This window comes from Achromobacter sp. JD417 (genome assembly GCF_041879325.1).
Lineage (GTDB): Bacteria > Pseudomonadota > Gammaproteobacteria > Burkholderiales > Burkholderiaceae_B > Achromobacter > Achromobacter mucicolens.
On the sequence record NZ_CP087159.1, the window covers coordinates 5,746,003 to 5,974,126 of the forward strand.

General features: G+C 65.5%; 205 protein-coding genes, 3 tRNA genes, 1 pseudogene and 1 riboswitch (2 of these 210 running past the window's edge). Of the genes and pseudogenes, 94 read left to right on the forward strand and 115 right to left on the reverse strand.

The annotated features are described in order from the left end of the window. Positions 1–887: the 5' portion of a tripartite tricarboxylate transporter substrate binding protein gene (locus LN047_RS26400; RefSeq protein ID WP_056319902.1), read on the reverse strand. Its footprint begins 106 nt before the window's first position; 887 of the gene's 993 nt are visible here — the first part of the coding sequence; its start codon is at positions 885–887; the stop codon falls past the left edge of the window. 100 nt (positions 888–987) lie between these two features. Continuing rightward, entirely contained in the window at positions 988–2,085 is a 1,098-nt protein-coding gene (locus tag LN047_RS26405) for a mandelate racemase/muconate lactonizing enzyme family protein (protein ID WP_279991248.1), read from the reverse strand. Between the two features lie 101 nt (positions 2,086–2,186). Between LN047_RS26405 and LN047_RS26410 the strand changes: the two genes are divergently transcribed. Further along, the gene (locus LN047_RS26410) at positions 2,187–3,149 is read left to right on the forward strand and encodes a LysR family transcriptional regulator (RefSeq protein WP_312540929.1); all 963 of its coding nucleotides are present in this window, start codon (positions 2,187–2,189) and stop codon (positions 3,147–3,149) included. Positions 3,150–3,164: 15 nt separating this feature from the next. Here LN047_RS26410 and LN047_RS26415 read toward each other — a convergent pair whose 3' ends face one another. Beyond that, positions 3,165–3,959 carry a MetQ/NlpA family ABC transporter substrate-binding protein gene (locus LN047_RS26415; RefSeq protein WP_373980671.1) on the reverse strand — a complete coding sequence of 265 codons (795 nt, stop codon included), beginning with the start codon at positions 3,957–3,959 and terminating at the stop codon, positions 3,165–3,167. Between the two features lie 172 nt (positions 3,960–4,131). Between LN047_RS26415 and LN047_RS26420 the strand changes: the two genes are divergently transcribed. Beyond that, positions 4,132–5,205, forward strand: coding sequence for a tetratricopeptide repeat protein (locus LN047_RS26420; protein ID WP_373980672.1), 1,074 nt, complete (start codon positions 4,132–4,134; stop codon positions 5,203–5,205). Positions 5,206–5,324: 119 nt separating this feature from the next. Here LN047_RS26420 and LN047_RS26425 read toward each other — a convergent pair whose 3' ends face one another. From LN047_RS26425 to hemA, 5 genes are all read right to left on the reverse strand, one after another. Beyond that, complete coding sequence (locus LN047_RS26425) at positions 5,325–5,885, reverse strand: UbiX family flavin prenyltransferase (protein ID WP_056319911.1); 561 nt, start codon at positions 5,883–5,885, stop codon at positions 5,325–5,327. A 6-nt stretch (positions 5,886–5,891) separates the two neighbouring features. Then, complete coding sequence (grxD, locus tag LN047_RS26430) at positions 5,892–6,218, reverse strand: Grx4 family monothiol glutaredoxin (protein ID WP_056319914.1); 327 nt, start codon at positions 6,216–6,218, stop codon at positions 5,892–5,894. Between the two features lie 308 nt (positions 6,219–6,526). After that, complete coding sequence (gene prmC, locus LN047_RS26435; RefSeq protein ID WP_373980673.1) at positions 6,527–7,360, reverse strand: peptide chain release factor N(5)-glutamine methyltransferase; 834 nt, start codon at positions 7,358–7,360, stop codon at positions 6,527–6,529. A 10-nt stretch (positions 7,361–7,370) separates the two neighbouring features. Then, entirely contained in the window at positions 7,371–8,453 is a 1,083-nt protein-coding gene (gene prfA / locus LN047_RS26440) for a peptide chain release factor 1 (protein WP_056319917.1), read from the reverse strand. A gap of 85 nt (positions 8,454–8,538) precedes the next feature. After that, complete coding sequence (hemA, locus tag LN047_RS26445) at positions 8,539–9,813, reverse strand: glutamyl-tRNA reductase (protein ID WP_056319920.1); 1,275 nt, start codon at positions 9,811–9,813, stop codon at positions 8,539–8,541. A 325-nt stretch (positions 9,814–10,138) separates the two neighbouring features. On the opposite strand from hemA, the gene LN047_RS26450 reads away from it, so the two are divergent. The 3 genes from LN047_RS26450 (at position 10,139) to LN047_RS26460 (ending at position 10,931) form a co-directional block, all read left to right on the forward strand. Beyond that, positions 10,139–10,214: transfer RNA gene (locus LN047_RS26450), tRNA-Phe, on the forward strand. A gap of 119 nt (positions 10,215–10,333) precedes the next feature. Continuing rightward, positions 10,334–10,409 (forward strand) — tRNA-Phe (locus tag LN047_RS26455). An 18-nt stretch (positions 10,410–10,427) separates the two neighbouring features. Then, positions 10,428–10,931, forward strand: coding sequence for a 50S ribosome-binding protein YggL (locus LN047_RS26460; RefSeq protein ID WP_373980674.1), 504 nt, complete (start codon positions 10,428–10,430; stop codon positions 10,929–10,931). 126 nt (positions 10,932–11,057) lie between these two features. Here the strand turns inward: LN047_RS26460 and LN047_RS26465 are convergent, their stop codons facing one another. The 5 genes from LN047_RS26465 to LN047_RS26485 all read right to left on the reverse strand — a co-directional run bounded on the left by LN047_RS26465 (position 11,058) and on the right by LN047_RS26485 (position 20,427). Beyond that, a complete protein-coding gene (locus LN047_RS26465; RefSeq protein ID WP_373980675.1) occupies positions 11,058–14,159 on the reverse strand; it encodes a type I restriction endonuclease subunit R in 3,102 nt (1,033 codons plus the stop codon). A gap of 2 nt (positions 14,160–14,161) precedes the next feature. Then, on the reverse strand, positions 14,162–16,279 hold the full coding sequence (locus tag LN047_RS26470; protein ID WP_373980676.1) for a DUF4357 domain-containing protein: 2,118 nt from the start codon (positions 16,277–16,279) through the stop codon (positions 14,162–14,164). Positions 16,280–16,302: 23 nt separating this feature from the next. After that, on the reverse strand, positions 16,303–17,661 hold the full coding sequence (locus LN047_RS26475; protein WP_373980677.1) for a restriction endonuclease subunit S: 1,359 nt from the start codon (positions 17,659–17,661) through the stop codon (positions 16,303–16,305). Further along, positions 17,658–19,505, reverse strand: coding sequence for an N-6 DNA methylase (locus tag LN047_RS26480; RefSeq protein ID WP_373980678.1), 1,848 nt, complete (start codon positions 19,503–19,505; stop codon positions 17,658–17,660). The genes LN047_RS26475 and LN047_RS26480 overlap by 4 nt, the downstream gene beginning before the upstream one ends. 187 nt (positions 19,506–19,692) lie before the next feature. Then, complete coding sequence (locus tag LN047_RS26485) at positions 19,693–20,427, reverse strand: hypothetical protein (RefSeq protein WP_373980679.1); 735 nt, start codon at positions 20,425–20,427, stop codon at positions 19,693–19,695. A 216-nt stretch (positions 20,428–20,643) separates the two neighbouring features. On the opposite strand from LN047_RS26485, the gene LN047_RS26490 reads away from it, so the two are divergent. Continuing rightward, a complete protein-coding gene (locus tag LN047_RS26490; RefSeq protein WP_373980680.1) occupies positions 20,644–23,142 on the forward strand; it encodes a mechanosensitive ion channel family protein in 2,499 nt (832 codons plus the stop codon). Positions 23,143–23,192: 50 nt separating this feature from the next. Here the strand turns inward: LN047_RS26490 and LN047_RS26495 are convergent, their stop codons facing one another. Then, positions 23,193–23,663 (reverse strand): Lrp/AsnC family transcriptional regulator, encoded by a 471-nt coding sequence (locus LN047_RS26495; protein WP_056319925.1) that lies wholly within the window; start codon positions 23,661–23,663, stop codon positions 23,193–23,195. Between the two features lie 207 nt (positions 23,664–23,870). Between LN047_RS26495 and LN047_RS26500 the strand changes: the two genes are divergently transcribed. Both LN047_RS26500 and LN047_RS26505 read left to right on the forward strand, forming a co-directional pair. Beyond that, on the forward strand, positions 23,871–24,515 hold the full coding sequence (locus tag LN047_RS26500; protein ID WP_373980681.1) for a LysE family translocator: 645 nt from the start codon (positions 23,871–23,873) through the stop codon (positions 24,513–24,515). A gap of 53 nt (positions 24,516–24,568) precedes the next feature. Beyond that, positions 24,569–25,474, forward strand: a complete 906-nt coding sequence (locus tag LN047_RS26505) for an EamA family transporter (protein ID WP_373980682.1) — start codon at positions 24,569–24,571, stop codon at positions 25,472–25,474. Between the two features lie 460 nt (positions 25,475–25,934). On the opposite strand, the gene LN047_RS26510 is transcribed toward LN047_RS26505, so the two are convergent. The 17 genes from LN047_RS26510 to LN047_RS26590 form a co-directional block, all read right to left on the reverse strand. Further along, on the reverse strand, positions 25,935–26,906 hold the full coding sequence (locus tag LN047_RS26510; RefSeq protein WP_373982186.1) for a Bug family tripartite tricarboxylate transporter substrate binding protein: 972 nt from the start codon (positions 26,904–26,906) through the stop codon (positions 25,935–25,937). A gap of 44 nt (positions 26,907–26,950) precedes the next feature. Continuing rightward, positions 26,951–27,736 (reverse strand): 2-oxo-tetronate isomerase, encoded by a 786-nt coding sequence (gene otnI / locus LN047_RS26515; protein ID WP_373980683.1) that lies wholly within the window; start codon positions 27,734–27,736, stop codon positions 26,951–26,953. An 81-nt stretch (positions 27,737–27,817) separates the two neighbouring features. Then, a complete protein-coding gene (locus tag LN047_RS26520) occupies positions 27,818–29,830 on the reverse strand; it encodes a TonB-dependent receptor domain-containing protein (protein WP_373982187.1) in 2,013 nt (670 codons plus the stop codon). Between the two features lie 278 nt (positions 29,831–30,108). Further along, positions 30,109–31,158, reverse strand: a complete 1,050-nt coding sequence (locus LN047_RS26525) for an ABC transporter substrate-binding protein (RefSeq protein ID WP_056319935.1) — start codon at positions 31,156–31,158, stop codon at positions 30,109–30,111. Between the two features lie 89 nt (positions 31,159–31,247). Beyond that, positions 31,248–32,231, reverse strand: coding sequence for a GTP-binding protein (locus LN047_RS26530; RefSeq protein ID WP_373980684.1), 984 nt, complete (start codon positions 32,229–32,231; stop codon positions 31,248–31,250). Then, entirely contained in the window at positions 32,231–33,889 is a 1,659-nt protein-coding gene (locus tag LN047_RS26535; protein ID WP_253858385.1) for an amidohydrolase family protein, read from the reverse strand. Before LN047_RS26535 ends, LN047_RS26530 begins: the two co-directional genes overlap by 1 nt. 5 nt (positions 33,890–33,894) lie before the next feature. Next, positions 33,895–35,142 (reverse strand): amidohydrolase family protein, encoded by a 1,248-nt coding sequence (locus tag LN047_RS26540; RefSeq protein WP_056319941.1) that lies wholly within the window; start codon positions 35,140–35,142, stop codon positions 33,895–33,897. 27 nt (positions 35,143–35,169) lie between these two features. Beyond that, positions 35,170–36,051 carry an ABC transporter permease gene (locus tag LN047_RS26545; protein WP_056319944.1) on the reverse strand — a complete coding sequence of 294 codons (882 nt, stop codon included), beginning with the start codon at positions 36,049–36,051 and terminating at the stop codon, positions 35,170–35,172. Positions 36,052–36,059: 8 nt separating this feature from the next. Further along, positions 36,060–37,106, reverse strand: coding sequence for an ABC transporter ATP-binding protein (locus tag LN047_RS26550; protein ID WP_373980685.1), 1,047 nt, complete (start codon positions 37,104–37,106; stop codon positions 36,060–36,062). Between the two features lie 3 nt (positions 37,107–37,109). Beyond that, positions 37,110–37,955, reverse strand: a complete 846-nt coding sequence (locus LN047_RS26555; protein WP_223573437.1) for an ABC transporter permease — start codon at positions 37,953–37,955, stop codon at positions 37,110–37,112. 283 nt (positions 37,956–38,238) lie between these two features. Further along, complete coding sequence (locus LN047_RS26560) at positions 38,239–39,393, reverse strand: hypothetical protein (RefSeq protein WP_373980686.1); 1,155 nt, start codon at positions 39,391–39,393, stop codon at positions 38,239–38,241. Continuing rightward, positions 39,390–40,526 carry a hypothetical protein gene (locus LN047_RS26565; RefSeq protein WP_373980687.1) on the reverse strand — a complete coding sequence of 379 codons (1,137 nt, stop codon included), beginning with the start codon at positions 40,524–40,526 and terminating at the stop codon, positions 39,390–39,392. Before LN047_RS26565 ends, LN047_RS26560 begins: the two co-directional genes overlap by 4 nt. 12 nt (positions 40,527–40,538) lie before the next feature. Beyond that, complete coding sequence (locus LN047_RS26570) at positions 40,539–40,877, reverse strand: multidrug efflux SMR transporter (protein ID WP_152382845.1); 339 nt, start codon at positions 40,875–40,877, stop codon at positions 40,539–40,541. A 2-nt stretch (positions 40,878–40,879) separates the two neighbouring features. Further along, positions 40,880–41,761, reverse strand: coding sequence for a decaprenyl-phosphate phosphoribosyltransferase (locus LN047_RS26575; RefSeq protein ID WP_373980688.1), 882 nt, complete (start codon positions 41,759–41,761; stop codon positions 40,880–40,882). After that, complete coding sequence (locus tag LN047_RS26580) at positions 41,758–42,381, reverse strand: HAD-IB family hydrolase (RefSeq protein WP_373980689.1); 624 nt, start codon at positions 42,379–42,381, stop codon at positions 41,758–41,760. Before LN047_RS26580 ends, LN047_RS26575 begins: the two co-directional genes overlap by 4 nt. 254 nt (positions 42,382–42,635) lie before the next feature. Continuing rightward, positions 42,636–43,064, reverse strand: a complete 429-nt coding sequence (locus tag LN047_RS26585; protein ID WP_373980690.1) for a carboxymuconolactone decarboxylase family protein — start codon at positions 43,062–43,064, stop codon at positions 42,636–42,638. Positions 43,065–43,210: 146 nt separating this feature from the next. Then, complete coding sequence (locus LN047_RS26590) at positions 43,211–43,663, reverse strand: hypothetical protein (RefSeq protein ID WP_373980691.1); 453 nt, start codon at positions 43,661–43,663, stop codon at positions 43,211–43,213. Between the two features lie 123 nt (positions 43,664–43,786). Here LN047_RS26590 and LN047_RS26595 point away from each other — a divergent pair, with 123 nt between their 5' ends. Both LN047_RS26595 and LN047_RS26600 read left to right on the forward strand, forming a co-directional pair. Next, positions 43,787–44,182, forward strand: coding sequence for a hypothetical protein (locus tag LN047_RS26595; RefSeq protein WP_373980692.1), 396 nt, complete (start codon positions 43,787–43,789; stop codon positions 44,180–44,182). A 177-nt stretch (positions 44,183–44,359) separates the two neighbouring features. Further along, a complete protein-coding gene (locus tag LN047_RS26600; protein WP_373980693.1) occupies positions 44,360–46,450 on the forward strand; it encodes a PhoX family phosphatase in 2,091 nt (696 codons plus the stop codon). Between the two features lie 100 nt (positions 46,451–46,550). Here the strand turns inward: LN047_RS26600 and LN047_RS26605 are convergent, their stop codons facing one another. From LN047_RS26605 to LN047_RS26665, 13 genes are all read right to left on the reverse strand, one after another. Further along, the gene (locus LN047_RS26605; protein WP_373980694.1) at positions 46,551–47,519 is read right to left on the reverse strand and encodes a glycosyltransferase family 9 protein; all 969 of its coding nucleotides are present in this window, start codon (positions 47,517–47,519) and stop codon (positions 46,551–46,553) included. A gap of 102 nt (positions 47,520–47,621) precedes the next feature. Then, positions 47,622–48,824: a polysaccharide lyase family 1 protein gene (locus LN047_RS26610; RefSeq protein WP_373982188.1), complete on the reverse strand. Its 1,203-nt coding sequence runs from the start codon at positions 48,822–48,824 to the stop codon at positions 47,622–47,624. Between the two features lie 20 nt (positions 48,825–48,844). Then, entirely contained in the window at positions 48,845–50,758 is a 1,914-nt protein-coding gene (locus LN047_RS26615; RefSeq protein ID WP_373980695.1) for a tetratricopeptide repeat protein, read from the reverse strand. Continuing rightward, complete coding sequence (locus tag LN047_RS26620) at positions 50,751–51,782, reverse strand: sugar ABC transporter (RefSeq protein WP_175156606.1); 1,032 nt, start codon at positions 51,780–51,782, stop codon at positions 50,751–50,753. Before LN047_RS26620 ends, LN047_RS26615 begins: the two co-directional genes overlap by 8 nt. Before the next feature lie 121 nt (positions 51,783–51,903). Continuing rightward, positions 51,904–52,620, reverse strand: coding sequence for a hypothetical protein (locus tag LN047_RS26625; RefSeq protein WP_056319973.1), 717 nt, complete (start codon positions 52,618–52,620; stop codon positions 51,904–51,906). A 9-nt stretch (positions 52,621–52,629) separates the two neighbouring features. Further along, a complete protein-coding gene (locus tag LN047_RS26630; RefSeq protein WP_373980696.1) occupies positions 52,630–53,967 on the reverse strand; it encodes an ABC transporter permease in 1,338 nt (445 codons plus the stop codon). A 17-nt stretch (positions 53,968–53,984) separates the two neighbouring features. After that, entirely contained in the window at positions 53,985–55,142 is a 1,158-nt protein-coding gene (locus tag LN047_RS26635; RefSeq protein ID WP_373980697.1) for a polysaccharide biosynthesis/export family protein, read from the reverse strand. A 43-nt stretch (positions 55,143–55,185) separates the two neighbouring features. After that, positions 55,186–57,243 carry a glycosyltransferase gene (locus LN047_RS26640; RefSeq protein WP_152382854.1) on the reverse strand — a complete coding sequence of 686 codons (2,058 nt, stop codon included), beginning with the start codon at positions 57,241–57,243 and terminating at the stop codon, positions 55,186–55,188. Beyond that, positions 57,240–59,720, reverse strand: coding sequence for a hypothetical protein (locus LN047_RS26645; protein ID WP_373980698.1), 2,481 nt, complete (start codon positions 59,718–59,720; stop codon positions 57,240–57,242). The genes LN047_RS26640 and LN047_RS26645 overlap by 4 nt, the downstream gene beginning before the upstream one ends. Before the next feature lie 38 nt (positions 59,721–59,758). Then, complete coding sequence (locus tag LN047_RS26650) at positions 59,759–61,018, reverse strand: nucleotide sugar dehydrogenase (RefSeq protein WP_373980699.1); 1,260 nt, start codon at positions 61,016–61,018, stop codon at positions 59,759–59,761. A 747-nt stretch (positions 61,019–61,765) separates the two neighbouring features. Further along, positions 61,766–61,842: transfer RNA gene (locus LN047_RS26655), tRNA-Pro, on the reverse strand. Between the two features lie 166 nt (positions 61,843–62,008). Continuing rightward, the gene (ispB, locus tag LN047_RS26660) at positions 62,009–62,974 is read right to left on the reverse strand and encodes an octaprenyl diphosphate synthase (protein ID WP_056319988.1); all 966 of its coding nucleotides are present in this window, start codon (positions 62,972–62,974) and stop codon (positions 62,009–62,011) included. Positions 62,975–63,141: 167 nt separating this feature from the next. Continuing rightward, complete coding sequence (locus LN047_RS26665) at positions 63,142–64,311, reverse strand: fumarylacetoacetate hydrolase family protein (protein WP_373980700.1); 1,170 nt, start codon at positions 64,309–64,311, stop codon at positions 63,142–63,144. Between the two features lie 136 nt (positions 64,312–64,447). On the opposite strand from LN047_RS26665, the gene LN047_RS26670 reads away from it, so the two are divergent. The 5 genes from LN047_RS26670 (at position 64,448) to proB (ending at position 68,612) form a co-directional block, all read left to right on the forward strand. Next, positions 64,448–65,206 carry an IclR family transcriptional regulator gene (locus LN047_RS26670; RefSeq protein ID WP_373980701.1) on the forward strand — a complete coding sequence of 253 codons (759 nt, stop codon included), beginning with the start codon at positions 64,448–64,450 and terminating at the stop codon, positions 65,204–65,206. A 269-nt stretch (positions 65,207–65,475) separates the two neighbouring features. Continuing rightward, positions 65,476–65,787: a 50S ribosomal protein L21 gene (gene rplU, locus LN047_RS26675; protein WP_006216228.1), complete on the forward strand. Its 312-nt coding sequence runs from the start codon at positions 65,476–65,478 to the stop codon at positions 65,785–65,787. A 34-nt stretch (positions 65,788–65,821) separates the two neighbouring features. After that, positions 65,822–66,082, forward strand: coding sequence for a 50S ribosomal protein L27 (rpmA, locus tag LN047_RS26680; protein WP_006389959.1), 261 nt, complete (start codon positions 65,822–65,824; stop codon positions 66,080–66,082). 201 nt (positions 66,083–66,283) lie between these two features. Then, positions 66,284–67,420: a GTPase ObgE gene (gene obgE, locus LN047_RS26685; RefSeq protein WP_056319997.1), complete on the forward strand. Its 1,137-nt coding sequence runs from the start codon at positions 66,284–66,286 to the stop codon at positions 67,418–67,420. Between the two features lie 55 nt (positions 67,421–67,475). Then, positions 67,476–68,612, forward strand: coding sequence for a glutamate 5-kinase (gene proB, locus LN047_RS26690; protein ID WP_373980702.1), 1,137 nt, complete (start codon positions 67,476–67,478; stop codon positions 68,610–68,612). Here proB and LN047_RS26695 read toward each other — a convergent pair. Further along, positions 68,581–69,246 carry a response regulator transcription factor gene (locus tag LN047_RS26695; protein WP_373980703.1) on the reverse strand — a complete coding sequence of 222 codons (666 nt, stop codon included), beginning with the start codon at positions 69,244–69,246 and terminating at the stop codon, positions 68,581–68,583. The two genes, proB and LN047_RS26695, sit on opposite strands and share 32 nt — an antisense overlap. 103 nt (positions 69,247–69,349) lie before the next feature. Between LN047_RS26695 and LN047_RS26700 the strand changes: the two genes are divergently transcribed. Further along, entirely contained in the window at positions 69,350–69,799 is a 450-nt protein-coding gene (locus LN047_RS26700; RefSeq protein WP_063952153.1) for a helix-turn-helix transcriptional regulator, read from the forward strand. A gap of 207 nt (positions 69,800–70,006) precedes the next feature. Here LN047_RS26700 and LN047_RS26705 read toward each other — a convergent pair whose 3' ends face one another. Next, positions 70,007–70,570, reverse strand: a complete 564-nt coding sequence (locus tag LN047_RS26705; protein WP_056320000.1) for a hypothetical protein — start codon at positions 70,568–70,570, stop codon at positions 70,007–70,009. A 222-nt stretch (positions 70,571–70,792) separates the two neighbouring features. Beyond that, a riboswitch (TPP riboswitch) is annotated at positions 70,793–70,901 on the forward strand. A gap of 64 nt (positions 70,902–70,965) precedes the next feature. Between LN047_RS26705 and thiC the strand changes: the two genes are divergently transcribed. After that, positions 70,966–72,879, forward strand: coding sequence for a phosphomethylpyrimidine synthase ThiC (thiC, locus tag LN047_RS26710; RefSeq protein ID WP_373980704.1), 1,914 nt, complete (start codon positions 70,966–70,968; stop codon positions 72,877–72,879). Between the two features lie 645 nt (positions 72,880–73,524). Here the strand turns inward: thiC and LN047_RS26715 are convergent. The 8 genes from LN047_RS26715 to gpmA all read right to left on the reverse strand — a co-directional run bounded on the left by LN047_RS26715 (position 73,525) and on the right by gpmA (position 83,936). Further along, a complete protein-coding gene (locus LN047_RS26715; protein ID WP_373980705.1) occupies positions 73,525–74,499 on the reverse strand; it encodes an IS110 family transposase in 975 nt (324 codons plus the stop codon). A 1,147-nt stretch (positions 74,500–75,646) separates the two neighbouring features. Next, positions 75,647–77,059, reverse strand: a complete 1,413-nt coding sequence (locus tag LN047_RS26720) for an FAD-binding oxidoreductase (protein ID WP_142052483.1) — start codon at positions 77,057–77,059, stop codon at positions 75,647–75,649. Next, positions 77,056–77,775 (reverse strand): FadR/GntR family transcriptional regulator, encoded by a 720-nt coding sequence (locus LN047_RS26725; RefSeq protein WP_056319752.1) that lies wholly within the window; start codon positions 77,773–77,775, stop codon positions 77,056–77,058. The genes LN047_RS26720 and LN047_RS26725 overlap by 4 nt, the downstream gene beginning before the upstream one ends. A 167-nt stretch (positions 77,776–77,942) precedes the next feature. Beyond that, positions 77,943–79,133: a diguanylate cyclase gene (locus LN047_RS26730; RefSeq protein WP_056319751.1), complete on the reverse strand. Its 1,191-nt coding sequence runs from the start codon at positions 79,131–79,133 to the stop codon at positions 77,943–77,945. Between the two features lie 104 nt (positions 79,134–79,237). Continuing rightward, positions 79,238–79,996: a ThiF family adenylyltransferase gene (locus LN047_RS26735; protein WP_373980706.1), complete on the reverse strand. Its 759-nt coding sequence runs from the start codon at positions 79,994–79,996 to the stop codon at positions 79,238–79,240. Continuing rightward, entirely contained in the window at positions 79,993–81,438 is a 1,446-nt protein-coding gene (locus LN047_RS26740; RefSeq protein ID WP_152382862.1) for a S41 family peptidase, read from the reverse strand. The genes LN047_RS26735 and LN047_RS26740 overlap by 4 nt, the downstream gene beginning before the upstream one ends. A gap of 136 nt (positions 81,439–81,574) precedes the next feature. After that, positions 81,575–83,176 carry a murein hydrolase activator EnvC gene (locus tag LN047_RS26745; protein WP_226847447.1) on the reverse strand — a complete coding sequence of 534 codons (1,602 nt, stop codon included), beginning with the start codon at positions 83,174–83,176 and terminating at the stop codon, positions 81,575–81,577. 7 nt (positions 83,177–83,183) lie between these two features. After that, a complete protein-coding gene (gene gpmA / locus LN047_RS26750) occupies positions 83,184–83,936 on the reverse strand; it encodes a 2,3-diphosphoglycerate-dependent phosphoglycerate mutase (protein ID WP_056319742.1) in 753 nt (250 codons plus the stop codon). 214 nt (positions 83,937–84,150) lie between these two features. On the opposite strand from gpmA, the gene LN047_RS26755 reads away from it, so the two are divergent. The 5 genes from LN047_RS26755 to LN047_RS26775 all read left to right on the forward strand — a co-directional run bounded on the left by LN047_RS26755 (position 84,151) and on the right by LN047_RS26775 (position 87,600). Beyond that, a complete protein-coding gene (locus LN047_RS26755) occupies positions 84,151–84,573 on the forward strand; it encodes a rhodanese-like domain-containing protein (RefSeq protein WP_056319739.1) in 423 nt (140 codons plus the stop codon). A 52-nt stretch (positions 84,574–84,625) separates the two neighbouring features. Next, entirely contained in the window at positions 84,626–84,883 is a 258-nt protein-coding gene (grxC, locus tag LN047_RS26760) for a glutaredoxin 3 (protein WP_056319736.1), read from the forward strand. Between the two features lie 37 nt (positions 84,884–84,920). Next, positions 84,921–85,457, forward strand: a complete 537-nt coding sequence (secB, locus tag LN047_RS26765; protein ID WP_056319734.1) for a protein-export chaperone SecB — start codon at positions 84,921–84,923, stop codon at positions 85,455–85,457. 17 nt (positions 85,458–85,474) lie between these two features. Continuing rightward, positions 85,475–86,542 (forward strand): NAD(P)H-dependent glycerol-3-phosphate dehydrogenase, encoded by a 1,068-nt coding sequence (locus tag LN047_RS26770; protein ID WP_373980707.1) that lies wholly within the window; start codon positions 85,475–85,477, stop codon positions 86,540–86,542. Between the two features lie 65 nt (positions 86,543–86,607). Continuing rightward, entirely contained in the window at positions 86,608–87,600 is a 993-nt protein-coding gene (locus LN047_RS26775; protein WP_373980708.1) for a Bug family tripartite tricarboxylate transporter substrate binding protein, read from the forward strand. A 23-nt stretch (positions 87,601–87,623) separates the two neighbouring features. Here the strand turns inward: LN047_RS26775 and LN047_RS26780 are convergent, their stop codons facing one another. Then, positions 87,624–88,094 (reverse strand): tRNA (cytidine(34)-2'-O)-methyltransferase, encoded by a 471-nt coding sequence (locus LN047_RS26780; protein ID WP_175236591.1) that lies wholly within the window; start codon positions 88,092–88,094, stop codon positions 87,624–87,626. Positions 88,095–88,317: 223 nt separating this feature from the next. Further along, on the reverse strand, positions 88,318–89,052 hold the full coding sequence (locus tag LN047_RS26785) for a ComF family protein (RefSeq protein WP_373980709.1): 735 nt from the start codon (positions 89,050–89,052) through the stop codon (positions 88,318–88,320). Positions 89,053–89,141: 89 nt separating this feature from the next. Here LN047_RS26785 and LN047_RS26790 point away from each other — a divergent pair, with 89 nt between their 5' ends. After that, on the forward strand, positions 89,142–90,077 hold the full coding sequence (locus tag LN047_RS26790) for a methyltransferase domain-containing protein (protein ID WP_373980710.1): 936 nt from the start codon (positions 89,142–89,144) through the stop codon (positions 90,075–90,077). A gap of 25 nt (positions 90,078–90,102) precedes the next feature. Here LN047_RS26790 and LN047_RS26795 read toward each other — a convergent pair whose 3' ends face one another. The 7 genes from LN047_RS26795 to rsmB form a co-directional block, all read right to left on the reverse strand. Then, positions 90,103–91,341, reverse strand: coding sequence for a YbdK family carboxylate-amine ligase (locus LN047_RS26795; protein WP_142052460.1), 1,239 nt, complete (start codon positions 91,339–91,341; stop codon positions 90,103–90,105). 327 nt (positions 91,342–91,668) lie between these two features. Further along, positions 91,669–93,138 (reverse strand): TrkH family potassium uptake protein, encoded by a 1,470-nt coding sequence (locus LN047_RS26800; protein WP_152382865.1) that lies wholly within the window; start codon positions 93,136–93,138, stop codon positions 91,669–91,671. A gap of 53 nt (positions 93,139–93,191) precedes the next feature. Beyond that, entirely contained in the window at positions 93,192–94,571 is a 1,380-nt protein-coding gene (gene trkA, locus LN047_RS26805) for a Trk system potassium transporter TrkA (protein ID WP_373980711.1), read from the reverse strand. Continuing rightward, positions 94,568–95,263, reverse strand: a complete 696-nt coding sequence (locus tag LN047_RS26810) for a response regulator (RefSeq protein ID WP_063952136.1) — start codon at positions 95,261–95,263, stop codon at positions 94,568–94,570. Before LN047_RS26810 ends, trkA begins: the two co-directional genes overlap by 4 nt. Before the next feature lie 11 nt (positions 95,264–95,274). Further along, positions 95,275–97,590: an ATP-binding protein gene (locus tag LN047_RS26815; RefSeq protein ID WP_373980712.1), complete on the reverse strand. Its 2,316-nt coding sequence runs from the start codon at positions 97,588–97,590 to the stop codon at positions 95,275–95,277. Then, the gene (locus LN047_RS26820) at positions 97,587–98,177 is read right to left on the reverse strand and encodes a DUF4390 domain-containing protein (RefSeq protein WP_082586235.1); all 591 of its coding nucleotides are present in this window, start codon (positions 98,175–98,177) and stop codon (positions 97,587–97,589) included. Before LN047_RS26820 ends, LN047_RS26815 begins: the two co-directional genes overlap by 4 nt. Positions 98,178–98,216: 39 nt before the next feature. Further along, on the reverse strand, positions 98,217–99,554 hold the full coding sequence (rsmB, locus tag LN047_RS26825) for a 16S rRNA (cytosine(967)-C(5))-methyltransferase RsmB (protein WP_373980713.1): 1,338 nt from the start codon (positions 99,552–99,554) through the stop codon (positions 98,217–98,219). A 96-nt stretch (positions 99,555–99,650) separates the two neighbouring features. Between rsmB and LN047_RS26830 the strand changes: the two genes are divergently transcribed. The 3 genes from LN047_RS26830 to rimO all read left to right on the forward strand — a co-directional run bounded on the left by LN047_RS26830 (position 99,651) and on the right by rimO (position 102,218). After that, positions 99,651–100,283: a LysE family translocator gene (locus LN047_RS26830; protein WP_175236586.1), complete on the forward strand. Its 633-nt coding sequence runs from the start codon at positions 99,651–99,653 to the stop codon at positions 100,281–100,283. A gap of 194 nt (positions 100,284–100,477) precedes the next feature. Next, positions 100,478–100,729: a DNA-binding transcriptional regulator gene (locus tag LN047_RS26835; RefSeq protein WP_063952133.1), complete on the forward strand. Its 252-nt coding sequence runs from the start codon at positions 100,478–100,480 to the stop codon at positions 100,727–100,729. 142 nt (positions 100,730–100,871) lie between these two features. After that, complete coding sequence (rimO, locus tag LN047_RS26840; RefSeq protein WP_373982189.1) at positions 100,872–102,218, forward strand: 30S ribosomal protein S12 methylthiotransferase RimO; 1,347 nt, start codon at positions 100,872–100,874, stop codon at positions 102,216–102,218. Between the two features lie 134 nt (positions 102,219–102,352). On the opposite strand, the gene LN047_RS26845 is transcribed toward rimO, so the two are convergent. Further along, positions 102,353–102,913, reverse strand: coding sequence for a bacterioferritin (locus LN047_RS26845; RefSeq protein ID WP_056319683.1), 561 nt, complete (start codon positions 102,911–102,913; stop codon positions 102,353–102,355). A 234-nt stretch (positions 102,914–103,147) separates the two neighbouring features. Between LN047_RS26845 and LN047_RS26850 the strand changes: the two genes are divergently transcribed. The 5 genes from LN047_RS26850 (at position 103,148) to LN047_RS26870 (ending at position 106,213) form a co-directional block, all read left to right on the forward strand. Further along, positions 103,148–103,738 (forward strand): TIGR00730 family Rossman fold protein, encoded by a 591-nt coding sequence (locus LN047_RS26850; protein WP_373980714.1) that lies wholly within the window; start codon positions 103,148–103,150, stop codon positions 103,736–103,738. 35 nt (positions 103,739–103,773) lie between these two features. Further along, positions 103,774–104,340, forward strand: a complete 567-nt coding sequence (locus tag LN047_RS26855; protein ID WP_056319678.1) for a hypothetical protein — start codon at positions 103,774–103,776, stop codon at positions 104,338–104,340. 70 nt (positions 104,341–104,410) lie between these two features. Then, entirely contained in the window at positions 104,411–105,037 is a 627-nt protein-coding gene (locus LN047_RS26860; RefSeq protein ID WP_056319675.1) for an HAD hydrolase-like protein, read from the forward strand. 12 nt (positions 105,038–105,049) lie between these two features. Then, a complete protein-coding gene (locus tag LN047_RS26865; protein WP_056319673.1) occupies positions 105,050–105,676 on the forward strand; it encodes a pyridoxamine 5'-phosphate oxidase family protein in 627 nt (208 codons plus the stop codon). A 15-nt stretch (positions 105,677–105,691) separates the two neighbouring features. Next, positions 105,692–106,213, forward strand: a complete 522-nt coding sequence (locus LN047_RS26870; RefSeq protein ID WP_373980715.1) for a class IV adenylate cyclase — start codon at positions 105,692–105,694, stop codon at positions 106,211–106,213. A gap of 19 nt (positions 106,214–106,232) precedes the next feature. Here the strand turns inward: LN047_RS26870 and fmt are convergent, their stop codons facing one another. Then, positions 106,233–107,174 carry a methionyl-tRNA formyltransferase gene (fmt, locus tag LN047_RS26875; RefSeq protein ID WP_338616978.1) on the reverse strand — a complete coding sequence of 314 codons (942 nt, stop codon included), beginning with the start codon at positions 107,172–107,174 and terminating at the stop codon, positions 106,233–106,235. 14 nt (positions 107,175–107,188) lie between these two features. After that, positions 107,189–107,701: a peptide deformylase gene (gene def, locus LN047_RS26880; protein WP_062838955.1), complete on the reverse strand. Its 513-nt coding sequence runs from the start codon at positions 107,699–107,701 to the stop codon at positions 107,189–107,191. Positions 107,702–107,931: 230 nt separating this feature from the next. Between def and dprA the strand changes: the two genes are divergently transcribed. The 3 genes from dprA to LN047_RS26895 all read left to right on the forward strand — a co-directional run bounded on the left by dprA (position 107,932) and on the right by LN047_RS26895 (position 110,559). Then, positions 107,932–109,044, forward strand: a complete 1,113-nt coding sequence (gene dprA / locus LN047_RS26885; RefSeq protein ID WP_373980716.1) for a DNA-processing protein DprA — start codon at positions 107,932–107,934, stop codon at positions 109,042–109,044. 93 nt (positions 109,045–109,137) lie between these two features. Then, positions 109,138–110,046, forward strand: a complete 909-nt coding sequence (locus tag LN047_RS26890) for a hydroxymethylglutaryl-CoA lyase (protein WP_056319662.1) — start codon at positions 109,138–109,140, stop codon at positions 110,044–110,046. Positions 110,047–110,085: 39 nt separating this feature from the next. Beyond that, entirely contained in the window at positions 110,086–110,559 is a 474-nt protein-coding gene (locus LN047_RS26895; RefSeq protein WP_056319659.1) for a hypothetical protein, read from the forward strand. 70 nt (positions 110,560–110,629) lie between these two features. Here LN047_RS26895 and LN047_RS26900 read toward each other — a convergent pair whose 3' ends face one another. After that, a complete protein-coding gene (locus LN047_RS26900; protein WP_056319656.1) occupies positions 110,630–111,646 on the reverse strand; it encodes an amino acid ABC transporter substrate-binding protein in 1,017 nt (338 codons plus the stop codon). Positions 111,647–111,818: 172 nt separating this feature from the next. Next, positions 111,819–113,060, reverse strand: a complete 1,242-nt coding sequence (locus LN047_RS26905) for a PLP-dependent aminotransferase family protein (protein WP_062839050.1) — start codon at positions 113,058–113,060, stop codon at positions 111,819–111,821. 211 nt (positions 113,061–113,271) lie between these two features. Between LN047_RS26905 and LN047_RS26910 the strand changes: the two genes are divergently transcribed. Together LN047_RS26910 and LN047_RS26915 are read left to right on the forward strand one after the other, a co-directional pair. Beyond that, positions 113,272–113,991, forward strand: a complete 720-nt coding sequence (locus tag LN047_RS26910; protein WP_373980717.1) for a YggS family pyridoxal phosphate-dependent enzyme — start codon at positions 113,272–113,274, stop codon at positions 113,989–113,991. 155 nt (positions 113,992–114,146) lie between these two features. Further along, entirely contained in the window at positions 114,147–115,115 is a 969-nt protein-coding gene (locus LN047_RS26915) for a tripartite tricarboxylate transporter substrate binding protein (RefSeq protein ID WP_056319648.1), read from the forward strand. A 176-nt stretch (positions 115,116–115,291) separates the two neighbouring features. Here the strand turns inward: LN047_RS26915 and LN047_RS26920 are convergent, their stop codons facing one another. The 4 genes from LN047_RS26920 to LN047_RS26935 all read right to left on the reverse strand — a co-directional run bounded on the left by LN047_RS26920 (position 115,292) and on the right by LN047_RS26935 (position 121,023). Continuing rightward, positions 115,292–115,687 carry an Hsp20/alpha crystallin family protein gene (locus LN047_RS26920; protein ID WP_056319645.1) on the reverse strand — a complete coding sequence of 132 codons (396 nt, stop codon included), beginning with the start codon at positions 115,685–115,687 and terminating at the stop codon, positions 115,292–115,294. Positions 115,688–115,719: 32 nt separating this feature from the next. Continuing rightward, positions 115,720–116,163, reverse strand: coding sequence for an Hsp20/alpha crystallin family protein (locus tag LN047_RS26925; RefSeq protein ID WP_062838950.1), 444 nt, complete (start codon positions 116,161–116,163; stop codon positions 115,720–115,722). Between the two features lie 231 nt (positions 116,164–116,394). Continuing rightward, entirely contained in the window at positions 116,395–120,354 is a 3,960-nt protein-coding gene (locus LN047_RS26930) for a DUF3683 domain-containing protein (protein WP_373980718.1), read from the reverse strand. Between the two features lie 132 nt (positions 120,355–120,486). After that, positions 120,487–121,023: a YqaA family protein gene (locus LN047_RS26935; protein ID WP_373980719.1), complete on the reverse strand. Its 537-nt coding sequence runs from the start codon at positions 121,021–121,023 to the stop codon at positions 120,487–120,489. A 95-nt stretch (positions 121,024–121,118) separates the two neighbouring features. Between LN047_RS26935 and ilvA the strand changes: the two genes are divergently transcribed. Further along, positions 121,119–122,627 (forward strand): threonine ammonia-lyase, biosynthetic, encoded by a 1,509-nt coding sequence (gene ilvA, locus LN047_RS26940; RefSeq protein WP_373980720.1) that lies wholly within the window; start codon positions 121,119–121,121, stop codon positions 122,625–122,627. Positions 122,628–122,787: 160 nt separating this feature from the next. On the opposite strand, the gene LN047_RS26945 is transcribed toward ilvA, so the two are convergent. Both LN047_RS26945 and LN047_RS26950 read right to left on the reverse strand, forming a co-directional pair. Next, entirely contained in the window at positions 122,788–123,900 is a 1,113-nt protein-coding gene (locus LN047_RS26945; protein WP_062838947.1) for a porin, read from the reverse strand. A gap of 448 nt (positions 123,901–124,348) precedes the next feature. After that, positions 124,349–124,729, reverse strand: coding sequence for a DUF4148 domain-containing protein (locus tag LN047_RS26950; protein ID WP_373980721.1), 381 nt, complete (start codon positions 124,727–124,729; stop codon positions 124,349–124,351). A 385-nt stretch (positions 124,730–125,114) separates the two neighbouring features. Between LN047_RS26950 and LN047_RS26955 the strand changes: the two genes are divergently transcribed. Then, on the forward strand, positions 125,115–126,005 hold the full coding sequence (locus LN047_RS26955) for a LysR family transcriptional regulator (RefSeq protein ID WP_056319627.1): 891 nt from the start codon (positions 125,115–125,117) through the stop codon (positions 126,003–126,005). A gap of 51 nt (positions 126,006–126,056) precedes the next feature. On the opposite strand, the gene LN047_RS26960 is transcribed toward LN047_RS26955, so the two are convergent. From LN047_RS26960 to purT, 8 genes are all read right to left on the reverse strand, one after another. Then, on the reverse strand, positions 126,057–126,611 hold the full coding sequence (locus LN047_RS26960) for an adenine phosphoribosyltransferase (protein ID WP_056319625.1): 555 nt from the start codon (positions 126,609–126,611) through the stop codon (positions 126,057–126,059). 54 nt (positions 126,612–126,665) lie between these two features. Continuing rightward, a complete protein-coding gene (cydC, locus tag LN047_RS26965; protein ID WP_373980722.1) occupies positions 126,666–128,363 on the reverse strand; it encodes a thiol reductant ABC exporter subunit CydC in 1,698 nt (565 codons plus the stop codon). Further along, on the reverse strand, positions 128,360–130,108 hold the full coding sequence (gene cydD / locus LN047_RS26970; RefSeq protein WP_373980723.1) for a thiol reductant ABC exporter subunit CydD: 1,749 nt from the start codon (positions 130,106–130,108) through the stop codon (positions 128,360–128,362). The genes cydC and cydD overlap by 4 nt, the downstream gene beginning before the upstream one ends. Then, positions 130,105–130,230: a cytochrome bd-I oxidase subunit CydX gene (gene cydX, locus LN047_RS26975; protein ID WP_056319618.1), complete on the reverse strand. Its 126-nt coding sequence runs from the start codon at positions 130,228–130,230 to the stop codon at positions 130,105–130,107. Before cydX ends, cydD begins: the two co-directional genes overlap by 4 nt. A 16-nt stretch (positions 130,231–130,246) precedes the next feature. Then, positions 130,247–131,401 carry a cytochrome d ubiquinol oxidase subunit II gene (gene cydB / locus LN047_RS26980; RefSeq protein WP_373980724.1) on the reverse strand — a complete coding sequence of 385 codons (1,155 nt, stop codon included), beginning with the start codon at positions 131,399–131,401 and terminating at the stop codon, positions 130,247–130,249. A gap of 14 nt (positions 131,402–131,415) precedes the next feature. Further along, positions 131,416–132,990: a cytochrome ubiquinol oxidase subunit I gene (locus LN047_RS26985; RefSeq protein ID WP_063952111.1), complete on the reverse strand. Its 1,575-nt coding sequence runs from the start codon at positions 132,988–132,990 to the stop codon at positions 131,416–131,418. Between the two features lie 126 nt (positions 132,991–133,116). After that, entirely contained in the window at positions 133,117–133,662 is a 546-nt protein-coding gene (locus tag LN047_RS26990; RefSeq protein ID WP_373980725.1) for a GbsR/MarR family transcriptional regulator, read from the reverse strand. 314 nt (positions 133,663–133,976) lie between these two features. Next, a complete protein-coding gene (gene purT, locus LN047_RS26995) occupies positions 133,977–135,194 on the reverse strand; it encodes a formate-dependent phosphoribosylglycinamide formyltransferase (RefSeq protein WP_175156594.1) in 1,218 nt (405 codons plus the stop codon). Between the two features lie 104 nt (positions 135,195–135,298). Between purT and LN047_RS27000 the strand changes: the two genes are divergently transcribed. The 9 genes from LN047_RS27000 to LN047_RS27040 all read left to right on the forward strand — a co-directional run bounded on the left by LN047_RS27000 (position 135,299) and on the right by LN047_RS27040 (position 142,766). Beyond that, positions 135,299–136,288: an SIS domain-containing protein gene (locus tag LN047_RS27000; protein WP_062838940.1), complete on the forward strand. Its 990-nt coding sequence runs from the start codon at positions 135,299–135,301 to the stop codon at positions 136,286–136,288. Next, on the forward strand, positions 136,285–136,893 hold the full coding sequence (locus LN047_RS27005; RefSeq protein ID WP_175156596.1) for an HAD family hydrolase: 609 nt from the start codon (positions 136,285–136,287) through the stop codon (positions 136,891–136,893). Before LN047_RS27000 ends, LN047_RS27005 begins: the two co-directional genes overlap by 4 nt. Before the next feature lie 37 nt (positions 136,894–136,930). Beyond that, a complete protein-coding gene (gene lptC / locus LN047_RS27010) occupies positions 136,931–137,563 on the forward strand; it encodes an LPS export ABC transporter periplasmic protein LptC (RefSeq protein ID WP_056319599.1) in 633 nt (210 codons plus the stop codon). Next, positions 137,560–138,183 (forward strand): lipopolysaccharide transport periplasmic protein LptA, encoded by a 624-nt coding sequence (gene lptA, locus LN047_RS27015; protein WP_373980726.1) that lies wholly within the window; start codon positions 137,560–137,562, stop codon positions 138,181–138,183. Before lptC ends, lptA begins: the two co-directional genes overlap by 4 nt. 33 nt (positions 138,184–138,216) lie before the next feature. Then, positions 138,217–139,011, forward strand: coding sequence for an LPS export ABC transporter ATP-binding protein (gene lptB / locus LN047_RS27020; protein WP_056319593.1), 795 nt, complete (start codon positions 138,217–138,219; stop codon positions 139,009–139,011). Positions 139,012–139,228: 217 nt separating this feature from the next. Continuing rightward, positions 139,229–139,567, forward strand: coding sequence for a ribosome hibernation-promoting factor, HPF/YfiA family (gene hpf / locus LN047_RS27025; protein ID WP_056319592.1), 339 nt, complete (start codon positions 139,229–139,231; stop codon positions 139,565–139,567). A gap of 337 nt (positions 139,568–139,904) precedes the next feature. Beyond that, the gene (locus tag LN047_RS27030; RefSeq protein ID WP_056319588.1) at positions 139,905–140,360 is read left to right on the forward strand and encodes a PTS sugar transporter subunit IIA; all 456 of its coding nucleotides are present in this window, start codon (positions 139,905–139,907) and stop codon (positions 140,358–140,360) included. Between the two features lie 20 nt (positions 140,361–140,380). Continuing rightward, positions 140,381–141,307: an HPr(Ser) kinase/phosphatase gene (hprK, locus tag LN047_RS27035; RefSeq protein WP_006216298.1), complete on the forward strand. Its 927-nt coding sequence runs from the start codon at positions 140,381–140,383 to the stop codon at positions 141,305–141,307. Positions 141,308–141,332: 25 nt separating this feature from the next. Further along, positions 141,333–142,766, forward strand: coding sequence for a PLP-dependent aminotransferase family protein (locus LN047_RS27040; protein WP_373980727.1), 1,434 nt, complete (start codon positions 141,333–141,335; stop codon positions 142,764–142,766). Here the strand turns inward: LN047_RS27040 and LN047_RS27045 are convergent. Both LN047_RS27045 and LN047_RS27050 read right to left on the reverse strand, forming a co-directional pair. Further along, positions 142,763–144,046: a cytochrome c gene (locus tag LN047_RS27045; RefSeq protein WP_056319582.1), complete on the reverse strand. Its 1,284-nt coding sequence runs from the start codon at positions 144,044–144,046 to the stop codon at positions 142,763–142,765. The genes LN047_RS27040 and LN047_RS27045 overlap by 4 nt on opposite strands. Before the next feature lie 12 nt (positions 144,047–144,058). Further along, positions 144,059–144,817 carry a c-type cytochrome gene (locus LN047_RS27050; RefSeq protein WP_081100876.1) on the reverse strand — a complete coding sequence of 253 codons (759 nt, stop codon included), beginning with the start codon at positions 144,815–144,817 and terminating at the stop codon, positions 144,059–144,061. A 193-nt stretch (positions 144,818–145,010) separates the two neighbouring features. On the opposite strand from LN047_RS27050, the gene rapZ reads away from it, so the two are divergent. Then, the gene (gene rapZ, locus LN047_RS27055) at positions 145,011–145,883 is read left to right on the forward strand and encodes an RNase adapter RapZ (protein WP_056319767.1); all 873 of its coding nucleotides are present in this window, start codon (positions 145,011–145,013) and stop codon (positions 145,881–145,883) included. Then, complete coding sequence (locus tag LN047_RS27060) at positions 145,880–146,839, forward strand: septal ring lytic transglycosylase RlpA family protein (RefSeq protein WP_373980728.1); 960 nt, start codon at positions 145,880–145,882, stop codon at positions 146,837–146,839. Before rapZ ends, LN047_RS27060 begins: the two co-directional genes overlap by 4 nt. A gap of 94 nt (positions 146,840–146,933) precedes the next feature. On the opposite strand, the gene LN047_RS27065 is transcribed toward LN047_RS27060, so the two are convergent. Both LN047_RS27065 and rsmI read right to left on the reverse strand, forming a co-directional pair. Then, entirely contained in the window at positions 146,934–147,518 is a 585-nt protein-coding gene (locus LN047_RS27065) for a methylated-DNA--[protein]-cysteine S-methyltransferase (protein WP_373980729.1), read from the reverse strand. A 3-nt stretch (positions 147,519–147,521) separates the two neighbouring features. Then, on the reverse strand, positions 147,522–148,457 hold the full coding sequence (rsmI, locus tag LN047_RS27070; protein WP_175156600.1) for a 16S rRNA (cytidine(1402)-2'-O)-methyltransferase: 936 nt from the start codon (positions 148,455–148,457) through the stop codon (positions 147,522–147,524). A 64-nt stretch (positions 148,458–148,521) separates the two neighbouring features. Here rsmI and LN047_RS27075 point away from each other — a divergent pair, with 64 nt between their 5' ends. The 4 genes from LN047_RS27075 to LN047_RS27090 all read left to right on the forward strand — a co-directional run bounded on the left by LN047_RS27075 (position 148,522) and on the right by LN047_RS27090 (position 150,915). After that, positions 148,522–149,001 (forward strand): YraN family protein, encoded by a 480-nt coding sequence (locus LN047_RS27075; protein ID WP_056319574.1) that lies wholly within the window; start codon positions 148,522–148,524, stop codon positions 148,999–149,001. A gap of 86 nt (positions 149,002–149,087) precedes the next feature. Next, the gene (locus tag LN047_RS27080) at positions 149,088–149,681 is read left to right on the forward strand and encodes a phosphoheptose isomerase (RefSeq protein WP_056319572.1); all 594 of its coding nucleotides are present in this window, start codon (positions 149,088–149,090) and stop codon (positions 149,679–149,681) included. Further along, positions 149,678–150,424, forward strand: coding sequence for a BON domain-containing protein (locus LN047_RS27085; protein ID WP_056319569.1), 747 nt, complete (start codon positions 149,678–149,680; stop codon positions 150,422–150,424). The genes LN047_RS27080 and LN047_RS27085 overlap by 4 nt, the downstream gene beginning before the upstream one ends. Continuing rightward, positions 150,421–150,915, forward strand: coding sequence for a peroxiredoxin (locus LN047_RS27090; RefSeq protein WP_056319566.1), 495 nt, complete (start codon positions 150,421–150,423; stop codon positions 150,913–150,915). The genes LN047_RS27085 and LN047_RS27090 overlap by 4 nt, the downstream gene beginning before the upstream one ends. 118 nt (positions 150,916–151,033) lie before the next feature. Here LN047_RS27090 and LN047_RS27095 read toward each other — a convergent pair whose 3' ends face one another. After that, on the reverse strand, positions 151,034–151,822 hold the full coding sequence (locus tag LN047_RS27095; protein ID WP_373980730.1) for a MetQ/NlpA family ABC transporter substrate-binding protein: 789 nt from the start codon (positions 151,820–151,822) through the stop codon (positions 151,034–151,036). 275 nt (positions 151,823–152,097) lie between these two features. Here LN047_RS27095 and argB point away from each other — a divergent pair, with 275 nt between their 5' ends. From argB to LN047_RS27120, 5 genes are all read left to right on the forward strand, one after another. Further along, on the forward strand, positions 152,098–153,000 hold the full coding sequence (argB, locus tag LN047_RS27100) for an acetylglutamate kinase (RefSeq protein WP_013396740.1): 903 nt from the start codon (positions 152,098–152,100) through the stop codon (positions 152,998–153,000). 43 nt (positions 153,001–153,043) lie between these two features. Further along, positions 153,044–153,790, forward strand: coding sequence for a pyrimidine 5'-nucleotidase (locus tag LN047_RS27105; protein ID WP_056319764.1), 747 nt, complete (start codon positions 153,044–153,046; stop codon positions 153,788–153,790). 53 nt (positions 153,791–153,843) lie between these two features. Then, a complete protein-coding gene (gene slmA / locus LN047_RS27110; RefSeq protein WP_056319559.1) occupies positions 153,844–154,419 on the forward strand; it encodes a nucleoid occlusion factor SlmA in 576 nt (191 codons plus the stop codon). Between the two features lie 303 nt (positions 154,420–154,722). Next, entirely contained in the window at positions 154,723–156,216 is a 1,494-nt protein-coding gene (locus tag LN047_RS27115; RefSeq protein ID WP_128829544.1) for a DASS family sodium-coupled anion symporter, read from the forward strand. A 9-nt stretch (positions 156,217–156,225) separates the two neighbouring features. Further along, positions 156,226–157,275 (forward strand): Ldh family oxidoreductase, encoded by a 1,050-nt coding sequence (locus tag LN047_RS27120; RefSeq protein WP_056319551.1) that lies wholly within the window; start codon positions 156,226–156,228, stop codon positions 157,273–157,275. Between the two features lie 467 nt (positions 157,276–157,742). On the opposite strand, the gene LN047_RS27125 is transcribed toward LN047_RS27120, so the two are convergent. The 6 genes from LN047_RS27125 to LN047_RS27150 all read right to left on the reverse strand — a co-directional run bounded on the left by LN047_RS27125 (position 157,743) and on the right by LN047_RS27150 (position 165,455). Then, positions 157,743–158,717 carry an IS110 family transposase gene (locus LN047_RS27125; protein WP_142051405.1) on the reverse strand — a complete coding sequence of 325 codons (975 nt, stop codon included), beginning with the start codon at positions 158,715–158,717 and terminating at the stop codon, positions 157,743–157,745. A 1,092-nt stretch (positions 158,718–159,809) separates the two neighbouring features. After that, positions 159,810–160,946 (reverse strand): rod shape-determining protein RodA, encoded by a 1,137-nt coding sequence (gene rodA / locus LN047_RS27130; RefSeq protein WP_056319549.1) that lies wholly within the window; start codon positions 160,944–160,946, stop codon positions 159,810–159,812. After that, on the reverse strand, positions 160,943–162,871 hold the full coding sequence (mrdA, locus tag LN047_RS27135) for a penicillin-binding protein 2 (protein WP_056319545.1): 1,929 nt from the start codon (positions 162,869–162,871) through the stop codon (positions 160,943–160,945). Before mrdA ends, rodA begins: the two co-directional genes overlap by 4 nt. Positions 162,872–162,886: 15 nt before the next feature. Continuing rightward, entirely contained in the window at positions 162,887–163,393 is a 507-nt protein-coding gene (gene mreD, locus LN047_RS27140; protein ID WP_108005818.1) for a rod shape-determining protein MreD, read from the reverse strand. Between the two features lie 49 nt (positions 163,394–163,442). Then, a complete protein-coding gene (gene mreC / locus LN047_RS27145) occupies positions 163,443–164,327 on the reverse strand; it encodes a rod shape-determining protein MreC (protein WP_056319540.1) in 885 nt (294 codons plus the stop codon). A gap of 84 nt (positions 164,328–164,411) precedes the next feature. Further along, complete coding sequence (locus tag LN047_RS27150; RefSeq protein WP_006216320.1) at positions 164,412–165,455, reverse strand: rod shape-determining protein; 1,044 nt, start codon at positions 165,453–165,455, stop codon at positions 164,412–164,414. A 230-nt stretch (positions 165,456–165,685) separates the two neighbouring features. Here LN047_RS27150 and gatC point away from each other — a divergent pair, with 230 nt between their 5' ends. From gatC to LN047_RS27175, 5 genes and pseudogenes are all read left to right on the forward strand, one after another. Continuing rightward, positions 165,686–165,994, forward strand: a complete 309-nt coding sequence (gene gatC, locus LN047_RS27155) for an Asp-tRNA(Asn)/Glu-tRNA(Gln) amidotransferase subunit GatC (protein WP_056319538.1) — start codon at positions 165,686–165,688, stop codon at positions 165,992–165,994. Between the two features lie 3 nt (positions 165,995–165,997). Next, complete coding sequence (gene gatA, locus LN047_RS27160; RefSeq protein ID WP_373980731.1) at positions 165,998–167,533, forward strand: Asp-tRNA(Asn)/Glu-tRNA(Gln) amidotransferase subunit GatA; 1,536 nt, start codon at positions 165,998–166,000, stop codon at positions 167,531–167,533. Between the two features lie 4 nt (positions 167,534–167,537). Further along, positions 167,538–168,995, forward strand: a complete 1,458-nt coding sequence (gene gatB / locus LN047_RS27165) for an Asp-tRNA(Asn)/Glu-tRNA(Gln) amidotransferase subunit GatB (RefSeq protein WP_279215285.1) — start codon at positions 167,538–167,540, stop codon at positions 168,993–168,995. Between the two features lie 100 nt (positions 168,996–169,095). Further along, a complete protein-coding gene (locus LN047_RS27170) occupies positions 169,096–169,344 on the forward strand; it encodes a type II toxin-antitoxin system Phd/YefM family antitoxin (protein ID WP_373980732.1) in 249 nt (82 codons plus the stop codon). Then, positions 169,341–169,667: pseudogene (locus LN047_RS27175) on the forward strand (type II toxin-antitoxin system VapC family toxin); the annotation flags it as partial. The gene LN047_RS27170 and the pseudogene LN047_RS27175, both read left to right, overlap by 4 nt. Before the next feature lie 131 nt (positions 169,668–169,798). On the opposite strand, the gene pyrE reads toward LN047_RS27175, so the two are convergent. Further along, entirely contained in the window at positions 169,799–170,485 is a 687-nt protein-coding gene (gene pyrE, locus LN047_RS27180; protein ID WP_056319532.1) for an orotate phosphoribosyltransferase, read from the reverse strand. 130 nt (positions 170,486–170,615) lie between these two features. Here pyrE and LN047_RS27185 point away from each other — a divergent pair, with 130 nt between their 5' ends. Both LN047_RS27185 and gdhA read left to right on the forward strand, forming a co-directional pair. Further along, positions 170,616–171,410 carry an exodeoxyribonuclease III gene (locus LN047_RS27185; RefSeq protein WP_373980733.1) on the forward strand — a complete coding sequence of 265 codons (795 nt, stop codon included), beginning with the start codon at positions 170,616–170,618 and terminating at the stop codon, positions 171,408–171,410. A 412-nt stretch (positions 171,411–171,822) separates the two neighbouring features. Continuing rightward, positions 171,823–173,169, forward strand: coding sequence for an NADP-specific glutamate dehydrogenase (gene gdhA, locus LN047_RS27190; protein WP_056319526.1), 1,347 nt, complete (start codon positions 171,823–171,825; stop codon positions 173,167–173,169). A 153-nt stretch (positions 173,170–173,322) separates the two neighbouring features. Here the strand turns inward: gdhA and LN047_RS27195 are convergent, their stop codons facing one another. Both LN047_RS27195 and LN047_RS27200 read right to left on the reverse strand, forming a co-directional pair. Continuing rightward, complete coding sequence (locus LN047_RS27195; RefSeq protein ID WP_062838924.1) at positions 173,323–173,814, reverse strand: copper chaperone PCu(A)C; 492 nt, start codon at positions 173,812–173,814, stop codon at positions 173,323–173,325. Positions 173,815–173,832: 18 nt separating this feature from the next. Further along, a complete protein-coding gene (locus tag LN047_RS27200) occupies positions 173,833–174,732 on the reverse strand; it encodes a LysR family transcriptional regulator ArgP (protein WP_056319519.1) in 900 nt (299 codons plus the stop codon). 156 nt (positions 174,733–174,888) lie between these two features. Here LN047_RS27200 and LN047_RS27205 point away from each other — a divergent pair, with 156 nt between their 5' ends. From LN047_RS27205 to LN047_RS27230, 6 genes are all read left to right on the forward strand, one after another. Further along, entirely contained in the window at positions 174,889–175,521 is a 633-nt protein-coding gene (locus tag LN047_RS27205; protein WP_056319516.1) for a LysE/ArgO family amino acid transporter, read from the forward strand. 76 nt (positions 175,522–175,597) lie between these two features. Beyond that, entirely contained in the window at positions 175,598–176,539 is a 942-nt protein-coding gene (locus tag LN047_RS27210) for a LysR substrate-binding domain-containing protein (RefSeq protein ID WP_373980734.1), read from the forward strand. Between the two features lie 321 nt (positions 176,540–176,860). Then, positions 176,861–178,024, forward strand: a complete 1,164-nt coding sequence (locus LN047_RS27215; protein WP_373980735.1) for an ABC transporter substrate-binding protein — start codon at positions 176,861–176,863, stop codon at positions 178,022–178,024. 140 nt (positions 178,025–178,164) lie between these two features. Further along, on the forward strand, positions 178,165–179,037 hold the full coding sequence (locus tag LN047_RS27220) for a branched-chain amino acid ABC transporter permease (RefSeq protein WP_006216335.1): 873 nt from the start codon (positions 178,165–178,167) through the stop codon (positions 179,035–179,037). Positions 179,038–179,040: 3 nt separating this feature from the next. Then, positions 179,041–180,963, forward strand: a complete 1,923-nt coding sequence (locus LN047_RS27225; RefSeq protein ID WP_373980736.1) for an ATP-binding cassette domain-containing protein — start codon at positions 179,041–179,043, stop codon at positions 180,961–180,963. Positions 180,964–180,981: 18 nt separating this feature from the next. After that, positions 180,982–181,704 carry an ABC transporter ATP-binding protein gene (locus LN047_RS27230; RefSeq protein ID WP_108005811.1) on the forward strand — a complete coding sequence of 241 codons (723 nt, stop codon included), beginning with the start codon at positions 180,982–180,984 and terminating at the stop codon, positions 181,702–181,704. A gap of 1,049 nt (positions 181,705–182,753) precedes the next feature. On the opposite strand, the gene LN047_RS27235 is transcribed toward LN047_RS27230, so the two are convergent. From LN047_RS27235 to LN047_RS27245, 3 genes are all read right to left on the reverse strand, one after another. Then, positions 182,754–183,179: an organic hydroperoxide resistance protein gene (locus LN047_RS27235; RefSeq protein WP_056327382.1), complete on the reverse strand. Its 426-nt coding sequence runs from the start codon at positions 183,177–183,179 to the stop codon at positions 182,754–182,756. Positions 183,180–183,341: 162 nt separating this feature from the next. Continuing rightward, positions 183,342–183,803: a MarR family transcriptional regulator gene (locus LN047_RS27240; protein ID WP_312538563.1), complete on the reverse strand. Its 462-nt coding sequence runs from the start codon at positions 183,801–183,803 to the stop codon at positions 183,342–183,344. A 68-nt stretch (positions 183,804–183,871) separates the two neighbouring features. After that, positions 183,872–184,579: a Crp/Fnr family transcriptional regulator gene (locus LN047_RS27245; protein ID WP_056327378.1), complete on the reverse strand. Its 708-nt coding sequence runs from the start codon at positions 184,577–184,579 to the stop codon at positions 183,872–183,874. 168 nt (positions 184,580–184,747) lie between these two features. Here LN047_RS27245 and LN047_RS27250 point away from each other — a divergent pair, with 168 nt between their 5' ends. The 7 genes from LN047_RS27250 (at position 184,748) to LN047_RS27280 (ending at position 193,335) form a co-directional block, all read left to right on the forward strand. After that, positions 184,748–186,724 (forward strand): long-chain fatty acid--CoA ligase, encoded by a 1,977-nt coding sequence (locus LN047_RS27250; protein ID WP_373980737.1) that lies wholly within the window; start codon positions 184,748–184,750, stop codon positions 186,722–186,724. A 5-nt stretch (positions 186,725–186,729) separates the two neighbouring features. Then, complete coding sequence (locus LN047_RS27255) at positions 186,730–187,527, forward strand: ABC transporter ATP-binding protein (protein ID WP_056327375.1); 798 nt, start codon at positions 186,730–186,732, stop codon at positions 187,525–187,527. A gap of 25 nt (positions 187,528–187,552) precedes the next feature. After that, the gene (locus LN047_RS27260) at positions 187,553–188,482 is read left to right on the forward strand and encodes a branched-chain amino acid ABC transporter permease (RefSeq protein ID WP_056327372.1); all 930 of its coding nucleotides are present in this window, start codon (positions 187,553–187,555) and stop codon (positions 188,480–188,482) included. A gap of 23 nt (positions 188,483–188,505) precedes the next feature. Further along, positions 188,506–189,570 carry a branched-chain amino acid ABC transporter permease gene (locus tag LN047_RS27265; RefSeq protein WP_152382907.1) on the forward strand — a complete coding sequence of 355 codons (1,065 nt, stop codon included), beginning with the start codon at positions 188,506–188,508 and terminating at the stop codon, positions 189,568–189,570. 134 nt (positions 189,571–189,704) lie between these two features. Continuing rightward, positions 189,705–191,042 (forward strand): ABC transporter substrate-binding protein, encoded by a 1,338-nt coding sequence (locus LN047_RS27270; protein ID WP_081100873.1) that lies wholly within the window; start codon positions 189,705–189,707, stop codon positions 191,040–191,042. A gap of 106 nt (positions 191,043–191,148) precedes the next feature. Next, positions 191,149–191,985: an ABC transporter ATP-binding protein gene (locus tag LN047_RS27275; protein ID WP_175235839.1), complete on the forward strand. Its 837-nt coding sequence runs from the start codon at positions 191,149–191,151 to the stop codon at positions 191,983–191,985. Between the two features lie 81 nt (positions 191,986–192,066). Continuing rightward, positions 192,067–193,335: a phenylacetate--CoA ligase family protein gene (locus tag LN047_RS27280; protein WP_373980738.1), complete on the forward strand. Its 1,269-nt coding sequence runs from the start codon at positions 192,067–192,069 to the stop codon at positions 193,333–193,335. 16 nt (positions 193,336–193,351) lie between these two features. Here LN047_RS27280 and LN047_RS27285 read toward each other — a convergent pair whose 3' ends face one another. From LN047_RS27285 to LN047_RS27295, 3 genes are read right to left on the reverse strand one after another with little or no spacing between them, the layout of a single operon-like run. Then, entirely contained in the window at positions 193,352–193,777 is a 426-nt protein-coding gene (locus LN047_RS27285) for a DUF6691 family protein (RefSeq protein WP_223573538.1), read from the reverse strand. A gap of 1 nt (position 193,778) precedes the next feature. Further along, positions 193,779–194,210 carry a YeeE/YedE family protein gene (locus LN047_RS27290; RefSeq protein ID WP_062838915.1) on the reverse strand — a complete coding sequence of 144 codons (432 nt, stop codon included), beginning with the start codon at positions 194,208–194,210 and terminating at the stop codon, positions 193,779–193,781. After that, the gene (locus LN047_RS27295) at positions 194,207–194,542 is read right to left on the reverse strand and encodes a helix-turn-helix transcriptional regulator (protein ID WP_056327361.1); all 336 of its coding nucleotides are present in this window, start codon (positions 194,540–194,542) and stop codon (positions 194,207–194,209) included. Before LN047_RS27295 ends, LN047_RS27290 begins: the two co-directional genes overlap by 4 nt. 129 nt (positions 194,543–194,671) lie before the next feature. Here LN047_RS27295 and LN047_RS27300 point away from each other — a divergent pair, with 129 nt between their 5' ends. The 4 genes from LN047_RS27300 to LN047_RS27315 all read left to right on the forward strand — a co-directional run bounded on the left by LN047_RS27300 (position 194,672) and on the right by LN047_RS27315 (position 198,016). Further along, complete coding sequence (locus LN047_RS27300; protein WP_373980739.1) at positions 194,672–195,535, forward strand: MBL fold metallo-hydrolase; 864 nt, start codon at positions 194,672–194,674, stop codon at positions 195,533–195,535. 80 nt (positions 195,536–195,615) lie between these two features. Further along, the gene (pap, locus tag LN047_RS27305; RefSeq protein ID WP_373980740.1) at positions 195,616–197,082 is read left to right on the forward strand and encodes a polyphosphate:AMP phosphotransferase; all 1,467 of its coding nucleotides are present in this window, start codon (positions 195,616–195,618) and stop codon (positions 197,080–197,082) included. A 23-nt stretch (positions 197,083–197,105) separates the two neighbouring features. Further along, on the forward strand, positions 197,106–197,555 hold the full coding sequence (locus LN047_RS27310; RefSeq protein WP_128829567.1) for a GNAT family N-acetyltransferase: 450 nt from the start codon (positions 197,106–197,108) through the stop codon (positions 197,553–197,555). Then, positions 197,552–198,016: an HIT family protein gene (locus LN047_RS27315; protein WP_056327353.1), complete on the forward strand. Its 465-nt coding sequence runs from the start codon at positions 197,552–197,554 to the stop codon at positions 198,014–198,016. The genes LN047_RS27310 and LN047_RS27315 overlap by 4 nt, the downstream gene beginning before the upstream one ends. 56 nt (positions 198,017–198,072) lie before the next feature. On the opposite strand, the gene LN047_RS27320 is transcribed toward LN047_RS27315, so the two are convergent. Continuing rightward, positions 198,073–199,248, reverse strand: coding sequence for a glycosyltransferase (locus LN047_RS27320; RefSeq protein ID WP_081100872.1), 1,176 nt, complete (start codon positions 199,246–199,248; stop codon positions 198,073–198,075). A 468-nt stretch (positions 199,249–199,716) separates the two neighbouring features. On the opposite strand from LN047_RS27320, the gene LN047_RS27325 reads away from it, so the two are divergent. The 5 genes from LN047_RS27325 (at position 199,717) to LN047_RS27345 (ending at position 205,019) form a co-directional block, all read left to right on the forward strand. Next, positions 199,717–200,106, forward strand: a complete 390-nt coding sequence (locus tag LN047_RS27325; protein WP_152382912.1) for a DUF488 family protein — start codon at positions 199,717–199,719, stop codon at positions 200,104–200,106. Positions 200,107–200,188: 82 nt separating this feature from the next. After that, the gene (gene tenA, locus LN047_RS27330) at positions 200,189–200,851 is read left to right on the forward strand and encodes a thiaminase II (RefSeq protein WP_142052384.1); all 663 of its coding nucleotides are present in this window, start codon (positions 200,189–200,191) and stop codon (positions 200,849–200,851) included. A 53-nt stretch (positions 200,852–200,904) separates the two neighbouring features. Then, on the forward strand, positions 200,905–201,669 hold the full coding sequence (locus LN047_RS27335; protein ID WP_062838909.1) for a uracil-DNA glycosylase: 765 nt from the start codon (positions 200,905–200,907) through the stop codon (positions 201,667–201,669). 276 nt (positions 201,670–201,945) lie between these two features. Continuing rightward, positions 201,946–203,742 carry a DEAD/DEAH box helicase gene (locus LN047_RS27340; protein WP_373980741.1) on the forward strand — a complete coding sequence of 599 codons (1,797 nt, stop codon included), beginning with the start codon at positions 201,946–201,948 and terminating at the stop codon, positions 203,740–203,742. 89 nt (positions 203,743–203,831) lie between these two features. Then, positions 203,832–205,019, forward strand: coding sequence for a class I SAM-dependent methyltransferase (locus tag LN047_RS27345; RefSeq protein ID WP_373980742.1), 1,188 nt, complete (start codon positions 203,832–203,834; stop codon positions 205,017–205,019). A 13-nt stretch (positions 205,020–205,032) separates the two neighbouring features. Here the strand turns inward: LN047_RS27345 and LN047_RS27350 are convergent, their stop codons facing one another. Together LN047_RS27350 and LN047_RS27355 are read right to left on the reverse strand one after the other, a co-directional pair. Beyond that, a complete protein-coding gene (locus LN047_RS27350) occupies positions 205,033–206,163 on the reverse strand; it encodes a CCA tRNA nucleotidyltransferase (RefSeq protein ID WP_373980743.1) in 1,131 nt (376 codons plus the stop codon). After that, the gene (locus LN047_RS27355; RefSeq protein ID WP_373982190.1) at positions 206,160–208,286 is read right to left on the reverse strand and encodes a transglycosylase SLT domain-containing protein; all 2,127 of its coding nucleotides are present in this window, start codon (positions 208,284–208,286) and stop codon (positions 206,160–206,162) included. Before LN047_RS27355 ends, LN047_RS27350 begins: the two co-directional genes overlap by 4 nt. Positions 208,287–208,355: 69 nt before the next feature. Here LN047_RS27355 and LN047_RS27360 point away from each other — a divergent pair, with 69 nt between their 5' ends. The 5 genes from LN047_RS27360 to LN047_RS27380 all read left to right on the forward strand — a co-directional run bounded on the left by LN047_RS27360 (position 208,356) and on the right by LN047_RS27380 (position 213,466). Further along, positions 208,356–209,027 carry a 5-formyltetrahydrofolate cyclo-ligase gene (locus tag LN047_RS27360; protein ID WP_334166359.1) on the forward strand — a complete coding sequence of 224 codons (672 nt, stop codon included), beginning with the start codon at positions 208,356–208,358 and terminating at the stop codon, positions 209,025–209,027. Positions 209,028–209,314: 287 nt separating this feature from the next. Beyond that, the gene (locus LN047_RS27365; RefSeq protein ID WP_062838905.1) at positions 209,315–210,745 is read left to right on the forward strand and encodes a circularly permuted type 2 ATP-grasp protein; all 1,431 of its coding nucleotides are present in this window, start codon (positions 209,315–209,317) and stop codon (positions 210,743–210,745) included. A 2-nt stretch (positions 210,746–210,747) separates the two neighbouring features. Beyond that, a complete protein-coding gene (locus LN047_RS27370) occupies positions 210,748–211,722 on the forward strand; it encodes an alpha-E domain-containing protein (protein ID WP_373980744.1) in 975 nt (324 codons plus the stop codon). Between the two features lie 13 nt (positions 211,723–211,735). Further along, a complete protein-coding gene (locus LN047_RS27375; RefSeq protein WP_373980745.1) occupies positions 211,736–212,539 on the forward strand; it encodes a transglutaminase N-terminal domain-containing protein in 804 nt (267 codons plus the stop codon). Positions 212,540–212,602: 63 nt separating this feature from the next. Further along, entirely contained in the window at positions 212,603–213,466 is an 864-nt protein-coding gene (locus LN047_RS27380; RefSeq protein ID WP_056327404.1) for a proteasome-type protease, read from the forward strand. Between the two features lie 38 nt (positions 213,467–213,504). Here LN047_RS27380 and LN047_RS27385 read toward each other — a convergent pair whose 3' ends face one another. From LN047_RS27385 to LN047_RS27415, 7 genes are all read right to left on the reverse strand, one after another. Further along, positions 213,505–214,275, reverse strand: coding sequence for an enoyl-CoA hydratase/isomerase family protein (locus LN047_RS27385; protein ID WP_373980746.1), 771 nt, complete (start codon positions 214,273–214,275; stop codon positions 213,505–213,507). Between the two features lie 10 nt (positions 214,276–214,285). After that, positions 214,286–215,434: a hypothetical protein gene (locus LN047_RS27390; protein ID WP_373980747.1), complete on the reverse strand. Its 1,149-nt coding sequence runs from the start codon at positions 215,432–215,434 to the stop codon at positions 214,286–214,288. Next, positions 215,431–216,627 (reverse strand): CaiB/BaiF CoA-transferase family protein, encoded by a 1,197-nt coding sequence (locus tag LN047_RS27395; RefSeq protein ID WP_108007271.1) that lies wholly within the window; start codon positions 216,625–216,627, stop codon positions 215,431–215,433. The genes LN047_RS27390 and LN047_RS27395 overlap by 4 nt, the downstream gene beginning before the upstream one ends. A gap of 34 nt (positions 216,628–216,661) precedes the next feature. Next, positions 216,662–217,423: an SDR family NAD(P)-dependent oxidoreductase gene (locus LN047_RS27400; protein WP_373980748.1), complete on the reverse strand. Its 762-nt coding sequence runs from the start codon at positions 217,421–217,423 to the stop codon at positions 216,662–216,664. Beyond that, entirely contained in the window at positions 217,420–218,598 is a 1,179-nt protein-coding gene (locus tag LN047_RS27405) for an aldose 1-epimerase family protein (RefSeq protein WP_373980749.1), read from the reverse strand. The genes LN047_RS27400 and LN047_RS27405 overlap by 4 nt, the downstream gene beginning before the upstream one ends. A 130-nt stretch (positions 218,599–218,728) precedes the next feature. Further along, positions 218,729–219,643 (reverse strand): sugar phosphate isomerase/epimerase, encoded by a 915-nt coding sequence (locus LN047_RS27410; protein WP_056327319.1) that lies wholly within the window; start codon positions 219,641–219,643, stop codon positions 218,729–218,731. Positions 219,644–219,674: 31 nt separating this feature from the next. After that, positions 219,675–220,766: a Gfo/Idh/MocA family protein gene (locus LN047_RS27415; protein ID WP_373980750.1), complete on the reverse strand. Its 1,092-nt coding sequence runs from the start codon at positions 220,764–220,766 to the stop codon at positions 219,675–219,677. A 225-nt stretch (positions 220,767–220,991) separates the two neighbouring features. Here LN047_RS27415 and LN047_RS27420 point away from each other — a divergent pair, with 225 nt between their 5' ends. Both LN047_RS27420 and LN047_RS27425 read left to right on the forward strand, forming a co-directional pair. Then, a complete protein-coding gene (locus LN047_RS27420; protein WP_373980751.1) occupies positions 220,992–222,074 on the forward strand; it encodes a LacI family DNA-binding transcriptional regulator in 1,083 nt (360 codons plus the stop codon). A gap of 261 nt (positions 222,075–222,335) precedes the next feature. Continuing rightward, a complete protein-coding gene (locus LN047_RS27425; RefSeq protein WP_062838895.1) occupies positions 222,336–223,334 on the forward strand; it encodes a tripartite tricarboxylate transporter substrate-binding protein in 999 nt (332 codons plus the stop codon). A 212-nt stretch (positions 223,335–223,546) separates the two neighbouring features. Here the strand turns inward: LN047_RS27425 and LN047_RS27430 are convergent, their stop codons facing one another. The 3 genes in view from LN047_RS27430 to LN047_RS27440 are tightly spaced (at most 14 nt apart) and all read right to left on the reverse strand, a layout consistent with a single transcriptional unit that may run on beyond the window. After that, on the reverse strand, positions 223,547–224,494 hold the full coding sequence (locus LN047_RS27430) for a DUF6708 domain-containing protein (RefSeq protein ID WP_373980752.1): 948 nt from the start codon (positions 224,492–224,494) through the stop codon (positions 223,547–223,549). Next, positions 224,491–227,331 carry a toxin VasX gene (locus tag LN047_RS27435; protein WP_373980753.1) on the reverse strand — a complete coding sequence of 947 codons (2,841 nt, stop codon included), beginning with the start codon at positions 227,329–227,331 and terminating at the stop codon, positions 224,491–224,493. Before LN047_RS27435 ends, LN047_RS27430 begins: the two co-directional genes overlap by 4 nt. Before the next feature lie 14 nt (positions 227,332–227,345). Next, positions 227,346–228,124, reverse strand: the 3' portion of a protein-coding gene (locus LN047_RS27440; RefSeq protein ID WP_373980754.1) for a DUF4123 domain-containing protein. Its footprint extends 136 nt past the window's final position; 779 of the gene's 915 nt are visible here — the last part of the coding sequence; its start codon lies off the right edge, out of view; the stop codon is at positions 227,346–227,348.

Consider the following 228,124-nt stretch of genomic DNA (forward strand, 5'->3'; position numbering starts at 1 on the left):
CCCATCCCCGTCAGCTTGTCCCGCAACGCGCCGCGCTGCACGGATTCGGCCAGCGTCTGCGACAGGCGCTCGATGATCGGCGCGGGCACGCCGGCCGGCGCAACCAGGCCGAACAACGGCGAGATGTCCACGCCCGGCAGGCCCGCTTCCGCAAAGGTGGGCACGTCGGGCAGCTGGCTGACGCGCTGCGGGCTGGTGACCGCCAGCGCCCGCAGCTTTCCGCCCTTGATGTGTTCAAGCATCGTGGGCACGGTGGCAAACCCGAACTGCACCTGGCCGCCCAAGAGGTCGGTGATCACAGTGCCGCCGCCGCGGTACGGCACGTGCAGCACGTCCACGCCCGCCTGCTGGCGCAGTTGCTCGCCGGCCAGATGCGGACCGCTGCCCACGCCCGCCGACCCGAACGACAACGTGCCCGGCTGCGCCTTGGCCAGCGCCACAAAGGACGCGATGTCCGTCGCCTTGACCGAGGGGTGCACCACCATGACGAAAGGCGCCGTCGCCATCAGCGAGATCGGCGCGAAGTCCTTGATGGCGTCGTACGGCTGACGTTCACCCAGCAGCGCGGGATTGATCGTGAACGTGGAGTCGACCATGCCGATGGTGTAGCCATCGGGCGCCGACACCGCAAGGGCGCGCGTGCCGATCGTGGTGCCGCCGCCGCCCCGGTTCTCCACGACGAAGGGCTGGCCCAACGCCTCGGCAAACACCTGGCCCGCCATGCGGCCCAGCGTGTCCGTGGCCGCGCCCGGCGGATACGGGATGGTCAGGCGGACCGCCTTGTCCGGATACTGCGCGGCGCGCGCCGCGAAAGACCACGGCAACACGGCGGCGCCAGCGGCCAGGGCCGCGCCATTGATCAGGAACGCTCTGCGTGAGGGATGCATGGGGTTGTCTCCAGGTTCATATGCGGTGCGACCTCTTGAGGGCCGGTTCGTATTTCGGTGTGTCTTTCGTATCTGATGCGTGGGAGCGGATGCGTGTGCTTCAGCTGCTGTAGCGGCCCTCGGCAAGTTCCGCCTCCGGGTCCGCGCCCAAGCCAGGGGCGTCCGGCACGTCGACCCAGCCGTCCTTGATGGGCACGCTGCGCCCGTAGGGCACGTGCGCCAATTCGACATACAGGCGTTCCAGCGATACCTCGGCCTGTTGCGCGGCGATCAGGTGCAGGCTGGCAAGGTATCCGGGACCGAAGAACGCCACCTGCGGCGCGCACACGACGCGCGTGTCCGCGCACTTTTGCGCGATGCGCCACGCGGCGGTCAGGCCCAGCTTGATCACGCTGGGCTGCACGTATTGCGCCGCTTCCGTGTCCACCACGCGCTCCAGGTCGGTCGCGCTGGCGGCGTTCTCGCCCACCGCCAGCGGAATGCCGCAGGCATCCTTCAAGCGGGCCAGCGCGCGGTCGTCTTCCGGCGGCCACAAGGGTTCCTCGATCCAGAACGGATCGTGCGGGCGCATCGCCTCGATGGCGGCTTCGGCTTCGCCGGGCAGCCAGGCGCAGTTCGTGTCCACCATGATCGGCACGCCCGGCCCCGTGCTGCGGCGCACGGCAGCCAGCGCATCGGCCGTGCGCTCGTGCAGCTTGATCTCGGTATAGCCTTCGTTCAGCGCGCGCGTGGTCACCGCGTCCAGGCGCTCGGCGTTGCCGTAGTACTGAAGCAGCGACGCATACACCCGCACCCGTTCGCGGCGTTTGCCGCCCAGCAGTTCGTACAACGGCACGCCCGCGCGCTTGGCGCGCAGGTCCCATAGCGCGATATCCAGCCCGGCCAGCGCGTGCACCACGGGGCCGGACCGCCCCAGGTTGTGCAGCGTGCGCTGCATGCCCGGCAGCAAGGTGTCGTCGTCCGCGTCCCGCCCGCAGGCCAGCGGGGCGATCAGCGTTTCAAAGATGGCGGGCAAGGCGCGCGGCTCCACGCAGTACGACTCGCCCCACGCCACCGTGCCGTCTTCCGTCTGCACGCGCACCAGCGCGCTGTCGAGCTTGTCGCGCGGACGGCCGGCGAACAGCGGCGACGGGCTCCAGTGATGAAACGGCAGGCGCAAGGGAATGCAGGTGACGGAAACGATGGTGTTGGCGGGCATGGCGGCGCGGAGGTCGGGATGCAGAATGCGATGGGCTATTCTGGCGGCCGCCGGTTCATATGGTCAAATAGATGAATTGACTATTTCCATATGAATTTCATATGTTCAACCGGCGAGAACTCCTGCTGCTGCGCGCCATGTACCGGCACGACACCGTCACCGCCGCGGCGGCATCGGTCAACATGACGCAGCCCGCCGCCAGCGCGCTCTTGCGCGACATGGAAACGCGGCTGGGTTTTGCGCTCTTCAGCCGCGAGAACCGGCGGCTGCACCTGACCAGCCAGGGCCGCGCGCTGATCCCGGAAGTCCTCAATGCGCTGGCCGGCATCGAGGCCGTGGACCGGCTGGCCGTCGACATCCGCCAGGGCGCGCTGGCACGGCTGGATGTCGCTGCCGTCGCCATTGCGGCGTCCAGTCTGCTCCCGCCGGCCCTGGCCGGCGTGCGCCGCGCCCATCCGTCCGTGGCCGTGACCGTGCGCGCCGGCACCGCCTTGGAAATCATCGAAATGGCGGTGGACCATCGCATCGACCTGGGCATCATCATCGGTTCGCCGCCGGACATCGACCGCGTGTCCAGCCTGCGGCTGGCGCCCCTGGGGCTGCATGCCGTCATGCCGAAGGACCATCCGTGGGCAAGAAAGACCACGTTGACGCTCGACGAAGTCGCCGAAGCCGGTCCGATCGTGCTGGCCCCCGCCCTGCCCGCCGGGCGCGCGACGCGTCAGGCGCTGGAGGCACGCGGCCTGCCCTATCGCCCCATCATCGAGGCGGCGCAATCATCGGCGGCGTGCGCGCTGGCCGCGCAAGGCCTGGGTGTGGCCATCGTGGAAAGCCTGGGCGCGCATTACGCCGAACGGCAGGGCCTGGCCGCGCGGCGCCTCTTGGCGCTGGAAGACCCGGTGCTGGCGGTGGTGTGGTCGCGCGACCGCGCGATGAGCGCGCCGGCGCAGGTGCTGCAGGAGGGCTTGGCGAACGAGGCGCGCATGTGGCTGTCGCGCGGGGAGGCCGCGGCTGACGAACGCCAGACCGCGCGAGGCCGGACGCGCACGCGCCCGGCCGCATGAACCAGACGGGACGACTTACCAGGAGGTCGTGTAAGCGCCGGGGAACTGCTTGGCCACGAAAGCCTTCACTTCGTCGGATTGGTAGGCCTTGATGAAGCGCGCGATGCGCGGATCGTTCTTGTTGTCCTCGCGCGCGGCGATCACGACGGCCGCAAACGGCGCGTCCTTGCTCTCCAGCGTCAGCGCGTCCTTGGAGGGCGACAGGCCGGCGGGGATGGCGTAGGCGGAATTGACAGCGGCGGCATCCACGTCCTTGAGCGAGTGCGGCAGCTGCGCGGCCTCGATCTCGACGAACTTCAGGTTCTTGGGATTCTCGGCGATGTCGAAGATCGACGCCGTCACCGTCACCCCGTCCTTCAGCTTGATCAGCTTGGCGGCCTGCAACACCAGCAGCGCGCGGGCGCCGTTGGTCGGGTCGTTCGGAATGGCCACCTTGCCGCCCTGCGGCAGATCGTCCAGCGACTTCACGCGCTTGGAATAGATGCCCATCTGCTGCACGACGGCCGTCGCCACCGGCACCAGCTTGTAGCCGCGCGCCTTATTCTGCGATTCCAGGAAAGGCTTGTGCTGGTAGATGTTCACGTCCAGCTCCTTGGCGTCCAGCGCGGCATTGGGCTGGATGAAATCGCTGAATTCGATCAGCTTGACCTTCAGGCCTTCCTTGGCGGCCACCTGCTGCACGACTTCGCCGATCTGCGCGTGCGGACCGACGGTGACGCCCACCTTCAGCTCGGCGTCCTGCGCCATCGCCGAGGTGCCGGCAAAACCGATAAGGGTGGCAAGTACGGCCAGGGAATGACGAAGGCGCATGGGAGATCTCTAGAGGTAGTCGTAATGAGACCCCGGATTCTAGAGACGCCGCCTCAAAACCGGAAGCGATGAATATTCATATTGATATGTGGATTTCGATATAAACACCGCGATGACAGCGCCGGCGCATGCGGACACAATAGAGCCTGCTTTCATCAACCCACCCGCCTCCATGTCCACGACTACCGAACTCCATCCGCATGCGCGCGCGCTGCTGGCTGACCATTACGCCGCCGTCGACGCCGACCTGCCCGCCCTGCTCGACCTGCTGTTTGCGCGCAGCGCCGGCGAAGACTGGCACAAGGCCGGCACGTTCAAGCATCACCTGCTGGGCGTCTACCGCACGCTGGCGCTGTGGAACCAGCCGCGCGAGGTTCGCCTGCTGGGCCTGTTTCATAGCGTGTACGGCAACGAATACGTGGACCTCACGCTCTTTGACCGTGAAGGCGAGCGCAACACGTTGCGCGATGTGCTGGGCGCCGAAGCCGAAGAATGGGTCAGCCTCTTTTGCGCCATGCCGCGCACGCGATTCGTGCAGGCCATCCTGCAGGGCCAGGGCACGGGACCGGAAGGCCTGACGCTGGAAGGCGCCGACGGGCAGGTGTTCACGTTCACGCCGCGCCAGGTCGCCGCATTCACCGTGGTGTCCGCCGCCGACATGGGCGAGCAATGGCATAGCTGGCAAGACGAGATCTTTGCCTGCTATCCGCAGCAGCAGCGCCGCGACTTGAAGACCAACTGGGCCTCGTCGCTGTGGCCCGGCCCGCTCAAGCCGCCGTCGAACATCCTGTCGATGCTGTCGCATCTGCTGGCGCCGCTGTCGCGCATGCCGCAGGACACCGGCATTCCGCTGCCGCCCGCCTTCGACAATTGCCGCGCCACGCTCAGCCCGCGCGACGAAGCGGCGGCCAGCGCGTTGTACTGGCAGGTCATCACGCGCATGCATCCCCTGACCGAAATGGACAGCGCCCGCCACATGCTGGAAGCCGCGGTGGAGCACAACCCGTGGGTCGGCGAACCGCGCCTGCTGCTGGCGCAACTGGCGTTGACGTCAGGAGATTTCGAGGCCGCGGAACAGCATGCTGCCGCCGGCCTGGCCGCGCTGCAGGCCTGGGGCACGGCGTGGGACAAGCGCATCGAATGGGCCGGATGGATGGCCTGGGCGCGCATCGAACTGCAGAACGCGCGCGCGCGCAAATGGCCGGAAAACCTGGCGGCGTTGAACGGGCTGGGCCTGGTGGAGTAGCGCCTGCGGGGCTTGCCGGGATGGGACGGCGCGGGCGGCTTTGCGCCCGCGTGCCTTTGCGGATGGGGTGGCTAGCGCCTACGTGGCTTGCCCGCTTGGTCAGGACGGGAGGCTAGCGCCTACGTGCCTTCCCAATGCGGCCCGGGCACGACGATGTCGAACAGTTCCAGCACGCGCGCCACGGTGTGATCCACCATCTCTTCGATGGACGCGGGACGGTGATAGAACGCCGGCAGCGGCGGAAACACGATGCCACCCATTTCGGTCACGGCCGTCATGTTGCGCAGGTGAGCCAGATTGAACGGCGTCTCGCGCACCATCATCACAAGGCGGCGGCGCTCTTTCAACGTAACGTCCGCGGCGCGGGTGATCAGGTTGTCGGACAGGCCGTGGGCCACGGCCGCCAGCGTGCGCATGGAGCACGGCACGATCACCATGCCCGCGGTCTGGAAAGCGCCGCTGGCCAGCGTGGCGCCCACGTCGCGCACGCTGTGCACATGATCGGCCAGCGCATAGACGTCGTGGCGGCTGACATCGAGCTCATGCTTGATGTTCAGCACGCCAGAGGCGGACACCACCAGATGCGTCTCGACGTCTTCGACGTTGCGCAGCGCCTGCAGCATGCGCACCGCGTAGAGCGCGCCGGTGGCGCCCGTGATGCCGACGACGAGCCGCCGCATGATGCGTCAGGCCGTGGCGCCGGATTGCTCCAGCAGCGTCTTCAGTTCGCCGGACTCGTTCATCTCATTCATGATGTCCGAGCCGCCGATGAACTCGCCGGACACGTACAGCTGCGGAATGGTGGGCCAGCTGGAGAATTCCTTGATGCCCTGGCGGACTTCGTCGTCCTCCAGCACATTGACCGTGACGAGCTTCTTCACGCCACAGCCTTTCAGGATCTGAATGGCCTTGCCGGAGAACCCGCATTGCGGGAACTGGGCGGTGCCCTTCATGAACAGCACGACGGGGTGCTGGGTAACGGTTTCACGGATGAATTCTTGAACGTCGCTCATGGTGGTCTCTTGGACTGGCAAAACGGAATTGCTCAATTATAGGTACAGCCGGGAAAACCGCCCGATTACCCCGGCGCGGGACCGGTATATCCGGGGCAAACGCAACAACACGTGTCGGACCAGGCGAGCTGCGCGGGAAGGTGTCAGACACCCGGGTGACGGCGCGGCAACCTGAACGGGCATATCCAGGGTGTCAGACACCGGAGGCCCAAGGTGTCAGACAGCCGGGTGATGGGGCGGCAACCTAGGCCCGGGTGTCTGACACCCCGACGAGAGGTTCTATGCCTTGAACGGGCGCATCGCGGGTGTCAGACACCTGCGACCTGCAAGCGCCCGCCCGAGATCCGCTCGATCCCCGCCAGATCCTGCCGGCTGTGCACGTCTGCAAACCCGGCCTGGCGCAGCATGTCGCGTACCTGCTCCGCCTGATCCCAGCCGTGTTCCATCCAGAGCGAGCCGCCGGGCTTCAGGTGGGCGCTGGCGCCTTCGACAATGCGCGCCAGATCTTCCAGCCCGCCCGCGCCATCTGTCAGCGCGCCGCGCGGCTCAAAGCGCAGGTCGCCCTGGTCCAGATGCGGATCGTCGCTGGCCACGTAGGGCGGATTGGACACGATCAGGTCAAAGCCCTCGCCAGCCGGCACGGCCTCGTACCAGCTGCCTTCGACAAAGCGCACGGCAGCGGTCAACTCCCACGCGTTCGCGGCAGCCACGGCCAGCGCGGCCGCGCTGACGTCCGACGCCATCACGCGCGCGTCGCGCCGCGCCAGCGCGATCGACACCGCGATCGCGCCGCTGCCCGTGCCCAGGTCCAGCACCATCGGCCCGGTGACGCCAGCAATGCATTCCAGCGCGGTTTCCACCAGCACTTCCGTGTCGGGCCGCGGAATCAGCACGTCGGGCGTCACCTGGAACCGGTGCCCCATAAACTCGCGATGGCCCAGCAGGTAGGCCATGGGTTCGCCCGCCAGCCGGCGCAGCGCCAGGGCCTCGTACGCCGCCGCCACCTCGGGCGCCAGCGCATCGGTGTCGTGCGCCAGCAGCCAGGCGCGCGGCTTGCCCAGCACGTGCTCCAGCAGCATGCGCACTTCCAGGCGCGGCAGGCGCGTGTCCAGCAGCAGGCTCTTGATCTGGGGCGCGGTCATCGCGTCGACCTCAGATGTCGTCGCCCAGCGCGGCAAGCTGCTCGGCCTGGTGCTCGGCGATCAGCGCGCCGGTCAGTTCCTCGAGGTCGCCTTCCATGATCTGCTGCAGCTTGTACAGCGTCAGGTTGATGCGGTGATCGGTCACGCGGCCCTGCGGATAGTTGTAGGTGCGGATGCGCTCGGAGCGGTCGCCCGTGCCGATGAGGCTCTTGCGCTCGGCCGCTTCCTTGCTCTGGCGCTCGCGTTCTTCCTTGTCCTTCAGGCGCGCGGCCAGCACCTGCATGGCCTTGTCCTTGTTGCGGTGCTGCGAACGGTCGTCCTGGCATTCGACCACCAGCCCGGTCGGCAAGTGGGTAATGCGCACCGCCGAATCGGTCTTGTTGATGTGCTGGCCGCCCGCGCCGCTGGCGCGGAAGGTATCGATGCGCAGGTCGCTGGGATTGATGACGATCTCGGACATGGCGTCGGCTTCGGCCATGATGGCGACCGTGCAGGCCGACGTGTGGATGCGGCCCTGCGCCTCGGTCGCCGGCACGCGCTGCACGCGGTGCGCCCCCGATTCGAACTTCAGACGGCCATACGCGCCGTCGCCGTCGATGCGCGCGATCACTTCCTTGTAGCCGCCCAGCTCGGACGGGCTTTCGGACATCAGTTCCACGCGCCAGCCGCGCTGTTCCGCGTAGCGCGTGTACATGCGCAAGAGGTCGCCCGAGAACAGCGCGCTTTCGTCGCCCCCCGTGCCCGCGCGGATTTCCAGAAACACGCTGCGCCCGTCGTTGGGGTCACGCGGCAAGAGCAGCAGTTGCAGCGCCGCTTCCAGCGTTTCCAGCTTGCCGCGTCCGGTCTTGATCTCTTCTTCGGCCATCGCCTTCATGTCGGGCTCGGACAGCATCTCCTGCGCCGTCGCAATGTCTTCCTCGGTGCGGGCGAACGCGGTGAAGGCTTCGACCACCGGCTCCAGTTCGGCGCGCTCGCGGGAAAGCTTGCGAAAGCGGTCCATGTCGGACGCGGTTTCCGGTTCGGCGAGCAAGGCATCGACCTCGATCAGGCGATGGCACAAATGCTCCAGCCGGCTGCGCATGGAAGATTTCATGAGGGGAAGACCCAAGGAGAAGACAGAAAAAGCGGGCGCCCACAAAGCGAACGCCCGCCATGAGGCGGGGCGTGGGGCAGAGCCGCTAACGGCGGGAGTCGCGGCCGGGGAAGAGGCGCGGCATCCAGGCAAGCAGTTGCTTGCGGTCGTCGCCTTCGCTGCGGTTCAGTGCCGCGAGCGGGCCGTGCAGATACTTTTGCGTCAGGCCGTGCGCCAGTTGTTCAAGCACGGCTTCGGGTGATTCGCCCCGCGCGAGCAGGCGGCGGGCGCGTTCCAGTTCGGCGGCGCGGACGTCTTCGGCGGCCTGGTGCAGGTCGCGGATGACGGGCACCACTTCGCGGGATTGCATCCAGTGCATGAAGCCCTGGACGCGGGTTTCGATGATGGCTTCGGCTTGCACCACCGCGGCGCGGCGGGCGTCGGTGCCGGTCTGCACCAGCCGGCCCAGATCGTCGACGGAATACAGATACACGTCGTCCAGGCGCCCGACTTCGGGTTCGATGTCGCGCGGCACGGCCAGATCGATCATGACCATCGGGCGGTGACGGCGCAGGCGCGTGGCCCGTTCCACCATCCCCAGACCGAGGATGGGCAGGGAGCTTGCCGTACAGGAAACGACGACGTCGAATTCGGACAGCCGCTCGGTCAGGTCGGACAGCTTCATCGTGCTGGCCGAGAAGCGGTTGGCCAGCAGTTCGGCGCGTTCGGCCGTGCGGTTGGCCACCACCATGCTGCGCGGACGCTGCGCGGCAAAGTGCGTGGCACACAATTCGATCATTTCGCCCGCGCCGATGAACAGCGTGCGGGCCTGGTCCAGATTGCCGAACACACGCTCGGCCAGGCGAACCGCGGCGGCGGCCATGGAGACGGACTCGGCGCCGATGGCGGTCTGCGAACGGACTTCCTTGGCGACCGAGAAGGTGCGCTGGAACATCTGATGCAGCAAGGTGCCCAGGGAACCGGCTTCGCCGGCGGCACGCACCGCGTCCTTCATCTGGCCCACGATCTGGGTTTCGCCCAGCACCATGGAATCCAGGCCGCTCGCCACGCGGAAGGCGTGACGCACGGCGTCGTCTTGATGATGGCGATACAGGTGCGGGCGCAGCGTGCCGGCGTCCAGGCGGTTGTGTTCGGCCAGCCAGGCGGGCAACTGATCCGCCACGTGGCCGTCGGCCGCGCAGTAGATCTCGGTGCGATTACAGGTGGACAGGATGGCGGCTTCGCGGACAGAGCCGCCGAACGCCGAACGCAAGCCTTCGAGGGCGGGCTTGACCAGATCGACGGGCATGGACACGCGCTCGCGGACCGATACCGGCGCGGACGTGTGATTCAGACCGAAGGCAAGGACAGCTACCGACATGTGTGAGGGATGGCGGAAAGCCACCCGCGGCTAAGCGTTAAGAACTGCCACTATAAGAACAATGTGTCGCAGCCCGCTTGTCTCGCGTCAAAGGCGGGAAAGCATCCGGCTGTAACAACAAAACCGCTGACGATTATACTCCTGCGGGTTATCCCCAGGCCACTTCTGCCCCCGATTGCCGCCAGTTGACGCCTTTTCGTGCCGTGAAGCCAACAGTCGGCGGTAACGGGCGATCCGAGAAATCCGTGCGGTTCAGAAAAAAGTGGCACAACGCCCGCCCGGCTGGCACAAGCCTGAAAAATTGTGTATAGTTGCGGACTTCGTTGGCCTGGTAGCTCAGTCGGTAGAGCAGAGGATTGAAAATCCTTGTGTCGGTGGTTCGATTCCGCCCCAGGCCACCAAAAGCATTCGGGAACTTCGGTTCCCACGAAAAACCCAGCCCTCGCGCTGGGTTTTTTGTTGGTGGCGGAGGTTACGCCCCACCTGTCCCGACATTTTGTGTATAGTTGCGGACTTCGTTGGCCTGGTAGCTCAGTCGGTAGAGCAGAGGATTGAAAATCCTTGTGTCGGTGGTTCGATTCCGCCCCAGGCCACCAAAAATTCAGATCTTCGCCATGCCGGAGATCGTATCCCCACCTCGGGATGCTGCTTGCCCGATAGCTAGCGGGCGAGAGTGCCACGCCGACATCGCGGTCGTGCACTGCGGCGTACAAATTCCATCGCATCTCCCCGTCTTCAACGCCCGCGAGGTCTCCGTGCGTAAATATCGATCGACTGCCCCTGTAAATGGCCGCTTGCGCCGGCTCAACCGTCGCCAGCGCAAGAAGTTGCACGTCGGTGAATTCCAAGACTGTCTTTTCGAAGTTCGCGGGTCGCTCGTTAGCGACATCGATGATGGCGATGCGCTGCTCGATGCGTTCATCGCATGGATCGAAAGCTGCGATCTCTACTTTGCCGGCTACGTCGGTCGAGGCAGGATCGATGGCATGGTGCTCACCTCGGTGGGATCTCCAACTGAAGCACAGCGGCAATCTGTCGTCCGCTGGTTCAAGGAGCGCCCAGAAGTCGCCGAAGTCGAGGCGGGAGAATTCCGAGATGCCTTTTACGGCTATGAATAGGCATTAACCCACGCGCAGCTCGCGACCCATATCTGCAATGAAAAAGCCCAGCCACACACGGCTGGGCTTTTTGTTTGGAGCCGCCTATCGCATATTCCCTTCAAATCACGAAGCGGACGGAGGTACCTACGCGTTCACGCCCGGCGAACGGTTGCGCAAGGTCTCGTAGAGCTGCCCAGGTCCGAGCAAAATGTCTTTCAGCCCTTCGCGAACCTTGGCCGACCCGAGCGCCTGCGTACTCATCGTCTGGTGGGCTTCGAACGCATCCATAATCGCATCCAGCAATGCCTTGCCCAAATCCGGCGAATTGGCAAATTGCTCTTTGGTGTTGCTGGCTGCCTGCTGCGCCAGCATCTCGTTTTCCAGCAGCTTCCCTTTCAAGGCGCCGTTGACGTAAACGAGTTGATCCCCGTCGCTCAGCTCCCCTTCGAAGAGCCCATTGACCTTCTCGATGATTTCCGCCAAATAGGCTTGCTGCTTGTCCTGCAAGCTGCCACTGCCGACGGCATCCATCGGTGGCAAGGGATAGCTGCCGTCGGCGTTAAGCGTCATGGGCTGTTTGCCTCTGTCCTTTAGCGTGTGATGGGTGAGGACCACTTTGGAGAGGTCCACCGTATCGCGCTCCCTGCCGAACTCCAACAACGGAATAAGGCGCTTGTAAAACAGGAAGCGCTTTTCGATACTCGTGTTGCCGTAGTCAAAAATCTGGCTCAAGAAGGCGTAGAGACGCACATAGGCGCCCATGTCATTCTTGAACAGCAACAACGCATCCAACTGATCTTTCGCCGCTTTAGCGGATTTGTCATCGTGCTTTTCTTCAGCAGCGACCTTCTCCTGCTGTGCCGCCTTGTACCGCTTGAGCAAACGATCCGCCACCGGCGCGATGGCCGCATCGAGCTGCTTTTGTGTGCCGTTGGGATCAAGGTCGACCTGAGCTACGCGGTCCACCTCATAATCGTCATAGCAACCACTGGCATCCAGTTTTGCGCGCAAGTCATAGACCAGATGCGGGTCGGTCACGGCTTCCAACTCAGCCGTCTCATAGTACGTTTTGAAGGCTTTAAGAATGTCCCCCGGCTCGTTGACGAAATCGAGCACATAGGTCGTGTCTTTTCCGGGATGGGCACGGTTGAGACGAGACAAGGTCTGAACCGCCTGTATCCCGCCAAGCATCTTGTCCACATACATGCCGCACAACAGCGGCTGGTCGAACCCAGTCTGAAACTTGTTTGCAACCAGCAGCAGGTGGTAGTCCTGCCCTTTGAACACCTCCCGGATGTCGCGCCCGCGCAACCCAGGGTTGAGCAATTCGCTGGTTTCGGTGACAGGGTCGGGAAAGCTCTCGGTGTCACTCACTTCGCCCGAGAAAGCCACCAACACGCCCAGCGGATAGTTCTTGCTGGTGACGTAAGCCCGAATGGCCTTTTGCCAGCGAACAGCTTCGCGACGCGAGCCCACCACCACCATCGCCTTGGCCTTGCCGTCGAGCAGCGGTTGCACGTTCTCACGGTAGTGCTCAACGACGATCTGAACCTTACTGGCGATGTTGTACGGATGCAGGCGCACCCATTGCATCAGCCCTTTCATCGCCGTATTGCGCTCGACCTGTTTGTCGTCCCACTGCTGGCCATCGTGAGCGAGCTGGAACGCAAGTTTGTAGCTGGTGTAGTTCTTCAATACATCGAGGATGAAACCTTCTTCGATGGCTTGACGCATGGAATAGACATGAAAGGGCTGCGGCAAGCCATCTTGGCCCGGGCGGCCGAACAATTCCAGCGTCTTGCCCTTGGGCGTAGCGGTGAATGCAACATAGGTCAGTCCCTTCGCTCCCGCGCGCGCCTCCATCCCTGCGGCCAACAGCGCCTCAGTGTCAACTTCTCCACCATCCTGCAAATCCGCCCATTCCTGAGCCGACAACAGTTGCTTGAGTTTGGCAGCGGCTTCGCCTGTCTGCGAGCTGTGCGCTTCGTCAGCAATCACGGCAAAACGCTTGCCGTCGGTGGCAGCCAACTTCTGCACCTCTTGCAAGGCGAAGGGGAAGGTTTGAATCGTGCAGACGATGATTTTCTTGCCGGCCTTTAGCGCCTGACCGAGCTGAGCGCTCTTGCTACCGTGCTCGTTGGTTATCGTTTCGACAACGCCGGTGGTTCGCTCGAAATCGAAAATCGCTTCCTGCAACTGCGCGTCCAGGACTGTACGGTCGCTGACCACCAACACGCTATCGAAAAGCTTTTGATGCTGCGCGTCGTGCAAATCAGCCAAGAAGTGCGCCGTCCAGGCAATCGAATTGGTCTTACCCGAACCGGCTGAATGCTGAACCAGATAACGTTCGCCAGCCCCGTTCGCAAGTACGTCGGCGACCAACTTGCGGGTCGCATCCAGTTGGTGATATCGGGGGAAGATAACCGTGTGCGGCTGCTTCTTATCATTGCGTTTGCAAATGAGATAGCGATGCAGGATGTCCAGCCAACTGTCACGGGCCCAAACCTCCTCCCAAAGGTAGGCCGTGGCGAATCCGTCCGGGTTGGGCGCATTGCCCGCGCCGCCTTCATTGCCCCGATTAAAGGGCAGGAAGAGCGTGTCTTTGCCGGCCAGCTTGGTCGTCATCATGACTTCGCTCTGACTCACTGCGAAGTGCACCAGCGCGCCACCAGGAAACGCCAGCAAAGGCTCCGGCATTCCACCCTTGGGCTGCGGCGGACGGTCAAAGCGGTATTGGTCAACGGCGTCCAGCACGCTTTGCGTGAAGTTGCTCTTCAACTCCGCCGTGGCAACCGGGATGCCATTGAGGAACAAAACAAGGTCCAACTCATCCTTGGGATTGTTCGGTGAGTGACAGACTTGCCGAACAACTCGCAGCCGATTGGCCGCGTACTTCGCCTGGATGGCAGGATTGATCGCCAGTGCGGGCTTGAACTGCGCCAGTTCCAACGGCTCTTTCAGACCCAGCATCTCCACGCCACGGCGTAGCACGTCCAGCGTGCCGCGTTCATTCAGATTTTTGCGGATACGATCGGCGAGAGCCTGGGGCAGCGATGCGCCGTGAGTTTTTGACAGGCGCTGCCAGTTGTCGGGTTGCGTAGATTCCACCCAGGTCAATACATCGGGCAGGAACAGGCCGCTGGCGCGGTCAAAAAGTGCGGCATCTCCTTCGTCATGAAACCAGCCATTGGCAGCCAGGTGGGCGCAGATTTCTGACTCGAAATGAACTTCCCGATGCAAAGTCATACTCAGACCTCGGAGCGGCCCGAGGCCGCCTGGTTTCCGGGCAGATTGTCCTGCCAAGCCGCGTATGTGATGGTGGTCCCCTTCAACCGCCAGGTGATTCGGCCGTTGTCCGTGCGTCCGAGGATAGTGGCCGATGCCGCGCTCGGGCTCTTGAAATCTGTGTCGCTAGTGAAGACCAAATGAGTTCCGTCGAAGGACGTCTTAAGAGCTCCCGAACTTCGCAAGTCTTCACGCAACTGAAGGTAAGAATGCGCCTGACCAGACCACTCGAGCTTAGCTTGCGACCCAGCCAGGACGGTGAAATCTGCGCCGTTCTCCCTGGCTGCGGCGGCGATGCCGTGGCGTGAGCTTTCAAGCTCGAAGACTGCGGCGTCACCGGCATCTTCCAGTTCAGCCATCAAGGCTTCGGCAAGCGCCGCCTTACTCTTGCGATCCTGAAGGCGCCAATGTGTCTCCAGCCTGGCAAGCAGAGTTTCCTGACGATGCTGCATGACATCGGCGGTCCAGTTGTCATGCTGCAGAACCTGCGTGGTAAGCGCAAACGCGCTTGTTCCGCCCTTGGTGAAATAGGCCGACTTCTTCCAGCCAAAGTCGCGGTTGCTAGCCGCGCTGTTCTTCCTCCGGCTCAGTAGGGCGAGATTGCCGAGTCGATGAACCCACAATTGATGCGCGACCTTGTCTGGCACCCATGTGGCCCACTGGCTATTCGGCGCTGGATGTTGGGGCATGACGTGCTCGACAGAGATCACGTCATGCTGATAGCTGGCACTGCCATCGGACAATAGGTTGTCAACCCGCAGCAACAACAAAGCCAATGCGCGCGACGAATGGGTCTCATACAGTGGACCGCTAAGTGCTGTGTAAGTCTGATGTTGCTCCTCTTGGGACAACTGCAGCGGGGAAGTCGCAAGCGACAAGTCCATCCCCGACTCAATGCCCTTAGTCAGAGCCGAAAACCGCTCGATGCGATCATTGACGCCAGTCTTGCGCGCAAGCATCGAGTAGCCCAGCCGTTCCAAATCGCGGAAGAAGCCCAGCACGGCCATGGGATGTTGGCGATTCCGAACGAAGAAGGCCAACGCAGGAGGCACCCAGTCCTTGAACTCCAAGCGGTTCAGCCACCGGAGGCACTCATTCACCTGCTCAGCATGGTGAGTGCTGGCATAGTCGGCATCGCGCAGCTCGCTGAAAGCTCGGGCCATGGGTAGCAAGACCTCCTCCACAAAAGTCTGCGGCTGCTTGACCGGAACAACATGTTCCTTGAATTCCTTGAGCAGCGTGCCCTGCGGCTTGGCCTTGCGATAGACCATTCGAATGTGGCTGAACAGGTCGCCGAACTCGTCTCGGCCGAGGGCATCTTCTTCGTCTTCCCATTTTTTCGTGTAAGCATCACGCAATGCGGGCGCAATGCCGCCGATGATTTCGGCTTTAAGGATGTCGGTGGCACTCAGATCCAGGCCGCGGCTGTTCAGCACCCCGAAGATGCGATACGCGGAATCCAAGTCTGGCGTTGCTACGGTCACGAGGTAGCACCGTGTGATGACGAACTGCACCAGACGTACCAGTTCCGCCTGCGACAGCTTGGCGAGCCCGTCCGCGAACACTTGGGCGTTAGCACGCAAGCGGCTTTGCGCCTCGGATAGAGGAGTGTTGACCAAGGCCAATGCCTGCAGACCGTTTTCGTGTTGCACGTACTGACGGAAGAAGTCTCGGTCGCGCTCGCGCAAAAGCAGGCGATAACGGGCCTGTGTGCCCTTGACCAAGTTCCCCTTTTCGTAGATGCAGCCGGTGATGTCCTTCTGTAGTTCGTCATCAGCGACCGTGGCTCGGATGGCGGACAGCAACAACGTCAAGGTCGTCAGCCGCTGCTGGCCATCCACAACGGTGGCTTCAGGGGTGGACTCGGACTTGATGAGCACGATGCTGCCTAGGAAGTATGGGGCTGCGTCGCTAAGTTGTAGCGGCGCGGCGGCAAGAGCGCCCAGCAAGTCATCAAGCAACTCCTGCGCTTGGTCGCGGCCCCAAGCATAGGGGCGCTGGTAGCCGGGGATAGTGAAGACGTAGTCGTCACCGAAAATCTTGGCGAGCGATTGCTCTTTGGCAGTGAGTGTGTGGGTCATTGTTGTCTCTTTATGGACCAAGGTCAGGCTTTTCGTACGTCGATTTGGCCGGTGACGGCGGCGGTGATGAGGGCGGCGCGACGTTCTTTCAGAAGGTCAACGGTACGGTTTACGCACGTATTAAGCGAGTCCAGTCGTTCCGATTCAGCACGTAAAAATTGTTGAATCGCACGTTGCTCCTCGACGCATGGCACTAGCGCGGGTAGGTCTAGGATTACTGATTGGCCAATATTGAGCATTGAACTACTTGCTCCTGTGGCTTCCAATTCGATTTGTGACCTTGCTTGCGGAGTTCCTAGATAGGCTGCCAAGTGAGCGGGGTCACAAAGTCCATTGACCAATTTCAGCCGGTATAACTTGTCGCACAACATCAAAGTGTCGAAATTTTCTTCGACCACTGCGGCGCTGCCGACCAAATCACGCGTGTTCGCCCGAGAAATGAGCAGGTCGCCACATTTCAGCGAATAGGCTGGAATAGGCTCCAGTTCTTGTGGAAGTTTTTTATTTTCTTCTGGCCGAAATGTTCCGCCATTTACACAGCCAACTTTCATCACCCCCCATTCATCGGGCGAATCGACCGGGAAGTTTTCGCATTGCGGGCTCCACCCTTGTTCTATGGACGCGACAAGGTGTTTGATACGGAGGACCTTCCAATGTGCGGGCACTTCCCCAAGCCACACAACGCCGGAGTCCTTCATAGGGGTGTGGGGATCGAGGCCTTTGGTGACGACATGAGAAATGATGGCCTGGCGCTTTTCGGCCAGCAGGGCGATGAGCTTCTCCTGCTCCGCAATCAGCGCGTCGATTTTGGCGGTTTCGCGGTCGAGGAAGGCGGCAATGGCAGTCTGCTCAATCAGCGGAGGAAACGGCAGCTCCACGTTGTCCAGCGCATACTGTCCCAGCCCAACTCGCGTCAGCCCGTTTGCTGAAACCGCGAATTTCGCCTTGGCGTAGACCGAATCGAAAAACCTCTTAATGAAGGCGCCGGACGTGCCTGCGCGAGGGCGAACCATGGACAGGTGATAGCCGCACACGACGCCAGGCAAGTCTTCCGGCACATGTGCCGCAATCGCTATATCGTCTGCCGTCTCCGAGTCTTTCGTGATGATGATGTCGTCAGCCTGCAGCGTGAACTTGGCGATCTGATCTTCCGACGCGGTCGCCTCCATGAACGGCATGTCGAAAGTGACTCTTTCGTTGTAGTAGACGTCGGTGTAGTTGCAAAGCCGAACCGCAGGCTCGTCGTCTCGAGAGTGCTTATCAACATTGCTCGGGAACACTGTGCAGGCGTACTTGAGCCGTTGCACCTCCCAGTGTGAGGGAACCGCTCCGAGCCAGGATATACCGCTGTTCTTGTACTCCCCATACCTCGGCAAACTCATTCCGCCAGCTCCTTCAACATCTTCATGATGTTGGCCGAGACGGCCTTCAGCTCTTCATCAATGGCCTGCAGGCTACGCGGCGGTTCAAACACATAGAAGTGGCGATTGAACGGAATTTCGTAGCCGACCTTGCTCTTGGCGTCATCTATCCACGCGTCGGGTGCATGCGGTAGCACTTCGCACTCGAAGTAAGTTTGGATGTCCTCCACCAGCGGCACGTTCTCGGTGTCGCGTAGCGAACTATCCGGCTGCGGCTTTCCTTTCTGTTTCCCCTTCACGCCCAGAACAACGTTGCCAGCCTCGTCGCGCAGCGGCCGCTCCACCGTAATGGTCGTGTAGCCGAAATCCTGGTTCTTGAAAATTCGGGAAATGGGCACGCGCTTGAGCTTGCCGCCTTCGGGCGCCGTCGGCAGCTTGCGATCGTCAATGACAAGCTTCGGTTCGCCCTGAACTTGCCCTGCCGCGTCCAGGACCGTGACCAGCTCAGCCTCGACAAACTCCCCAAACAACCGCGTGACCGTGGCAATGTGGTCGTCGCTCATTTCCTTGCGCTTGCTACCCAGGCTCTTGCGCATCTTCTGCCAGAAGCTGCTAGCGTCAATGAGCTGCACAAGACCTTTTCGGGCAGCCGGCTTCTTGTTGGACAAAATCCAGACGTAGGTGGCGATGCCGGTGTTGTAAAACATGTCGGTAGGCAGGCCGACGATTGCCTCCACCAGGTCGTTCTCCAACACGTAGCGCCGAATTTCGCTTTCGCCACTGCCTGCGCCGCCAGTGAACAAGGGCGAGCCGTTGAGCACAATGCCAAAGCGGCTGCCGCCCTTGCCGTCGACCACCGGGCTCATCTTCGAGAGCAGGTGCATCAGAAACAGCATGGACCCGTCGGACACGCGGGGAAGTCCCGGCCCGAAGCGGCCATCGAAGCCCTTGTTCTCGTGCTCCTGGCGAACCGCCTTCTCGACCTTCTTCCACTCCACGCCAAAGGGCGGATTGGACAGCATGTAATCGAATTTCTGACCTGCATGACCGTCGTCGCTCAGCGTGTTGCCAGCGACGATGTTCTCCACCGGCTGGCCCTTGATGAGCATGTCGGCCTTGCAGATGGCATAGGACTCGTCATTGAGTTCCTGGCCATACATGTTCAGGCGCGCTTGCGGATTGTGCGCCAGCAGGTGTTCCCCGGCGATCGACAGCATGCCGCCGGTGCCGGCCGTCGGGTCATAGATGGTGCGCACCACGGCAGCGCCCGGCGTCAGGACGTCGTCGTCCTCGATGAACAACAGGTTCACCATGAGTCGGATGACCTCGCGCGGTGTGAAGTGCTCCCCCGCCGTTTCGTTCGAGATTTCGGCGAACTTGCGGATGAGCTCTTCGAACACCAGGCCCATGCTGGCGTTATCGACCACGGAGGGGTGCAGGTCGATGTTGACGAATTTCTCCGTGACCAGGTAGAGCAAATTGGCCTTGGCCAGTCGCTCAACCTGAGTATGGAAATCGAAGCGTTCGAAGATGTCGCGCGCGGCTGGCGAGAATGCCTGGACGTATGCGTACAAGTTCTGGCGGATGTGGTCCTGGTCACCAAGCAGCTTTTCCAGATCCAACGGCGATGTGTTGTAGAAGCTTGTCCCCGACTTGCGCAGCAGGAAAGAATCGGGGTTGAGGCCCGCTTTCGTCTTGGCGTCAAACTCGGCGAGCACGGCTTGCTTTGTCGGTGCCAACACGCAATCGAGCCGACGCAGAACGGTGAACGGCAAGATGACGCGCCCATATTCAGATTGCTTGTAGTCGCCACGCAAAAGGTCCGCGACGGACCAAATGAATGCAGAAAGGGATTGAGGATTCATGGACTTCTAATACCCGCTATTAATTTCAGCGTGTGACTTTAAACGATTGCATATCGGCAGGGCGGCCAGCCGCACGAGCTTGCATGCAAACTGGCTACGCTCACGTCGCCCGTGAAGGCGCGGCCGGCCCACGGACGCGTGACGGACATCGGAAATCAACCCGTACAGAGGCCATCACGCTCAATAGTCACTTGTCCTGCCATCGCCTTCTCAGCGTGCCGATGGAGGCGTCCGCGCGCAACGCTCGCCGATCAGGCCCGCACAAAGCAACCGATCCTTCCGGGAGGCCAAACAAGCGTTCAATGGTTTGACGGATCGTGCCTATTCGGGCATCGGCACGAGCCGCGCGGAGGCGTCCGCGACGCGCAGACACGGTGGCGAGGTCCGCATCATCGCCATCCGTAGCGGCTAATTCCCCATCAATTCCCTCTTCATCCGCCAAGGGCAATTCATCAATCGACTCCGACTCAACATCACTCGAGCTGACGCTTTCGACGGCCGCAGGTGCTTCCTCATCATTCGAGAACCAAGTGACCGCGTCCAATACCTGCCAGCAGCGGCCATCTTCCAAATGCAGGATCGCTTGGCCTTTGATAGGGGGAATGTCATCTCCGAATCTGGACAAGACATCTTCTTTAGCCGCAAATGCGTCGGATACGGCATGAAGCAATGCCGAGTTTCCCTGGACGATGAGGAAGTCGGAGCGGCCTGGCTCAGCGAAATTCGCGCTAAATGTACTGTACAGAGAGATGGTCGCCTTCTCTGACGGGTTTGCCTTTGCGAACCGGGCCAAGATCGGCTCCAGCACATCGATCAGATCCAATCCTGCTGCGTAGCGACTTTCGGCATTTACTTCAACGGAAGGGTGTGGTTCCGGACTGCGCAACAAGCCAAGTTCATTTATTTGTCGTTCCAACGTCACTCCAATCTCCATGAAAGTAAACGCACATTGATACAAATGGGCCTAATTAGATTTCTTAATGTAACTCAAGAAATGTTTTGATAATTGTGGCGACTGCTCTGCCTGCCCTTGTTCGAATCGCATGCATTAATTCGCAATAGCGCGGATTGCCGTAACACCGCAATAATCCGTCTACCAAACCGCCGTTCCTGCCCAGCCCCCTAACGGAGTCGCAACATGCGCGCCCGCGCACGAATCCTCTTCTGCCTGTTTGGCCTGGTCCTGGGATGGGCGCGCGTGGCGCTTGCGGCAGAGACGCCGCCGCCCGCCGCGCCGCCTGCCGCGATTCAGATGGCCGAGATTCCGCTGCGGGCGGACACGGATTTGCGGTACGCCGAGGGCGTGTTGCAGCGCGCGGCGACGGCGGATCCGGTGACCGCGCTGATGCCGCCGCTCGATGCCATCGCCAAATCCGCCGACGAAAAGCTCTACGAATTCCAGCCGGCCCAGCTGCGCAACTTTCCCATCATGCGGCTGGAAAGCCTGGAGCGGCACTGGCTTTTCGACGTGCGGCGGCTGGCGCGCTGGCGGGCCGACATGCGGCAGGCGACGGCCTGGTACGCCAGCGACGCGGCCGAGCTGCTGCGCCGGCGCACGGCCTGGCAGGCGATCAAGGACGCGCCGGGCGCGGCGGGGCTGCCGGCGGCACTGGCCGACCGCGTCGACGTGGTGATCGCGCAGTTGCTGGCGGCCAGCCAGGCGCTGTCCGTGCCGCTGTCGCGCCAGGTCGAACTGGAACAGCGGGCCAACGCGATCGAGGAACAGATCAAGGCAGGCCAGCGCCAGGTGATGGAAGCGATCAGCTACGTCGACGCGCGGCTATTGCGGGTGGATTCCCCGCCGCTCTGGGCGTTGGACTGGTCCGGAAGATCCGACCAGGACACCATGACCCTTCTGCGCCAGGGTCTGGACATCGAGGTCCGCTTCGCGCGCGACTACGGCGCCGCCGGCGCCAGCAATCAGCGCGCGCTGCACACATTGCAACTGCTGCTGCTGCCGCTGCTGATCTGGCTGGCCAGAAAAAGCCGCAACGCCATCCGCACCGGCGTCATGAGCGAAACCGCCGCCGGTGTGCTCGGGCGGCCCATCTCCACGTGGGTCTTGCTGTCGATGATGGGCGTGCTGGCCCTGGAGCCGGACGCGCCGTTGATGGTGCAGCAGATCGCCCTGGTGCTGGCGGCGGTGCCGGTGCTGCGCCTGCTTCCGCCCGCCAGCCGCCGGCATCTGGACCATTGGCCGCGCGTCATCACCGTGCTATTCCTTGCCGAGCGGCTGGGCTTCCTGTTCCTGGCCAACACCCTCTTCTATCGGCTGTCGACCGTGGCCGCGGCGGTGGCGGCCCTGACGGCCATTCTGTGGCTCCTGGCGCGCGGACGGCGCCAGACCTATCCGCCCGGCTCGGAGCGGCTGGTGCGCGCCTTGCGCGCCGTCGCCTGGTGCGCGGCGGGGCTGCTGTGCGTGTCGCTTGGCGCGAATCTTATCGGTAATGTGTCGCTGTCCGAGATGCTGACCAGCGGCATCATCGGCAGCGGCTACTTCGGGCTGGTGCTGTACGCGGGCGTGACCGTCATCATCACGTTGCTGCAGCTTCTGCTGGCCCGCCAGGGCATCTCACGCTTCCGGCTGGCGCGCGAACATGCGCCGCCGCTGGTGCTGCTGCTGATCCGTCTTGTCAGCGCCGCCGCGGTCGTGGGCTGGGCGGTCTACACCATGGACCGCTTCCGCGTCCTGCGCGCCACCTACGCCTTCGTGACGCAGGTGCTGTCCTACACGCTGGAAGTCGGCGAGGTCTCGATCAGCCTGGGCAACATCCTGGTCTTCGCGATCTCGGTCGTGATTGCCTTCTGGGCCGCGCGCGCGGTGCGTCTTATCCTGCACGACGAGGTTCTGACCCGCATGTCGCTGCCTCGCGGCGTCGGCAACAGCATCGCCTCGCTGTCGTACTACCTGGTGCTGCTGCTGGGATTGGGCATCGCGCTGTCGGCCGCGGGTTTCCAGACCAGCCAGCTCACCATCGTGTTCGGCGCCTTGGGCGTGGGCATCGGCTTTGGCCTGCAGGGCGTGGTGAACAACTTCGTGTCGGGCCTGATCCTGATGTTCGAGCGGCCGATCCAGCCCGGCGACGTCGTGGAGATCGGCGGCACGTCGGGCCAGGTAAGGGATATCGGCATGCGCGCCACCCGCATCAAGACGTTCGACGGCGCCGACGTGATCGTCCCGAACGGCACGCTGCTGTCCGACAAGCTGACCAACTGGACGATGCTGGACCGCAGCCGCAGGATCGAGATCAGCATCGGGCTGGCCTACGGCACCGACCCGCGGCAGGTGCTCGCGCTGCTGGACGACGTCGCGCGGCAGACGCCGGGCGTCGTCACGGAGCCTGCGCCGATGGTGCTCTTCATGGGCTTTGGCGCCAGCACGCTGGATTTCAGCTTGCGCGCGTGGACTTACGACTTCGACCGGTGGATCGAGATCCGCAGCGACATGCTGGCGCGGATGTACGACACGCTGCGGGACGCGGGCATTCAGATCCCCTTTCCGCAGCGGGACTTGCACTTGCGCAGTGTTTCGGAAGAGGCGGGCCGTGCGATCTTCGCGGCCAGGCCGGCCGACCCGCAAGGGCCTGGCCCCGCGCGAACCGGCAGCCGCGACGGCGGCCAGCCGTCAGGGGCTTGAACGGCCAGTTGCGGGCACGCATGAGCGGCCGCGCTGCCCGGCGCACCGCTTCACCCGCCGGCCATCACCGGCACCGTCAACCCGTTCTTCACCCGGCTCATCACCACCAGCGTCGAGAACCGCTTCACGTTCGGATTGCCCCAGAAGTAACGCTGCGCGAACACCTCGTATTCGGCCATGTCGCGCATGGTGAGCGTCAGCACGAAATCGACCTCGCCCGTCACCGACAGGCATTGCATGATTTCGGGCGCGTTCTGCATGGCGCGCTTGAACTGGTCGAGTTTGTCGGCGCGTTCGCTTTCCAATGACACCAGCACGACCATCGTGATGCCGCGGCCCACGGCGGCGGGGTCGACGACGGACACGTCCGCCGTCACCACCTTGGCTTCGCGCAGCCGCTTCATGCGGCGTAGGCACGATACCGGCGACAGGTTCACGCGTTGCGCGACGTCCTGGCTGGTGCGCTGGTTGTCTTCCTGCAGGCTTTGCAGGATCTGCAGGTCGAAATCGTCTAGTTCCATGAGGCGCTCGGAACGCGGGGAAATGGCGCCCAGGATGGCGCGGGGAGAAGCTATTCGAGGATTCTAATCGGGGCGGCGATGCAATCCTTCGCCATTTCGACGGGAAACTTCATTTCGGGGCCGCGGGACGCAGGAATTATTCAGGCCGCTTGCTTACACTGGGAGCCCTCCGCCCGCAGATGCGGGATTTTTCACGCAGCACCCGCAATGCCCTCACTCCAGTTGTTCCTGCTGTTCCTGGCCGCCGATGCGGCCTTGAAGCTTACGCCCGGCCCCGACATGGCGCTTACGCTGTCGCGAGGCATGACGCAGGGATTCCGCCCCGCCTTCCATAGCGTGCTGGGCAACGTGGCCGCCGGGTTCATCCAGGTGCCCGCCGTGGTGCTGGGGCTGGCGTCGGTGCTGCGAACCTTTCCCACGCTGTTCGTCGGCATCAAGGCGGCGGGTGGCCTGTACCTGGGCTACCTGGGCATCAAGGCCATGATCCGGTGCGCGAACGCCGCCGAGGTGTCGCTGGCGGCCCAGCCCAGCGACGCGCGCGACGCCTTCTGGCAGGGCTTCATCACCAATCTGCTGAACCCGAAGGTGCTGCTTTTCATGATCGCCTTCCTGCCGCAGTTCACCTCGCCGGACAACGGACCGGTCTGGATCCAGATGCTGGTGCTGGGCGTCACGATGAAGGCGCTCAGCCTGCCCTACGGCAGTTGCTTTGCGTACGGCGCGTCGCGCATCCGCGGCTGGGTCGGACGCAACCCCTGGTTCCTGCGCATGCAACAGGGGCTGCTGGGCGCAATCATGTTCGGGCTGGCGATCTACGTGCTGATTTCCACGGCGATGCATCCACAGCCCTGACCGCTCATTCGCCCGCCTGAACCGACGACGCCATTGCACACCCTCAGCCTTCCATGACCGCCGCCACCTTGAACAACGGACACCCCAGCGCCACGTCCACCCTGCTGCCCACCCTGTCGCTGATCGGCGCCATGGCCTCCTTGTGCGTGGGCACGTCGTTCGCCAAATCGCTGTTTCCCGAAGTGGGCGCGCAAGGCACCACCGCATACCGCATCGTCATCGGCGCCATCATCCTGCTGGCCCTCTGGCGGCCCTGGCGCTTTCCGCTCACGCGCCGCAACGCCGCAAAGATCGCCCTGTATGGCGTGACGCTGGCGTGCATGAACCTGCTGTTCTACATGGCGCTCAAGACCCTGCCGCTGGGCATTGCCATTGCCATCGAATTCACCGGGCCGCTCACGCTGGCCGTCGTGCTGTCGCGGCGCGCCATCGACTTCGTCTGGATCGCCTGCGCGCTGGCCGGCCTGATCCTGCTGATCCCCACCGGGCAGTCCGTGCACGATCTCGATCCGCAAGGCATCGCGTACGCACTGGGCGCTGCCGTGTGCTGGGCGCTGTACATCATCTTCGGCAAGATGGCCGGAAACGTGCATGGCGGACAGGCCACGTCGCTGGGCCTTCTGGCGGCCACGATGGTGGCCCTGCCGGTCGGCGCGGCGCACGCGGGCATGGCGCTATTGGATCCCAAATTGATCCTGGCCGGCGTGGCCGTCGGCATCCTGTCCAGCGCCCTGCCTTACTCGCTGGAAATGGTGGCGCTGCGGCGGCTGCCGCAAAAGACCTTCGGCGTGCTGCTCAGCATGGAGCCGGCGATGGGCGCGCTGGCGGGGGTTGTCGTCTTGAACGAGCACCTGTCCCAGACGCAATGGCTGGCCATTTGCGGCATCATCATCGCGTCCGCGGGCTGCGCAGCCACGGCGCAGCGTAGCCGCAAGGCGCCGATTCCGGCGCCTGATTGATCAGACCCCTGCGCGCGCGGACGGTGTCTCACCAGGTGTCTGACACCCTGGGGAGAGGATCGTCCGCTTGCAGCGGTATCTCAACGGGTGTCAGACACCGCCGCAACAAATTGCTCGCCCCTCGTACCCCTCACTAGGTGTCTGACACCCTGGGGAGAGGATCGTCCGCTTGCAGCGGTATCTCAACGGGTGTCAGACACCGCCGCAACAAATCGCCCGCCCCTCGTACCCCTCACCAGGTGTCTGACACCCTGGGGAGAGGATCGTCCACTTGCAGCGGCATCTCAACGGGTGTCAGACACCGCCGCAACAAATTGCTCGCCCCTCGTACCCCTCACCAGGTGTCTGACACCCTGGGGAGAGGATCGTCCGCTTGCAGCGGCATCTCAACGGGTGTCAGACACCGCCGCAACAAATTGCTCGCCTCTCGTACACCTTGCGGCGGCTGTTACCCGCCCGCTCACTCGGCCGACAGCCCCTTGCTCCGGATGACCGCGCCCCAGCGCGCGTGCTCCTGGCGCGCGTATGCCTCGAACGCCTGCGGCGTGCTGCCCGCCGGTTCCATGCCCTGCAAGGTAAGCTGCTTGACCACGTCCGGCGAGGCCAGGGCTTGCCGGATTGCGCGGCTAAGCGTCTCCACCACCGGCGCCGGCGTGCCGGCCGGGGCCACCACGCCCTGCCAGGCCGCCGCCTCGAAAGCCGGACCGCCCGCCTCGGCAAAGGTCGGCACCGTGGCAAGTTGTCCGGATCGTGCGGCGGACGGCACCGCGATGGCATGCAGCCTGCCCGCCTGGATCAGCGGCCGCGCGGCGGCCAGGTCCGCCATCATCAGCGGCACCACGCCGGCAGCAACGTCCTGAAGCGCCGGCGGCGTCCCCTTGTACGGCACGGCCGTGGCGCGTCCCCCGATCGTTTCCATGAACAATTCCATCGCCAGATGGTGCGGACTGCCCACGCCCAGCGAGGCGTAACTGCCCGGCTCGTTGCGCTTCAGATAGGTCTTGACGTCGTCCAGCGTGCGCAGCCCGGAATCCGGGGCGGTCACCAGGACGATGGGCAGCGCCACCAGTGTGGACACCGGCGTGAAATCGGCCTGGGGATCGTAGGGCAAATCGCTGTAGAGCCACGGGTTGAGCGCCAGCGTGCTCATGCCGGCGGTCAGCACCGTGTAGCCATCCGGCTGCGCGCGCGCGGCCTCTTGCGCGGCGACGATGGTGGCCGCGCCGGGCCGGTTCTCGACCACCACCGGCTGGCCCAGCGTCTGGCCGACATGCCGGGCCACGATGCGCGTGGCCAGATCGCTCCCGCCACCAGCACTGAACGGCACCAGCCAGCGAATGGGGCGATCGGGATACCCGGCCGCCACCGACGCGGCCGGAATGGCCGCAGCCAGCGCAGCCGACAACAGCATGCGCAGCACGCCCTGAAACATGAAGTTCACTCCTTTTGCACTTCGATTGGGGGCATTGCGCGGGATCAGGCGCGGGCGGCGTTCAGCCAACGCAGGCCGGCCGAGGTCGCGCCCGCGGGGCGGTACTCGCAGCCGATCCAGCCGCCGTACTGCAACTCACGCAGCACGCCGAAGATCCAGCCGTAATCGAGTTCGCCGCGGTCGGGCTCCTGGCGCAGCGGCACCCCGGCGATCTGCAGATGGCCGACCCGCCCGGTGGGCAGGTATTCGCGCAGCTTGGCGGTGACGTCGCCCTCGACGATCTGGCAGTGGTAGAGGTCCATCTGGACTTTCAGGTTGGGCGCGTCGACAGCCTGCACGACGGCGTGCGCGTCGTCCTGGCGGTTCAGGAAGTAGCCGGGGATGTCGCGCGTGTTGATCGGTTCGATCAGCAGTGTGACGCCGGCGGACCGGGCCTCGCGCGCAGCCCAGTCCAGATTGGCCAGATAGCAGTCCCGCATCTCATCGCGCGACGCGTCCGGCGGCACTACGCCCGCCATCACGTGGACGTTGGAACAAGACAGCGCGGTGGCATAGCAGAGCGCCTGCTCGATGCCGGCCTGGAATTCTTCCTGCCTGCCCGGCAGCGCCGCCAGGCCGCGGTCGCCCTGCGCGGTGATGCCGGGCGGCGCATTGAACAGCACCTGCGCCACGCCGGCGGCATCCATGCGCTCGCGCACGAACGCGGCAGGCGCTTCATACGGAAACATGCATTCCACGCCCGCGAAGCCGTCGGCCGCTGCCGCCGCATAGCGGTCCAGGAACGCATGTTCCGGGTACATCATCGACAGATTGGCGGCGAACTTCAGCATGGCGGGCTCCTGGCGCGTGATGCCGCCGCGGGCGGCGGCATCCGCCGAAAATAGCACAGCCGGGCGCCGCCCCCAACCCGGTCAGTACGTCATGCGCACGCCCAGCAGCACGCTGCGGCCGGGCAGCGGCGCCACCGACGAGATGAACGACGCGTGGTTGTAGGCCAGCTTGTTCAACAGATTGGTGCCGCGCAGGTAGACCTCGTAGCCCGTCGCGCCGTACTGACCGCGATATGCGACGACCGCGTTGACCATGTTGTAGCCCGGGGTGGTGTCCTCGTACGCCGCAATGTCCTTCTGCGCGAACACGCGGGCGTATTCGACGCCGCCCGACCACTGCTGCCACTTGAAGTTGCCGCGCACGCCCGCGCGCCCCGCCGGAATGCGCGGCAGATTGCCGTCGCCGCCCGTCAGCCTGCCGCGCACGTAGTCGCCAAACACCGCCGCCGAGAACACCGGCGTGAACTGGTGCCGCAGCTCGCCTTCCACGCCCGTGAATTCCGCATCCTGCTGGGTGTATTCGATCAGGCGGAAATCCTCGAAGCGATCCAGCGTATTGGCGTAGATGTAGTTCTTGACGCGGTTGTGGAACACGCTGGCCGAGAACGTCGTGTCGCCCGAATGCTTGCGCAGCGTCAGGTCGATGTTGTGCGACGTTTCGCGCGTCAGGTCCGGATTACCCAGTTCATACGTATTGGTGGCAAGGTGAACCCCGTCCGCATACAGCTCCTGCGCGTTGGGCAGGCGCTGCGAGCGCGACAGCGACAGCGCCACCGAATACTGCGGCGCGAAGTCCCAGATCGCGGCGGCCGACAGCGACGTGCCCGACAGGCTGCTGCGCGGCGCGCCGCCCGACGGCGACACGCGCTGCCAGTCCTGGCGCGCGCCCAGCTCGAACCGCCAGTCGTTCAACTGGTATTCCTCCAGCACGAAAATGCCGTTCGACCGGGTCTTGCTGGGCGGCAGGAACGCCTCTTCGCCTTCGGCGCTGAAATCGCTGTACGCATTCTGCAGACCGATCACGCCGCGCCACCCGGCAATGGGCTTGTGCTGCAGCTCCACCCGCATGTCGTAGCCCTTGTTCTTGAAGCGCGTGCCAACCTCGCCGCCTTCGATCTCGTCGTGCTGATAGTCCGTCAGGCCGCCGCGAAAGCGGATCTTCTCGAAGCCGGCAAACGGATCCTGGTATTCCGCGCGCAGATCCACCCGGTTGCTGCGCAGCTTCACGTAGGGCACGCCGCCATGCTCGTGATCGTGGTCGTGGTCTTCCTCGCCCTCGTCGCCGTGGTCATGATCGTGGCCGCCGCAGTGCAGATGCGTGCCGTGCGGGTGGCACCCTTCGTACTCGTGGTTGTGGCCGGGCAGGCCGTATTCGCTTTGCAGATGCGTGAAGGCCACGCCCACATAGCCGCGCGGCGTGATCCACGACATGCCCACCGAGCCCTGCGTCGATTTGCTGTACGACCCTTCCAGCGTGCCGCCGGGCCAATCCGGCACGTCGTAGTCGCTGGTGCGGCGCTTCATGCCTTCGACGCGCACCGCGAACTGGCCTTCGCCCGCCGTGATGCCCACGGCACCGGCGCGCTCCTTGGTGCCGGTGGCGCCGCGCAGCTCGGCTTCGGCGGCGATGCCCTTCTCCGGCACCTCGGTGGGGATTTTCTTGTCCACCACGTTCACCACGCCGCCGATCGCGCCGCCGCCGTACAGCAGCGTGGCCGGCCCGCGCAGGACTTCGATGCGATCAGCCAAAAGGGGCTCGACCGTCACGGCATGGTCAGGAGAGATAGCCGAGGCGTCCATCACTTCGGACCCATCGGACAGCACCTTCACACGGGGCGCGGTCTGCCCACGGATCACCGGGCGGCTGGCGCCGCCGCCAAACGTGTCGCTGTTCACGCCCGGCAGGTTCTTGAGGGTCTCGCCCAGCGTCCCGTTGCGCTGCTCGATCAGCGCGTCACCTTCCAGGACCGAGGCGGGCAGCGTGGTGCTGTTCAAGTCCAGCCCCAACGGGTTGGCGGACACGGTGATCGGCGCGACGATCTGCGCGCGCGTTTCGCTCGCGGTCTGCGCCTGCGCCACGGGCGCCATCAGCATCAGCGAGCACACCAGCGGTTTCAAGGGCGCCCGGCCATGCCGACGGCTGCGCGAGGCCCTGACGCGTGCTTTCCCCAACCCCTGCTTTTTTCCTTTCATCTTCGCTCTCTCGGATGTTATATCATTACAAAACGCAGACGGATGATATAACATTTCATAACTGATGCAGCAGCTCCCCGAATGAAAAAGCGCGATTCCCTTGCAGGAATCGCGCTTCGATGACGCGGCCAACGATGAAACGGATAACCGGAAGGGCGGGAACGGCGCCCGCCCGTCGATCAGCCCGCCTTGAATTCCTTGTTCCAGAACTCGAGCATGTCCGCCTTCTTCTCGGTCAAGCCCTTCAGGTCGTAGGCGTGCAGCAGCTTGACCTCGGCGTCCGAAAAGCCCACCCGCTTCAAGGCTTCCGGCAACTGCGCGTTGGTCACGGTGGGCGCGTAGCCCATCTTTTCGGCAAAGCCGATCTGCCCTTGCGGATCCAGCATGGCGTTCAGGTAGGCCCAGGCCGCATCCTTGTTGCGGCTGTTCTTGGCGACGGCCGCTTCAAACGACACCGGCACAGAGCCTTCCTTGGGGATGACGAAGCCCAGCGGCAGACCGCTGTCCTTCCATTGCAGCGCGCGCGCCTTCCACATGACGGCGATCGCGATTTCGCCGGACTTGAAGGCGGCGGCAACGGCTTCGTTGGACGGGTAGATGCGCGGCGCGTTGGGCTTGAGCTTGGCCAGAAAGCGCTTGCCGCCCTCGAAGTCCTTGGTGTTGCCGTCCGCGCCCAGGCCCACGAAGACCGAGTTGTAGAGATAGAGAATGTCGGAGAAGCCGACCTGGCCCTTCCACTTCGGATCCAGCAGCACCTGCAGCGAATCCGGCGGGGTCGGGAACTTCTCGGTGTTGTAGACCAGGGTCATCGCGCTGAAGATGTGCGGAATCGAATACGGCGTCTTCAGCGTGTCGATGGCGTTTGCCAGGTTGGGCAGCTTCTTGGTGTCCAGCGGCTCCAACGTGCCCGAGCGCTCGGCGTCGTACATGTCGACTTCGCCCAGCAGCGCCACGTCCATGCTGCCGCGGCGCGAGTTCTTCTCGGCGCGCAGCTTGGTCACGCGCCCCACGGCGTTGCCCGTGTCGTAGACCACCTTCACGTCCTGCTTGGCGACGATGGGATTGATGATCTGCTGCAGCAGGTTCTGGTAATCGCCGCCCCAGGTGCCCACCACGATTTCCTTTTCGGCCGCATTGGCCATGCCGGGCAGCCACCCCAGGGCGGGCGCCAGGGCCAGGCCGGAGGCAGTCTTGATGAAGCCACGGCGATTCAGGTTTTTCTCTTGCATAACAACCTCGTATCGAAGGGAACTGACGACTTGCTACGATGCGCCGCGCGGCAGGCCAGTCTGGCGCGCGGCCTTGGGTTCAACAGGATTCAGACCAGCATTTGCACCGGCGCATCCGGCGAGGACGCGCGGATCTCGTCGGCCTCGATGTCACGCGCGATCACGATGATCGCGTCGCGCGCATCGGGCTGCCGCGTCAGCCGCTGCGGCAGGCTGAACGTCGAGCCGACCGACTGGATCAGGATGGGTTCCTCGCAGTCCGTGACGCGCACCACCGCCTTCACGCGTAGCAGGCGGTCGCCGCACAGCCCGGCCAGGTTATCCAGCCACTCGGAAAAATCGGTCCAGCTGATGCCGCTTTGCGCGCGCGCCGTGATGACGCGGATGCGCGGATGCGCCGCGCCCTGCCCGCCTGCGGCAAGCACTCGCGCCGCAAGGCCGGCCAGGTCGGACGTGCCTTGTGACGGCGCGAACGCGGCCTGCACCGCGCGCCGGCGATCCGGTTCCGCGACGATCTCGGCAAGCGGATTCAACGCCTCGGCGCGCGCGGCGCGTTCGCCCAGCGCGCCGGGCACGGCCGGGAGCAGATCGGTCTTGGTCAATACGATGCGATGGGCCGCGCCAAACTGCGCCATCGCTTCGTCCATCTCGGCCAGCGCGTCGGAATCACGCGCGCAGTCGTCGGTGCAGACCACCGTCAGCCGCAGGCCGCGGCTGGCCAATTCCGGATCCGCCAGCGACGCGATGATGGGTCCGGGCCGCGACAGGCCGCTGCACTCCAGGACGACGCGTTGCAACGGACCCTCGCCTTCAGGCCGGGGCGCATCCAGCAGCGCGCTCAGCGTGTAAACCAGATCGCTGCGCAACGAGCAGCACACGCAGCCGTTGGCCATCAAGGTCATCGGCACGTTGTCGCTGTCGTTGGCCACGATGGCCCCGTCCACGCCGACCTCGCCCGCCTCGTTGACGATCACGCCCGTATCGCGCGATTCCGGATCGCGCAGGTAGTCCACCAGCAGCGTGGTCTTGCCGCTGCCCAGGAACCCGCACAACAGGAAAAGATCGACGGCCATCAGGTCACGTCCTCGCCCGGGTCGCAGGGCGACCCAGCCGGCGCGCCGCCGGTGGGCGGGCGCTCGCCGTCGGGATCGTCGGCCCAGCTGTCCCGCACCATCGCGCGCACGTCCGCCAGCAGCTCGGCGGTGTCGTACACCACGCCCGACTTGATGGTGGTCTGCAGACAGCGCTTCCATTCGACCTTGGCAGTGTCGTCGTTCAAGCGCATGGCGCCGGTGCCGAACAGCAGCTTGAAGTCGGTGAGCGGATTCTGGTCGTGGATCAAGAGGTCGGCGCGCTTTTGCACATCGATGGAGCCGGTGTCGTCATCGATGCCCAGCAGCGCCGCGCTGTGCGACGTGGCCGCGCGCAGCACCTCGATGGGATGAAAGCCCGCTTCCTGCAGCAGTTCCAGTTCGCGGATGAAGCCGAAGCCGTAGATCTGGTAGATGAAGCCCGAATCGCTGCCCGCGCAGACGCGTCCGCCCAGGTTCTTGTATTCGTTGATGAACTGCATCCACAGCCGGTAGTTCTGCTTCCATTCGATTTCGTTGGTGGTGCTCCAGCGGTACCAGTAGGCGCCGTGGCCGCCGCGTTGCGGCTGAAAGTAGCGCCACACCGCCTTCCACGTGTACTCGTCGTGCCAGTCCGCGCGTCGCGCGCGCATCAGGTCGCGGTTGGCGTCGTAGATGTTGAAGGTGGGCACGAAGGTGTGACCGATTTCCAGGAACTCGTCCATGACCTGGCGCCACTTGGCCGAACCTGGCTGCGCGGCCTGCATGAAGGTCTGGCCCGCCACCGCGAAGCGGTAGTACTCGTCGCTGTAGTTGTAGTCCGTGGGAAACGACTGCACCACGCGGTCTTCGAACAGCGCCTCGGGCAGGCCGTAGTAGTGTTCGGAGCTGGTCAGCCCCCAGCGCGCGGATTTCAGCGCATTCACGCGCGTCACCGCCATCTGGGCGTGATGGCAGCCCGAACGCAGGCCTACCTTGGCCGCTTCGTCCAGCGCCGCTTCCATGATGGCCGGCGGCGCGCCAAAGAACTTGATGCCGTCCGCGCCGCGCGCGGCCAGCTTGCGCACCCATTCGCGGCCCTGCTCCGGCGTGTGGATGGTCTTGACGCGGTCGTTCACGGCGGGAAACACGGAATGCACGATCATGCGCGGCGCCGCGATCTGGTTGGCCGCGGACAGCTCGCGCTGCTCCATCGTCCAGCCCAGGCCGCCCATCGCGCCCATCTCGCGCACGGTGGTCACGCCATGCGCCAGCCACAGCTTGTAGATGTAGTCGGCGGGCGGCACGATGCCGCTCATCGCGTGATACGGCGTGCCGATGTGCGCGTGCGCGTCGACAAAGCCGGGCGTCACGAACTTGCCGTGGCAGTCGATTTCGTGATCGCCGGGGCCGGGACGGCGTTTGGGGTCGATGGCCTTGTGCGGCGTGCCCACGTTGACCAGCGCGGTGATGCGATCGTTCTCGATCACGATATCCACCGGGCCCCAGGGCGGCGCGCCGGTGCCGTCGATGATCGTGGCCCCGCGCAGGATCAGCCGCGGAAACGGCCCCAGGCCGCGGTCGCGGGGCGCGGGCGCCGAGGGCGGATGCCACCCCTTGGCCGCGTTGACGTCGCGGGATTCCTCGCCGACTTCCGATTGCGAAAACGTGGGATCGCTCATGGCCCCTACACCCCCAGGTCGTTATGTTCGATGACGCCGCCCTTCATGATGAGGCCGATGTGCTCGCCCTGCCCCAAGAGGCACGACAGGTCGCGGTACGGATCGCCGTCCACCAGCAGGATGTCGGCCAGCGCCCCTTCCTGGATGCGGCCCAGCTGGCCGACCTGGTTCAGCACTTCGGCCGCCGTCGTGGTGGCGCACTGGATGACCTCCTGCGCGGACAGCACCTCGCGGCGGATACGGAATTCGTCGCTTTGCAGGCGCTGTGACGGGCCCAGCAGGTCCGAGCCGTAACCGATCTTCACGCCCGCCTTCTTGTAGATTTCAAGTGAATGCAGGCCCGCGGTGCGCACCGTGGCAATCTTGGCCACGGAATCGGCCGGCAGACCGTAGTCGGCGCCTTCGTTGGCCAGCGCTTCATAGGTCACCAGCGTCGGCACCACGAAGGCGCCCTTCTCGGCCATGAAACGCGCCACGCGCTCGTCGACCAGGTTGCCGTGCTCGATGGTGCGCACGCCGTTGCGGATGGCGCGCTCGATGGCGTCGGCGGTATAGGAATGCGCCATCACGTACGTCTGGCGGCTGGCCGCCTCATCGACGATGACGCGGATTTCCTCTTCGGAGTAGCCAAAGGACGCAATGGGATCGGTGGGCGACGCCACGCCGCCCGAGGCCATCATCTTGATCTGGTCCGCGCCCATCTGCAGTTCCTGGCGCACTGCCTTGCGCACGTCGTCGATGCCGTCGGCCACGCGGCCGATGTCGCCCGCCCGGAAGCAGCAGCCGCAAAAGCTCATGGGACGCAGGTGGTCCGAACGCGGACGCGGATCGCCGTGGCCGCCCGTCTGGCTGATGGCGCGGCCCGAGATGAACAGGCGCGGTCCCTTGACCGTGCCTTCGTTGACGGCGCACTTCAGGCCCCAGCCCGCGCCGCCCGCATCGCGCACGGTGGTAAAGCCCCGGCGCAGCATGGCCGCCATGATGGGCACCGCGCGCATCATCACCAGCGCGTCGGGCAGGACGCCCTGCGTGCTGAGATTCAGCTGCGTGGCCAGCACATGCACGTGCAGGTCGATGAGGCCGGGCATCAGCGTGCGGCCCGCGGCGTCGATCACCCGCGCCGAGGACGCGGTGATCGGCTTGTCCGACACTTCCTTGATGACGCCGTCCTCCACCAGGACGTGGTGCCCTTCCAGCAGCTCGGATTGCAGCGGATCGAGCAGGTTTGCATTCTTGAACAGCACAGCGGACATGAGAATTTCCTTCGGGGGATGTCTGGGTCAGGACGCCATGGTCTTGATGTAGCGCCGGTGGATCAGCCAGTTGGATATCAGTGCGATGACGAGCGTGCCGCAGACCAGGATGACCGCCAGCGCGGCGCCAAACGGCCAGTTCGAGGCTTTGGTGATCTGGTCATACAGCGCCGGCGCCATCATGGTCAGGCCCGAGCCGCCCAGCAGCACTGGCGTGGCGTACGCGTTCATGCACAGGATGAACACCAGCATCGTGCCCGCCGCCACGCCCGGCGCGGCGATCGGCAAGACGATGCGGCGGAAGGTGGTGAAGAAGCTGGCGCCCACATTGCGCGCGGCCTCTTCCACGGACAGGTCCATGCCTTCCAGCACGCTTTGCAGCGTCAGGATCAGGTACGGCATGACGACTGCAGTGGTGCCGATGACGACGGCGGTCGGCGTGTACATCAGCGTCAGCGGCTTGTCGATGATGCCCAGGCCCTGCAGCACGGCGTTGACCACGCCGGCGTTGCCCAGCGCCACCATCCAGCCGGCCGCGCGCACCACGTTGCCCACCATCAGCGGAAACACCAGGAGGATCACGAACAGGCTCTTGTAGCGGCTTTGCGTGCGCGCCAGGAAGTACGCCACCGGAAAGCCCAGCACCAGCGCCAGCACCGTGCACAGCGCCGCGATGCCCAGCGTGGTGAAGAAGATGTCGCGGTAGTAGGGGTCGCCGAAGAACTTGGCGTAGTTCTCGAACGTGAAGGCGGTCTGCATCATCTCGACCGGGTCGAAATGATTGAAGCTGTAGCGCGCCAGCTGAAGGATCGGGATCATGATGATCACCAGCACCACCAGCGAGGCCGGAAAGGCCAGCCCGGGGCCCAGCCATCGGCTGGGGCGCCCATCCTGCGTTGCGGTCGTCATGGCGCCTCCTATTGCGTGAAGGCGACGCAGTCGTCGGGCTCGAAGCACGCATAGACGCGCTCGCCGGCGGCTGGCGGCGCGCCGCGCGCGCCCGCATTGACGATCTGGCTGATCAGGCGGTCGCCGCCATCGAGCTGCACCCGCACCTCAAGCACCGACCCCAGGTACAGCGACGACTCGATCACGCCCGGCAGCGCGTTGCCGCCGGTCGGCTGCGTCTGCAGGCGCACGCGCTCCGGCCGCACGCCCAGATGCGTGGCGTTGCCGCCGCCCGGCGCCGCGATGCGCTGGCCGGCCTTGGTCTCGAACTGATCGCCGGCCTGGCCGCGTCCCGTGAAGACGTTCATCTTGCCCAGGAAGTCCGCCACGAAGAGGTTGGCGGGCCGCTCGTACAGCGTGTCGGGCGCGCCCACCTGCTGCACGATGCCGTCGTGCATGATGGCCATGCGGTCCGCAATCGCCAACGCCTCTTCCTGGTCGTGCGTGACAAAGACGGTGGTCAGGCCCAGGCGCCGCTGCAACGCGCGGATTTCCTCGCGCACTTCCAGGCGCAGCTTGGCGTCCAGGTTGGACAGCGGTTCATCCAGCAGGAACACCTTGGGTTCGATCGCCAGCGCGCGCGCAATCGCCACGCGCTGCTGCTGGCCGCCGGACAACTGGCGCGGATAGCGGTCGCGCAGCTCAGTCATGCGCACCATGTCCAGCACGCGCCGGATCTTCGCATCGCGGTCGGCCTTGGGCACCTTGTGCATTTCCAATCCGAACGCCACGTTCTCGGCCACCGTCATGTGCGGAAACAGCGCATAGCGCTGGAACACCATGCCGGTGTCGCGCTTGTGCACCGGCAGCCGTGTGACGTCGGTTTCGCCAATGCGGATGCGCCCCGACGTCGGCGTGATGAAGCCGGCAATCATGCGCAGCGTCGTCGTCTTGCCGCAACCGCTGGGCCCCAGGAAGGTGACCAGCTCGCCTTCGGCAATCTCCAGGGAAAAATCCGACACCGCGACCGCCGCGCCGAACTGCTTGCGGATGTTTTCGATTGAGACCTTCGCCATTTCTTACACCACCTGACTGAGTTTCACGTAGCGGTCGGTCACAAGCATGATGATGCCCAACAGCAGGATTTGCACCGAGGCCACCGACGCGATGGTCGGGTCCAGGTTGAATTCGAGGTACTGCATGATCGCGATCGGCAGCGTCGTGCGCCCAGGGCCCACCAGCGACAGCGACAGTTCCAGGTTCTCGAACGACACGACAAAGCTGAACAGCGCCGCGGCGACGATGGACGGCCGCAGCATGGGCAGCGTGACGCGCATGAATGCCCTGGGCGCGCTTGCGCCCAGGTTGCGAGCGGCTTCCTCGATGGAGCCGTCCAGCCCGGCCATGCCCGCCGTGACCAGACGCACGGTCCACGGAATGGTGAGGCACACGTGCGCAATGACCAGACCGCCGAACGTGCCGACCAGATCCTGGTCCAGCACGTTTTCAGCGCGCAGGTAAAAGAGATAGACGGCCACGCCCGCGACGATGCCGGGAATCAGCAGCGGCGACAGCAGCAAGGTGTTGACGCCCTTGCTGCCCGCGAAGCGGTAGCGCGCAATCGCAACCGCCGCCAGCACGCCCATCACCACGCCGATGAACGCGGCCACCAGCGACACCTGCAGGCTGAAAAGGAAGCCGTTGGCGAACGCGGGGTTCTCCCAGGCCTTGACGTACCAGGAGAGCGTATAGCCCGATGGCGGGAAATAGAGGATGGCGTCCTTGAAGAAGCTCAGCCAGACCACCAGCACGATGGGGCTAAGCATGAACGCATACATGAGAACCACGAAAACGCGGTGCAGCCACGTGGCCCACGGGATCACGCGCACTGGCTTGTCCCGCGAGACCGCGACGGCTGAATCCAAAGGAGGTGCATTATGCAAATCCGGTTCCTTTCAGCAACTGCCGGCTCGGTTTGAAACTCCTCCGAAAGACTCTGCGGTCCCTACGGTTAACCGAAGCATATCGACCGGTTGCTGCCCGGCTCAAGTAGGGATAACCCACGGCACGCCAAAACTCGCGGGTTATCCCTGCAGTAGCCCCGCCGCGGGTGCAACCCGCTGCGAACGCTGGCCGCGGCAGGTGCAACCTGCGCTGCAGCCAGCAGCTACCGCGCCCCCGCCATCGCTGCGCCGCCCGGGCCGCGCGTCAGGAATCGGCAGCGCGAAGGGCAGCCGATGGGGATGCGGCCGCCGCGCCGATCCACGCGGTCAGCGCCATCGACATCAGGGCTAGCAGCGACGGATACAGCATGCTCAGGTTGCGCGCCTCGCCTTCGGCGGCGAACAGCAGGAAGAGCGGCACGTTGACCGCCAGCGCCATCAGCACGTGCACGCGAAACGGCGTGGGCAGCAGGCGCCAGCCGGTCGCGGCCACGCCCGCGATCATCAGCACCATCACGGCGCTCAAGCCCTTGGGCAGCGCAACGCCGTAGGTGCTTTCGGTGCGGAACCAGTTGCCCGGATCCAGGAAGTAGAAGAAATTCGCGCCCGGCTGGAAGCTCACCGCGCCGCCGGGATTGCCCGCGTAGCGCATGCGCAGCGCCAGATACACGCAGCCGCAGACGAACAACAGTGCCGCCACGACGCCTGCTGCCTTCACGCGCGGCAAGCTGCGCCGCAGAAACGGATACAGCGTCACCACATAGAAGAAGAACGCCTCCTTGTTCCATGTCGCCAGGGCTGCAACGACGGCCAGAAGGCCCAGCCGTCCCGCCGCACGCATGGGGCGCTCCACGGGAATGCGCCAGGCCAGCAGGATCGCGCACGCCATGAACAGCACTTCGAAGAAGTCGTAGAAGAAGCCGCCCTCGGTCAGGAAGAAGGGCAAGAGCAGCGCGATGACCATCGGCGCCGCGGTGGCCGCGGCCCCGCTGGCGCCTGCCGCAAGACACACCGACCGCATGGCGAACAGCGAGCCGAGCAGCGCCGCAAAGGTCAGGTAATAGACGATGTGATAGCGCAGCGTCACGGGGGCCTGCATCGCTTCCGATTCCGGATAGCGCATCGCCAGCCCCGAGCGGCTGTTCACGCGGCGCGGCTCGGTCAGCCGTTCGGACAGACGCGCCACCGTCGCGGCCGGCAGCAAATCCTGGATGCCGTTGGCGATGGCCGGCGCAAATTGCCGGTACACATAGGGACGGTGGGCGGTGCCGTCCACCATGGCCGCCAGCGAATGCGGGCCATGCCCGTCGTTCAGCCGCCACTTCGTATAGAAACCGTTGAAGGCTGCCGCAGCCACCATCACATACAACATCGCCAGCAGAAAGCGGCGGTAAACCACGCTATTGAAAAAACGGATCATCGGACTTCCGAGGCGGCCGGTTGGGAGGCGCCCTGCGGGCCCAGCCATTTGGCCAGCGCCAGCGCCAGCAGGCAAAGCAGGGACGGATAGAGCATGCTCAGGTTGCGCATTTCGCCTGGCGAGCAGAACAACAGGAACAGCGGCACGTTGATCGCAAGCGCCATCTTCGCGTGCCAACGCAGGGGCTGCGGCAGGCGCGTCCAGCCGTGGAGGGCAATGCCGGCAAAGGCCAGCATGCTCACGATGCTGAAGCCGCGCGGCAAGAGGACGCCATAGGTATTCTCGGTTCGCAGCCAGTTGCCGGGGTTCACGTAAAAGCGCAGGTTGTCCCACAGCTGGTAATCGGCCGTCGAGCCGGGGTTGCCGGCGTAGCGCAGGCGCAGCGCCAGATAGACGCAGCCGCTTACCAGCAGCAGCACGCCCACCACGCCTGCGGCGTGCTGCCGCGGCAGGTTGCGCCGCAAGAGCGGATACAACGCGGGCGTGAAAAAGAAGAAGGCTTCCTTGTTCCAGGTGGCCAGCCCGGCCAGCGCCACCAACGCGCACAGCCGCACCGGCGTCTGGCGCGATGCGCCCAGCGCCAGCAGCACGGCGCTCATGAGGAACAACAGTTCGACGAAGTCATAGAAAAAGCCGCCCTCGGTCAGAAAGAACGGCACCACCATCGCAAGCAGCGCGGGCGCGATCGTGGCGGCCGCGGCGCCGGCCCCCGCGCGAAGCGCCACGCGGCGCATGACGAAAAGCGAGGTCAGCAGCGCGGCGAAGGTCAGGTAGTAGACCAGGTGATAGCGCAGGGTCACGGCCGGCGTGAGGGCCTCGGACCCCGGATAGCGCATTGCCAGGCCCGAGCGGCTGTCCACCCGCCGGGGTTCGGCAAGGCGTTCGGACAGGCGCGCCACGGTGGACGGCGGCAGCAGCGACTGGATGCCATTGGCCAGCGCCGGCACGAACTGGCGATACACATAGGGGCGGTAGGCCGTGCCCTCGACCATCTGCGTCAGCCCGAGAGCCGGGTGGCCGTCGTTGAGCCGCCACTTGGTGTAGAAGCCGTTCATGACGGCCGCTGCCACCACGACGTAGGCGCAGCAGAGCAGAAACCCGCGATACCACGCGCCATTGAAGAAACGTTGCATGCCTGTGCCCGCCTATTTCGAAATCAGGAAGACGCCAATGGCGATGAACGCCGCGCCCGCCATCCGCAGGGCGGTGATGGTTTCCGTGCCGGACAACAGGCCGTAAGCAAAGACGCCAGCGATGGCAAAAGCCACCATCAACGGATAGGCCAGTGTCAGATCCAGCTGGCGCAGCGCCAGCGCATAAAAACCAAAACCCAGTCCGTACGCGCCGATGGCGGCCAGATAGGGTAGCCCCTGGCTCAGCAGGGACGGCGCGGCCGCTTGTGCGGCGCTGCTTCCCGCCGCCTTGAGCGCCACGCTGGCCGCCACGCTACAGGCCCCGCTGAGAATCAGCCAAAGATATGCCATGACTACGTCCTTACAAGCAAAACCACCACGGCCACCCAGGCCAGCACCGCCAGGCGTATCTGGTTGTCGGCAAGCAGATCGCGGCCCGGCTCTTCGCCCGATCCGCCCTTGTACAGCAGGTACAGATAGCGAAACACGCCGAACGTGACGATGGGCAGCGTGATGATCAGATGCTGCGTCCCGTGCAGCGCGGCAGTGTCCGAGTCCACGGTGTAAAGGCCATACGCAAGCAGCGTCGTGCTGGCGGTAATGGCCACCAGAATGTCCAGCAGTTGGGGGGAATAGTGCCGCAGCACGGTGCGCGTGCTGCCCGCCGACGCCGGCGCGTCCAGGGGCGCCGAGGCAATCTCGGCGCGCCGCTTGGCAAAGCCCAGGAACAGGGTCAGCATGAAACTGCACAGCAGCATCCAGCGCGACGGGACGATGCCCACCGCGTAGGTACCACAGGCCAGGCGGATCATGAAGCCGGATGCGATGCAGAACACATCGACCAGCACCTTGTGCTTCAGGCTCAGCGTGTAGGCAATGTTCAGCGTCAGGTAACCGGCCACGGCTAGCGCCACCGGCCACAATCCGCACGCAAGCGGCAGGCCCAGCGCCGCGCAGAACAGCACGGTGATCAGCGCGCGGGCGGCGGGCAGGCTCACCCGGCCGCTGGCGATGGCGCGCAGCCGTTTCTTGGGATGGGCCGCGTCGGCGGCGCGGTCGTAGTAGTCGTTCAGGACATACACCGCGCTGGAGGCCAGGCAAAACGCCACGAAACCCACACCCACCGCGAACACCAGCGCCGGGTCGGACCAGCCGTGGCTGAAGATCAGGCCGATCAGCACGAAGCCGTTCTTCAGCCACTGCTGCGGGCGCAAGAGGGAAAGCAAGGCGGTCATGGCTTGACCGCCTGCCCGCGGTACCACGCTTGGTGCGCCGCATCGATGAGCCACTGGTCGCCGCGGCTGTCGCCGTAGGCGTGCAGTTCGTATTGGTCCGTGCCGCCGAAGCGTTCGGTCAGGCGCCGCAGCTTTTCAGGCCCCCAGCAGTTGTGGCCGTCAAAGTCGCCGGTCAGGCGGCCCTCTGCGTCCACCGCCATGCGCGTGCAGATAAGGTCGTCGAACCCCAGGTATCGCGCCACTTCTTCCAGGTAGATATCGGGAGACGCGCTGATCAGCACGCAGCGGTCGCCGCGCTGCTGGTGCCAGCGAAGACGGTCGATAAGCGCCGGCCGCAGCGGGATGGTGTGCACCCAGGCGCGGGCGACGTGGGCCAGCTGGGCGCGCGGACGTCCGCGCAACGCGGCGCGGCACAGTGATCTTTTTGCGTCTTCGTTGCTGCGCAAGCGCATGGCAAAGGCCGCCAGCGCCGGGGCGGTTCGCAAGAGCGCCGTCAGAAAACGGACCCACGACAGGTGGGCCAGGAAGGGGACGAACGTATCGCGCTGGGTGAGCGTGCCGTCAAAGTCGAAGGCGGCGATCACCCGCGTGGAATCGGGAAACTGCGTTTGTGTAGCCATACTGCTTTCGCGGCGGCGCCCGGGCAGGGCATGACGTCGCAAACTGTGCCGGAAAATGCGTCGGCGCCCAAGGCGCGAACGCGTAATGTCAGACGCAGGGCTGCGCGATGCAGTCCTGCGGTGAAGCCTATGCGTTTTATTTCAAAGTTTGTGTGTTTGTAACACATTTGATGACAAGTCATCATAGCCTGCCCTCCGGGCGAGCAAGGCAAAAAGCACCGCGCGATTCCTGCCGTTTTCGCGCGGCAAGGGCCTCAGGCCTGCTCTTCCTGCTTGAATGCGCCTTCCTCTTCCAGCACTTGGTTGGCCACCTTGAAAGCGTCCAGCCCCGCGGGAATGCCGCAATACACCGTGGCCTGCAAGAGAATCTCCTTGATCTCTTCGACCGTCACGCCGTTGTTCAGGGCGCCCTTGACGTGCAGCTTGATCTCGGCCGGACGGTTCAGCGCCGTCAGCATGGCCAGATTGAGCATACTGCGCGTTTTCTTCTCCAGCCCGGGACGGCCCCATGTATAGCCCCAGCACCACTCCGTGGTGATGTTCTGGAAGGCCATCATGAAGTCGTTGGCGCGCGCCAGCGATCCGTCGACATAATCGGCGCCGAGCACTTCGCGGCGCAGCGCCAGGCCTTGATCGAACAGCGCCTGGGTTTCCTTCTGGGTTTCTTTCTGGGTGTCTGCCATGGGTGCCTCCGGGATCGTGGCGGCGGGCATCGCCGGCCCGCCTGCCGGTTGTCATCCGGCCGATTGTGGGCGTGCCGCCTCCCGCCCGTCAAATGCGGCGCAGCGGCGCAAATCGATGCCTGGGCAGTGAACGCGGCGGGCGGAGCCTACAGCGAATAGCGGTAATCGCAATTCAGCGTAGCCTGCAGCGGCGCGGGATAACCGCTGGCCGCCTTGCCACCGGGACGCGGGCCCAGCAACCTGGCCTGGAACGTGCCCGCCATGTCGCCGTCCGCCGTCTTTTTCACGGCGACAGTGGACGGCAGCGCGTACAGCGTCAGCGCCTGCCCGTCGGCCGGCACGATCAGTGTGAAGACCGACTGCGAGAAATTGGCGACCACATACGCCGGCGCGTCGTCGGCCGCGAACGACAGCGTGGCCGCGGCATACGTCAAGGTCAGCGCCAGCGCATCGGACGAGGGCGAAGGAATATCGCCCTTGAGCGCCACCTTGCCGCTCTCGGATACGCACGACAGCGAAGCGGGTGCGGAACCGGCGTGGGCCGTGCCCGCCAGAAGTGCGATGGACAACAGGCAGGCCGCGCGTGCAATCATGGTCATTTCTCACTGTCCTCGGGCGCGGCCCAAGCCGGCAAAATTTCGTCAGGAATATATCAGACGGTCATCCCCGCCCGAGGCGATCCGTATAGGATGGAACCGTCGTCCATCAGAAGGAGCGTTTCCATGCCGTCCCTGCGACATCCCATGCTGGCCACCACCCTGGCCGCGGCGCTGGCCGCCGCCGCCCCCCTTGCCGCCCTCGCCGAATCCGTCACCCTGCAAGTCGAGCAGGCCACGCCCGGCGCCGATCCGCACACCAACGCCCGCATTGTCGACATCAAGCTCAAGCCGGACAGCAGCAAGGCGCTGGCGAACTTCACGCGCGAGCGCGTGGGCCAGCGCGTGCAGTTCCGCGCGAACGGCATTCTCCTGTCCTCGGCCACGCTGATGAGTCCGCTGGACGGCGACAGCCTGCGCATCACCGCCGGCGAACACGGCTTTGCCGGAAAATCGGCCGAAGAGATCGCGCAAGGCATCATGAAGGACGGCGCGCTGACGATGGACGACGAGAACAGATAGACGCGCCTGCCTCATCGGGTCCCGTGGCTGACGCCCGCGCATGCGGGGTCAGCCATTTGTTTTTGGTCACGCGCTTGCCGCGCGCCGCAATTTCAGAGCGCTGTCATTAACCTTTCATTTCGGACTTCTAGTATTGCTCGTCCCCAACGGGCATCAGACCCAAAGCCAGGAGTTCCAATGAGCAAGTCCATCTCCGACAAGACTGTCCGCAACCCCAGCCAGAGCACCCCGTTCAGCGAGATCCTCGAAAAGAACATGTCCCGCCGCATGGTGATGCGCGGCGGCATCGCCGCCGCGTTTGCGACGATGACCAGCCTGGGCCTGGCCGGCTGTAATGGCAGCGACGACGATGACGACGACGCCGGCAACGGCGGCCAGAATCCCGCGCCCGAAGTGCCCGGCGGCGAGCAGCCTGCCGCCCCGGTCAAGCTCGGCTTCGAGTCCCTGCCCACCTCCATGACCGACGCCTGTGTCGTGCCGGCCGGCTACACCGCCCACGTGTTCGCGCCGTGGGGCACGCCGTTCAACGACAACGCCAATCCTTGGGACCGCAACGGCAACAACAGCTCGACGGACCTGCTCAACTCCACCGGCATGCACCACGACGGCATGCACTTCTTCCCGATCAACGGCAGCTCCACCGAAGGCCTGCTGGCGATCAACCACGAATACATCGACCAGGGCGCGCTGCACCCGAACGGCCCGACGAACGTCGCAGGCGTGCGTCCCATCGAGGAAATCCGCAAGGAGATCAACGCGCACGGCGTGGCGATCCTGCACGTGCGCCTGGAAAACGGCCGCTGGAACATCGTTCACAATTCGCGCTACAACCGCCGCTTCACGTCGGCCACGCCGATGAAACTGGCCGGCCCGGTCGGCGGCACGGACTGGGTCAAGACGCCGTACTCGCCCACCGGCACGATGGTGCGTGGCACCAACAACAACTGCGGCAACGGCTTCACCCCGTGGGGCACGTACATCACCGCTGAAGAAAACTGGGCCGCCTGCTTCGTGAACACCGGCACGCGGCCCGCGCACCAGCTTCGCGTCGGCGTGCCGGATACCGCCGGCCGCTACCAATGGGAAACGGGCGCCAACGATCCGCTGGAAGTCCAGGGCGAGTTCGCGCGCTTTAACGTCACTGAGACCGGCGCCGACTTCACGCAGGATTGGCGCAACGAAGTCAACGGCTTTGGCTACCTGGTCGAGATCGATCCGTTCAACGAAAACAGCATCGCCACCAAGCGCACCGCGATGGGCCGTTTCGCGCACGAAGGCTGCGCCTACGCCATGCCCGAAGCCGGCAAGCCGCTCGCCTTCTACAGCGGCGACGATTCCCGTTTCGAGTACATCTACCGCTTCGTGTCGGAAGCCGTGTGGGATCCGAAGGATGCCGAGCGCACCGACCGCCTCGCCGTGGGCGCGAAGTACCTGGACAAGGGCACGCTGTACGTCGCGCGCTTTGACGCCGACGGCACGGGCCAATGGATCCCGCTCGTCGGCACGACCGTTGGCGCGGGCGGCCGCACGCTGGCCGACGAATTCGGCAGCCTGGAAAACATCATCATCAACACGCGCGGCGCAGCGGACTTCGTCGGCGCCACGCCGATGGACCGCCCGGAATGGACGGCCACGCACCCGACCAACGGCGACATCTACCTGACGCTGACGAACAACACCAGCCGCAACGCCAGCCGCGGCACCAACCCGGCCAACCCGCGCCTGAACAACGTCAACGGCCACATCGTGCGCTGGCACGACGAGCCGGGCTCGACCAAGTTCAAGTGGGACATCTTCGTGTTCGGTTCGAACGCCGGCGCCGATGCCGACACCAACCGTTCCGGCCTGACCGCGCTGAACCAGCTTGCCAGCCCGGACGGCCTGGGGTTCGATTCGCGCGGCATCCTGTGGATCCAGACCGACAACGGCATCGACGGCGGCCGCAACAACGACGTGGCCCGCGCGACCAACGACCAGATGCTGGCCGTAATCCCCGGCGCCCTGGCCAACAGCACCGGCACGGGCCCGGCGATCAATGCGACCAACCAGGCCGACCTGCGCCGCTTCTTCATCGGACCGAACGAAGCCGAGGTGACCGGCTTTGCCTTCACGCCGGACTACACGAGCGTCTTCCTGAACATCCAGCATCCGGTGAACTGGCCGGCCTACGACACCGATGACGCCACCGTCGCCACCACGGGCGTCGTCCGCCCGCGTTCGTCCACGGTGGTGATCCGCCGTGCCGACGGCGGTCCGATCGGGGTGTGATGACGGCGCGACCGGGACGTCCCGGTCGCCCAAAAATTAGGGCCACCCTCGCGGGTGGCCTTTTTTATCGCTTGCGCGCAAGGCGCCGGCTAGTGATCGGCTAAGCGGCGCACCGATCAAGCCCGGTTCGCTGCGGGGATTTGTCCAATACCGTCATGCAAGCCTGGAGCACACGCCCCGGCTCAATCGAATCGATATTCGAAAATCCCGCTTCGGGCACGACGTCGCGGGTGTACTCGCGGGCCCAGAACCATTCGGGGTTGGATTCGTTGAACACGCCCACATAGGGCACACAGAGGCCCTGCGCGATATGGGAGGGGCCGCAATCGTTGGAGACGATAAGGCGCGCGTGCTGCATCAGCGCGACCAGCTCGGCCACGGGCCGGCAGCTCTCAAGCCGGAAGTCCGCCCGCTGCAGGGCTTGCAGGCGTTCGCGCTCGGCCGCTTCAGCCGGCCCCAGCACAAACGTGAACGTCGCCCCGCCACCCAGCCGCGCCTGCAGCAGATCGGCCAGCGCAACGTAATGCTCCACCGGCCACCGCTTGAACTTGCCTGCGCCACCGCCCGGGATGAAGACGATGTCGGCCGGTTGCACCTTGTCCGCACAGGGTCGTGCGATTTCAAGGAAGCACTCGCGCGCGATGACTTCGGGGTCGTGGTGCTGCACCGTGGACAGCAGCCGCAGGTTTGCCAGGCCGATGTATTCGCGGATGTCCTTGACGTGCGAATGCGTCCAGACACAGTCGCCAAGGCGGCGGTTGCTGAAGCCCAGGCGCATCGGGGGACGGCGCAGCAGGTTGATCAGGGCAAAGCGCTCGCTGGAGTGATGCAGGGTCAACGACGCGCTGGCGCGCCGCGGAAGCGCCCGGACCTGATCGCCGAACGCATCCGCGCGGACAAACTGGTCCACCCATGGCAGCTGCGTATAGAAGTCCTCGACGGCAAATCGGGACACAACCCGCACCTGCTTGTCCGGCCACAATTTCTTGACTTGATACAGCGCGGGATACGCCACTATCTGGTCGCCGTAGCGCGACTTGCTACGAACGAATACGACGACATCGGCCATGGCCACTCACTTGGTGAAATCTCGCGCGACATCCTGCTTTCTTGCAGAACGGCGCGCAATCGGAAAACTCTGAAATCAAGACCCCGGCCGGTGACTTTCAGCCTAGCAACCCGCACCCGTACGTGTGGCCGGCAGGGGCGTATCGCCCGATGTATTGCCCGCAAACTTGCGGATCTTCTCGGCCAGCTCGGGCGTCGCCTTCTCGTAGCCGTAACAATACGGCGGCGTGGGCGCCGACTCGGGGCGGTAATCCTGCAGCACCGGCTTCGCATCGCCCAGGTACAGGTTGTCTTTCAAACGCAGAAACGCCTTGAAGTCGCGAGTGTAACCGTGATCCTCCTTGCGTCTTTCATAGGCCCCGCGATCGGAGTCGCCATTTTCCAATGCGCTGCGCGCCGGCGCAATCGGGATATAGCGACAATAATTGACATTGATGCCTTCCACGGTGGGAAAGAACTCGGGTTCCACGCACTTGCGCTGCGCATCGTTGTTGAAGATGTTGCCTTCCACCAGCGCCTTGGCCTCCAGGCTGAAACTCATGCCATAGAAGTCCCAGTTCTCAAGCAGGTTGTTGAACAGGTGGAAGGTGCCGAACTGCGCGCGCGGATTGCGCTGCACGGTGTTGAAGAAATAGTTGTGATGCAGCGTTACACGTGCAATCGAGTCGCGCTCGTAGTTCTGGAACAGGTTCTTGGACGTGATGTTGTTCAGCAGCATCACCTTGTTCGAATTGTGGAACTTGGTCCACGAGATCGTCACGTCGGTCGAGCCGTTCTTCACGTTCAACAGGCGATCCGACATCCGCGACAGATCCATGTGGTCAACCCACACGTCGCGGCTGTCGTTGGCCACGTTCACGGCCTGCGTGAGGCGGGTGAGCCGCCCGTCGATGGTCAGGTGCGTCAGGATGACGTTCTTCGCGCCGTACACGCCCAGGCCATCGTCGATCAGGGCCACCCGCTTGCCGCGGCCGTCGATGGTCGTGTTGGACGGAACCCGCAACTGCGACTTCAGGACGATGGTCATGTCCGAGGCAAAGCGTATCCACGTCGGCCCCTTGCGGGCCTGCGCCAGCGCTGCCCGCAGCGTGCCGGGGCCGGCGTCCTGGTCGGAGGTCACTTCAATGAACTTGCCGCCCAGGCCGCCCGTCGCCTTGGCCCCATACCCTTCGCGCTGCGCCAGCAACGCCGAGACGAACGGGCATTGCTCGTCCGGCGCCTTGCACGGCTCGGCTGCTGCCGCCGCACCGCCATGCAGGCCGGCCAGCGCCAGCAGCCCGATCATCATCGTCTTTTGAAATCGCATCACAAATCGCTCCCTGTGCGTCACGCGGACGGATCCGCCGCCGTCACGTGACGCCAGATGCCGCCGCTCAGCCGCAGGTTTTCCGGCGGGCCGGCAAGGTGCTCGCGCAGCCGCTCGAAGTACGCCTTCTGCCAGCGCTGCGCGTAGGCGTCGGCGGCTTCGCCCGGATTGGCGGCCGGCAGCATTTCCAGCGTATAGGCCACCTGACCGTTCTCCCAGCGCGGCGCGTAGAACACGGACGGCACGCCCATCCGGTGCGCCAGATGCGCCGCAAAGCCGGAATAGGTGACGTCCTGGCCTTCGAACGTCGTGCGCGGCGCGGCGGGATTGGCCGCGCCGTCGATCGCCAGGCACAGCACGAATCCCGAGTTGATCGCGCGCATGCAGGCCTTGGCGACCTGCGCTTCGGTCTGGTCGGCCGTCGAGATCAGCGCCTCGGCGTAGCTGCTGCGGGCGATGCTGGGCGCCGACGCCAGCCAACGCGACGGGATGCCGACCAGTTCCAGGGCCATCAAGCCCGCATACATCGGCCCGACGTGGGCAGTGGCGACCACGACACCGCGGCCGGCGGCAAGCAGCGGCGCAAAGAAGCGCTCGCCGGTGTCCAGCTCACCCAGCATGGCCATCGCCTCTTCGACGCGTTCCTCGCGGCATTCGAGCCAATCGAACAGCAGATGGTCGATCATGTGTCCCCAGCGCGCGCGGCGTTCCCACGTGGCGCGGTCGATGCTGGTGTCGCCGCGCATCGACCAGGCCCAGTCCAATCGCGCCTGCGGAATGGGTGCGGTGTCGAGCTGCGCTTCCATGTGCGCCAAGGCTTCCTGGAAGGTCTCCGGCAGCCGCGCGCCGCGCTTGGCCACGTATTGCTCGAACAGCGCCTCGGCCTCGTCCTTGCGCCCGGCCTGCGACAGCGCGCCAATGGCGGACCGCTGCCACAGCAGGTTGTCCGGCGACTTTTTCAGCAGGAACATCATCTGCTCGGCCGCCGCGTCGTACTGCAAGGTGTAGCGCAGCGCCCGGGCATACAGGCCCCGCGTCTGTTCAAGATCGGGCGCCAGTTCGATGGCGCGCGCCAAAGGCGCCACGGAATCCTTGTAGCGTCCGGCGCGCAGCAGCGTTTCGCCATGCAGCGTCAGCAGCCGCACGTCGTCGGGCGCGGCCTTCAGGCCTGCTTCAAAGTGCGCCGGCGCATGCGTCTTGCGATCTTCCTCGGTGCCCCGCCGCAGATGCGCCAGCCCCAGCGACGAGCGCAGCGCCGCGCAGTCGTGGCCCGCGCGCAAGGCGGCGTCGCCAAGACGAATGGCCGCGGCGTTGCGGCGGTCCGCCAGCAAAGCGCGCACCGCCATCGTGGCCACGCGCTCGTTGGGCAGGTTGTCCGGGTCCAGCGCTGCCGCGATGCCTGCTGCTTCGGCCACGTCGCCGTTACGCACAAAGGCCATCAGCCACGAATACGCATCTTCCGGCGCACTCTGGGCAAGCGCAAGGGTCGTGCGGGCGACTTCCGCCGCCTCGGGCACGCGCCCCGCCTGCACGCGCAGCTGGATGCGCGCGGCATGCAGCGACGCATTGCCGGGTTCGATGCCGGCCGCGGCGTCCGCCTGCGCAATGGCCTTGTCCCATTGCTCCAGGCGGCCGAGCAGACTGGCGAGCAGGCGCCTGTCGTCGGCCCGGTCGGGATACACGGCAATCAGCGTCTCCAGCGCCGCGACGGCGGGGGCCAGCTTGCCCTCCTTCACGTACGGCGACACCAGAAGGCGCCGGACCTCGCGCCAGCCATCCTTCGCCGGCCGCAGCGCCGGCTCCAGCGCGGTCATATCGCGCGCCGGGTCTGCCGAGGCCCGGATCTGTCCGATGACGTCACGCAGGCGCGCCGTGGCGTCCTTCGGTTCGGCGCCGACTTGCGGCGGGCAGTTTCCAACGACCGTATCAACCATGACGCAGCCCCCTCAACAAAGCCATCGCGACGCGGGCGATGAACATGAGCACAAATCCCAGCGCCAGGGCCTGCAACAGCAGAATGCCGGTGCGCGGGCTGCTGGGGCGGTCGGTCGGAACCGGCTGCGCGATGATGGACAGATACCGCTGCAGGCGCAGCGCGTCCGTCATCGCCTGCTGGTACGACTGCTGCGCCAGCGTCAGGTTGGAATCCGCAAACACCTGGGCATTACGCAGCGCCTCGTATTCCTTCAGTTGCTTGGCTTCCGTATTGCCGTCGCCGCTCAGGCGCTGGCGCACGGAAGCAAGCCGCTTTTTCAGCGCCGCCACCTGCATCTGCGCAGGCTTGAGCATGAAATGGTCCTTGTTATCCAGCGCCCGGATCTTGTCCAGGTTGATCTGCGCGGTGCTCAGCTCGCCTTCCAGCTGGCTGGACAGGTTGAGCAGCATCGACACCGTTGCGCTGGGATCGATGTTGCCGTGCTTGGTGCGCCAGGTCGTCAGCGCATCGCGCGCCGCCAACGCCTTTTCCTCGGCCAGCTTGACCGACTCCTCGCTCACCTTCAGCTTGTCGGCCACCCCCTTCTCGTTCATCGAGCTGACGAATTCCTCGGCCAGGCCGATCAGCGCCTTGGACAGCGTGGCCGCGTCTTCCGACGAGAACGCGCTGACGCGCAGCACATCGATCTGCTCCAGCGCGTTGAACGAGACGTGCACCGAGGCCTGATAGGCGCGGTACAGATCGTCCTCGCTGGCGTCCTCGGCCAGGCGGTTCAGCGGATCCAGTCCGTCGTTCATCAGGTAACGCCGCAGGCCGACCTTGCGGTCAAGCTGCTGCATGCTGTCGCGCGATTTCAGGAAGTCCGCGACGGCCCATCCGTCCACGAAGCCGCCCAGCATGCCGCCGGAGTTGCCCGTGGTCAGCAGGCTGGCCGCCGCGCCCCCGCCGCCCTGCTGGTTGGACGCCGACTGCACGAAAAAGCGCGACTCGGCTTCGTAGCGCGGCGTGGCGACGAAGGACAGGTAGATCAGCGCCAGCACCACCGGCACCAGGACGATCAGCGCGTTGACCCAGCGATGGCGCCGGCGCTCGCGCAGCGCCGACTGCCGCTCGCGGCGGCGGCGTTCGATTTCGGATCCGCCCTCAGAAGCCGAGCTGGCCTTCGTCGAAGCCGCCTCCGAGGACGTCGTCGCCTGTGCCGGAGTCGCTCCGAGATCGTCGCGGGGGATACCTGCGGAGGCACTGGTCGAGGTCGTCGTCGATGCTGAGCGCGCTTCGTTCATAGATCAAGCCTTTGAAGCAATAATCCGCCAACTGATTCTGGCGATAACTGGAAAAAATGAGTGTCCGGCCCACCAGCCGCTCTTCGAACAGAGCCAGCCAGAGCCGGGTGAAACGGCAAGGCTCGAAGGGGATGCTTCCTTCGATCACGTAGACATCGAACGCGGGCGCCAGCGCCAGCGCGAACGAGAACTCCTGCCGCACGTAGAGCGGCCAATGCTCCATGGGCTTGGCCAGCATCTTGGGATCGCTGATCAGGTCCGCGACCAGTTCGTACGTCGCGTCGGGATCGATCTCGTACATCTCGCTGACGAAATCGATCATGGCAAGGCCGCTGGCCTTGCCGCGGATGAAGCCCTGGCGGCCAATCGCCCAGGAGACGTTGCCGTCGTGCTTGACGAAACCCTGCCGCGGCGGCCGCAGGCAGCACAGCACGTCCACCAGCTGGCGGTGCATTTCCGGCGCGGGCGACAGCAAGGCATACCGCCCGGCCGGAATGTCGAGCGTGGCGTTGGCCAGCAGCGGCAGCCTGCTGCCGAAGGCATAGGGTTCGTCGGTTACGCCATTGAGATGGATCATTGGTCACCCTCACATCGGCTGGACATTGGGACGGGCAAGGCGCTCGGCCACCAGGGCGATCACCATCATGAACACCAGCGAGGTCAGGAAATAACCCAGGCTGGCGTCGTGCGACTCGTACGCCTGGAAGTACGCCGAGCGCAGCAACTGCATGCCGTGCGCCAGCGGCGACCACAGCAGCCACGGCCGCAATTGCTCCGGAAACTGCTCCGACACGAAAAACACGGCCGCGAAGATCTGGAGAAAGCGCTCGATGATCGGCGCCAGCCGCAGGAAAAAATGCCAGAACGTCGCGATCGATCCGAACAGCACGCCCATCGCCGCGCCCGCCACGCCCATCAGCACGACAAACAGGATGAAGCCGGCCCAGCTCTTGGGCAGCGTGATGAGCCCGATCGCATGGCCCGCGGTGATCAGCACCCCGAACACCACGAGATACACCGATACATAGATCATGGCCTGCACCAGCGCGCACATCAGCGGGGTGACGCCCTGGAAGTTCAACAGGCCACGCGCCGAGACATAGGCCGTGCTGCTCCGAAACGCGATCTGGCGGAACATGATCCAGGTCGTCGCGCCCAGCAGCGAGAACGTCTGCACGTCCATGCCCAGGATGTAGTGCGTGCCCATCAGGATGTACAGCGACGAAATCAGCGTCAGCAGCACCACGGGGCCCACCAGCGCCCACACCAGCGCAATGCGGCTCTCGCCGTGCATCACGCGCAGCTGATAGATGAACATCGCCATCAGCGTGCGGCCGATCGGCCGGTGGCCGGCCGTATCGTCCGAATGCCCTTGATGCAGGGTGCGCAGCCGGTCGCGCAGGATCGCCAGGTCGCCCGCCTCGCTTTGCGGGACCTCGATCTCCAGCGCGATGTCGTTGCGCGACGCATGGCGGCGCGCTTCGCGTGCTTCGTCCTGCTTGCGCCGCTCCACGCGCCGCGCATGCGCGGCAGCCAGCCGCTCGTCCTCGGCGATCAGCTTGGCCGGCATGTAGCCCGGCGCGAAGACGTCCACGCCCGCGCGGATGTCCTGCTCCAGAAGGCGCACGATGATGCGCAGACGCCGCCGCGAAAAATCGGCCAGGGACTCGTCGACCGCGCTGCGCGCGATCTCGGCATCCAGCTCCGCCTGCACGGCCTCGTACACCGCCCGCCGCGCCGCCACGGAGTCGTGCGGCTCGCCCTGCAGGCGGGCCAATAGCGGCTTGAACAGCACGGCCGGCGGGGCCTTGGCCTCGAACAGCGCGGCCGGGTCCAGCCGCCAGTTGGCGACGCCAGACCCTACCGTGTAGTTGCTTTCCTTGCGGCGCGAGCGCCAGCCCTTGATCCGATCCTCGTTACTCATGGACGCTCATGGACGCGCTATTGGGCTACGCCGGTCGAACCGCCGCCCGAATCGCTGTCGATGGCTCGCGTGGCGCTGAAGCCGGCGCTCATCGTGACGCGGAAGGCCGACAACACCTTCTGCACCTGCGTGAACGGCGCGTCCGAGATATAGATCGCCTGTCCTTCATGCACCGTGAACTCGCGCGCCAGCGCCACCTGCTCCGGCCGCGTAAGGTCGAACTGGTACACGACAGGCAGCAAGTCCGGCTTGCCTTCGGCCCCCGCCCTCGCGGGCGTGAACAGGAACACCGACCGCGGGTCGGCCAGCTTGTCGTCCAGGCCGCGCGAATCGGCCAGCGCGTCCAGCACGCTGTAGTTGCGCTTGCTGATCTCGACCCGGCCCTGCTGGCCGGCCGCGCCCAGCACGGTCAGGAATTCCTTGGCATCGTAGGCGGTGATGACATCGCCCGAGCGCAGAAGAATGTCGTTGTTCTGATTGCGGTAGATGTCCGCCAGCCGCACCGAGGCAACCTGGTTGTCGCGGCGCAGGCTGATGATGAGCTGCTCGGGATTGGTCTGCACCGGCGCGGCCTGCGCCAGCGCGCTGCTCAGGCGCTGGGCGGTCTGCGTGATGGGGTACATGCCGGGCTTGGTCAGGTTGCCCTGCACCGTCACCATCTGGCCGCGTGCATCGGCCGCGCGCGTGACGCTGACGTCCGCGCCGACCACGAGCTTGCTCAGGCGCGCCACGATGGCGTCATGCAATTGGCCAAGCGTCATGCCCTCGGCGCGGAACTTGCCGATGATCGGGAACGAGACATAGCCCGAACGATCGATCTCCTGGTTGCCCAGGTCGCTGACGCCGGAGGGGTCCGTGGCAAACACGCCCAGCCCGCCGCGCTCCCAGACGCGCACGTTGATGCCGTCGCCCGGCACCAGCTTGTCGAATCCGGCTTGCGTCAGATCGCGGTATCGCACAGGAAAATCGGCCACGTCGGGCACCCTGCTCTTTTGCGCCAGTTCACGCGACACGGGCATCACGATGACGTCCTTGTCATCGTGAGCGCCGGTCATTTCGCTGAGCATCGGGCCGGACCGTGGGAGCTGGCAACCCGAGAGTGTCAGCGCTGCCAGAAGCAGCAGGGCAAGGGTCGCGTGTCGCCGCGATCCCAGGGCCGGGACGTTCATTTGCATAAGATCCTTCAGCGTCAACAACTTGAAAAAGAACAACTGCCGATTACGCCAGCATGCGGCGCTGGGGCGCCACGTCGATGCGCTCGTCGTTCTGGGACTCGGTCATGGCGGGCATGCAGATGCTCATGAACTTGGTCAGCATCGCATCCAGCGAGAACAGCTTCTGCGCCCGCTGGCGGCTGTGTGCCCGCAGGTCCGCATTGCTGCGCACCTGATCCACCATGTTCAAGACCTTCTTGTACGCCTCGTGCATGTCGGGGTGATCGACGTCGCTGAGCAGGTGACCCGTTTCGTCCTCGACGAAACACTCCTCTGCCCCACCCGCCGGCGTGGAAATCACCGGCACGCCCAGCAGCTGCGCCTCGATCAGGACGTTCGGCAGGCCTTCATAGCGCGACAGCAGCACGCTGGCGTCCATCTTCGAATACCAGAACCCCACGTGGTTCGACAGGCCCACCAGCAGCAACCGGTCCAGGACGTCGTGTTCCTGCGCCAGCGCTTCGATGTTCTCGCGCAGGCGCCCGTCGCCCACCAGGAAAAAGCGCGCCTGCGGCCGCTCCTTCAGGTAAAGCGCCGCCAGCTTGATGAAGAGCTGCGGACGCTTGTCGGGTTCTAGGCGGAACACGCCGCCAATCGTTTCCGTGGCGTCCTGGGTGCGGGCCTCGAAGGCTTCCCACTTTTCCTTGTCGGCGTCCGACGCATCGGTCGCCAGGTCGGGCACGCCGTTGTACAGGATGTGAAAGCGCTCGAGCGGCAGGTCCAGCCACTCGGCATACGCCTCCGCGGCCTTGCGGCTGTTGCTGACGAACACCACGCCGGGCACCTGCGCCAGCGCCTGGTACAGCTCGGGGTACTCTTCGCGGAACCGGTCCTTGCGGATGTTCGGCGGCAGGCCGCGAAACACCAGGTGGATGGTCGGCGTGCCGGCCAGAAGCGCGGCCAGGGCGCCGAACAGGCACGTGCCGTCCTGCCACAGGCTCACCACGTCGAACCGGTTCGCGCGCAGCACCGGCGCCAGCCGCGTCACGCCGTAGTGCACGGGCGGCGGCAGCTGCTCCAGCAGGCGGCCCAGGCTGCCTTCGGGCAGGGCCTGGTGCGCCACCGAGATCGCCGGCAGGCGGTTGATCTCCGTGACGGGAATCTGCGCCTTGATGAGCACCGGCAGGAAGAAATCATCCTGCTTCTTGGACACGCCGGACGGTTCGGTGTGCTGCTTGACCAGCACCTCGACCTTCTTGGGGCGCATGAGGATGTCGGGCGGCTGCTGTTCCGGCGAGGCGGCCAGACGGGTCAGTTCGCCGGCCAGGCGGGTCAGCTGGCGCTCGGCCCCGCCCGGTCCCAGGCTGCCGGTGACCAGCGCCACCGACACGGCCTTTTCCGGCGTGTTCTCGGCAAGCTTGCGATGGCGGAAATGCAGGATCGCGTGCTTCATCGAAATGATGCGCACGTCCTTGCCGGCCAAGGCCTCTTCGGATTCGAAACGCTGATAGAACGCGTAGTCGCTGGCCAGCCCTTCGGCCAGCTCGGCCGCCTTGCTGCCTGGCGTCAGGTGCTTGGCCACCGGCGCGATCGCCTCCCAGGCGTCCGCCAGAAGCCCGCGCTTGCGCAGGCGCTTGGCGAACTCCACGCGCATGTTGCGGTCCGTGTGCTGCGAGATCAGGCTGCGGAACAGCGCGTCGGACTGCTCGTGCGCGCGGATGTCGCTCAGCAGCTTGGCCCGCGCGAACAGGCGGTCCGGATTCGTCGTGGACGCGGGCAGATGGCGGTCGACCAGCGCCATGGCGTCGTCCAGGTGCCGCTCCTTCACCAGCCGCGTCGCGCAATAGCGCACGATCTGCAGGTCATCCGGGCATTCCTCGAGCAGCGTCGTCCACTGCTCGGCCATGCCTTCGTTCAGGCCCGCCGATTCCTGCAGGCGAAGCAGCAGGAACCGGACCTTCGAGTCTTGCATGTGGCCGCGGGCAAGCGCCTTGGCCCGCGCCAGGTTTTCCTGAGCGACTTGAACCCGCACCGATGCCGCAACGATTTCCTCCAACTGCGCTTGAACTTGCTGAAGTTCGGACTTGGCGTCCGCTCGCTCGGTAATCAGTGGCGGATTCATGCTGCCTTTCTCCGGTTGATCTTTTCGATCCACGCGAGGCAGCGCTCGATGTAACTGTCGTATTGCGCCGGGTTCTCGGAACGCTCCTGCAGCGTCTTCCAGTACGGCAGGGCCTGTTCGAACCGGTGCAGACGCATCGCGCCCACTGCGGCCAGACGCAGGCCGATGGGATCGTCAGGCACGAGCGAGACGATACGTTCGCCCAGCGCCAGGCGTTCGGTCGTGCTGGACGAATCCAGGGCGCGCGCCTCGGCGTACAGATAGGCCAGGATGCGGCGCTTCTCGTGATCGACCTCCGGCATGCCGGGCCACGACTGGGCCACGCGATCCAGCAGCTTCCACGCGCCCTGATGATCGCCATTCGACAGAAGCTCGCGGGCGCCGCGGATGGCGCGCGGTCCCAACCGGCCCAACTGGCGCTCGGCTTCGTCCTTGGCGCTCTGGTCGGCGCCCGGGTGGGCAAGCACGTCCTTGTAGGCGTCGATGGCTTCACCGAACCAGCCGCCATTGAAGGCCACGCGGGCAAAGTGCAGCTTCGTGCTGAACGGGGCGGACTCGCCGGCGGCGGCCACTTCCAGATGGCGCATGGCCGTCTTCTTGTCGCCCAGCGCGTCGGCGGCGCGGCCACGCATGGCGTGCAGCTCGGGGAAGTCCACGTTCGTGTCGATGGCCAGGTTGGTCAGGTCGATCACTTCCTTGTGGTTGCCCGCCACCAGCGCGGCCCGCGCGCCGAGGCGCATGGCGCGTTCGAATGCGCGCTGCGCCCGTGCGCCGGTCAGCGCGTCGGGATTGAGCAGACGGTGCGCGCAGATGCGTTCGGCCGCATCGCGCAGTCGTCCTTCCTCCAGCGCGCGGTTGCCTTCTTCGGCCCACGTCGCCGATTGCGCCTGCAGCCAGCCGCTGATGTCTTCCTGCTCGCTCTTGGCCAGGTTGCACGAGGCCGCCAGCGTCGCCGCGGCCACGATGCAACCGCGCCACGAGGCTTCCTTGACCAATTCCAGCGCGTCGCCCTCTTCCAGCTTGGGCTGCTCGCCCGCCAGATCGCGCAGCGCGTCGCGGTCGCCAGCCAGCAGGCGGTCGCGCCACAGGACCGCGAAGCCACGACCGTAGCTGGGATTGGCCGCGCGGACTTCCTGGACCCAGCGAATCGCCGCTTCCATATCGCCGCCCGTCTGCAACAGCGACAGCACGGTGTCGGCCGCTTCCAGCGACATGGCGTCGCCCGGCGCGCTGATGCGGAACAGCTGCTTCCAGTTGCCCAGGCTTTCGTCGACATAGCCCAGGTGGCCGGCGGACACCGCCGCGATGCGGACGATTTCCGGCGTTTCGATTTCGTCGCCCAGCAGGCCGGCTGCCAGCGAGTACGCCACGTCGTAGCGGCCCAGCTTGAACTGGTTACGCATCAGGATCTGCTCGGCCTTGCTGCCCGAGGCCAGCGTGCCGTCGGCGCTGGTCAGGAGCGCCAGCGAACCTTCGTAGTCGCCCAGCTCTTCCTGGATGCGCGCAAACAGCACCACGTGATCCGGCAGGCCCGGGTAGCGGCGCAGCACGTCGCGCACACGGCGCGAGGCTTCGCGCAGCTCGCCCGAGTCCCACAGCTTCTCGATGCGCTCGACGCTTTCCTCGGCGCCCAGCTTGGGCACGGCGGTCTGCGGGGTCGAGGAGCTCATGCGCGGCCGGAAGAAATTCTTGAACCAGTCCGTGTACAGGCGCTCGGCGAAGACCGGCGTGTAGTGGGTCAGGTCCAGCCCGCCGTCTTCCATCGCCTCGGCCTGGCCGATCTTGTTCATGAGCGGCGTCGGGTCATAGCACGGCACCCCGATACGCTGTGCGGCGGCGGTAATGGCGGCGATCAGCTGCTGGCGCTGTTCGATCGGCACGTTGTCCGGCGTGAGCGCATTCACGTGGGTGACGAACACGATCTTGTCGCGGCCCAGCAGCTCGACGAGCTGGCGCATCTCCTGCTCGATCTCCTCGTCCGTCTGGTCACGCTTGACGATGCGGGCGAGCAGGTCGCGGTCTTCCGCGCTCAGGCTCTTGAAGACCGGGTCCTGATCGAGCTGCGCGCGGCGTTCGGCCAGGCGGTCGGTGGCGGCCATGGACCAGAAGGCGCGGGTGCGCGTGCGGTCGGCGAAGAATTCGCTGAAATAGCGGCCCAGGTAATTGGACTGGATGGGATGGCCGTCAATGGTAAGCAGCTTGCGCGAGGACAGCTCGACCATGTACAGATCGGCCGGCTTGTGCGTGCCGCGGCGGGCCTGCTCGCCATTGGACGGACGGAAGATCAGGCGCTGCACGTCGGCGGGGATGTCGCTTTGGCCGAACATGAAACGGGCCTGCTGGAGCGCTTCGGCGGCCGTGTGCACGAAACCGTAGTTGCGGCCGAGTTGAAGCTTGATCGGGTAGCGGCCCACGGCATCGCGCAGCGGCGTATGGATGCGGCAGGTTCCGATCGGAGCGATAGTGAAAGCAGTCATTCAGGGTCTCTCCTGTAGGTATGGATTACGCGCCTGAACTACAGAGTCCAGTACAAGAGGTCGGCCGGCAGCCGTTTGGGGTCCAGGACGGACTTCAAGTCGCACACCATGCCGCCGTTCTTGACGAGCTGCGGCAGGTCTTCCCAGATGGTTTCCATGGTTTCGCGGTGCGGCACCGCCAGGATCAGCACGTCCATGTCGCGGAACTGGTCGCGGCCGACAAGCTTGATGCCATATTCGTGGTCCATCTGCTCCGGATCGACCATGGGATCGCACGCCACCGGCGTGATGCCGTACTGGCCAAGCGCGTTGTAAAGATCGACGACCTTCGAGTTGCGGATGTCGGGCACGTTTTCCTTGAAGGTCATGCCCAGGATGCCGACGCGGGTGGAGGCGTTCAGGCGGCCGTTGCGCGCCAGCTGCTGCACCAGCCGCGAGGCCACATGCGCGGCCATGCCGTCGTTGATGCGGCGGCCGGACAGGATGACTTCGGGGTGGTAGCCCAGTTCCTGGGCCTTGGACGTCAGGTAGTAGGGGTCCACGCCGATGCAGTGACCGCCCACCAGGCCGGGGGTGAATTTCAGGAAGTTCCACTTCGTGCCGGCCGCGGCCAGGACTTCCGACGTACGGATGCCGACCAGGCCGCAGATCTTGGACATCTCGTTCATGAGCGCGATGTTGATGTCGCGCTGCGTGTTCTCCAGCACCTTGGCCGCTTCGGCCACCTTGATGGAGGATGCGCGGTGCACGCCGGCATCGATAATCTGCTCGTACACGCCGGCAATGATTTCCAGCGATTGCTCGTCCTGGCCGGAAACGATCTTCACGATCTTCTCAAGCGGATGCTCGCGGTCGCCCGGGTTGATGCGCTCGGGGCTGTAGCCCAGCTTGAAGTCGACGCCGCAGCGCAGGCCAGACGCCTTTTCCAGCTCTGGACCGCAGATTTCCTCGGTGGCGCCGGGGTGGACGGTCGATTCGAAGACCACGATGCAGCCCGGACGAAGCACGGGGCCGAGCGATTGGCACGCGCGGACCAGCAAGGAAAAGTCGGGGTTGTTCTTGTCGTCGACGGGCGTCGGGACGGCGACCACGAAAAAGTCGCAGCCTTCCAGTTCGGACAACTGGTCCGTGAACTGCATGGGGGAAGCAAGCAATACGTCGCGTTCGATCTCGCCGGTCCAGTCATCACCCTCTTTCAGCCGTGCGATTCTCCGCTTGTCCACGTCAAAACCGATGACATCAAAGCGCCTGGAAAATGCCACTGCCACGGGCAGGCCGACATATCCAAGGCCACACACTGCGATTCTCTTTACCACGGGGACCTCACTGTTTTCGTCGTGTCGCAGACACTAGAAATCGACGCCCCAAAGCGAGTAAATCGACATAAGGCCGAAATACTGTTGCCGTATAGGGGCGGACGTATCGCTAAAAATGAATTTGGCTCGGTACCCTGTTAATGGACTTGGTAGCGAGCCTGGGCATCGTAGAGGGGTCGAACAGCAAACTTTTTTCTAAATATTTTTATTGCTGCGGAAATAAATCAGGACAACCCGTAATAAACCCGGGAAATCCCTAGAAAAATTACATTCATTACACAAACCGCAACATCGAATTTGCGATCAATGTAATCAAATATGAAGAGACGTTTTTCTTGGTCTGTTTTAACGAAACTGAAAAATCATTATCCAGATCGGCTGCTTATTAGGTTATTGCGTGAGGCAATATAAAACCCGCACCAAACTGGGGATCAGCACGCACCCTATCAGCACGAGACATGCCTGGGTTTTCATCGCCCGGTAATAAATGGCCAGGCCTTGGATAATTCAGCGGGCGATTCGGAAAGTCTCGCTATACAAGGTGTCTGAGACCCAAGCGAAATGACTCCGGGCTAGACGCCGTGGCTCAAGGGTGTCAGACACCGGCCGCTGTGAAATAGTTTTTGCATTTACCCGCGCAAATGCAAAAAAGCCGGCAACGCTTGCGCGATACCGGCTTTCAGCCAAAGGTGTCGGGAAACACCTTTATGAATTCTCGACCACATGAAGTGGTCGGGGCGAGAGGATTCGAACCTCCGACTCCTGCGTCCCGAACGCAGTACTCTACCAGGCTGAGCTACGCCCCGATCTTGACAACTTATTCAGCGATGCTCAGTACCGCCAAACATTACTACCGCCAAACATTACTTCACTTACTGCTTACCGCTTCGTTCACTTCGAGGACCTGATCGCTCAGTCACTCTTAGTGCACTTTCCCGGTGAACTTCCTGCCGATTTCGCCGCCGTTTTTGGCTAGCGATCTCTATTCACCGCGAAAGCGCAGAATTCTAACAGAGAATTTTGAAAAGGGGAAATGGGGTAGATCGAAAGGGCTTCGCGGGCCCGATCGGCCTCGGCCACGGCGGCCAGGCGGGCGTGTTCCAGCGCGTCGGTGGCCTGGATGGCGGCTGCCACGGCAGCGAAGTCGGCGTCGCCCGTCTTGATGGCGTCGCGGATCAGCTGCTGCTGCTCAGGCGTGCCCACTTCCATGACGCGGATCAGCGGCAGGGTCGGCTTGCCTTCGCGCAGGTCGTCGCCCACGTTCTTGCCCAGGGCGGCGGCGTCGCCGCTGTAGTCCAGCACGTCGTCGACCAGCTGGAACGCGGTGCCCACGTGGCGGCCATAGGCGGCGGCGGCGGCTTCCTGTTCGGGCGTGGCGCCCGCCAGCACGGCGCCCACCTGGGCGGCGGCCTCGAACAGCTTGGCCGTCTTGTAGCGCACCACCTGCAGGTAGCGCTCTTGCGAGACGTCCGGGTCATGCACGTTCAGAAGCTGCAGCACCTCGCCCTCGGCGATCACGGTGGTGGCTTCGGACAGGATGCTCATGATGCGCATCGAGTCGGCCTCGACCATCATCTCGAACGATCGCGAGTACAGGTAGTCGCCCACCAGCACGCTGGCCGCGTTGCCGAACACCGCATTGGCGGTTTCGCGGCCGCGGCGCAGGTCGGATTCGTCGACGACGTCATCGTGCAGCAGCGTGGCGGTGTGGATGAATTCCACCACTGCTGCCAGCAACTGGTGATGGGTGCCTTCGTAGCCCAACGCGCGCGCCACCATCAGCACCATGGCCGGGCGCATGCGCTTGCCGCCCGCCCCAATGATGTAGTCGCCAATCGTGCGGATCAGAACCACTTCGGAATTCAGCCGCTCGCGGATAACCGCGTCGACGGCTTTCATATCGTCAGCAATGGGGGCAATGAGCGCGGGGAGATTCAAGACGTATCCGACAAGTGTGAAGCGAGCCGCGTAACGGCTCTTACCGCTGGGCCCGCCAGCGGTCGGCGGGGGATTCGACCACGGATTATACGGGGAGTGCGCGGGAAGTCCGGCCGCCCGCGGCCCGGGCCGCGCAGCCCGGCGCCAGGCGCCCCGCGCCGGTCGGATCAGCCCCCGCGCGCCAGCAGGCCGCGCGCCATCAGGTTCGCGTAGAGCGCGCGCACGCCGAAGGTCCAGGGCGGGATTTCCGTTGACAGCTGCACCTCGTTCACGAGCGCGCCCAGGCGCTCCGAGGCAATCACCACCCGGTCACCCGCCACATGCGTGAACCCGGTGCCCGGCCCCTTGCGATCCTTGGTGGGCGAGAACATCGTGCCCAGGAACAGCATGAAGCCGTCGGGGTACTGATGGTGCGCGCCGTGGGTCTGGCGCACCAGGTCCAGCGGGTCGCGGCTGATCTCGCGCATGTGACTGACGCCGTCCAGCGTGAAACCGTCGGGGCCTTCGATGTGCAGCGAGACATCGGCGCCCCGGACGCTATCCAGCGTGAATCCGCCCTCGAACAGCCGGATGAACGGCCCGATGGCGCAGGAGCCGTTGTTGTCCTTGGCCTTGGTCAGGAGCAGCGCGCTGCGGCCTTCGATGTCGCGCAGGTTCACGTCGTTGCCCAGCGTGGCGCCGACCACTTCGCCCCGGCTGTCGACGGCCAGCACGATCTCGGGTTCGGGATTGTTCCACTGCGACTCGGGCAGCACGCCGATCCGCGCGCCAAAGCCCACCGAGGCCATGGGCGGCGTCTTGGAGAAGACTTCGGCGTCGGGGCCGATGCCCACTTCCAGATATTGCGACCACTGGCCGCGCTCAAGCATTTCGGCTTTCAGGCGGATGGCCTCGGGCGATCCCGGGCGCAGCCGCGACAGATCGGAGCCGATCAGCGCCTGCATGCGCACGCGGATTTCCTCGGCGCGGCCGGCGTCGCCGCCCGCCTCTTCCTCGATCAGGCGCTCCAAAAGGCTGATGGCAAACGTGACGCCCGCCGCCTTCACCGGCTGCAGGTCGCAGGGCGCAAGCAGACGCGGCCCTTGCGCGCCTTGCAGCGTGGCATCCATGAGCGCGTGCGCGTCACCCAGGGATTCGCCCTTGGCCTGGCGCGCGAGCGACACGCGGTCGGGATGGTCCAGCAGGTCGGACACGGTCGGCGCCGTGGCCGTGATATCGACAACCTCTCCCCCACGCACCACGACCACGCTTGGACCGCCGACGGGATCGGGCCGCCACACGCGGCCCACGAGCAAGGCATCGGAAAGATCGGCGGGCAGCAGGTTATTGGGGTTCATGGCGTCTCCTCGCGTTGGTGCCCTGCCGGCGGCGGGCTCGTGTTCTGTGCCGGCTGGCCCGGCATGGCGCAGCCAGTCTAGGAGACTTCATTTATCATGTCCAACATCTTGCATATCTGTCCAACATATTGGAATTATGGCCGCCGATTACGACGTTCCCGCCATCCGCCGCACCCACGACATCCTGCGCGTGCTGGCCGGCCGGCCCGCCCCGGTAAAGGCCGCGGAGCTGGCCCGCGCCTGCCAGATGCCCAAGAGCACGCTGTATCTGTTGCTGGACTGCCTTGCGCAACGCCGCTGGGTCGAGCGCCTGGACGGCGGCTATATCGTCGGACTGGAACTGATGGCGCTAGGCGCTGCGTACCTGCGCCACGACGGGCTTCAGACGGCCTTTCATCAGGCGGCCGGCGCCTTCGTGGCCCGCTGCAACGAGGTCGTGCAACTGGCCGCGCTCGATGGCTTTGATGTGGTCTACCTGGCCCGGGAGGACGCGCGCCGGCCCGTGCGCCTGGTGTCGGACCTGGGTCTGCGGCTGCCCGCACATGCGTGCGCGCTGGGCAAGGCCCTGTTGGCCAGCCTGCCGCCCGACGACCTGGCCGCCCGGCTGCCCGAGACCCTGCCCCGCGTCACCGACCGCACGATCGCCGATGCCGCCCACCTGCACCGCGAACTGGACGACGTGCGGCGCCACGGCCTGGCCCACGACCGGGAAGAAGTCGCCACCGGTCTCGAGTGCTTTGCGGCCTTTGTAGGCGTGACGCCACTGGGCAAGCGGGTGGCGGTCAGCACGTCCATCCCCACCGACCGCCTGGACGACGCCCACCGGCAAGCCGCCACGGAAGGCATCCGCCGCGTGGCGCGCGACATTGCGCTGCGCGTGATTCCGGGCGCCTGAAGCCTGCACGCCACACCTAAGCCCTTAGCCTGCAACAGCTTTTTGACTTTCCAAAAGTCCCGGGCTAATATCTCGGATTCGGTCAGCAATGGCCGAATTACGTCGGTTGTTCGTGCACGCCGCCTGGCATCATCGCAAGTCCTGATTCAGCGGACTTTCGGCTAGTACAAGCGCTAGTACCAGCACTGGTACGGCAGGCCAGCACGGCATTCTTGCCCAGCAGGGCAGGCAGCACGAACGAACCCATTTACCTATTTAAGGAATACCCCATGTACGCGGTCGTAAAAACCGGTGGCAAGCAGTATCGCGTTGCCGCTGGCGAAAAACTCAAGATAGAACAGATACCGGCTGACATTGGGCAAGAAATCACCCTGGACCAAGTGCTGTCCGTGGGCGAAGGCGACCAACTGAAAGTTGGCACGCCCCTCGTCTCCGGCGCCGTGGTCAAGGCAACGGTTCTTGCGCAAGGCCGCCACGACAAGGTCAAGATCTTCAAGATGCGCCGTCGCAAGCACTATCAGAAGCGTCAGGGCCACCGTCAGAACTACACCGAAATCCGCATCGAAGCCATCACGGCTTAAGAAGCGACTCGGTACCACTTAGCAGGAGCTAAACATGGCACAGAAAAAGGGCGGCGGCTCTACGCGGAACGGACGCGACTCAGAATCGAAGCGTCTGGGCGTCAAGGCATTCGGCGGCGAATTGATTCCCGCTGGTTCGATCATCGTGCGTCAGCGCGGTACTCGCTTCCACGCTGGCGTGAACGTCGGCATGGGCAAGGACCACACCCTGTTCGCGCTGGTCGACGGCAAGGTTCAATTCGGCTTCAAGGGCGCATTGAACAAGCAGACCGTTTCGATCGTCGCTGCCGAGTAATCGGTTGGCAAGCCCGCGGACTTCACGTCCGCGGTCGCATACGGTCTGGGACGCGGTCCGCCGCAGTTCCCGAACGGCAAAAGCCCTGTCGCGTGCGGCAGGGCTTTTTTGTTTGAAGGCAATTGGCGAGTAAGCTCTCTTTTGCCTCCCGGCGGCTCCCCGTGTGGACGCCCGCCCTCACCCACTACACGCGCATACACCATGAAATTCGTAGACGAAGCCACCATTGAAGTGGTCGCCGGCAAAGGCGGCAATGGCGTGGCGAGCTTTCGCCGCGAAAAATTCATTCCCCGTGGCGGCCCCGACGGCGGCGACGGCGGCCGTGGCGGCACCATTTACGCGGTGGCCGATCGCAACATCAACACGCTGATCGACTTCCGCTACGCACGCCTGCACCGCGCCAAGAACGGCGAAAACGGCCGCGGCTCGGACCAATACGGCGCTGCAGCCCCGGACATCACCCTGCGCGTGCCCGTGGGCACGATCATCCATGACGCCGAAACCGGCGAAGTCCTGTTCGACCTGAACAAGCACGAACAGAAGGTGGTGCTGGCCGCCGGCGGCCAGGGCGGCATGGGCAACATCCACTTCAAGTCCAGCGTGAACCGCGCGCCCAAGCAATGGACGCCCGGCAAGGAAGGCGAACACCGCTACCTGCGCATGGAACTGAAGGTGCTGGCCGACGTGGGCCTGCTGGGCCTGCCCAACGCCGGCAAGTCGACGCTGATCACCCGCATTTCCAATGCGAAGCCGAAGATCGCCGACTACCCCTTCACCACGCTGCACCCGAACCTGGGCGTCGTGCGCACGTCGCCGTCGCGCAGCTTTGTCGTGGCCGACATTCCGGGTCTGATCGAAGGCGCCTCCGAAGGCGCCGGCCTGGGCCACCTGTTCCTGCGCCATCTGGCGCGCACCCGCGTGCTGCTGCACCTGGTGGACGTGTCCACGCCGGATCCGGACGCCGATCCCGTCGAGCAGGCCGTCGCCGATGCGCGCGCCATCGTCGAGGAACTGCGCCGCTATGACGCCGACCTGGCCGCCAAGCCGCGCTGGCTGATCCTGAACAAGCTGGACATGGTGCCGGACCCCGAGGACACCAAACGCCGCTTCCTTGAGCTCTACGGCTGGACCGGTCCGGTGTTCGGCATCTCGGGCCTGTCGGGCGAAGGCACGCAGGACCTGATCTACGCGCTGCAGGACTACCTGGACGCCGAGCGCGAAAAGGAACAGCTTGCGCAGGATCAGGCCGAAGGCACCTACGTGGCGCCGGACCCGCGCTTTGACGACACGCGCACCGACGCAGACAAGCCGGCCGCGCCGCGCGGCGGTAACGAATAAGCCATAATCGCAGTCCTTTCGATTACGCTTTTTTTCGCCGCAGCCGGCCGCCATCATGTCTGCTGAATCACCTGCCGTTTCCGTCGTCACCCACGCCCAGCGCATCGTCGCCAAAGTCGGCTCATCGCTGGTCACCAACGAAGGCCGAGGCCTGGACCGCGCCGCGGTCGCCCACTGGGCCGCGCAGATCGCCGCCCTGCACAAGCAGGGCAAGCAGATCGTGCTGGTGTCCAGCGGCGCCATCGCGGAAGGCATGGCACGCCTGGGCTGGCGCAAGCGCCCGTCCGTCATGCACGAACTGCAGGCCGCGGCAGCCGTGGGCCAGATGGGACTGTGCCAGGCCTACGAGGCCGCCTTCGCCGAACACGGCCTGCGCACCGCGCAGATTCTGCTTACCCACGAAGACCTGGCCGACCGCCACCGCTACCTGAACGCGCGCAGCACGCTGTTTGCCCTGCTGCGTTTGGGTGTCGTGCCCATCGTGAACGAAAACGACACGGTCGTGACCGACGAAATCCGGCTGGGCGACAACGACACGCTGGGCGCGCTGGTCACCAACCTGATCGAAGCCGACACGCTGGTCATCCTGACCGACCAACGCGGCCTGTACGACTCCGACCCGCGCAAGAATCCGCAAGCCAAGTTCATGTCGCACGCCCAGGCGGGCGACCCCGCGCTGGAAACCATGGCGGGTGGCGCGGGCAGCGGCATCGGCACCGGCGGCATGCTGACCAAGGTGCTGGCCGCCAAGCGCGCGGCCCACAGCGGCGCGCATACCGTCATCGCCTCGGGCCGCGAACGCAACGTGCTGACGCGCCTGGCCCAGGGCGAGTGCATCGGCAGCGAACTGCAGGCGGTCGTGCCGGTGTGGTCGGCGCGCAAGCAGTGGCTGGCCGATCACCTGCGCCTGCGTGGCCGCGTGGTGCTGGACGACGGCGCCGTGCAGGCGCTGCTGCGCGAAGGCAAGAGCCTTCTGCCTATCGGCGTGACCGACGTGGAAGGCGAATTCGGCCGCGGCGACGTCGTGGCCTGCGTCGACAGCCAGGGCCGTGAATGCGCCCGCGGGCTGATCAATTATTCGTCGGCCGACACGCGCCGCATCCTGCGCCAGCCTTCGTCGCAGATCGCGCGCATCCTGGGCAGCATGACCGAACCCGAGCTCATGCACCGGGACAATCTGGTCGTGCTGTAGGAAGGCGCGGCAGCAGGATATATCCCCACCCCCGCACCGCCAGCAAAGGAAGATCGATATTGAACCGGCGCGCCTTGTTGCGCAGCCGGGACACGACCACGTCCACGCGCCTTGCGCTGTCCAGGGGATCGCGCGCTTGCGCCGGAAAGAAGCTCTCGCGATGAAGACAGTGGCCGGGCGCATTGAACAACCGGATGAGAACGGCGCGCTCGCGAAGGGTAAGCGGCAGGCGCTCACCGCGGGGGCCCACCAGCATGCGGCCAAATGCCACGACGCGCCAGTCGCCCGGTCCGCACCGCGCGCGCCGGCACAGGCTGCGCAGCAGCGCGTCCCACTCCAGGAGTTCCATGTCCGGCGGCACGCAGGCGTCGACCCCTGCGTCCAGCGCCGCCGCGCGCTGCGCCGTGGTGGCGCCGCCGTCCTGCCACACCACCCGCGCGCCCGGCGCGGCTTGGCGCATGCGGTCAACAAGATCGGCCTTGCCGTCGCAAGGCCCTTGCACGACAAGCAGATCCGGCGCGTCACCGGACACGTGTTCGAGCAGGGCGTCCACCGATGCAAAAACGCGCGTGTCCCAGTCGAATTGGCGCAGCGCACTGGCCAGCCGCCACCCCGCAATGTCCTCGGATCGCACGATAAATACGCTGCCCCGCTCCCACATGCGACCTTCCCTCTGTTATCACCCTAGTGTTATTTATATCCACCAACGTGACAGATCGGCAAGCTTCAATCGCCCTGTGAAAACATTCTCAGACCGACTGAAGCATGCGCGTCTTCTTCGTGGCCACACGCAGAAGGCGCTCGCCCGTCTGGTGCGCATCTCGCAAAGCGCGATCGGCAGCTACGAAAGTGGTCTGCGGCATTCAAGCCGATCCGCGCGCAAGCTGGCGCAAGTGTTGAAGATCGAAGTCGAATGGCTGGAAACCGGCAAGGGTCCCATGGAGCTTCCCCTGGACGCCTACGACCTGAGCAATACCTTGCCAGTATCAGGCGTTTCCGAGTCGGCGCCGCGCCCCGGCGGCCGGCCCCGTCCGCTGGCGCCGTGGCCCTATCCCAACATTTCACCGTCGCAATTCGAATCGCTGACGCCCGACGAACGGGCAATGCTCGAAGCGTTAACCCAGACCTTCATCGAAACGACACTGCTTCGTCGCGGCATCAAGCCGCGCGGCCGCAAGATCGGCTGATCGCGGCCTCTGCGCGCGGACCGCGACACACCGGGCCGCGCCGGGGGGGCAACGCTTCAAGATCACGACACTGCGAGCCGCATCGAGCGGACCAATTTTTCCCGTTCTCGCGGACGCCTGGCGCGCACGTTGAATGCGCCTTCCAGGACAAAAATGCAGACGAAAAAAAACCGGCCACGTAAGCCGGTTTTTTTGCGCACCCCGAGATCAGGGCTTGGCAGCAGGGGCCGGCGCGGGCGCCGTTCCGCCTGCGGCGGGCACGGCATCGCCGCGGATGCGCGCGGCGATTTCGGAGGCCGCCTGGGCCGAAGGCACGCCAAAGGCCAGGACGCCACGGTTCAGGGGCTCGCCGATGAGCGGCGCGGCAACCAGTTCCTGATCGATCACCAGGGCCAGCACGCTGCCGACGTTGGCGGTGCTGACGGCGGTCAGCTTGCGGGTGCCGGCTTCGGAGAAGCGCAGACCCACGAAGTTCTGGCCTTGGCGATCCACCAGCGCGGCGGCATCGGTCAGGTCGGCGCGCGTGAGCACGGGCGTTTCCTGCAGATAGAGCTTGCCGTCCGGCAGGTTCACTTCACGCAGGCCGGCGCCGGGTTCGCGCTTGGCCAGATAGAAATCCACGCGCGCGGCGGCCGCGGGCGTGGTCGATTGCTGACCCGCCGGGGGCGTGGCCGTGGCGTCGGACGTCTTAGTCGGGGCCGTCTTGCAACCCGCTAGCGCCAATGTCACGACTACGAGGGCGGGCGCCAATGTGCGTAGGTTCAGTTGCATGCTCGATTCCTTCTTAAGTGGGCTGATGCCGGACGGTAAGACTCTAAGACTGTACACGCGGCGTGTGGAAAAAAGTGTACCGAACCTGCATGGCGGTGTCTGTCTAGACTGAATCCAAATGTAAAGCAGTAATACCAGCCTCGTTCAAACGCCCTATCCGCGCGGGTTGCGAGGGTGCTCGCAGATTGTTCAATGCGCCGCGTCTGCTTGGCTCTATACTGCGCGTTCACGCAGGGGTACTCGTCCCGCCATCCACGGCGGCGACGTGTTGAGAGAGTCCCTTCGTACCAGTACGGATAATGCCGATGCTGGGAGCGTATTCCCGCCACGCGTCTTCGCACGTCCTGGGCGGGAGTCCATCCCGATCGGCTCCAACCACTCGCTTGGAGCTTTCCATGAACGCAAATCCCAAATTTTTGGCCGCGACCGCCGAAGTCGACGCTGCGGCCGTCGCACCGCTGCCCAAATCACGCCGCGTGTATGAGGTGGGCTCACGCCCGGACATCCGGGTCCCCTTCCGGGAGATCGAACAGGACGACACGCCGACGATGTTCGGCGGCGAAAAAAATCCGCCGCTGACGGTGTATGACTGTAGCGGTCCCTACACGGACCCGGACGTCAAGATCGACATCCGCCGCGGCCTGCCGGAACTGCGCCGCGCGTGGATCGAGGAACGCGGCGACACGGAGCTGCTGTCCGGCCCGACCAGCGACTACGGCAAGTCGCGCCTGACCGATCCCAAGCTGACGGCAATGCGCTTTGACCTGCAGCGCCCGCCGCGCCGCGCAAAGTCCGGCGCGAACGTTTCGCAGATGCACTACGCGCGCCGCGGCATCATCACGCCGGAAATGGAATACGTGGCGATCCGCGAAAGCCTGCGCCGCGAGCACTACCTGCAAACGCTGCGCGACAGCGGCCCCGACGGCGAAAAAATGGTCAAGCGCCTGCTGCGCCAGCACCCGGGCCGATCGTTCGGCGCGGCCATCCCCGCCGCCATCACGCCGGAGTTCGTGCGTGCCGAAGTCGCCCGCGGCCGCGCGATCATCCCCGCCAACATCAACCACCCGGAAGTGGAGCCGATGGCCATCGGCCGCAATTTCCTGGTGAAGATCAACGCAAACATCGGCAATTCCGCGGTCAGCTCGGGCATCGGCGAGGAAGTGGAAAAGATGACGTGGGCGATCCGCTGGGGCGGCGACACGGTGATGGACCTGTCGACCGGCAAGCACATCCACGAAACCCGCGAGTGGATCATCCGCAATTCGCCGGTGCCGATCGGCACGGTGCCGATCTACCAGGCACTTGAGAAGGTGGACGGCAAGGCCGAGGACCTGACCTGGGAAATCTTCCGCGACACGCTGATCGAGCAGGCCGAGCAAGGCGTGGACTATTTCACGATCCACGCAGGCGTGCGCCTGCCGTTCATCCCGATGACCGCGGACCGCATGACGGGCATCGTGTCGCGCGGCGGCTCGATCATGGCCAAGTGGTGCCTGGCGCATCACAAGGAGAGCTTCCTGTACGAGCGCTTCGAAGAGATCTGCGAAATCATGAAAGCGTACGACGTGAGCTTCTCGCTGGGCGACGGCCTGCGTCCAGGCTCGGGCTACGACGCAAACGACGAGGCGCAGTTCGCGGAACTGAAGACGCTGGGCGAACTGACGCAGGTGGCGTGGAAGCACGACGTGCAGGTGATGATCGAAGGCCCGGGTCATGTGCCAATGCAGATGATCAAGGAAAACATGGAGCTGCAGCTGGAACACTGCCACGAGGCGCCGTTCTACACGCTGGGCCCGCTGACGACGGACATCGCCCCGGGCTACGACCACATCACGTCTGGCATCGGCGCGGCGCTGATCGGCTGGTATGGCACGGCGATGCTTTGCTACGTGACGCCGAAGGAACACCTGGGGCTGCCGAACAAGAAGGACGTGAAGGACGGCATCATCACGTACAAGATCGCGGCGCACGCGGCGGACCTGGCCAAGGGACATCCGGGCGCGGCGATCCGCGACAACGCACTATCGAAGGCGCGCTTCGAGTTCCGCTGGGACGATCAGTTCAATCTGGGTCTGGATCCGGATACGGCGAAGGAATTCCACGACGAGACGCTGCCTAAGGATTCGATGAAGGTGGCGCACTTCTGCTCGATGTGCGGCCCGCATTTCTGCAGCATGAAGATCACGCAGGATGTGCGGGATTATGCGGCGGCTCAGGGAGTCAGCGAGAAGGAAGCGCTGGCGAAGGGGATGCAGGAGAAGTCGGTGGAGTTTGTGCGGAAAGGGAGTGAGGTTTATCACCGGCAGTGAATTGCTGGCGGGTGATTTGGTTGATGGAGTGAAGGGGTTGTGACTTGCGGCTTGCGGGTCGCGGGTCGCGGCTTGCGGTGGATCGGGTTCTTTAGACGCCCGGCGCGTCGTGGGCCTGGGGCGGGCGGGGCTCCGATTGCGGTCCGGAGCCTTCGCTCCGGACTGCCCCGTCGTCATCCTCGTCCGCCTTCGGCTCCCTTCGGATTCCCTCGGGCGCATCTAAACGCCCCGCCCGCCCCAGGCCCACGCCACACCGGGCTTTGCAGTTGAATCTTTTCGGGCGGCGGGGGGAGTCGGGTTCTTGAGGTTCTTGCCTGCGGAGGTGTGGGAGAGAAAGGTCTTGCGGGGCCCGCCCCCGGGCGGCCGCGCGGGCGGCCTTCGTGGGCTTACGCGGAGTCTTGCGTCGTCGCTATGACGCTTCGCGTGTGGCTGCTTCCTCTTAAGGTGCCTGACACCCTGGTGAGAGGCACTTCATGCCGAATTCACCTCCCGAGGGTGTCAGACACCAGCAGCAGCAAACGGTCTCGCCAAGTTCCGGCACGACCGCCATTGATCCTAGGGTGTCAGACACCGGCAGCGGCAGACGTTCTGGGCGGGTTCAGGCAGAGACGCGATAAACAAGATACCGTCTTGACCGTCAAGCGTTCAGGCGTAGTCGGGCCGATACGGTGTCCGAGTTTTAAGCACGCCGAAGCATAGATGCACCAGCTTTCTCATGGCCGCGCCTAGCGCGGCCATTTTGCTCTTTCCAGCTGCTAAGAGCCGCGCGTAAAGCGCACCAACGTGTGGGTTGAAGCGCTTGCTGACGATAGCGGCCATGTAGAGGGTGGCACGTACCGTGCTGGGACCCGTTTTAGATAGCCGCGGCCGGCTGTTCAGACTGGTGCCGGACTGGCGTTGCACCGGTACCACCCCCAAGTAGGAGGCCAAGCCCTCGGCTGACTCGATGGGCCGGTTATGCATGATCGACAGGATCGCGTTCCCCGCTCGATCCCCGATGCCGGGGATGCTGGTCAGCAGTTCTCGATCCTCCTTCAGGTCCGGGTGGCGGTCGATGTGGTCATTGATCGCATGATCCAGGCGTTTGATCTCTTCGCGCAGGAACGCGATCGTTTTGGCGATGGATCCCTCGACCAGCACGGGTGGATCACTGAACTGCGTCTTCTCCTGGCGATTGAGTTCGCGCTGCAGATCCTTGGCCAGCGCGTCGCGCCGAGCCAACAAGGCCCGTAGTTGACGGGCATGCAGCGGCGCGGGGCGCCACAGCCCAGGCTTGAGCGCCTGACCGTAGCGGGCCAGCACGTAGCTATCGATCCCATCGGTTTTGGAGCGCACCGCCAGCGCACCGGCGAAGTCGCGCACCTGGGCAGGGTTGACCAACGAGACACTGACCGAAGCGTCATGCAGGGCCGTAGCAGCCTGCTCATGGTATTGCCCTGTGGGCTCGAGCACGGCATGCAACTGCGCCGGCTCGGCTCCCTGCTTGGCGCACCACTGCAGCAGCGTCTGCACGCCCGCTATCGAGTTGGGTACGACCTTGGTCTTGCGTTTGTTGGCATCGCTGCCAAGCAGCGTGCAATCCAGCTTCGCCTTAGAAACGTCAATTCCGAGAAAAAACATAAACCTAAGCTCCCTTGCCAATACCAAAGAAGCCCGCTGCGCCCACTTGCCTTGTACATACAGGGTCCAATGCCCTAGGCTACCGTCCAGTGTCCAGCCGGCTCAGAGGTGCGGAACCGAGGCGTAATCTGAACCACAAAGTCCAGGCTCTAGGTGTCTGAACACGCTCATCGGTCCGCTTGTAGCGATAGCTAATCACTACAGTGGCCAAGATACAAGGGTGTCTGACACCCTGGTGAGAGGCGCTTCATGCCGAGTTCACCTCCCGAGGGTGTCAGACACCAGCAGCAGCAAACGGTCTCGCCAAGTTCCGGCACGACCGCCATTGATCCTAGGGTGTCAGACACCGGCAGCGGCAGACGTTCTGGGCGGGTTCAGGCAGAGACGCCATAAACAAGGGTGTCTGACACCCTGGTGAGAGGCACTTCATGCCGAGTTCACCTCCCGAGGGTGTCAGACACCAGCAGCAGCAAGCGCTCTCGCCAAGTTCCGGCACGACCGCCATTGATCGTCAAATGAACTCCAGTGCTCGATGGGCGGCGCGCGTAGAGGTGGGCAGGTTGTAGCTGGCCGTCGACGCGCGCCGCCCATCACCGCCCCTCCCCCGTCGGAGAGCACCATTAGCAAGCCGATCCCCGCCAGCGCGCTAGCGCACATCGCCCCGACGACCAGACGCTCATATGCCGATTGCCGCCGCCCGGGCGGCAGCAATTCGGCGGCCCCGCAGATCTCCTGCCCTGACCACAGGTCTTACAGCGCCACATACCAAAGACCCTCGCAGCACGGCGTCGCGGTCACCGTGGGTGCGAGCGCCGTCGATGCGCCCGAGGGAATCTGAAGGGAGCCGAAGGCGGACGAAGATGACGACGGGGCAGTCCGGAGCGAAGGCTCCGGACCGCAATCGTGGGCGATCGTGCCCACGGTGACCGCGGCGTCGGGCGACCTACGAAGATCCGATGCAACTACGAAGATCTAAAGCCACGACAAGCTCCGTGCCCCCCCGAAGATCCGCGGCAACTACGTAGATCCGCTGCACCTATGAAGATCCGACCTACGCAGATCCGCTGCAACTACAAAGATCTAAAGCAACCACGAAGATCTAATGGAACAACAAAGCTCCGTCCACCCCGAAAATCCAAACCAACGCCTACAACAACTTCCCAGGATTCATAATCCCCGCAGGATCCATCACCTTCTTGATCTCCCGCATCAACCGTAACTCCACGGCATCCTTGCTATGCAGGAAATGCTCACGCTTGAGCTGACCAATTCCGTGCTCAGCCGAAATACTCCCCCCATACCGGTTCACTTCATCCAACACCGCATCCGTGATCGCAGCCCCATGCTCCGCGACCCAGTTGCGGTCTGCGCCTGCCGGGCGGGACAGGTTGTAGTGCAGGTTGCCGTCGCCGAAGTGGCCGAAGATGAACGGGCGGATGTCGGGGTACAGGGCGCGTACGCGCGCTTCGGCCGATTGCATGAAGTCGGGAATGCGCTCGATCGGCAGCGATACGTCGTGCTTCAGATGGGGGCCGTCGGCGCGTTGGGCTTCGGAGATTTCCTCGCGCAGCTTCCACAGCGTCTGCAATTGCGCCAGTGACGCCGAGACCGCGGCGTCCAGGCACAGGCCGCGTTCAAGCGCCGTGCCGATGACGTTTTCGAGCAGCGTGTTGAGCGCGGCCTCGTCGGTGGTGTCGGCCAGTTCCACCAGCACATAGGCCGGGTAGCGTTGTTCGAAGGGCTCCTGCACGCCCTCGGCGTGCGTCAGCACCAGGTCCAGGCAATCGCCGGTGAAGAATTCGAAGGCTTGCAGGCGTGCGCCGCATTGTTCGAACAGGATCTCGAACAGTTGCAGCGCCTGCGCCGGGGATTCGACCGCGGCCAGCACGACGGAGCGCACGTCGGTGCGCGGGTACAGGCGCAGCGCGACGGCGGTGATGATGCCGAGCGTGCCTTCCGACCCGATGAGCAGTTGCTTGAGGTCGTAGCCGGTGTTGTCCTTGCGCAGGGTGCGCAGGCCGTGAAAGATTTCGCCGGTGGGCAGCACCGCTTCTAGGCCGAGGACCAGTTCGCGGGCCATGCCGTAGCGCACCACGTTCACGCCGCCGGCATTGGTGGCGACGTTGCCGCCGATCTGGCTGGAGTCTTCCGCGGCCAGGCTGAGCGGCAGCAGGCGGCCGGCGTCCTGGGCCGCGCGGCGCAGGTTGCCCAGAATGGCGCCGGCCTCGGCAACCATGGTGTTGGCGACGGTGTCGATGGCGCGCACCGCATTCATGCGGTCCAGGCTGATGACGACGTTGTTGGCGCCGCCGTCGGGCGTGGCGCCGCCGCACAGGCCGGTGTTGCCGCCGCGCGGCACGACCGGCACGCCGGCTTCCTGGCACAGGGCGAGGCATGTGGCGACCTCGGCTGTCGTGCGCGGGCGCACGACGGCTTGGGCCTGGCCGTTATACAGGCCGCGCCAGTCGGACAGCCACGGGGCGATGTCCGCCGGGTCGGTGAACACGGTATCGGGGCCCAAAGCCTGGACCAGCCGTTGAGAAAAGTCGGTTGCGCTCATGAGATGTGGGATGCGGCGGGAAAGAGAAGATCGAGTTGCAGGCGGCCGGCGGCTTGCTGCAGGTGGCGGATGGCGGCCTGGCGGGCGCGGTCCGGATCGCGCGCGCGAATGGCCTCGAACACGGCGACGTGTTCCTGGTGCACGGCGGCGGTCAGGCCTTCCTGCAGGCGGCTGTTTGACCGGGCGGTGCTGACGGCCAGGCGCAGCTGCAGGTTCAGGTATTGCAGCAGGTCCTGGTAGTAGCTGTTGTGCGTGGCCGTCGCGATGGCGACGTGAAAGGCGATGTCGTGTTCGACGCCCGCCTCGGGGTGGTCCAGATGGGCCTGAAGCGAGGCGAGGGCCGATGCCATGGCGTCCAGGTCCGACGCCGTGCTGCGAACCGCAGCCAGCGCGGCGGCGCCGCCTTCCAGTTCCATGCGCAGTTCGTAGACGTTGGCGAGCTTGTCGCGGTCGACCGCAATGCCGGTGGACACCTGGAAGCCCTGTGCGCCCGTGCGCGAGACGACCGTGCTGCCCGACCCCTGCCGGCTTTGGATCAGGCCCTGCGCGCGCAGGCGTTCCGTGGCTTCGCGGATGACGGCGGCGCTGACGCCGTACTGCTCGGCCAGCACACGGCCGGACGGCAGCTTGGCACCGACGGCGTGGATGCCGTCGGCGATTTCGCTGGCGAGCTGGCGGGCGACCTGCTCGGTGAGGGTGAGGCTCTTGGTCAACATGAGCGGATTATAGGCAGATTTTTCAGGTTATCTGATAACTTCAATTGTTTCAGAGCGCCTGTCATGCGGTCCGTATGCCGTGATGGTGAAGCGCGAAAATCAGTGAACGGCGTCCAGATTTGGACAGATTCGGCCCCGCACGGCCGCGGCGGACGAGCGCCGTCGCTTCAAGCGGCGACCGACGCGCTTTGCAGGCCTTCGCTTTCAGCGATGACTTGGCCTTGGTCGACCACGCAGCAGCGGCCGCCCTGCGCCTTGGCCCGGTACAGCGCCGCGTCGGCGGAATCCAGCGCGCCTTGCGGGGTGCGGTTGGCGCCCGACATGATCGAGATGCCGATGGACAGCCCCACGCAGACCCGGTTGCCGTCGGCCAGCGTGATGGGCTGCGAGACGTCGCGCAGCAGATGCTCGCCCAGCCGCAGCGCGGCCGTGGCGTCGATGCCGGTGACCAGGACGATGAATTCGTCACCGCCGATTCTTGCGGCAACGTCGTCCACCCGCAGCATGGCCCGCATGCGCTCCGCGATGGTCTTGAGCACCTGGTCGCCCCCGGCGTGTCCGTGGGTGTCGTTGATCCGCTTGAAATCGTCCATGTCCATGTACAGCAGCGCGGCGGCGCTGTCATGGCCGCGCGCGCTGCTACACACACGCTCCAGCGCCGCCAGCAGGCCGGCGCGGTTGGCCAGGCCGGTCAGCGCGTCTTCGCTGGCGCGCCGGTCGCTGTCCCGCTCGGCCAGCATGGTGGACACCAGAATCCGGTTGAGCCGGTGCGAGGCGATGACCATGCTGATGAGATAAAACGGGATCTGGATGAAGACGATCGCCATGACCCATTCGCCCGTGAACAGGGCGCCCAGGCACATGGGGCCCAGGCTCAGGAAGATCATGGCGCCCACCAGCCGGGGCGCGCCGTAGTTGCGAAAGCAGATCCCGCCCGCCATGGCGCCGCACGACACGCCGGCCAGCGTCGCCGCCAGCCAGTCCCCGTTCAGCAAGGTGACGAACACGCCATAGCCCACGCTGAACGCCCAGAGCAGCGCCAGCAGGATGTACAGATCGGTATAGGTGTTGCCGCCCTTGGGGGCCGCCCGCAGGGCGGCGCGCAGAATCGTGACGCGCACCAGCGCGAGCACGATCTCCAGGATCAGCCACGAGACGTACAGCGGTTCGGGCCGGCGCCACGCGACGACGCCCGAGATCATCAGGGTGTTGATGACCCCGCCGGCAAAAATGGGGAGCGTGCCGAACAGACTGGCAATGAGCGCCGCGCGGATGTCCGCAGGCGTGTCATGCCCGGAATGCGTCAGCCAACGCGTCAGCCGCCACTTGGGCAAGCTGAACTTCAGTCCTGTATCCACGCCGTCATATCCATGACCATCTACCCGAATTCAGTAGGCTGGCTGGCGTTATAGCAGGTATTTGAAACCTTTAGTATTGTCCTTGGGTGCAATACGGGCGGTCTTTAGCCGTGCCCGCGGTGCCCGCAAACCGTGCATTCAGGGTCGCGCTGCACGTTGACGCTGCGCCATTGCATGGTGCGCACGTCCAGCCAGAGCAGGCGTCCGGACAGGCTTTCGCCCACCCCGGACAGCAGCTTCAGGGCTTCGGCGGCCTGCATGCTGCCGATGATGCCGACCACCGGCGCGAACACGCCCATGGTGGCGCAGTTGGCTTCCTCGACGTCGTCGGCTTCGGGAAACAGGCAGTGGTAGCAGGGTGCGTTGTCGTCGCGCAGGTCGTAGACGCTGACCTGGCCGTCAAAGCGGATCGCGGCGCCCGAAACCAGCGGCTTGCGATGCTGCACGCAGGCGCGATTTATGGCGTGACGGGTGGTGAAGTTGTCGGTGCAGTCCAGCACCAGGTCCGTTTGGGCGACCGCGTCGGACAGGGCCTGGTCCTTCAAGCGCTCGACCCGGGCATGAACGCGGGTCTGCGGATTGAAGGCGCCCAGCATGTCGCGGCCGGACTCGGCCTTGGGACGGCCGACGCTGGCGGTCGTGTGCAGGATCTGGCGTTGCAGGTTGCTCAGTTCGACGACGTCGTCGTCGGCCAGCGTGATGTCGCCCACGCCGGCGGTGGCCAGGTAGAGCGCGGCGGGCGAACCCAATCCGCCCGCCCCCACGATGAGCACACGCGCCGCCAGCAGTTTTTCCTGCCCTTCGATCCCGAGTTCGTCCAGCAGGATGTGGCGGGCGTAGCGCAGCAGTTGCTCGTCGTTCATTTGTCCTTGCTGGGCTCGACTCCGGTCGGCGTGATCTTCATGCGCTGGGGCGTCCCGCCGCCGGCCTTGGCGTCAGCCTTGGCCTGGGCGCGGGCCGAGCCCTTCTGCACCGGCTTGCCGGCCAGCAGGTTCAGCGCCTGCTGAAGCTGGAAGTCGTCCTTGCCGCCGAATTCAAACACCTTGGCCGGCAGTTCCACGTTGTCCTGGTCGGCGCTGGACTTGATCTCGTTGGTGGTCTGCTGGTTCGACAGGTGGCGTTGCAGGTCGGCTTCGCGCGGCAGGCGGAACAGGTCGCCGTCGGCCGTGTCGGCAACGACGTAGTCCGGTTCGATGCCGGTCGCCTGGATGGAGCGGCCGCTGGGCGTGAAGTAGCGCGACGTGGTGAGCTTGACCGCGGTGGATTCGGACAGCGGCAGGATCACCTGCACCGAGCCCTTGCCGAACGTGCGGTTGCCCAGCACCTTGGCGCGCTTGTGGTCCTGCAGCGCACCGGCCACGATTTCGGATGCCGAAGCCGAGCCCACGTTCACCAACACCACCATGGGGACCGTCTTGGTCCAGGCCGGCAGGCCGGACAGGTAGTTGCTTTCGCCGCGAGCGTATTCCGAAGGCGTGGCCAGGTACTTGTGGCGGGCGTCCGGGGTGCGGCCGTCCGTGGACACGATGAGCGCATCGGGCGGCAGGAACGCGCCGGACACGCCAATGGCGCTGGTCAACAGGCCACCCGGGTCATTGCGCAGGTCCAGCACGAGGCCCTTGGGCGGTTCCTTCGCGCCCAGCTCCTTGAGCTGGCGGGCGAGATCGGCGCCGGTCTTTTCCTGGAACTGGGCGACGCGCACGTAGGCGATGCCGTTGTCCAGCATCTTGCTGCGCACGCTGCGCACCTTGATGATGTCGCGCACGATCTTCACGACGATCGGCTGCGGCCGGTCGGCGCGCATGATCGTCAGGGTGATGGGCGACTTGGGCGCGCCGCGCATGAGCTTGACCGCGTCGTTCAGGGTCATGCCCTTGGTGGGCGTGTCGTCGATCTTGATGATGAGGTCGCCAGCCATGACGCCCGCGCGGGCGGCGGGCGTGTCTTCGATGGGCGAGATGACCTTCACGAAGCCGTCTTCGGCGCCGACCTCGATGCCCAGGCCGCCGAACTCGCCTTGCGTCGCGGTCTGCATCTCGCGGAACGCGTCGGCATCCAGATAGGCGGAGTGGGGATCCAGGTTCGACACCATGCCGGAGATGGCATTGTCGATCAGGGTCTTGTCGTCGACGGCCTCGACGTAGTTGTTCTTGATGGCGGCAAACACATTGCTCAGTTGCCTGAGCTCGTCCAGAGGCAGGGGGCTGCCGCGCTGGGCGACCGCAGTCACGCCAACACTGAGCAACACGCCAGCCACCGCACCGATGGCAATCAGACCGAAACCGCGAAACTTACGAGTGCCCATGCACACTTCCCGAATTTTGTTTTCGCCGATGGGTTTGGTAATTTACCAACGGTATTTTTCCAACGACATTCATTTACCGACAGCATCTGCGCCGATCGCATCCCAGCAAACCGGTGCACGACCGGCCGACCTACATCTACTGCGCCAGCCATTGGGCCGGGTCCACTGGAGCGCCACGATGGCGAATTTCAAAGTATAGGCCGGATTCCACTTGGCCGCCGGTTGCGCCGACGGTTGCAATAGTATCGCCGCCAGCCACCGGATCGCCCACCCGTTTGAGCAGGCTCTGGTTGTAAGCATAGACGGTCAGGTACTGCTGGCCATGATCCACAATGATCAGGTTGCCAAAGCCGCGCAGCCAATCGGCGTAAACCACAGTACCGGGGGCCACCACCTTGACGGGCGTCCCTTCTGGCGCGCGCAGCACCACGCCCCGCCATACGCCCCCGTCCGGGCGATCCACCCCGAACCTGCCCTGCACCTGGCCGCGCACCGGCATGGTCAGCCCGTGCCGCAGACCACTGCCGCCGCCCACGGGCGGCGCCTTTGCGGTCTGCTGAGCCGATGCACTGCGCGTTGGAGTGGCGGGCTCGTCAATCGGTTCCGTCTTTTTGGGCGGTTCGGCAGGCTTTGTTTGCGCCGGCGTGTCGGCGGGCCCGCCAATGCGGGTCTGCCGCTGCTCGGCGGGACGCAATCCGGCGGCATCCGGGTCGGCCACGGCCACCGGCCCCCGATTCTGGCGGGCGGCCGCCTCGACCTGTTCGCGCGCCTGGGCGGCCTCGCGGGCTTCGGTGTCGCGGCGGGCGCCGTCCTCGGCGACCTTGCGGTCGGCCTCGGCCTTGCGGCGGGCGTCCTGCGCGCGGCGTTCGGCCTCGGCGCGCTTCTTGGTTTCTTCGGCCACGCGGCGGGCTTCCTCGGCCGCACGCCGCGCCTCCTCGGCCCGGCGGACTTCCTCGGCGCGCTTGCGCGCCTCTTCCGCCTTGCGCGCTTCCTCGATCTGCTTGGCAATCGCCGCGTCCAGATCGGTGATGAGCCGTGACAGGCGCTGGTCGTCACGCCCGAGCTTGTTGGCCTCGGCGCGCTGGGCTGCGATCTGTCCTTCCAGCTGGGCCAGCAGGCTGGCGCGCTCTTTTTGCTGCGCGACCAGCGCAGTTTTCTGTTCGGAGGTCTCGGCGACCCCTTTTTCGATCTCGGCGCGGCGTTCATCCGCGCGGGCTTGCAACGCCGCCAGGCGGTCGATGTCGGCCCGCAAGGCCTTGACAGCGTCGGCCCGGGCGCGGGACACGTAGTCCAGATAGCCCAGATTGCGGCCCAGCACCTGGGGATCGTCGCCGGAGAGCAGCGCCGTCCAGGGCGACAGGCCGCTGGTGTATTGGGTGCGCAGCTGGTCGGCCAGTTCGACGCGGCGCTTGGCCAGCACGGCCTCCTGCGCGGCGATCTGCTTTTCCAGCGACGCGAGATCGGCCGTCGCCTTGCGGTTGGCCTCGGCCAGTTCCTTCAGGCGCAGGTTGATCCGGGAAATGGACGATTCCGACTGCTTGAGCGCGTCGGCCGCTTCTTTGCGGGCGGCCTCGCGGTCGTCGATTTCCTTTTGCAGGCTCTCGATGCGGTCGCGCAAGGCGGCCTGCTGTTTCTCGGCATCGGACTGACGCCCGGCAAGGTCGCTGGGCGCGGCGCGCGCAGGCAGCGTCCCACTGGCCAACATGACCGCCAACAACAACCCCGCCGTGCGACGCATAGAGATATCAGTCCTTCTTGGCCTTGCCCTGGGCTGCAACCGCAGCCATGGCCGCCTCGATCTCGGCGGCATCGCCCAGATAATAGTGGCGGATCGGGCGCAGGTCATCATCCAGTTCATAGACGAGCGGCTGGCCGGTCGGGATGTTCAGGTTGACGATGTCGTCGTCCGACACGTTATCCAGATGCTTGATCAGGGCGCGCAGGCTGTTGCCGTGGGCGGCGATCAGCACCTTGCGGCCGGAACGGATGGCCGGGGCGATCGATTCGTTCCAGAACGGCAGCACGCGGGCCACGGTGTCCTTCAGGCACTCGGTGGCGGGCAGCTGGTCGGCCGGAATCTTGGCGTAGCGGCTGTCGAAACGCGGGTGGCGTTCGTCGTCCAGGGACAACGGTTCCGGGGCGATGGCGTAGGCGCGGCGCCAGATCAGCACCTGCTCGTCGCCGTACTTGGCGGCAGTTTCGGACTTGTTCAGGCCTTGCAGGGCGCCGTAATGGCGCTCGTTCAGGCGCCAGTTCACGCCGACCGGGGTGTACATGGCGTCCATGGCGTCCAGTGCGATCCACAGGGTGCGGATGGCGCGCTTGAGCACGGAGGTGTAGGCCAGGTCGAAGGCAAAGCCTTCCTTCTTGAGCAGTTCGCCCGCCTTGCGGGCCTGTTCGCGGCCCGTGTCGGTCAGGTCGACGTCGGTCCAGCCGGTGAAACGGTTTTCAAGATTCCACTGGCTTTCACCGTGGCGCATCAGTACGAGTTTGTGCATGGTTTGGGGCGCCCGCAGCGCGGGTTAAAGTTGGAGGATGGTTAAGGAATGGGCTCATTTTATAATTGAGTGATTTTGCCCGTGATTCTGCCCCGGCGCACCGCGTCCATGTCCTGGACGCGATGCATCAGGGTTCGCCCCTACCCGGCTGGCCGGCGGACTTGCCGACATGCAAGCCGGCGTAGCGCCAGCCGACGTACTACAGGAAGCCTTCGTGGACCTTTTGCAATTCTTGCTCGATAAAAACAACATTTTCATTGTCGCCGTCGCCGTGGTGTCTGGCGTGATGCTGATCATTCCGGCCCTGCGCAAGGGCCGTACCGGATCTGCCATCAGCACGAATGAAGCCATCCAGATGGTCAACCAGCGCAATGCCGTGTGGGTCGACGTGCGCCCTGCCGAGCAATTCCAGGCCGGCCACATCGCCCAGGCACGAAACGTGCCGGCAGCCGACATCGAGCAGAAGGCCAGCTCGCTGCCCAAGAACAAGCCGCTCGTGGTGGTTTGCGACAATGGCCGCGATTCGGCCCGCGCCGCCGCCAAGCTGCGCGCTCAGGGCTTCACCGACGTCGTGCCGCTGGAAGGCGGCATGCGCGCCTGGTCCGCCGCCAGCCTGCCGGTCACCCAGAAGGGTTGAAGCGGGCGGACTCGCCCCCATCTACCTATTCTTGTACCCACAGGAGCGCCCTATGAACAAAGTCGTCATGTACAGCAAGGACTATTGCCCTTATTGCGCCCGCGCCAAGTCGCTGCTCGAGCAGCGCGGCGTGACTGACCTGGAAATCATCCAGATCGACCGGGAACCGTCCCAGCGCGATGTCATGATCGAACGCACCGGCCGGCGCACCGTCCCGCAGATCTTCATCGGCGATACCCATGTCGGCGGTTGCGACGACCTGATGGCCCTGGACCGCTCGGGTGGACTCACCCCCTTGCTGAACGGCTAATCGCCCCTTTTTGCCTCTCCCACCAACGGAAACACTCATGGCTGATCAAGACCAAAACTCCCAGCAAGAAGGCGGCAACGACGCGCCCTCGTTCAATCTGCAGCGCGTCTACCTGAAAGACCTCTCGCTGGAAATGCCTAACGCGCCTCACGTGTTCCTGGAGCAGGAAGCGCCCCAGGTCGAGGTGAGCATCACCGTGGGCGGTCAGCGCCTGGCCGAAACCGTGTTCGAAACCACGGTCACCGTCACCGTCACCACGCGCATCAACGACAAGGTTGTGTACCTGGTCGAAGGCACGCAAGCCGGCATCTTCGAAGCGGCCAACATCCCCGAAGAACAGCTCGATCCGCTGCTGGGCATTGTCTGCCCCACGATGCTCTACCCGTACCTGCGCGCCAACATCGCTGACGCGATCACCCGCACCTCGATGCCCCCGCTGCACCTGACCGAAGTCAACTTCCAGGCCCTGTACGAACAGCGCATCGCCGAACTGCAACAGCAGCAGGCTGGCGCCGCCAATGGTAGCGGCGGCGACTCGGGCATCATCCTGCCCCCCGGCGCGACCCGCCAGTAAGCACCCCGCGGCGCCCCATGAACCAACCCGCCGAGCCGCGCCTGCGCGTCGCCGTCCTGGGTGCGGGCAGTTGGGGCACCGCGCTGGCGGCGGCCGCCAGCCGCCGCCACCCCACCCAGCTCTGGGCGCGCGAAGCCGCGCAAGCGGCCGCCATGGCCGCCACCCACGAAAATGCCCGCTATCTGGCGGGCATTTCCCTGCCCAGGACGCTGCAGTTTTCCGCCGATCTGGACGCCACGCTGCGCACCTTGCAGGACGACGCCGCGCGCCCCCTGATCGTGCTGGGCGTGCCCGTCGCGGGTCTCATGTCCATCTGCGAGGCGCTATCGCAGCGGCTGCCCGCCCTGGGCCTGCAGGACACCCCCATCGTCTGGACGTGCAAGGGCTTTGAAGCCGACACGGCCAGACTGCCCCACGAAATCATGCGCGAGGCCCTGCCCGGCGCAACGGGCGGCGCCTTGTCAGGCCCCTCGTTCGCCCGCGAGGTCGCGCAAGGCCTGCCCGTCGCGCTGACGGTCGCCAGCAGCAGCCCCGCGCTGCGCGAGGTCACGACCGCGGCGTTCCATGGCGCGGCCCTGCGGGTCTACGCCAGCACCGACCTGGTCGGCGTCGAGGTGGGCGGCGCGCTGAAGAACGTGATCGCGGTTGCCTGCGGCATCTGCGACGGCCTTGCGCTGGGCACCAATGCCCGCGCGGCCCTGATTACCCGCGGTCTGGCCGAGATGACCCGTTTTGGCGTCGCGCTGGGCGCGCAGGCCGAAACCTTCGCTGGGCTGACCGGCCTGGGCGATCTGGTGCTGACCGCCACGGGCGAGCTATCGCGCAACCGGCGCGTGGGCCTGGAGATCGGCGCCGGCCGCAAGCTGGCCGACATCCTGGCCAGCGGCATCACCGCCGAGGGCGTGCGCTGCGCCCGCGCCGCGCTGGAACGCGCCCGCGCCATCCATGTCGAATTGCCCATTACCGAAGCCGTGTGCGCCGTGCTGTTCGAAGGCGTGGCGCCCATGACGGCCGTCTCGGCCCTGCTGGCGCGGGATGCGCGTTACGAAGGGTCCGGCTCCGGCGAGGCCTTCGGCGCCGCCTAGACCGCGCCTCTGTCCATTCCGCTCCGACAACAACACACGACACCCACCCCGAGGAGACATCCTTCATGACGCAAACCCGCAAGTTCCGGGTCGGCCCGCTGCTGCGTGGCCTTTGCCTGAGCCTGGCCGCCATCGTGCCCTTTGCCGCCCATGCCGACTGGCCTGAGCGCCCGATCCACATGGTGGTGCCCTTCCCGCCGGGCTCGTCTCCCGACATCCTGGCGCGCACGATTTCCGAGCCCCTTTCCCAGGCCCTGGGTCAGCCCATCGTCATCGACAACAAGCCGGGCGCGGGCGGCAACATCGGCACGCGCATGGTGGCGCAGGCCAAGCCCGACGGCTACACGCTGCTCTACACGATCAACGGCCCGCTGGTCACCGCCCCCACCCTGTACAAGAAGACGCTGGGCTATGACCCCCTGACCGATCTGGAGCCGGTGTCGCTGGTGGGCACCAGCCCCAACGTGCTGGTGGTGCCGGGCAGCCTGAAGGTCGACAACGTCCAGGACTTCGTCAAGCTGGTCAAAGGCCGCGGCAATTCGCTGAACTACGGGTCGGTCGGCCCGGGCAGCTCGGCCCACCTGGCCATGGAAATGTTCAAGGAAAGCGCGGGCGTGGACCTGGCGCACATCCCGTACTCCGGCTTTCCCCAGGTCATCACCGCCATCATCGGCGGCGACGTGCAGGCGGGCTTCATGGTGCCGGCGATCGCCGTGCCGCAGGCGCGCGACGGCAAGGTCAAGCTGCTGGCCGTGACTAGCCTGCAGCCCAGCGACGCCCTGCCCGGCGTGCCGACCATGGCCTCGCAAGGCTATCCGGATTTCGAAGCCATCTCGTGGAATGCGATCCTGGCGCCGTCCGGCACGCCCACGCCGATCGTCGAACGGCTCAATAGCGAACTGGCGCGCATCATCAACAGCGATGCCGTGCGCAAGCAGCTTGCGCTGCAATACTTCACGCCCGCCCCGTCCACCCCGGAAGCCCTGACCGCCCGCATCAAGAATGAAAAGGCGCGTTGGGATCAGGTGATCGACAAGCTCAAGCTGTCGCTGGACTGAGCTTCCCGGCCGAAGGGCGGCGCCTACGCGCCCCCTTCGTATCCCTGCTGGCGCCAGGCTTCGAACACCGTGACCGCCACGGCATTCGACAGGTTCAGGCTGCGCTGGCCGGCGCGCATCGGCAGCCGCAGCCGCTGCTGGGGCGGAAACATCGCCTGGTGTTCGTCGGACAAGCCGGCGCTTTCGCGGCCAAACACGAACACATCCCCCGGCTTGAAACCGACATCGGCCACGCTGCGCTGCGCGTGCGTGGTCAGCGCGTAGATGCTGGACGCGGCCGCGCCGGTATCTTCCAGCGCCTCGCGCAGCGTGTCGTGCACGCGCACGGGTTGCCACTCGTGATAGTCCAACCCGGCCCGCCGCATGCGGGCGTCATCCAGTTCAAACCCCAACGGCCGCACCAGATGCAGCTGCGCGCCGGTATTGGCGCACAGGCGAATGGCGTTGCCCGTGTTGGGCGGGATCTCCGGGCAGACAAGAATGACGTGGAACATGGCGCAGGGAAGATGAAAAGGCGTGCGGCCGGAAGCGGCCGCAGGCGTGATTGTCGCCGATTTGCCAGGATGGGCCGGCGCGCGGCGGGCCATCGTGTCGGCCAGGTCTGGATGCCGGCCGATGCGCTGTCGGTCGCTTTTGCCTGTCGCGTTGCCCCGTCGCGTTATCTATAGCTTTGCAATGCCGCATTGGCCCTGACGTACGCCGGCAACCCGGCGTACGTCAGGGCGTGCGCGCGGCGACCAGCACCGTGACGCTGGCCGCGCCCGCCGCCATCAGGGCCGCCGCGGCAGCCCCAGCGGTGCTGCCGGTGGTCATCACGTCGTCCACCACCGCCACATGCCGATCGAGAACCGCGCCGGTGCAGGTGAAAAGACCCGCGGCCCCGCGCTGCCTGGCGCGCCGGTCCAGCGTGGCCTGCCGGGGCGTCTCGCGCCGCCGCGCCAGGACAAGGCGAGGCGCGGGCAGCGACAGTTCGGCCGCCAGGCTGCGCGCGATCTCGGCTGCCGGGTTCATGCCGCGCTGGCGCAGCGACGCGCGGCTGGCCGGGATGGGGACCAGAAGCAGATCGCCACGCCAGGCGCCCGCGCCCGGACTGGCTGCCCCGTCCGCCGCCTGCAACGCCTGCGCCATCAGCCGCGCCAGCACCGGCGCCATGCTGAGCCGCAACTGCGTCTTGAGCATCAGGATCAGCGTGTCGCCGGGCGGCGCGTAGTCAAAGGCCGCGATGGTCCTGCTGAATGAGCGCGGCGCCGCCAGGCAGGCCGCGCAATGTTGCCCGCCACCGTTGAGGCGAAGCGCGCACTGCGGGCATCTGGCCGATGCGCCCGGCGGCCCCGCCAGGATGTCGGCCTGACAGCCGGCGCACAGCCGCGCCCCCGCGACCCGTGCGCCGCATAACGGGCAATCGCCGCCCACGCGCGACAGCAGCCGTCGCCCCATGTCCAGTAGGGGCAATCGGAGCCTGCGGCCGGGATGCGCAATAATGTGTGCCATCCCAGATCAAACCATGCTCCGCCCCGGGAGATCCCGCGGGCGCGACCGAAATGTCCCTGCCAGAAACCGCAACGCCCCCCTCCCTGCCCCTCGTCAGCGCCGACGTGCCGCGCCAGTTCGCGCGCCGCGGCGACCTGGCTGACGCCCAATTCCTTTATGGCGAGGTGGCGCGCCGCATGCTCGGCCGCCTGCAGTACATCCGGGTGCAGCCGCAAGCCTTGCTGGACGCCGGCTGCGGCGCCGGCGACAACCTGCCGCTGCTGCGCGAGCGCTACCCGGATGCCGCCTATACCGGCCTGGACAACTGTGAGCCGCTGCTGGCCGAAGCGCGCAAGCGCCACGCACCGGGCGGCCTGTCTGCCTGGATCGGCAAGCTGGCGCGCCGCGGCCCCGCCGCCCCCACGTTCGTCAATGCGGATCTGGCAAACACGGGCCTGCAGCCCGAATCGCTGGAACTGGTGTGGTCGAACATGGCGATGCACTGGCACCGCGAACCGCACGCCGTGCTGGCCGAGTGGCGCCGCATCCTGAAAGTCGGCGGCCTGGCGATGTTTTCCTGTCTGGGCCCGGCCACCCTGCGCGAATTGCGCCAGGCATTGGCCGACGCAGGCCTGCGCACCGCCACGCCGTCCTTCGTGGACATGCACGACTTCGGCGACCTGCTGGTGGAGAACGGCTTTGCGGATCCGGTCATGGACCAGGAAATCCTGACCCTGACCTATCGCAGTCCGGAAAAGCTGCTACAGGACGTGCGCGCCCTGGGCGGAAACCCGGCCGAAGGCCGCCGCGGCGGGCTGGTGGGACGGGATTGGCGCGACCGCCTGTGCGCCGCGCTGGAAGCGCAGCGCAATGCCGACGGACTTATCGTGCTGAGCATCGAGGTGGCGTACGGCCACGCCTGGCGCGCCGCCGCGCATCGGACCGTGGCCGGAGAAACCCGCCTGTCCGTCAGCGCGATCGGCGGCCGGCACCGCGGCGCCCCCTGACACGGGGGCCCCGCCGCTGGCACTTCTAGTGCAGCCGTTCGGGCACGATGACGCCGGGCTCGGACGCGGCCAGGCTCTGCATGGGCTCGGACGTCGCCCGGATCCGGCGGCGCAGCACCGCAGTGGGCTCGGCGGGCGGCGCGACGGGGGCCGCCGTGCCGCGCCAGGCATTGGACATGGCCTCCACCATCAGCGGCAGGTCGCGCAGGCGGTGATACTGGCTGCGCAGCCAGCGGGCATCGTTGCCGGCACGCATGGCATCGTCGCGCAGAGCGGCGATCATGTCGCCCGTGCCCAGTTCCTCGGCCACCGGCATCAGGCGCTGGAACAGCGCACGCAGATGGTCGATCAGGCGCACACGTTGCCCTTCCGGCGTCACGTAGCTGCCCTGCAGGCCAAAACGGCAGGCCTGGAAATGGTTGCTGCGGTAGGACAGCCACGCGTTGTCGCTGGGATCTTCCTCGCGCATCAGCAGCACCGCCAGCACCTGGGCAAACGCCGCCACCTGGCAGGCGCGTTCCACGGTCAGCGGCGTGTCGCAAACACGGATTTCGACCGTGCCGTACTCGGGCTTGGGACGGATATCCCAGTACAGGTCCTTGATGCTTTCGGCCAGGCCGAAGGCGCGCAGTTGCGACAGATGGGCCTCGAACTGGTACCAGTCCTTGACCTCGGCGGGCATATGCCCGGCCAGCGGGAAGCTGTTGACCGCGTTCAGGCGCGAGCACGAGAACAGGGTATCCACCCCCTCGCAGTAGGGGGACGACGCCGACAGCGCGATGAAATGCGGCACGTAGGGCGACAGGCGGCGCAAAAGCTTGATGGAATCATCGCCGCTCTTCACGCCCAGGTGGATGTGCTGGCCGAAAACCGTAAATTGACGCGCCAGGTAACCGTACATTTCGGCCAAGTACTGGAAGCGCGGGGTATCCGAGATGGAGCGTTCCTGCCAGCGCATGAAGGGATGGGCGCCGCCGCCCGCCACCGACACGCCCACCGCGTCGGCCGCTTCAACCAGGGCGTCGCGCATCTCGCGCATTTCGGCCAGAAGGCCCATGGGGTGCTCGTGCACCGAGGAGTTCAGTTCGATCATCGACCGCGTGATTTCGGGTTTGACGCGGTCGGCAATGGGATGATTGGCCATCTGGGCCAACAGTTCGTCAGAGGCTGCAGCAAGGTCAAAACTGCGGGGGTCGATCAGTTGCAACTCAAGTTCGATGCCCAGGGTGTTGGGGGCCGACGAAATGAACGGGATTTGTTCCATCTCGGACTCCTTTGAATGTTTGATGAGGGTATGCGCCGTTCGACCTTGAAGCCCGGCAACTTCCCGGGGGGCGCTAGACGGCGGCTTGTGAACGCATGATAGCCGCAGCTTTGTGGCAAAACGATTGAAAATCGTGACATTTGTGTGCAACATCGCGAATCATCCGGTTTTGCCCTCTGAAGAAAAGTAAGCAAGCGCTTACAGCATAGGATTGGCGCGGGTCGCCACCGCGCCAGGCGCCGAAAGCCAGTATTGACGGGGATTCCGAGGGGGGATGGGATAACCCTGATCAGGGTTATCCCTTATCAAATTGACGCCGGACGGCGGCTATTTGCGCCAGAAGATTGGCGTGAACAGGACCAGCACGGTCAAGAGCTCCAGGCGGCCGATCAGCATGGCAAAGGTGCAGACCCAGATCTGGAAGTCCGACAGCACGGCGAACGAGCCCATCGGACCCACGGGCCCCAGCCCCGGCCCCGTGTTGTTCACGCTGGCAAACACTGCCGAGAACGCCGTGATGGGGTCCAGGCCCGAGAGCAGCAGCAGGCTGGTGAACACGGCGATCGACAGGCCGTAGAACAGCATGAAGGCCAGGACAGACGACATGGTCCGGGTCTCCACCGCCCTGCCGTTGATCCGGACCGGACTGACGGCATGCGGGTGCAGCATCGTCACCAGCTCGTTGCGGGCCTGCTTGATCAGCAGGATGGCGCGGATCATCTTGATCCCGCCCCCCGTCGACCCGGCCGAGGTCGCAAAACCCGACAGCAGCAGCATCGTCAGCGGCGCAAACAGCGGCCACTGCGCGAAGTCCGTGTTGGCATAGCCCGTGGTGGTGGCCATGGAGATGGTGTTGAACATCCCGTAGCGCAGCGCCTCCAGGGGATCCGTGTAGACGTCCTTGATGAACAGGTACACCGAGATGATCACCCCCACTCCCAGCACCACGACCAGGTACGGGATGGCCTCAGGGCAGCGCCAATAGGCGCGCGGGCTGCGCTGGCGGAAGGCGTTGAAGTGCGTCGCGAAGTTGATGCCGGCGATCAGCATGAACACCATCGCCACCATTTCGACCGCCACGGAGTCAAAGTGCGCGAAGCCGTCGTCCCAGGTGGAAAAGCCCCCCAGCCCCATGGTGGTGGCCATGTGGCACCAGGCCTCGAACCAGGACAGGCCGGCCAGCCGGTACGCCAGGAAACAGAGAATCGAAAACACGAAGTACACCGCGTACAGCGCCTTGGCCGTGCTGGCGATGCGCGGCGTCAGCCGCTCGTCCTTCATCGGACCCGGGGTTTCCGCCCGGACCACCTGGTGGCCGCCCACGCCCAGCAGGGGAAGAATGGCGACGGCCAGCACCAGGATGCCCATGCCGCCGATCCAGATCAGCGTGGCGCGCCACAGGTTGATCGACGGCGGCAAGGTGTCCAGGTTGGTCAGGACCGTGGCGCCCGTCGTGGTCAGCCCGGACATCGCCTCGAAATAGGCCCCGGTGAAGGACAGGGGCAGCCCGGCGCCATGGAAATACAGCAGGAGCGGAATGGCCGCCAGCAGGGGCAGGCCCGCCCACACCGCCGACACCAGCACGAAGCCGTCGCGCGCCCGCAATTCACTGCGGTTGCGCCGGGTCAGCGCGGCCAGGCCGCCGCCAATGCCCACCGAAATGAGAAACCCGTCCCGGAACGCGTCGCGCGCCCCGTCCGCCCCCACATAGGCGATGAACAGCGGGATCAGCATGGTGAGGGCGAACATCACCATGGTGAGCCCCAGGATGTACAGAGTGGCCAGAACGCGCTTCATGAAGGCTTATCCGGCCGCGCGCGGCCCACGCAAGGAGTGAGAGGGGCAGCGCATCAGAAGAAGGACGCCGAGACCTGGAACAGCTTTTCCACGCGCGGCATCTGCTGGCGCGAGGGCACGAAGACGATGACGTGGTCGTCGGTTTCGATGACGGTATCGGCGTCGGGCAGGATGATTTCTTCGCCGCGCACCAGCGCGCCGATGCTGGCGCCCTTGGGCAGGCTGATCTTGCCCACCGCGCGGCCCACCACCTTGGACGTGGAGCGGTCGCCATGGGCAATGGCTTCCAGGGCTTCCGCCACGCCCTGGCGCAGCCGATGCACGGCGGCCACGTCGCCGCGGCGCACGTGGCGTAGCAGCTCGCTCATGGTGGCTTGCGAGGGCGACACCGCGATGTCGATATGGCTGCCCTGCATCAGTTCGCCGTACGCCTGCCGGTTGATCAGCGCGATCACCTTGCGTGCGCCCAGCCGCTTGGCGAGCAGCGAGGACATGATGTTGTCCTCGTCGTCGCTGGTCAGCGCCAGCCAGGTGTCCATGTCCTCGATGTTTTCGCGCTCGAGCAGCGCCTCGTCGGTGCCGCTGCCGTGCAGGACCAGTACGCTGTCCGGCAGCTGGGTCGCCAGGTACTCGCAGCGCTTGAGGTCGTGCTCGATGATGCGCACGCTGTACTTTTCTTCGGCGAGCTGGCGCGCGAGCCGCAGGCCGATATTGCCGCCGCCCGCGATCATCACGCGGCGCACGGCCCGCTCGGCGTCTCGCAGCTTGCGCACCGCGCGGCGGGCATGGTCGGAATCCACGACCAGCACGACTTCGTCGCCCGGCGCGATGACGGTGCCGCTGCCCGCGCGAAGGGGACGCCCGCCGCGCAGCACGTCGATCACGCGCGCCTTCACGTCCGGCCAGACGTCGCGCAGCTTGTCGACGGACGAATGCGCCATCGGGCTGCCATGCCCCACCCGGACCGTCACGACGCTGACGCGCCCTTCCGCAAATTCCACGACCTGCAAGGCCTCGGGAAATTCGATCAAGCTGTGCAGGTAAGTGGTGACGCTGCGTTCGGGGCTGATGAGCGCGTCGATGCAGAAGCCTTCTTCGCTCATGAGTTCGGGATGTTCGGGGAACTCGGCCGAGCGGATGCGGGCGATGCGGCGGGGAACGTTGAAGAGCTGGCGCGCAATCTTGCACGCGACCATGTTGGCGGCGTCGGACGCCGCACAGGCGATGAAAAGATCGGTATCGGCGGCGCCGGCGTTTTCAAGCACCGACACCTGCGAGCCGTCTCCCAGGACGACACGCAGGTCAAAGTGTTCTTGCAGGTATTGCAGCTGGGCGGGGGCGGAATCGATGACCGTGATGTCGTTTTGCTCGGACACCAGGTTTTCCGCCACGCTGGTGCCTACGCGACCAGCGCCCATGATGAGGATCTTCATGTGCTGCGCTTGCGCGCGGACTCGATGCCCAATTGCTTGAGCTTGCGGTAGAGGTGGGTGCGTTCCAGCCCGGTGCGTTCGGACACGCGCGTCATGCTGTGGCTTTCCCTGACCAGGTGATATTCGAAGTAGATGCGCTCGAATTCGTCGCGCGCCTCGCGCAGCGGCTGGTCCAGCGAGATGCTGCCAAGCTGGCCGTTGGAGGTGGCCGGCGCATCGTTGACGGACACCGCAGCCAGCGCGGCCGGCGGATCGAGTTCGTCTTCCAGCGCGACCACCGGGCTGGCGACCGCCGGATTGGCGGCGGCAGGCGCCGGATGCGGCACGCGGCCCCGCGCCAGACCCGCGGCAACGGTCTTGAGCAGACGCTGCAGCGTGATGGGTTTTTCCAGGAAATCCATGGCGCCGATGCGCGTGGCCTCGACTGCCGTGTCGATGGTGGCGTGGCCGCTCATCATGATGACAGGCATATCCAGCAAGCCTTGCGAGCCCCACTCCTTGAGCAGGCTGACACCGTCGGTGTCCGGCATCCAGATGTCCAGCAACACCAGATCGGGACGCATGCGAAGACGGGCAGCGCGCGCTTGCGCCGCGTTTTCGGCCAGCTCGACCGTGTGTCCCTCGTCGTAAAGGATTTCCGACAAAAGCTCGCGTATACCGACTTCGTCGTCAACCACCAGAATTCTGGCCATAAAGCATCCACCTATTGCGTAGCCGCATTATCCTTTTCTTGCGCGGTGGCGTCCATAGTATCGGACCCGGGCGCGAGCCGGGTCAACAGGATGGAAATCCGCGCCCCTCCTTCCTTGCGGTTGGCAAGGTCGATACGTCCGCCATGCTCTTCCACGATCTTGCGGACGATTGCCAATCCTAACCCAGTCCCGTGGGACTTTGTGGTTACGTAGGGCTCGAACGCGCGCTGCATGACCTGCGGCGGGAAGCCCGGACCGGTGTCGGCCACCGTGAAACGCAGCGCCTGATGGGCCACGCGATCGGGCTGTTCGCTGCGCATGAGCTGCGTCGTCACGCTGACGCGGCCCTGCCCGCCGAGTTCCGCGATCGCATCGCGGGCATTCGACAGCAGATTGTGGATCACCTGCCGAAGCTGGGTCGGATCGCCTTCGATGTCGGGCAGGCCGGCCGCCAGGCTCACGTCCAGATTCAGGGCCTTCTCCGACAGGCGCGATGCCCCGCCCTCGGGCTCCCAGCCGTAGAGCGACAACACGTCCGCCACCAGCGCGTTGAAGTTGATGCGTTGCATGACGGCCGGCGGCGTGCGGGCGTATTCGCGGAAGTCGTCCACCATCTGCTTGAGCGACGCCACCTGGTTCACGATCGTGTTGGTCGAGCGCGCCACGATCTGGGCCTCGGCGGGCGGCAGCTTGCCTTCCAGCTTCATGGCAAGGCGCTCGGCCGAGAGCTGGATGGGGGTCAGCGGATTCTTGATTTCGTGGGCCAGACGGCGCGCCACCTCGCCCCACGCCACCGTCCGGTTGGCCGAGATCACTTCGGTGATGTCGTCGAACACCACCAGATAGCCGTTGCCGCGCCCGTCCACGCGCAGGTGCGTGCCCCGCGCCAGCAGCGTCAGCGGCTGCGATGCGGTCTCGCCTTCGACCGCGGCGGGCGCGATTTCGAACTGCTGCTGCCAGTGCTGGCGTTCGGAACCGACCGCCGCATGCGTGGAAAACGCCTGACGCACGATGTTCGCAAATTCCAGCATGCCGTCCGCCGTCTCCAGCGGGCGGCCGATCACCGAACGCAAGTCGGCGCCCAGGATGGTCTGGGCGCCCTGGTTGACCGTGGTGACGCGGAAGGCTTCATCGAACACCAGCACGCCGGAGGACAGGTTGGACAGCACGCTTTCCAGGTAGACGTTGGAGCGCTCGAGCTGCTGACGGTTGCTTTCGACCATGCGGCGCGCCTCGTCGAGCTGGCGCGTCATGGCGTTGAACGAGCGCGTAAGCTGGCCGACTTCGTCGCGTTCCGGGGGTTCGGGCAAGGGCCGGTAGTCGCCCACGCCCACCGCCTGCGTGCCGCCTGCCAGGCTCAGCAGCGGGCGCACCAGCCGCTTGGACAGGGACAACGCCACCGCGATGGCGCCGAACGCCGCCAGCAGCAGGGCCAGCGTCAGCGTGATGCCGTAGAGCTTGCGCAGGCCCAGCCGCGACAGCGCCAGCTCCTGGTAATCGCGAAAGCCCTGTTGCACGAGGTTGGCGTTGTGCGCGATCTGCTCGGGCACCGGCTGCAGCAGCTGCAGCCAGCGGGGTTCGGACGCTGGCCCCAGCAGGTTGTCGTAGCGGTCCGGGCCGTTCAGCGGGATCACCACGCGCAGATGCAGGCCGCCCTCGGCGCCCGGCGTCACGGGATCGTCGGCTTCGGCCGCCGAGTAGCCGCGCGCCAGCCGCAACTGGTTCATCACCGTGGACGGCGGCATTGCAGGCAGCAGTTGCCCATACTGGCTGGTCGAAAATGCCACCATGCGGCCGCTGCCCGTGAACACCATGGCTTCCTGCACGCCATTGGCCTCGCGCAGCCGGGTCAGCGCCAGCGTCACGCCGCTGTCGGTGCTGCGGTTCAGCTCGACGGCCATCGAGCGCGCCCGCGCGTCCAGGTCCGCCAGCAGCGAATCCAGCGCGGCGCGGCCCAGGTTCAGGCCGGCTTCCAGCGCCGTATCCACGCGCACGTTGAACCAGGATTCGATCGAGCGCGACATGAATTGCACCGACACGGTGTAGATGAGCGCGCCGGGCACCACGCCGATCAGGGCGAACGCCAGGGAAAACCGGGCGGTGAGCCGCGCGCCGAACTGCCGGCGCCGGATCTGCCGGGCCAGCCGCACCGTCAGCGCGACCACCCAGATAAAGAGCGCCAGCGCGAAAATGCCGTTCAGGACCAGCAGCGTGTCGTAGTAGCGCGCAAAGCGCGAGGCGTTTCCGGTGGACCAGGCCAGTAAGCCCAGCAGCGCCAGACCGCTCACGGCGCCGACCATCAGCGCCAGCCGAAGCAAAAGCCTCATGAGGGATCTTTCTCCTTGTCGCCCAACATGAACGAGAAGTCCATCCACGGCGTCGCCTGCGCCCAAGAACTGCTGTTCAGGGCATTGACCTGGAACGGCCGCGGCAACAGCGACGTATCCAGCCTCAGGCGCAATTGCCCGTTGTATTGCGACCCCGCATCAAACTCGCTCGCCTCCGCCACCCGCCAATTGCGGATGTGCCGGATGGCGCTCATCGCATCGTCCAGCGAGGCCACCGGAAAGGACAGCTCGCCCACGCCAGCCCGCCATTGACGGGTCAGCGCGTTATAGACCACCCGCCAGGTGCGGGACGTGTCCACCAGCGACTGGTCGAACCAGTACCAGCGCTCGCGGGTGATGGTGAGGTCGGCCGTGAAATACAAGGCGACGCCGCGCTGGGCGGCGTCGCGCAACTGCTGATTCAGCTCGAATTCGATATCCGCATCGATTTCCAGGTTGCCGTCCCGCACCACCGGATCCACCCGGGTGACGCGAGGTTCGGACGCATGCGCCAAGCCGCCCGGCGCGGTCAAAAGCACGGCAGATACCAGCAACAACCCAAGAAATACGCGCGAAATAATGGACATACGGCACCGGGACTACGTCATGCCCCTATTCTTCGGGATTCAGGACTGCTTGGCAAACAAGGCGTAGAAAAACCCGTCGTGTTGCGCCGCGGGTGTTGCATCGACCGCAACTGGCAGCAACTGGCCCGGTGCCTCCAGGCGGGTTGCGTCGGGGTGGCGCTGCAGAAACTCCAGGGCCTGGCGCGTGCCTTCGATCGGAAAGACCGAGCATGTCACATAGAGCAGGCGGCCGCCTGGCGCCACGGTGGACCAGAGCGCGTCCAGGATCCGGGTCTGCAGGCTGGCCGTGCGGCGCAGGTCGTTCTCGCGGCGCAGCCAGCGGATGTCGGGGTGACGCCGCACGATGCCCGACGCCGTGCAGGGCACGTCGGCCAGCACCGCGTCAAAGGGCTTGCCGTCCCACCAGGCGTCCAGGTCGGCCGCATCGGCCGCCTTGAGCCGGACGTGACCGCCGCCCAAGCCCAGCCGCGCCAGGTTCTGTTCCACGCGGGCAAGCCGGTCGGCATCGGCGTCCAGGGCAAGCAGGTCGATATCGGCCAGCTCAAGCAGATGCGCCGTCTTGCCGCCCGGCGCCGAGCACGCGTCCAGCACCCGCATGCCGTTCGCGGGCGCCAGCAATTCGGCGGCGAGCTGCGCGCCCGCGTCCTGCACCGACCACCAGCCCTCGGCAAAGCCGGGCAACTGCGTCACCGGTTTGGGCGTGGCGAGCACCACACCCGACTGGCCCACCGGCTCGGCCGCCAGGCCCGCATCGGCAAACGCCGCCAGCACCTGTTCGCGGGTGGCGCGACGGCGGTTCACCCGCAACGTCAGCGGGGCCGGCAGGTTGGCGGCCGCCAGGATGTCGCGCCATTGCTTGGGATAGGCCACGGTCAGCTGCTTGACCCACCAGCCGGGATGATTGAATTGCGCCTCGGGGCTGTCGGCCACCGCGGCTTCAAGCGCGGCGCGTTCGCGCAGGAAGCGGCGCAGGCAGGCGTTGAGCATGCCCTTGTACGACGCCAGGGCGCGCGAGCCGGCGGCCGCGGTCACCGCCTGGTCGACGACCGTGTGCGGGGCATAGACCGGCATGCCGGGCAAGGCCACGGCCGCATCGCCCTCTTCCTTGAGCAGCGTCAGCGACACCAGCAGCAGGGACTCGAACAGCACGCTGGGATAGCGCTGCACCATCTCGCGCGCGACCGCATCGGCCCAACCCAGGTAGCGCATCGCATGAAACGACACGGCCTGCGTCGCCGGACGCAGCGCGGCGTCCACGTCGGCCAGCGCCTCGGTGAGCGAACGGCCGTCGAGCACATCCTCCACCACTTCCGCGCTGGCAAGAAGGACTGAAGAGAGCGGAGGAGCCAGATTGGGGGAGTCGGAACGCGTGGACATGGGGCGAAATCAAAGAGTAAGACCGCTATGGTAGCCCGGACCTGGACGAGAGGGCGGCGGGCGCGGCACACTGGGTGCCTGCCCCGGAGCCCGATCATGACCCTTGCCACGCTGCTGCTGTTCGTCCTGGCCTCTGCCGTCGCCATCATCACGCCCGGTCCCACCGTGCTTCTCGCCCTGTCCAACGGCTCGCGCCACGGCGTGCGCGCCGCGTGCTGGGGCATGGGCGGCGCCGTGCTGGCGGATCTGGTCCTGATCGGCGCGGTGGCCTGCGGCCTGGGCGTGCTGCTGGCGGCCTCCGAGGTCGCCTTCCAGATCGTCAAATGGGCGGGCGCGGCGTATCTGGCGTGGCTGGGCGTCAAGCTCCTGCGTTCGGACGCGGCGCTGACCCTGCCGTCCGAGCGCCCCCGAGACGCCCGTCCGGACGGCCTGGCCCTTGGCATGCGCAGCTTCGTCGTGGCGCTGACCAACCCCAAGGCCCTGCTTTTCATGTCGGCCTTTCTGCCCCAGTTCATCAACCCCGCGGCGCCGCTGCCCGCCCAATACGCCATCCTGGCCGGGATCCTGGCACTGCTGAACGTGGCGACGATGCTGGCGTACGCCACGCTGGGTGCGCAGATGGTACGCGCCTTCCAGGCGGGCGGCCTGCGCTGGCTGAACCGGATCTGCGGGGGCATGCTGATCGGTCTGGCCGGGACGCTGGCGCTGTATCGGCGAACCGCGGCCTGAACCTGACACGGGCCGACGGTCCGCGTCCGCTTCTCCGCCCCCCTTTTCGCAGGCCGGTTGCGCACCCGGCGCTATCCGCGCCTACGGCAATGCCGTATAATTCTGCGCTTTCCCCGCTATCGCCACGGGAGCGGCCGCCAGCCTGGAGTCCGGTTGGCGGGAAAACGCCGCCCCCCTCCCCCCCTGACTGAGTTATGAATAAGGCTGTTCCGCTTGCCCGGTCCGTCCGGTGGCAGGCGTCGCACATCAGCGAAGCGCGCAATCGCGTGGGCCTGCCGCAGGCGGATTTCGCGGCGTTGCTGGGCGTTAGCGTGCGTACCTTGCAGGATTGGGAACAAGGCCGGCGCAACCCTTCAGGCGCCGCGCAGACATTGCTGCGGGTTGCCATGCTGCATCCCGAAACGCTGCGCCACCTGTCCTCCGTGGACGCCCCGGCCTGGCCCTGACCCTTTGACGATTACCCCGCCGCACGCCCAATGCCCGTGCGCGAACCTACGGTGAATTAGATTGGAAGTTATTGAACATTCCCGCCCCGGCAAAGGCGCCGGCACTAATCCCAGCAATGGCGCCGACGCGACGCTGGACGCCATCACGGCCGCCGCCCAAGAGGCCAACCCGGGACGCGCGCCGCGCGTGGGGTTCGTGTCGCTGGGCTGCCCCAAAGCCCTGGTCGACTCCGAACGCATCCTGACCCAGCTGCGCACCGAAGGCTACGAAATCACGCCGGAATACAACGGTGCCGACGTGGTCGTCGTGAACACCTGTGGTTTCATCGACAGCGCCAAGGCCGAGTCGCTGGAAGCCATCGGCGAAGCCCTGGCCGAGAACGGCAAGGTTATCGTGACCGGCTGTATGGGCGTCGAGGAATCGGTGATCCGCGACGTGCATCCCAGCGTGCTGTCGGTGACCGGTCCCCAGCAATATGAAGAGGTCGTGCGCGCCGTGCACGGCGTGGCGCCCCCGCGCACGGACCACAATCCCTACGTGGACCTGGTTCCGCCGCAGGGCGTGAAGCTCACGCCGCGCCACTATGCGTACCTGAAGATCTCCGAAGGCTGCAATCATCGCTGCAGCTTCTGCATCATTCCCTCGATGCGCGGCGACCTGGTCAGCCGTCCCGTCGGCGACGTGCTGAACGAAGCCGAGCGTCTGGTGAAGGCCGGCGTCAAAGAGCTGCTCGTGATCTCGCAGGACACCAGCGCCTACGGCGTGGACCTGAAATACCGCAGCGGTTTCTGGAACGGCCGCCCGGTCAAGACCCGCATGACCGAGCTCTGTATGGCCTTGTCCGAAATGGGCGTCTGGACGCGCCTGCATTACGTGTACCCGTACCCGCACGTCGATGAAGTGATTCCGCTGATGGCCGAGGGCAAGATCCTGCCCTACCTGGACATCCCGTTCCAGCACGCCAGTCCGCGCATCCTGAAGCTGATGAAGCGCCCCGCCTTCGAAGACAAGACGCTTGCGCGCATCAAGCGCTGGCGCGAAATCTGCCCGGACCTGACGATCCGCTCGACCTTCATCGTCGGATTTCCCGGCGAAACCGAGGAAGACTTCCAATATCTGCTGGACTGGATGCAGGAAGCGCAACTGGACCGCGTGGGCTGTTTCCAGTATTCGCCGGTTGAAGGCGCGCCGGCCAACGAGCTGGCCGATCCGGTGCCGGACGACGTCAAGCAGGGTCGCTGGGAGCGCTTCATGGCGCTGCAGCAGACCATCTCCGCCCAGCGCCTGGCGCTGAAGGTCGGCCGCGAGATCGACGTGCTGATCGACGAGGTCGATGAAGACGGCGCGGTGGGCCGCAGCGCGGGCGACGCGCCGGAAATCGACGGCTGCGTCTACGTCAGTTCGGACAAGCCCCTGCAGCCGGGCGACATGGTGCGCGTGCGCGTCACCGAGTCCGACGAGTACGACCTCTGGGCCGACGCGCTGTAATCGCAGCGCCTTCGGACAAACGCCGTCCGGCGCATCGCGCGCCGGACGGCGTTTTTCTTGGGGAGTGACGAGCCGCAGATCCCGGGACCCCGCTGCCGCCCATCAATCCGCCCCGCGGACGGGGCGGCGCCCGATCAGGACTTGGCCAGGAAGTCCGACAGATCGTCGGCGTGTTCCTCTTCCACCGCCAGGATTTCCTCCAGTAGGCGGCGCGTGGTGGAATCCTGTTCACCGATGTAATCGATCATCTGGCGATAGCTGTCGATGGCGATACGCTCGGCGATCAGGTTTTCCTTGATCATCTCTTCCAGCGAGTCGCCTTCGACGTATTCGGAATGGCTGCGGTCCAGAATGCCCTTGGGCGACAGGTTCGGCTCGCCGCCCAGCTGCACGATCCGCTCGGCCAGCTTGTCGGCGTGATCCTGCTCCTGCGCAGCATGCTCGGCAAACTCGGCCGCGACCGGTTCCGCATTCAGGCCGCGGGCCATGAAATAGTGGCGCTTGTAGCGCAGCACACAGACGATTTCCGTGGCCAGCGCTTCATTCAGCAGTTTCAGCACGGTTTCACGGTCTGCGCGATACGTGTCGGTGATGGCGCCGGATTCGATGTCCTTGCGCGCCTTGGCGCGAATCGCCTTCACGTCCATATCGAAGGGACGCTTGTTTTCCTGCGGGTTGCGGTTTGCTTGTTCCATATCGTTAGCTCCTCTAGTCCGTGAAAGCAGCACGACGCTGGACTTCCAGTCGTTTTCGCAATCTTCAGTCTACCGAGCGCGCCGGAACTTGCTGTGTCCAAACATTGCCCGCGTCTCCCCGCGGTGCTCGCCCAGGGTCTCGGGAGTCCTCCGGCAACCTTGCGTAAACTATCGGCTTCGCGAAAGGCCGCGTGACGCAATCTGTAACGCGGCCGGCAATTTCCCACCCGTTTTATGACTCTGAAGAATATCTGCGTGTATTGCGGCTCCAACCCGGGCACGCGTCCGGACTACGTCGAGCAGGCCCGCGTGCTGGCGCGCGAACTCGTCAAGCGCGACCTGGGCCTGGTGTACGGCGGATCCATCGTCGGGATCATGGGCGTGGTGGCCAACGAAGTGCTGGCCGGCGGCGGCCGCGTCATCGGCGTCATCCCCGAACTGCTTCTCAAGAAGGAACAGGCGCATCTGGGGCTGACCGAGCTGCACACGGTGCAGAACATGCACGAGCGCAAGGCGATGATGATGGAGAAGGCCGACGGCTTTGTCGCCCTGCCCGGCGGCGCCGGCACGCTGGAAGAATTCTTCGAAGTCTGGACCTGGGCGCAACTGAACATGCACCAGAAGCCCTGCGGATTGCTGAACGTGGCCGGGTACTACGATGCCCTGATGCAATTCATTAACCACTCCGTGGAAGAAGCATTCATCCGTCCCCAGCATCGCGACATGCTGGTGGTGGAAGAAGACCCTGCCTTGCTGCTGGATCGCTACGCCATCTACGAGCCGCCTAACGTCTCGAAGTGGTTCGATCCGATCCGAAAGCCCTGACCCCCACGCCAAAGACCTGAACGGAAGCCCCCGCAATGCCTACCGATTCGTTGTTCCCCGGTTGCACCGAGTCCGTATTGCGCGACTATTTTCACGCCAAGGACGAGAACCGCCCGCACTACATGGCCCGCGCCTTCGCGCCCGACGCCGTGCTGAAAATGGCCCTGCGCACGCAGGCCATCGCCTTTCCGCCTGAATCGCATGGCCTGGCCGCCATCACCGACACGCTGGTGCGCAAGTTTGGCCAGACCTACGACAACGTCTACACCTTCTACCTGTCGCGCCCGCCTGCGGACACGCGCCTGCCGGATTACCACTGCGACTGGCTGGTCGGCATGACCGAAAAGGCGACCGGCAACGTGCGCGTGGGCTGTGGGCGATACGACTGGGAGTTCCAGCCCGACCCGTATCGCGCCAAGCGCCTGACCATCACGATCGAAACCATGGTGACCCTGCCCCCGGGCGATGCGTCCGCGGTGTTCGGCTGGCTGCTGGCCCTGGACTACCCCTGGACCAGCGCCGCGCGCGTGGTCGCCGGCGCTCCGCCGCTTGAAGACCTGGCGCCGGTCGTGCACTATTTGCTTCACCCGCACGGCATGTAGGGATGCGCGACGACGCCTGTCAGCGTGGGAGAGGCGTCCCCGCCCAGCCTGCCGGCATTGGATTCAAGAATTGAAATACGACATTGCAGCCTTCGACTTCGACGGGACCCTGGCAGACACCATGCCGTGGTTCAACACCATTCTCAATACCGTCGCGGAGAAGTACAACTTCCGCAAGATCGATGCGTCCGAACGCGAAGCGCTTCGCAGCCGCGATGCGATGGAGATCCTGAAGTACCTGAACATCCCGCTATGGAAGCTGCCCGCGATCATGACGCACGTGCGCACGCTGATGCAGGAAATCGATCCCAGCGTGCAGCTATTTGATGGCATCCCGCAAGCGTTGGCCCGCCTGAAGGCGAGCGGCCTGCGCCTGGCGGTGGTCAGCTCGAACTCCGTCGAGAACGTCAAGCGCGTGCTGGGCGAGGAAACCGCGGCGCTCTTTGACGACTACGAGTGCGGCAGCGACCTGTTCGGCAAGGCCGCCAAGATCGACCGCCTGCTCAAGCAGCACGGCACGTCCCCCGAGCGGTTCCTGCTGGTGGGCGACGAAATGCGCGACATCGACGCGGCCCGCAAGGCGGGCGTGCGTGTCGGATCGGTTGCCTGGGGCTACAACCATGTCGACGCCCTGCGCGGCCGCGGCCCCGACGAGCTGTTCCTGGCGGTTCAAGACCTTCCCAACGCACTGGCATAACGCCCAGATCCCATGCATACCGATCCCGCTCACCTGATTACCGACGCCGACGCCCTGCACGCGCTTTACGGTTCGCCCGGCGAAGCCTCCCTGAAAAAAGAGGTCGACCACGTGCATCCGCACTACCGCGCGTTCATCGAGGCCGCGCCGTTCGCGCTGCTGGCGACGGCGGGACCGGATGGGCTGGATGCCTCGCCGCGCGGCGACCCCGCCGGGTTTGTGGTGGTGGAAGATGAAAAGACGTTGCTCCTGCCCGACCGCCGCGGCAACAACCGCGTGGACAGCCTGCTCAACGTCATTGCCGATCCGCGCGTGGCCCTGCTGTTCCTCGTGCCGGGCGTGGGCGAAACATTGCGAGTGAACGGCACGGCGCGCATCAGCGTCGACCCGGCGCTTCTGGCGCGCTTCGAAATGGACGGCAAGCTGCCCCGCTCCGTGCTGGTCATCGACGTGCAGAAGGTCTATTTCCAATGCTCGCGCGCCCTGCTGCGCTCGCGCCTCTGGGACCCGCAGACGCAGATCCCCCGCACCGCGCTGCCCAGCGTAGGCCGCATTCTGTCCGACCTGACCGCGGGCACGTTCGACGGCGTGACCTACGATCGCGAACTGCCCGCCCGCGTGGCCGGTTCGCTTTACTGAATCCGGAGCGCGGCCATGGCACGCAATGTCGAGATCAAGGCGCGGGTAGACAGCCTGGATGCCCTCGAACACCTGGCCGCGGCGCTATCGGGAAAAGAGCCGGTCTTCATCGACCAGGACGACACCTTCTTCACGTGCGCCAACGGCCGCCTGAAGCTGCGCGCCTTCGCGGACGGCTCGGGCGAGCTGATCTTCTATCGGCGCGCCGACGATAGCGGCCCCAAGGAAAGCTTCTACGTCATCTCACCCACCGACGCGCCCGACACACTGCGCGAGGCCTTGTCGCACGCCTATGGCGTGATCGGCCGCGTCAGGAAACACCGCAAGGTGTTCATCGCCGGGCGCACGCGCATCCACCTGGACCGCGTGCAAGGCCTGGGCGAATTCCTGGAGCTGGAAGTGGTGCTGCGCGACGACGAAAGCGTCGAAGCAGGCATGGAAGAAGCCCGAACGCTGATGGCCGGGCTGGGCGTCGCGCCCGAGCAGTTGCTGTCGGGCGCGTATCTGGATCTGCTGGCGGCGCGCGGCCAGGCGTGAGCCGCCTGGCACAGCGCCGTCAGGCGGGCTGCCAGCCGCGCACGAACACATCCACCGGCTGGCGCTTGCCGCCCGCCTTTTGCAATTCAAGCAGGCGCAGCACGCCCTGGCCGGTGGCGATGTCGATGCCCGCCGCATCGGCGCGCAGCACGCTGCCCGGGGCCGCCGTGGTGGTCTCGGCCAGCGCCTGGGCGCGCCAGACCTTCACGGCATCGGGCAGCCCCGGCAACCGGATGCTGGCGCCCGGGACGGGATTGAAAGCCCGCACGCGGCGCGCCAGCAATTGGGCGGGCTGACTGCAATCGAGCGCGGCTTCGGCCTTGTCCAGCTTGGCCGCGTAGGTCACGCCGTCTTCCGGCTGCTTGCGCGCAGTCAGGCCGCCATTGGCCAACGCATCCAGCGCCTGGACGATGGCTTCACCGCCAGCCTGCGCCAACGCGTCGTGCAGCTGCGCGGCATTGGTCTCGTCCGAGATCGGCACGATACGTTCAAGCAGCATATCGCCCGTATCCAGGCCTTCGTCCATCTGCATGATGGTGACGCCGGTACGGGCATCGCCCGCCTCGATGGCGCGCTGGATGGGTGCGGCGCCGCGCCAGCGCGGCAAAAGGCTGGCGTGGATGTTCAGGCAGCCCAGACGCGGCAGATCCAGCACCCATTGCGGCAAGATCAATCCGTACGCAGCCACCACCATGACATCGGGCGCCACGCTTTCCAGCAACGCACGGGCCTCGGCGGCCTCGTCCGGATAACGGCCATCCAGACGCAGGCTGCGCGGCTGGGCCACGGCAATGCCGGCATCCAGCGCCGCTTGCTTGACCGGGCTGGGCGTGAGCTTCAAGCCCCGCCCCGCCGGCCGGTCCGGCTGCGTCATGACCAAGGGGATTTCGTGGCCCGCGGCCCGCAGGGCGTCGAACGCGATACGGGCAAATTCCGGGGTTCCGGCAAAGACGATACGCATGGACCGGCTCTCCGTCAGGCGCGCAGCGCTTCGCGCTCGGCCTTCTTGAGCTTGGTCTTGATGCGATTCTGCTTGAGGTTGGACAGGTACTCGACGAACACCTTGCCTTCCAGGTGATCGAGTTCGTGCTGCACGCAAACGGCCAGAAGACCGTCGGCCTCGAACTCGAAAGGCTTGCCGTCGATGTCCAGCGCCTTGCAGCGGATGCGCGACGCGCGTTCCACTTCGTCGTAAACGCCGGGAACGGACAGGCAGCCTTCTTCGTAGATCTTGTAGTCGTCGCTGCGCCAGGTGATCTCGGGGTTGATCAGGGTCAGCAGCGAATTGCTTTCCTCGGATACGTCGATCACGACGACGCGCTCGTGCACGTCGACCTGGGTCGCGGCCAGGCCGACACCCGGCGCGTCGTACATGGTTTCGGCCATGTCGCGCACGAGTTGGCGGATGCGGTCGTCGACCTCGGCAACCGGCTTGGCCTTTTTATGCAAGCGCGGATCCGGGTAGCGAAGGATGGGAAGTAAAGCCATTGAAGAGGGATCGCCAGTAGTGATGCTTGGTCGAGAGTTTAATTCATTAGAGTCTTGATTTCTAATAGTTTTCGGCTAATTCAGGGATTGCGGACATTGCTGCGGCACCGTTTTTGCAGGCGGTTTTCGCCATTTGCGCGGCCGCGCATATCCGTCCACCCCGGTCCTGATGGACGCGCATGGCGCATGCGACACTCTCGAACCCCAGACGCCTTTTCCGCGCCCGTTTCATGCCCCTCACGCAATCGCCCGAAGAACTCGCCGCCTGGCTGCGGCTGTCCCTCGAACCCAACGTCGGTTCCGCGACCGCCTGCCAGCTGCTCGCCGCCCTTGGTCTGCCCGACCAGATCTACGCGCAGCGCGCCACCGCGCTCTCGCGGCACGTGCCGGAAGCGCTGGCGCGGCAATTGGCCGCGCCCATGCCGGCCGACATGGAAAAGCACGTGCAGGCGGCGCTGGAATGGGTGCAGCAGCCCGGCCGCCACGTCCTCACGCTGGCCGATCCCTCCTATCCGCAAAGCCTGCTGACGATCGCCGACCCGCCCATCCTGCTGTACGTCGCCGGGGACCCCGCTTTTCTGCAGGGGCCGTCGCTGGCGGTCGTGGGCGCTCGCAATGCCACGCCCGGCGGCCAGGAAAATGCGCGCGCGTTTGCCCGGCATCTTGCGGGCAACGGCTGGCGCGTCGTCAGCGGCCTGGCGCTAGGCATCGACGCCGCCGCGCATGAAGGGGCGCTGGACGCCGGCCCGCAGGGCGCGGGCACCGTTGCGGTCATGGGAACGGGCATCGACCGCATCTATCCGGCCAGCCATCGCGACCTGGCGCACCGCATCGCCGCGCACGGTGCGCTGGTGTCGGAGCTGCCGCTGGGCACCGGCGCGCGCCCGCAGCATTTTCCCAAGCGCAACCGCATCGTGGCGGGCCTGGCGCGCGGCGTGCTGGTGGTGGAAGCGGCCAAGCAGAGCGGGTCGCTGATCACCGCGCGGCTAGCCGGAGAATGCGGACGCGAAGTCTTTGCCATCCCCGGCTCCATCCATTCGCCGCTGTCGCGCGGCTGCCATGCCTTGATCCGCCAGGGCGCCAAGCTGGTCGAAACCGCCATGGACATCACGGACGAGCTTGGCGGGGGCCCCACGCCGACGCCACCCGCGCGCAGGCAGACACCGGCCCCGGCCCCCGCCCATCCCGTGCTCGACGCCCTGGGTTTCGACCCGCTGCATCTGGACGCCATCCAGGCGCGGTGCGGCCTGCAGACGGCCGACCTGCAGACGCAACTGGTGGAGCTGGAATTGCAGGGCCGCATCGCCCGGCTGGACGATGGCCGCTACCAGCGTTTGCACTAGCACTGCAACGGGGCCGGATGCGATGGCGCTAATATGTTCGGCAGCGCCGCAGCCTTGTAGCGCCGGCCTCCCAATACCGACACAGGAAGAGACATGGCATTGCCCTCCCGCGTGAAGATCGTCGAGGTATCGCCTCGAGACGGTCTGCAGAACGAAAAGGAATTCGTCCCCACCGACATCAAGGTGGAACTGGTCAACCGCCTGAGCGCCGCGGGCTTCCCCAATGTGGAAGCCGCGTCGTTCGTGTCGCCCAAATGGGTGCCGCAGATGGCCGACGGCGCCGACGTGATGGCGCGCATCGAACGCCGGCCCGGCACCATCTATTCGGTGCTGACGCCCAACATGAAGGGTTTTGAAGGGGCGCTGGCCGCCCGCGCGGACGAAATCGTGATCTTCGGCGCAGCCAGCGAGGCCTTTTCCCAAAAGAACATCAACTGCTCCATCGCCGAATCCATCGCGCGTTTCGAGCCCGTCGTGCAGGCCGCGCGCGAAGCCGGCATCCGCGTGCGCGGCAGCATCAGCTGCGCGCTGGGCTGTCCCTATCAGGGCGAAGTTCCCGTCGAGGCCGTGGTGGACGTGGCGCAGCGCTACCTGGCGATGCAGGTCGATGAGATCGACGTGGCCGACACCATCGGCGTGGGCAACCCCAAGCGCGTGCGCGAAGTGATGGCCGCCGTCACGCAGGTCGTGGACCCGGCGCGCGTGTCGGGCCATTTTCACGACACCTATGGCCAGGCGCTTGCCAACATCCTGGCAGCCTTGGAAACCAACATTTCCATCTTCCACACGTCGGTGGCCGGCCTGGGCGGCTGCCCCTACGCAAAGGGCGCCACCGGCAACGTCGCGACGGAAGACGTGCTGTACATGCTGCGCGGCCTGGACATCGACACGGGCGTGGACTTCGACGCCGTGGTCGACATCGGGCAATGGATGTCCGCGCATCTGAACCGCAAGGGCTCCAGCCGCGCCGGCAACGCCATCGCCGCCAAGCGCGCGGCCTGATCCCGCGCCGCACGCCCCCGTCCGCATGACCCGGCCCGCATGACCACCCCGACAGCCACCCGCGCGCCCGAAGACCTCGCGGCGCTGCTCCGCGCCATCGGCCCGTTGCCCCTGGCGGGCCAGGCCTGGCCGGACTGGGTGCGCATCCTGACCTGGGTGTTGCTTGCGGTGCTGGGCGTGCAGGTCGTCACCACCGCCATCCGCGCGCCCTCACAGCCCTTCGACACGCTGCTGGCAGTGGCCGTGGTGCTGTGCTTTGTGGCGCTGTTGTTTGTCTCGTGGCACATGCAGACGTCCATCACCACGATCGACGATCACGGCATCCGCCAGACATGGTTCACGCGGCGCGAAGTGGCCTGGGAAGACGTGCGCTTCGCGCGCTTCGTGCCGATGGTGTTTTCCAAGCGGCTCGTCGTCTTCACGCACCGCGGAAAGCCGGTGATTTTTCAAGGCGGCACGCGGGAACTGCGCGCGGCGTTTGTGAAGATCGGAGAGTTATACAAGAGCGCCTGATTCCGTCCAAAATCAGCCGGTGTCAGACGCACAAGGTGTCTGACACGCAGGGGCTTTGAGACACGCGGGTTCAACGGATGGGCAACGCGTACATCAATCCGCCCTGCGTCCACTGCGCATTCAAGCCGCGCTTGATCTTGAGCGGGCTGCCCTCGCCCACGTTGCGCTCGAAGCTCTCGCCGTAGTTGCCTACCTGCTTGACGATGTTGTAGGCCCACTTCTCGTCCAGCCCCAGATTCGCGCCGCTACCGGGCGTCACGCCCAGGATGCGCTTGATGTTGGGATTGGCGCTCTTGGCCTGTTCGTCCACGTTCTTGGACGTGACACCGTATTCCTCGGCTTCGATCATGGCCGACAGCGACCAGCGCACGATGTTCAGCCACGCGTCGTCACCCTGCCGCACGAACGGGCCCAGCGGTTCCTTGGAGATGATCTCGGGCAGCACGACGTAGTCGTCGGGATTCTGCAGCTTGGAGATGCGGATCGAGGCCAGGCCCGAGGCGTCGGTCGAGAACACGTCGCAGCGGCCCGAGGCAAACGCGTTGACGACCTCGTTGAAGGTCTCGATGACGACGGGCTTGTAGGTCACATTGTTGGCGCGCGCCCAGTCGGCCAGGGTGTTCTCGTTGGACGTGCCGGTCTGCAGGCAGACCGTGGCGCCGTTGATTTCCTTGGCGCTTTTCACGCCCAGCGATTTGGGCACCAGGAAGCCCTGGCCGTCGTAGAAGTTGATGCCGGCATGGATGATGCCCAGCGCCGTGTCGCGTTGCTGCGTCACCGTGGTGTTGCGCGTCAGCACATCGACTTCGCCGGACTGCAGCGCGGTGAAGCGCTGCTGCGAATTGAGCGGCACCACCTTGATCTTGTTCGCATCGCCGAACACCGCGGCGGCGATCGCGCGGCACAGGTCCACATCCAGGCCCTGCCATTTGCCTTGCGCGTCGGGCGCGGAAAAGCCCGCAAAGCCCGTGGTCGTGCCGCATGCGACGGCGCCGCGCTGTTTCACGACGTCCAGTGTTGCGGCCTGCGCGCCCTGCGCGGCTGCCATCAGAAGCGCCGCGCCCACCAACCCTTTTGCAATGTTCATGACGAGAATTCCTTTCTGCTACCGGGCGCGAAAGCGCGCCAAGGCAAGCAGCTTATAGACATGAAGCGCCCCCGCCAAATAACGGACGCTTATTTAGGTATGCCGCCGGCGCGTGCCGGCGGACCTGCGCAGAAAGGATAGCAACGCGGGGTGGGCGTGACGCTGCGCGCCGTCAAGCCGCCAGCGAAATCGACACCGGCTCGTTGGCCTGGCACGCGTCGAGCGCGCGGCCCAGGCGGACCATGCCCTGTGCGATCTGGGTTTCATTCATGGTGGCGAACGACATGCGCATGGCGAACAGATCCGCCTGCGCCGCGTCGGCGTAGAACGCCTTGCCGGGCACGTAGACGACTTCGTGCTCGATGGCGTAGGGCAACAGGCGCGTCGCATCCACCTCGCCGGTCAGGCGCGCCCAGAAGAACATGCCGCCTTCGGGCTTGCTGAACGTGATGCGGCCATCCAGTTCGCGCGCCAGCGCGTCCGCCATGGCGGTGCAGCGCAAGCCGTAGGCGGCGCGGATGCGCGGCACGTGTTCGTCATAGCGGCCGTTGGCCAGATACTGGGCGACGACCTCCTGGATCCAGGCCGAGGACGCCATGTCGTCGGCGGCCTTCGCGGCGACGCAGCGGCGGCGGATTTCGGGCGGCGCGACCAGCCAGCCGATGCGCAGCGCGGGCGCCATGGTCTTGGACATGCTGGCCAGGTAAACCGCCCAATGGCGGGCCTCGCCCTCGGCCAGCGCCGCGATGGGCGGCACGGCCTGCCCGGCAAAGCGCAGTTCGCTGTAAGGGTCGTCTTCGACGATCAGGAAACGGTGCTTGACCGCCAGCTCCAGCAGCCGCAGGCGGCGCGCGCGCGAAATGGTGGCGCCGCAGGGGTTCGAAAACGAGGCAACGACGCAGACCATCTTGGGCTTGACGCGCGCGGCCAATTCGTCCAGCGCATCCACGTCGATGCCATCCGGGCCCGAAGGCACGGTGTGGACCGTCGCTCCCGTGTAGCGCAAGGCCTGCACGGAGTTCGGGAAGGCCGGCGATTCGATGATGGCGTGGTCGCCGGGCTGCAGCATCACGCGGGTCAGGAGCGCCAGCGCCTGCTGCGAGCCGCCTGTCACGACCAGTTCCGTGTCGGCATTGCAATGCAGGCCACGCGCCGCAGACAGGCGCGCCAGCTCATGCCGCAGGCTGGCCTGGCCGTCGATGTTGGAATACTGCAGGCAGGCGCCCAGCCGGGCCATGACCTGCGTGGACGCGATCGACAAGCCGTCGACGTCGAACAATTCCTGCGCCGGATATCCGCCAGCCAGCGAAATGGTGCCCGGACGCATGGCGTAGGGCATGAGCGATCGGATGGGCGAGGCGGGAGGGTTCAGGAATGGCGTGGCAAAGACGTATTCGGGCGCTGCACTGGACATGGCGGAAGGGCTGAGTAGGAGGGGGATCGTGTCGCCCGAATGGGCGGCGCCGGACGGCATAGAACTTTGAAATATAAACAAATCTCCGCAAATTCTAAGCCTGCCTCTCTGACAGGGTCAACGCCAGCCTTGCCGGGCTGAGCGCCCGCGCGCCGACAAGCGCCAAAACACGTCCTACACTATGGGACATCCTGTTTTCCCAGAGAGCTGCATGACCGCCGACGACACCATGGCCGGGCGCCTCGCCCGGATCCAGCAACGCATCCGAGAGGCCTGCGAACGGGCGGGCCGTCCTCCTGGCAGCGTGACCCTGCTGCCCGTCAGCAAAACCTTTGGCGAGGACGCCATCCGCGAAGCGATGGCGCTGGGCCTGACCCGCTTTGGCGAGAACAAGACCCAGGAGATCCGCCAGAAGGCCGAGGCGCTGGCAGGTTTGGGGCTGCAATGGGTGCTGATCGGGCACCTGCAGACCAACAAGGCCAAGGACGCCGCGCGCGATGCGTCGGAAGTCCAATCCCTGGACCGCCTGGAACTGGCCGATGCCCTGCACCGCCGCCTGCAGACTGCGGGCCGCACCCTGGACGTGCTGGTGCAGGTCAAGACCTCGTCGGAACCCAGCAAGTACGGGATGGCGCTCGAAGAGGTCGGCCCGTTCCTGCGCCGCATCGCCGCCGACTATCCCACGCTGCGCGTGCAGGGGCTGATGACATTGGCGGTCAACTCGCCCAACCCCGACGAGGTCCGTGCCTGCTTTCGCGCGCTGCGCGAGCTGCGCGATGGACTGGCAAAAGAGAACATTCCCGGCGTTTCGCTGGACCGTTTGTCGATGGGCATGAGCGGCGACTTCGAACTGGCCATCGAGGAGGGCTCGACCGAGGTCCGCATCGGCTCGGCCATCTTCGGCGCGCGAAGTTATCCGGATCCGCAATAAGGCGGAGATGCGGGAGTTTGAGGGGGCCCAATGCACGGGCCCCTTTTTGCGCAGGCGCAAGGCATAATAGCCACGCAAAAAATATGCGGCGTAAGTTGACGTCGATCAACGACGCAAGCGCCGCGCTCACGATACCCCGCACGAGGAGACACTTCATGCACAAGCACGCAAAGCGCCTGCTGGCGCTTGCCGCCCTGTCGCTGGCCGCCACCGCGGCATCCGCCCAGTCCTGGCCCACGCAACCGGTCCGCTGGATCGTTCCCTACCCCGCCGGCGGCGGCACCGACGTGGTGGCCCGCACCGTGGCCAGCAGCCTGGAAAAGACGCTGGGCCAGACCATCGTGGTCGAGAACCGTCCGGGCGCCGGCACCATCATCGGCGCCACGGCCATCGCCCAGGCCGAACCCAACGGCTACCTGGTAGGCACGGCGGACTCCGGCACGCTGGCCTTCAACTCGTCGCTCTACGCCAAGCTGTCCTACGACCCCGCCAAGTTCACCTACATCGGCGGCATCGCCAAGTTCCCGCTGCTGCTGGCCGTGAACGTCAACTCGCCGTACAAGACGGTCGAAGACGTGCTCGCCGCCGCCAAGAAGGAACCGGGCAAGCTGACCTCTGCATCCGCCGGCGCGGGCTCACCGCATCACCTGGCGCTGGAACTCTTCAAGCAACGCACGGGCGTCAACGTGCTGCACGTTCCGTACAAGGGCGCGGCGCCCGCGATCCAGGACCTGCTGGGCGGCCAGGTCGACATGATGTTCATCGACCTGGGATCGGGCCTGCCCAACGTCAAGGCCGGCAAGCTGCGCGTGCTGGCCGCCGCCACGCCCGAGCGCGTGACGGTGCTGCCGGACGTCCCGACGATGGCCGAACAGGGCGTGGCCAATTTCACGGCCTACGCCTGGCAAGGCCTGGTCGGCCCGGCCGGCCTGCCGGAAGCCGTCGTCAAGAAGCTGTCGACCGACCTGGACGCCACGCTCAAGTCGCCCGCGGTCTCGCAGAAGATGCTGGACATGGGCGTCATCCCCATGCCGATGTCCGCGCAGGACTTCAAGACGTATGCCGATCAGGAGCGCAGCGCCTGGGCCGACGTCATCAAGAAGGCGAACATCAAGCTGGAGTGATCGCTCCGGCGTCATCCGGCAAGGCAAAAAGCCGCGGTCGACTGACCGCGGCTTTTTCCATGGGCGTGCTCGGTACGGTGTCAGACACCCGGCTGAGACAGTCGCCGGCTTGCCGTGGCGACGCATCGGGTGTCTGACACCTGTGGGCCGCGCCAAATGGCGTCCCGACGCCCGAATCACCCCGCCACAACAGGAATCTGCCGCGGCTGCGCCTCACGCACGCGCGGAATGCGCAGCGTCAGAAGGCCCTGCTTCAGGCTCGCACTGATCTGCGCGCGGTCGAACTCCTGTCCCAGCCGGAACGCCCGGCGAAAGAGCGGCGCGCGCATTTCACCCAGCACCAGCCGCAGGTCGCTCGGCGTCTCGACCGAGGCCTCGCCCTCGATCTGCAGCACGTCGGCCTCGACGTTGATGCGCAGCCTTTCCTTGGACACGCCCGGCAGGTCCGCAAGCAGCGTGATGCCTTCCTTGTCCTCGTAGATGTCCACGGCCGGCACGGTCACCCCGCGTCCGTCGCGCTTTTCGGAGACGGCCGCTTCGGCGGGCACGGTCAGGTCTTTGCGTTCATTCATGATCGTTACTCCTATGCGGATGCGTTGGCGGGTCACTGCACGGTCACGGTGCGCGGCTTGGCCGATTCCTTACGCTTGATCGAAATGGCCAGGCAGCCGTCCGTGTAACGCGCCTGCACATTGTCCGGATCGGCGTCGGCGGGCAGCTCGATGACGCGCGTGTAACGGCCCTGCGTACGCTCGCGCGCGTAGTAGCGGGCGCCTTCGGGCAGGTCCTGCGGCTTGCGCTCGCCGCTGATGGTCAACAGGCTTTTTTCGATCGACACGTTCAAGCCTTCCGGATCCACGCCGGGAATGAACGCAACGACTTCGATCGAATCGCCGGACACCCCGACGTTGACGGGCGGAAAGTACCCCTGGGGCGTGGCGCGCAAGGCGGCAGGCACCCCAGCGCCGCGCAGCACGCGGCCCATGTGTTCCTGAATGGCGTCGAAGGCCGACGCGAAGCCGCTGTCGTTGAACGGAAAGTTGCTCATGAAGGTCTCCTCGGATCAAAAAAGGGACCGATGCAGACGCGCCACAATCGCCACCACCGCGACCGCACGTCTGATCGCTTCAGTGCCAAGTATGGGAGCGGTTTTTGGAGTTTCAAGGGGGAAAAAAGGGTTGGTGCCACCGCCTTCATTGCCCGGTTTCCCGCATTTCGCAGCGCAAAAAAAAAACCGCGGCCATCGCTGGCCGCGGTTCTCGATTGCGCAGGGCGTGGATTACACCAGGACCCGTTCGATCCCGCCCGCATTGGCGCGGCGCACGTAGTCTTCCATCCAGCCTTCGCCAAGAATGTGGCGCGCCATCTCGACCACGATGTAGTCGGCTTCCATGCCGGTGTCGCCTTCGTAGCGCGACAGGCCCTGCAGGCAAGACGGGCACGAGGTCAGGACCTTCACGTCGCCCGAGAAGCCGTCGCTGCGGATCGCGGCATCGCCCTTCTGCAGCTCTTCCTGCTTGCGAAAGCGCACCTGCGTGGAGATATCGGGACGGCTGACCGCCAGCGTGCCCGACTCGCCGCAGCAGCGGTCGCTCTTGATCGCGCCATCGCCCACCAGCGCGCGCACGGTCTTCATGGGCTCCTGCAGCTTCATCGGCGTGTGGCAGGGGTCGTGGTACATGTAGCGCACGCCCTTGGCCCCTTCCAGCTTGATGCCCTTTTCCAGCAGGTATTCGTGGATGTCGATCAGCCGGCAGCCCGGGAAGATCTTCTCGAATTCATAGCCGGCAAGCTGGTCGTAACAGGTGCCGCAGCTGACCACCACGGTCTTGATGTCCAGGTAGTTCAGCGTGTTGGCGACGCGGTGGAACAGCACCCGGTTATCGGTGATGATCTGCTCGGCCTTGTCGGTCATGCCGTTGCCCCGCTGGGGATAGCCGCAGCACAGGTAGCCGGGCGGCAGCACGGTCTGCACGCCGGCGTGCCACAGCATCGCCTGCGTGGCCAGGCCCACCTGCGAGAACAGGCGCTCGGAACCGCAGCCCGGGAAGTAGAACACCGCTTCCGTGTCGGCCGTGGTGGCCTTGGGGTCGCGGATGATCGGCACGTAGTTCGCGTCTTCGATGTCGAGCAATTTGCGCGCGGCCTGCTTGGGCAGCCCGCCCGGCATCTTCTTGTTCACGAAGTGCACTACCTGCTCGCGCAGCGGGGGCTTGCCCACCGTGGCCGGCGGCTTGGCCGTCTGCTTTTTGACCAGGCCCGAGAACAGGTCGTGCGCGGCGCGCTGCACCTTGTAGCCCACGCCAACCATCGCCTTGCGGGTGGCGTTGATGGTGGCCGGATCCTTGGCGTTCAAGAAGAACATGGCGCTGGCCGTGCCCGGGTTGAACGACTTGCGGCCCATGCGGCGCAGCACGGCGCGCATGTTCATCGACACGTCGCCGAAGTCGATATCTACCGGACAGGGGTTGTAGCACTTGTGGCAGACGGTGCAGTGGTCGGCAACGTCTTCGAACTCTTCCCAGTGCTTCAGGCTGACGCCGCGGCGGGTCTGCTCTTCGTACAGGAAGGCTTCGACCAGCAGCGACGTGGCCAGGATCTTGTTGCGGGGCGAGTACAGCAGGTTCGCGCGCGGCACGTGCGTGGCGCACACCGGCTTGCACTTGCCGCAGCGCAGGCAGTCCTTGATCGATTCCGAGATGGCGCCGATGTCGCTCTGCTGCATGATCAGCGACTCGTGGCCCATCAGGTTGAAGCTGGGCGTCCAGGCGTGGCGCAGGTCCGCGCCGGGCATGAGCTTGCCGGCGTTGAAGTGGCCATTCGGGTCGACGCGGCGCTTGTAGTCCTGGAACGGGGCCAGCTCGGCCTCGGTCAGGAACTCGTACTTGGTCAGGCCGATGCCGTGTTCGCCGGAGATCACGCCGTCCAGGTCGCGGGCGATCTGCATGATGCGCTCGACGGCCGCGTGGGCCTCGCGCAGCATTTCGTAGTCGTCCGAGTTGACCGGGATGTTGGTGTGCACGTTGCCGTCGCCGGCGTGCATGTGCAGCGCGACGAACACGCGGCTCTTGAGCACCCGGGCGTGAATGGCGACGAGTTCTTCGACAATCTTCTTGTAGGCCGCGCCCGAGAACGCGCGCTGCAGGCCCGCCAGCACCTCGGTCTTCCAGGAAACGCGGATGGTGCGGTCCTGCACCACGTCAAAGACGCGTGCGCCGGGCTGTGCCGCCAGGCGCTGGGTCAAGTTGGCGTGGAGTTCGCCAAGACCCAGTCCGTCCAGTTGCGGCAGCGCCTCGCCCAGCGGCAGGTCCAGGTTGTCCAGCAGCCACTGCCAGCGCTGGCGCGTGGCGGCGATCAGCTCGATGGCCTGGCGCGTGCGCTCGGCCAGCGCTTCGGCGCGGGTGATTTCGATGTCGGCATCGTCGATCTTGCCCACCGGCAGCGGCGTGCACAGATAGGCGTCAAGTTCCCCCAGCAGCTTGAGCTTGTTGCTCGTGGAGAGCTCGATGTTGATGCGTTCGATGTGGTCCGTGTATTCGCCCATGCGGGGCAGCGGGATCACGACGTCTTCGTTGATCTTGAAGGCGTTGGTGTGACGGGCGATCGCGGCGGTGCGCGAACGGTCCAGCCAGAATTTCTTGCGCGCCTCGGGGCTGACGGCCACAAAGCCTTCGCCGTGGCGCGTGTTGGCCAGCCGCACGACCTCGCTGGCGGCCGCGGCCACCGCGTCGTCGTCATCGCCGACGATGTCGCCGATCAGGACCATCTTGGGCAGCACGCCGCGCTTGCTCTTGGTGGCGTAGCCCACCGCGCGCAGATAGCGTTCGTCCAGGTGCTCCAGGCCGGCCAGGATGGCGCCGCGCGCCTTGCCTTCGCCGTCCAGGTAACCCTTGACCTCGACGATGGACGGGATGGCGTCGCGCGCCTGCCCGAAAAATTCCATGCAGACGGTGCGCGTGTGGCGCGGCATGCGGTGCAGCACCCAGCGCGCCGACGTGATGAGACCGTCGCAGCCTTCTTTCTGAATGCCGGGCAGGCCCGCCAGGAACTTGTCCGTGACGTCCTTGCCCAGGCCTTCCTTGCGGAACACACGGCCCTGGATTTCCAGCGTCTCGGTCTTGAGCAGGCGTTCGCCGGGCTTGCCCTTGCCGTCGAACCACTTGAGCTCGAAGCGGGCCACTTCCACGTCATGGATCTTGCCCATGTTGTGGTCCAGGCGCGTCACTTCCAGCCAGTTGCCGTCCGGATCGACCATGCGCCACCAGGCCAGGTTGTCCAGCGCGGTGCCCCACAGCACGGCCTTCTTGCCGCCGGCGTTCATGGCGATGTTGCCGCCCACGCACGAGGCCTCGGCGGACGTCGGGTCCACGGCGAACACAAAGCCGGCCGCCTCGGCCGCTTCGGACACGCGCTTGGTGACCACGCCGGCGCCGGCGTGGATGACCGCGACGGGCTCGGTGAGGCCGGGCAGGATACAGGACTCGACCTTGCCCAGCTTGTCGAATTTCTCGGTGTTGATGACCGCCGACTTCCAGGTCAGCGGAATGGCGCCGCCGGTGTACCCGGTTCCGCCGCCGCGCGGCACGATGGTCAGGCCCAGTTCGATACAGGCGGTGACCAGCGCGGCGATCTCGTCCTCGGTGTCGGGCGTGAGCACGACGAAGGGGTATTCCACGCGCCAGTCGGTCGCATCGGTAACGTGCGACACGCGCGACAGGCCGTCGAACTTGATGTTGTCGCGCGCCGTGATGCGGCCCAGCACCTTCTGGGCCTGCTTGCGCATCATGGCGGTCTGGTCGAACTCGCCTTCGAAGGCGGCAATGGCCGAACGCGCCCGGGCCAGCAGCCCGACCACCTTCTCGTCGCGATGCGGATCGTGGCCGGCTTCGGCGGGCGCGCCCGGTTCGCGGCGCTTGTCGATTTCGCCCAGGCGGTGATGCAAGGCCTCGATGAGCTGCTTGCGGCGCTTGGGATTGTCGAGCAGGTCATCCTGCAGGTAAGGGTTGCGGCGCACGACCCAGATATCGCCCAACACTTCGTAGAGCATCCGGGCGGAACGGCCCGTGCGGCGCTCGCCGCGCAGATCGCTCAGCAGGCTCCAGGCATCTTCGCCCAGCAACCGGCCCACGATTTCGCGGTCGGAAAACGACGTGTAGTTGTAGGGGATTTCGCGCAATCGCGCGGGTGCGGCGGGCGGCATCGCCCCGTTCAAGATGTGGCTGGCGAGTGGGGCGTTCATGGCGGCAAGAGGGGGCCCTTAAAAAAGTATTTTATGCCATTGTCCCGACCTGGCCCCGAATAACCCGGGCAAGCCGTGCAAAAGCGCATCGGGGACGACGCGTTTCGTCCCCGTTTAAGTGTGGCGTCAGCGCTAGATTTTGCCCGGGAAGAACCAGAGCAGGCCGGCAGTCATGAACAGATAGCGCATGAATTTGCCGATGGCCATGTAGAAGACGCAGGGCCAGAAGGACAGGCGCAACCAGCCCGCGACGGCGCACAGGGGGTCACCCACTGCGGGCAACCAGGACAAGAGCAGCGCCGGCGGCCCTATCCGATGCAGCCAATCGTGGGCGCGCTCGTTCCAGCGTCCGCGCATCCGGCCGCCTTCGGTGGCCTTGGGATGCGGATGGGGGTGCTTTTCCTTCCAGCGCTCGACCGCTTTCTCGGCGCCCAGCCCCATCGCGTAGCTGATGGCGCCGCCCACGGTGTTGCCGGCCGTCGCCACCAGGACGGCGGGCCAGAACATGTCCGGCGATAGCTTGATATAGCCGAACACCGCCGGCTCGGAGCCCAGCGGCAGCAGGGTCGCCGACACGAGCGAGACGGTGAAGATGGCCGGCAGGCCCACCGAGGGCAGCGCCAGCACCCCCAAGAGCCAATGAACTGCGGATAAGAGACTTTCTTCCATGGTTGCGGCAGTGTAGCCGCGGGAAACCGGGAAGGCGACAGGCATTCCCTGCAATAATCCTGGCCAGTCCCCACTCTTGCCCTATCGCGCGGTCCATGTCCACTGATTATCTGAAACGCATCCTGACTTCCAAGGTTTACGACGTTGCGGTCGAATCCCCGCTCGAGGCAGCGCCCCTGCTGTCGCAGCGGATGTCGAACACGATGTTGCTCAAGCGCGAGGATACCCAGGCGGTGTTCAGCTTCAAGCTGCGCGGCGCCTACAACAAGATGGCGAACCTGAGTCCGGCGGCCCGCAACCGCGGCGTCATCGCGGCCTCGGCCGGCAACCACGCGCAGGGCGTCGCGCTGGCGGCCAGCCGCCTGGGCTGCCGCGCCGTGATCGTCATGCCCACGACCAGCCCGCAGGTCAAGATCGATGCCGTGCGCCGCCTGGGCGGCGAGGTCGTGCTGGCCGGCGAGAGCTTTTCGGATGCCTACGCGCACGCGCAGGTGCTGGAAAAGAAAGAGAAGCTGACCTTCGTCCATCCCTTCGACGATCCCGACGTGATCGCCGGCCAGGGCACCGTCGGCATGGAAATCCTGCGCCAGCACCCCAGCCACATCGATGCGATCTTCGTGGCCATCGGCGGCGGCGGCCTCATTGCCGGGGTCGCGGCGTACATCAAGCAGCTGCGCCCCGAGATCAAGATCATCGGCGTACAGACCGAAGACTCCGACGCCATGCTGCGCAGCGTGCGCGCGGGCCGGCGCGTCCAGCTGAACGACGTCGGCCTGTTCTCGGACGGCACGGCGGTCAAGATGGTGGGCGCCGAGACCTTCAAGCTGGCGCGCAAGTACGTGGACGATTACGTGGTGGTCAACACCGATGCGATCTGCGCGGCCATCAAGGACGTCTTTCAGGACACGCGCAGCGTGCTGGAGCCGGCCGGCGCGATGGCGGTGGCAGGCGCCAAGCAGTATGCGGCCGAGCACAACCTGAAGAACAAGACGCTCGTCGCCATTGCATGCGGCGCGAACATGAACTTCGACCGGCTGCGCTTCGTGGCCGAACGCGCCGAGGTCGGCGAAATGCGCGAGGCCGTCTTCGCGGTCACCATGCCCGAGCAGCGCGGGAGCTTCCGCCGCTTCTGCGAACTGGTGGGCGAACGCAGCGTCACCGAATTCAACTACCGCATCTCGGACGCGGATCGCGCCCACGTGTTCGTCGGCATCCAGGTCTCGTCCGCCGCGGAACCCGACAAGATCGCCGCGAACTTCCGCCGGCATGGATTCGACACGCTGGATCTGACTCACGACGAAATGGCCAAGACCCACCTGCGCCACATGGTGGGCGGCCGCTCGGCGCTGGCGCGAAACGAATTGCTGTACCGCTTTGAATTTCCCGAGCGTCCGGGCGCGCTGATGCGCTTTCTGAACGCGATGAATCCCGACTGGAACATCAGCCTGTTCCACTACCGCAACCAGGGCGCCGACTATGGCCGCATCCTGATCGGCATCCAGGTGCCGCCCGCGGACAAGAAGCTGTTCCGCAATTTCGTGGCGGAATTGGGTTATCCCCACTGGAACGAGACCGACAACCCGGCCTACAAGCTCTTCCTGTAGTTCCGGCGCTGCAAGCGAGAGGGCCTCCTTGCGGAGGCCCTTCCCTTCTGGGCGCAAGTCACGCCCGGCCGGATCCAATGTAGGGGGGGGTCGCTGTCACTCGGCGGTCCACGGAGAATGGACCGCGCATTCAGCAAGGTCCGGCCGGACGCGCTGTTGCTTAGAAACGGTGACGCAGGCCGACGGCAACCGCCGTATCGGTGGCATCGTGCTGGAACGCGTAGTTGTCGCCATAAGAGGCGTACGCGTACAGGTTCGTGCGCTTGGTGAACTCGTAGGTGTAGCCAAGGCTGTACACGTTGAACGTTGCGTCGTCGCCCGTCAGCTTGTCATTGCTGGCGGTGGCGCGCTGCCACGAGCCGAACACGGCGTGGCGGCCCAGCGGCACGGTGGCGCCGACCATGTACGAGTTGGCGCGAAAGCCGTCGGCCAGCTTGAACGAACCCAGCTTGTTCATGCCGTCGGGCGTGGTGCCCATGTTCTGGCCGATGAACCAGCCGTCGCGGGTCTGGCCAAAGGCGGCGGCCAGCTTCACGACTTCAAAGTCGTACGAACCGCCGACGATGTATTCCTGAATGCGCGCCGCATCCTTGCCGCCGACGCGGTCGTTGGACGGGTTGAAGCGATCGTAGGCGGCGGCCAGGTTCAGCGGGCCGTTGACGTACTGCACGCCAGCGGTGATCACACGGTTGTTGTTGCCCGTGGCAAAGCCCTTCTGCGTCGAATCGGTGACGGTGTCGTCCGCACTGAACGCATAACCCAGGCCGACCTTCAGGCCGCCCAGGCTGGGGGTTTGATACAGGACCATGTTGTCCAGGCGCATCGTGTTGGCGCTGCCGAACGTGGTGCCCATGTTGGCGTTGTTGTAGCTGATCGAGAACGGGTCGATCGAGCCGAAGTACTTCGAGGCAAGGTTGGTCTGACGGCCGAATTCCAGACGGCCCCACGAATCGCTGTCCAGGCCAACGGTGGCCTGACGGCCGAACAGGCGGTTGCTCTGCAGCGAGTTGCCGTTCAGGGGACCGAAGCCGCCTTCCAGCGTGAACACCGCGCGCAGGCCGTCGCCCAGGTCTTCCGTGCCGCGCAGGCCGAAGCGCGAACCGCTGCTCACGCCCTGCACCGCGCCGATGCGGCTCTGCGAGTCGCCCTTGAACTTCACTTTTTCGTAGCCAAGGCCAGCGTCGATCAAACCGTACAGCGTCACGGAATCGGCGGCCTGCGCGGCGCCGGCAAAGCCGGTCAGCAACGCGACGGCCAAAAACGTCTTCTTCATTTGAAACCCCAAAATGGCGAGATGAAAGGCGCACTGCTTGGCGCCGCAAGACCGCGGAACCTCGCATGCCGCTGCGTCCAATCGCGCGGCTGATGCACTGGGGGTAGTGTCCGGCTTGTAGCAGTTCGTAGTAACCCGGATTTCGACGAACTACTTTCCATGGTTGGGATAATGACGTGCCCCTGAAGGCGCACGGCGTCTCTTGGCGCCTGCTAACACCTTGATCTCAAATATGAATCATTGCTCGCATCGCGCTTTCACATCACCGGATCGGCCATGCGGCGCGCATCCTGGCCGGCAACAGATGTAGCGGGAGCGGAACAGTTTTTGCAGCGTAAATGCCACACGGATTCAGCCGCCGCACAAAAAGCAGGACGCAAAAAAACCCCTCGGCGTCACAAGGGGTTCTTTCGGTGACCTTCCGGGTGGCTGGATCGCCGGTCTTGAATCAGCGGCCCTTGGGCGGGTAATCCAGTTCGCCGAACGTGTATTCGCCGCGCGCCTTGGCATCGGCCAGTTCCTGGCGAACTTCCGCACGGGTCTTGCCGGCGGTCTGCGAAACGGCCTTGGGCGGATAGTCGAGTTCAGCGCTCGTCACCTGGCCTGCGGCCTTGGCGCTTTGCAGTTCCTGCTGAACTTGATCGCGCGACAGGCTGGTGGTTTGGGCGGCAGCGGGCGGATAGTCCAGTTCGCCGAACGTGACGGTGCCCGCGGCCTTGGCGGCCTGCAGTTCCTGCTGGACTTGTTCACGCGTCTTGCCATCGGCGTGAGCGGCGGACATGCCAACCAGAGTGGCGGTAACCATGAGTGCGGTTGCTAGGGCTTTCATTGCGATGACTCCATCCTAAACGTTGCACATCGTCTCGCGCCAGGCTGGCGGGCTCGATATGACAATTTGATTGCTGGGACGAAGTATCTGGCGATTGGCGCTTAGTAAAAACCCTTAATTTGGGGAACATATTTGCACGGATGGGACAATTGCCTGCCGAATCAGCGTCATGTCCTATGGGAAAGGTGCCCGCAATGATTGCGCCGGATGATGCAAAATCTCGCATTTGTTCAGTTTCCCGCAAGGTGGGTATCGCAATATGAGGTCCCCCATGCGATGGAATTGTTGTTCAAAGTGGAGAAATAGACATTTCTACTGGCGGGACAATAATTCCATTTATCATACGAATCTGCCAGAAATGGAAACTTGAGTCTCGAGGGCATTCATGGACATTCAGCTTAACGACATCGCGCTATTCGTCGAGGTCGCCAAGCGCAAGAACTTCAGCCACGCCGCCGAAGCCTTGAATATCCCGACCTCCACGCTCTCGCGCCGGGTCAGCGAACTGGAACGCAGCGTGGGCATGCGGCTGCTCAACCGCAGCACGCGCAAGATCGATCTGACCGAAGCCGGCGCCATCTACTTCGAACGTTGCCGCCATATCGTCGAAGAGGCGCGCATCGCGCACGACCAACTGCTGGACATGGCCGTGCAGCCCAAGGGCCGTCTGCGAATCTCGCTGCCGACCAGCCTGGCGCAATTGTTCCTGCCCGCCGTGATCCGCGAATTTCGCGAACAGCATCCGGATATCGAATGCGACTTCGATCTGAGCATGCGCCCCATCGATCCCATCAGCAATCCATTCGACCTGATCCTGCGTTTCGGGCAGCAGCCCGATTCCAGCCTCATCTCGCGCAAGATCGTGCTGATGGCGCACCAGCTCTATGCGTCGCCCGAGTATCTGGCCCGCCACGGCGAACCGCGCGTGCCGGCGGACCTGACCCACCACGAATGCCTGCGCCCCACCATGCGCGAGGAATCGTCCTTCTGGATGCTCCATTCGGGCGACAAGGTCGAGCGCGTGCAGGTGTCTGGCCGCCTTTCGGCCAATAACGTGGGGATGCTGGGACGATTGGCCGGTCAGGGGTTGGGCATCACCCCGCTGCTGGTGTTCGACGCGATGGAGCGCGCCATCAAGCAGACGGGGTTGGTGCGCGTGCTGCCGGAGTGGAGCCTGACGCCCCTGCCCTTGTTTGCGCTGCTGCCCTCGCGCATGCTGCCGGCCAAGACCAAGGCTTTTCTGGATTTCATCCAGCCCCGCTTGTCTGACGCCTGAGAAAGGTGCGCGGGGCGGCCCCCTGCGAAGGAGGCGGCTGATGCCGTACCGCTACGGCGTCGTGTCCGCGCCGTACTGACAGACCGTGTAGAGCGGCGTGCCGGTGGCAGCCACCTTGGCGGATCCGCCCAAATCCGGCAAATCAATGATCGCGGCGGCTTCCACCACGTTGGCGCCCAGGCGCTGCAGCAGCTTGATGGCCGCGAGCATGGTGCCGCCAGTAGCGATCAGATCGTCCACCAGCAGGACACGCTGGCCCGTTCGGACCGAATCCGTGTGCATTTCGACGGCCGCGTTGCCGTATTCGAGCGAGTATTCCTCTGCCACGGTGCGGTAAGGCAGCTTGCCCTTCTTGCGCACGGGCACGAAGCCCAGGTTCAGTTCATAGGCCAGCACGCTGCCCACGATGAAGCCGCGCGCGTCCACACCCGCCACCAGATCCAGGCGCTGGCGCATGTAGCGATAGACGAAGAGATCGATCAGGACGCGGAACGCACGCGGATCCTGCAGCACCGGCGTGATATCGCGGAACGTGACACCGGGTTGGGGCCAGTCCGGAACGCTGCGGATGGTGCGCCGGATGAACTCGGCGTTGTCGGTCTGCATGGGTACGGCCCTGAGTGAATTGAAGCAAGGCGAACTATAACCGCGCCGCCGCGCTTAAGCCAGGATTGCCGCATGCGATGACATGTCATGCAGTCGACCGTTGCGCAACACATGGCAACGGTGCACCGCGCCCTCGGGCAGGGCCGCGTGCGTGGCCAGCACCACGGTGCGTCCGCGCACCGCGTGTTCCAGGTCCGCAAAGAATGCCGCTTCGGCCGCGCCATCCAATCCCGCGGTCGGCTCGTCCAGCACGATGACCGCGGCGGGCGCCAGCAACGCCCGGGCCAGGCACAGGCGCCGCGCTTGCCCGGCCGACAGCTGCGAGCCGGTTTCGCCAGCCCAGGTGTCCAGGCCATCGGGCAGGCCGCGCACGAAATCACCGAGTCTTGCTGCATCCAGCGCCTGCCACAGCGCGCCATCGTCGGCGTCGGGATTGCCGATCAACAGGTTGGTGCGCAGCGTGCCCAGAAACAGGGGCGAATCCTGCGACAGCAGGACGATCCGCCGGTGCCAATCGGCCTGCGCACACGCGCGCGCATCGCACCCGCCGAAGCGGACCTGCCCTGCCTGCGGATCCTCAAGCCTGAGGATCAGATGCAGCAGCGTGGATTTCCCCGCGCCGCTTGGACCCAGGATGGCCACGCGTTCGCCCGGTTCGATTCGCAGGTTGATGTCTTTCAGCACCCGCACGCCATCGCCGGCGGCGCGGGCGGGATAGGCGAAGCCGACACCATCCAGTTCCAGCGCGCCGCTATGGGGCAAGGGGTGCGGCACCGCCGGATCCTGCATGTCGGGTTCGCATTGCGTGACCTCGCGGATGCGCGCAGCGGCCGACATTGCCGATCCCATCCGGGATGCGCCCCGCATGATCGGACCGGCGACCTCGAAAATGCCGATGACGGCTAGCAGCAAGCCCGCCAGGACGGGCGCTTCGATCCCCCCCGCCTCATGCGCGGCAAGCCCAAACCACAACAGCGCCATCACCGCCACGCCCGCGGCCACCTGCAGGAACCATTGCCCGCGCACCGCCACCCGCGCCTGGCTGCGGCGCGCCTGGGCGCTGGCTTCGCACAGACGCTCGAAATGCGCCAGCGTCTCGGCCTGGGCATTCAGGGCCACCATGTCGGCGTGGCCGTCAACCGCATCCAGCGTGGCGGCGCGTAGCCCGGCCGCGCTTTCCTGCGCGGCCGCGCCTGGCTTGCGCGCCGCGCGCAGCAGCCACAGGGGCACGATCACGCACGCCGTCAGCAGCGCCAGTGCAAAGACCAGCGCCGCCGCGGGAACCCATTGCCCCAGCACTGCGGTCAGCACCGCGCCGGCAACGATCGCGGTGGCCAGCGGCGCCAGCACAAACAGAAAGACCGTATCCAGCGCATCGACGTCATTCGTCATGCGGGCGACCAGATCGCCGCTGCGATAACGCGCAAGCTGGCGCGGAGTCAGCCGGATCAGCGCCGAAAACACCAAGGCGCGCAGATCCGCCAACAACCGCAGCGTGGCGGCATGACCCACCACCCGGTCGGCGTAGCGCGACACGATCCGCAGGAAGGACAGTCCCCGCACCAGCGCGGACGGCGCAAACAGGTTGAAGACGCTGCCGGCGCCGGCCAGGAACGCGCCCGTCAGGAACCAGCCCGACACGCCCAGCAGTCCCACGCCGGCGGCCACGGTCGCCAGCGCACAGAACAATGCGAGCAAAAGCCCGCCTTTGCGGCGTGCGTATAGCGGCAGGAGCAACAACAGATTCTTCATGCGTCTTCCACGGCGCCGGCGGCGATGCGCGCCACGCGCGGCAAGCGCGCGGCCACCGCGGGCGCGTGCGTCGCCAGCACCAACGTGCGGCCGGCGGCAAATTGCAGAATCTCATCCAGCACCCGGGCCTGCGTCGCGTCGTCCAGGTGGGCGGTGGGTTCGTCCAGCAGGATAAGCCCCGGATCGCGCAGGAAGAGGCGGGCCAGCGCCACGCGCTGCGCCTGCCCGCCGGACAAGCCGTGGCCGCGGCTGCCCAGCACGGTATCCAATCCTTGCGGCAGGTCCTGCGCGAATTCCAGCACGCAAGCGCGGCGCGCGGCATCCTCGACCTGCGCATCCGTGGCGCCGGGCCGGCCCAGCCGGATGTTGTCGGCGATCGATCCGGCCAGCAATTGCGGCCGCTGGCCGATCAGCGCCACACGCTGGCGCAAGGCGTTCTCGTCCCATTGCGCCAGCGGCAGGCCATCGATGCGAATATCGCCGTCGGCGGGCCGCAGGCGCGCGATGGCTTCGATCAGGGTGGATTTGCCGATGCCGCTGGGTCCCATCAGCGCCATGTGCTCGCCGGGCGCGAGCGCAAGCGCCGCATCGGCCAGCACCGCGTGGCCGCGGCCCGGCGCCTCGACCCGCAAGCCATCGATGACAACTGCGGCGCCCTTGCCGGCATGCGCGGGCTTGCCGCCCAAAGCGGGCGCTGCTTCGGCCTCGGCTTGCGGCAGGCCATCGAACAGGACGGCAATTTGCGTGACGGCGGCCAGCGCCGTCGCGCGGTCGTGATAATGGGCGGCAAACTGGCGCAGCGGCGCGTAGACCTCGGGTGCCATCAACAAGCAGAACAGCCCGGCCTGCAGCGTCAGCGGCGACCAGCGCATGTCCAGAAATCCCAGGTAAGTCAGGCCGATGTAGACCGCAATGCCCGCCACGCCCAACGCGGCAAAAAATTCCAGTACGGCCGAGGACAGAAACGCGATGCGCAGCACCGACATCGTCCGCTGGCGCAGCGCATCGCTGGCGGCCACGACGGACTGGGCCTCGGCCTGCGCGCGCCCATACAGCTTCAGCGTGGACAGCCCACGCAACCGGTCCGCGAAAAACCCCGACAGCCGGGCGAACGCACGCAGGTGGCGGCGGCTGGCGCCTTGCGCGCCCCACCCCACCAGCGCCATGAAGAGCGGAATCAGCGGCGCCGTGATCAGCAGCACCAGGCCCGCGATCACGTCGACGGGCAGCAGCACCACCGAGAACGCCACCGGCAGCATCGCGGCCGCAGCCATCGCGGGCAGATACTTCGCAAAGAAGCCATCCAGCGCCTCGACCTGGTCGACCACCGCGCTCGCCAGTTCGCCTGACGCTTTGCCGCGGCTCCAGTAAGGGCCTTTTTGCACCAGCCGCAGGAACAGCGACTGGCGCACGTGGCGCTTGATGCGCTCGGAGGCATCCGCGCCGGCGCGCTCGCCCGCCCAGGCGATGCACGCGCGCAGCAGCATCAGCCCCGCAATACCGGCGATGCCGCCCAGCAGTTCATGCCGCGGCGTGCCGCCCACGATCGCCGAGTCCAGCACGCTGGCAAGAAGCCAGGCCTGCACGACGAGCAATGCGCCGCTGACCAGCGGCGCGGCGCCCGCCACGATCAGCGGATACCGCGCCGTCCTGGCCAGTCCCATCAGCCACCGCGACTGTTCGCGCGGCGGCTTCTGCAGGGACGCCGACGGGTCGTGCTCGAGGCTGCTTGCGCCGCCGCTCACTCGACGTCGCGGCTGGCGCGCGGGTCATGGGTCTGACCTTCGCGCAGCTCGAACCACATCGCATTGAGAATGGCGAATGCGCACGCCAGGCCAAGGCCGAGAATCCACGAGAAATACCACATGGACGAGGCTCCTTTATCAGTACGAGTTGGGCGTGTCGCCCACCGAATCATGGGTGACCTTGCCGCGCATGACGCGGTACACCCAGCCGGTGTAGACGGTCACGATCGGCAGGAAGACGGCCACGGCAATCACCATGATCCACAGCGTCAGGTGGCTGGACGAGCCGTCCCAGATGGTCAGGCCGGCCTTCGGATTGGTCGAGGACGGCATGATGAACGGAAAGAGCGAGAAGCCCACCGTCAGGATCACGCCGGCAATCGACGCCGAGGACGACAGGAATGCCAGCATGTTGGCGCGCACGGTCAAGAGCAGCGCCGCCAGCACCGCGCCGGCCACGCCCAGCGCGGGCGCGATCCACATCCACGGCCACTTCGCGTAATTGGCCATCCAGGCGCCGGTCTGCACCGACACGGTCTTGAGCATCGGATCGGACGGCGCGGACATATCGACCGCGCTGGTGATTGCATGACCCGGCACGCCGCCCGCGACCCAGAAGCCGCCGGCCACGAACAGCACTGCCGTCAGCACCGCGCACAGACGGCCCCAGTTGCGAGCGCGCGAGGACACGGGATCATCCGTGCGCCAGGCCAGCAGCACCGCGCCGTGCATGGCCAGCATCACCACGCTCAGCACGCCTGCAAGCAGGGCGAACGGCATGAACAGCTGGAAGAAGTGCCCTTCGTAGATCGGGCGCAGCGTCACGGCGTCGAACGTGAACGGCACGCCCAGCACGATGTTGCCCATCGCCACGCCGAACACCAGCGATGCCACCACGCCCGAAAAGCACAGCACAGCGTCCCAGCGATTGCGCCAGCGCGTGCCTTCCATCTTGCTGCGGTACTTGAAGCCCACCGGCCGCAGGATCAGCGCCAGCAGGACCAGCATCATCGCCAGATAAAAGCCGGAGAACGATGCGGCATAGAGCAAGGGCCACGCGGCAAAGATGGCGCCGCCCGCGGTGATGAGCCAGACCTGATTGCCTTCCCAGACCGGCCCCACCACGTTGATGACGATGCGGCGCTCGGCGTCGGTCTTGGCGACCACCGGCAACAGCGCCGCCACGCCCAGGTCAAAGCCGTCCATGACGGCAAAGCCGATGAGCAAGGCGCCCAGCAGCACCCACCACACCACGCGCAGCGTGCCGTAGTCAAAAGGAATTAGGGTATCCATTTGCGTTTCTCCCCTCAGGCGCGCACGGCGGCGTGGACGGGATCGGCGGCGGCATCACCCGGCGCCGGCCCGTCGGATTTCGGTCCGGCCTTGATGGCGTGCAGCATGACCTTAACGCCGATGATGAGCAGGATCGTGTACAGCACCAGGAAGATCGACAGGCTGATGACTAGGTCGGTCATGGTCAGACCCGACGCCGCGTAGTACGTGGGCAGCACGCCTTCGATCACCCAGGGCTGGCGGCCGTACTCGGCGACGAACCAGCCGCTTTCGATCGCGACCCACGGCAGCGGCAGGCTCCACAACGCCACCTTGAGCAGCGCCGGACGCTTGTCCAGCCGGCCGCGCGAGGCAAGCCAGAACGCCACGCCGAAGAACAGGATCAGGTACATGCCCACCGCGACCATGATGCGGAACGCCCAGAAAAGCGGCGCCACGGTTGGCACGGTATCGATCGCGGCCTGCTTGATGTCCGCTTCGGTGACCTTGCTGATGTCGGGCTGATGGCGCTTGACGAGGAGCGCGTAGCCCAGGTCCGGCCAGGTCCTGTCGAACACCATGCGCGCATCCACATCCTTCGGGTTCGCGCGGATCTTCTGCAGGGCCTCGTAGGCCACGATGCCGTCGCGGATGCGATTCTCGGCGCGCAGGATCAGGTCGTTGATGCCCAGCAGCGGCGTGGTCAGCGAACGCGTGCCGATAATGCCCATGACATAGGGAATCTCGATCGCGAAGTCGTTGCGGCGCTCGGCCTGGTTCGGGATGGCGATCAGGTTGAAGGACGCGGGCGCGGGCTCGGTATGCCACATGGATTCCATGGCCGCGATCTTCATCTTCTGGTGTTCGGTGGTGAGATAGCCGCTTTCATCGCCCAGGACGACCACCGACAGTGCGCCGGCCAGGCCGAAGCTGGCAGCTACCGCCATCGAGCGCTTGGCCAGGTCGATATGACGGCCGCGCAGCAGATACCACGCGCTGATCGACATGACGAACATGGCGCCCGCCACGTAACCGGCACTGACGGTATGCACGAACTTGGCTTGCGCGACCGGGTTGAAGATGACCGCGGCGAAGTCGGTCATTTCCATGCGCATCGTGTCCGGATTGAAGACCGCGCCGACCGGGTTCTGCATCCAGCCGTTGGCGATCAGGATCCACAGGGCCGAGAAGTTCGTGCCGAAGGCCACCAGCCAGGTCACGGCCAGGTGGCTGACCTTGGACATGCGGTTCCAGCCGAAGAAGAACAGGCCGACGAAGGTGGCTTCCAGGAAGAACGCCATCAGCCCTTCAAGGGCCAGCGGCGCGCCGAAGACGTCGCCCACGTAGTGGCTGTAGTAGGACCAGTTCATGCCGAACTGGAACTCCATCACCACGCCCGTGGCCACGCCCAGCGCGAAGTTGATGCCGAACAGCGTGCCCCAGAACATCGTCATCTTCTTCCAGATGGCGCGTCCGGTCATGACGTACACGCTTTCCATGATGGCCAGCATGAACGACAGGCCAAGCGTGAGCGGGACAAAAATGAAATGGTAGAGCGCAGTCGCGGCGAACTGGAACCGCGAGAGATTCACGACATCGAGATCAATCATGAGGCTGCTCCCAAGGCGTCGACGCGCTGCGGCAACCGGCATGGTTCCCAGGCCGTCTACCGCGCCATGTTAGGGGCGTTGCATACAACTTCATAGAGGTTTCCTGAAAAATCGAGGCGTGACGGGTCAGCCCTTGCCCCGCAATTTGCCGGCGAATCCCAACACCTTCTGAACCTTGGAACCAAGTTTCATGAGGCTTTGCAGAGTTTCGGGCGGCAGCCGTTGAACCTCATCGAACCACCCCGTGGATAGTTCGATGAGCTCCAGCATTTCGGTCATTCGTTGTTGCGCGTAAGCCTCGTCGGCCCCGGACGGCGACTCCAGCAACGTGTCGCGCAGGAGCGTGAGGGTGGGGTCGACTTCGCGCTTGCGCTTCTCTTCCATGAGGATGCGGAAGATTTCCCAGACGTCCTTGGGGGTCTCGAAGTAGTCGCGGCGGTCGCCCACCTGATGCATCAGCTTGACCAGGCGCCAGGACTGCAGCTCTTTCAGCCCAAGGCTGACGTTCGAGCGCGAAAAGCCCAGGGCCTCGGCGATATCGTCGGCGTTCAGCGGCTGCGGCGCGAGAAATAGCAGGGCGTAGATCTGGCCGACGGTGCGATTCACGCCCCAACGGCTGCCCATCTCACCAAAGTGCAGGACAAATCGTTCGATCTGGGGGGAAAGCGCCATGAGGATCAGCCAGTAACACAGTGAAGGGGCTGCACGACACATGCAGTTACTTCGATTTCAGAAATTTCTGAAATTATCGAACAAACGATGAGAAAGCGCAAACCACACAGCGCTCAGGGGCGAAGGCGCAACCGGGCGCCATTCAGGGCGCGGGCAGGCCAAATTAGCCGCCGAACGTGACAGCCATACAACACAAATCGGGAAATGGCGCCCAGCAAAAACGCCACCGGCCGGTTGGCGGGTGGCGTTGATGGGGGGGAAAAAGCGGGGTAACGGCGGGCGCTACCCGGTCCGGGACAGGCCCGCGCGGACGATCAACCGGCCTTGACGGTCACGGCGGCCGACACGCGCTTGGCCTTGGCGCGGGCGGCAGCAACGTCTTCCGCCACGGCCAGGCCCACGCCCATGCGGCGTTTCACGAAGGATTCGGGCTTGCCGAAGAGGCGGATGTCCGTGCCGGGCTCGGCCAGCGCCTCGGCCACGCCATGGAACGTCACCGCCCGGGCTTCCACGCCGCCATAGATGACGCTGCTGGCGCCCGGCTGGCGCAGGCTGGGGTCGACCGGCAGCCCCAGCAGCGCGCGCGCGTGCAGTTCGAACTCGTTCTGCACCTGGGTAATCATGGTGACCATGCCGGTGTCGTGCGGACGCGGGCTGACCTCGGAGAACCAGACCTGGTCGCCCGCCACGAAGAGCTCGACGCCGAAAATGCCCAGTCCGCCCAGCTCGGACGTGACGGCCAGCGCGATGTCGCGCGCACGCTGGAGCGCCGCCGGAGACATGGGGTGCGGCTGCCAGCTTTCGACGTAGTCGCCGTCGACCTGCTTGTGGCCGATGGGTTCGCAGTAGCAGGTCTCGACCTGACCGTCGGCCCCGCGGGCCCGTACGGTCAGAAGCGTGATTTCGTAGTCGAAGCGGATGAACCCCTCGACGATGGCGCGGCCGCCCCCGACCCGTCCCCCTTCCTGGGCGTAGCGCCACGCGGAGGCCACGTCGTCGGCGCTCTTGATGACCGACTGGCCCTTGCCCGACGAGGACATGACCGGCTTGATGACGCAGGGATAGCCGATGCCGCCATCGATGGCCTGGCGCAGCTCGTCCTCGGTGTCGACAAAGCGGTAGGGCGAGGTCGGCAGCCCCAACGTCTCGGCCGCGAGGCGGCGGATGCCTTCGCGATTCATGGTGAGCTGTGCCGCGCGGGCCGTCGGGGTGACCCGCGCCACGCCGGCCGCCTCCAGTTCCACCAGCAAGCTGGTGGCAATGGCCTCGATTTCGGGGACAATAACGTCCGGTTGCTCCGCTTCGATGACCTGCCGCAAGGCCTGCGGGTCGGTCATCGACACCACATGCGCCCGGTGCGCCACCTGATGGCCCGGGGCGTCGGCATACCGATCCACCGCAATGACTTCGACGCCCAGGCGCTGCAGGGCGATGATGACCTCTTTGCCCAGTTCACCGGAACCCAGCAGCATGACGCGGGTGGCCAAGGGGGACAGTGGCGTGCCAAGGACGGGACTGGAAATGCTGGACATGGAGCGGGCCTGGAAGGAAAGTTTGAAAGCCGTTGAAAGACTCGCCAGCATGCCATACGCCCCTGCGCGGGGCAAACTAGCGTACTGCGATTAAAATCCGCCCCATGAACGACCATCCCACCTCTTCGTCCGGCACCGCGCTGGCATCTGCGCGCAGAACGCTTCAGATTGAAAGCCAAGGGCTGCAAGACCTGTCCGCCCGGCTGGACGACAGCTTCACGCGTGTCGTTGACTTGCTGCTCGCCTGCCGCGGACGGGTGGTCGTCAGCGGCATCGGAAAAACGGGACACATCGCCCGCAAGATCGCCGCGACGCTGGCCTCCACCGGCACGCCCGCCTTCTTCGTGCATGCGGCCGAGGCCGTCCACGGCGATCTGGGCATGATCACCCGCGACGACGTCCTCATCGCGATCTCCTATTCCGGCTCGGGCTCGGAATTGCTGACGATCCTGCCCGTCGTGCGCCGCATGGGCGCGGGGCTGGTCGCCATCACCGGCAACCCGCAATCCGAACTGGCCCGGCAGGCCGACATCCATCTGGATGCCAGCGTGGCCCAGGAAGCCTGCCCGATGAACCTGGCGCCCACCGCCAGCACGACCGCCGCCCTGGCGCTGGGCGACGCCCTGGCTGTCGCCTGCCTGGAGGCCCGCGGTTTCGGGCCGCAGGACTTTGCCCGCTCGCACCCGGGCGGCGCGCTGGGCCGCCGCCTGCTCACCCACGTGCGCGACGTCATGCGCCAGGGAGACGCCCTGCCTATTGTCATGGCGGGCACCCCGGTATCGCAGGCGCTGGAGGTCATGTCGGCCAAGGGCATGGGCATGACCGTCGTCACCGACGCGCAGCACCGCCCGCAGGGCATCTTCACCGACGGCGACCTGCGCCGTCTCATCGCGCGGCACGGCGATATCCGCAGCCTGACCGTCGAGGCGGGCATGACGCGCTCGCCGCGCAGCATCAATCCCGAGGCGCTGGCGGTCGAGGCCGCCCGGCAGATGGACGAACAACGGCTCAATCACATGCTGGTGTTGGACAATGACGGCGCGCTGGTCGGCGCATTGCACATGCACGATCTGATGGCCGCTAAAGTGGTATGACTATGAACCTTTCTGCTTCCGTGAATCACCCGGCCGAAGCGCTGGTGCTTGCCCGTATCCCTGCCATCGTGCGCGAACGCGCCGCGGCCGTGCGCCTGATGGTTTTCGACGTGGACGGCGTGCTGACCGACGGCAGCCTCTATTACGGCGAAGGCGGCGAACTGCAAAAGCGCTTCCACGTGCTGGACGGCCACGGGCTGCGGCTGCTGATGGAAGGCGGCCTGAAAGTGGCGCTGATCACCGGACGTTCCGGCCCCATCGTCGCCCGCCGCGCCGCGGAACTGGGCATCGCCGAAGTCATCCAGGGCGTGCGCGACAAGGGCAGCGCCCTGACCGAACTTGCGCAGCGCTGCGGTGTCCAACTGAATCAAACCGGCTACATGGGCGATGACATCATCGACCTGCCGGCCTTGCAGCGCGCCGGCTTCGCGGCCAGCGTGCCCAACGCTCCCGGCTACGTCAGCCAGGCGGCCCACTGGGTTTCCACCCTGCCCGGCGGAAGCGGGGCCGTACGCGAATGCTGCGATCTCCTCTTGGCCTCGCAAGGCCGCCTGGGCGCATTCCTGGCATCGCCGGGCCTGCTCGGCCCCGGAGCCATCCAGTGATCGCCCCGTTAACGAATACGCCCTCGCGGCGCACCCGATGAAAGAACGTTTTCCCTCACTGATCGCGCTGTTCCTGCTGCTGGTGCTGGTCACCAGCTCGTGGTGGGCGGCCGATTACGCGCAGCGCGCCATCCAGGTGGACCCGCCGCGCCGCGTCACCCACGAAATGGACGCATGGTCGCGCGAATTCGTGATGCTGCGCACTGATCCCACGGGCAAGCCCATCAATCGCCTGGAAGGCGACTACATGGAGCACTTTCCCGACGACGATTCGTATCACGTCACCGCGCCGCGCGCGGTGGGCCAGCGCGAGACCAATCCGATCACGGTCGCGGTTTCAAAGACGGCCGTGATGGAACAGGGCGGCAAGCGGATCGTCATGCAGGGCGACGCCCACGTGCTGCGCCAGCCCGATGCCGAAAACGACATGCTGGACGTGCGCAGCCAGCAACTCATCATCCTGCCCGATGACGACGTGGTCTTCACCGACCTGCCCGCCACGGTCCTGAAGGGCCGCTCGCGCATGCAGGGCACGGGCATGCACTACAACAACAAGACTCGCCAATTGCAGGTGTCGGCGTCGACCGACGTGGAAATTGCCGGTTCGGAAGGCAGGCAGCAGCGCCGCACCGAAATTCCTGCCAACAACTCTAACCAGAAAAAACCATGACCGACCTTCGGACCCTCTTCGCCCCGACGACCCGCCTGATGGGCGCCGTGCTGTTGACGGCTTGCGCGTTTGCGCCGGCCCATGCCGCGGACCCGAAGGCGGCAACGCCAACTGAAGAGCCCAGCACGCTGATCCTGTCGGACACGCTGCACTACGACGACGTGAAGAAACAAAGCGTGTTCACCGGCAACGTTAACATGACGCGCGGCCTGATGACGCTGACGTCCGACACGCTGCAGATGAACGAGGACGCGCAGGGCAACCAATACGGCACGGCCACCGCCAACAAAGGCAAGGTCGTCACCATCCGCCAGGAACGCCCCGAAAACTTCGAACTCATCGAAGGCAAGGGCCTGCGCGCCGAATACGACGGCACCAACAGCACGTTCGACCTGATCGGCCAGGCCATCGTGACCCGCTACGTCTGTGGGAAACCGTTCGATACCATTCGCGGCGAACGGGTACGCTACAACGAGAAGTCCGGCACGTACGAAGCACAAGGCGGCCCGAATTCCGCCGCGGCCGGCGGACGCGTGCGTTCCTTGGCCGAACCGCGCGCCAAGCTGGACGCCGCCGTCGCCGAATGCCGCAAGCAGCAGGCAGCCAAGAAAGGGCGCTGAAGCGCTTCCCATGCAACACCAATCGCAGCCACGATGAACCAACCTTCAGTGCCGACCCCCGTGACCTCCGCCCCTTCGGGCGTCAAGCAGGGCAGCCTGCGCGCAACCGGACTGCGCAAGACCTACAACGGCCGCACCGTGGTGCAGGATGTGTCCCTGTCCGTGGTCAGCGGCGAAGTCGTGGGCCTGCTGGGCCCCAACGGCGCCGGCAAGACCACCAGCTTCTATATGATCGTCGGCCTGGTGCCCGCGGATGCGGGCCGCATCGAAATCGACGGCGCCGTCATCACGGCAATGCCCATCCACAAGCGCGCGCGCATGGGCCTGTCGTACCTGCCGCAGGACGCTTCCGTGTTCCGCCGCCTGACGGTCGAACAGAACATCCGCGCCGTGCTGGAATTGCAGGTGGGTCCGGACGGCCGTCCGTTGACGACGCCCAAGATCAATGAACAGATGGAGTCGCTGCTCGAAGAACTGCAGATCGGCCACATCCGCAGCAATGCCGCGATTTCGCTGTCGGGCGGCGAACGCCGCCGCGTGGAAATTGCGCGCGCGCTGGCGACCAGCCCGCGCTTCATCCTGCTGGACGAACCGTTTGCCGGCGTGGACCCGATCGCGGTCATCGAGATCCAGCGCATCGTGCGCTTCCTGAAGGGCCGCGGCATCGGCGTGCTGATCACCGACCATAACGTGCGCGAAACCCTGGGCATCTGCGACCGAGCCTACATCATCAGCGAAGGCAAGGTGCTGACCGACGGCCACCCCGAGGAAATCGTGGGCGACCCCGCCGTTCGCCGCGTGTACCTGGGCGAACACTTCCGGATGTAACCCCATGCTGAAAGACACCGTAACGCCTGGGAAAGAAGGGCCATACGCCCTAGGGGCTCAGCCATAAAATTGCCATGAACTTGCGGTAGGTCAGCTTGTTTTATCGGCCCGAGTCTATACACTAGTACTAAACGAACCTGCTTATTGAAGGAGAACGCCTAACGACTTCACCGCGCCTTTTGCGCACCTTTTTCCTCTTTTAGAAGGAGAGCACACTATGAACCTGAGCATCTGCGGTCGTCACCTCGACGTCACCCCGGCCATCCGGGAATATGTCATGAACAAACTGGCGCGAGTGCTGCGGCATTTCGATCACGTCATCGATACCCAGGTCATGCTCTCAGTAGAGCCCCTGCGGCATAGAGCCGAAATCACCATGCGACTGAGCGGCAAGGACATTCATTGTGAAGCAACCGATGAAAACCTCTATGCAGCCATCGACCTTCTTGCTGACAAAGTCGACCGTCAGGTCATCAAGCACAAGGACAAGGTAAGAAGTCATTCAGCAGAGTCCGTGAAGCGGCAAGCGGCGACCCTCTCGCCACCCCAGCAGTAACGCGCTTCATGACCGCTCACCTGAGCGACTAGCCGTACAGGGATCCCAGGATCCTGCCTAAGTCCCGGTGTCCCGCTAGACCTTGCGTCCAGCCGGGGCATCGGCAAAGTCCCCTCCCCCCTCGTGTTTCATCCCGCTGGCGCCCGCCGGCCGATTGGCGTTTTCCTGGGCTTTTGCCAGACGTGCGCCGCGCCGTGATGATCGCCACCCCCAGAATGCCCACAACGCGCCGCGATCAGACTATGCTGTCGCTCTTGTGCCCCGATCGCTTCCGGTCGTCCGAAACGCCCGGGGCGGTTGATTGTTGCAGTGCGTCATATAACCCTATAATGCCCTGATGAATCATTTGTCGCGCATCCTCCCCGCCGGCAACGTCGTGCTCGATATGCTCGCCACGAGCAAGAAACGTGCGTTCGAACAGGCCGGTCTGCTTTTTGAAAACAACAACGGCTTGGCACGCGCGCTCGTGTTCGACAGCCTTTTTGCCCGCGAGCGTCTGGGGTCAACCGCCCTCGGCCAGGGCGTGGCCGTGCCGCACGGCCGCGTGAAAGGTCTGGAACAAGCGCTGGCGGCATTCATCCGCCTTGCCCAGCCCATCACGTTCGACGCGCCCGACGGTCAACCCGTGTCGATGCTGCTGTGCCTGCTGGTGCCTGAAACGGCCACGCAGCAGCACCTGGACATCCTGGCCGAACTCGCCCAGCTCATGTCCAACAAGGCATTGCGCGAGGCGCTGGCCACCGAGCCCGACCCGGCCATCGTGCACAGAATGCTCACGACCGGCCAACTCTGATCCCACGCGGAATCGCTGCCATGCTCACGGTGCAGGAACTCGTCGACGACAACGCCGACAAAATCCCTTTTAACTGGATCTCGGGCCAAGGCGCGGCGGACCGCGCGATTCCCGATGACGGCATGGCGGCCGCCGACCTGGTCGGCCACTTGAACCTGATCCACCCGTCTCGCATCCAGGTGTTTGGCCAGGAAGAGCTGGCGTATTACACGCGCTTCGACCTGCGCCGCCGCATGCACCACATGGACGAGCTGCTGATCGGCGGCGTCCCTGCGATTCTGCTGGCCGATGGCCTGACGCCGCCGCAAGACCTCGTCGACCAATGCGACCAGCACCAGGTACCGCTGCTGTCCACGCCGGTCGCGGCCGCGCAACTGATCGACCTCTTGCGCATCTATCTGGGCAAGAAGCTGGCGCCCACCACCACGGTGCACGGCGTGTTCCTGGACGTGCTGGGACTGGGCGTGCTGATCACGGGCGAATCGGGTCTGGGCAAGAGCGAACTGGCGCTGGAACTGATCTCGCGCGGCCACGGCCTGGTGGCCGACGACGCAGTCGAGTTCTCGCGCACCGCGCCCAACATGATCGAAGGCCACTGTCCGCAATTGCTGCAGAACCTGCTGGAAGTCCGCGGCCTGGGCCTGCTCGACATCCGCACCATCTTTGGCGAAACCTCGGTGCGCCGCAAGATGCGGCTCAAGCTTATCGTGCACCTGGTGCGTGCCACCGCACAGGACAAGTTCGAACGCCTGCCGCTGCAAGACATCACGCAGGACATGCTGGGACTGCCCGTGCGTAAAGTGATGCTGCAGGTGGCCGCGGGCCGCAACCTGGCCGTGCTGGTCGAGGCGGCCGTGCGCAACACCATCCTGAAATTGCGCGGCATCGACACGCTGGGCGAATTCATGGAACGCCAGGCCATGGCGATCCTCCAAAGCAGCAAATGAGCCCGCGTCGTCGCCCTGCGGCATCGTGAGCCTCTACGAGACCCTGGCCGACGAGATCGCCACGTCGATCGCAAGCGGCGTGCTGCGCGCCGGCGACAAGCTGCCCTCCGTGCGCGACGCGTGTGCCGCGCGCGGCGTCAGCCCCTCGACGGTGTTCCAGGCCTACTACCTGCTTGAAGCACGCGGTCTCATCCGCGCGCAGCCGCGCTCGGGCTACTACGTCAACGCCCCCGCCGAATCGCTGCCGCCCGAACCCGGCGCCTCATGCCCCGACGGTGAATCGACCGAACTGGCGATCAGCGAACGGATCTTCGACATCCTGGGCTCGGTGCGCAATCGCGATGTCACCCCGCTGGGCTCGGCCTTCCCCTCGCCGCTGCTCTTTCCGCTTCCGCGATTGGCGCAGGCGATGGCCACGCATCTGAAGCGCCAGGACCCGCGCGACACCGTTGAGGACCTGGCGCCCGGCAATCCGCGCCTGCGCCGGCAGATCGCGCTGCGCTACCTGATCGGCGGCATCAACCTGCCCGCCACCGACATCGTCGTCACGAATGGCGCGCTCGAAGCCCTGAATCTCTGCCTGCAGGCGGTCACGCAGCCGGGCGACACCGTCATGGTGGAAGCGCCGACCTTCTACGGCGCATTGCAGGCGCTGGAACGCCTTGGGCTGAAAGCGCTGGAAGTGCCCACGCATCCGCGCACCGGCATCGACCTGGACGCGATGCAGGCGGCCATCCTGCGCCACGCGCCACGCGCCTGCTGGCTGATGACGCAATTCCAGAATCCGCTGGGCTGCCTGATGCCCGACGACAACAAGCGCCGGCTCGTCGAACTGCTTGCCCGGCACGACATTCCGCTGATCGAGGACGACGTCTATGGCGAGCTCTACTTCGGCGCAACGCGGCCCGTTCCCGCCAAGGCCTACGACACGCGCGGGCTGGTGCTGCACTGCTCGTCGTTTTCGAAATGCCTTGCGCCCGGCTATCGCATTGGCTGGGCCAGCGCCGGGCGCTACGCCCAGCAGGTGCAACGGCTGAAACTGTCATCGACGCTGTCGGCGTCCGGCCCCGCGCAGGGCGCGATTGCCGAATACTTGGAACAAGGCGGCTACGACCGCCATCTGCGCCGGTTGCGGCAGACCTTGAAGGCGCAGCAGGAGCGCATGGCCGACGCGATCGCGCAGGCCTTTCCTGCCGGCACGCGCGTGACGCGGCCGCAGGGCGGATTCTTCCTGTGGCTGGAACTGCCCGCCGCCGTGGAGGCACTGTCGCTGCACCGCCAGGCGCTGGCGCGCGGCATCAGCGTGGCGCCCGGCCCGATCTTCTCTGCCAGCGGCCAATTTGGCAGCGCGCTACGCCTGAACTACGGGCACCCGTGGGACGCAAGCACCGAAGCGGCGATCCGCACGCTGGGCGACCTGGCGCACGAGGCCTGCCGCGCGGCCACCGCCGGGCGCTAGTTCAACGTCGACGACGCCCGCGCGCGCTTGACCTCCAGGCCGCTCACCGCGCCTGCTTCGTTCCCCCAGCTGTTGCGGATGTAGGTCACCAGCATCGAGATGTCGTTGTCGTTGAGCACTTGGCCGAACGGCGGCATGCCGTGCGGACGCGGGTTTGCGGCCGTGGCCGGGGCGTAGCCGCCGTCGAGCACCATGCGGATGGCGTTCACGGGCGATGGGGCGGTCACCGTGGGATTGCCGGCCAGCGCGGGCCATGCCGTGCCGCTGCCTTTACCGTCGGCCTGGTGGCATTGCGCGCATTGCTGGCGGTACAGCTTGCCGCCCAGTTCCATGGCCGCGGGCGCGGGGATGGCGGCACGCGCATCGGTCGCGGGCGGCGTGGCGGGCAACGACTTCAAATACGTGCCGATGGCAAGGGCGTCGTCGTCGGTCAGGTGCTGGGTGCTGCCCAGCACGACTTCGGCCATGGGTCCGCTGACGGTCGAATGCGCCGAAATGCCGGTCTTGAGCAGCGCGGCAATGTCCTGCGCGGACCAGCGCCCCATGCCGGTCTGCATGTCGTTCGTGAGCGGCGGCGCGTACCAGTCCAGCACCGGAATCACGCCCCCCGCCAGCGCGTCGCGGGTACGCGTGGCGCCCAGGCTGTTGCGCGGCGTATGGCAGGCCGCGCAATGCCCCAGCCCCTCGACCAGGTACCGGCCGCGATTCCATTGGACCGACTGGCCGGGATCGGGCGCTTGCACGCCAGGCTTGAAGTACAGCGCGCGCCACGCCGCCAGCAGCGCGCGTTGGTCGTACGGGAAATTCATGTCGGGCGGACGGTTCGCCTGCTTGACGGGCGACACGCTGCGCAGATAGGCAAAGAGCGCGTCGGCGTCGCTGCGGTTGACCCGCGTGTACTCGGTGTACGGGAACGCCGGATACAGCAAGGTGCCGTCCTTCGATTTACCGTTGTGCAGCGCCTGCCAGAAGTCGTCGGCCGTCCATGCGCCGATGCCGGTATCCGGATCGGGCGTGATGTTCGGGCCGTAGACCGTGCCGAACGGCGTGGGAATGGGCGTGCCGCCCGCAAACGTCTTGCCTCCCTGGCTGGTGTGGCAGGCCATGCAGTTGCCGGCCAGTGCCAGATAGCGGCCGCGTTCGATCAGCGTGGCGCCCTCGGCTGCCGCGGCAGTGGGCCCGGTGCTGGCATCGTCACGCGTGCCCAGCCAATACAACCCGCCGACGGCCGCCACGGCCACCAGCAACAGGACACCCAGAACTCTTTTCATCAGCGTCATTCGCGGCCCCGTTCAGCGTTGCGCCTGGCTGCCGCATTCCGCGGGCAGCCGGACCGAATTCGCGGCATCAGGCACGTAGGGCTCGACGACAGGCTGCGACGACAGCCAGGCCGCGAGTGCGCCGATGTCGGCAGGCGTGAGCTTGTGGGAGATGTCGGCCATGCAGTCCGGCGCGGCGGCGCGGCGCAGGCCGTTCTTCCAGCTGCCGATCTGCGCGCCGATGTAATCGCGGGGCAGCCCCAGCAGGCCGGGAATCGCGGGCAGCATGCCCGAGAGCGCCGCGCCGTGACAGGACGCACAGGCCGGCAGGCCGCGCGCCGCGTCGCCATCGCGGGCGAGCTTGCGGCCAGCCTCGAGCGTGGCCGCGGACACGTCCGCGCGCACGGGCGCCGGATACGGCACATGCTGGTCGGCAAAATACGCGGCCATTTCGCGCAGGTAGTCGTCGGGCAGCCCCGCCAGTAGATGCGTCATGGGCCGATACTGCCGCCGTCCGTCGCGGAAATTGAGCAGCTGGTGGTAGAGATAGTCTTGCGGCTTGCCGGCCAGCCGCGGGTAGTAGCCATCGGCACCCGCCCTGCCCTGCGCGCCATGACAGGCCGTACAGGCCGCCACGCGCGCCGCCATGGTGTCGGGCTGCAAGACCGGCGGATCGGGCTGCTGCGCCAGCGCGGGCGCGGACATAAACACAACAGCCGCCGCGGCCAAGGCCCTTGGGATCGTCCAAAACCGCAGCAGTGAAACACTACAAGAGGAAATGAGGGCTAACATCTAGGTCGAATTCCAAACCCCGAATCGAGACGGCGGGGCGCGTAAAGTGGAACTGCGATGGAACTGCGGAGTTTGCGGCCCCTAGCTTACGTCAGGGCAAGCAGCAGGGAACAGAAGCAGTTCCTGAGTTTATGGCCATATCAGATGCTATCCCGCCGGCATCGTCCTGGAAAAGCGTGCCACAATCATGTCCATGTTGAAAGTCGTCCTCGTCACCGGCATTTCCGGCTCCGGCAAATCCGTCGCGCTGCGCATGCTCGAGGACGCAAGCTATACCTGCGTCGACAATCTTCCCGTCCGCTTCCTGACCGAGTTCATTGCCCAGGCGCGCGATGACGGCATGGAGCGCGTGGCGGTCGCCATCGACGTGCGCTCGCCGGGCGAGCTTGCCGAACTGCCCGATGTGGTCACCGCGTTGCGCGCCATGGGCACCAGCCTGCGGGTCGTCTTCCTGGATGCCAACACGGCTACGCTGGTGCAGCGTTATTCCGAATCGCGCCGCCGCCATCCGCTGACCGACCGCCTGCAGCGCGGCGGCACCGCGCCGTCGCTGACCGAGTGCATCGCCCTGGAAAGAGAACTGCTGGCGCCGCTGCGCGAGCAGGAACACGTCATCGACACCTCGGACCTGACGCCCGGCCAGCTTCGCGCCTGGATCCGCGACCTGATCAAGGCAGACCGTGCGCCGCTGGTGCTGACGTTCGAATCCTTCGCGTACAAGCGCGGCGTGCCCGGAGACGCGGACCTGGTGTTCGACGTCCGCTGCCTGCCCAATCCCCATTACGACCGCAATCTGCGCCCGCTGACGGGCCGCGACGAGCCCGTGGCCACGTGGCTCGCGGGATACGAGCAGGTGGGTCTGATGATCGACGACATCGCGGGCTTCCTGAAGCGCTGGCTGCCGCTGTACACGCAGGACACCCGCAACTACCTGACCGTGGCCATCGGCTGTACCGGCGGCCAGCACCGCTCGGTCTACGTGGTGGAACAGCTGGCGCTGCGCTTTGCCGATCACGACCCGCTCCTGGTGCGCCACCGCACGCAACTGCCCGACGAAACCGCATGACGCTTTCCCGCCCCCTACATCTCATTTCCGTGCTGCTGCTGGCGATCGCCGTGGCAGGCTGCTCCACCAGCGGCGGACGCAAGAAGGGCGGTTACTACAAGGACGACGGGCCGGATGCCAATCCGCCGTCGAACCTGGACCAGATTCCAGACGCCGTGCCCAAGCTGGAGCCCTACGCCAGCGGCGCAAACCGGCCCTACGTCGTGTTCGGCCAGCGCTACGTGCCGGACACCAGCGGACAGCCCTACAAGAAGCGCGGCATCGCCTCGTGGTACGGCAAGAAGTTCCATGGCAACTCCACGTCGATCGGCGAGACCTACGACATGTACGCCATGACGGCCGCGCACACGACACTGCCGATTCCCAGCTATGCGCGGGTGACCAGCCTGGTCAACGGCAAGACGATCATCGTGCGGGTGAACGACCGCGGCCCCTTCCACAGCGACCGCATCATGGACCTGTCATACGTGGCCGCCTACAAGCTGGGCATCATCGGCCCGGGCAGCGGCCAGGTGGTCGTGGAAGCGATCCAGGCCGACGAGATCCGCCGGCTCGCCTCGCAAGGCGCGCCCGCGGCCCCCGCGCCGGAGCCGGAATCGGCCACGGGCTCGACGCCCGTGATGGCGCCCGTGGCCGCCACGCCCGTGGCGCTGACGCCTGAGCCCCTGACGCCAGCCGCGCCCAGCCCCGCACCGATGCGTCCGGCGGCCGGCGTGGCCAGCGGCAGCGTCTACCTGCAGGTGGGCGCGTTCAGCCAGCCCGCCAATGCGCAGTCGCTGGTCAGCCGCATCAACACGCAACTGGGCGCCGAAGGCGCGCCTGCGGCGACGGTGGAACAGACCAACAATCTTTACCGGGTGCGGATCGGTCCGTATCCCGACCGCCAGAGTGCGCTCAATGCCGTGCCGCTCGTGTCGGACCGCATCGGCATTCTGCCGACCATCGCGTCGCAATAACGCATCGCGGTAATTGGCCAAGCCGGCGGCCAAGTTTGCAGCCAAATCAGCGGCCTAGTCAGCGCCCAAATAAGCGGCCGGGCGCCGGGCTTGCCTACCAGGATAGCTCTGCCTGCCCGTCGCAGACCCGGCGGGCACGCGCGCTGCGGCTGAGATAGCGATTGCCCTCGTGGGCCAGCAGCGCCTGCTTGCGGGGCAATCCGCCGCCAAAACCCGTCAGCGACGTGTCCGCGCCGATCACGCGGTGGCACGGAATGATGATGCTGATGGGGTTGCGGCCCACGGCGCCGCCCACCGCCTGCGCGCCCTTGGGCCGGTCCACGGCGCGGGCCAGCTCGCCGTAGCTGGTGAGCACGCCGAATTCCAGCGCGCACAGCGCATGCCAGACCTGATGCTGAAACGTCGTTCCCACGGGGTCGAGCGTCACGTCGAACACGCGCCGCTCGCCGGCGAACCACTCGTCCAGTTCGCGCCGCGCCTGCTCCAGGAAGGGGTCGTCGCCGGACAGCGTCCAGCCTTCCGGCGACGGCAGAAGCGCCTGATCGGTGAACCATGCGCCGCGCAACCCCTTGGGACTGGCGACCAGGCGCATCTCGCCCAGCGGCGTCGGCATGTCGCGATAGGTCAGCTGCTCGTTCGGGTCGGCCGGTTTGTTGGACACGAGCGTCGAATACGCCATGGATTATTCCTGCGTCTTCTTGCGCGCCAGGGCGCGGTTGTACAGGACGTCGCGAGGCTGGCCGGTCACCTTGGCGGCGACGCGCGCGGCATCGCGCACGGACAGCGATTCCAGCAAGGCGTCCAGCAGAACGTCGTGGGCCGGGTCCGCGTCCTCGTCCGCGGCCGCTTCGGGCTCGGCATGGACGATCAGCACGAATTCGCCCTGCTCGCGATGCGGATCCGCAGCCAGCCAGGCGGACGCCTCGCCCAGCCGGAAGGTGCCGATCTCTTCGAAACGCTTGGTCAGCTCGCGCGCCACGGTCAGTTCGCGGTCGGGGCCACACACCTCGAGCAGGTCGGCAAAGGTGGCCGCCAGCCGGTGCGGCGACTCGAACATCACGACGGGCGCGGGCAATGCGCACCACTGGCGCAGCCAGCGCTGGCGGGCCACCGCCTTCGGTGGCGCAAAGCCCGCGAAGGCGTAGGCGGGGTTCTCGTCCGTGGTGACGCCGCTGCCCATCAGCGCGGCGATCACGGCGCTGGGGCCGGGCACCGGCACCACGGCATAGCCGGCGGCGCGCACCGCCCGGACCACCCGCGCGCCGGGGTCGCTGACCGCGGGCGCGCCGGCGTCGGACACCAGCGCCACGCGCTGGCCTTGCGCCAGGCGCTCGCAGATGGCCTGCGCCGCGGCTGCCTCGTTGTGGCGGTGCGCCGCCATGAGCGGCGTGCCCACGCCCCAGGCATCGAGCAGCGTGCGGCTGGCGCGCGTGTCTTCGGCAGCAATCACGTCGGCCCGCTGCAGGGCGTGCCAGGCACGCAGGCCCAGGTCGCCCAGATTGCCGATGGGCGTGGCCACGACATACAGCGTCGAGGCGGGCCAATGCTGGCCGGCCACGCGTTCCGACACGCGGGACCAGGCATCGCCGGCAACGGGAGGTGAGACGTTTTGATTCATTGCAGCCTGCGGACTCGGAAAACCATGTCAGTGTAGCCGCCTATGCCCGCTGCCTTTGGAATCCATGACGGACGACACCCTGCGCCTGGCCTGCGAACTTGCCCTGGCCGCCCGCCGCCGCGCCGCCAAACGCCGGCGGCGCACCGGACGCACGCCGGCCGACCGTCCGCCCCCGCGCCGCTCGCCCACGCAGCGGCGCGGCGATCATCATGAAGCGGCCGCGCTGCGCCTGCTGCTGGCGCACGGCCTGACGCTGCTGGCGCGCAACCTGGCCTGCCGCGCCGGCGAAATCGATCTGGCCATGCGCGACGGCAACACGCTCGTCTTCGTGGAGGTCCGGGCGCGTGCCAATCGCCGGTTCGGCGGGGCCGCCGCCAGCATCGGCCGGGAAAAGCAGGCGCGGCTGGCGCGGGCGGCGGCGCTGTGGCTGCCCGAACTGGCCCGCCGCCACTGGCAAGGCGCGCCCCCGCCCGCCCGTTTCGACGCGGTGGTTTTCGACGACGGCGAGCCGGCCTGGCTGCGCGGCGCTTTCTGGCTGCCCTGATCCGGGTGGCGCAGTCCGGCGCCGGCCCTGGGCGATCGTTGCGCGCGGACAGAACCGCGGCCCGGCCCCGTGAGATAATCGCGCCCATGGATATGACCTCTCGTATGACGTCGCACTTTCGCGACGCCATGGCCGCTCACGAACAAAGCATGAACGTCCTGGCCGAACCGCTGGCCGTGGCCGTGGACGTGCTGTTCGGCGCCCTGGCGAACAACGGCAAGATTCTGGCTTGCGGCAATGGCGGCTCGGCCGCCGACGCGCAACATTTCATCGCCGAGCTGGTGGGCCGCTTCGAACGCGAACGCCTGCCGCTCGCGGGCATCGCGCTCAATACCGACACCTCCATCCTCACGGCGGTCGGCAACGACTACGGCTTTGACGAAGTCTTTGAACGGCAGGTCAACGCCTTCGGGCAGGCCGGCGACGTGCTCGTGGCCATTTCCACCAGCGGCAATTCGCCCAACGTGGTCCGCGCCATGGAAGCCGCGAGCGCACGCGAAATGCACGTCCTGGCCCTGACCGGCAAGGGCGGCGGCGTCATGGGGGAACTCATTACCCCGATGGACGTCCATCTATGTGTTCCCAGCGATCGCACCATGCGCATCCAGGAAGTCCATATTCTGCTGCTGCACGCGCTGTGCGACGGCATCGACGCTCTTCTGCTTGGAGACACCGAATGATTCTTGACGTCAGACCCGCAGTCCGCCCGCTGATGCTTGCCGCCGCGCTGTCCACCGCGGCGCTTTCGCTGACGGCCTGCGCGCCTTTGATCGTGGGCGGCGCCGCCGCCACTACGGCGGTGGTCGTCACCGACCGCCGCACGTCCGGCGTCCAGCTCGAAGACCAAAATATGGCGTTCAAGGCGCAGAACCTGATCTCCCAAAAGCTGGGCGATACCGCACGCGTCAATGCCATGGCCTACGGCGGCCACCTTCTGCTGACGGGCGACGTGCCCTCCGAAGAAGCCAAGAACCAGGCCACCACCATTGCCCAGGGCGTGGAAAACGTGAAGCAGGTCATCAACCAGCTCAATGTCGGCCCCATCGCCTCGTTTGGCCAGCGCTCTAACGACACCTGGCTGACCTCCAAGGTCAAGACCGCCCTGCTCAACACCAAGTACGTGCCCTCCGGCACCATCGCGGTCACCACCGACCGCGGCGTCGTCTACCTGATGGGCAAGGTCACCCAGGCCGAAGGCGACTACGCCGCCAACGCCACCGCCGACGTCGGCGGTGTGACCAAGGTGGTCAAGCTCTTTGAAACCATCAGCCGCGAAGAGGCGATCCGCCTGTCGGGAAGCGGCTCCAAACCCGCCACCACCGAAAGCAAGGCGCCCATCGAAAGCGGCACCGGTCCGGCCACCGACAACGCGGCGGGCACCGGCGGCACGAGCGGCGGCGTCGAAGCAATGCCCATCAAATGAAAAAAGCCATCGTAGCCCTCGCAGTCCTGGTCGCGGTCGGCATCGGCGCGTGGTTCGCCATGCGCCCGGCCCAGACCGCCCCCGACGTCACCTTCACCACCCTGGAAGGCAAGACGTTCTCGATGCAGGACCTGCGCGGCAAGGTCGTGCTGGTCAAATTCTGGGCGACCAGCTGCGTCACGTGCGTCAAGCAAATGCCCGACACCATCTCCGCCTACAACGAGTATGCGGACAAGGGGTATGAGGCCATTGCGGTCGCCATGAACTACGACCCGCCCAACTTCGTGCTGAACTTCGCCGAGACCCGCAAGCTGCCGTTCCCCGTTGCGCTGGACACCAAGGGCGACATCGCGCGCGCCTTCGGCGACATCCGCCTGACGCCCACGGCGTTCCTCATCGACAAAGAGGGACGCATAATCAAGCGTTATCTGGGCGAATACGACAAGGCCGAATTCCACGCCACGGTGGAAAAGGCACTGGCCGCCGGCTGATCCGCCCACGCAAGCAGCCCCCAAACAAAACGCCGCCCGCAAAATAACGGGCGGCGTTTTGTTTGGGGGCTGCCGAAGGGCGGGAGCGGGCGGCTCACAGCCACCCGCGCGCCGTGCATCAGAAGGCGGGAACCACCGCGCCCTTGTACTTTTCCTGGATGAAGGTCTTGACCTCCGGCGAGTGCAGCGCGTCGACCAGCTTCTTGATGCCCGGGGCGTCCTTGTTGTCGCTGCGGGTGACCAGCACGTTGGCGTAGGGGGAATCGGCGCCTTCGATGAACAGGGCGTCCTTGGTCGGCACGAGGCCGGCTTCCAGCGCGTAGTTGGTGTTGATCAGCGCCAGATCCACGTCGTCCAGCGCACGCGGCAGCATGGCCGCTTCCAGTTCGCGGAACTTAAGCTTCTTGGGGTTCTCGACAACATCCGCGGCCGTGGCCAGGATGTTGGCCGGGTCCTTGAGCTTGATGACGCCCTGCTTTTGCAGCAGCACCAGTGCGCGGCCGCCATTGGACGGATCATTGGGGATGGCGACCGTGGCGCCGTCCTTCAGGTCCGACAGGCTCTTGATCTTCTTGGAGTAACCGCCGAAGGGCTCGACATGGACCAGCGCCACCGGCACGAGGGTCGCCTTGCGGTCCTTGTTGAAGCTGTCCAGGTACGGCTTGTGCTGGAAGAAGTTGGCGTCCAGCTGCTTGTCCGCCAGTTGCAGGTTGGGCTGCACGTAGTCGCTGAACACCTTGATGTCGAGCTCCACGCCTTCCTTGGCCAGCTTGGGCTTGACCACTTCAAGGATCTCGGCGTGCGGAACCTGCGTGGCGCCGACGACCACCTTCTCGGCATGGGCCGCATTGGCGGCAACCAGAAGGACCGACGCCGCCAGGGCGGAACGGGCGAAGTTCAAACGCATGTCTTGCCTCTTTTATGGATGAAAAACGGGGATAGATGTCCCCGCAGGTTCGGGCGAGCCCCCTTTTGCGGGGCCAGCCGTTGTGAAAACGCCCCCAATTTACCTGAATGCCGGTTATTTGTCGGGCATAAGGACATGGCTTTCCAGCATAAGAAACCTGAGGGGACTACAATCCGTCGTATGCTTGCGCTAGCCGCGTTCCAACCGCGTTCTTGTGCAGGCATTTTTTTAACGCCCGCTAACTTACCTGTTATTTATTTGCCGACTTAGCTGCCATGACCGACACCCCCGACCCTGCTGCCGTTTCGTCTCCCGCCGTCAAAGCCGCCGTGCTGTCCGAGGCTCTGCCGTATATCCGACGATTTCACGGCAAGACCATCGTGGTCAAGTACGGCGGCAACGCCATGACGGAAGAGCGATTGCAGCGCAGCTTCGCGCACGATGTCGTGCTGCTCAAGCTGGTGGGTCTGAACCCGGTGGTGGTCCACGGCGGTGGTCCGCAGATCGATGACGCCCTGCGCCGCATTGGCAAGCAAGGCACCTTCATCCAGGGCATGCGCGTCACCGACGCCGAGACCATGGAAGTCGTGGAATGGGTGCTGGGCGGCCAGGTCCAGCAGGACATCGTCATGATGATCAACGAGGTCGGCGGCAAGGCCGTGGGCCTGACCGGCAAGGACGGCGGCCTGATCCAGGCCCAGAAGAAACTGATGGCCAACAAGGACAACCCGTCCGAGCCCATCGACATCGGCTTCGTGGGCGACATCACCATGGTCGAACCGGCCGTCGTGAAGGCCCTGCAAGACGACCAGTTCATTCCCGTCATCTCGCCCATCGGCTATGGAGAAGACGGCACGGCGTACAACATCAATGCCGACGTGGTCGCCGGCAAGATGGCCGAAGTGCTGGGCGCCGAAAAGCTGCTGATGCTGACCAACACCCCCGGGGTGCTGGACAAGGGCGGCAAGCTGCTGCGCAGCCTGTCCGCCCAGACCATCGACGAGCTCTTTGCCGACGGCACGATCTCCGGCGGCATGCTGCCCAAGATCTCGTCCGCGCTGGACGCAGCCAAGAACGGCGTGAACTCGGTGCACATCGTCGACGGCCGCGTGCCGCACTGCCTGCTTCTTGAAATCCTGACCGACCAGGGCGTCGGCACGATGATCAGCTCGCACTGATGCAGCCCGATTCCGCAGCACTGCGCGCCGTGAGCCTCTCATGATGCAAGCGCGTCGCCAGCTGCTGCGGCCCGCGGTCCGCATGCGCCGGTCGCGCGGGATCGCCACGGGCGCGCCCGAGCGCCTGTGGCTCTTCGACCTGGACAACACGCTCCACGACACCTCGCACGCCATCTTCTCCAAGATCGATCACGGCATGACGATGGCGGTGGCCGAGGCGCTCAACGTGGACGTGGATGCCGCCAACCTGGTGCGGTCGCAGTACTGGAAACGCTACGGCGCCACCATGATCGGCATGGTGCGGCACCACGGCGTCAATGCGCATGAATTTCTGCATCGCAGCCATGACTTCGACGTCGCGCCGCTGATGCGGTCGGAAAAGGCGCTCGCCGACAAGCTGCGCCGCCTGCCCGGCCGCAAGGTGCTGCTTACCAACGCGCCGCTGCACTATGCGCGGTCCGTCCTGTCGCACCTGGGCATCCTGCGCCAGTTCGACAGCCTGTGGGCCATCGAGCACATGCGGCTGCATGGCCAATACCGCCCCAAGCCTTCCGCGGCGCTGCTGCGTTACGTGCTGGCGCGCGAAGGCGTTCCCGCCCACCGCGCCGTGCTCGTGGAAGACACGCTCGCCAACCTGCGGGGCGCCCGCGTGGCGGGCTTAAAGACGGTCCACGTCTACCACCCCGGCACGCCCTTCGGCCGCGGACGCTCGCACCGCCCGGCCTACGTCGACTTGCGGGTAAACTGCGTCAGTGATTTGTTGTTACGCCGACGCCCCCTGCGGGCCTGACGGCGCGCTCCACTCCCCCTCCACCCGTCATCCTGCGCGAAGCAGTCCCTTCCATGGCGAGCAAACCCGGCGAGCGCAAGACCCAGATTCTGCAGACTCTGGCCGAAATGCTGGAGCAGCCGCACGCGTCCCGCATCACCACGGCCGCGCTGGCCGCGCGCCTTGAGGTTTCCGAAGCCGCCCTCTACCGGCACTTCGCCAGCAAGGCGCAGATGTTCGAGGGGCTGATCGAATTCATCGAAACCAGCATCTTCACGCTGGTGAACCAGATCGCCACCGCCGAGCCCTACGGCGTGCCCCAGGCGCACAAGACGGTCGCCATGCTGCTGACCTTCTCGGAACGCAACAAGGGCATGACGCGAGTGCTGACCGGCGACGCGCTGGTCACCGAAGACAACCGGCTGCAGGAACGCATCAACCACATCAACGATCGCATCGAGGCGTCGCTAAAACAGTCGCTGCGCATCGCGATCACCGACGGCGGCCTGCCGCAGGAAGCCAATGTCGCCGCGCACGCCAGCCTGCTGACGCACTTGGTGCTGGGCCGCTGGCTGCGCTATGCCCAGAGCGGATGGCGGGTCACCCCCACGCTGCATCTGGACGAACAACTGCGCCTGGCCTTGGGCTGAGCCGCCTGCATTAGCGTCATTTCACGGAACAATGCGCGCGGCCCCTGCGGGGCGAAACGCATTCATCGTGACCCGATTGGTTCGTGTAAATGCAACACTCACTTGCTTGCCCCACGCAGGGGGCGACGAGCATAATGCCCGGGACAAGTTTTCCACAAGCGCTGTTCTCCGCTTGCTTGATGTTCATCAATACGGGTTTTCCTCAATGCCGTCACGATCATCCTGTAGCGTCGACACACCGATTTGATTGACCCCGTGCTCGCGGGCGGTGTTTCGTCAGTTTGACCTCAACCGGAGAAGGATATGGCCGCGGAAACCGCAGTCCCCGCCTCGCAAGCCCCCAAAAAAGCCAAAATACCCATCGGGCTCATCGCCGGCATCCTCGTGATGATCGGCGTTTTAATGATGCCCCTGCCCGCGGACCTGCCCGTTGCGGGACACCGCATGCTGGCTATCCTGGCGTTTGCCGTGGTCGTCTGGATCACTGAAGCCGTCTCCTACGAAGCCAGCGCCATCATGATCACGACACTGATGGCCTTCCTGCTGGGCACCGCACCCACCATCAAGGATCCCAACGTGCTGTACGGCACGTCGGCCGCCATCAGCATGGCGCTCACCGGCTTCGCAAATTCGGCGCTGGCGCTGGTCACCGGCGCCCTGTTCATTGCCGCCGCCATGACCTTCACGGGGCTGGACCGCCGCATCGCGCTGGTCACGTTGTCCAAAGTGGGCACCAGCACGCGCCGCATCCTCATCGGATGTATCGCCGTGACGATCGTGCTGAGCCTGGTCGTGCCCAGCGCCACCGCGCGCAGCGCCGCCGTGGTTCCCATCATGATGGGCGTGATCGCGGCCTTCGGCGTGGACAAGCGCTCGAACATCGCCGCCGGCATCATGATCATCGTGGCCCAGGCCACCAGCATCTGGAACGTCGGCATCCAGACCGCCGCGGCGCAAAACCTGCTGACGGTCGGCTTCATGGAAAAGATGCTGGGCGAACGCGTGGCCTGGTCGGACTGGCTAATTGCCGGCGCACCCTGGTCGCTGATCATGTCCGCCGTGCTGATCGTCATCGTGCTCAAGCTGCTGCCGCCTGAAAGCAACAGCATTGCCGGCGGCAAGGAAGCCGTCGAAAAGTCGCTGCTCGACCTCGGCCCCATGACCGGCGCGCAAAAGCGCCTGATGGCCGTGTCCATCATGTTGCTGCTGTTCTGGTCGACCGAAGGCAAGCTGCACAAGTTCGACACCACCTCGACCACCTACTTCGGCCTCGTGCTGCTGATGTTGCCGCGCTTTGGCGTGATGACATGGAAAGACGTGCAATCGCGCATCCCATGGGGCACGGTGATCGTGTTCGGCGTCGGCATCAGCCTGGGCACGGCGCTTTTGACGACGCAGGCCGGCCAATGGCTGGGCAACCAGGTGGTGCAACACACCGGCCTGGATCACCTTGGCCCGCTCGCCATCTTCGCCATCCTGGCCGCCTTCCTGATCGTGATCCACCTGGGCTTTGCCAGCGCCACTGCGCTGACCTCGGCCATGCTGCCCATCCTGATCTCGGTGCTGGCAACGCTGCCGGGCGAATTCAGCCGCCTGGGCATGACGATGCTGCTGGGCTTCGTGGTCAGCTACGGCTTCATCCTGCCCATCAACGCGCCGCAAAACATGGTGTGCCTGGGCACCGAGACTTTCAACGCCAAGCAGTTCGCCAAGGTCGGTATCATCGTGACCATCGTCGGCTACCTGCTGATGCTGCTGATGGGCATGACGTACTGGCGCTGGCTGGGCTGGCTGTAAGGAATCTTCATGAAGATCACGATTGCCCAAGCCAACGAATACGGCCGCCGGGTGCTGATGGCGCAAGGCGTGCCCGAAGACATCGCCCGCGACGTGGCCGAACACCTGGTGGAATCCGACCGTGTCGGCTACACCAGCCACGGCCTGTCCATCCTGACCAACTACCGCCGCGTGTTGTCCGAGGGCCTGGCCCAACCCGACGGCCGCCCCGAACTTCTCAACGACCGCGGCGCCATGCTGGCCTACGACGGCCACCACGGACTGGGTCAGTACGTGGGCAAGGTCGTCATCGAAAAGGCGATCGAGCGCACACAGGAACACGGCCAGTGCATCCTGACCCTGCGCCACAGCCATCACCTTGGCCGCATGGGCCATTTTGGCGAAATGGTGGCGGCCAAGGGCCTGATCCTGCTGGCCTTCACCAACGTGATCAACCGCTCGCCCACCGTCGCCCCGTTCGGCGGCGCTCAGGCGTGCCTGACCACGAACCCGCTGTGCTTTGCCGGCCCCCTGCCCGGCGGACGTCCGCCGTTCATCGTGGACATGGCCACCAGCTCGATCGCGGTGAACAAGGCGCGCGTGCTGGCGGCGAAGGGCGAACAGGCGCCGCCGGGGTCGCTGATCGATGCCGACGGCAACCCGACGACGGACCCGGGCGCGCTCTTCACCGACCCGCCCGGCGCACTGCTGCCATTCGGCGGCCACAAGGGTTACGCGCTGGGACTGGTGGCCGAACTGCTTGCCGGCGTACTGTCCGGCGGCGGCACCATCCAACCGGAACATCCGCGCATCGGCGTGGCGACGAACAACATGTTCGCGCTGCTGCTGGATCCGCAGGTGGACTTCAATACGGATTGGCGGTCGATGGAAGTCGGCGCCTTCATCGACTACCTGCATGCGTGCAAACCGCAACCCGGCGTGGAAGCGGTGCAGTATCCGGGGGAGTACGAGGCTCGCAATCGGGCGGTCAATGCGGATTCGGTGGAGTTTGACAGCCGGATTTGGGACGGGTTGACGAAGTTGGCCGTGGAGCTTGGGGTGCCTGAAGCGTTGCCTTGAGGAAGGTTTTGACACGGCGGCGTTGAAGCGGTCGGTGTTAGCGGTGGCAGTTTCAATGGCGAAACGTTGAGGCTGACATTCAGGCGGGTTCTTTTGACGCACGTCGTAGCGGGGGCTGGGGTGCGCGGGGCTACGATTGCGGTCCGGAGCCTTCGCTCCGGACTGCCCCTTCGTCAACCTCGTACGCCTTCGGCTCCCTTCGGTTTCCCTCGGGCGCATCTACACGCCCCGCGCACCCCAGCCCCCGCTACGACGTGCTCCAGTCGCTTCAGCTTTACTGGCGGCGGGACGATTTGTGTTCTTTAGGTTCTTGCCCACGGTGGGGGGAGAGAGAAAGATCTTGCGGTGCCCGCCCCCGGGCGGCCGCGCGGGCGGCCTTCGGGGGCTTACGCGGCGCCTTGCGTCGTGGTGATGACGCTTCGCGTGTGGCTGCGACGGCTCAAGATACCGTCTTGACCGTCAAGCGTTCAGGCGTAGTCGGGCCGATACGGTGTCCGAGTTTTAAGCACGCCGAAGCATAGATGCACCAGCTTTCTCATGGCCGCGCCTAGCGCGGCCATTTTGCTCTTTCCAGCTGCTAAGAGCCGCGCGTAAAGCGCACCAACGTGTGGGTTGAAGCGCTTGCTGACGATAGCGGCCATGTAGAGGGTGGCACGTACCGTGCTGGGACCCGTTTTAGATAGCCGCGGCCGGCTGTTCAGACTGGTGCCGGACTGGCGTTGCACCGGCACCACCCCCAGGTAGGAGGCCAAGCCCTCGGCTGACTCGATAGGTCGGTTATGCATGATCGACAGGATCGAGTTCCCCGCTCGATCCCCGATGCCGGGGATGCTGGTCAGCAGTTCCCGATCCTCCTTCAGGTCCGGGTGGCGGTCGATGTGGTCATTGATCGCATGATCCAGGCGTTTGATCTCTTCGCGCAGGAACGCGATCGTTTTGGCGATGGATCCCTCGACCAGCACGGGTGGATCACTGAACTGCGTCTTCTCCTGGCGATTGAGTTCGCGCTGCAGATCCTTGGCCAGCGCGTCGCGCCGAGCCAACAAGGCCCGTAGTTGACGGGCATGCAGCGGCGCGGGGCGCCACAGCCCAGGCTTGAGCGCCTGACCGTAGCGGGCCAGCACGTAGCTATCGATCCCATCGGTTTTGGAGCGCACCGCCAGCGCACCGGCGAAGTCGCGCACCTGGGCAGGGTTGACCAACGAGACACTGACCGAAGCGTCATGCAGGGCCGTAGCAGCCTGCTCATGGTATTGCCCTGTGGGCTCGAGCACGGCATGCAACTGCGCCGGCTCGGCTCCCTGCTTGGCGCACCACTGCAGCAGCGTCTGCACGCCCGCTATCGAGTTGGGTACGACCTTGGTCTTGCGTTTGTTGGCATCGCTGCCAAGCAGCGCGCAATCCAGCTTCGCCTTAGAAACGTCAATTCCGAGAAAAAACATAAACCTAAGCTCCCTTGCCAATACCAAAGAAGCCCGCTGCGCCCACTTGCCTTGTACATACAGGGTCCAATGCCCTAGGCTACCGTCCAGTGTCCAGCCGGCTCAGAGGTGCGGAACCGAGGCGTAATCTGAACCACAAAGTCCAGGCTCTAGGTGTCTGAACACGCTCATCGGTCCGCTTGTAGCGATAGCTAATCACTACAGTGGCCAAGATACAAGGTGTCTGACACCCTGGTGAGATTCGCGTCATACCGAATGCATCTCTCTAGGGTGTCAGACACCGGCACAAGACGGAATGCCGACACTCATTCCGCTGTTCGAATCCAACTGCAAATCGCGCTCGGCTCGCCATTATTCGTCACTTGAACGCCAGTGCCCGATGGGCGGCGCGATACAAGGTGTCTGACACCCTGGGGAGATTTCCGTCATACCAAGTGCTTCTCCCTAGGGTGTCAGACACCGGCACAAGACGGAAAACCGACACTCATTCCGCTGTCCGAACCCAACTGCGAATCGCGCCCGGCTCGCCATTAACCGTCACTTGAACCCCAGTGCCCGATGGGCGGCGCGCGTACGGGTCGGCACGTTGTGGCCGGCGGCCGACGCGCGTCGCCCATCACCGCCCCTCCCCCTTGTTCGCGATGCCATCAGCACACCAACCTCCGCCAGCGCGAAGCGCACACCGCCACGACGTCCCACCGGCCCGATGCCGATTGCCGCCGCCCGGGCGGCAGCAATTCGGCGGCCCCGCAAATCCCCTTCCCTGACCACAGGTCTTGCAGCGCCCCAAACCAAAGACCCTGGCAGCACGGCGTCGCGGGCACCGGGGGTGCGAGCGCCGTCGATGCGCCCGAGGGAATCTGAAGGGAGCCGAAGGCGGACGAAGATGACGAAGGGGAAGTCCGGAGCGAAGGCTCCGGACCGCAATCGTGGGCGATCGTGCCCACGGTGACCGCGGCGTCGGGCGACCTACGAAGAAGTCCGTAGCGCAAAGACTATCGCCCTACGAAGCACGCCACGGCACGAAAATCATCGCCCTAAGAAGCACTCCAAGTCACAGAGACATCGACCGACGAAGAACAACCACCAACATCAAGTCTTCACAGACCGATGCCGACTAATACTCATCATGATCCCAAACGCAATCCCCATCGTGAACAACGCCGTCCCGCCGTAGCTCATGAAAGGCAACGGCACCCCCACCACGGGCAGGATCCCCGTCACCATCCCGACGTTCACGAAGACATAGATGAACAGCATCATCGTCAGCGCGCCGGCCAGCAGGCGGCCGAATTGCGATGAGGCCCGGGAGGCGATCGTCAAACCGCGCGCCATCATCAGGCCGTACAGCACCAGGATCGCGATGCCGCCGTACAGGCCGAATTCCTCGGCGTACACCGCGAAGATGAAGTCGGTCGTGCGTTCGGGGATGAAGTCCAGGTGCGTCTGCGTTCCCTTCATGTAGCCCTTGCCGTAGACGCCGCCGGAGCCCACCGCGATCATCGATTGGATTGTGTGAAAGCCCTTGCCCAGCGGATCGGAGCTGGGATTGAGCAGCGTGCAGACCCGGTGCTTCTGGTAATCGTGCAGCACCACCCAGTCCACGTCCGGCTCGCAGAGCTGGTCTTCGTAGTAGACCAGCGTGCCGATAGCAATGATGCCAGCCAGCATGACCGGCACCAGCAGCTTGAACGAGAGGCCGGCGAAATAGATCACGAAAAAGCCCGCGCCGAACACCAGCAGCGCCGTGCCCAGGTCGGGCTGCAGCACGATCAGGCCGAAAGGCGCGGCCAGCATTGCGGCCGCGGCGAGGAAGTCGCGCACGCGGACTGCGCCTTCGTGGCGCTGGAAGTACCAGGCCAGCATCATCGGCACCGCGATCTTCATCATCTCGGACGGCTGGATGCGCGTCACGCCCAGGTTAAGCCAGCGGGTCGCGCCCTTGCTGGTCTCGCCGAAGAATTCGACGCCCAGCAGCAGCACCACCCCCACCACGTAGAACGGCAAGGCCAGCTTCATCAGCAGCTTCGGCGGAATCAGCGCCATCGTCCACATCGCGAAGAAGGCGATGATGAAATTGCGCGACTGTTCCGCAAAACGCCAGTCGGTGCCGCCGACGGCCGAGTGCATCACCGTCAGGCCCAGCGCCGCGAACATCATCAGGATCGCGAGCAGCGGCCAGTCGAAGGCCGTGAAGACGCGCAGCAGGATCAGGCCAAGGCGCTTCATTGTTGGCGCACCAGGTCGGAGGCGATGTCGTCGACGGTCGCCATGGTGTCCGCGCGCTCGGGACGAACGATCTTGTCCTGGCGGTCCTTGGCCAGCCAGTAGTCGAAGACCTTGCGCGCGACGGGGGCCGCCACGCTGGCGCCCCAACCGGCGTTCTCGACGATCAGCGCCACGGCGATGCGCGGGTGCTCAAGCGGCGCGAAGCCCATGAACAGCGCGTGGTCGCGCAGACGCTCGTCGATGGCGCTGGCGCGGTAGTGGCCGCCGCGCAGGCTGAACACCTGCGCGGTGCCGGTCTTGCCGGCGGCCTGGTAGGGCGTGTTGGCGAACGCGCGCCGCGCCGTGCCGGCCCGCACCACGTCGGCCATGGCATTTTTGATGACGTCCACATTGGCCTGCTTGAGCGGAATGCGATAGTCGGGCGGCGACTCGGTCGGCTTGGCCACACCCGAGCGCGGATCGCGCACCGCGTGCACCAGGTGCGGACGGCGGTATAGCCCGTTGTTGGCCAGCGTGGAAGTGCCCTGCGCCAGTTGAAGCAGCGTGAACGCGTTGTAGCCCTGGCCCACCGCGACGGAAATGGTCTCGCCCGCGTACCAGCGCTGGCGTTCCTTGTCCTTGTAGGCCGCGCGCTTCCAATCGGTGGATGGCAGCACGCCGCGCTTTTCGCCTTCCAGGTCGATGCCCGTGATCTGGCCAAACCCGAACTGTTTGGTGAAATCGTGCAGGGCGTTCACGCCGATTTCGGGGCCAAGCGAATAGAAATAGGTGTCGGAGGACACGACGATGGCCTTGTGCATGTCCGTCATGCCGTAGGCCGCACCGCCGGCGTTGCGGAACTTCTGTCCGCCGAATTCGTAGTAGCCCGGGTCCGAGATACGGTCGGTCGCGCGGCGCTTGCCCAGTTCCAGCGCGGCCAGGCCGACGAAGGGCTTATAGGTGGAGCCGATGGGATAGGTGCCGTACAGCGGACGATTGATCAGGGGATGGTCCGGCGATTCGTTCAGCATGCGCCAATTGTCGACATCGATGCCGTCCACAAAGAGGTTCGGATCGAATGATGGCTGCGACACGAAAGCCAGCACTTCGCCCGTGTCCGGATCGATGGCGACGAGCGCGCCGCGCTGGCCTTCGAACGCCTCTTCGGCCACCTTCTGCAGTCCCATGTCGATGGACAGCATGATGTCCGAGCCAGGCACCGGATCGATGCGGCGCAACGTGCGCATGGGCCGACCGCCCGCCGTCACCTCGACTTCTTCAAGACCGGTGCGGCCGTGCAGTTGCTCTTCCCAGGTCTTTTCGATGCCCTTCTTGCCGATGACCTCGGTGCCGCGATAGTTGCCCAGTTGTCCGGCGCGGTCCAGTTCCTCGATGTCGTTGTCGGCGATGCGGCCGATGTAGCCCACCACGTGCGCGGCCGACACGCCCTGCGGGTACTCGCGCACCCAGCGGGCGCGCAGTTCCACGCCCGGAAACTGAAACGCGTGCGCGGCAAACCACGCGGCCTCGGTCTCGTTCAGGTTGTTGCGAAGCTGCAGGCTGGCGTAGCGGCTGGACTCGGCGGCGCGGCGCTTGAAGCGGCGCTGGTCGGACGGGCTGATGTAGACGACTTCCGTCAGGCGCTCGAAGAGTTCGTTCATGTTGCCCGCGTGGGCCGGCACGACTTCGAGGGTGTAGGTGCGGTAGTTGCGGGCCAGGACTTCGCCGTTGCGGTCCAGGATCTCGCCGCGGCGCGGGGGGATCGGCACGACCGCGATGCGGTTGCGGTCGGCGCGTTCGGACAGGCCTTCGTAGCGGTCGACCTGCAGGTACCAGAACCGGCCCACCAGCACGCCAAAACACACCAGCGCGAAGGCGCCGCCCACCCACGCGCGCAGGCGGAAGCGCTGCTTCTGCTGCTGGCCGGTTTTCTTGAATTCAAACATGACGCGACGCCGCCGTCAGGCGGATGAGGATTCGGCGTCGTCGACACCACGTTGCGGCAGGTGCAGCACCCAGCCCGCCAGCGGCCACAGGGCGGCGGTCAACAGCACGCTGATGCCCCAGTCCCAGCCCGGCCATTTGCCGGCCAGCCACGCGTGGATGATCTGGGTGACAAAGCGCGCAATGAAGAACACAGGCAGCATGTGCATGGCCTGGCTCCAGAGGTCGAAGCGCTGCAGCCGGCGGTGCAGGACCACCGCGCCGTAGGCGACGAGCGTGTACGACAGCGCATGCTCGCCCAAGAGGCCCGCGTCGTGCACGTCCATCAGCAGGCCGAAGAAGAAGGCCGTGAACAGGCCCACGCGGCGTGGCTCGTGCACGCACCAGAAGGCGATGATGAGCAGCAGCACGTCGGGCGCGCCCTGCCACAGGCGCCACGGCAGCAGCGACACCAGCCACGCGAGCAGCACGGTGCCCCACACGAAGAAGGCATGCGCGGGCCCCGACAGCCTGTCGGGCTGCACGTTGCTGGGCGTGCCAAGGCGGCGCGGAGACTGCCCTGCGGCTTGTTGGTTAGTCCGATCCACCGGAATCGACCTCCTGACGGTTGGACTCGGCGCGATCCACATCCACTTGCAGAACCAGGAAGTGGCGATAGCGTTCGGGGTGGGCCAGGGGTTCACACACGGCGCGCGCGAAACCGGATGCGGTATCGCGTTCGACCGAGGTCACCTTGGCCACGGGCAGGCCGGCGGGAAAGAGGCCGCCGACGCCGCTGGTGACAATAGTATCGCCTTCCTTGATGTCGGCATTTGCCGCCAGGTAACGCACTTCCATCTTGCCGGGGGAATTGCCGCCAAATGCAATCAGACGCAGTCCGTTGCGCAGCAGTTGCACCGGGATGGAGACCTGTTCGTCGGTGACCAGGGCCGCCTCGGCGGTCATCGGCGTCACGCGGACGATCTGGCCGACCACGCCGCCTTCGTCGATGACGGGCATGCCGGGGGCAAGACCGGCCTTGCTGCCCTTGTTGAAGACCAGTCGCTGGGTGAACGCGTTGGTGGGTTCGTACATGACTTCGACCACCACCGCGGACTGCGCCACGGTGTCGGTCACACCAAGCAGGCGGCGCAACTGGGAGTTTTCGGCGGCGAGCTGGGCGGCGTGGGACGCGACCTGGGCAAGCTCGATGCGCTGGCGTTGCAGGGCCTCGTTTTCGCTGCGGATGAGATTGGCCGCGTTGACCCACTCATTGACTTGCTGGACGAGGTCGCGCGGCGCCATGACGGCGCGCTGGAAGGGATAAAGCGCCACGGCGATCGTCCGGCGCGCCGGCTCCAACATGCGCCATTGTGAATCCATGACGATCAGGGCCAGGGCAAGGACGACCAGAACGACCAGCCGCACCTCTGCCGGTGGGCCGCGCCTGAATAGGGGGGGAGTCCCTTGTCGTTGCATGAATCTCAGCCCGGGCGCCCGCGTCCGAGGCCCCCGCAGCGGCCGGAGCCAGAAAAAAGCGGGGCTCCGGGCTGGCGGGCAATATTAGTCGTTGATGAAGATGGCGCCCAGTTTCTCAAGGTGTTCCAGCGCCTCGCCGCAACCGCGCACGACGCAGGTCAGGGGATCGTCGGCCACCACGACCGGCAGACCGGTTTCTTCTTGCAGCAGGCGGTCCAGGTCGCGCAGCAACGCGCCGCCACCGGTCAGGGCGATGCCCTTGTCGGTGATGTCGGCGCCCAGCTCGGGCGGCGTCTGTTCAAGGGCGATCTTGACGGCGGACACGATCTGGTTGAGCGGATCGGTCAGCGATTCCAGGATCTCGTTGGACGAAACCGTGAAGCTGCGCGGCACGCCTTCGGCCAGATTGCGACCCTTGACTTCGATTTCGCGGACTTCGGAACCCGGGAACGCCGAGCCGATTTCCTTCTTGATCAGTTCGGCCGTGGGTTCGCCGATCAGCATGCCGTAGTTGCGGCGGATGTAGTTGACGATGGCCTCGTCGAACTTGTCGCCGCCGACGCGCACGGAACCCTTGTAGACCATGCCGCCCAGCGAGATGACGGCCACTTCGGTGGTGCCGCCGCCGATGTCGACGACCATCGAGCCGCTGGCGTCGGACACGGCCAGGCCGGCGCCGATGGCCGCGGCCATGGGTTCTTCGATCAGGAATACGTGGGAAGCGCCGGCGCCGAGGGCCGATTCGCGGATGGCGCGGCGTTCAACCTGGGTGGAACCGCAGGGAACGCAGACGATGATCCGCGGGCTGGGCGCCAGCATGTTGCGGGGGTGCACCATGCGGATGAACTGCTTGAGCATCTGCTCGGTGACCGTGAAGTCGGCGATCACGCCGTCCTTCATGGGCCGGATGGCCTCGATGTTGCCGGGAACGCGGCCGAGCATCTGCTTGGCTTCGTGCCCGACGGCTTGAATGATCTTCTTGCCGTGGGGCCCGCCTTCATGACGGATTGCGACCACGGAAGGCTCATCGAGAACGATGCCCTTGCCGCGGACGTAAATCAGCGTATTGGCGGTACCGAGGTCAATCGCCATATCGCTGGAAAAATAACTGCGCAGGAATCCGAACATGGGAGCTCAGCTAAATTCTGGGGGGGAATTGGGGTCAAGCCGCGGGGCGTTTGGCCCGTAAAACGACGGGTCCGCCTGTCATCACGGCGATTAAACCGTGAATCATAACTTATAATTTCCCCGGAAATAGCGCATAAATGCAGGCTATTCAAGCTTTGTAACGGGTTTGGCATGTGCATACTGCTTACTCCCGCCCCGCGGCCTTCGCTCACCGATTTTTGCAATTCCTCATGGCGCTCAACGACAAAGATGTGGCCCGCATTGCCCGGCTGGCCAGAATCGAACTGACCCCCGACCAGCGCACCGTCGCGCAGGCCGAACTCAACGGCATCCTCCACTTGATCGAGCGGCTCCAGTCCGTCGATACGCAAGGCGTGGAACCTTTGGCCCATCCGCTGTCCGCCCACGAAGACATCGTATTGCGCCTGCGTGAAGACGCCGTGACCGAAGCCGGTTCGCAAGCCCGCCGCGAGGAACTGCTGGCCAACGCGCCGGATGCCCAGGACGGCCTGTTCCTGGTTCCCAAGGTCCTGGAATAAGTCATGACGAAACCTGCCCTGCACACCCAGTTCGAGGGGATCGCCGCCCTGCGCGCGGCCCTCGCCCAACGCGAAGTCAGTGCCGTCGACCTGGCGCAAAGCGCCTTGTCGGCCGCCGAAGCGGCCAGCGGCCTGAACAGCTTTTTACATATTGACGCCGAATTGACGCTGGCCCAGGCGCGCGCGGCCGACGCCGCGCTGGCGGCCGGCACCGCTGGCCCGCTGGCGGGCATCCCGATCGCCCACAAGGACGCCTTCGTCACGCGCGGCTGGCGCACCACCGCGGGCAGCAAGATGCTCGAGGGTTACACCAGCCCGTTCGACGCCACCGTCGTGGAGCGCCTGCAAGCGGCCGGCGCGGTTTCGCTGGGCAAGCTGAACTGCGACGAATTCGCCATGGGCTCCGGCAACGAGAACTCCGCCTACGGCGCCGTAAAGAACCCGTGGGACCACGCTGCCGTGCCCGGCGGCTCGTCGGGCGGTTCCGCCGCCGCCGTGGCCGCGCGCCTGGTCGCTGCCGCCACCGGCACCGACACCGGCGGCTCGGTTCGCCAGCCCGCCGCCCTGTGCGGCGTGAGCGGCATCAAGCCCACCTATGGCACTGTGTCTCGCTATGGCATGGTGGCCTTCGGCTCCAGCCTGGACCAGGCCGGCCCGCTGGCCCCCAGCAGCCGCGACCTGCTCGAACTGCTGGACGTCATCAGCGGCTTTGACCCGCGCGACGCCACCAGCCTGGAAAAGTGCGACAGCGCCGTTAATGAGCCCGGCCGCGTGCGCCGCGACTTCGACGCCGCGCAAGGGCGCTTCGACGCCGCCGGCAGCCAGCCCCTGAAGGGCCTGCGCATCGGCGTGCCCGAGGAATATTTTGGCGCCGGCCTGGCGTCCGACGTGGCCGCTGCCGTGCAGGCCGCGCTTGAGCAGTTCGAGGCGCTGGGCGCCGTGCGCGTGCCGGTCTCGCTGCCGCGCACCGAGCTGGCCATTCCGGCGTACTACGTGATCGCCCCCGCCGAAGCGTCCAGCAACCTGGCGCGCTACGACGGCGTGCGCTACGGCCACCGCGCCAAGCAGTACGGCGACCTGAACGAGATGATCAGCCGCTCGCGCGCCGAAGGTTTCGGCGACGAGGTCAAGCGCCGCATCCTGATCGGCACCTACGTGCTGTCCCACGGCTATTACGACGCCTACTACCTGCAGGCGCAGCGCCTGCGCCGCCTGATCGCGCAGGACTTCCAGCGCGCCTTTGCGGACCAGTGCGACGTCATCATGGGACCAGTCACGCCCACGGTCGCCAAGAACATCGGCGACAACCGCGACGACCCGACCGCCGACTGGCTGGCCGACGTCTACACGCTGGGCGTCAGCCTGGCGGGCCTGCCCGCCATGTCGATCCCCTGCGGTTTCGGAGGCGAAAAACAAAATCGCCCCATCGGCCTGCAGATCATCGGCAACTACTTCGACGAAGGCCGCCTGCTGGCCATCGCCGACCGCTACCAACACGTGACGGACTGGCATCAGCGTGCCCCTGTCCAGCAAGGCTGAGAACATGAACTGGGAAATCGTCATCGGCCTGGAAACGCACACGCAGCTTTCCACGGACTCCAAGATCTTTTCGGGCAGCAGCACGCAATTCGGCGCCGCGCCCAACACGCAGGCCAATGAAGTCGACCTGGCCTTGCCGGGCAGCCTGCCGGTCATGAACCGCGGCGCCGCCGAACGCGCCATCCGCTTCGGCCTGGCCGTGGGCGCCAAGATCGCGCCGCGCTCGGTCTTTGCGCGCAAGAACTACTTCTACCCTGACCTGCCCAAGGGCTACCAGATCAGCCAGTACGAGCTGCCCGTGGTGGTGGGCGGCTCGCTGTCGTTCTTCGTGGGCGAAGAGGAAAAGACCGTCAACCTGACGCGCGCCCACCTGGAGGAAGACGCCGGCAAGTCCCTGCACGACGACTTCAGCCTGGCCAATGGCAGCCCCGCCAGCGGCATCGACCTGAACCGCGCCGGCACCCCGCTGCTGGAAATCGTGACCGAACCCGAAATGCGCTCGGCCGCCGAAGCCGTGGCCTATGCGCGCGCGCTGCACAGCCTGGTCGTGTGGCTGGGCATCTGCGATGGCAACATGCAGGAAGGCTCGTTCCGCTGCGACGCCAACGTGTCGGTGCGCCCGGTGGGCCAGAAGGAATTCGGCACCCGCACCGAGATCAAGAACGTCAACTCGTTCCGCTTCCTGGAACGCGCCATCACCTATGAAGCGCGCCGCCAGATCGAGCTGATCGAGGACGGCGGCACCGTCGTCCAGGAAACGCGTCTGTACGACGCCGACCGCGACGAAACGCGCAGCATGCGCAGCAAGGAAGACGCGCACGACTACCGCTATTTCCCCGACCCCGACCTGCCCACGCTGGTGATCTCCAGCGACTGGGTGGACGAGGTCCGCGCCGCCATGCCCGAACTGCCGGCCGCCCAGCGCGCCCGCTTCGAATCGGAATACGGCCTGCCCGCCTACGACGCGGCCCAGCTGACCGTCAGCCGCGACCTGGCCGCCTACTTTGAAGCCGTGGCGCACGCGCTGCCGGCCGGTCAGGCCAAGCTTGCGTCCAACTGGGTCATGGGCGAAGTCGCCGCGGTGCTCAACAAGGAAGAAAAGACCATCGCCGAATCGCCCGTCGCCGCGCCCGCGCTGGCGGCCCTGATCGGCCGCATCATCGACGGCACGATCTCCAACAAGATCGCCCGCGAGGTCTTTGGCGCCATGTGGGCCGGCGAGAACGGCGGCGACGCCGACGCCATCATCGAGTCCCGCGGCTTAAAGCAGATCAGCGACACGGGCGCCATCGGCGCGATGATCGACGAGGTGCTGGCCGCCAACCCGGCCATCGTCGAGGAGTACCGCGCCGGCAAACAAAAAGCGTTCAACTCCCTGGTCGGCCAGATCATGAAGGCCGCTCGCGGGAAGGCCAACCCGCAGCAGGTGAATGATTTGCTGAAGCAGAAGTTGGATAGTTGATCGCTTATTGCGAAATCAGACTAATCCGAAGCCGCGGCAGATTGCCGCGGCTTTTTCTTTGGCGAAGAATGGAGCGGTCAATGTCTGATGGGAAGACAACATGTCTCCGTACTTTGAAGTGCCCCTGGAACAACTGCCCCAGCGTGTGGATTCGCTCATTGAAGCCGCACACCAAGGAGCCCGCATCGTCGTCCTGCGCGACGGACAGCCCTACGCCCAGATCCGCCCCGTCAATCCCATGATGAGCGAAAACGCGCATTGGGCAGTGGAGTCGATAAAGACGTTTCCCTCCATCCAGCACGACAGCTATGAAAGCTGGTGGGCGGCGGTAAAGCCGGTGCACGAATGAAACTTGTCCTTGACGCCTCGGTTGCGCTCAACTGGCTGAGCCTGCCCAGCCAGCCCTTTCGAGAGGCAGCCTTTCGCATCCTGGAGGGGCTGGACGACTACGTCACCTATGTGCCAACGATCTGGCATCTGGAGGTCGCCCATGGCGCGATGCGCGCGGAGCGCTCAGGCATGGCCAGCGCGACCATGCTGACCAAATTCTCGGAGATCCTGAGCCGCGTGCCCTTCTCTGAAGAGCAACGCCCCACGCAGCTTTGGCTGGCTGCCAGCGTGTCCCTCGCCCGGAAACACAGCCTGACCGTCTACGACGCGTCCTATCTGGAGCTGGCATTGGCAACTGGCGCCACGCTTGCGACCTTCGATCAGAAACTATGTGCCGCGGCGCAAACCTGCGGGGTTTCCGTACTTGGACCGCCCTCACACCTGGCGGAACCGCTCGCGCAGTATGGCTCCCCTTACTTCACCCCGTACTTCGTCCGATACGCCAGCACGGCATCCCGGTTCTCGGCAAACGCCGCGTCGTCTTGCAGCAAGGCCAGGATGTCGGTCAGTGAAGCAATCGCGACCACGGGGATGCCATAGGTCTTGGCCACGTCCTGCACGGCCGAGTGCGGCGACAAGGCGTCGTCCGGGCCGGCGCGCTCCATGCGGTCCATCGCGATCAGCACGGCGGCCGGCTCTGCGCCCGCGGCGCGGATGATTTCCACCGATTCGCGCACCGACGTGCCGGCAGTGATGACGTCGTCGATGATGACGACCTTGCCCTTGAGCGGCGCGCCGACCAGGGTGCCGCCTTCGCCATGGTCCTTGGCTTCCTTGCGGTTGTAGGCAAATGGCACGTCGCTGCGGCCCTGCATATCAGGATGGCCGGCCAACGCCACGGCGGTGGCGGTGGACAGCGGGATGCCCTTGTACGCCGGGCCAAACAGCATGTCGAACTCGACGCCGGAATCCAGCAGGGCCTGCGCGTAGAACTGCGCCAGCTTCCCGACCGAGCGGCCATTGTTGAACAGGCCCGCGTTAAAGAAATAGGGGCTGATACGGCCCGACTTGACCTTGAAGCTGCCAAAGCGCAGAACGCCCTCGTTCAAGGCAAAGCGGACGAAATCCAGGGCGGTGACGGAGGACTGGGCGGCGGGCATGCAAGGGGTTCCGGTAGGTGGCAGACCCCGCATTTTATCCGCTGTCGGGGACTTTTCCGGATGGCGCCGCCGAGTCGGTTAAATTCCTGGCATTGTCCGCCCCCTGCGGCCGCATTACAGGAGTTTCGCTTTGCTGCGCATCACGTCGATCAACCTCAATGGCATCCGGTCCGCCTTCAAGAAGGGCCTGCAACCGTGGATGGAAAAGCACGCCGCCGACGTGCTGTGCCTGCAGGAAATCAAGGTATCCCACGAGGACCTGACCGACGACCTGCGGCATCCGCCCGGCTATACCGGCCACTTTCACCACGCCGTGAAAAAGGGCTACAGCGGCGTGGGCATCTACCTGCGAGATGCCGCCGAGCGCGTGAACAACGGCTTTGATTGTGAAGAGTTCGACAACGAAGGCCGCATCATCCGCGCCGACTGGAAGGATCTGTCGATCATCAGCGCTTACCTGCCTTCCGGCTCCAGCGGCGACGAACGCCAGCAGGCGAAGTACCGCTTCCTGGACCGGTTCGCGCCGTGGATCGATGCCCTGATGCACGAGCACAAGACGACCGGCCGCGAATTCGTCATCTGCGGCGACTGGAACATCGCACACAAGGAAATCGACCTGAAGAATTGGAAGGGCAACATGAAGAACTCGGGCTTCCTGCCCGAAGAGCGCGCGTGGCTCACGGACGTCTTCGACAAGCGCGGCTTTGTGGACGTGTTTCGCACCATTGATGACCGTCCGGACCAATACACCTGGTGGAGCAATCGCGGCCAGGCCTGGGCCAAGAACGTCGGGTGGCGCATCGACTACCAGATCGCCACGCCGGGCATCGCCGCCAAGGCGCGTAACGTGGCCATCTACAAGGACGAGCGCTTCTCGGATCACGCGCCGTTGACGATCGATTACGACACCACCTTGCGCGCGTGATTTATCTCAAATCTTAATTGGGGACTTATCACGTTTGGATCGCGGGCCGCTGCGCATGCAAGCGGCCTGCCAATGACCTCGTGGCCTGCGGGCACGGGCAGCCACCCCTATGACGAGGCGGGCATTTAAAACGGGGACATATTAATTTTCCCTGATATTTCAAGCATCACGCCCAACCGCGCACCTTTGGAATCCGAATCCCGAGACGCCCGCCCGTAAATACGTCCCCGATTTTTGCTTAGAAAAATCTGTTTGTTATCAACGTGATGGCGCGGTTTTTCGCTTTGCGCAGGGCAACATTTTGCCCCTACAATCGCCGCACCATACCGGTGCAGTCTTGCACCAAAACAAACTGATCGCGCCCCAATCTGGCGCAATTTCCGCACCTATTCGAAGCACCCCCGAGGAGATCATGGTGAAAGTGCAGAGTCTGGACGACTTTCTGCGTGGCGTCGCCGCGCGCGACCCGCAGCAACCCGAGTACATGCAAGCCGTCCAGGAGGTGATGCTCAGCTTGTGGCCTTTCGTCGAGAAGCATCCTCACTACGCTGAACACGCCCTGCTCGAACGCCTGGTCGAACCCGAGCGCGTCATCCAGTTCCGCGTCTGCTGGACCGACGACCAGGGCCGCGCCCAGGTCAACCGCGCCTTCCGCATCCAGCACAGCTCGGCGATCGGCCCGTTCAAGGGCGGCATGCGCTTTCACCCGTCCGTGAACCTGTCGATCCTGAAGTTCCTCGCCTTCGAACAGACCCTGAAGAACTCGCTGACCACGTTGCCCATGGGCGGCGGCAAGGGCGGCTCGGACTTCGATCCCAAGGGCAAGTCCGATGCCGAAGTCATGCGCTTTTGCCAGGCGCTGATGATCGAGCTGTACCGCCACCTGGGCCCGGACACCGACGTGCCGGCCGGCGACATCGGCGTGGGCGCGCGCGAAGTCGGCTTCATGGCCGGCATGATGAAAAAGCTGTCCAACTCGACGGCCAGCGTGTTCACCGGCAAGGGCCTGACCTTCGGCGGCAGCCTGATCCGTCCCGAGGCCACCGGCTACGGCACCGTGTACTTCGCCGAAGAAATGCTCAAGCGCGTGGGCAAGTCCTTCGACGGCATGCGCGTTTCCGTGTCGGGCTCGGGCAACGTGGCGCAATACGCCATCGAGAAGGCGATGGCCCTGGGCGCCCGCGTCATCACCGTGTCGGATTCGAACGGCACCGTCGTCGACGAGGCCGGCTTCAACCACGAGAAGCTCGTGGCGCTGATGCACATCAAGAACGACCTGCGTGGCCGCCTGGACACCTACGCCCGCCAATTCGGCCTGCAGTACGAGGCCGGCAAGCGCCCGTGGCATGTGCCCGTCGACGTCGCCCTGCCGTGCGCCACGCAGAACGAGCTGGAGCTGTCGGATGCGCAGACGCTCATCAAGAACGGCGTGCTAGCCGTCGCCGAAGGCGCGAACATGCCCGCCACGCTTGAGGCCGCCAAGGCCTTCGTTGCCGCCCGTGTGCTGTACGCGCCGGGCAAGGCCAGCAACGCCGGCGGCGTGGCCGTGTCGGGCCTGGAAATGGCGCAGAACTCGGCCCGCCTGTCTTGGACCCGCGAGGAAGTGGACGCCCGCCTGCACGCCATCATGCGCGACATCCACGAAAACTGCGTGCGTCACGGCCACTCCGAGCGCGAGTACGTGAACTACCTGGACGGCGCCAACATCGCCGGCTTCGTGAAGGTCGCGGACGCCATGCGCCAGCAAGGCTTGTATTGATCGCTGCCCGCTGACACTCGCCCGCAGCGGCGCAGGTAAGCGGATCAAGCAAAAGGCCGACTCATTGCGAGTCGGCCTTGTTATTGGCGGCGGCGGCAAGGCCGCAGCCGCTTGGCAAGCCTGCCGCGTCCCGGGGACGCGGGCCTGCCAGGATCAGTGCTTCATGCCGCCATGACCGTGGCTCATGCCGGGGTTGTGCGAGGCCGGCATGACCTTGAACTGCACCGCCACTTCGCCCGCCTTTTCGAACTTGAGCGTGGCGGGCACGGTGGCGCCGTCCTTGAACGGCGCCTTCAGCTTGATGAACATGACGTGGTAGCCGCCCGGGCTGAGCTTGACCTCGGTGTCGGCGGGCAGCGCGATGCCGCCTTCGACCTGACGCATCTTGGACACGCCGTTCTCGGTCTGCACGGTGTGCAGCTCCACGCGCTCGGCGGCGTCCGATGTCACGGAAAGCAGGCGGTCCGGTGCCTTGGCGTCGTTGTCGATATCCATGTAGCCCGCACCGTTGGCCTGGCCCGGCGCGGAAGCGCGCACCCAGAGATCGTCGATTTCGACCTGGCCCACCTTGTAGTCCTTGGCCCACGCCGAACCGGCGGTGCACAGGCCAATCGCGGCAATGGCGGCAAACTTGCGGATGTTCATGCGTGTCCTCCTGAGACGTTAACGGCGCCTGACCAGGCTGCGGGCGGCTGACAGCACCGCGTCGGTCAAAGCTTCCATGGCCTCGGAGTTTACCCGCCAATGCTGCCAGTAGAGCGGCACGTCCTCCCAAGCCCGGCCGCGCAGCAGGACGAGTTGACCGGCATCAAGGTGTTCCTGCACCAGCGGCAGCGGGTTCATGGTCCAACCCAACCCGCCCAGCGTCGCCTGCACGAATGCGCGTGTGGACGGCACCCACCAGACCGGCGGCTCCCACGGCGCGGGGTCGGCGATCTTGTGCGCAAAGCGCGCCTGCAGGGCGTCTTTGCGGTTGAACACCAGCACGGGCGCCTGGGCCAGCGTCTGCGCATTGACCCCCGACGCGAAGTAGCGCTTGTGGAAGTCGGGCGTGCAGGTGGCCACGTAGCGCATGCTGCCCAGCGCATGGATGCGGCAACCCTGCACGGGATCGGCCAGCGTGGTCACGGCGCCCAGCACGGAGCCGTTGCGCAGCAGGGCGGCCGTGTGATCCTGGTCTTCGGACAGCATGTCGAGCGTGGCGCGGGTGCGCGCGGCGAACTGCAGGGCGGCGTCGACGAACCAGGTTTCCAGGCTGTCGTGATTGACGGCGATCGGGATGCTGGCGTGGGGGATGTCGTCATCGGCAACGCCCAGCCGGTTCAGCGCGTCGTGCTCGAGCAAGGCGGTCTGCTCGGCCAATTGGACCAGCACCTGGCCGTCGGCCGTGGCGGCGGCCGGCACGGTGCGCTGGACCAGCAGCCGGCCCATGCGGTCTTCCAGGGCCTTGATCCGTTGCGACACCGCCGACGGCGTGACGCTGAGCGACAGCGCCGCGCGCTCGAAACTGCCTTCGCGCACCACCGCGGCCAGTGCGCGCAGGTTGCCGTGATCGATTCTCATAACATTAGCTATGCTTAATATAGTGAAGGAAAATTAGCTGTATTTCATACACATGGCAAGGGAAAATCACACCATGCCGTCCGCTCCACGCGCCCGGCAACCCATCGAAGCGCCGCCACAGGCGTTGCAGTCACCGGTTTCACAGGTATCCCTTCCATGTTTGCCACGTTGTCATCCCCCGCCTTCCTCACCGCCTGGGCCAGCGGCACGGCCACGGGCCTCGGCCTGTTCGCTGTCGTGGGCGCGCAAAGCGCGTTCATCCTGCGCCAGGGCCTCATGCGCGCGCACCTGCTCAGCGTGGTCGCCATCTGCGCGCTGATCGACCTGGTGTTCATCTTCGCGAGCGTGTCCGGCCTGCAGGCGCTGACCGCGTGGTTCCCCTGGCTGACCACCGCCGTGCTGTGGTTCGGCGTGGCCTTTCTGACCTGGTACGCGGCGCAGTCCGCGCGCCGCGCCTGGACGGCCACGGGTGGCCTGGCCGCCGCGCGCGACGTGGTGCCGTCGCGCCGCGCCGCCATGCTGGGCGCGCTGGGCTTTTCGCTGCTCAATCCGCATTTCTGGCTGGACATGGTGGTGGTGGGCTCGCTGGCGCATGGCTTCGAAGACGCCCGCATGGCCTTCGCGGCCGGCGCCTTCACGGCCAGCCTGCTGTGGCTCGCCGTGCTGGGCATCGGGTCGCGCCTCTTCGCCCCGTTCTTTGCCAGCGCGACGGCCTGGCGGGTCCTGGACGGGGTCATCGCCGCAGTCATGGCCGGGTTGGCGGTCAGCCTGGCGGTCAAGGGCGTCTGAGGCTCGCAGGCCAGCACTTTTATAATCGTCGCCTCACCACTTTCCGTCGGGCGCAGGGCCGGCCCGCCACCGCTCCATGCGCGGACCTTCCCTTTCCAAAGACGTGCGCCTGCCGCCGCTTGCCGCCATCCAGGCCTTCGAAGCCGCGGCCCGGCTGGGTTCTTTCGAGCGCGCCAGCGAAGAGCTCTTTGTCACCGCCAGCGCCATCGGCAAGCGTATTGCCTCGCTTGAGACGCTGCTGGACGTCACCCTCTTCATCCGCAGCAGCCGCGGCGCAACCTTGAGCGCGGCCGGACGCGAGTATCTGGAACAGGTGCGCACGGCGCTCGACCTGCTGTCGGACGCCTCGCTGCACAAGCGCAACGAACCCAAGCTGGAAACGCTGCGCGTGGTGTCCACGCCCACGTTCGCCCGGCAGGTCCTGATCCCCGCCCTGCCCGGCTTCACCGCCGCGCACCCCGACGTCGAACTGGAGATCATGCTGTCCATTCCCTACCTGGACATCATGCCGCCCAACGCCGATGTGTGGATCCGCTTTGGCAGCGGCAAGTATCCCGGCCTGAACGCGCACCCCCTCACGCACGATCCGGTGTTCGCGGTGTGCTCACCCGGCTACCAGGCGGCGCGCGGCCCGTTCCTGCGGCCCGCGGACCTGGCGCGCGCCGACCTGCTGCGTTGCCCAATGGAGCCTTGGCGTCCGTGGCTGGCGGCCGCCGGCCTGGACTGGCCCGAGCCGTCGCGCGGCGTGTGGCTGGTGGACCTGGGCATGATGCTCGCCGCCGCGCGCGCGGGCCAGGGCGTGGCGCTGACGCGCCGGTCGCTGGCCGCCGAGTGGCTGGACGAAGGCAAGCTGGTCCGCCTGCTGGACGTGGAAATCCCCGGCGAGTCGCAGTACTACCTGTGCACCGAAACCACACGCGCATCTGGCGGCGCAGTCCAGGCGTTTTCCCTATGGCTGACCGAGGTCTGCCAGCGCGCAGCCCAATGGCCATGCGGGCCCGAGGCCGGTCAGGAATAAATTTCCACTTGATGGCGGAATGATTTTCCGCACGACGCCGCATCCTGATCGCTAGGATGCGGCCAGCACGTCTGCGCGCGCCCGGCGCACCGATGCGGCTGCGGGACCGCCATCAGGCTAAAGACGTTCAGCAGTCTGAAAGGAACCTTGCAGCGGCACTAGGTATTTACGCGGAAAAGCGCCACCGGGTCAGATTCGCGTAAGCGATTAAGCAGACAGTCACGACACGCAATAAAGGAGCGCGCCAACAAAACAACCCACGCCGACTGGCGCCGGCACACGGCTTTCCACGCAGTTCACCCAATTACAACGGAGACATCCATGGATTTTCGTTTGAAGCTGCTTGCAGGAACCCTTGCATTTGCCGTATCGGCCGCGTCTTACGCCGCCGACCCCATCAAGATCGGCGTGGCCGGCCCCTACACCGGCGGCTCGTCCTCCATGGGCGTCAGCATGCGCGACGGCGTGCGCCTGGCCATCGAAGAGATCAACAAGAACGGCGGCGTGCTGGGCCGCCAGCTCGTCGCCGTCGAACGCGATGACGAAGCCAAGAACGAGCGCGGCGTGCAGATCGCGCAGGAGCTGATCAACAAGGAACAGGTGACCGCCACCGTCGGCTACATCAACACGGGCGTGGCGCTGGCCTCCCAGCGCTTCTACCAGGACGCCAAGATTCCGGTGTTCAACAACGTGGCCACCGGCAGCGTGATCACTCATCAGTTCAAGGCGCCGGAATACCCCGACAACTACGTGTTCCGCAACGCGGCGCACGACAGCATCCAGGCCCCGATGATCGTCGAAGAAGCGATCACGCGCCGCGGCTTCAAGAAAGTGGCGATCCTGGCCGACTCCACCAACTACGGCCAGCTTGGCCGCGAGGACCTGGAGAAAGCGCTGGACGCCAAGGGCATCAAGCCCGTGGCCGTCGAAAAGTTCAACATCAAGGACGTCGACATGACGGCCCAGCTGCTCAAGGCCAAGGCCGCGGGCGCCGAAGCCGTGCTGACCTACGGCATCGGCCCCGAGCTGGCGCAGATCGCCAACGGCATGACCAAGCTGGGGTGGAAGGTGCCGATCATCGGCAGCTGGACGCTGTCGATGGCCAACTACATCGACAACTCCGGCGCCAACGGCGAAGGCGCGCGCATGCCGCAGACCTTCATCCAGGACCCGGACACGCCCAAGCGCAAGGCGTTCATCGACGCCTACCTGGCCAAGTTCAAGCCCAAGAACAACCGCATCGACTCGCCGGTGTCGGCCGCGCAGGGCTATGACTCGATCTTCCTGCTGGCAGCCGCCATCAAGCAGGCGAACTCCACCGACGGTCCCAAGGTGCGCGAAGCGCTGGAAAACCTGCAGACCCCGGTCGAGGGCGTAGTGATGACCTACAACAAGCCCTTCACGCACGACAACCACGACGCGATCACCGCCAAGGAAGTGGTCATCGGCGAGGTCAAGGGCGGCCGGGTCGTCAAGGCCAACTAATCCCGACAAGCAGGAAGGCGGCGGCTGCCCGGCCGCCGCCGCCCGCGCCCCAAGCTCAGGGCGCGGGGCATGCAGCCGCCTGAAAACAGCGTTCTGCCCAAGGGGGTTGGGACGGAACACAGCGCCTCAAGACACACACCATGATTCTTCTACAGCTCATCTATAGCGGTATCGCGCTAGGCATGATCTACGCGGTCATTGCCTTTGGCTACCAGCTCACCTTTGCCACGTCCGGCACCTTGAACTTCGGCCAGGGCGAAGCCCTGATGCTGGGTGCGCTCGTCGGTCTGACGCTTGTCGGACTGGGCGTGAACTACTGGGTCATGATTCCCATCGTCTGCATCTTCGGCTTCGCGCAAGGCGCGCTGGTCGAGCGCGTGGGCGTGCGGCCCGCCATCAAGACGCGATCCGAATTCGGCTGGATCATGGCCACCATTGCGCTGGGCATCATCTTCAAGAACGTGGCCGAGAACATCTGGGGCCGCGACGACCTGCGCTTTCCCTCGCCGCTGCCCGAGGCGCCCATCCAGGTGCTGGGCGCGAACGTCTTGCCGATGGAGTTGCTGGTGGTGTTTGGCGCGCTGGGCATGATGATCCTGGTGGAGATCTTCAACCGCAAGTCGATCTACGGCAAGGCCTTCGTCGCCACGTCCAACGACCGCGACGCGGCCGGCCTGATGGGCATCAACACCGGCATGGTCATCACGTTCTCGTATGCGCTGTCGTCGCTGACCGCGGCATTCGCAGGCGTGCTGGTCGCGCCGCTGACGCTGACCGGCGCCACGATGGGCGCGGTGCTGGGCCTGAAGGCGTTTGCCGTCGCGATCATTGGCGGCCTGTCCAGCGGGATGGGCGTCGTGGTGGGCGGGCTGATCCTGGGGATCGCCGAGACGACCACCGGTTTCTATCTATCAACGGGATACAAAGACGTGCCGGGATTGGTATTGCTGTTGCTCGTTCTGACCTTCAAGCCCGCCGGCCTGTTCGGCAAGACCGCGATCAAGAAGGTGTAAGCGATGAAACCCCTGCACCTTCTCCTATCCATCGTGGCCGTTGCCTGCCTGGCCGCCGTGCCGCTGGGCGTGACGAACACGTATTACCTGCACCTGATTGAAACCATCATGATCTATTCGATCCTGCTGTTCGGGCTCGATATCGTGGTGGGGTACACCGGCCAGGTGTCGCTGGGCCACGCGGGCCTGTTCGGCATCGGCTCGTATGTGGCCGGCGTGCTGGTCTTTCACCTGCAGATTCCGATCTGGCTGACGCTACCCGCCGCCATCCTCATCGCCGCCGCTTTCGGCGCGGTGCTGGCCCTGCCGGCGCTGCGCGTCACGGGCCCCTATCTGGCGATGGTGACGCTGGCTTTCGGCACGATCATCCAGATCCTGATCAACGAGATGACCTTCCTGACCGAAGGCCCGCTCGGCATCAAGATCTCCAAGCCGTCCATCGCGGGGCACGTGCTGACCAAGGCCGAGTATTTCTGGCTGGTCGCCGCGCTGCTGGTGATCTCGCTGATCGTGGTGCACCGGATCCTGAAGTCGCACCTGGGCCGCTCGTTCGAAGCCCTGCGTGACAGCCCGATCGCATCCGACTGCATGGGCGTGTCGGTGTACCGCCACAAGGTGATCGCCTTCGTCATCAGTGCCGGTTTCGCCGGCCTGGCGGGTGCGCTGTATTCGTATTCGGAACAGTACATCTCGCCGAACACGTACAACTTCGAACTCACGATCCTGTTCCTGCTGGCCATCATCATGGGCGGACGCAAGAGCCGCACCGGCGCGCTGCTGGGCGCGTCGATCATCGTGCTGCTGCCCAAGATGCTGGACGACATCGGCACGTTCCGCCTGATCGCGCTGGCGGTGGCGATCCTGGTGACGGTAGGCAGCGCCGTGGCCATCTCGAAGGGCCGCACCGAACCGCGCAAGGTTGCGGTGCCGGTGATCGGGACGATCGTGCTGGCCATCTTCTCGTACTGGCTGGAGGCCGTGACCGACTGGCGTCTGACCATCTTCGGCGCCATGATCCTGTTCGTCGTGTATTACCTGCCCGACGGCATCGTGGGCTTCGTGCGCAACCTGTTCTTCTCCTCGCGCCGCGCGGCGCTGACGGTGAAGAAGGACCTGGTGAAGGAACAGGACGCCGTGCCCGACGCGGTGGCGGGCAAGGGCGAGACACTGCTTGCGGCCAAGAGCGTGCTGATGCAGTTTGGCGGCCTGAAGGCGCTGAACGAAGTGGACCTGACCGTCAAACGCGGCACGATCCACGGGCTGATCGGACCGAACGGCTCCGGCAAGAGCACCATGATGAACGTGCTGACCGGCATCTACGTGCCCACGGCCGGTGCGGTGGAGTTTTCCGGCAAGTCGCTTGTCGGCCTGCCCCCGGCCCATATCGCCGAGGCCGGCATCGCCCGCACATTCCAGAACGTGCAGCTCTTTGGCGAAATGACCGCGCTGGAGAACGTGCTGGTGGGCCTGCACCACACCTTCACGACGGGCCTGGCGGCCATCGCGCTGCGCACGCCCAAGTGGAAGACCGAAGAACAGGGCGCCCGGGCGCGGGCCATGGCGCTGCTGGAGTTCGTGGGGCTGGAGTCGCTGGCCAACGAAGAAGCGCGCAACCTGCCGTACGGCAAGCAACGCCTGCTTGAGATCGCACGCGCGCTGGCGCTGGATCCGCAACTGCTGCTGCTGGACGAACCGGCGGCCGGCCTGACGGCGCCCGACATCGTGGAGCTGCTGGCCATCATCCGCAAAGTGCGCGATCACGGCATCACGCTGATCCTCATCGAACACCACATGGATGTGGTGATGGGCGTGTGCGACACCGTGTCGGTGCTGGACTTCGGCCAGAAGATCGCCGAAGGGCTGCCCAATGAAGTGCAAAGCAACGCCAAGGTGATCGAGGCGTATCTGGGCGGCGCGCCCGCCTGACGCCAAGGGGACAACAAGATGCTATCGATCAAGAATCTGGAAGCAGGCTACGGGAAGGTGAAGGTGCTGCACGGCATCAGCATGGAGGTGCCCAAGGCAAAGGTGGTCACGCTGATCGGCTCGAACGGGGCCGGCAAGACGACGACGATGCGGGCATTGTCGGGGATGATCCGGCCGACGGCGGGCGAGATCACGCTGGGCAGCAAGCGCATCGACGGGCTGGAGTCGCATCGGATTGCGCGGCTGGGGCTGGCGCATTCACCGGAGGGCCGCCGGGTGTTTCCGACGCTGTCGGTGACGGACAACCTGCTGCTGGGCGCGTTTCCTCGCCTGACGGGCAGCCGGCCGAAGGGTGACGTACAGGCGGATCTGGGGCGGGCGATGGATCTGTTCCCTCGGCTGAAGGAACGGCGCGATCAGCTGGCAGGCACGTTATCGGGCGGCGAGCAGCAGATGCTGGCGATGGCGCGTGCGGTGATGCTGAATCCCGAGCTGGTGCTGCTGGACGAGCCGTCGATGGGATTGGCGCCGATTCTCGTGGAGGAAGTGTTCCGGATCATTGCGCGGCTCAAGGAAGAAGGCGTGACGATGCTGCTGGTGGAGCAGTTCGCGGCGGCGGCGTTGAATGTCGCGGATTATGGGTATGTGCTGGAGAATGGGCGGATTTCTGTGCATGGGAGTGCGGAGAAGCTGAAGCATGATCCGGCGGTGGTGGCGGCTTATTTGGGTGGGTCGCATTGAGGTTTATTTGGGGTTTTTTTTTGGCTGGCGTTGAGGGTGGTTCTTAAGACGCCCGCCGCAGCGGGGGCCGAGGCGCGCGGGGCTACGATTGCGGTCCGGAGCCTTCGCTCCGGACTGCCCCTTCGTCAACCTCGTACGCCTTCGGCTCCCTTCGGTTTCCCTCGGGCGCATCTACACGCCCCGCGCGCCTCGGCCCCCGCTGCGACGGGCTCTTGTAGATTCAGCTTTGCTGTCTGCGGGGCGAGTGGGGTTCTTTAGGTTCTTGCCCACGGTGGGGAGAGAGAAAGATCTTGCGGGGCCCGCCCGCGGCGGCCGCGCGGGCGGCCTTCGGGGGCTTACGCGACGTCTTGCGTCGGGGCGATGACGCTTCGCGTGTGGCTGCTTCATGTCTAGTGTCTGACACCCTGGAGAGATTCGCTTCACACCGAGGACGTCTCCCAAGGGTGTCAGACACCGGCAGCGGCAGACGCTCTTGGCAGGTTCAGACAGCGACGGCAACAGTCGTCAGTTGAACTCCAGTGCCCGATGGGCGGCGCGTACGGGTCGGCAAGTTATAGCTGACCGTCGCCGCGCCGCCCATCACCGCTCTCCCCCCTCTGACGAGCGTCATTCGAAAACTGATCTGCGCCCGCGCGCAAGCGCACCCCGCACCGACGACCCACGTCTCCGATGCCGATTGCCGCCGCCCGGGCGGCAGCAATTCGGCGGCCCCGCAGATCTCCTGCCCTGACCACAGGTCTTACAGCGCCACATACCAAAGACCCTCGCAGCACGACGTCGCGGGCACCGTGGGTGCGAGCGCCGTCGATGCGCCCGAGGGAATCTGAAGGGAGCCGAAGGCGGACGAAGATGACGAGGGGGGAGTCCGGAGCGAAGGCTCCGGACCGCAATCGTGGGCGATCGTGCCCACGGTGACCGCGACGTCGGGCGACCTATGAAGCACTCGGCGTCGCCCAATAAAAAATGGGCCTATGCAGGAAACCGACCAACTCGGTCATCCCCAGCAAGGCCCACGCTCACGTCACATCACCCTCGATGCAACGTCAACCTCAAACGATCGTCAACGTCACATCGATGTTGCCGCGCGTGGCGTTCGAGTACGGGCACACGATGTGTGCGGCTGCGACCAGCTTTTCGGCTTCGGCACGGTCCAGGCCCGGCAGCGAGATCTTCAGTTCGACTTCGATGCCGAAGCCGGTGGGGATCGCGCCGATGCCGACGGTGCCGTTCACGGACACGTCTGCCGGGATCGCGATTTTGTCGCGGTTGGCGACGAACTTCATTGCGCCCAGGAAGCAGGCCGAGTAGCCGACGGCGAACAGTTGTTCCGGGTTCGTGCCCGCGGCGCCGGCGCCGCCCAGTTCGCGCGGGGTGGTCAGCTTGACGTCCAGGTTGCCGTCGTCGCTGACGCCACGGCCTTCGCGGCCTCCGGTGGCGGTGGCGTTGGCGCGGTAGAGGACTTTTTCGATAGACATGGTGTGGTTCCTTTAAATGAAGTTTGTACTGCTTGCCTTGCGGGACCCTTCCCGTGTTGGCGGTCAACGATGAACTTGCGGCTTGCCTGAAACTTTAAATCGTGAACAACAATATCGTGCGCTACTTATAAAACCGGATGATGACAGTCATCACCCGCAACCTCAAAGACTTTCGACCAGCTTTTCCCGCAGCGCGTGCAGCGTCTTCGTCATGCCCTGCGCTTCGTCCAGCGAACACTGCGCCGCCGCACCTACCGCATGCGGCACCGCTTCGGCCTTTTCGCGCAGCTCGCGGCCCTGCTTGGTCAGGCTCACGATTACCTGGCGTTCGTCGTTCACGGCGCGCTTGCGCGTCACCAGTCCGGCGGCTTCCAGGCGCTTGAGCAGCGGCGTCAGCGTGGCGGAATCCAGGAACAGGCGGTCGCCGATATCCGTCACCGTAATTTCGTCGCCTTCCCACAGCACCAGCATTACCAGGTATTGCGGATAGGTCAGATCCAGCCCGCGCAACAGCTTGCGGTACACCTTGTTCATCGCCAGCGAGGTCGAGTACAAGGCGAAGCACAACTGGCTGTCCAGCAGCAGCGGGTTGAAAGCGCCTTTGGTCTTGTTTCTGGATTTCATGGCGCAATATTAAATAGCGCGCGATTTATCGTCAACACTTTTTTTTTCGCGCCTCGGCTTGCCCCGGCTTACGCCGCCTGCTCCGTTTCCGACGTGCCCCGATCCGAGCCGTATTGCTTCAGGCCGTCCAGATCCAGCACGCGCACCGCGCCGTATTCGACATTCAGCAATCCCGCTTCCTCAAGCTTGCGCAGCGCCTGATTGGCGCGCTGGCGCGAGACACGGGCCAGATAGCCGACTTCTTCCTGCGTAATCGTCAGGCGCATGCCCATGCCCGGATACAGCAAAGGGTTGAAGAGCTCGGCCAGACAGCGGGCGACGCGCGCGTCGGGATCCAGCAGACGGTCGTACTCCGCCTTGCCGATGAACTGCGCCACGCGCTCGTTCAATTGGTGCAGCAGATAGCGGTTGAACGGAATACTGGTATCCAGCAACCAGTCGAACGTCGCACCCGGCAGACGCGCCACCACCGAGTCGCGCAGCGCCACGATGTCGTATTTGCGGACTTCGCGCTTCAGGAGCGAACCTTCGCCGATCCAGCCGCCGGCGGGCACGCCCGTCAGCGATGCGACCTTGCCTTCCGAATTGCCCACCGACACCTTCACCAGTCCCGCAAGCACACCGATCCATGCCTGGGCGAGTTCGCCTTTGCGCTCTATGATCGATCCGGCAACGACCTGCTGCACGGAAAGGTCCCGCTCCACGCGCGCTTGCTGTTCGGCGTCGAGTACGCGGAACCAGGCGGCGGCGAGTTGCAGGGAGTCGGATAGCTGCATCGGGAATACCCTAAAAGGTCCTTGAATGTCGCGATGGTGACAGTTGGTAGCAACCCAACCTTATACCTTAACTCCTGCCGTAAATCTAAAACCAACTGGTCAAGCACGCCGCCGCAGCCGCTTCAACGCAGGCACCGCGCGCGATGCGCCCAAACCGGAGGAGACAACGTGGCACATTCATCGCCCGCATCTGCACAGATGCCGGCGGCGCCGGACACCTTTCCGGCGCTGCTGCTCGCGCATGCCAACGTTCGTGGGTCGCGGCCCGCGATACGAGAGAAAGACCTGGGGATCTGGCAAACCCTGACCTGGTCCGAAGTGGCGGACCATGTCCGTCACGTCGCGCAGGGTCTTGCGTCGCTTGGCATCCAGCCCGGCATGCACGTGGCCGTCATTGGCGAGAATCGCCCGCGTCTGTACATGGCCATGATGGCCGCGCAGTCGCTCGGTGCGATTCCCGTTCCGCTCTATCAGGACGCCGTGGCCCAGGAAATGGTCTACGTGCTGCAGGATGCGGAGATCAGCGTCGCGATCGTCGAGGACCAGGAACAGGTCGACAAGATGATCGAAGTGCGCGAGCAATGCCCCGCGCTCAAGCACGTCGTCTTCGACGACCCGCGCGGCCTGCGTCACTACGCCGATCCCATGCTGCTGTCTTATGAGCAACTGGAAGCGCTGGGTGGCGAATACGCGGCCAAGCACCCCGACTTTTACGCGCGCGCCGTGGCCGCCGTGCAGCCGCAGGACCCCGCGGCGATGTTCTACACATCCGGCACGACGGGCAAGCCCAAGGGCGTCGTGCTGACGCACCACGCGCTCATCGACCGCGCGCGCGCCGTGTCCGACATGGAAAAGCTGACCGACCAGGAAGACGTGCTGGCCTACCTGCCGCCCGCCTGGATCGGCCAGAACATGTTCTCGTACACGCAGCTGCTGGTCACGGGCTTCACGGTGAATCATCCCGAGTCGCCCGATACCGTGTCGATCGACATGCGCGACATTGGCCCCACCTATTACTTTGCGCCGCCGCGCGTGCTGGAAGGGCTGCTGACGCACGTGATGATCCGCATGGAAGACGCGGGATATCTCAAGCGCAAGCTGTTTGGCGCCTGCATGAAGCTGGCGCGCCGCGTCGGCACCAAGATCCTGGACGGCGAGTCCGTGAACGCCTGGGACCGCATGCGCTATGCATTGGGCAATGTGCTGATCTACGGCCCGCTGCGCAACGCGCTGGGCATGAGCCGCGTGCGCGTGGCCTACACGGCGGGCGAGGCCATCGGGCCCGACCTCTTTGTGTTCTACCGCTCCATCGGCATCAACCTCAAGCAGTTGTACGGGTCCACCGAGACCTCGGTGTTCGTCTGCGTGCAGCCCGACGGGCAGGTGCGCGACGACACCGTCGGACCGCCCGTGGCCGGCGTGGAAATCCGCGTGGCCGACAACGGCGAGATCCTGGTCAAGAGCCCGGGCCTGTTCAAGGAGTACTACCGCAATCCGGACGCCACGGCCGAGGCGCGCAGCGCCGACGGCTGGTTCCACACGGGCGATGCCGGTTACCTGGACACCGACGGACAGCTAAAGATCATCGATCGCGCCAAGGACGTGGGCAAGCTGGCCAACGGCAGCCTCTTCGCGCCCAAGTACATCGAAAACAAGCTCAAGTTCTTCCAGCACATCAAGGAAGCGGTGGCGTTTGGCGCGAACCGCGAGGATGTGTGCGCGTTCATCAACATCGACCTGGAAGCCGTGGGCAACTGGGCCGAGCGCCGCGGCCTGGCCTACGCCGGCTACACCGACCTGGCGGGCAAGGACGAGGTCTATCAGCTCATTGCCGAATGCGTGGAACAGGTCAATGCGGACCTGGCGACCGATCCCAAGCTGGCGGCCTCGCAGATCAGCCGCTTCCTGATCCTGCACAAGGAACTGGACCCCGATGACGACGAGCTGACCCGCACGCGCAAGGTGCGCCGCGCCTTCATCGCGCAGAAGTATGGCGTGCTGATCGATGCGCTCTTTGGCGGCAAGCAGTCGCAGTTCATCGAGACCGAAGTGAAATTCGAAGACGGACGCACCGGCAAGATTTCGGCGGATCTGCGGATCTGCCCGGTCAAGACGTTTCCCGTCATCACCGCCCGAGCCGCGTAGAGATCATGAGCCATAACGACCGCGACCAGCGTATCGGCGATGTCATGCTGGACATGCAGAACATCTCCTTGTCTTTCGGCGGCGTCAAGGCGCTGACCGATATTTCCTTCAACGTGCGCGAGCACGAGATCCGCGCCATCATCGGGCCCAACGGCGCGGGCAAGAGCTCCATGCTCAACGTCATCAACGGCGTGTACACGCCGCAGCAAGGCGGCATTGAATTCCGCAACCAGCGGTTCTCGCGCATGAACCCGCGCCGCGCCGCCGAGATGGGCATCGCGCGCACGTTCCAGAACCTGGCGCTGTTCAAGGGCATGAGCGTGCTGGACAACATCATGACGGGCCGCAACCTGCGCATGAAGAGCGGCCTGCTGGCGCAGGCGTTTCGCCTGGGGCCTGCCGAGCGCGAGGAGATCCAGCATCGCGAGTTCGTCGAAAACATCATCGACTTCCTGGAAATCCAGGCCTACCGCAAGACGCCGGTCGGCCGCCTGCCCTACGGGCTGCAGAAGCGCGTCGACCTGGGCCGCGCGCTGGCAATGGAGCCGCGCCTGTTGCTGCTGGACGAGCCGATGGCCGGGATGAACATCGAGGAAAAGCAGGACATGAGCCGCTTCATCCTGGATGTGAACGATGAGTTCGGCACGACCATCGTGCTGATCGAACACGACATGGGCGTGGTCATGGACATCTCGGACCGCGTGGTCGTGCTGGACTACGGCAAGAAGATCGGCGACGGCAAGCCCGATGAAGTTCGGGCAAATGAAGACGTCATTCGCGCCTATCTCGGCGTGTCGCACTAAGCCGGACAACCCAAGGCGGAAAGACATGGGATTTTTTCTAGAGACCTTATTCGGCGGCCTGATGAGCGGCATGCTGTACGCGCTGATCGGCCTGGGATTCGTGCTGATCTTCAAGGCGTCCGGCGTCTTCAACTTTGCGCAGGGCGCGATGGTGCTGGTGGCGGCGCTGTCGATGGCGCGCTTTTCGGAATGGCTGCCGCGCTGGCTGGGCTTTGACAACATGATCCTGGCCAACGTGCTGGCATTCATTGTCAGCGCCATCGTGATGTTCCTGCTGGCCGTGGCGATCGAACGCTTCGTGCTGCGCCATCTGGTCAACCAGGAAGCCACCACGCTCCTGATGGCCACGCTGGGCATCAGCTATTTCCTGGACGGACTGGGCCAGATCACGTTCGGCAGCTCGGTGTATTCCATCAATGTCGGCATGCCCAAGGATCCGCTGTTGATCCTGGACTCGGTGTTCGAGGGGGGGCTGCTCATCAACCTGGAGGATCTGACCGCCGCGGTCATTGCGGCGCTGCTGGTGGCGGCGCTGGCGCTCTTCTTCCAGTACACCTCGACGGGCCGCGCGCTGCGCGCCGTGGCCGACGACCATCAGGCCGCGCAGTCGATCGGCATTCCGTTGAACCGCATCTGGGTGATCGTGTGGAGCGTGGCGGGTCTGGTGGCGCTGGTGGCCGGGATCATCTGGGGATCGAAGTTCGGCGTGCAGTTCACGTTGTCCACCGCCGCGCTGCGCGCGTTGCCGGTGGTGATCCTGGGCGGTTTGACGTCGGTGCCGGGCGCCATTCTGGGCGGGCTCATCATCGGGGTGGGGGAAAAGCTGTCCGAGGTGTATCTGGGGTCGCTGGTGGGCGGCGGCATCGAAATCTGGTTCGCCTATGTGCTGGCGCTGGTGTTCCTGCTGTTCCGTCCGCAAGGGCTGTTCGGCGAGAAGATCATCGACCGCGTCTAAGCCTGCGTCACCGAGGATAAAACATGTTCTATCGCGAAAACGGCCAATTCAAGACCAGCTATCGCGCTGACCAGCAGATCTTCCCGATCCGCCAGGATCGCGTCTTCATCTGGCTGCTGATGGCGGTGGCGTTCATCGCCGTGCCGGCGATGGCCAGCGACTATCTGCTGCGCGCCATCCTGATTCCGTTCCTGATCCTGGCGCTGGCCGCCGTGGGCCTGAACATCCTGGTCGGCTACTGCGGCCAGATCTCGCTGGGAACGGGCGCCTTCATGGCGGTGGGCGCGTATGCGGCGTGGAACTTCGGCGTGCGCTTTCCCGGCATGCCGCTGGTGGCGCAGATTCTCTTGGGGGGCTGCTTTGCCACCCTCGTCGGCGTGATCTTCGGCATCCCCAGCCTGCGCATCCGTGGCCTGTACCTCGCGGTGGCGACACTGGCCGCGCAGTTCTTCGTGGACTGGGCGTTCCTGCGCATCCCCTTCTTCACCAACTATTCGTCCTCGGGCAGCGTGTCGGTGCCGCCGCTCACGGCGTTCGGGCTGCCGGTGCAGAGCGCCATGGAGAAGTACCTGTTCGTGCTGATCCTGGTCGTCATCTTCAGCCTGCTGGCCAAGAACCTGGTGCGCGGCGCCATCGGCCGCCAATGGATGGCGATCCGCGACATGGACGTCGCCGCTTCCGTCATCGGCATCCGGCCCATGTACGCCAAGCTGACGGCGTTTGCGGTCAGTTCGTTCATCGTCGGCGTGGCCGGCGCCTTGTGGGGCTACATACACCTGGGTTCGTGGGAGCCGCTGGCGTTCGACCTGGGCCGCTCGTTCCAGCTGCTGTTCATGGTCATCATCGGCGGGCTGGGCTCGATCATCGGCAGCTTCTTTGGCGCCGCGTTCATCGTGCTGGTGCCCGTGGCGCTGTCCAACATCCCGCACATGCTGGGCCTGCCGCTGTCGGTGGACACCGCCGCCCACATCGAGCACATGGTGTTCGGCGCGCTGATCGTGTTCTTCCTGATCGCCGAGCCGCACGGCCTGGCGCGGCTGTGGAGCATCGGCAAGGAGAAGTTGAGGATCTGGCCGTTCCCGCACTGATCGTGTTTCGTTTTGATTTCCGTGGGTCCATCGCAGCACAACCGCGCTGGACCCCCGCCCCGAATACCCGGCTCAAGACCGGGCCAATCCCGGTGTCACAGGGTTGACCGACCCAAACACCACGCAGGAGGTAAATGGAGATGAAGCGTCTTAACCTGAAGTTGGCGGCAGCCTTGATGGCCGCAGCCGGCGCCGCAGGCGCCGTGGCCACGCCGGCAATGGCGGCCGAAGAGCAGTTCGTTCCGTTGCTGGTGTATCGCACGGGATCGTTCGCGCCGCTGGGCATTCCCTGGGCCGATGGCAAGCTGGATTACCTGAAGCTCGTGAACGAGCGCGATGGCGGCGTGAACGGCGTCAAGATCACGTACGAAGAATGCGAAACCGCCTACGCCACGGACCGCGGCGTGGAATGCTACGAGCGCCTGAAGGGCAAGGGCACCGGCGCATCGGGCTTCGACACGCAGTCCACCGGCATCACCTTCGCGGTCAGCGACAAGGCCATCGTCGACAAGGTGCCCGTGGAAACGATGGGCTACGGCCTGTCGCAATCGGTGGACGGCAGCGTGTTCGAGTGGAACTTCCCGCTCTTGGGCACGTACTGGACCGCCGCCGACGTGATGATCCAGGACATCGCCAAGAAAGAAGGCGGCATGGACAAGCTCAAGGGCAAGAAGATCGCCCTGGTCTATCACGACTCGCCGTACGGCAAGGAACCGATCCCGCTGCTGCAAAAGCGCGCGGCCAAGGAAGGCTTTGAATTGCTGCTGTACCCGGTGACGGCGCCGGGCGTGGAGCAGAAGTCCACCTGGCTGCAGATCCGCCAGGCGCGCCCGAACTACGTGCTGCTGTGGAGCGCGGGCATCATGACGCCCACCGCCATCCGCGAAGCGCAGGCCAGCGGCTATCCGCGCGACAAGATGTACGCGATCTGGTGGGCCGGCTCGGAAGGCGACGTCAAGGACCTGGGCGATGTCGCCAAGGGCTACAACGCCATCACCATCCACAACAGCGGCGCCGACAGCGACAAGGTCTACGACGATCTGAAGAAGTACGTCTACGACAAGGGCCAGGGCGCGGACAAGACCGGCAAGACCACGTTGGGCACCATCGCCCACACGCGCGGCATGATGATCTCGATGCTGCAGGTCGAAGCGATCCGCGCCGCGCAGGAGAAGTACGGCAAGGGCAAGGCGCTGACGCCGGAGCAGGTGCGCTGGGGCTTCGAGAACCTGGACCTGACGCAGGAAAAGCTCGACAAGCTGGGCTTTGGCCAGATCATGCGTCCGGTCAAGACCTCGTGCGCCAACCACAAGGGCGACGACTGGGCTCGCATCGTGCAATGGGACGGTTCCAAGTTCAAGGTCGTTTCCGACTGGTATCAGGCCGACAAGACGATCCTGGACCCGATGGTCAAGGAATCGGCGGCCAAGTACGCCAAGGAAAAGAACATTACGCCCCGCAAGTGTGAGTGATGCCCCTGGAGCGCCCGCGGCGGCCATGCCGCGGGTGCGCAACGCATGTTGATATGACCCGGCGGCCGGCTTTCCGGCCGGCCGCCGCCACGCTGCAGGAATGTTTATGAACGACGCCAATATTGCCGCCGCAGGCGCCCCGCCGGTGCTGCTCGATGTGAACGGCATCGAGGTGATCTACAACCACGTGATCCTGGTGCTCAAGGGCGTGTCCCTGCAGGTGCCGGAAGGCAGGATCGTGGCGCTGCTGGGCGCGAACGGCGCGGGCAAGACCACCACGCTGCGCGCGATCTCCAATCTGCTCAAGGGCGAGCGCGGCGACGTCACCAAAGGCCACATCCAGTACCGCGGCCAGCGCATCGAAAAGCTGACGCCGGCCGAGCTGGTCAAGCGCGGCGTCGTGCAGGTGATGGAAGGCCGGCACTGCTTCGCCCACCTCACCATCGAGGAAAACCTGCTGACCGGCGCCTATACGCGCAGCATGAGCCGCGGCGACACCGCCGCCGCGCTGGAACGGGTCTACCAGTATTTCCCGCGCTTGAAGCAGCGCCGCACCAGCCAGTCCGGATACACCTCGGGCGGCGAGCAGCAGATGACCGCGATCGGCCGCGCGCTGATGGCCAACCCGAACATGATCCTGCTGGATGAACCGTCGATGGGTCTTGCGCCGCAGATCGTCGAAGAAATCTTCGAGATCGTGCGCGACCTGAACCAGCGCGAGCGCGTGAGCTTCCTGTTGGCCGAGCAGAACACCAACATCGCCCTGCGCTACGCCGATTACGGCTACATCCTGGAGAACGGGCGCGTGATGATGGACGGCGCCGCGTCCGACCTGGCGCAGAACGAGGACGTGAAGGAGTTTTACCTGGGCATCTCCAGCGGCGAGCGCAAGAGTTTCCGGGACAACAAGTTCTACCGCCGCCGCAAACGCTGGCTGGCCTGATTTCCGACGCGGGCAAGCCAGCGCTTGCCGCATGGCGCCGGCAACGGCGCCGCCAACCGGCACACGAGAAGGTGCGATTCCATGTCCGAGTTTTTCGATGACCTCGAAACCCGAGCGCCCGAGCAACGCGAGCGCGATCTGATGGCGGCCCTGCCAGGGGCGATTGCGCGGGCCATCGCGCGCGCGCCGGCCATCGCCGAGCAATTGCTCGGCGTGGACCCGGCCACGGTCACCTCGCGCGAGGCGCTGGCCCGGCTGCCAGTGCTGCGCAAGCACGAATTGCTTGAACGCCAGCAGCACAGCCGCGATGACGCCGCCCGGCCCGCTGGGCCCGCCAAGGCTTTCGGCGGCTTTTCCGCGATCGGCTGGGGCGAAGCGATGCGGGTGTTTGCCTCGCCGGGCCCGATCTACGAACCGGAAAGCGCGCGCTCGGATTACTGGCGCTTTGCGCGCGCCCTGTACGCGGCGGGCTTTCGCGCCGGCGAACTGGCCTACAACTGCTTTTCCTATCACTTCACGCCGGCCGGCTCGATGATGGAGACGGCCGCCCATGCGGTGGGCTGCACCGTATTCCCCGGCGGCACTGGACAGACCGAACAGCAGGTGCGCGCGATTCAGGACCTGTCGCCCAGCGGCTACACCGGCACGCCCAGCTTCCTGAAGATCATTCTGGAAAAATCCGATGAACTGGGCGTGAAGCTCGATTCGCTGCGCCGCGCGCTGGTTTCCGGAGAGGCCTTCCCGCCCTCGCTGCGCGACTGGCTGGCGGCGCGCGGCATCGACGGCTACCAGGCATACGGCAGCGCCGACCTGGGCATGATCGCTTTCGAGACGCCTGCCCGCGAGGGGTTGGTGGTGGGCGAAGACATCATCGTCGAAATCGTGCGTCCGGGCACCGGCGAGCCCGTGCGCGACGGCGAAGTCGGCGAGGTCGTGGTGACCACGCTGAACCCCGATTACCCGCTGGTGCGGTTCGGCACCGGCGACCTGTCGGCGGTGATGCCGGGCATTTCGCCGTGCGGGCGCACCAACACCCGCATCAAGGGCTGGATGGGGCGCGCCGACCAGACGACCAAGGTGCGCGGCATGTTCGTGCACCCCTCGCAGGTGGCTGACGTGGTCCGGCGGCATCCGGAAATCCTGCGGGCGCGGCTGGTCATCAGCGGCAGCACGGGCTCGGACCGCATGGTGCTCAAGGTGGAGTCGCGCGAGCAGAACGATGACCTGGCCAAGCGCATCGCCGATTCGGCGCGCGACGTGACCAAGCTGCGCGCCGATGTGCAATGGGTGGACGCAGGCGGCCTGCCGAACGACGGCAAGGTGATCGACGACATCCGCACGTACGAGTAAGGCGGCGGACGCGGGGTCAGGCCCCGCCGCGCCGGGCGCGTTCGATGATGGCGTGGATCGCCATCCCCGCAAGCATGGCGACCACAAAAATGCCGGCCTCGCCGATGCCGGCCGCCGCGGCGACGACGGCGGGGCCGGGACAGAATCCCGCCACGCCCCAGCCCACGCCAAACGCCAGGCTGCCGCCGGCCAGACGCCAGTCCAGCTGCGTGGCCTGCGGCCAGCGCATGGGTTCGCCCGACAGGCTGGCGCGGCGGCGACGCAAGAGCGCAAATCCGATGCTGGCCACGACGACGGCGCCGCCCATCACAAACGCCAGGGTGGGATTCCACAAGCCCGCCAGGTCCAGAAATCCCAACACGCGCGCAGGGTCGGCAAGTCCCGACACCAACAGGCCGAATCCGAAGACGAGCCCGGCGGCAAAAGCGTAGATCGCAGCCATGTCAGCCTCCCACCGCGTGGCGCAAGACGTAGACCGTCACGAATCCGGCCGCCATGAAGATTGCCGTCGCGACGAACGAACGGCGAGATCCGCGGGACAGGCCGCAGACGCCGTGGCCGCTGGTGCAGCCGGACCCGTATCGCGTGCCGATCCCGACGAGCAGGCCGGCCACGATCAGCCGGGGCGTGCTGGCATCGACGGTGATGGACGGCAGAGTGGCGAACAGCCGGTAGACCCACGGCGCGGCGCACAGTCCCAGCAGGAAGGCCACGCGCCAACCGTCGCCTCGCGTCGGGGTGAAAAGACCGCCCACGATGCCGCTGATGCCGGCAATGCGCCCGGCGCCCAGCATCAGCAAGACCGCGCCGGCGCCGATAAGAAGCCCCCCCGCCGTGCCGGCGAGCGGCGTAAAGGCAGACCAGTCCACGTTCATTTGAGGGACTCCAGTGCGCGTCCGCAGTACAGGCTGGACAAGGTTTTCATCACCTGGCTGACCTCGAAACTGGCCATCTGGTAGTAGACGTACTTGCCTTCGCGCCGCGTGACGACGAGTCCTTCGTCGCGCAGCACGCCAAGCTGCTGCGAGAGCGTGGGCTGGCGGATGCCGGTCAGCGATTCCAGCTCGCCGACGTTGCGTTCATGGTGGACCAGCTGGCACAAGAGGAGCAAGCGGTCTTCGTTGGCCAGGGCCTTGAGCAGCGTGCAGGCCTGGGAGGCCGATTCACGCAGGGAGGAGACTTCACATTCGGTAAGCGGGGCATTCATGGCGGGGCGCTGACAGTGGAGGAAAACGAGGCAACAGCGTCGTCATTATATTTCTGAATAAACTATTCGCAAATATTATTTTTTTACGTAAACTGTTCCGACGTGCCCGCCCACCATTCCCGAGCCCCCATGAATCCGCACATCCAGGCCTTTTTTGACACTGTCACCTCGACCATCACCTACGTCGTTCACGAGGCAGGGCCCGGCGGCGCCTGCGCCATCATCGATTCGGTGCTGGACTTCGACCCCAAATCGGGCCGCACCAGCACCGCCAACGCGGACCGCGTGGCCGACTATGTCCGCGAGCGGGGGCTGCGGACGGTCTGGCTGCTGGAGACCCACGCCCACGCCGATCACCTGTCCGCCGCGCCCTATCTGCAACGGCAGCTGGGCGGCGTCATCGCCATCGGCCAAAGCATCCGCAGCGTGCAGGGCGTGTTCAAGAAGATCCTGAACCTGGAGCCGGCCTTTCAGCTCGATGGATCGCAGTTCGGCCATCTGTTCGCCGACGGCGAGACCTTTCAGATCGGCGCGCTGACCGCCACGGCGGTGCACGTGCCGGGACACACGCCAGCCGACATGGCCTACCTGATCGGCGACGCAGCGTTTGTGGGCGACACGCTGTTCATGCCCGATGTCGGCACGGCGCGCTGCGATTTCCCGGGCGGCGATGCGCACCTGCTGTACCAGTCGATCCGGCGCCTCTTGAGCCTGCCCGACGACACGCGCCTCTTCATGTGTCACGACTATCCGCCCGAGGGCCGCGACGCCGCCTGGCAGACCACCGTGGCCGACCAGCGCCGCGGCAACATCCACGTGCGCGATGGCATCACCGAAGATGAATTCGTCGCCATGCGCACCCGGCGGGACGCGACACTGTCGATGCCCACACTGATCCTGCCCGCCATCCAGGTGAACATCCGCGCGGGACATTTCCCGCCGGCCGAGGACAACGGCGTGCGGTATCTGAAGATTCCCGTCAATGCGCTTTGACACCTGGCCGCGGCGCACTTGCGCCGCACGGCCATATCCCGCAAGATCGCCCGATCGCAGCAACCCGATCCGACGCATCCATGTTCGCCGAAGCCGAAGCAGACCCTACCCTCTCCAAAGATGAATTCAAGGCGCTGGAAACGCGGCTGCGGGTCGGACTGCTGAATGCGCAGTACGAACGCCTGCGCCAGGCCGACAAGACGCTTCTGGTCGTCGTGGCGGGCATCGACGGGGCCGGCAAGGGCGCCACGATCAACCTGCTCAACGAATGGATGGATCCGCGCCACATCCGCACGCTGGCCTATGGGCCGCGCGAAGGCGACGAACTGGATCGTCCGCCCTTGTGGCGCTACTGGCGCGATCTGCCGCCCAAGGGCAGCACCGGCATCGTGTTCGGCTCCTGGTACACGCCGCTGGTCATCGAAGCCGTGCGCAAAAAGCCCAATGCAGACGCCATCGAGGCCCATGCCGCCGCCATCATGCGCTTTGAAACGATGCTGGCCTCGGAAGGCGTACAGATCGTCAAGCTGTGGTTCCACCTGTCGGCCAAGGCGCAAAAGGAACGGGCGCAGCGCCTGCTCGCCAGTCCCGAGACCGCGTGGCAGGTCAGCCCGGTCGACATGAAGGTCAACAAGCGTTTCGACCGCATCCGGTCGGGTGCGCACGTCGTGCTCAATCACACGGACTGCGGTCACGCGCCCTGGGTGGTGATCCCCAGCGCCGACGAGAACATGCGCACCGCGCGCACGGCCGAAGCGGTGCTGACGGCGCTGCGCCGGCGCGGCGTGCCGCGCCTGCCGCCCGCCTTCGTGGCGCATTCCAGCACGACGCGCATCGTCGACCGCCTGGGCAAGCTGGACTATGACGCCAAGGTCGAGAAGGAAGACTACGAATCCGAACTCGGCCTGCTGCAAGGCCGGCTGGCGCTCGCCGCCCGCTCCGACAAGTTCAAGGATCGCTCGCTGATCCTGGTGTTTGAAGGTCAGGATGCGGCCGGCAAGGGCGGCGCCATCCGCCGCGTCACGCACGCGCTGGACGCCCGGCAATTCGACATCACGCCCGTGTCCGCGCCCAGCTCGGAAGAATTGGCCCGTCCCTACCTGTGGCGGTTCTGGCGCCGCATTCCCCGCCATGGCCGGATCGCGCTCTTTGACCGCTCGTGGTATGGCCGCGTGCTGGTCGAGCGGGTCGAGAAGCTGATTCCCCCCGCCAAGTGGCGCCGGGCTTACGCAGAGATCAACGACTTCGAAGAACAGCTGGCGGCCAGCGGCGCGTTGGTGCTCAAGTTCTGGCTGGCGGTCACGCCCGACGAACAGCTCGCCCGCTTTCGCGAACGCGAAAAATCGCCGTTCAAGAATTTCAAGATCACGCCCGACGACTGGCGTAACCGCGACAAGTGGGCCGAGTACGCGGCGGCGGCCAACGAGATGATGATGCGGACCGACGTGCCCCACGCGCCCTGGCATCTGGTGTCGGCCAACGACAAGCGTTACGCTCGGCTGCAAGTGCTGCGGCATATCGTCGAAGCCATGGAAAACCAACTCTGAATTCCGCCAGGAGGCTCCGCCCCATGAGTACCGCAGATATCCGTCCCATCGTTGCCGCTGACTTCGACGCATGGCTGCCGCTGTGGAAGGGCTACCAGGACTTCTACCGCGTCAGCATCGACGACGCCGTCACGCGCAACACGTGGGCGCGCTTTCTGGATCCGGCCGAGCCCATGCACGCGGCGCTGGCCTACGAAAGCGGCCGCGCGGTGGGCTTGGTGCACTGGATCTTCCACCGCTCCACCTGGACCGCGGGCGATTACTGCTATTTGCAGGATCTGTATGTGGACCAGGAGGCGCGCGGCACGGGCGCCGGGCGCAAGCTGATCGAACACGTCTACGCCGAAGCCGCCGCGGCCAATTGCGCCCGCGTCTATTGGCTGACGCACGAAACCAACGCGACCGCCATGCAGCTCTACGACCGCATTGCCGACCGGTCCGGCTTCATCCAGTACCGCAAGGTGATGGCTTGAGCGCGCGCGATCCCAACTGTCCGCTGTGCCAGGAAGACGGCGGCACGCTCTTGTGGCGGGGACCGCACCTGCGCATCATCGAGGTCGAGGACCCCGACTATCCGGGGTTTACGCGGGTGATCTGGAACGCTCACCTGGCCGAGATGACCAGCCTGTCCACGCACGGGCGCGACCTGCTCATGCGGGCGGTGTATGTGGTCGAGGAGACGCAGCAGGCGATCCTGACGCCCGACAAGGTCAACCTGGCATCGCTTGGCAACATGGTGCCGCATCTGCATTGGCACGTGATCCCGCGTTGGCGCGGCGACCGGCATTTTCCGGATCCGATCTGGGCGGCGCCGCGCATCGCGCCGGGCGCCGAGCCCGATTCCTGGAAGCGCCGGCAAGAAGCAGTGTCGGCCCTGCTGCCGCGCTACCGCGACCGTCTGGTCGAAGCGATGAACGCGCTGCTGTGGCATTGAGCGGTCCAGCGCACTGACCGTTTTACCGCACTGGGCTTTCTACCGCACTGACCGTTCTACGGCATCGAGCCGCTGGGCGCCGCGGGGGCCCGCCCCCGCCGTTCTCCCAGCCAGCGTGCGTAGGCCGCTTCGACCAACTGCGCCGCGCGGTCGACGCTGAAAAGCCCCTGCCCCCGAATGAGCTCCCGGCCCGCTTCGCCCATGCGGCGGCGGCGTTCGGGGTCGGCCAGCAGGCTTTCCAGCGCGGCGGCCAACGCGGCGGGATCGCGCGGCGGCACCAGCAGGCCGGTCACGCCCGCCTGCATGGTTTCGGGAACGCCCCCCACGTCCGTGCCAATCACGGGCACGCCCATGGCGGCAGCTTCGACAAATGCCGTGCCGAAGGCTTCGCGATGGGTCGGCAAGGCGAACACGTCAAACGCCTGCAGCACGTTGCCGATGTCATGCCGCCGGCCCAGAAAGTGCACGCGGGACGCCAGGCCCAGCGCCTGAACCTGTCCCTTCAGACGCTCGAACACCGGCATGCCGTCCCCGGCCAGCACCAGATGGGCTTGCGGAAACGCGGCCAGCACGCGCTGGAAGGCGTCGATCAGGTCGGCATGGCCCTTTTCCGTGCGCATGACGGCCACACAGCCCACGACCAGCGCATCGCCCGGCAGGCCGAGTTCCTGGCGCAGGCTGCCCTTGCCGTCGCCTTCGGGCAACACAATCGGCGAATGGATGGTGGCGACGGCCTCGGGCGGCGCGCCGCCATCCAGCAATTGGCGTTGCACGTGCCGGCTCACGGCGATGACGCGGTGGGCCAGCCACGTGTAGGCGTACAGCGAGTTGATCGGCTTGGCCAGGTGACGGGTGCGCACGATGAGCGGGGTGCGGGCAAGGCGCGCGCCCATTGCCGCGCGCACCGTGTCGCTGCGGCTGTGCGTGTTGACCACGTCGAAGCGGCCGCGCGCCGCCACGCGCCGCACGAACGCCACGCTGCGCACGAAATTGACGGCGCCGTCCATGTTCACGGTGTGCACGGTGAACCCGGCGTCGCGAAGCCGCTGCGCCAGTTCGGCGTGCGGCTGGCAGACCGCTTCCAGGTGATGGCCGCGCTCGCGCATGGCGACCATCTCCTTATAGATACAGAATTCCTGGCCGCCAAAGGCCGTGGCGGCTTCCGTATGCAGGATGCGCAAGGGGCCGCCGGTCCCGGCGTGGCTAGCGGGAAGATCGTCGGAATTCAGCATGGGCGGAGCAGCGGGCTGCTGCAGGCGATTTGCGCAGGGGCCTGCCGATGCCGGCAAAGGGTGTCGGCGGTGCCAGGCAAGGCAAGGAGGACGGGATGATGGCGTGGCGGCATGACGGCAAGGGGCGCCAGGCAGCCTGGCCAAGCCACGACTGTTGGGCGTGGGTTCAAAAAGGCCGACTGGGTCGGCCTCCAACGGAGTTGTTACATAGAATTTAAGCGAATGTAAACCACAACGCCGCAGCCCGACAAGCCTCTCTGTCGCCAGGCGGGAACACAGCCCGCAGATGACGTGACTTCGGTGGCAATAGACCTCGATTTCAGGGAAGAAAGACGCAAGTTGTGTACATTCAGTTACCGTTCAGGTTCTTGCCATGGCGGCTCAACGACGTGCGAGCTGACCGCGCGTGTGGCCTTGGCCGCTCGGCCCGTGAAGTAGACTGTCCGCACCCACGGCGCAGGAGTCGGCATGAAAACGTCCCGCATCATCGTGCAGCGCGTTTACGAAGGCACCGGTCCGCAAGGGCATTACCTTGCCCTCGTCGACCGCATGTGGCCTCGCGGCCTGCGCCGCGCGGACCTCGGCCTGGACGAATGGGCCCGCGACATCGCCCCCAGCGCTGAACTGTGCAAATGGTTCAGCCACGTCGAGGAACGCTGGGACGCATTCCGCGCCAAGTACCTGGCCGAACTGGCCACGCCCGAGCAGCAAGCGCGCATGGCAGCCCTGCTGGAGGCCGCGGGCGATCGCCCCCTGACCCTGCTGTACGGTGCGCGCAACACCGAACACAATCAGGCCGTGGTGCTGCGCGACGCGCTCCTGGAATTCGCCCGCCATCACCGCAAGCGCGCGGCCTGAATTCCCCGCTGTCTTGGTACGCTTATGCCCCGCCGGCGCCGCGCATCCACGCGCGCGCGAGGCGACGCCTAAGAGGAATTTCATGTCTTTCAGCTCCGACGCCTGGACCCGCAACGCTGCGCTCTATGAAAAGACGCGCGACATGCCGTTCAACCGCGAACTGGCCAGCGGCCAGCTTGCCGAGGACGCGTTCAAGCACTACATGATCCAGGACGCGCACTATCTGGTCGCGTTTGGACGCGCGCTGGCCATTGCCGCTGCCAAGGCCGACGACGCAGACGGCGTCGTGCAGTTTGCCGAAGCCGCCAAGGGCGCCGTCGTGGCCGAACGCAGCCTGCATGCCGGTTTCATGCAACAGTTCGGCATCGACGCGGCCACGTTCGAGGCCACGCCGCTGACGCCGGCGAGCCATCACTACACCAGCTTCCTCATCGCCACCGCCTGGAGCGCACCCTATCCGGTCGCCCTGGCTGCCCTGCTCCCCTGCTTCTGGATCTACGCGGAGATCGGGCGCGACATCCACGCGCGCGCCGTTCGGCCCAATCCGTACGCCGCCTGGATCGACACCTACGCCGGCGATGACTTCCACGCGCTGGTCCGCGCGGTGATCGCCACCGTGGATCGGGCCGCCCAAACCGCCTCGCCGCAGACCGTGGAAGCGATGCACCAGGCCTATACGCACGCCGCCCAACTGGAATGGATGTTCTGGGACTCGGCGCACCGGCAGGCCGGCTGGCCGGTCTGAACGGGCGAGAGGCACCGGTCGGGCTGACCGGCGGATATGCCAAAATCGCGCCCATGCCGACCGACAACCGCCTTACGCCCAACGCCCTGGCCACGCAGGCCGGGCAACTGCCCGCCGCCTGGCAGGCCGCCCTGTCCGCCGACCCCGCCGTGGCCGCAGCCCTTGCCGCCGCGACCAGCCATGTGGAAGCGCGCCTGGCGCAGGGCGCCGTGGTGTATCCCGCCACGCCCTTTCGCGCCTTGCAAGGCCTGGCGCCCTCGGACGTACGGGTCGTGATCCTGGGCCAGGACCCCTACCACGGCCCCGGCCAGGCGCAGGGGCTGGCGTTCTCGGTGCCGGACGACTGCAAGCGCCCCCCCAGCCTGCGCAACATCTTCAACGAGATTGCGCGCGACTATCCGGACCTGGGCGTTCCGGCGGGCAATGACCTCACCGCCTGGGCCGAGCAGGGCGTGCTGCTGCTGAACACGGCGCTCACCGTGGAAGACGGCCAGCCCGCGTCGCACGCCAAACGCGGCTGGGAAACGGTGACCGATGCCCTCATCAAGCTCGTCGCGCGCGATCCGTCGCCCAAGGTGTTCATGCTGTGGGGCGCCCACGCCCAGGCCAAGCGGCTGTTGCTGCCGCCCGACAGCGGCCATCTGGTGCTGATGTCCAATCACCCTTCCCCGCTGTCCGCCCGGCGCCCCCCGGTGCCGTTCCTGGGCTGCGGTCATTTCCGGGCCACCAACGCGTGGCTGGAAAACCAAGGGAAAAACCCTATTGATTGGGGGCTGGACAAAAAAATAATTCCCTTGCAGGGTGAATTCAGGTTATGATCGCCGCACTGCACAAAACGAGTTCGGCATTTACCGCCTTGATTTAGCGGAATTTTTTGCAGTCCGCCGGGAAACCAACCCCCGGCCTCATGCCGAACTATCATCGATTCCTGACCCCTTTCCTTTCGCCCTGCGTTCCATCAGTACAAGAGAACGCGCCACGCGCATGGTTGATCCGGTCGGCACGATGCTCCATCAACCGTCGCCTGGATCCGGCCGCCTAATCCCCTGGCCCGACCAAGCACTGCGTCGCATTGATTGCGGCAAGGGAAAGTAATGTCTTTCGAAACCCTGGGTCTCGCGCCCGCCCTGTTGTCGGCCGTTCAAGAAGCTGGCTTCACCACCCCCACCACCGTTCAAGCCGCCGCCATTCCGCAAGCGCTGGCCGGCCATGACCTGATGGTGTCCTCGCAGACCGGCAGCGGCAAGACCGCGGCCTTCATGCTGCCCGCCCTGCACCGCATTGCCCAGATGCCCGCCAACAAGGGCGTCGGCGTGCAAGTGCTGGTGCTGACCCCGACCCGCGAACTGGCCCTGCAAGTCACGGACGCCACCGCCACCTACGGCCGCAAGCTGGCCGACCTGCGCACCGCGACCGTCGTGGGCGGCATGCCCTACGGCGCGCAACTGAAGGCGCTGTCGCGCCGCGTCGACGTGCTGGTCGCCACCCCCGGCCGCCTGATCGATCACCTGCAATCGGGCCGCGTCAAGCTCAACACCGTGCACACCCTGGTGCTGGACGAAGCCGACCGCATGCTGGACATGGGCTTCATCGAAGATATCGAGACCATCATCGAGCGCCTGCCGCAAGAGCGCCAGACGCTGCTGTTCTCGGCCACCCTGGACGGCACCGTTGCCAAGCTGGCCGCGCGCATGATGCGCGAGCCGCAGCGCATCGAGATCGCCGGCGCCAAGGAAAAGCACACCAACATCACGCAAAGCCTGCTGTACGCGGACGACGCCAGCCACAAGATGCAGCTGCTGGACCACGTGCTGCGCGACGCCTCGCTGGATCAGGCCATCGTCTTCACGTCGACCAAGCGCGGCGCGGACGACCTGGCCGACCGCCTGGCCGACCAGGGCTTTGCCGCCGCCGCCCTGCACGGCGACATGAACCAGCGCCAGCGCACCCGCACGCTGTCGCAACTGCAACGCGGCCAGTTGCGCATCCTGGTGGCCACCGACGTGGCCGCCCGCGGCATCGACGTGCAAGGCATCAGCCACGCCGTCAACTTCGACCTGCCGATGCAGGCTGAAGACTACGTGCACCGCATCGGCCGTACGGGCCGCGCCGGCCGCAGCGGCCTGGCGTTCACGCTGGCCACGCATTCCGAGCGCCACAAGGTCCGCCGCATCGAGCACTACATTGGCCAGTCGATCACGCCTGAAGTGATCGCCGGTCTGGAACCCAAGCGCACCCCGCGTCCGTCCACCGGTGGCGGCGGCGGCAAGCCCTTTGGCAAGCCTTTCGGCAAGCGTCCCGGCGGCTTCGGCGGTTCGCGCCATGCGTCGGGCGGCTTTGCCGGCAACCGCGACGGCGGCCGCGATGGCGCCCCGCGTGAAGGCCGTTCCTTCGGCGGCCCGCGTGGCGAATTCAAGCCGCGCGACGGCGGCTACCAGGGCAACCGCTCCTTTGAAGACCGTCCGTTCGGCGACCGCCCGCAGCGTTCGTTTGGCGACCGTCCCAGCTTCGGCGATCGTCCGCAGCGCGAAGGCGGCTACCAGGGCAATCGCCCCTTCGGCGACCGTCCCCAGCGTGAAGGCGGCTTCCGTGGCGGCGACCGCGATTCGCGTCCCAGCTTTGGCGACCGCCCCAGCTACGGCGACCGTCCCCAGCGCGACGCCCGTCCGTTCAGCGAGCGCGGCCCCCGTGAAGGCGGTTTCCGCGGTGGCGATCGCGACGCGCGTCCCAGCTTTGGCGACCGTCCCAGCTTCGGCGACCGTCCCCAGCGCGAAGGCGGCTTCCGTGGCGGCGATCGTCCCGAAGTCGGCTTCCGTGGCAAGCCCTCGTTCGACAAGCGCCCCGGCGGTCCCGCCAAGCGTTTCACCAAGTCGACCGATCGCCGCGGCTAATCTGTCCGTCTGATCCGAAAAAAGCCCCGCGGCCATGCTGCGGGGCTTTTTTTTGGGAAAATGCCGGTTTGCGCCAGTACCATCCGCTCATGCAACGCCCCGCCCCCGCCAATCTTCCGCCCCTGTCCCCCGCCGCACGCGAACACAGCGACGCCACGGCCGCCCACCTGCGCGCCGCCATCGCGGCGAGCGGCGGCTGGCTGCCGTTCGATCACTGGATGGCCGAGGCCCTTTACGCGCCGGGACTGGGCTATTACGCGGCGGGCAACGTCAAGCTGGCCGATGCCGACGACGGCGGCAAGACGCCCGCCGGCGACTTCGTGACCGCGCCGCAGCTCACGCCGCTGTTCTCGCGCACGCTGGCGCGCCAGGCGGCCGAGGTGCTGCGTCAGACGGACACGCGCGCCGTGCTGGAATTCGGGGCCGGCACCGGCGCGCTCGCCGAGGGCGTGCTGCGCGAACTGGACGCGTTGGGGCTGTCCGACACGCGCTATCTGATTCTGGAAGTGTCGGCGGACCTGCGCGCGCGCCAGGCCGAACGGCTGGCGCCCTTCGGCGACCGGGTGCAATGGCTGGACGCCCTGCCCCACGCGTTTTCCGGATGCGTGCTGGCCAACGAAGTGCTGGACGCGATGCCGGTTTCCCTTTTTGTCTGGAGCGACGCCGGCCAGGTGCTGGAACGCGGCGTGGCGGCGGACGCCGACGGCGGTTTCTCGTGGGAAGATCGCCCCGCCCCGGCCACCCTCGCGGCCGCGGTCGCGGCGCGCATGCCGGCACTGCCGGGCTACGTGTCGGAAATCAATCTGCAGGGCGAGGCGTGGATCGCGGCGATGGGCAGCTGGCTGGAACGCGGCGCGGCGCTGCTGGTGGACTATGGCTTTCCGCGCAGCGAGTACTACCACCCGCAGCGCGCGGGCGGCACGCTGATGTGCCACCTGCGGCACCACGCGCACGGCGACCCGTTCACCGCGCCGGGCCTGCAGGACATCACGGCGCACGTGGATTTCACCGCGATGGCGGACGCGGCGCTGGCGGCGGGAATGCAGGTGCTGGGCTACACGTCGCAGGCGCGCTTCCTGATGAACGCGGGCCTCATGGACCTGCTGGCCGGACTGGATCCGTCCGATGCGCAGGCCTACGCGCAGGCGGTGGCGCCCGTGCAGAAGCTGCTGTCGGAGGCGGAGATGGGCGAGTTGTTCAAGGTGCTGGCCGTCGGCCGCGGCATGACGGCGCCGTTGAGCGGGTTCTCGCGCGGCGACCGGCTGGGCAAGCTGTAGCGCGGAAGCCGGATCAGACCGCCTGCAAATCGGCCAGACGCGCCAGGCGCGCCTGGCGCACGCTTTCCTTGATGCGCGCCGGCTCGCCCGCGCAAGCCTTGGCGATGGCGCCCGCGTCCACGCCCCGCACCGCCGCCACCCGCGATTGCCACGCGGGAAGGTCCACCGCGCGCAACACGGCCGCGGCATCCAACAGTTCAAAAAAGCGTTCCGGCTTGCGCAAGGCATCGGCGCGCTCCATCAGCGCCAACTGCGCATCGGCCCTGCCCGGGCCATCCGGCATGCCATCCGGCATGCCATCCTGCGCACCCAATGCGTCGAGGACTTCAGGCAAGAGTCGCGCGTAGTCGTTGCATTCCGTGGGCACGCGCATCCGCCGTCCCAGCGCTTCGCGCTTCGGCGTCAGGCGGCACATCAGCGCATAGCGGCTTGCCAGCGGCAAGCCCTGCTGCGCGGCGCGATCCAACTGCGCAGCCACTTCGTCCACGCCCTGCAATTCGGGCATCACGCGCGCCAACGCGCCGGATTCGTTCAGCACGCCCAGCATGCGCGAAGGCGCCTGCGCCATCAGGCCGCGCGACAATTCCTTCCAGACGCGTTCGGCCACCAGCGCATCGGCCTCGCCGGCCTCGACCATGCGGCGGCACAGCGCCATCGTTTCCGGCGCAATGCTGAAATCGCCAAAGCGCGCGGCAAAGCGGGCGAGGCGCAGGATGCGTACGGGATCCTCTTCGAACGCATCGCCCACATGACGAAAGACCCGGGCGCGCAGGTCGTCCGCGCCGCCCAGCGGGTCCACGAGCCGGCCGTCTTCGTCCTGGGCAATGGCATTCACCGTCAGGTCACGCCGGCGCAGGTCGTCCTCCAGCGTGACGTCCGCGCCCGTGTAGAAGGTGAAGCCCTTGTAGCCGCGCCCCGACTTGCGTTCGGTGCGCGCCAGGGCATATTCCTCTTTGGTGCGGGGGTGCAGGAAGACGGGGAAATCGCCGCCGACGGGGATGAAGCCGCGGCCGGTCATGTCTTCGGGCGTGGCGCCCACCACGACCCAATCGTGATCGCCGTGCGGCAGGCCGAGCAGCGCATCTCGCACCGCGCCGCCAACGATATAGGCGCGCAGGCCTTCGGTCGCCGGATCGCGCGTCATGGCGCGGCGGCGGTTTCGGTGCCTGCCGGCACGACGTTGCCCAGGCGCTCCTTCAGCGATTGCGGCTGGCCGGTGAACATGGCCGCGTAATACGTGGCGTTGGACATCACGTTCTTGACGTAGATGCGGGTTTCGGTGAACGGAATGGTCTCGGCAAAGATGGCGCCTTCGACGGGATGCGTGAACGTCGAACGCCAATTGCGCGGCCGGCCCGGACCTGCGTTGTAACCGGCGCTGGCCAGCATCTGCGAGCCGTCCAGGCCGCGCAGCACGATGTTCAGGTAGTTGGTGCCAAGCTCGGTGTTGGTGTCGAAATCGTTGACGCTGGCCGGCGTGAAGTCGCTCATGCCGATCTTGCCGGCCACCCACTTGGCCGTGGCGGGCATGAGCTGCATCAGCCCCGAGGCGCCCACGTGCGAGCGCGCATCCATGATGAAGCGCGATTCCTGGCGGATCAGCCCGTACACCCAGGCCGGATCCAGCGCGATGGCATTGGCCTTGGCGGTAACGCGGCCCTCGAACGGCGCGATGAAGCGCTGGCTGAAGTCGAATTCCTTTTCGGTGCGGTCCGACGTGTTGACCACGCGGTCGTAGATGTTCTCGGCGCGGGCCAGCTCGGCGGCGGCCAACAGCTGGCGGTCGCTCATGCCGCGCAGCGTGAAGTTCCACTCGGGCACGGCTTCGGCGCGCCAGCCCAGGCGGAACAGCAGCACGGCGCGTTGCAGGCCCGGATTGGCGCGGGCCTCGGCGATCTCGCGATCGCTGATGGGCGCGGGACGCGGCGGCACATTGATGCGGCGGCCCAGCTCTTCCGCGGCCAGCTGGCCGTAGAAATCAAAGCGGTCGGCGATGCTGGCGTAGGCGGCCTGCGCCTTGTCCTTGTTGCCCGTCGCGGCCTGCCCGCGGGCCTTCCAGTACACCCAGACCGTCTCGGCCTGTTGCGAAGGCGGCATTTCGTCGATGGATTCGATGACCCACTTCCAGTCGATTTTCGGCTGGCGCAACGCGGCGCGCACCTTCCAGGCGGCGTTGTATTCGGTCATGCGGATATGGCCCGCCTCGCGGTACCAATCGTTCGCCCGGCTGTCCAGGCCCAGCGCGGCGGTCAGCGCGTACTGGCCGCGCACCCAGGCCAGGTTCGACTTGGACATCGACTTGGCCCATTCCCGGCGCAGGTAGGAGTCGGCGACGCTGACGTCCGAGCGCGCCAGGCGGGCCAGCGCGATCGTGACCAGTTCCTTTTCGTTGCGACCCACGGGCATGCGGTCCTGCCGCGTCAGCCACTTCATGGGGTCTTTCATGATGACGTCGTAGGTCTTCACGTCGCGCGGTTCGAACATGTACTGCACGAACTTGCGCGCATCGGTGGTCTTGTTGGCCTCGATGGCATCGCGCAGCTGCGGCTCGAGCTGCTCCCAGCCCAGGATGCCGTCGGCCACGAGCTGGTCGTACAGCGCCCAGCACGCGCTGCCGGGCGAGAACACGGCCATCGCCTGCGCGGCCGTGGCGCGCTGGCCGGTCATGTGCTTGCCGTCCAGGATGGCGCATTCGATCTGCGCGTTGCTGTTTTTGACGGGCGCCAGCTTGCGCACCGTTTCGAAGTCGCCGCTGCGGGCGGCGGCGAGCAGCCAGTCGCCGCGCAGGCGGTCGGCCAGGTAGGCGTCGCCATTGCTGTTGATGAACTGCTGCAGCGCCGCCACGGGCCGGCCCGAGGCGGGCGGCGTCCAGAGCTGATAGCGCAGCAGCCAGTATTCCGGATACATGCCCAGCGGGTCGCCCTTGGCCTGCGGCACCAGGGCGCCCAGCACCGACCACTGCTTGCGGTTCATGGCTTCGCGGGCGGCGACCACGGCGGCCAGCGCGGGCGTTTCCGCGGTCGGCGGCAGGCCCGCCAGCACCACGGGAGGCACGGCGATCATCGGCTGGGCCGCCTGCACGGCGGGCTGAGGCTGGGGATTGACGGCGGCGCTGCGCTGCTGCGCATCGACGGGCGCACAGGCAACCGTGAAAAGCGCCACCAGCGGCAGCAAGCGGCGCAGCCCGGCGCGGGCGTCGGCGGCTTGCAACGAGGAATTCTGATACCGTGGGGGCTGCCGGGCGCCTGTCTCGCGACGCACCCGCATGCTGAGCATACGCATGTTCGTCTTCAGCATGTTTGCCTTCATATTCAACCCCCCGGTTACAGCCACCGCATGACTACGCAAAATACTCCAGAGGATACCGCAGTCCACCGCACGCGATTGCGGAAATTGCGCACCGAAATGCCTGAAGACCAGCGCAGCCGGGGCGCTTTGCTCATGCGCGCACGCCTTTTCACCTGGCTGAATGTGGCCCGCGACCAGGCCGTGCAGGCCGGCAATCCGGCACCCACCACCGTGGCCGCGTTCTGGCCGATGGCCGACGAGCCCGATCTGCGCCCGCTCCTGACGCAATGGAGCGAGGCCGGCATGACGGTGGCGCTGCCGGTCGTGCGCGAGCGCAACGCGCCGCTCGCCTTCCTGCCCTGGACGCCCGAGGCCGAGCTGCGCGCCGGCCCCTACGGCATCCAGGAGCCCGTGGCCGGCCCGGAACTTCTGCCTGACGTGGTGCTGGTGCCCACGCTGGGTTACACCGAACTCGGCGACCGCCTGGGCTATGGCGGCGGCTATTACGACCGCACCCTGGCCGCCCTGCGCGACCGCGGCCACCCCTTCACTGCCGTCGGCATCGCATGGAGCTGCGGCGAGCTGGACCCGGGCTATGTCCCCGCCGCGCACGATGTCCGGTTGGACGCGGTGCTGACGCAGGACGGCTGGGTGCCGCACGCGCCGCTGGAGCAAGGCGGCAAGAGCGGATCGGTGCTGCATTCCTATCGCATGAATTGACGCGTCCCCGCTGACGCACCAGTTTCGTCCGGCGTGACGCACCAGCTTGGTGCGCGCGCCCGGGCAGCGCTCCAGCCGCCCTCGCCCCCCTGGCGGCCTCCCGTCCCCGGATTACGCCGTCGTCCGCCCCGGGGATGGCATTTCCCCCGCCCGCAGCGCATATTGATGCCGTAACGCCCCGTCTGCCGCCAAAGCTGGCATGCGGGTTGCTTGTACACCTTGACCGGCCGGCCACGGCCGGATGACGGCCGCGTGCAAGCGGCCGCAAGCATCTGCACGGAGGAGCCATGAAGGACCTACCCGCCCGTCCATCCGCCTTTGACGAAATGCGCGATGGCGAGAACCGCATCCGCTCCCACTACCAGGCGTTCGAGCGCTGGCACAACGAGCAGTCTGACGAAGCCATGTCCGTGCGCCGGCTGGAGGCCGACCTGAGCTTTCGCCGCGTCGGCATCACGTTTTCGGTTGCGGGCGACGCCGCCGGCACCGAGCGCCTGATCCCTTTCGACCTCATCCCGCGCATCATTCCCGCCGAGGAATGGCGCCACCTGGAAGCCGGCCTCAAACAGCGCGTGCGCGCACTGAACCTGTTCATCCGCGACATCTATCACGGCCACGACATCGTGCGCGCGGGCATCGTGCCGGCCGAGCAGGTCTTCCTGAACGCGCAATACCGTCCGGAGATGCAGGACGTCGATGTTGCCGAAGACATCTACTGCCACATCGCCGGCGTGGACCTCGTGCGGGCGGGCGCCGGTGAATTCTATGTACTGGAGGACAACCTGCGCGTGCCGTCGGGCGTGTCGTACATGCTGGAGAACCGCAAGATGTCGATGCGGCTCATGCCCGACGCGTTCGGCCGCATCAAGGTCGAACCCGTCGCGCACTACCCCGACCTGTTGCTGGACAACCTGCGCGAGGTCGCGCCGCACGGCGGCGACGATCCCACCGTGGTGGTGCTGACGCCGGGCATGTACAACTCCGCCTACTTCGAGCACGCCTTCCTGGCCCAGCAGATGGGCGTGGAACTGGTGGAAGGCCAGGACCTGTTCGTCGAGCAGAACACCGTCTACATGCGCACCACGCGCGGGCCGCGCAAGGTCGACGTGATCTACCGCCGGCTGGACGACGATTTTCTTGATCCGCTGTCCTTTCGCGCCGATTCCGCGCTGGGCGTGCCGGGCCTCTTGTCGGTGTATCGCGCCGGCCGCGTCACGCTCGCCAACGCGATCGGCACCGGCATCGCCGACGACAAGTCCACGTATCTCTACGTGCCCGACATGATCCGCTTCTATCTGGGCGAGGAACCCATCCTGTCGAACGTGCCGACCTGGCGCTGCGGCCGGCCGGACGAGCTGTCGCACGTGCTGGCCAACATGCAGGACCTGGTCGTCAAGGAAGTGCATGGCGCGGGCGGGTACGGGATGCTGGTGGGGCCGTCCGCCTCGCGCGCCGAGGTGGAATCGTTCCGGGACCGCGTGCGCGCCAATCCCGCCAACTACATCGCGCAGCCCACGCTGGCGCTGTCGACCACGCCCACCTACGTGGAATCGGGCGTCGCGCCGCGTCACGTGGATCTGCGGCCGTACGTGCTGTGCGGCAAGGAGATCCGCACCGTGCCGGGCGGCCTGTGCCGCGTGGCGCTGACCGAGGGCTCGCTGGTGGTCAATAGCAGCCAGGGCGGCGGCACGAAGGACACCTGGGTGCTGGAGGACTGACCATGCTGAGCCGAACCGCCGACAACCTGTTCTGGATGTGCCGCTATACCGAGCGCGCCGAAAACACCGCCCGCATGCTGGACGTGAACCTGCAGATGTCGCTGCTGCCGCAGGACACGCATACGCGCGAGGGCTCGTGGCTGGGCGTGCTGCGCATCTCTGAATTGCAGGGGCTGTATCAGAGCAAGTACGCGTCGATCTCGCCGCACGACGTGCTGGAATACATGGTGCGCGACCCGGAGAATTCCTCGTCGATCTATTCGTGCATGCGCGCCGCCCGCGAAAACGCGCGCGCCGTGCGCGGCAGCCTCACGACGGAAGTCTGGGAAACCTACAACACGACGTGGCTCGAGCTGCTCAAGCACCTGCATACCGGGCTGCTGGAACGCAACCCGGGCGAATTCTTCGAGTGGGTCAAATTCCGTTCCCACCTGGCGCGCGGCGTCACGATCGGCACCATGCTGGAAGACGAGGCGCTGTACTTCATGCGCATCGGCATGCACCTGGAGCGCGCCGACAACACCGCCCGCATGCTGGACGTGAAGTTCCACGAACGCAGCAGCGCGGGCGCGCAGGAAAGCCGCGCGGAACCGGCCAGCGCCGCGGCCGTGCAAAGCGAGTTCTACCGCTGGTCGGCGCTGCTCAGCTCCGTGTCCGGCCTGGAGATCTACCGCAAGGTGTACCGTGACGTCATTACCCCCGATCGCGTGGCCGAACTGCTGATCCTGCACGGCGACATGCCGCGGTCGCTGCTGGCCTCGATACGGGCGGTGGCCGACGACCTGACGCGCGTGGCGAACCAGCGCTCGACCGAGACCGAGCGGCGCGCGGGCATGTTGTGTGCTGAGCTGCAGTACGGCCGCGTCGAGGACATCCTGGCGAGCGGACTGCACCGGTACCTGGACCGGTTCCTTGACCGCATCAACGACCTGGGCAACCGGATCAGCCAGGACTTCCTGGTGCCGCTGTCGGCATAACACGGAGACAGCCATGAAGCAGATCATCACGCACGTCACGCATTACCGCTACACCGCGCCGGTCAACTACAGCATCCAGACCCTGCGCCTGACGCCGCGCGACGACGAACACCAGCGCGTCCTGCGCTGGAACATCGAGGCGCCGGGCGAGCTGGACAAGCAGGTCGACGCCTACGGCAACATCACGCACACGCTGACGTTGAACGAGCCGCACAGCGACATCGAGCTGCGCGTGTCCGGCCAGGTGCTGGTGGCGCCGCTGGTGCGTGGCGTGCTGGGCGGCGAGGACAGCCGGCTGCCGGTGCATGCCTATTGCGTGCAGACGCGGCTGACACAGGCGGACGAGACGGTTCTTGCGTTCGCGCGCGCGGTGCTGCCGAACGGGCTGTCGACCTCGGACGACATCCTGACGCTGGCGGGCGCCATCCACGGGCGCGTGGCGTACGAGCCCGGCACCACGGACGTCACCACCGCCGCCAACCAGGTGCTGGCGTTGGGTCATGGCGTATGCCAGGACCACGCCCACCTGTTCCTTGCGTGCGTGCGCGGCCTGAACGTGCCCGCACGCTATGTCAGCGGCTACCTGTACACCACGGCCGAGCACGCGGCTAGCCACGCCTGGGCCGACGTCTGGCTGCCCGACCTGGGCTGGACCAGCGTGGACATCACCAACAGCCAGTTCGCCTCGGAATGCCATTGCCGGCTGGCCGTGGGCCGGGATTACGACTCGGCCTCGCCCGTGCGGGGGGTGCGCACCGGCGGCGGCGAGGAGTCCATGGAAATCAGCGTCCAGGTCCAGGCCGGCGCGCAGCAGTAGGCCGTAACATCCGCCCCGCCCCGCCGCAATACAATGCGGGGTGGCTTTTCCCTCTTTCCGATCATGACCTACTGTGTAGCTGCCCGCCTGGACGCCGGCCTGGTGTTTCTTTCCGACTCCCGCACCAATGCCGGGGTCGACCAGATCAGTGTCTTTCGCAAGATGACCGTGTTCGAGCGGCCGGGCGAGCGCGTCATGGTCCTGATGACCTCCGGCAACCTGGCGGTCAGCCAGGCCGTGCTGAACGTGCTGACCCGCCAGCGCGAGGAAGGCGCCGACACCCTCTGGAACGCCCCCGACATGTTCACGGCCACGCGCCTGGTGGGCGCGGCAGTGCGCGAGGTCTATCACAGCGAGGCCGCCGCCCTGCACGAACAGGGTGTCGACTTCAACGTCAGCATGATCTTCGGCGGGCAGATCGGCATGGAGCAATGCCGCCTGTTCCAGGTGTATTCGGCCGGCAACTTCATCGAGGCGGGCCAGGAATGCCCGTACTTCCAGATCGGCGAGGCCAAATACGGCAAGCCCATCCTGGACCGCGTGCTGCAACCGGACACCTCGCTGGACGAGGCCGCCAAGTGCGCCCTGATCTCGATGGATTCCACACTGCGCTCGAATATCTCGGTGGGCCTGCCGCTGGACCTGCTGGTGTACGACGCCAATTCGCTTCGCGTCACGCACTTTGCCAGCATCGACGAGCACAACGAGTATTTCCGCATGATCCGCGGCACCTGGGGCGAACGCCTGCGCCAGGTCTTTGCCGAGATCCCCGATCCGCTGTGGACCAACCCCGACGCGCCGGGCTCGCTGGTGCCGCCATCGCGGGTGCACCAGCCCCTGCGCATGGAGCCGGCCGATGCGGCGCGCAGCGCCTATGTGACGCCGCAGGTGCTGGCCGAAGACCCGGGCAAGGACCAGCCCAACTGATAGGGTTGCGGCACCGCGCTGGGCGGCGCCCCCCCGCGTCAGCGCCGCTCGAACTTCGGCGCGCGCCTTTCTTCGAATGCCTTGCGGCCTTCCTTGGCGTCGGCGGTGGCAAAGCAGATCGCCTGCAGATCGCGCTCGTATTCCACGGCCTTTTCCAGCGGCATCGACAGCGCGGCGCGCAGATTGACGCGGGCCGTCTCGGCCGCAATGGGCGCGCGCGAGGCGATGGTGGCGGCAAGCATCTGCGCGCGCTCGCGCAGCTGCTCCTGCGGCACCACCTCGCTCACCAGCCCCCAGGCCAGCGCCTGCTCGGCGCGGATGGGATCGCCCGTCAGCACCATCAGGGCGGCATTGCTCGGGCCGATCGCATGGACAAGCTGCGCGGTCATGCCGCCGCCGCCAATCCATCCCAGCTTGATCTCGGGCGCGCCCAGGCGCGCGTTGTCGGCAGCGATGCGGATATCGCAGGCCAATGCCATTTCCAGGCCGCCGCCGAACGTATAGCCGTTGATCGCGGCCACGGTGGGCTTCTTCAACATGCGCACGCAGTCGCAGTAATCGAGCCGGTTGCGGAAATCCCAGGGCGTGGCGTAGCGGTCCAGCTCGGTGATGTCCGAGCCGGCGCAGAAGGCCTTGGGACCCGCGCCGGTCAGGATCACCGCGCGCACCTGCGCGTCGGCATTGCACGCTTCCACCGCGGCGATCAGCAAGTCGGCCATCTCGGGCGTCATCGCGTTCAGCTTCTCGGGACGGTTGAGTTCGATGATGGCGACATGGCCATCGATACTGAGATTGACGAGTGCGCTCACGTCGAAATCCTTATGCAGCGGGGTGCGGGGAGGCGGCGGCCAGGCTGGCCTGAAAGCGCTGGGTCAGGCCGCGCGCCAAGGTGTGAGAGGGTGCGCGGGCGGCAACGCCGTCGCGCAGGAACTGCGAGGCCTCGCCCTGGAAGGCGATGTAGCCGTCGTGCCGCGGCCGGATCGAGGCCGCTTCCAGTGTGCGGGCCGTGTTGGCATAGAAGTTGCCGCTGGCCGCGTTCACGTCTGCGTCGGCCCAGCTGCCGCGATGGCTGGGCTGGCCTTCGTGCTGCGGGATGAAGCGGCTTTGGGTGTCGGCTGCCAGCAACCACAACAGGTGCGCGCGCAACTCTGGGCCCACGATGCAGCGCCGCGATATCGCAATGCCGGTCCCACCCAGGATCGATCCGGGCCGGCCAGCGTCGGCCTGGGGCGCGTCGCGGAACGTGAGCGGCTTGGCGACCGCGGAAGTGGCGTAGTTCACGTAGCCATAGACCAGCGGGCAGAGCGTGATGTCGTCGCGCGCGCTCATGTGGCCCAGCAGCGCGATCGGGTTGTAAGCCAGAGCGTGCGCGGGCGTGCGCCGCGCCAATTCGGAAAGCACGTCGCACGCGTCGGCGAGCGTCGCATCGTCGTGCCAGGCGCCGTGCGGCCGCAGATCCGTATCGGGTGCGAGCGCGGCGGCGATCGACTGCAGCGACAGAAACGGATGTGGTCCGCCCCAGCTGAGCGCGACCGAGCCGCTGCGTTGTGACAGCATCAGCACCTCATGCCAGGTGCGCGGCACGGGGCCGTCCAACCGGTCGGCGCGCGTGGCCATCACCTGCGTGGCGGCGTCCAGCGGCAGCGCCCATTGGCGGCCGGCCATGCGATAACTGTCGTACGACAGCCCGATGCTGTCGCGCGCGATCCGCGCCAGCTCGTCGGGCGCGAACACGGTGTCCAGCGCTTGCAGGCAATCGTGCGCCAGGGCTTCGCCAAGATGGGGGTGATCCAGCACCACCAGGTCATAGCGGGCGCAGAGTTCGGCAATGGGCGCCGACTCGAAACCCTCGAGCGATTGCTTGTCCCAGTGCACCTGCGGCGTGTGGGCGGTGGCCGCGTGCAGGGCGTTGTAGCCGCGCGGGTGATCCCAGGTCAGGCCGCGATAGGGCAACGCACGCTCGCTCATTCCGAGGCCCCTCGCAGCACCGCGCCCGAGGCCGCATGCGCGGCGATCTCGTCGGCGCTGAAGCCGAAGTCGCGCAGCACTTCGTCGGTGTGCTGGCCGGTAAGCGGTGCGCCGCGCACCACTTGGCTAGGGGTCTTGGAAAAGCGGATCGGAAAGCCCGGCGTCTTGATCCGGCCTTCGGTCGGATGCTCGTATTCGACGAACGTGCCGTTGTGCGCGATCTGCGGATCGTCGACCAGATCGGCGTAGCCATACACGGGGCTGCACCAGATGCCGGCGGCATCCAGCTTGGCGAACCAGTCGGCGGTCGAGGCGCGGGCCAACGTGTCGCGCACCAGCGCGTAGATCTCGTCGCGCTTTTCCCAACCGTCGCGCTCGCCGGCGTAGTCCGCCAGGCGCGGTTCTTCAGTCACGCGCGCCAGCACCTTCATGTCGGGCATGGCCAGCGCCAGATAGCCGTCGCTGGTCGCAAAGGTGCCATAGGGCGCGCGGATGTACACGTGCGCGTGCGGCTCGGCACTGCGCACCTGCGGTTTGTGCCCCACCGTGTACACCGAGAGCTCCTGCATCTGGATCGTGGTGATGGCATCCAGCATGTTGACCTCGACCTTCTGGCCTTCGCCGGTGCGCTCTCGGTGCAGCAGCGCGGCCAGCACGCCTTCGAACGCGCAATACGCGGTGACGGCGTCGACCACATACTGGCCCGCCGCGCGCGGCGCCTCGCCGGCCCGGCCCGACGACAGCATCGCGCCCGACATCGCCTGCAGCAGCAGATCCTGTCCGGGACGCGTGGCATAGGGGCCGTCCTCGCCGAAACCCGACATCGATACATAAATCAGGCGCGGGTTCAGGGCCGACAAGGTCTCGTAGTCCACGCCCAGGCGGCCGGCGACACCCGGCCGGTAGTTCTGGATGAACACATCGGCCTGCGCCGCGAGCTTCTGGATGATCTCCTTGCCGCCGGCGCTCTTCAGGTCGATCGCCAGCGAACGTTTGTTGCGGTTCAGCGAAAGAAAGGACACGTTGATCTTGTTGCCCGTGATGCCGCCGGCGGGCGCGTGCCGCTGCCATTCGCCGGTGGGCGGCTCGATCTTGATGACGTCGGCGCCCAGGTCGCCCAGGCGCTGCGCCGCGAACGGCCCCGCCATGGCGATGGAGCAGTCCAGAACCTTGTAGCCAGAAAGAATGCTCATTGCTTCTACCCTCTGCGTGGCGCCGATGCGCCTTTCAATGCATGACCCAGCCGCCGTCCACCGCCAGCGTCTGTCCGGAAATGAAACCCGCCTCGTCCGAGGCCAGGAACACGATGGCCGCGGCGATGTCGCCGGCGTGCCCGCGGCGCTTGACCGACTGGCGTTCGAGCACCATGCGGTTGTAGCCCTCGGGATCGGGATGGATCTTCTCGGCGTCGGTCGGGAACGCGCCCGGCGAAATGGCGTTGACCGTGATGCCCCACTTGCCAAACTCGCGGGCGAAGGCGCGCGTGACGCCCACCATCGCGCCTTTGGACTGCACGTAGGGCAGCAGGTTTTCCCATCCACCCGACAGCGTGATCGACGAGATGTTGATCACGCGGCCCCATTGCTGCTCGCGCATGCCCGGCAGCGCCGCGCGCACGATCTGCACGGCGGCCTCCACGTTCACGCGGTGCACGCGCGCCAGCTCGGCATCGCTGTATTCCTCGAACGGGCGCGAGGGATAGATGGCCGCGTTGTTGATGACCACGTCGATCGCGCCCTCGGCGGTCAACCGCTCAAGGTGCGCTTGCAGCGCGCTGGCGTCGGCAAGGTCCGCCTGCAGGATCTGAAGCTGCCCGGCAAGCGGCGCCGGCACGGTGCTGCGCAGGCGATCGATATGCCCGGCGTGGTTATCCAGCGCGATCACACGGGCGCCCGCTTGCAGCAGCGCGACCGTGGTGTCCACGCCAAACCCGCCCGCCGCGCCCGTGTACAGAACACGGCGGCCTTGCAATGAGAAGCGCGCGCTCATGGGCGCCCCGCGATGGGCGCAAAGCGCCCCGACAACGGCGGATAGTCGGTCTCGGGCTGCACGGCGATCGCGCGGATGCGCGCTTCGCAGGCCGCGATGTCGGCGGCCGAGCCCAGCACGCTAAACGTGGTGTCGTAGCAGCGCTCCTCGCCATGCTCCAGCCAGATGAGCTCGTTGCGCTCGCGCGCCGCGCCCTGGCCCAGCACATGGTTGGTGGAGGGCTCGATGCCCATCGCGTACTGGCCCGACTGCAGGTTCTGCCATTGATACTGGCAGGGGAATTGATGTTTGTAGGTGCTGACCTGCATCCCGAGGCCCAGCGCATCGTTCACCAGTGCGACCGGCACGCTGCCGTCGGCCGCGGCGGCCATCTCGTGCTGCCACACCTGCTCATGAAAGCCCAGTTGCGGCGCCGGCATGCGGCGGTAGCCCACGCCCTGCTTGCGGTAGTCCTGCTCGTGCGCGGCCCACACCACCTCGTGGATCGGCGCCAGATAGCGCGAGCCGGCGTCCAGCACCGGATAACCCAGGTTGATGTGATAGCAGAGCATATGGGGCGTGCGGTAAAAGCCGCGATTCACCACACGGTCCGACAGCTTGATGTCGTTGGTGCCCACCTCGATCTCGATGCGGCGGTGCAGCTCCAGATGCTCGCCGAACACGGTGCCCTGGCTCACCACCCCTTCGGCCCACAGCACGCAGCGATCGCCGTCCCAGCGTTCGCCGTAGCCGGTCAGCCGCGCGGGAATGGTGCCGACGCGGCCATGGATGGATTGCTTGGCCGTCTTGCGGGGGCCATACACATAGTTGTCGGCCGGCGCGTCGTACATGAACAGGATGTGATCCAGCCCGCAGGTCACCATGAGTCCCGAAAACGAGCGCATCCAGCCCAGCCCGCCCTCGCCTTCGTAGTCATGCAGTCCGGGATGGCGAAAGCCCGAGGGCGATTGCCATCCCATGGCAAAACCGCGGTATTCGCAATCGGCGATGTCCATCGCACGATCCACCAGCACCGTGAAACGCAGGCCCGTGCCGCTGCGGAACTCCAGCATGCGGATACCGCGCTCCAGCCCGTCGTCCAGCGTCATCAGGCGTACGCCGGCAAACTGCGCAAGCTGTCCGGTGCGCGCCTCTACGTCGCGGCGCGTCATCCAGGTTCCGTAAATATCAGGCATGAGTTCTCCCTGGCGGATGCGCGGGCGCGCGTCTGCCGGTGTCGGTGTTCAGAATCGTGTTCGAGCGGCGCGCCGCGGGCCTTGTTCGAGGATGGCTTCGCGGTGCGCCTGGCTTGCCTGCGGCGCCGGCCTACAGACCGTTCGCGCGCAGCCGCTCGTCGAGGAACTGCTTGGCGCGCGGCACGTCGTCTTCGGTCAGGTGTTCGATGATGATGGGAATGTTGGGGTGCTTCTTTGCCAGGCGCTGCAAGTACAGGTCGTAATTGAGCGCGCCCAGGCCCGGCGCGGGCAGCTCGATCTCGCCGACCCCACGGAACGTATGGCTTTCGGCCGCGCCCTCGTCACCGATATCGCTGTGCTTTTCCGACTTGTCATCGCCCGAACGCTTCACGTCCTTGGCATGCGCGATGCAGATCTTGTCCGAGAGCGCGTCGAACACCTGATTGAGCGTGCGGTCCATCTGGTCGATGTTGTGCGCTTCGAAGTAGTTCGTCGGATCCATCAGGAGGCCCAGGCCCGGGTGATCCACCTCGGCGAACATGCGCAGCGTCTCCTCTACCGATCCCACCACGTTGTTCACGTAGGTCTCCAGCAGGAACACCGCGCCATGGTCATAGGCATGTTGCGACAGCTCGGCGATCACCGCGCGGCACTGGTCCCAGCCTTCCTCGGTCTTGTTCTTGGGGTGATGCACCCAGTCGCTTTCGGTGTCGAACGTGCCCGTTTCCGAGATCACGTAAGGCGAACCCAGCTGGCGCGCGTGCGTGAGGATCTCCTTGAGATAGCCGTTACGGCGCTGGCGCTCGGCGGGATCGGGATGAACGATGTTGGTATAGGCCGAGATGCAGGACACCGGCAGGTCATAGTTGCGGAACGTGTCGCGGATCTGCGTGCATTTCTGCGCGGTCAACTGCCCCGGGCCGAGCTCCATGTCCTTGAAATGCAGGTCCAGCTGCACGGTGTTGAAGCCGTGCGAGCGGATCACCTTGGCGGTGCGCTCCAGCTCATAGGGAAAGTAGCCCGAGAAGATTCCGGTCTGGATCATGATGGTTGTCTCCGTCTGTTTTTCTGTCTGGTTATTCAACAGCCGGCAGCCATACCGTGCGGCCTTCGGCGATGGACGTATACGCGGCCTCGACCAGCGCCATCGTGCGTACGTTGTCGGTCACGCTCAACGCAGGCTCGGTGCCGCTGGCCAGCGCGTACTGCAACTGCTCCATCACGCCAATGAAGGCATGCGGAAACCACATCGTGTCCCACGTGGGCGTCACCCATCGCCCGTCGGTATGGCCTTGGGCCGCGCGCGAGGCGTAGCTCAGGGTCGACGGCTCGCCGGTGGGCCAGCCGATGGTGCCGCGCGCCACGCCCTCGGTGCCTTCCACGCGCCAGCGGATGTGCTGGTCGTCGGGGTATCCCTCGGCCCGCGGGCCGGACCACACGTCTTCGAGCGACAGCGCCAGCAGGCCGTTGCCAAATCGCAGCGTGGTGCAGACCAGCCCATCCCGATGCGCGAACTCGGTGCGCGGGTCGGGGCGGGTGATGCTGGTGATCTCGGTGGGCTCGCCAAACAGGTAGCGCAGGGCATCGAGGTGATGAACGCTCATGTTCGAGAGCGTCAGCCGGTCATAGCCGCGCAAGAAATCCTGCCAGTGCGGGATCGCGTGCATGTCGATCTGTGCGAACACCGGCGTGCCCAGCACGCCCTGGTCGAGCAGCTGCTTGAGCGTACGCATCGACTGGTCGTAGCGCATGTTCTGGTTGACCGATAGGATCTTGCCGGCGGCACGCGCCTCGTCGCGCAAGGCGCGGGCTTCATCCAGCGAGAGGGCGAGGGGCTTTTGCGCCAGCACGCCGCGCACGTGCGGGGCGGCTAATGCGGCGCGAATCAGCGCGGGCTGCAGGTCGGGCGGATACGCGATGTCCACGATCTCGATCTGCGGATCGGCGATCAGGGCCAGCGGATCCTCGTGCACACGCGGGTTGCCGTAGCGTTCGGCGACCGCGGCCGCTTTGCTGCGGGTACGCGACGCAATCGCCGCCACCGTGAAGCCGGCCTGCTGGTAGGCCGCCAGATGGCATTCGGCCATGATCATGCCGGCGCCGATGCAGCCGATGCGAAAGCGCCGTTCCCGGACGGGCGGGTCGGGCACCAAGGTGGGGTGCGACATGGTCTCCTCCTGCCGGCCTGGTGTGCCCTGTCGACTGCCTGGCACCCTGCCGTGCGGTGTTTGATGTATTGAGCCGCGATATTCACATCAAAACAATCAGGGGTAAAGGCGGAAGGCGCTCATAGGGCGGAAGCGTTACCTTTTTGATCTCGAATGATTGCAAATGATGGCTTATGATGGCCGCGCCGCCATCGTCCTGATGGTGTCTTGAGAGCCCGATCCCGCATGCGCCCCACCATTTCCCTCATTGCCCGCGAAGCCGGTATGTCCACCGCCACCGTGGACCGGGTACTGAACGACCGCGACGGCGTGCGCGGCAAGACCCGCGACCGCGTGCTGGCGATTGCCAATCGCCTGGGCTACTTCGTCCCGGGCGCCGAGGCCGCCAGTCAGGACGTCCGGGTCGATTTCGTTTTGCCCGCCGGTACCAACAGCTTCATGACCGCGTTGGGCCGGCACCTGCTCGAAGAAGCCGCCACCCGCCCCGATGTGCAGGCCCGCCTGCATCTGATCGAAGGGTTCGATGCCAACAAACTCGCAAAAAAGCTCTACGAGCTGCGCGAACAGACGCAGGCCGTTGGCTTGGTCGGACTGGACCATCCCCAGGTGCGCGACGCCATCATGGCGCTGCGCGACAGCGGCGTGCACGTAAGCACCCTGGTGTCGGACATTCCGATCTCGGCGCGCCTGGGGTACGTGGGCATCGACAACCGCGCCGCGGGCCGTCTGGCCGCGCTGTTGCTGGGGCGGTTTCTGCCGCAGCACACCGAACGGAAGGTCGCGGTGTTCGTCGGGTCATTGGCCTATCGCGGCCACGAAGAACGCGAGATGGGCTTTCGATCGCTGCTGAGCGAAGAGTTTCCGCACCTGCGCGTCGCCCACATTCTTGAGATCGGCGATGACCGCGACCGCGCCTTTGCCGTCACGCAGGATCTGCTGCGCAAGGACCCGCCGCACGCAATCTACAACATCGGCGCCGGCAATCAAGGCATCGCGCGGGCGCTGAAGGAGGCGCGGCCGGCTGAGGGATGGGCGGCCGACGCGGGGCCTGACGCGGCCCGGCCTAACGCGGCCCGGCCGATCACGGCGCCCTCTGCGTCTCGCATCGTCTTCGTCGGTCACGACCTTACCGAGGCCACGCGCCGCCTGCTGCTCGATCGCACCATGGACGCCGTGATCGACCAGAACCCGCGCGTCGAGGCGCGCGAGATCGTCAAGCTGCTGGTGGCGGCCGTCAAGGGCGCGCCCGAACCCAGCTACCTGCCGCGGCTGCAGGTGATCTTCCGGGAAAACATCCCGGAGCCGTGATGGCCCGGCTCGGGCGCAGTCGGGAACCCGTGCGCGCAGTTCGCACCGGCCCGGGCCCAGGTGAGACCCTGCCCATCCGAGGCGCTACACGCACGCTTCTTATCGCTTCTGCCGGCAAGTCCACGTAAACCCTCCTTTCCGCGCGCCGAAGCCCGGCTTGCGAAACCGCGAATTCCCAACCTCGCCCTTGTCGCGCCACACTGCCGATGCCTGCCCGCCATGCGCAGCATCGCGGGCCAAAGACACTACAAGGAGTGAGACATGTCCCACCGATACGCGCGCGCGATCAAACGCGCAGCCTGGCCCGTGCTGGCCCTGTCCTGCCTGGCTGTTGGCAACGCCGGCGCGCAAGGAGCCTACCCGAATCACCCGATTTCACTGGTCGTGCCGTTTGCCGCGGGCGGTCCCACCGACGTCGTGGCCCGCAGCCTGGGCGCCTCCATGGCCAAGACGCTGGGCCAGAGCGTCGTCATCGAAAACCGCACCGGCGCGGGCGGCACGCTGGCCTCGCAACACGTGGCCCGCGCCGCGCCCGACGGCTACACCTTCCTGATCCACCACAACGGCATGGCCACGGCGCCCGCGTTGTACCGCAAGCTGTCGTTCAATCCGCTGACCGACTTCGCCTATGTCGGCCAGGTCGCCGACGTGCCCATGACCCTGCTGGGCCGCAAGGATCTGCCGGCCGACGGCATGGCCAACTTCATCAAGTACGCCAAGGAAAACGGCAACAAGATCAACCTGGCCAATGCCGGCCTGGGCGCCGTGTCCCAGCTGTGCGGCATGCTGCTGCAGGAGTCGCTGGGCGTGCAGTTCACGACCGTGCCCTACGCGGGCACAGCACCCGCCATGACGGCGCTGCTGGGCGGCCAGGTGGACGTGCTGTGCGACCAGACCACGCAGACCATCCCGCAGATCAAGGCCGAACGCGTCAAGCTGTACGGCGTCACCACCCAGGAACGCATCAAGACCCTGCCCGACGCGCCCACCCTGCAAGAAGGCGGCCTGAAGGATTTCGAGGTCAAGGTGTGGCACGGTGTCTACGCCCCCAAGGGCACGCCGCCCGAGGCCATCAACAAGTTCAACGCCGCGCTGCGCGCCGCACTAAAGGATCCGGCTTTCACACAGAAGATGGCCGAGCTGGGCGCCGAAATCGTGCCCGAAGCCAAGCAGACGCCTGAGGGCCTGCAGACGTGGCTGAAGTCTGAAGTCGACAAATGGGGCGGAGTGATTCGCAAGGCGGGCGTGTACGCGGATTGAGGCCTGCGGCGCCCGCTTGGGCGCCGCGGCGGAACACAACAAGGCCATCTCGGCAGCGCCCGTGTGAAGGGGTACGCCTTCGAAGCGGTGGCCTTGTCGGAAAACACTTGATGCAGCCAGGGACGTTGGCGTTCGGACGGCTTCGTTCTAGGCGGTAGACCCGCGCTGGTTCACGATGACGCGAGCTTATGACGTCATCGCTTGAGCCTGTTCTACGGGGGAATGCGGTCGCCGCTGATGCCAATGGCCCCTGGCTGGATATCGTCGAATCCGCACAGCTGGTCAATTTCCTTGGGAAACCGAGCGAAAGGCACGTTGTACTGAATGAAGGCCTCCACGCTGTCGGGGAAAACAATGATCAAGAGCCAGCCGATCCACAGCGGAATGGTGATCGGCGCTTTCAACACGCCGTAGGGCCGAACGAGTCTGCCGCGCAATCCGGCATACCAGTCTCGGTAAGGTTGAAGGGTTTCTTGTTTGCGGCTAAGTCGAGGGGGTAACGGCGCAGGCTGGGGCAAACCTTCGGGCCCATGAGCCATAAAGGCTTGGAGATAAGACCACAGCGACTTGGCTGATCGGTCTCCGTCCAACAGGCCGAGGTTGCCGCATGCCGCACAGATTTCAGTTGGCGGATCCATCGCATAGTCGACGCCGATCAGGTAAAGCGGGTGTCGGCTGGTATAGCCGCTTGCTGAGACGATAGGGATGTAGCCGGCCATCGCTTCGAGCTCGTCCCAGTCGAGAACGTGAAGGAGCTTCCGGCTTGGATAGACGAAATACAGTTTACGAGTGCCTCGATGGATGCGTACGAACGCGCCACGACTTCTGTGGGCGCCGCTGGCGAGATAAAAGATAAACGCCATGACGGTCAGAGCAGGCGACAGGGCAATCATCATCATGGTCCGCTCCAGGGTCATATTTTCGAGGCCAACCGCAAGGACGCCGACGATAAATGTTGCGATGGCGATGTTTATGGACATGCCGATTGATGCTGCAGCACCGCTTTGTGCATAGTTGGCATAGGTATCGAGCTCAATGCAGTTCGCGTTGACCCTTCGTACACCATCCGGTTCCGGACTTGCAGACAGGGCGTCCCTTTCAGATAGAGGCGTGCCTCCAAAGCGAAAGCTCTTTGGGAGGCGCTTTATTGTGCCGGTCATCTCGGCGCACCTATGGGTTCGAGTTTTGCCGGATCGATTGAATTATGAAACCAACCACTCGAAGTGAATACCATTGGCGCAGGCGCATCAGGCTGTCGCAGCATGAGATCAGGATGTCCATCGGGGTCGGGGAAGTAGAGATATTGCAGTTCTACTTTTGTGTCCTTATGCATTTGAATCGCCCAGCCGCACTCATTGCCAGTGCTGCCTAATGAGGTAACGAGGCATTCTCGGCGGTAGTCGATCGCACTCGACCCGCGGGCGAGGATGATTGGTCCATGCACGGGAGAAAGCTTGATGCCGCTTAAGGAGAAGACCAGTTTTGTCTGGAATCTTTCTGTCGGCATGTCGGATATCCCGGGGATTTGGCAACTGATCCGGAGGTTGCCCACTGAATGATGTGGCGAATTATTCCAGGCGGGTGTCAATCGCGGTCGGTAGTACAAACTGTGGACAGCGTCGAGTTCTTCATGGTTGGAGTAATGACGTTCGTGAACACCCCACGCACTGTGTTTAAGCCAGATTTCGACCGGACCGTGTTTGGCCAGGTCGGCACCGAATGCAAACCCCACAATGAAAATAACTGCGACGCCCGCGACAATTGTCCAGCCCAACGGAGTGAGCCCGAGGGCGGCAACGGCTGCCCCGCCATTGCTGATAGTCGCGGCTGCTGCCATGCCGCCTCCCCACGTGGCTGCGGTCAGCACGCCACCTGCTAACGCTGAACCCATCAGCATTCCCCCAAGGACAGGGTTACTGTCTTTAAATGCGCTGATCGATCTGATGGAGTCAGATGCGGACACAAGTCCGGATCCCAATGCTCCAAAAACTGCCATCCCATATTTTGCTGAAAGGATTTTCATTCCCCTTTCGGCAAGTTTGCTCGCACGTCCTGTGGTCGTGCTGGAAACCATAGATGTGCCAAGTTCTATGCTGGCAGCGACGACCGTACTCATGGCTCCGAAAAGACCCACATAGTTGGCAACCGGAGCGCTGTTGTCTTTCTGCTTCTTCCAGGCACTAGCCAAGCCTTTTAAAGCTAAGAGCCCACCCAGACCGGAAAACAAATGCCCTAGGGGCCCTCGCACACGGTTCAACATATTGATGAACGGATTGCCCGTCATCTGAATTGAACGTGGTGCCGGGAGTGCAGATCGATCGCCTCGGATCGGATCAGTTGTGCGGGAAGTCGCGTCATCAACCTGCACCCAGTCAAAGACTGACGCCCTTTTTGCGGAGTCTGCGGGATTGCTCTTCGGGGGCGGCATCTTCCACTCACGAAATTTCTCTTCGCCTAGGGCTTGATACCCTTGAAATTCGTAAGCTGCACGCTGCAAATCCGCAATTCCGAAGTCATATCGCACAATGGTGATGCCGGCTCTGATCTCCATCACGTGCCGCAGACGAGGCACAAATGCATCCGCCACTTTGGATTCCGGCACAGCCTGCAGCAGCCCGATGAGGGCGTTGGAGGCTGCCGTTAGCTTGTGCTCTTCCAGAAATCTGTCCAAGACGCTGAAAAGATTCTTGGCAAGCTCCCCGGAACTGGCCTTCAGACGGGCAAGAAGCAGTTCGTTGCCATTGGCCAGCGCGAGCCAAAAGGGACTTTTGTCGACGGGAAGATTGATCAGGTCATTCAACACCTGTATGCCATCTTTCGCGTGCACCAGACCGCCAATGCACTGCAGAACGGCGTCCTCATAGTCATGGGCGTTGTGGATCACGCCGCGATCAAAGCAACGCAGCGCCTTGCCCAGCAACCGCGAGGGATCGATAAGGCGAACCCACGCAACGGAATCCGCTACCGCTGCTGCGATAGTGCGGTCAAACGCTTCGATTTCCTTGGCGTAGACGCCGGGGAATGACATGGCGCCGCTGTAGTTCACCAAGTTTTGCTGCCGCGTGATCGTGTTGGCGACGTCTGGGTTTCTACCCGCCTCTTTCTTCATCGCCTCGAAGTAATTGCGGATGAGCGTTGCGCTCTGCAATTTGTGCGCGTTGCGTCCGGCGTATTCCGTCTTGCGGGTCACGGAATGGGTAATCCGATAATGAAGCTCGCTGGCGATCCCGATCGGATCCTGCAACGCAACCACCAGGGGCGTGAAGTCCTTGCGGGGCAGCAACGCGAGGTACATGTTGGCTTGAATGTTGTGGTGATTTGGCGCCTTTTCCGAGAACTGGATTTCGCTCCATCCAAACGGCCGGGGCGCGCCATGTCCGGATGGCGAGACGAGTTCCGGTGCGGCCTCGCCCAGCAGCGTCGCGTCGAAGATGTGTTCTTGATACGCATTGCCCGCAGGCCTGCATTGCGTGCTCAATGCATCGCGAAGGCCGCCGTCATTGGTTTCGATGGCCCACAACGTGCGGTGGGACAGCAGCGTGTCGCTCACCAGGATGTGTACGGTTTCGGCAGTCTTTGCGTCCGGCGCGAAGAGATACGTCTGAGCACCCACCGTATCGGGCCGGCTGAGCCGGCCCGGCGTGGCATCGTCGTCGTCCGCATCACGCCACCAGATACGGGCGAATCGCACTTCCTCGGTGACTTGGTAATGCTGCGTCCACATACGCCCGTGCTCGAAGTAGAAAAGGTAGACGTAAGTGCCCGGACGCAATGTGCGCAATCCGTACGCTTTGCCGGCCTTGAGTGCGGGATAGCCCTCGGTGTTAAGGCGGGGAAACACCTCCCTGTCCCACGCGTGATCGGCAATGCCATAGCGCAGCGGATACAGGGGCACACCGCGTTCGCAGGCCGGTGGGGAGATGGCCTTGCCCAGGCGCTTTTCATTCGGGCGAATGGAACCCAGTGCCTTTTTGTAGTTCACCGCTTTGTCGTCCACCTGATGAGGCTCCTTTACCGCGCCACAAGGGTCGAGAGCCGCGCTTCGGCGTCCACCAACCGCTGTTTTCCCGGAATGTGCCGGCTGGTCAGCATTTCGCGAAGCGCATTGTCTGTGGAGAAAAACGCTTGCGGGTAGCGAAAGCGCAGATCGACGTAGCGGCGAACGTCGCGTTCCAAGATGAGTGCGAGTTGATCGCCCGCCTCGTGCATGAAGAGGTCGATGCAACGCCACAGGACTGGTTCATTCTTTGGATCGTCGTAGGCCGGCGTTCGCTGGCGAACACTGCGCGCGCAGTCACGCATGAACCACGCGAGGCTGGCCTCGTCGAGTGAGATCTCATCGGCTTTCGTCAAGGCGATGGGCTCGTCCAGCGCGGTTGTGGCTTGCCCCGGGAAGGGAGAGTCCGCAACCAGCCATTCGCCCTGATGCTCGTCGCCCGCATACCAGATGAAGCGTTGGATGGGGCCGAACAGCCTGGCCAGGGTGTGCGCGTTCAAGCCTTCGCAGAACTCTTCAAGCGCCCGCGCGCCGTTAAGGCTGAAGCTGATCGGAAGTCCGTCTGAACCCGTCAGTTGATGCAACTGTTGCAGATGGGCGACCAGGTTGTCGTGATCGTCAGAGGCGAGCAGGATGATCCCGGTTTGCTGACGGAACCAATGGTCAAGGGCGTGCGTGAACAAGGCCTCGTCGAGGGGCACGAGCAGGGGACCATGGCGATAGCCTGGGTTGCGGTACTCCCGAGGCGTGTCGCGCCAGACCCACCGGTGCTCGAATGCCCTTGTGATTCGCA

What these genes read in the sequence shown, in the direction of transcription:
- LN047_RS27260 (WP_056327372.1), top strand. Translation starts at nt 187,553, where the DNA reads ATGGGATTTTTTCTAGAGACCTTATTCGGCGGCCTGATGAGCGGCATG.
- LN047_RS27375 (WP_373980745.1), top strand. Translation starts at nt 211,736, where the DNA reads ATGAAGCAGATCATCACGCACGTCACGCATTACCGCTACACCGCGCCG.
- thiC (WP_373980704.1), top strand. Translation starts at nt 70,966, where the DNA reads ATGAACGCAAATCCCAAATTTTTGGCCGCGACCGCCGAAGTCGACGCT.
- LN047_RS26850 (WP_373980714.1), top strand. Translation starts at nt 103,148, where the DNA reads ATGACTCTGAAGAATATCTGCGTGTATTGCGGCTCCAACCCGGGCACG.
- rplU (WP_006216228.1), top strand. Translation starts at nt 65,476, where the DNA reads ATGTACGCGGTCGTAAAAACCGGTGGCAAGCAGTATCGCGTTGCCGCT.
- LN047_RS27075 (WP_056319574.1), top strand. Translation starts at nt 148,522, where the DNA reads ATGACGGACGACACCCTGCGCCTGGCCTGCGAACTTGCCCTGGCCGCC.
- LN047_RS27285 (WP_223573538.1), bottom strand. Translation starts at nt 193,777, where the DNA reads ATGGCTGCGATCTACGCTTTTGCCGCCGGGCTCGTCTTCGGATTCGGC.
- LN047_RS27240 (WP_312538563.1), bottom strand. Translation starts at nt 183,803, where the DNA reads ATGAAATCCAGAAACAAGACCAAAGGCGCTTTCAACCCGCTGCTGCTG.
- LN047_RS26715 (WP_373980705.1), bottom strand. Translation starts at nt 74,499, where the DNA reads ATGTTTTTTCTCGGAATTGACGTTTCTAAGGCGAAGCTGGATTGCACG.
- gatA (WP_373980731.1), top strand. Translation starts at nt 165,998, where the DNA reads ATGACGAAACCTGCCCTGCACACCCAGTTCGAGGGGATCGCCGCCCTG.
- fmt (WP_338616978.1), bottom strand. Translation starts at nt 107,174, where the DNA reads ATGCGTATCGTCTTTGCCGGAACCCCGGAATTTGCCCGTATCGCGTTC.
- LN047_RS26945 (WP_062838947.1), bottom strand. Translation starts at nt 123,900, where the DNA reads ATGAAGAAGACGTTTTTGGCCGTCGCGTTGCTGACCGGCTTTGCCGGC.
- LN047_RS27115 (WP_128829544.1), top strand. Translation starts at nt 154,723, where the DNA reads ATGGCCGCGGAAACCGCAGTCCCCGCCTCGCAAGCCCCCAAAAAAGCC.
- LN047_RS27200 (WP_056319519.1), bottom strand. Translation starts at nt 174,732, where the DNA reads ATGAGAATCGATCACGGCAACCTGCGCGCACTGGCCGCGGTGGTGCGC.
- LN047_RS27390 (WP_373980747.1), bottom strand. Translation starts at nt 215,434, where the DNA reads ATGAGCGAGCGTGCGTTGCCCTATCGCGGCCTGACCTGGGATCACCCG.
- prmC (WP_373980673.1), bottom strand. Translation starts at nt 7,360, where the DNA reads ATGACCGCGCCCCAGATCAAGAGCCTGCTGCTGGACACGCGCCTGCCG.
- LN047_RS27430 (WP_373980752.1), bottom strand. Translation starts at nt 224,494, where the DNA reads ATGACCGGCACAATAAAGCGCCTCCCAAAGAGCTTTCGCTTTGGAGGC.
- LN047_RS26625 (WP_056319973.1), bottom strand. Translation starts at nt 52,620, where the DNA reads ATGATCCATCTCAATGGCGTAACCGACGAACCCTATGCCTTCGGCAGC.
- LN047_RS26550 (WP_373980685.1), bottom strand. Translation starts at nt 37,106, where the DNA reads ATGGCGAAGGTCTCAATCGAAAACATCCGCAAGCAGTTCGGCGCGGCG.
- rsmB (WP_373980713.1), bottom strand. Translation starts at nt 99,554, where the DNA reads ATGTCCACGCGTTCCGACTCCCCCAATCTGGCTCCTCCGCTCTCTTCA.
- LN047_RS26475 (WP_373980677.1), bottom strand. Translation starts at nt 17,661, where the DNA reads ATGAGTTTGCCGAGGTATGGGGAGTACAAGAACAGCGGTATATCCTGG.
- LN047_RS26735 (WP_373980706.1), bottom strand. Translation starts at nt 79,996, where the DNA reads ATGAACGACGAGCAACTGCTGCGCTACGCCCGCCACATCCTGCTGGAC.
- rpmA (WP_006389959.1), top strand. Translation starts at nt 65,822, where the DNA reads ATGGCACAGAAAAAGGGCGGCGGCTCTACGCGGAACGGACGCGACTCA.
- LN047_RS26960 (WP_056319625.1), bottom strand. Translation starts at nt 126,611, where the DNA reads ATGCAGACCGACAACGCCGAGTTCATCCGGCGCACCATCCGCAGCGTT.
- LN047_RS27195 (WP_062838924.1), bottom strand. Translation starts at nt 173,814, where the DNA reads ATGAACATCCGCAAGTTTGCCGCCATTGCCGCGATTGGCCTGTGCACC.
- LN047_RS27060 (WP_373980728.1), top strand. Translation starts at nt 145,880, where the DNA reads ATGACGCTTTCCCGCCCCCTACATCTCATTTCCGTGCTGCTGCTGGCG.
- purT (WP_175156594.1), bottom strand. Translation starts at nt 135,194, where the DNA reads ATGTCCAGCATTTCCAGTCCCGTCCTTGGCACGCCACTGTCCCCCTTG.
- LN047_RS27085 (WP_056319569.1), top strand. Translation starts at nt 149,678, where the DNA reads ATGATTCTTGACGTCAGACCCGCAGTCCGCCCGCTGATGCTTGCCGCC.
- LN047_RS26745 (WP_226847447.1), bottom strand. Translation starts at nt 83,176, where the DNA reads ATGCGTCGCACGGCGGGGTTGTTGTTGGCGGTCATGTTGGCCAGTGGG.
- LN047_RS26540 (WP_056319941.1), bottom strand. Translation starts at nt 35,142, where the DNA reads ATGTCCGCTGTGCTGTTCAAGAATGCAAACCTGCTCGATCCGCTGCAA.
- LN047_RS26955 (WP_056319627.1), top strand. Translation starts at nt 125,115, where the DNA reads ATGGACATTCAGCTTAACGACATCGCGCTATTCGTCGAGGTCGCCAAG.
- rsmI (WP_175156600.1), bottom strand. Translation starts at nt 148,457, where the DNA reads ATGAATCAAAACGTCTCACCTCCCGTTGCCGGCGATGCCTGGTCCCGC.
- rapZ (WP_056319767.1), top strand. Translation starts at nt 145,011, where the DNA reads ATGTTGAAAGTCGTCCTCGTCACCGGCATTTCCGGCTCCGGCAAATCC.
- LN047_RS26780 (WP_175236591.1), bottom strand. Translation starts at nt 88,094, where the DNA reads ATGTTCCACGTCATTCTTGTCTGCCCGGAGATCCCGCCCAACACGGGC.
- LN047_RS27225 (WP_373980736.1), top strand. Translation starts at nt 179,041, where the DNA reads ATGAAACCCCTGCACCTTCTCCTATCCATCGTGGCCGTTGCCTGCCTG.
- LN047_RS26530 (WP_373980684.1), bottom strand. Translation starts at nt 32,231, where the DNA reads ATGGCCGTCGATCTTTTCCTGTTGTGCGGGTTCCTGGGCAGCGGCAAG.
- LN047_RS26580 (WP_373980689.1), bottom strand. Translation starts at nt 42,381, where the DNA reads ATGGCTACACAAACGCAGTTTCCCGATTCCACGCGGGTGATCGCCGCC.
- LN047_RS27210 (WP_373980734.1), top strand. Translation starts at nt 175,598, where the DNA reads ATGCGCGGACCTTCCCTTTCCAAAGACGTGCGCCTGCCGCCGCTTGCC.
- cydX (WP_056319618.1), bottom strand. Translation starts at nt 130,230, where the DNA reads ATGTGGTATTTCTCGTGGATTCTCGGCCTTGGCCTGGCGTGCGCATTC.
- LN047_RS26820 (WP_082586235.1), bottom strand. Translation starts at nt 98,177, where the DNA reads ATGTCCATTATTTCGCGCGTATTTCTTGGGTTGTTGCTGGTATCTGCC.
- LN047_RS26725 (WP_056319752.1), bottom strand. Translation starts at nt 77,775, where the DNA reads ATGTTGACCAAGAGCCTCACCCTCACCGAGCAGGTCGCCCGCCAGCTC.
- LN047_RS26510 (WP_373982186.1), bottom strand. Translation starts at nt 26,906, where the DNA reads ATGTTTCAGGGCGTGCTGCGCATGCTGTTGTCGGCTGCGCTGGCTGCG.
- LN047_RS27290 (WP_062838915.1), bottom strand. Translation starts at nt 194,210, where the DNA reads ATGAACGTGGACTGGTCTGCCTTTACGCCGCTCGCCGGCACGGCGGGG.
- LN047_RS27370 (WP_373980744.1), top strand. Translation starts at nt 210,748, where the DNA reads ATGCTGAGCCGAACCGCCGACAACCTGTTCTGGATGTGCCGCTATACC.
- LN047_RS26830 (WP_175236586.1), top strand. Translation starts at nt 99,651, where the DNA reads ATGACCCTTGCCACGCTGCTGCTGTTCGTCCTGGCCTCTGCCGTCGCC.
- LN047_RS27005 (WP_175156596.1), top strand. Translation starts at nt 136,285, where the DNA reads ATGACTATGAACCTTTCTGCTTCCGTGAATCACCCGGCCGAAGCGCTG.
- LN047_RS27090 (WP_056319566.1), top strand. Translation starts at nt 150,421, where the DNA reads ATGAAAAAAGCCATCGTAGCCCTCGCAGTCCTGGTCGCGGTCGGCATC.
- LN047_RS26570 (WP_152382845.1), bottom strand. Translation starts at nt 40,877, where the DNA reads ATGGCATATCTTTGGCTGATTCTCAGCGGGGCCTGTAGCGTGGCGGCC.
- LN047_RS26985 (WP_063952111.1), bottom strand. Translation starts at nt 132,990, where the DNA reads ATGATTGATCTCGATGTCGTGAATCTCTCGCGGTTCCAGTTCGCCGCG.
- LN047_RS27230 (WP_108005811.1), top strand. Translation starts at nt 180,982, where the DNA reads ATGCTATCGATCAAGAATCTGGAAGCAGGCTACGGGAAGGTGAAGGTG.
- LN047_RS27320 (WP_081100872.1), bottom strand. Translation starts at nt 199,248, where the DNA reads ATGCTGAATTCCGACGATCTTCCCGCTAGCCACGCCGGGACCGGCGGC.
- LN047_RS26900 (WP_056319656.1), bottom strand. Translation starts at nt 111,646, where the DNA reads ATGAACATTGCAAAAGGGTTGGTGGGCGCGGCGCTTCTGATGGCAGCC.
- LN047_RS26480 (WP_373980678.1), bottom strand. Translation starts at nt 19,505, where the DNA reads ATGAATCCTCAATCCCTTTCTGCATTCATTTGGTCCGTCGCGGACCTT.
- gatC (WP_056319538.1), top strand. Translation starts at nt 165,686, where the DNA reads ATGGCGCTCAACGACAAAGATGTGGCCCGCATTGCCCGGCTGGCCAGA.
- LN047_RS27150 (WP_006216320.1), bottom strand. Translation starts at nt 165,455, where the DNA reads ATGTTCGGATTCCTGCGCAGTTATTTTTCCAGCGATATGGCGATTGAC.
- LN047_RS26815 (WP_373980712.1), bottom strand. Translation starts at nt 97,590, where the DNA reads ATGAGGCTTTTGCTTCGGCTGGCGCTGATGGTCGGCGCCGTGAGCGGT.
- proB (WP_373980702.1), top strand. Translation starts at nt 67,476, where the DNA reads ATGTCTGCTGAATCACCTGCCGTTTCCGTCGTCACCCACGCCCAGCGC.
- LN047_RS26740 (WP_152382862.1), bottom strand. Translation starts at nt 81,438, where the DNA reads ATGGGCACTCGTAAGTTTCGCGGTTTCGGTCTGATTGCCATCGGTGCG.
- prfA (WP_056319917.1), bottom strand. Translation starts at nt 8,453, where the DNA reads ATGAAATCTTCCATGCGCAGCCGGCTGGAGCATTTGTGCCATCGCCTG.
- LN047_RS27000 (WP_062838940.1), top strand. Translation starts at nt 135,299, where the DNA reads ATGAACGACCATCCCACCTCTTCGTCCGGCACCGCGCTGGCATCTGCG.
- def (WP_062838955.1), bottom strand. Translation starts at nt 107,701, where the DNA reads ATGGCTTTACTTCCCATCCTTCGCTACCCGGATCCGCGCTTGCATAAA.
- LN047_RS27380 (WP_056327404.1), top strand. Translation starts at nt 212,603, where the DNA reads ATGACCTACTGTGTAGCTGCCCGCCTGGACGCCGGCCTGGTGTTTCTT.
- LN047_RS26630 (WP_373980696.1), bottom strand. Translation starts at nt 53,967, where the DNA reads ATGAGTAACGAGGATCGGATCAAGGGCTGGCGCTCGCGCCGCAAGGAA.
- LN047_RS27170 (WP_373980732.1), top strand. Translation starts at nt 169,096, where the DNA reads ATGTCTCCGTACTTTGAAGTGCCCCTGGAACAACTGCCCCAGCGTGTG.
- LN047_RS27425 (WP_062838895.1), top strand. Translation starts at nt 222,336, where the DNA reads ATGTCCCACCGATACGCGCGCGCGATCAAACGCGCAGCCTGGCCCGTG.
- LN047_RS26990 (WP_373980725.1), bottom strand. Translation starts at nt 133,662, where the DNA reads ATGGCGCTTTCCCCCCAGATCGAACGATTTGTCCTGCACTTTGGTGAG.
- LN047_RS26640 (WP_152382854.1), bottom strand. Translation starts at nt 57,243, where the DNA reads ATGAATCCGCCACTGATTACCGAGCGAGCGGACGCCAAGTCCGAACTT.
- LN047_RS27280 (WP_373980738.1), top strand. Translation starts at nt 192,067, where the DNA reads ATGTCCGAGTTTTTCGATGACCTCGAAACCCGAGCGCCCGAGCAACGC.
- LN047_RS27295 (WP_056327361.1), bottom strand. Translation starts at nt 194,542, where the DNA reads ATGAATGCCCCGCTTACCGAATGTGAAGTCTCCTCCCTGCGTGAATCG.
- LN047_RS27205 (WP_056319516.1), top strand. Translation starts at nt 174,889, where the DNA reads ATGTTTGCCACGTTGTCATCCCCCGCCTTCCTCACCGCCTGGGCCAGC.
- LN047_RS27215 (WP_373980735.1), top strand. Translation starts at nt 176,861, where the DNA reads ATGGATTTTCGTTTGAAGCTGCTTGCAGGAACCCTTGCATTTGCCGTA.
- lptB (WP_056319593.1), top strand. Translation starts at nt 138,217, where the DNA reads ATGAACCAACCTTCAGTGCCGACCCCCGTGACCTCCGCCCCTTCGGGC.
- LN047_RS27395 (WP_108007271.1), bottom strand. Translation starts at nt 216,627, where the DNA reads ATGAGCATTCTTTCTGGCTACAAGGTTCTGGACTGCTCCATCGCCATG.
- LN047_RS26490 (WP_373980680.1), top strand. Translation starts at nt 20,644, where the DNA reads ATGCGCGCCCGCGCACGAATCCTCTTCTGCCTGTTTGGCCTGGTCCTG.
- LN047_RS26855 (WP_056319678.1), top strand. Translation starts at nt 103,774, where the DNA reads ATGCCTACCGATTCGTTGTTCCCCGGTTGCACCGAGTCCGTATTGCGC.
- LN047_RS27355 (WP_373982190.1), bottom strand. Translation starts at nt 208,286, where the DNA reads ATGCGGGTGCGTCGCGAGACAGGCGCCCGGCAGCCCCCACGGTATCAG.
- rodA (WP_056319549.1), bottom strand. Translation starts at nt 160,946, where the DNA reads ATGAAGCGCCTTGGCCTGATCCTGCTGCGCGTCTTCACGGCCTTCGAC.
- LN047_RS27030 (WP_056319588.1), top strand. Translation starts at nt 139,905, where the DNA reads ATGAATCATTTGTCGCGCATCCTCCCCGCCGGCAACGTCGTGCTCGAT.
- LN047_RS26925 (WP_062838950.1), bottom strand. Translation starts at nt 116,163, where the DNA reads ATGAGCAACTTTCCGTTCAACGACAGCGGCTTCGCGTCGGCCTTCGAC.
- LN047_RS26600 (WP_373980693.1), top strand. Translation starts at nt 44,360, where the DNA reads ATGAGCAAGTCCATCTCCGACAAGACTGTCCGCAACCCCAGCCAGAGC.
- LN047_RS27360 (WP_334166359.1), top strand. Translation starts at nt 208,356, where the DNA reads ATGACTACGCAAAATACTCCAGAGGATACCGCAGTCCACCGCACGCGA.
- LN047_RS27415 (WP_373980750.1), bottom strand. Translation starts at nt 220,766, where the DNA reads ATGTCGCACCCCACCTTGGTGCCCGACCCGCCCGTCCGGGAACGGCGC.
- LN047_RS26470 (WP_373980676.1), bottom strand. Translation starts at nt 16,279, where the DNA reads ATGACCCACACACTCACTGCCAAAGAGCAATCGCTCGCCAAGATTTTC.
- LN047_RS26845 (WP_056319683.1), bottom strand. Translation starts at nt 102,913, where the DNA reads ATGGAACAAGCAAACCGCAACCCGCAGGAAAACAAGCGTCCCTTCGAT.
- LN047_RS26645 (WP_373980698.1), bottom strand. Translation starts at nt 59,720, where the DNA reads ATGACTGCTTTCACTATCGCTCCGATCGGAACCTGCCGCATCCATACG.
- lptA (WP_373980726.1), top strand. Translation starts at nt 137,560, where the DNA reads ATGACCGACCTTCGGACCCTCTTCGCCCCGACGACCCGCCTGATGGGC.
- gpmA (WP_056319742.1), bottom strand. Translation starts at nt 83,936, where the DNA reads ATGCACAAACTCGTACTGATGCGCCACGGTGAAAGCCAGTGGAATCTT.
- LN047_RS26915 (WP_056319648.1), top strand. Translation starts at nt 114,147, where the DNA reads ATGCACAAGCACGCAAAGCGCCTGCTGGCGCTTGCCGCCCTGTCGCTG.
- LN047_RS26930 (WP_373980718.1), bottom strand. Translation starts at nt 120,354, where the DNA reads ATGAACGCCCCACTCGCCAGCCACATCTTGAACGGGGCGATGCCGCCC.
- LN047_RS27340 (WP_373980741.1), top strand. Translation starts at nt 201,946, where the DNA reads ATGTCTTTCGAAACCCTGGGTCTCGCGCCCGCCCTGTTGTCGGCCGTT.
- LN047_RS26635 (WP_373980697.1), bottom strand. Translation starts at nt 55,142, where the DNA reads ATGCAAATGAACGTCCCGGCCCTGGGATCGCGGCGACACGCGACCCTT.
- LN047_RS27065 (WP_373980729.1), bottom strand. Translation starts at nt 147,518, where the DNA reads ATGGCGTATTCGACGCTCGTGTCCAACAAACCGGCCGACCCGAACGAG.
- LN047_RS26465 (WP_373980675.1), bottom strand. Translation starts at nt 14,159, where the DNA reads ATGACTTTGCATCGGGAAGTTCATTTCGAGTCAGAAATCTGCGCCCAC.
- hprK (WP_006216298.1), top strand. Translation starts at nt 140,381, where the DNA reads ATGCTCACGGTGCAGGAACTCGTCGACGACAACGCCGACAAAATCCCT.
- secB (WP_056319734.1), top strand. Translation starts at nt 84,921, where the DNA reads ATGGCTGATCAAGACCAAAACTCCCAGCAAGAAGGCGGCAACGACGCG.
- LN047_RS27245 (WP_056327378.1), bottom strand. Translation starts at nt 184,579, where the DNA reads ATGCAGCTATCCGACTCCCTGCAACTCGCCGCCGCCTGGTTCCGCGTA.
- LN047_RS26890 (WP_056319662.1), top strand. Translation starts at nt 109,138, where the DNA reads ATGGCATTGCCCTCCCGCGTGAAGATCGTCGAGGTATCGCCTCGAGAC.
- LN047_RS26895 (WP_056319659.1), top strand. Translation starts at nt 110,086, where the DNA reads ATGACCACCCCGACAGCCACCCGCGCGCCCGAAGACCTCGCGGCGCTG.
- LN047_RS27235 (WP_056327382.1), bottom strand. Translation starts at nt 183,179, where the DNA reads ATGTCTATCGAAAAAGTCCTCTACCGCGCCAACGCCACCGCCACCGGA.
- LN047_RS26505 (WP_373980682.1), top strand. Translation starts at nt 24,569, where the DNA reads ATGACCGCCGCCACCTTGAACAACGGACACCCCAGCGCCACGTCCACC.
- LN047_RS26920 (WP_056319645.1), bottom strand. Translation starts at nt 115,687, where the DNA reads ATGAATGAACGCAAAGACCTGACCGTGCCCGCCGAAGCGGCCGTCTCC.
- LN047_RS27080 (WP_056319572.1), top strand. Translation starts at nt 149,088, where the DNA reads ATGGATATGACCTCTCGTATGACGTCGCACTTTCGCGACGCCATGGCC.
- LN047_RS26665 (WP_373980700.1), bottom strand. Translation starts at nt 64,311, where the DNA reads ATGAACCCCAATAACCTGCTGCCCGCCGATCTTTCCGATGCCTTGCTC.
- LN047_RS26410 (WP_312540929.1), top strand. Translation starts at nt 2,187, where the DNA reads ATGTTCAACCGGCGAGAACTCCTGCTGCTGCGCGCCATGTACCGGCAC.
- LN047_RS27400 (WP_373980748.1), bottom strand. Translation starts at nt 217,423, where the DNA reads ATGAGCGCGCGCTTCTCATTGCAAGGCCGCCGTGTTCTGTACACGGGC.
- hemA (WP_056319920.1), bottom strand. Translation starts at nt 9,813, where the DNA reads ATGTCGGTAGCTGTCCTTGCCTTCGGTCTGAATCACACGTCCGCGCCG.
- LN047_RS26605 (WP_373980694.1), bottom strand. Translation starts at nt 47,519, where the DNA reads ATGGCCGATGTCGTCGTATTCGTTCGTAGCAAGTCGCGCTACGGCGAC.
- LN047_RS27310 (WP_128829567.1), top strand. Translation starts at nt 197,106, where the DNA reads ATGAGTACCGCAGATATCCGTCCCATCGTTGCCGCTGACTTCGACGCA.
- LN047_RS26775 (WP_373980708.1), top strand. Translation starts at nt 86,608, where the DNA reads ATGACGCAAACCCGCAAGTTCCGGGTCGGCCCGCTGCTGCGTGGCCTT.
- LN047_RS27410 (WP_056327319.1), bottom strand. Translation starts at nt 219,643, where the DNA reads ATGATCCAGACCGGAATCTTCTCGGGCTACTTTCCCTATGAGCTGGAG.
- grxD (WP_056319914.1), bottom strand. Translation starts at nt 6,218, where the DNA reads ATGAGCGACGTTCAAGAATTCATCCGTGAAACCGTTACCCAGCACCCC.
- LN047_RS27365 (WP_062838905.1), top strand. Translation starts at nt 209,315, where the DNA reads ATGAAGGACCTACCCGCCCGTCCATCCGCCTTTGACGAAATGCGCGAT.
- LN047_RS27275 (WP_175235839.1), top strand. Translation starts at nt 191,149, where the DNA reads ATGAACGACGCCAATATTGCCGCCGCAGGCGCCCCGCCGGTGCTGCTC.
- LN047_RS27270 (WP_081100873.1), top strand. Translation starts at nt 189,705, where the DNA reads ATGGAGATGAAGCGTCTTAACCTGAAGTTGGCGGCAGCCTTGATGGCC.
- LN047_RS26810 (WP_063952136.1), bottom strand. Translation starts at nt 95,263, where the DNA reads ATGGCCAGAATTCTGGTGGTTGACGACGAAGTCGGTATACGCGAGCTT.
- cydB (WP_373980724.1), bottom strand. Translation starts at nt 131,401, where the DNA reads ATGGATACCCTAATTCCTTTTGACTACGGCACGCTGCGCGTGGTGTGG.
- dprA (WP_373980716.1), top strand. Translation starts at nt 107,932, where the DNA reads ATGCCCCTCACGCAATCGCCCGAAGAACTCGCCGCCTGGCTGCGGCTG.
- tenA (WP_142052384.1), top strand. Translation starts at nt 200,189, where the DNA reads ATGTCTTTCAGCTCCGACGCCTGGACCCGCAACGCTGCGCTCTATGAA.
- obgE (WP_056319997.1), top strand. Translation starts at nt 66,284, where the DNA reads ATGAAATTCGTAGACGAAGCCACCATTGAAGTGGTCGCCGGCAAAGGC.
- gatB (WP_279215285.1), top strand. Translation starts at nt 167,538, where the DNA reads ATGAACTGGGAAATCGTCATCGGCCTGGAAACGCACACGCAGCTTTCC.
- argB (WP_013396740.1), top strand. Translation starts at nt 152,098, where the DNA reads ATGACCGACACCCCCGACCCTGCTGCCGTTTCGTCTCCCGCCGTCAAA.
- LN047_RS26770 (WP_373980707.1), top strand. Translation starts at nt 85,475, where the DNA reads ATGAACCAACCCGCCGAGCCGCGCCTGCGCGTCGCCGTCCTGGGTGCG.
- LN047_RS26610 (WP_373982188.1), bottom strand. Translation starts at nt 48,824, where the DNA reads ATGCGATTTCAAAAGACGATGATGATCGGGCTGCTGGCGCTGGCCGGC.
- LN047_RS26950 (WP_373980721.1), bottom strand. Translation starts at nt 124,729, where the DNA reads ATGAAAGCCCTAGCAACCGCACTCATGGTTACCGCCACTCTGGTTGGC.
- LN047_RS26935 (WP_373980719.1), bottom strand. Translation starts at nt 121,023, where the DNA reads ATGGAAGAAAGTCTCTTATCCGCAGTTCATTGGCTCTTGGGGGTGCTG.
- LN047_RS27420 (WP_373980751.1), top strand. Translation starts at nt 220,992, where the DNA reads ATGCGCCCCACCATTTCCCTCATTGCCCGCGAAGCCGGTATGTCCACC.
- mrdA (WP_056319545.1), bottom strand. Translation starts at nt 162,871, where the DNA reads ATGTTTGAATTCAAGAAAACCGGCCAGCAGCAGAAGCAGCGCTTCCGC.
- grxC (WP_056319736.1), top strand. Translation starts at nt 84,626, where the DNA reads ATGAACAAAGTCGTCATGTACAGCAAGGACTATTGCCCTTATTGCGCC.
- slmA (WP_056319559.1), top strand. Translation starts at nt 153,844, where the DNA reads ATGGCGAGCAAACCCGGCGAGCGCAAGACCCAGATTCTGCAGACTCTG.
- LN047_RS26585 (WP_373980690.1), bottom strand. Translation starts at nt 43,064, where the DNA reads ATGGCAGACACCCAGAAAGAAACCCAGAAGGAAACCCAGGCGCTGTTC.
- LN047_RS27050 (WP_081100876.1), bottom strand. Translation starts at nt 144,817, where the DNA reads ATGTTAGCCCTCATTTCCTCTTGTAGTGTTTCACTGCTGCGGTTTTGG.
- lptC (WP_056319599.1), top strand. Translation starts at nt 136,931, where the DNA reads ATGAAAGAACGTTTTCCCTCACTGATCGCGCTGTTCCTGCTGCTGGTG.
- LN047_RS26405 (WP_279991248.1), bottom strand. Translation starts at nt 2,085, where the DNA reads ATGCCCGCCAACACCATCGTTTCCGTCACCTGCATTCCCTTGCGCCTG.
- LN047_RS26595 (WP_373980692.1), top strand. Translation starts at nt 43,787, where the DNA reads ATGCCGTCCCTGCGACATCCCATGCTGGCCACCACCCTGGCCGCGGCG.
- LN047_RS26575 (WP_373980688.1), bottom strand. Translation starts at nt 41,761, where the DNA reads ATGACCGCCTTGCTTTCCCTCTTGCGCCCGCAGCAGTGGCTGAAGAAC.
- LN047_RS27325 (WP_152382912.1), top strand. Translation starts at nt 199,717, where the DNA reads ATGAAAACGTCCCGCATCATCGTGCAGCGCGTTTACGAAGGCACCGGT.
- LN047_RS27350 (WP_373980743.1), bottom strand. Translation starts at nt 206,163, where the DNA reads ATGACGCGCGATCCGGCGACCGAAGGCCTGCGCGCCTATATCGTTGGC.
- LN047_RS26590 (WP_373980691.1), bottom strand. Translation starts at nt 43,663, where the DNA reads ATGACCATGATTGCACGCGCGGCCTGCCTGTTGTCCATCGCACTTCTG.
- LN047_RS26420 (WP_373980672.1), top strand. Translation starts at nt 4,132, where the DNA reads ATGTCCACGACTACCGAACTCCATCCGCATGCGCGCGCGCTGCTGGCT.
- LN047_RS27125 (WP_142051405.1), bottom strand. Translation starts at nt 158,717, where the DNA reads ATGTTTTTTCTCGGAATTGACGTTTCTAAGGCGAAGCTGGATTGCGCG.
- LN047_RS26560 (WP_373980686.1), bottom strand. Translation starts at nt 39,393, where the DNA reads ATGATCCGTTTTTTCAATAGCGTGGTTTACCGCCGCTTTCTGCTGGCG.
- LN047_RS27045 (WP_056319582.1), bottom strand. Translation starts at nt 144,046, where the DNA reads ATGACGCTGATGAAAAGAGTTCTGGGTGTCCTGTTGCTGGTGGCCGTG.
- LN047_RS26800 (WP_152382865.1), bottom strand. Translation starts at nt 93,138, where the DNA reads ATGAAGCGCGTTCTGGCCACTCTGTACATCCTGGGGCTCACCATGGTG.
- LN047_RS27335 (WP_062838909.1), top strand. Translation starts at nt 200,905, where the DNA reads ATGCCGACCGACAACCGCCTTACGCCCAACGCCCTGGCCACGCAGGCC.
- gdhA (WP_056319526.1), top strand. Translation starts at nt 171,823, where the DNA reads ATGGTGAAAGTGCAGAGTCTGGACGACTTTCTGCGTGGCGTCGCCGCG.
- LN047_RS26720 (WP_142052483.1), bottom strand. Translation starts at nt 77,059, where the DNA reads ATGAGCGCAACCGACTTTTCTCAACGGCTGGTCCAGGCTTTGGGCCCC.
- LN047_RS27405 (WP_373980749.1), bottom strand. Translation starts at nt 218,598, where the DNA reads ATGCCTGATATTTACGGAACCTGGATGACGCGCCGCGACGTAGAGGCG.
- LN047_RS26705 (WP_056320000.1), bottom strand. Translation starts at nt 70,570, where the DNA reads ATGCAACTGAACCTACGCACATTGGCGCCCGCCCTCGTAGTCGTGACA.
- ilvA (WP_373980720.1), top strand. Translation starts at nt 121,119, where the DNA reads ATGTCCACTGATTATCTGAAACGCATCCTGACTTCCAAGGTTTACGAC.
- LN047_RS27220 (WP_006216335.1), top strand. Translation starts at nt 178,165, where the DNA reads ATGATTCTTCTACAGCTCATCTATAGCGGTATCGCGCTAGGCATGATC.
- LN047_RS26865 (WP_056319673.1), top strand. Translation starts at nt 105,050, where the DNA reads ATGCATACCGATCCCGCTCACCTGATTACCGACGCCGACGCCCTGCAC.
- LN047_RS26495 (WP_056319925.1), bottom strand. Translation starts at nt 23,663, where the DNA reads ATGGAACTAGACGATTTCGACCTGCAGATCCTGCAAAGCCTGCAGGAA.
- pap (WP_373980740.1), top strand. Translation starts at nt 195,616, where the DNA reads ATGTTCGCCGAAGCCGAAGCAGACCCTACCCTCTCCAAAGATGAATTC.
- LN047_RS26565 (WP_373980687.1), bottom strand. Translation starts at nt 40,526, where the DNA reads ATGCAACGTTTCTTCAATGGCGCGTGGTATCGCGGGTTTCTGCTCTGC.
- LN047_RS26795 (WP_142052460.1), bottom strand. Translation starts at nt 91,341, where the DNA reads ATGGAACAAATCCCGTTCATTTCGTCGGCCCCCAACACCCTGGGCATC.
- LN047_RS26545 (WP_056319944.1), bottom strand. Translation starts at nt 36,051, where the DNA reads ATGACGACCGCAACGCAGGATGGGCGCCCCAGCCGATGGCTGGGCCCC.
- LN047_RS26500 (WP_373980681.1), top strand. Translation starts at nt 23,871, where the DNA reads ATGCCCTCACTCCAGTTGTTCCTGCTGTTCCTGGCCGCCGATGCGGCC.
- LN047_RS27095 (WP_373980730.1), bottom strand. Translation starts at nt 151,822, where the DNA reads ATGCGTTTGAACTTCGCCCGTTCCGCCCTGGCGGCGTCGGTCCTTCTG.
- otnI (WP_373980683.1), bottom strand. Translation starts at nt 27,736, where the DNA reads ATGCTGAAGTTCGCCGCCAATCTGTCGATGATGTACCCGGAACATGCG.
- LN047_RS26460 (WP_373980674.1), top strand. Translation starts at nt 10,428, where the DNA reads ATGCCGGAGATCGTATCCCCACCTCGGGATGCTGCTTGCCCGATAGCT.
- LN047_RS27300 (WP_373980739.1), top strand. Translation starts at nt 194,672, where the DNA reads ATGAATCCGCACATCCAGGCCTTTTTTGACACTGTCACCTCGACCATC.
- hpf (WP_056319592.1), top strand. Translation starts at nt 139,229, where the DNA reads ATGAACCTGAGCATCTGCGGTCGTCACCTCGACGTCACCCCGGCCATC.
- LN047_RS27255 (WP_056327375.1), top strand. Translation starts at nt 186,730, where the DNA reads ATGAGCCATAACGACCGCGACCAGCGTATCGGCGATGTCATGCTGGAC.
- LN047_RS26670 (WP_373980701.1), top strand. Translation starts at nt 64,448, where the DNA reads ATGGCCGCCGATTACGACGTTCCCGCCATCCGCCGCACCCACGACATC.
- LN047_RS27265 (WP_152382907.1), top strand. Translation starts at nt 188,506, where the DNA reads ATGTTCTATCGCGAAAACGGCCAATTCAAGACCAGCTATCGCGCTGAC.
- LN047_RS26790 (WP_373980710.1), top strand. Translation starts at nt 89,142, where the DNA reads ATGTCCCTGCCAGAAACCGCAACGCCCCCCTCCCTGCCCCTCGTCAGC.
- LN047_RS27105 (WP_056319764.1), top strand. Translation starts at nt 153,044, where the DNA reads ATGCAAGCGCGTCGCCAGCTGCTGCGGCCCGCGGTCCGCATGCGCCGG.
- LN047_RS26910 (WP_373980717.1), top strand. Translation starts at nt 113,272, where the DNA reads ATGACCGCCGACGACACCATGGCCGGGCGCCTCGCCCGGATCCAGCAA.
- LN047_RS26425 (WP_056319911.1), bottom strand. Translation starts at nt 5,885, where the DNA reads ATGCGGCGGCTCGTCGTCGGCATCACGGGCGCCACCGGCGCGCTCTAC.
- LN047_RS26870 (WP_373980715.1), top strand. Translation starts at nt 105,692, where the DNA reads ATGGCACGCAATGTCGAGATCAAGGCGCGGGTAGACAGCCTGGATGCC.
- LN047_RS26415 (WP_373980671.1), bottom strand. Translation starts at nt 3,959, where the DNA reads ATGCGCCTTCGTCATTCCCTGGCCGTACTTGCCACCCTTATCGGTTTT.
- LN047_RS26520 (WP_373982187.1), bottom strand. Translation starts at nt 29,830, where the DNA reads ATGCTGATGGCGCCCGTGGCGCAGGCGCAGACCGCGAGCGAAACGCGC.
- LN047_RS26535 (WP_253858385.1), bottom strand. Translation starts at nt 33,889, where the DNA reads ATGAGCGATCCCACGTTTTCGCAATCGGAAGTCGGCGAGGAATCCCGC.
- LN047_RS27120 (WP_056319551.1), top strand. Translation starts at nt 156,226, where the DNA reads ATGAAGATCACGATTGCCCAAGCCAACGAATACGGCCGCCGGGTGCTG.
- LN047_RS27345 (WP_373980742.1), top strand. Translation starts at nt 203,832, where the DNA reads ATGCAACGCCCCGCCCCCGCCAATCTTCCGCCCCTGTCCCCCGCCGCA.
- mreC (WP_056319540.1), bottom strand. Translation starts at nt 164,327, where the DNA reads ATGCAACGACAAGGGACTCCCCCCCTATTCAGGCGCGGCCCACCGGCA.
- pyrE (WP_056319532.1), bottom strand. Translation starts at nt 170,485, where the DNA reads ATGCCCGCCGCCCAGTCCTCCGTCACCGCCCTGGATTTCGTCCGCTTT.
- LN047_RS26525 (WP_056319935.1), bottom strand. Translation starts at nt 31,158, where the DNA reads ATGCAAGAGAAAAACCTGAATCGCCGTGGCTTCATCAAGACTGCCTCC.
- LN047_RS26615 (WP_373980695.1), bottom strand. Translation starts at nt 50,758, where the DNA reads ATGGTTGATACGGTCGTTGGAAACTGCCCGCCGCAAGTCGGCGCCGAA.
- LN047_RS26905 (WP_062839050.1), bottom strand. Translation starts at nt 113,060, where the DNA reads ATGTCCAGTGCAGCGCCCGAATACGTCTTTGCCACGCCATTCCTGAAC.
- cydC (WP_373980722.1), bottom strand. Translation starts at nt 128,363, where the DNA reads ATGAAGAATCTGTTGTTGCTCCTGCCGCTATACGCACGCCGCAAAGGC.
- trkA (WP_373980711.1), bottom strand. Translation starts at nt 94,571, where the DNA reads ATGAAGATCCTCATCATGGGCGCTGGTCGCGTAGGCACCAGCGTGGCG.
- LN047_RS26835 (WP_063952133.1), top strand. Translation starts at nt 100,478, where the DNA reads ATGAATAAGGCTGTTCCGCTTGCCCGGTCCGTCCGGTGGCAGGCGTCG.